A 229,046-nucleotide genomic window follows, 5' to 3' on the forward strand; every position below is an offset into this window, starting at 1 on the left:
ACACTGCGTCAGACGTTACAGCGGTTCCAGTTAAGACTAAATCGTTGGAGCCGCTGTAACTATTTGTTTTACGCATTATCCGACGCAAAACCGGTTCCCACTTTTGCTGGAAATGCTATAAATTCGAAACATCCATTAATCGTAGTGTTGAACTATGGAATTTTCAGCTCTTGCCGGCTGAGCTCGATTATTCTTTCGCTTTCATCTTCAATGCCGTGCTGTTCCCACTGGCATAGCCATCCGCCTTCCGGTTTCCGGTCGATGTTGAAGATGTTGTAGCGTGCAGGCGGCTTATGCCCGCCGAAATTCTGGCTGGCAGATGGCACGCAGATAACCGGAACTTTTCCGTTCAGCCCGTCAATATCATAGCGCGTTGCCAGATGCGTGTGGCCATGAATGACCAGCTCGGCACCATGCTTGCGAATAACTTTCTGAAATCTGCGAATACCGTACAGCCGCTTATGCGTGGGTGTAGCGCCATGTATTGGCGGATGATGGATCATCACAACGCGGAAAAGTCCGCGTGCGCCAGCTTCATCAAGCGCGTTGGCCAGGCGCTTGGCCTGTGCGGATTTAAAGTCACCACTGGCCATGAAGGGAGCCGTCGCGCGTGCAGACGAGACGCCGATTATCGCTACCGGCCCGCGTTCGCGCATATAAGGAAACTGAGGCCGCTTGCCTTCATTGTTGACGCCATCGCCACGCATCCATGGCTCCCATTTGCGGCAGGATTTATCCAGCGCACCGGGAACATAGGCATCGTGATTGCCGGGAACGACAGATACGTTATCTGGATTGCCAAGCTTCAACAGCCAGTCATGGGCGATGTCGATTTCCAGATTGAGGGCAAGGTTCACCAGATCGCCAGTCACTGAGATATGATCAGGCTTTTGTGCCAGCATGTCGGCAATCAGACTGTCAAGCACTGTGCCGTGCATGGCGTTTTTACGATTACGCAGCCAGTTGATGTAACCTGTGATACGTTTCGACGCCAATTCGCGATAGCGAATGCGGGGCAGAGGTGACAGGTGGATGTCGGAAATATGGGCGAGGCGAAACATATAGTCGGTGTACTGTATTATTTTTTAAATCGAAACCGTGTTTAGCGACTTTTTATTGATGTGCCTGTAGCAATGATGCTGCAAAGAAATTTGTTCAGGATCGACGGTATGCGCTTCCGCCATTTTTTATTTCATACCTATTTTCTATTACGCCGCCCGATGACCCTCGGGGTCAGGGCAATTGTACTTGATGAGCAGAAAAATTCAGTTTTTCTGGTGAAGCACACTTACGTACCCGGCTGGCAATTGCCGGGCGGTGGCGTGGATAGTGGCGAGACATTCGGACAGGCTCTTGAAAAGGAACTGCGTGAGGAAGGTAATATTTTCCTCACCGGACGGCCCGAGCTTTTCGCGCTTTACAAAAATGCTCACGCCTCGAAGCGGGATCATGTGGCACTTTATGTCTGTCGGGCGTTTGAGCAGACAGAGCCGAAACAGCGAGACAGGGAAATAGCGGAAGCCGGTTTCTTTCCGCTCGATAACCTGCCTGAAGGAACGACGCCTTCAACCAAGCGCCGCCTGCAGGAAGCGCTTCACGATCTTGATCCGCTACCAAACTGGTAAAAGGAAAGGGCGCTTTCGCGCCCTCATATTCAGATATTAGAAGCGGTAGATGATACCCGTACCGATCAGCCAAGGGTTAAGCTTGGCCTTACCGCTAACCTGTGTGCCTCCAGCCAGAGTCGCATCGAACTTGGGTTCGAGGAACAGCTTCTTCACATCGAAGTTGATACCCCAATGTTCATCGATCATGTAGTCGAAGCCGACCTGAAGCGCGCCGCCAAACGTGTTCTTGACCTTGAGATAGTCAACGCCGGCTGCATCCTGATTGTAGAAGATGGTATAGTTCACGCCCGCACCGACATAAGGCTTGAAAGCGCCGAAATTGGTGAAGTGGTACTGCATGGTGAGCGTTGGAGGCAGCATCCATACCTTGCCGACCTTGCCCAGACCTTCAATCGAACCAGTGCCATTGATATTGGCATAGGTGGTGCCGAGGATGAGTTCAGCGGCCAGATTGTCGGTGAAGTAGTAGGTGATGTCGAGTTCTGGCGTGATCGACTTCGAGTAATCAAGACCAGAACCATCGACGCCGTTCACATAGCCTTTATTCTCGGCAATAACGCCAAGCGCGCGCACGCGGATCTGCCATGGCGACAAAGCCTGTGGCACGGCAACGATCTCGGTCGCTGGCTGCGCAACAATCGCATCAGCAGCAAAAGCTGCAGGTGCTGCGAATGTCAGTGCTGTTGCTGCGAGAAGCCCTTTGGCAAAGCGGTTCATCAGTCTCTCCTAAAAGTCTTGGTCTAACAGTCCTGATCCCGGTAGTCTGGGGTAGTGATGCGCGCACTCTGGACCGCACAGCAAAGCGCCCCATTGATCAGGATCAAAGAGGCGCCCAAGATTTTAGAAAGTAAGGATGTTCTGATGGGACTGTTGCAGGAAAAGCTCAGTTGCTGAGACGGTCCCGGTCATGTGGTGCTGAGAAGTCGATTTCCGGTCCAAGCGGAACAATGCCTGTTGGGTTGATCGTCTTGTGGCTGCAATAATAATGGCCCTTGATGTGTTCCATATTGACGGTCGAAGCAACGCCCGGCACCTGATAAAGCTCTTTCGTGTAATTCCAAAGGTTCGGATAGTCGGCGATGCGCCGCAGGTTGCATTTAAAATGCCCGACATAGACCGGATCAAAGCGCAACAGCGTGGTGAACAGCCGCCAATCGGCTTCTGTCAGGCTGGAGCCTGCCAGATAGCGGCTCTTTGAAAGTTTTTCCTCCAGCGTATCGAGCGCTGCGAAGACCTGTCCGAAGGCTTCTTCATAGGCTTCCTGTGAGGTCGCAAAGCCAGCCCGGTAAACCCCATTATTGATGTTTGGATAGACAAACTCGTTGAGTGCGTCGATCTCGCCGCGCAGGGCCTCCGGATAAAGATCAAGCGACGCATCGCCGAACGCATCGAAAGCCGAATTGAGCATTCTGATAATCTCAGATGACTCATTTGAAACAATCGTCTCGCGCTGCTTGTCCCAGAGAACCGGTACGGTCACGCGACCGGAATAGGTTGGATCGGCGCGGGTATAAATCTCATGCAGGCGTTTAGAGCCGTAGAGAGCGTCACCCGAGCTGCCGGTTGTGCCGTAGAAGGTCCAGCCTTCTTCGACCATGAGATAATCGACAACCGAGACGGAAATTACATCTTCAAGCTTCTTCAATGCACGGAATATCAGCGTGCGGTGTGCCCATGGGCAGGCGTAGGAGACATAGAGGTGATAGCGGCCGTGCTCGGCCTTGAAGCCGCCTTCGCCAGTTGGGCCTGCGCTTCCATCTGCTGTAACCCAGTTTCTGAACTGCGATTTCGAGCGCTCGAAACGGCCTTTGGTGGCTTTCGTGTCATACCAGACATCCTGCCATTTGCCGTCAACCAGAAGTCCCATGTGATTTCTCCTTTTGATAAGGAAAATAGCCGCAAAACTGCCGTTTGACAGCCTATTAAGGCGTGAACAGTGCGTAACGGTGCCAAAAAGCTAAATTTGAACCGCCGTTTTGAAAGATTTTGTTTTACCTGTGATCATTTTGGTGATACGCAGCTTCCAAATTGCGGTTGGATAATTCCGACCAATCAGGAGAGCCGTGTAATGGAAATGCTTTTCATCCTCCGACGATGAAATCTGGACTGCGTAAAATGCGCGGTATGCATTCCATTGACCATCGAACGGTCACCGACATCTCCTATTGCGATCAAAGCCCCATGCAGCAGCTTGAACTGACATACGCGCAGGAAAACCCGGCGCACGACATCGAAATCGAAGCCATCAATGCCGAGGCTTTCGGTCCTGCCCGTTTTACCAAGGCAGCGCATTTCATTCGTGAAGGTGGCCCTCACGATCTGAACCTGTCCTTCGTCGCACTGATGGGGGGCATCGTTGTCGGATCAGTCCGGCAGACGCCTGTTATGGTTGGCAAGAAACCGGCTCTGCTGCTCGGACCGCTCGCTGTAAGGCCGGAATGGAAGAAGCGCGGCATCGGTGGCACCTTGATGCGGATGTCGATCGAGGCGGCTCAGAATGCCGGTCACAAGCTGATCGTTCTGGTAGGTGACGAGCCTTATTATGCGCCTTTTGGCTTCAAGATGGTGCAGCCGGGTTCGATGATTATGCCAGCGCCAGTTGATCCGCGCCGGATGCTCGCCTGTGAGCTTGCGCCAAATGCGCTGAACGGCGCAACCGGCATAGTGCGTCACGCAAGCAGAGTTTAAAAGTTAAAAAGAGGGGAAAGCGTGTTGCATTTATCTTATTGAAGCAACACGCTTTTATCTCATTTTTAACGCGCATCTTATTCCGAAAACCGGTTCCCACTTTTCGGGATGCGCTCTACCGCCCTTCGCGATACCACATGCCGCCGAAGACAAAGAGCAGGGCGGCGAGCGCAAACAATCCAGAGAACAACGGCAGACGGTTGACGCTTTTCAGTTGTGTATCCGTCGTTTCACGCAGGCCGATCCAGTCATTGCCTGCGGCTGTACGATTGGCTGCAACGGCGGTGATTGCTGGCACCTGAACTGAACTATTAGCACTTTCATGAACACGGTGAACTGAGCCACCCGTTGCATCGGCCAGTGGCTTCAGGCGATCAGCTGTCGAAATGCTGTCTGCAAATTCCGGCGCATCGACAGGGCCGACATGCGCAAGTGTTTCCAGATCGCCATTCTTCACACGGAAAATGCCGATTTCATCGGTTTGCAGCGAACCCTCGAACAGGCCAGGTTTTCCCTGTGCGAGATTAACCTGCAATTGCTTGCCGGATGGTGATGTGACGGTGGCAATGCCCGGATTGTCGCCCATCGACTGACGCCGAATTGAAAGGGTGCGGCCGTTGCCGCTTGCAGTCAGTGCTTCTTCTTCCAGTTCCGGTTCCTGCATCAGCCAGTGTGCGATGCGGCGATAAAGCGAGGCGTATGGGCCTCCACCTTCAAAGCCACGCGCCCAAAGCCAGCCCTGATCAGAAAGGAACATGCCAACGCGACCTTTGCCAACGCGATTGAGTACCAGCAGCGGCTTGTTGTCGGCACCGCTCATCACGGTTTCACCTTGCGGCTGACCGATATCGATGGTGCGGAACCAGCGGCTCCAATGCGGCGGCTCCTGTTCGGCTCCATCAAGCCCGCGCGTGACTGGGTGGCGTTTGCCAAGGTTGGTCAGTCGCGGATAGAAAGCCTTCTCGGTGATTGTGCCGGTCGGCATGGCTGGCAGCGCGCTATAAAGCGGCGTGCGGGCAATCGACATATCGCCTGCATACTCCGGACCAGCTGCAATCAACAGTGCGCCGCCATTCTCCACATATTGAGCGATATAATCGTAATAGAGGAGCGGCAGCACATCGCGGTGCTGATAGCGATCAAGAATGATAAGGTCGAACTCGTTGACCTTGTCGACAAAGAGTTCGCGCGTCGGAAAGGCAATCAGTGACAGCTCGTTGATCGGCGTTCCGTCCTGTTTTTCAGGCGGACGCAGAATAGTGAAATGGACGAGATCCACAGCGGCGTCGGATTTCAGAAGATTGCGCCATGTGCGCTCGCCGTTATGGGGCTCGCCGGAAACCAGAAGCACACGCAGGTTTTCGCGAATGCCGTCAATGGTTGCGACTGCGCGGTTATTGGCATCCGTTACTTCGCCCGGAAGTGTAGGCGTTGTTATCTCGACGATATTCACGCCAGCGCGAGGCAGGTTGATGCTGGTCGTTGTTTCCTGTCCAACCTGCGCTTCTTCTTCGCTGACGACTTCGCCATTAACACTGATCTGAACCTGTGCGGGATTTCCGAGGCTTTTGCCTTCGTCCATCACCGTAAAGGACATTTCCAGCGGCTTGCCGCTGATGCCATAGCGCGGCGCCTTGTTGAATTTGATCCGGCGGTCGAATTCGTCGGGCTTTCCGGTGATAAGACCATGCACCGGTGCATCGAAGCCAAGTGCATTCTCATTGGCCGGAATATCATGGACCTGACCATCGGTGATCATGATCGCGCCAGCTACACGCGATGGCGGTACGTCGAGAAGCGTGCGTGCAAGCGGACCAAACAGGCGCGTTGCATAGCCGTCTTCATTGTCATCAGGCTTGCCAGCTTCAACCACGCGCGTTTCAAACTGCGGCATTGCTGACAACTGATCCTGAACGGCTTTCAGTGCGGCATCCGTATCGCTGCTGCGTTCGCCCAGCTCCTGGCTCTGGCTGCGATCAACAACGACAGCTACGACACTCTTTAACGGTTCACGCTCTTCATTGATGATGACCGGATTGAACAGGGCCAGTGCGAGAGCGGCTGCGGCAGCCAGACGGATAAGACCGCCACGCATACGAAGCGCAGTAGTCGCCAAAACGAGAAGCGCCAATGGCACGAGAATACCAGTGAGCCACGGCAGAGAGAGGAACGGTTCGAATTCAACATTCATGCCGATCTCCTTTCCGCATATGTTTTACCGGAAAGCCGGTTTTCACTTTTCCGAAACATGCTTTAATTCCCCAGCCGTTCAAGCAGGGCCGGGACGTGGACCTGATCGGATTTGTAATTGCCGGTGAGCATATACATCACGATATTGACACCGCCACGGATGGCATAGATGCGCTGCATTGGATCGTTCGGAACGGTTGGCAACAGAGGATTGCCCTGTTCATCGACTGCCCATGCGCCCGCAAAATCATTTGCGGTGATCATGATTGGTGTCACACCATCGCCGGTGCGAACGGGGCGATCCTGTGTGGCATTGTTGGGTGTCGTTGCTTCGACCCACAGCGGGCTTCCCTCATATCGACCCGGAAAATCTGGCATGATGAAGAAGGACTTGGTCAGGACATGATCGTCCGGAACAGGTTCCAGAGGTGGCACGTTCATGTTGTCGAGGATCGCCCTTAGCCGCTGATTTGCAGGCGACGCGGATGCATCAAGGCTTGCGCCCGCCTGAAGCTGGTCACGGGTATCGAAAAGAACTGTTCCGCCCTGCTGCATATAGGCATCGACCTTGGCGATGGCCTCAGCGCTTGGCATGGCTGAATTTGGATCAATCGGCCAGTAAATCAACGGATAGAAAGCCAGTTCATCCTTGGCAGGGTCAACGCCAATCGGATCGCCCGGCTCAAGCGCGGTTTTGTCGTTGAGAGCGAAGGTAAGGCCACGCAGACCTGCCTTGCTGATATCGTCGGTCTCGGCATTGCCGGTGATGATATAGGCAAGGTGGGTTTGCGAAACCGAGTTGATGATCGCTTCATCGCCGGGTTTGCTGTCGTCGTGTGTTTGTTGTGGCTCTTGGGCTCGCGCATGATTGACGGTTGCAGGCGCAAAACTGAATGCCAGTCCACCTGCCAGTAGCAGGGCGATGCTTGCAGCCTTGGCCCGTGTCTTCATGCGACGACGGAAGGCACCGCGCAGCCAGAGCATCAACAATGTATCGAGTGCCAAAAGCATAGCTGCGAAGCCAAGAAATGGTCCTGCGAGCGAGATCGACTCATCCGACGTGTAGGATGCTTCGGTGACGCCCGTGGAAAATGCTGGTTGCTCGATTGGCTGCAATTTGATGTTGCTGCCATCAAAAATATTGAGTGCTTTCAAGCCATCCTCATTGCCGTAGAAACCGGGCGGCGTGTTGATGCTGACGCTGGCCTGCTTGTTTTTCTCAACGATCAAAGGCTTGGCCTCCGATGTCGGCGGCACAAGCGCTCCAGAAGCAGAAAGAAGCTGGAACGGCGGCAGCGAAACTGCGTCCTGATTGTCCTGTCCGCCTGCGCGGTTGGACAATGAGACGATGCGGCGAAGCATGTCGACAAATGAGCCGGAAATAGGCAGCGTCGACCATGTTGCGTCAGGCGAAATATGGAACAACACGATATTGCCGCGTCCGCGTTTTTCGCCGGTTACAAGCGGAGTGCCGTCTTGAAGCACGGCATAGGTCTTGTCATTCAGATCAAAAGACGGTTCAGCCAGCACCTGTCGCGAGACATTCACATCGTCGGGAATAGTCAGTCCAGCAAATGGACCTTGCTGCGGAAAGGTACGGAGTTTCTGCGGCTCAGACCATGACAGCGTACCACCCAAAGCGCGTTCGCCTTTGCGCAGTTTAACCGGAAGCAGCGGATCGTTGTCATTTGCACCGGCAAGGCGTGGACCCGCAAAACGCACAAGCGTGCCGCCATCTTCCACCCATTTTGAAAGCTGTTCGATGACTGGCTGGGGCATCGTGCCGATGTCGGCCATGATGAGCAGGGAAGGCTTGCCATCGAGCAATTCCGGTACGGATTGCAGGAGGTCGGCGGAGCGTGGCTCAACCAGATTTGCGTAAGGGGAAAGGGCGCGCGAAATATAATGCAGCGGTGACAGCAGTGGCTGGGCGAGATCGCCATCACCACTTGCAAGAAGCCCAATGGTACGGCGCTCTGATCCCGCATCGATCAGATGGGTTGCGCCTGCCTGTTCAACACCATCAACGCGGATCAGGCGGAAATCATTGCGTAATTCCACCGGCAGATTAAAACGCGCTGAACCCTCGACGCTGCCGAGCGCAAAGGTAAGTGGTGCTTCGGCAATGCGGCGTCCCTTGTCGTCATAAGCTGCGGCAGTCAACGAACGCGGCGCCTGTACCCCTTCCGGACGGACTGCAATCGCATCCAGACTGTCGGCTTTGTTGTCGATGCCGGTAAGGGCAAAGGTGCGACCGAGGCTCGCCCTATACCAGAGGACCGAACCCAGATGGCCGGTCTTGTCGAGCGCGCCGAAGCTTTCGGTGTCGTTCTCGCTGGCAAGGCCGTCATTCAGGAAAGCGAGGCGAATTTTTACGCCTTCAGGCAAGGCTGAAGAGAGGCGTTCAGTGGCGGCTTTGCGGTTCACAGGAAGTGGGCGTGCCTGCAACGCCTGCAAACGTTCGGTTGCTCCAGTACGATCATAAGGTCCGATTGCAGCATTGGCTGGTTCTGCGGTGCCGATAATATAAATCTGCGTGTTGGTTTCATCTGTATCGGAAATGAGTTTTTCCGCAGCAGCCACACGTTGCGACCAGTCTTCAGCCGAGGCCCAGCCGTTATCGATCATGATTGCAAGCGGCTCATCGCCTGCAATCGCGGTGGCACGCGGGTTCCAGACAGGGGATGCCAGAGCCAGAATAACCAGTGCTGCGATCAGCAGGCGTAGCAGCGTCATCCACCAGGGGCTTTTTGACGGCACTTCCTCGCGTTTGAAAACTTGCGCCAGAATACGCAAAGGCGGGAAGCTCTCTTCCTGCGGGCGCGGTGGCGTCATACGCAGCAGCCACCAGATAACCGGCAAAGCGAGAAGGCCTGCGAGGATCAGCGGTGATCCAAAGGCGAGTGGCAGAAAATTCATGCGCGTGCTCCACTAAGAGAGGACGCGCTTAAAGAACTATGCAATCGAGATAGCGCTTCTGTCGCTGGTCGATCTGTACGATGCACCGTATAGCTCCAGCCAAGTCGTTTGCAGAAATCAGACAATGTTTCCCGACGCGCGATGTATAAGCGCCGGTAGTCCTCGGCATAGGTTTCTGCGCGACCGGCAACAAGGGTGCTGCCTGTTTCAGGGTCGCGAAACTCTGTACGTCCCGCATAGGGGAATGTTTCTTCTGCAGGATCTGCCACTTCAACAAGATGCGCGCGGACGCCGCGACGTGCGAGCTGATCGAGTAAATCGGTCAGTTCATCGAACGGATGCAGAAAGTCTGAAACAAGCACCACTTCGGAAAAGCGGCGGATCTGGTTGATGTCCGGCAGAGCGCTTTCAGATGCTTCATTCATCATTGAACCCATCAGGGCTCCAGCAAGGCGTTCGGCACCATTGCGGGCGGAGAAAGGTGGCAGCAGGGCCGGAAAGGCAATGCGTTCGCCTGATCTTGAGAGAAGCTCGGCCATAGCCAGCGTCAGGACCAATGCGCGTGCTTCCTTGGAGATCGGCGTCAGATTGGAGCGATAGAGCATGGATGGCGAGAAATCGCACCACAGCCAGACCGTATGGGCTGATTCCCATTCCCGGTCGCGAACATAGGTATGGTCGTCGCGGGCCGAACGCCGCCAGTCGATGCGTGCAAGTGCATCGCCTTCAACATAAGGGCGGAACTGCCAGAAGTTTTCTCCGGGGCCGCGTTTGCGCCGTCCGTGCCAGCCATTCATGACGGTGTTGACGACGCGCCGGGCCTCTACCAGCAGATCGGGAATGCTTGCAGCTCGCGCCCGAGCACGAGCGAGCGTATCCTTGCGGTCTGTAGCTGAAACCTGTGCGCCAACCGCCATCAGGCTGCTGCCTTCACCAGATTAGCAATGACATCACGGACATGCATACCATCGGCGCGCGCTGCGAAATTGAGCGCCATGCGGTGTTGAAGAACAGGCTCGGCCAGCGCTTTGACATCGTCAACGGATGGAGCAAGGCGGCCTTCGTAAAGTGCGCGCGCACGTGCGCAGAGCATCAGCGCCTGACTGGCACGCGGGCCCGGACCCCATGCAATATGCTTTTTCGCATGTTCATTATCAGCGTCAGGTCGTGCCGAACGAACCAGCTTGAGAATTGCATCCACCACACTTTCAGAAACAGGCATACGGCGCACCAGCGCCTGCATCTGACGCAGACGCTCGGCATCGAGAATTTCATAGGCCTTTGCTTCCGCAACGCCGGTGGTTTCCAGAAGGATACGACGTTCGGCGTCGAGTTCCGGGTAGAGAATATCGATCTGCATGAGGAAGCGGTCGAGCTGGGCTTCCGGCAGCGGATAGGTGCCTTCCTGTTCCAGCGGGTTTTGTGTTGCAAGCACATGGAAGGGGGCAGGCAGATCATAACGCTGACCGGCGACCGTGACGTGGTATTCCTGCATGGCCTGCAAAAGGGCTGACTGCGTGCGCGGCGAAGCACGGTTGATTTCGTCGGCCATCAGAAGCTGTGCGAAGATTGGGCCTTTGAGGTAACGGAAAGAACGGCGACCATCGGCATCTTGCTCCATCACTTCCGAACCGATGATGTCGGATGGCATCAGGTCGGGCGTGAACTGGATGCGCTGGCCCGAAAGGCCAAGCACGGTTCCCAATGTTTCGACCAGCTTGGTTTTTGCAAGGCCGGGTACGCCGACAAGCAGAGCATGACCGCCAGCCAGAACCGCTACGAGCGTGCGCTCAATAACGCTTTCCTGTCCGAAGATAACGGTGCCGATGCTTTCCTTGATCCGCGCAATATCTGCAAGTGCACGTTCAGCTTCGGCGACGATCTGATCGGGGTTGACGGCTTCGGGCGTAACAACAACACTCATAAGAACCTCGCAAAAATATCCGCACCTGCATGTGATCGGTTAAATCACTATATATACTGACAAGCCGTGAAACGGTGACTATTTCATGGCTTTAGAGCATTTCCTGTTTTGATTGAGTCATTGGAAATGCTCTATCAATTTGTTTTTACGCGCATCTTGCTCCGAAAACCGCTTCGCACTTTTCGGGATGCGCTCTACGAGTTAAATTCACATTCAGACAGGGATAACCGAGTCGGATGACAAAAAGCACCCCTGAAGGCAATGAAACGCCGCAAAGCGCAAAGCCGGGCACTGAAGGAATGGGCGGACTGGAGGCCCTGATTGCACGCGCTCATGCGGACGCGCAAAGCGGACCGGCTACGAAAGAACGTGGAATTCCGCCGGTAGAGCGCTGGAATCCGGAGTTTTGTGGCGCGCTTGATATCGACATCAAGGCCGATGGAACATGGTTTTACATGGGCACGCCTATCGGGCGTAAACAGCTGGTGCGCTTGTTTTCAACCGTGTTGCGCAAGGATGAAGACGGTAAAACCTATCTCGTAACGCCGGTGGAGAAGATTGAAATCAGTGTCGAAGACGCGCATTTCATAGCCGTTGAAATGCAGGTTTCAGGTGAAGGTGACGATCGGAAATTGACCTTCCGCACCAATGTTGGCGATGTGGTTGACGCCGACGCCGAGCATCCATTGCGCTTTGTCGTTGAGGATGAAAGCGGTGGGTTGAAGCCCTATATCAACGTGCGTGGACGGCTTGAGGCGCTGGTTGGGCGTTCAGTTATGTATGATCTTGTGGCATTGGGCGAAGAAATCGAAGTGAATGGCGTTGTGATGTTTGCAATACGCTCTGGCGGCACAGTTTTCCCTATCATGCCAGCGGAAGCTCTTGAGGCTTCGCTGAAATGATGGACCGTGCATTGCATCTAAACACCCGATTTTCGGCCGGTGATTTTGCTGAGCGTGTTCGCCACTGGCAGCCTGATCAAGATGATCTGACCGGCGATCATTCGCTTAATCCGGATTTCACACAAGCCATGGTGACGGCGAAGATGCGCGATGCCGCCGTGCTCGTGCCGGTGGTTGATCGCGGTTCGGAAGCAACCCTTTTGCTGACGCGTCGCACGGACACTTTGCGTAAACATTCGGGTCAGATCGCTTTCCCGGGCGGTGCGATCGACCCGGAGGATGGGACGGCGGAAAATGCCGCTTTGCGCGAAGCCAATGAAGAGATTGGCCTTGTGTCGGAACGCGCCGAAATTCTCGGCAGTCTGCCGCGTTATCTCACCGGCAGCGGCTTTTCGATTACGCCGGTTCTGGCGGTCGTCAACACACCTTTCGATGTTCATCCGAACCCTGATGAGGTTGCGGATATTTTTGAAGTGCCGTTGTCCTTCCTAATGAACCCGGACAATCACCGGCGCGAAAGCAGGCTGTTCAATGGCACGGAACGCTTTTATTACGCGATGCCTTATCACGAGCGATTCATCTGGGGCGTGACCGCAGGCATTATTCGCGGACTTTATGAAAGGCTCTACCGTTGAGCGATACAGTGAATATTTCAGATCGGGCCAACTGGCTTCGCTCCAAGCCGTTGCAGGTGCTGTTTGCAGCGCTCAACCGCGATGGTGGCGAGGTGCGCGTGGTGGGCGGTGCAGTTCGCAATACCCTGCTTGGCACGAAAGTCAGCGATGTCGATCTGGCGACCACGCATTTGCCGGAAGAAACGGTTCGGCTTGCCAAGGAAGCTGGCTTCAAGCCGGTGCCGACCGGGATTGAGCATGGCACGATAACCGTTGTGGTGCAGGGGCAGCCTTTTGAAGTCACGACTTTGCGTAAGGATATTGAGACCAACGGTCGCCACGCCAAAGTTGCGTTTGGCACCGACTGGAAGACGGATGCTGAGCGGCGTGATTTCACAATCAATGCGCTTTATGCGACTTCTGACGGCCATGTGATCGATTATGTCGGCGGTCTCGCTGATATTGAAACTAAGACGCTGCGTTTTATTGGCGATGCTGAAGAACGTATCCGAGAGGATTATCTGCGCATTCTGCGCTTTTTCCGCTTTTTTGCCTGGTATGGCTCGGGTCGGCCCGAGACCGACGGATTGCGGGCGAGCGCTCGTTTGAAAGACGGGTTGAACCAGCTTTCAGCGGAGCGCGTCTGGTCGGAGCTCAAGAAGCTGCTATCCGCGCCTGACCCTTCTCGTGCGATGCTCTGGATGCGGCAATCGGGTGTGTTGAGCGCCATTCTGCCTGAAAGCGAGAAATGGGGCATTGATGCCATTCACGGCCTCGTTCGTGCAGAAGCTGATCTCGACTGGCAGGTAGATGCGCTTTTGCGTCTTGAAAGCATTGTGCCACCCGATGCTGCCCGTATGACAGAACTTGGCAAACGGCTGAAAATGTCGAACGCAGAGCGCGCTCGTCTTGAAGCATGGGCGCGGGCCGATGCCATCAAGTTGGAAACGTCTGAACAGGCATTGAAGAAGCTGATCTATCGCGGCAGTTCGCAGGCAGTCGCGGACCGTATCCGTCTTGCCTATGCGTCTGCGCGACAGGAAGCGGCTGCCAGTGATGAAGCGATGATCCGCGCTGGCGGATATTCACGTCTTCTGGATGCGGTTGAGAAATATGAACCGCTGGTCTTTCCAGTGACCGGCGGAGACCTGCTGTCGCTTGGTGTCGAGAAGGGGCCGGGGCTTGGTGAAGCATTGCGTGATCTCGAAACTCTATGGATTGACTCCGGATTTAGTCTTGACCGCGAAGCGCTTCTGGACAAACTTGATCGCAATAAAATGAACGGCTGATGGCTTGCAAAATTCAGCCATAGTTTCATTAACTTATGATCGAATGTTTTTAGTTTTGTTTTGAAAGCGTCTTGGCATGTCCAATCCTGATACATCAACTTCGCAGAATGCCAGCTCAGATCCCAAGCAGAATTTTGGCACCAGCGGTATCGCGCCGATGGAGCGTCCGGGTGCTGTAACGCGCTTCTTTATGGGGATTGTTGCCTGGGCAGAGAGCCTTAATCTGAAATATGCGAAGCTCGGCAATCCGCCTGTTTATGACAATGCCACGTTCCCATGGGCAGCAGAGGTTGAGAAGGCCTATCCGGCTATTCGCAAGGAACTTGAAAAGGTTCTGCTGCGTCAGAGTGAGCTTCCTTCGTTTCAGGATATTTCGTCCGACGTGAAGACGATCTCGACAGATAATCATTGGAAGACATTCTTCCTGCTGGGCTTTGGTGTGAAGTCGGAGCAGAACATTAAAGCCTGTCCCAACACATGGAATGCGGTGCAGCATATTCCGGGTCTGACGACTGCCATGTTCTCGATCTTCGAGCCGGGCAAGCATCTGCCACCGCATCGCGGTCCTTATAATGGCGTGCTGCGTCTGCATATGGGCATGATCGTGCCGGAACCGGCCGATAAGCTTGCGATCCGCGTGGATAAGCAGGTTTGCCATTGGCAGGAAGGCAAGGTTCTGATTTTCGACGATGCTTATGAGCATGAAGCATGGAACCACACCGAGCATACGCGCGTAGTGCTGTTCGTTGATTTTGTGAAGCCGCTGAGATTCCCTGCCCGTTTTGTGAACTGGGCACTGATGAATCTCGCGATCTTCACGCCCTTCATTAAGGAAGGGCTGGATAACCACAATGAGTGGGAAAAGAAGTTCTATGCGCAAGCTGAACAGCTTCGCAACCAGCCAAAAGCCTGAGGATTTGACTTCAAGCCTCGCCGCTTTTAAATAATCTTCTGGAGGGCTTTTCAGCCCTCCAGTTGTTTGTGCCCCAAATGAGTGGGCCGCATACTTTTCGAGTGTGCTCCAGAAGGAATTGTTGATGCCGGAGATTGTAGGAAGCCTCTGATCGTTCCGAACGATTGCTGCGCCTTGAGTAGAGCGCAGATGTTCAGGGACGGAAATGGCATTGGCCGTGGACAGGTATTGGCTGTCCGCGTGCGCTGATGCTTGTCATGGTTTCCATCCAGGCATAACAACAATGAATATCTCACGTATTGAACAGCGCGTGCTTCACGTGCTGGCGCAGGGCGGCTACATTCGCCATCTGCGCGAAGACGGACGCATCTGCGAAATCGAATGCTATACGCGTGAAGGCTATCTGCTTTCCGATTGCACGATGGTTGTTTTCCAGCAATTGCGACGAAAACGGCTGATCGAATCGCGTGCGGGAAGTGCGTATCGCATCTCGCTCAAAGGACGCACCAACGTCCGAGCACAAGCCAACAATCGATGAGGAGTGCATGATGCATATCCGCAAGGAACAACTGAAGGATATTTCCTCAATCCGGCATTTGACGAATGACGCCTTTCGTACGGTGCCCTATAGCAACCAGAAAGAGGCGGCAATTGTCGACGCTCTTCGTTCGGCATCGGCCCTGACCTTATCGCTGGTTGCCGAAGAGGGAGAGGCTCTTGTCGGGCATGTGGCATTCTCGCCGGTTCTCATCAATGGTGTTGATTGTGGCTGGTACGGGCTTGGCCCCGTCTCAGTGCGGCCGGACAGGCAGGGTGAGGGCATTGGCAGTGCGCTCATCCGGCAAGGTCTAACGTGCTTGCATGAAGTGGGCGCCAAAGGTTGCGTGCTGCTCGGTGACCCCGGCTATTATCAGCGGTTTGGTTTTAAAGCCGATGAAAGGCTAACACTTGACGGTGTTCCGGCTGAGTATTTCCAATGCCTTGTGATTGAGGGTGAAATGCCGAAAGGCAAAGTGACCTATCACTCAGCATTTGATGCATAAAGAAAGGGCGGGAAATTCCCGCCCTTTTGTTTGATTCATACTATCTGTTACGGCCACTTCACTACGGGTGGCATCGACGACAGAATGGAATTCACATTGCCGCCGGTCTTGAGACCAAAGATCGTACCGCGATCATAAAGCAGGTTGAATTCGACATAGCGTCCGCGACGGATCAGCTGTTCCTCGCGCTGTTCTGGTGTCCAGTCCTTGTTGAAATTCTGGCGTACAAGATGCGGATAGACCACCGAGAAACCACGACCGACATCGCGGGTAAAAGCGAAATCCTTATCCCAGCCGCCCTGTTCTTCGGTTGAATGCAGCCAGTCATAGAAGATGCCGCCGATGCCGCGGGCTTCATTGCGGTGTGGCAGGTAGAAATATTCGTCGCACCATTCTTTCAGACGCTGATAATCGACAATGTCCTTATGCTTTTCACAGATGAAGCGGAACGCCTTGTGAAAGGCGAGGGTGTCCGGATCTTCCTGTGTGCGGCGGTCATCGAGAACGGGCGTAAGGTCGGCACCACCACCGAACCATTGGCGTGTGGTCACGACCATGCGGGTGTTCATATGGACGGCTGGCACATTCGGGTTCTGCGGATGCGCGATCAGTGAAATGCCGCTTGCCCAATAGCGTGGATCTTCTTCGGCGCCCGGTATCTGCTTGCGGAACTCAGGAGAAAATTCACCATAGACGGTCGAGACATGCACGCCGACTTTTTCAAAGACACGGCCATGCATGATGGACATGACACCGCCACCACCGTTGCCTTCATCCTTCTGCCATGGGGTGCGAACAAAGCGTCCTGGCTCCTGATCGGAAAGCTGGCCCTGCAAATCGTCTTCGAGCTGTTCAAAGCTCGCGCAGATACGGTCGCGCAGTTCTTCAAACCAGTTCTGGGCGGCTTGCTTTTTCTCTTCGATATCTTGCGGGATGATTGCCGGAATTTCGTCGCGCTGCATTTTGGATATCCTCTCACGCAATGTACCGAGCGACCGAAAGGCCGCAAAAATTCAAACGTCTATCTTCTTGACTTAGCAAAGTCCTGCAGTCTGGCAAAGCGCGAAGAGTGCGCGGCTTGCGGGTGCGAATTCCTCTCCCCAAGAAAAGACTCGTCATGAAGTCGTTGCTTCCCTATCTTAAGCTTCCAAGGGATTGGAAGTTTCGAGTTTTCCCTTGTTTCGGGAGGCAATTGCATGACCGCATCTTCGCCCCGCCCACCACTTGAAGGCTTGCGCAAGCAGCTAGAAAAAGGTCGTGCCAAGAAGAGCCGTATGCCACGCGACGGGTTTGTCCGCGAGACATTCACCCTACCGCGACAGGCCGCACGCGATAAAGCGCGGGAATGGTTTGAGGCTTTCCCCAAAGCTGCCTATTGGACTGAAATCGAAAGCTGGTGTGAACGGCCTGATGATGTCATCGAATTTACGATGCGTCGCCTGCCGACATCGGATTAGAGATCTGAGTCAACGAGACGCTTTAAGCCATTGAAACCAGATTCAAATCAGGCATTTGCGAAAACGCCCTCCGGTTTTGCCGAAGGGCGTTTTCATTTCTGAGTCGTTATAGCATTACAGCTTTACTTCGCTTCCGTCTGAGGGGCCTGCTCCCACGACTTCCAATCCTTGATGATGCTGTCAGCATATGCCTTGCCAACGCGATAGGCATTGGTCGTTGCCAGCGGGAAACCGCCCGACTTCGCAGCAAGGGATTCTGCCGCCGTCTGGTCTTTGCCCTGACGGTCGAAGTTGGAAGACGTACGCAGCAGCGCAATACGGTCATAATCGAGCTTGCCTGCGTCGGCTGCGCGCTTGAGCGAGGTCAGCGTTGCATTGTCTTCCATCTGTGACGTGCAGTAGTTCGCTTTGCCATCGGTCAGGAGCTTTGCCCACTGTTCCATGGCTTCGCCGAGCTTGCTGCCGTGCCAGTATGTGTCGCCCGATGCGGTATCGCAGATTGTGACCTGAGGCGCGCTGGTTGCTGCTTCTTCCGTGTAATGCTTGCGATATTCCTTGGCATCGTCGCTGTCGAGAAGTTCAACGCCCTTGGTCGTTGCGAGTGCGTAATCGGCAAGCTTGCCATTGAGTTCGAAGACTTCCGTGCCTGCAGCCCATTTTGGCTTTTCACCCGGCTTTGCTGCGCCGAGACCGAAGAAATCAGTCGCCCAGCCTTCAGGTGCTTCGCGGATATCAATGCGATGGTTGAGGTTGGCATCGATTGCGTATTTTGCCCAATGCGCAGAACCGAGTGTGCCATGTTTAGGATCAACGCCTGCGATACCGGCGATGAGGAAATAGGTGTGGCTCAGATCAAGCTTGTCGCTCAGCGCCATTGCCGAGACCGCACTGGCTGCATTGGCAAAACCCATGGCCGTGGTCATGTGGCAGAGGCCTTCAGCCGTACAATCGATCTCAGGATATTCAGGGCTCAAGCCCGCAAGCTTCAGCTTCTGCGTGAACTTTTCACCTTCCAACCAAGGCTTTGCTTCCTCACCGAACATGGTGATGACCATGACCTTTGGCGAAATGGTTTCAGCAGTCTGTGCAAATGCAGGAGCGGCAACTGCGGTTGCCAGAAGAGAGGCCGTAAGAACAGAAGTGCGGAACGATGGCTTCATCGGAGAAGAACCTTTTCTGACTGAATATTAAATCTGCTTCGGGAACTGATTCCGTTTGTCCGTCTATGCGGTTGAAACGGAATCGCTTTTTAAATTTTGCTGGCGCAGAGCTTCGCCTGCCGTGATCGCAACAGAAACCGCAAGATTGAGGGATCTGGCACCCGGCACCATAGGGATAATCAGTCGCGCATCCGCGATGTCCTGAATGCTGTCAGGGACGCCTGCGGACTCCCGCCCGAACAACAGGATGTCATTTTCCTGAAACGCGTATTCCGTATAGGGGATCGCGGCCTTGGTCGACAGCAACACGAGGCGCTTGCCTGCCCGGTTGCGCCAATCGTTGAAATGCTGCCAGTCCGCATGGCGGGTGAGGGCGGCCTGTTCGAGATAATCCATGCCTGCGCGTTTCAATGATCTGTCGGAAACGTCGAAGCCTGCAGGCTCGATCAGGTCCACCGCGAAGCCGAGGCAGGCGGCCATGCGCAGAATGGTTCCCGTGTTGCCGGGAATGTCGGGCTGGTAAAGGGCGATACGCAGATCCATATAAGGCGGGTAGCTCACAAATCCGATGGCTGCAAGTGTTCAGATTGGTTGTGTCGCACACGTCAACACATCAATTCGCGGGATGGTGCCCGCAAGAATAAAATCATTCTAGCATCACGAAAATATTCCCTTTTTGTTCCTGTTCCGACTTGGAAATTTTGCAAGGTGCCCGTAAAAGGATCGCCATGTTCAAATGGTTTGAAAAACGACTCGAAGCTTATCCCGAAGAACCGCCGCGCGAGCCTCCGCGCGGGCTGGTAGCCTTTTGCCTTTATTACACCCGTGGCGCATGGCCATGGATTATCGGCATGGCAATTTTCACGACACTGATCGCTATTATCGAAGTGTCGCTTTTTGCCTTCATGGGCAATATCGTCGACTGGCTTTCGCACCAGTCGCGTGAGACATTCCTGAGCAATGAAGGCTGGCGGCTTGCGCTGATCGCGGGCGTCGTTCTGGTCGGTTTGCCGGGCGTGGTTCTCATCCACTCGCTGCTTATTCACCAGACGTTGCTCGGCAACTATCCGATGCGTGTGCGCTGGCTGATGCATCGCTATCTGATCCGTCAGTCCATGTCGTTCTTTCAGGACGAGTTTGCCGGACGTATCTCGACCAAGCTGATGCAGACTGCTCTCGCTGTGCGTGAAACGGTGATGAAGCTGCTCGACGTGCTGAACTACGTCATCGTCTATTTTGCCGGTACGCTGTTTATCGCGGCCTCGGCGGATATTGTTCTGATGATCCCGTTTGCGGTCTGGCTGATCGTCTACATCATCCTGCTGCGTTTCTTCATTCCGCGTCTCAGGGTGATTTCCGAACAGCAGGCTGATGCGCGTTCGTCCATGACCGGACGTATCGTCGATAGCTATACCAACATCGCGACAGTAAAGCTGTTCTCGCATTCAAGCCGTGAAGAGTCTTATGTGAAAGAAAGCCTCGATGGCTTCCTCGTCACGGTGCATCGACAGATGCGTCTGATAACGATGTTCCACTTCACGCTTTATATGGCGAACTGCATCCTGCTGTTTGCTGTGGGTGTGATCGGCATCAAGCTCTGGATGAATGAAGCCATTTCCGTGGGTGCTGTTGCTGTCGGTATCGGCCTTGTGCTGCGCCTTAACGGCATGTCGCAGTGGATCATGTGGGAAATGTCTGCACTGTTCGAAAATATCGGCACGGTGGAAGACGGCATCACGACGATTTCGCGCGCACATGAAGTGGTGGATACGCCAAATGCGCCTGTGCTGAAAGTGAGCAAGGGTGCGCTGGATTTCGACAAGATCGGTTTCCACTACGGCAAGGGCAAGGGTGTTATCGAAGGCCTGTCGCTCGATATTCAGGCCGGGCAGAAGATCGGTCTCGTCGGACGTTCCGGTGCGGGTAAATCCACGCTCGTCAATCTGCTGCTGCGTTTCTACGATCTTGAGAAAGGCCGCATCCTGATTGATGGGCAGGATATTTCCAAGATCACGCAGGATTCGCTTCGCGCAAGCATCGGCATGGTTACGCAGGACACGTCTTTGCTGCATCGCTCGGTGCGCGAGAACATCATGTATGGCCGTCCGGATGCGACAGAAGAAATGGTCGAACGGGCAATCCGTCTCGCTCAAGCTGACCAGTTCATTCCTCTATTGACTGATGCCAAGGGCCGACGCGGACTGGATGCTCATGTCGGTGAGCGTGGTGTGAAGCTTTCCGGTGGCCAGCGCCAGCGTATCGCGATTGCGCGCGTGATGCTGAAGGATGCGCCGATCCTAATTCTGGATGAGGCAACCTCTGCACTCGACTCGGAAGTGGAGGCAGCCATTCAGGACAGTCTCAACACACTGATGGAAGGCAAGACCGTTATTGCGATTGCCCATCGCCTTTCGACTATCGCCGCCCTTGATCGCCTCGTTGTGATGGACAAGGGACAGATTGTCGAAGATGGCACGCATGAGGAACTTGTTGCGCTCGGCGGCATTTATGCCGGACTATGGGCGCGTCAGTCGGGTGGGTTCCTTGGTTTTGACGAGCAGACCGAAGCGGAAATGGCAAAGTAAGGAATACGCAATTGATGAAAGCGGTTTATAGCCTGTTCGAGCGTTGGGTTAATCCCTTCCGCGAACCGGACAAGCTTAGACCGCCTTCAACAACATTGGCCTTCCTCTGGCATTATGCGCGACAGGCTAAATGGCCGCTTGCAGCATCATTGGCTGTTGGCGGTCTTCTGCCTCTTGTGGAGGCGGGGCTGTTTTATTTCACGGGCAGGCTTGTCGATATTCTCGATCAGGCAGGCAAAGGCGGTGTCGAGCGTAGCTGGTCGGCACTGTTTCAGGCTGCGGGTCCGGAACTTCTGTTCATGGGGATCACGGTTCTTGTGATCCGTTTTGTTGTCACCGCCATAAACACCCTTCTTGAGGGACAGACACTTTCGCCCGGTTTCTACAACATGATCCGCTGGCAGGCGAATTCATATGTCCAGCGGCAATCCTATGCATTTTTTCAGAATGATTTTGCCGGGCGCATTGCCACCAAGGTCTGGCAGGCGGGGCAGGCGGCAGGTGATCTGATTGAAAGTCTCATTCAGGTCGTCTGGTTCATGGCGATCTATAGCGTGACGACGCTGTTTCTGGTGGGTCGCCTCGACTGGCGGCTGGCTGCTGCGGTGATCGCATGGATCGTGGCTTTCGGCCTGATTGCCCGGCACTATTTGCCGCGCATTCGAAAGAATGCTGAAGCCTCCGCCGAAGCGGGCTCCCTGATCAACGGCCGTATCGTTGATAGCTATTCCAATATCCAGACTATCAAGCTCAACACCGTCGATGACGATGAGCGCTATATGCGCGACGGTTTTATGCGCTATCTCGGGGCAATCCTGCCGTTTATGCGCTCACTGACCGGCGTGCGTCTTGCCATGACCGCCTTGTCAGGTCTGATGATTGTGACTGTTGCAGCAATTACCATCGACCTGTGGACCAAAGATGCCATCACTGTTGGTCAGGTGTCGTTCACGCTCGGTCTGGTGTTGCGTCTTAATATGCTGCTTGGCCGTCTGATGATGCAGCTGAATGGTATGCTGCGTCAGCTTGGGCTGATAGAAAATTCGATGAAGCTTGTTTCCGAACCATTGGGTCTGGAAGACAAGCGCGGTGCAAAACCATTACAGATTACCGAAGCGCGCATCGATATTCAGAATGTCACGTTTCATTATGGTAAGGCGGCGGGTGTTCTCGACGGTATCAACTTTTCCATCAGGGGTGGCGAGCGGGTCGGGCTTGTTGGCCATTCAGGGGCGGGCAAGTCGACACTCATCAATCTGATCCTGCGTCTTTATGATGTTGAGAAAGGCGCGATCCTTGTCGATGGTCAGGATGTTCGCGATGTGACGCAATCCTCCCTGCGGCGCGCCTTTGCGGTCGTCAGTCAGGAAACAGCGCTGCTGCACCGTTCGCTGCGCGACAACATCATGCTGGCGCGTGACGATGCCACGGATGAAGAGCTTGCGCAGGCTGCACGACAGGCCGAAGCAGACGAGTTCATCGCGAAGCTGGAAGACTTCAATGGACGGAAATCCTTCGATGCTTTTGTCGGTGAGCGTGGCGTCAAGCTTTCGGGCGGTCAGCGTCAGCGTATTGCGATTGCGCGTGCTATCCTGAAAGACGCACCGATCCTCATTCTGGATGAAGCAACCTCGGCACTCGACTCAGAAGTTGAAGCCTCGATCCAGGAGAATCTTCGTCAGCTTATGGAAGGCAAGACCGTTATCGCAATTGCACACCGGCTTTCGACTATCGCAGCTCTTGATCGCCTCATCGTCATGGACAAGGGCCGGATTATCGAAGAAGGCACCCATGAGGAATTGATTGCGCAAGGCGGAATCTATGCGGGCCTCTGGGCCCGCCAGTCGGGCGGTTTTCTCGGTATAAACAGCTAATTTCAGGCATTTTCAGACGGCACTCACCAAGCCGCTCAAAGTTAGATTTGAGCGGCTTGTTTTGTTTTGTCGCTTTTAAAACATCCCAATAAATCAGCCTGCGACATGGTGCCGTCCTATGGGGTTGGCGTCTGGACAAGGCATTTCAACCTGCCTAAACCTGAATGTTGAGATGGAGGGAATTTCGTTCTGCAAGCAATTGTAGAACTGCTTTTTGCGTGAACGCGAAAGGCTGGACTGCTTTTGCCTAAGTGCAAGGGAACGAGGGGAGATTTCAATTGGATATCCAGGTTAAAAAGGAATTGGCACGTGAGCGCACACGACACGGCTGAGCCGACACGGCGTGATTTTTTGTATATTGCGACGGGAATGGCCGGTGTCGTCGGTGTCGGCGGACTGGCATGGCCGTTTATCGACCAGATGCGCCCCGACGCTTCGACGCTTGCTGCAGCGTCTATTGAGGTTGATGTTTCTTCTCTCGCAGAAGGCGCATCGCTCACCGTCAAATGGCGCGGTAAGCCAGTTTTCATCCGTAACCGTACGGCCAAGGAAATAGAGGACGCAAAGACAACAGCGCTTGGCGATCTTAAAGATCCGAATGCCCGTAACGCCAATCTTGCTTCGGACGCACAGGCGACCGACGTTGCGCGTTCTGCTGGTGAAGGTAAGGAAAACTGGATCATCATGATCGGTGTTTGTACCCACCTTGGTTGCGTGCCACTGGGTGAGTCTGGTTCGTTTGGCGGCTGGTTCTGCCCGTGCCATGGCTCGACCTATGACACTGCGGGTCGTATCCGCAGCGGTCCGGCGCCGGAAAACATGCACATTCCGGAATACGCATTTGCTTCCGATACGGTCATCAGGATCGGCTAAGACAGATCTTGGGGAGAGAAAACATGAGTGGTAATCACTCCACATATACGCCCTCGACCGGCATCGAAAAATGGGTCGACGAACGGCTTCCTTTGCCGCGCCTGGTCTATGATTCCTTTGTTGCCTATCCGACGCCGCGTAACCTGAACTATATGTACACCTTTGGTGGCATTCTAAGCTTTATGCTTATTGCGCAGCTCATCACCGGTATCGTGCTGGCCATGCATTATGCTGCGGATACGGGCATTGCATTCAACTCCGTTGAAAAGATTATGCGTGACGTCAACTCTGGTTGGCTGCTGCGTTACATGCACGCAAACGGTGCATCATTCTTCTTTATCGCCGTTTATCTTCATATTGCTCGCGGTCTTTATTACGGCTCCTACAAGGCACCGCGCGAGCTGCTTTGGATCCTCGGCGTGGTGATCTTCCTTCTCATGATGGCAACCGCCTTCATGGGTTATGTTCTGCCTTGGGGACAGATGTCCTTCTGGGGTGCGACGGTTATCACGGGCTTCTTTACGGCCTTTCCGATAATCGGCGAGCCGATCCAGCAATTGCTGCTCGGTGGCTTTGCCGTTGATAATCCAACGCTTAACCGCTTCTTCTCGCTGCATTATCTGCTGCCGTTCATGATTGTGGGCGTTGTTATCCTGCACGTATGGGCTTTGCACGTAACCGGGCAGACTAATCCGACAGGGATTGAAGTGAAGTCGAAGACAGACACGCTGCCGTTCACGCCTTATGCAACCATCAAGGATGCTTTCGGCGCGCTCGTGTTCTTCATTTTCTTCGCTTACTTCGTCTTCTACATGCCAAACTTCCTGGGCCATCCGGATAACTACATTCCGGCTGACTCACTGAAGACGCCAGCTCACATTGTTCCTGAATGGTACTTCCTGCCGTTCTACGCGATGCTGCGTGCGATCACCTTCAATATCGGCCCGATCGACTCAAAGCTTGGCGGCGTTCTGACCATGTTCGGTTCGATCGCGATCCTCTTTGTCGTGCCTTGGCTCGATACATCGAAGGTCCGTTCGGCAGTTTACCGCCCGTTGTTCAAGTTGTTCTTCTGGCTGTTTGTCATCAATGCCATCTTCCTTGGCTGGTTGGGTTCGCGTCCGGCTGAAGGCGTCTACACGCTGATGGCCCAGTTTGGCACGCTCTACTACTTCGCATTCTTCATCGTCATCATGCCCGTTCTTGGCTTGATCGAAACGCCGAAGCGTCTGCCGAACTCGATTACCGAGGCCGTGCTGGAAAAGAATGAAGGCAAGGCCGAGATCGCCCCAGTGGAAATCAAGGGCTGAAGCAGCGAGAGATGAAGGACGTATCAATGAAAAACATCCTCAAGAGTTTCGCTGCTTTCGGCATCGCTCCGCTGGTTGCGTTGGGTGTGACGATGGGTGGTGCTTTTGCCGTCGGTGGCGGTGAGGGGGAGCCGGAACACTTTCCGATCCACCATCCAAAGCAGGAAAAGTGGACCTTCTCTGGCCCATTCGGAACTTATGACAAGGGACAGCTTCAGCGCGGTCTCAAGGTCTATAAGGAAGTCTGCTCAGCTTGCCATTCGATGAACCTGGTGGCCTTCCGCACGCTGGAAGACCTTGGCTATTCGCCTGAGCAGGTAAAGGCTTTTGCTGCGGAATATGAAGTACAGGATGGCCCGAATGCAGACGGTGAAATGTTCACCCGCAAGGCAATCCCGACTGATCATTTTCCATCGCCATTTGCGAATGCGAATGCAGCGGCTGCAGCTAACAACGGTGCAGCTCCGCCTGACTTTTCGCTGATTGCGAAGGCGCGTGCAGTTGAGCGTGGTTTCCCGACCTTTATCTTCGACATATTCACGCAATATGCTGAAGCAGGTCCGGATTACATCCACTCTCTGCTGACCGGCTATGATGAACAGCCGCCTGCAGGTATGCATGTACCGGAAGGCACGCACTACAATCCGTATTTCATCGCGGGCAAGTCGCTGGCCATGGCTAAGCCACTCAGTGACGATCAGGTGACTTACGACGATGGTTCTCCACAGACGGTAGACCAGTATGCGCGTGACGTTTCTGCGTTTTTGATGTGGGCTGCAGAGCCGCATCTGGAAGATCGCAAGAAGACTGGCTTCCGCGTCATCATCTTCCTCATTCTGTTCGCCGGCCTTGTTTACATTGCCAAGCGTTCGGTCTGGTCTGATGTGAAGCACTGATCTTCTGATTAAAGTTGAATGTTAAGGGCGCTGCGAGGCGCCCTTTTTCTTTTGCGCGTATCACATCAGCGATCTCGCGGTTTTCATCAGTGAGCCACCATTCCCGGGATACACTGTCGAGAATGATCGGGAACGGCTTTGAATAAGCTTGGCGTAGCGGCCATATCGTGATTGAAGATAATCTGAAAAAAGAAGTGCTTTTGAAATGAGAAAAGCACCTTAGATTTATTCGCATCGAAAGGACTGAAAATGGAATCCGGGTTCAAAGCCACTTTGAAGGACGCGATCAGAACCATTCCCGATTATCCAAAACCCGGTGTTCAGTTCCGTGATGTCACCACGCTTATGGGCGATGCGCAGGCATTTCGCCGTGCGGTGGATGAGCTGGTTTATCCTTATGCCGGAAACAAGGTCGATAAGGTTGCCGGTATCGAAGCACGCGGCTTCATTCTTGGCGGCGCGATTGCACATCAGCTTTCGGCTGGCTTTGTGCCGATCCGCAAGAAGGGTAAGTTGCCGCGCGATACCGTTCGTATTGCCTACAGCCTTGAATACGGCATCGACGAAATGGAAATGCATCGCGACGCCATCGAAAAGGGCGAACGCATTATTCTCGTTGACGATCTGATTGCAACTGGTGGCACGGCAGAAGCTGCAGCCAAGCTACTTCTACAGATGGGTGCCAATATCGTCGCGGCCTGCTTTATCATCGATCTGCCAGACCTTGGCGGACGCAAGAAGCTCGAAGCTCTCGGCGTTCCGGTCCGCACGCTTGTCGAATTTGAAGGTGATTGATTCACCTCACCCTCAGAAGAAAAGGCCCGGAGTTTTCCGGGCCTTTTTCGTTAAGCGGGCAGCTTTACCATGGCGGCATTGTCAAAGGACAAAACCTTTTCGCCGTTTTGGTTATAAGCACTGGTGCTCATACTCAGCATCGACCAGCCGGGACGCGAGCTGAGAGGGCGGACCGCATGGACGGTGCGCTTATAGGTGATCGTGTCGCCTGCATAGACCGGGCGCATCCATTTGAGGTTTTCAAAGCCGGGTGAGGGGCCAAATGTCGGCGGAACTTCGCCGCGCTTCATTGCATCTTTTGTTGCCTCAACAATGGATGCCACGTTCAGCTTCATGAAGACTGCTGTGGTATGCCAGCCCGACGCACAGAGGCCGCCAAGCACGCTTTTCTTGGCTGCTTCCGCATCCAGATGAAACGGCTGCGGGTCGAATTTTGAAGCGAAGTGGATGATTTCTTCTGCGGTGAATGTATAGCTGCCGATGGTCAGCTCTTCACCAAGATGCTCTTCAATAAAGCTCATGCTTCGTCTCCTTCGCGCTCAGGATTGCGAAGGCCGACCATGGCGGTGTGCTGTAGTTCGCAAACAACCTCGCCACGCTGATTGACGATCTCATTATAGACCGTGAGGAATCCCACATGCGGCATGGATTTAGAGCGGCGGCGATCAAGGACGGTTGAGAAACCGCTCAATGTATCGCCTGCAAGAACAGGCCGTTTCCAGCGGTTGAATTCTATGCCGGGGCTGCCTTGCGAGGTCGAATCTTTAAGATAGGCATCCCAGACCATGCGCATGAAAAGCGACACGGTATGCCAGCCCGAAGCAGCCAGGCCTCCAAGGACGCTTGCCTTGCCGGCTTCTTCATCAAGGTGGAAGGGCTGTGGATCGAACTCACGGGCGAATTCGATAATCTCTTCTTTGCTAATGGTGCGCGGTCCGAATGGAAGCTTCAGTCCTTGCGTGAAATCTTCATAAGCATATTTGGGCGTCTTATCAGTCAATCCGGTCTCCTCCCGAATAAGCAAAAAGGCCGCTATTTTGTAGCGGCCTTCGTTTTATCAGGTATTGAAGCGGAACAGCATCACATCGCCGTCATGGACGATGTATTCCTTGCCTTCGTCCCGCGCCTTGCCTGCTTCCTTGGCGCCGACTTCACCATTGAACTTGATGTAGTCCTCATAGGCGATGGTCTGTGCACGAATGAAGCCGCGCTCAAAATCCGTGTGGATGACGCCAGCAGCACCCGGAGCTTTGGTTCCGCGACGGATAGTCCATGCGCGTGTTTCCTTGGGGCCAGCGGTGAAATAGGTGATGAGGTCGAGCAGCTTGTAGCCTGCACGAATAAGACGGTCGAGGCCCGGTTCCTCTAAGCCCATGGCGTCGAGATATTCCTTGGCTTCCTCGTCAGCGAGCTGTGCAACTTCAGCTTCAATCGCAGCTGAAATAATAACGCTTTCGGCGCCCTGTTCAGCAGCCATCTTTGCAACAGCAGCACTGTACTCATTGCCATTGGCAGCATCGCTTTCAGCGACGTTGCAGACATAAAGCACAGGCTTTGAGGTGAGCAGATTAAGACCCTTGAGGATCAGCAGATCATCTGGTGCAATGTCTTTCAGCATCAGGCGAACCGGCTTGCCGTTCTGCAGCAGCTCAAGTGCCTGTTCCATCACTGGCAGAACAGTCGTTGCTTCCTTGTCCTTGGACGAAGCACGCTTGCGGATCTGAACGATACGGCGCTCGATGCTTTCGAGATCCGACAGCATCAGCTCCGTTTCAACAGTTTCAGCGTCCGACACAGGATCGATACGGCCTTCAACATGGGTGATGTCGTCGTCTTCAAAGCAACGAAGAACATGCACGATCGCATCGACTTCACGGATGTTGGCGAGGAACTGGTTGCCCAGACCTTCACCCTTGGACGCGCCGCGCACCAGACCAGCAATGTCAACGAAGTTGATGCGGGTTGGGATGATTTCCTTGGAACCTGCGATTTTCGCAATGCCATTCTGGCGAGGATCGGGAACTGCCACTTCGCCGGTATTTGGCTCAATGGTGCAGAACGGATAGTTTGCAGCCTGTGCTGCCGCAGTCTTGGTCAGCGCGTTAAAAAGCGTGGACTTGCCAACATTAGGCAGACCGACGATGCCGCATTTGAAACCCATGATATTCGTCCTTTATCGCTTTACGCGGTAAATTGAGCGCACGGCGCCATTATGAAGCGCCTTGGCGGATTGCAGATCCAGCCAGTGGCGAGATGATTTTTTGAAAGCCGGCTTGCCGCTTCCCAGAATGACCGGAATAGTTCCTATATCGATGATGTCAAGCAGGCCAGCATCAAGAAATTGCCGCGCCAGATCGCCGCCGCCCATGAGCCATATGCGGCCATCCGCTCCCATGGCTTTCAACTTCGCGAGAAGTTCATCTGGCGTACCAGCCATAGTGGCGGTGCTTGCTGGCAGATTGTCGAATTTCTGATGCGTTGCAACAACGACTGGCAGTGAGCCATAAGGCCATTCCGGAATAGAACGAACCACATCAAAAGTGTCACGTCCCATGACGATGCCGGTGATGCCAGCCATGAACTCATCGAAGCCGAAGCCGTCATCCGGCGGAAACTGTTCCAGCCAGTCAAAGCTGCCATCATCATTGGCGATGAAGCCATCAAGGCTCATGGCAAACATATAAACGACATCGCTCATAGTTTAGTCCTTCTTGCCAAGCAGCTTTTTCAACATTTCAGCCATCGGGCCACTTGCCGGAATGTTCGGCTTGGCTGCGCTCTGGCGCGCCTGCCGAATGTGGCTCTGTGCTTTTGGTGGAGCTTTGGCTGCCTGTTCAGGGTCAGCTTTGAAGCCGTTGGGACGCTGATTGCCATCACCCATGACGACTGCCACGCGGTTCATGAAGCTGTTGTCTTCTTTTTTGGCCAGCAGGCCAATATTGTCCGAGATGGCGCCAAACAGCTTATCCAGCCATTCATTATCGACTTTGGCGAAGTCGCCCAGAACGTGGTTGTGAACCAGCTCTTTTGCGCCCGGATGGCCGATGCCAAGGCGCATACGACGATAGTCTTTGCCGCCGGGGAAAGCCTGCACATGGGCGTCTATTGATTTGATACCATTATGACCACCGGAACCGCCGCCCGTCTTGATGCGCAGCTTTGCAGGCGCAAGGTCAAGCTCGTCATAGATCACGACGAGATCGGCAGGGGTCAGCTTGTAGAAGCGCATGGCTTCGCCAATCGACTGGCCGGAAAGGTTCATGAAAGTCATTGGCTTGATGAGAAGCACTTTTTCCCCGTCGATCACGCCATCGGCGATTTCGGCCTTGAACTTCTTCTGCCAGTTAGAAAATCTATGGCGGCGGAATATTTCATCCACCGCCATGAAACCGATATTGTGTCGGTTATGCGCATATTGGGGGCCGGGATTGCCAAGTCCTGCGATGAGCAGCATGGTTCAGAGCCCCTATAATGCGTAAAGCGATTATTCGCTTTCGTTGGCTTCTGCTTCGCCTTCTGCATTTTCTTCCGACTTGAGGCCGGCAGGTGCAGCAATGGTGGCGATCGTGAAGTCACGGTCCTGAATAGCAGCAGTTGCACCCTTCGGCAGCTTGATAGCCGAAATGTGAACCGAATCGCCGATTTCGAGACCGGTGAGGTCGAATTCGAGAGCTTCTGGAATCGCGTTCGCTGGAACGATCAGTTCAACGTCGTGACGAACGATGTTGAGAACGCCGCCGCGCTTGATGCCCGGTGCTGCTTCTTCGTTCTTGAAGTGAACTGGAACGTTGACGTGAACAACCGACTTCGCGGAAACGCGGAGGAAGTCAACGTGCTGTGGGAAGTCGCGAACTGGATCCAGCTGGTAGTCCTTAGGGAGAACCTGGATCTTCTTGCCGTCTACTTCGATCGTAGCAACAGTGGTTTTGAAGCCGCCGCCGTGGATCTTGTAGAAGATTTCCTTATAGGAAACAGCAATCGAGATTGGCTCCTGCTTGTCGCCATAGATGACTGCAGGAATCAGGCCGTTGCGGCGAAGTTCGCGGGAGGACCCCTTACCAACCCGGCTGCGCAGATCGGCCTTGAGCACGTAAGTATCGCTCATGGCATTACCTTTCAAAGTTACTGGAGTGTCGATCGCAGTTTTAACTAAGCACTTTCATGCTCCAGCGAACGACATGAAACAGCCCGAAATGCCCTTCACAGAGTGAAAGACCGGACCGCTCCATTCCGCGTTGCCTCCAAGGGTGTCTACGCGGATGGCAGGCCTATAGACCATAGGCATTCCATGTGCAAGTTTTTTGCCTGTGAAACACAGCTTCTGTGGGCTTTTGTCTTAACGGGTGGCAATGGCCGCGTCAAAAATGTTAAGCGCATGGCTAATCGACCGCCTTTGTATTGCGAGTCGTTATATCATTTATGAAATAAAGGAAACGAGATGCAGGTCGGTATCGACATGGGTTCTGTTGCTGGAAGCGGCTCTGCCTCGGCAGCGGCGCTTGGTGGTGGCAAACAGGCCATGCTTGATCTTGAAGAGCTTCTCGCAACCCGCCTTCTGGTGCAGGGCAATTCGGGGTCCGGCAAGTCACATCTGTTGCGCCGCCTGCTAGAGCAGAGCGCGCAATGGGTGCAGCAGTGCATCATTGATCCCGAAGGTGATTTCGTAACGCTCGCGGACCTTCATGGCCATGTGGTGGTCGATGCAGCACGCTCGGAAGCTGAACTTACACGTATTGCAAGCCGCATTCGCCAGCATCGCGTGTCGGTCGTGCTCAATCTCGAAGGTCTGGATGTCGAGCAGCAGATGCGTGCGGCAGCAGCTTTCCTCGGCGGACTGTTTGATGCAGAACGTGATTACTGGTATCCGATGCTGGTGGTTGTTGACGAGGCTCAGCTCTTTGCGCCCGCTGCTGCAGGCGAAGTATCAGATGACGCGCGTAAGCTCTCGCTTGGTGCCATGACGAACCTGATGTGCCGTGGCCGCAAGCGTGGTCTGGCCGGAGTGATTGCCACGCAGCGCCTTGCAAAGCTTGCCAAGAATGTCGCCGCCGAAGCATCGAACTTCCTGATGGGTCGTACCTTCCTTGACATTGATATGGCGCGTGCCTCCGATCTTCTTGGGATGGAACGTAAGCAGGCAGAACAGTTTCGCGATCTGCAGCGCGGCCATTTCATTGCACTTGGACCTGCTTTGTCGCGCCGCCCGTTGCCGATCAAAATCGGAAAGGTCGAAACCTCTGCGCGATCGTCGTCGCCCAAGCTCATGCCTTTGCCCGATGCACCGGAAGACGCGCGCGATCTGATCTTCACACCAGCGCCTGAAGAAATCCGGACTGTTGTTCGCCGCACGCCACCACCGCCTCCGCCACCATCGACGGCAGAAATTCTGGCGCAGGTGGCAAAGCCAAAGCCGGAAGCAGAGCCGGTTGAAGCGCCATTGTTTCCAGGCATTGTGGAAGCCGAGCGCGACAGTCTGCTTGAGAAGGTGATGCGCGAGATCGTTGATGATCCCGAAGCGTCTTTCCGTTCGGTCGCGGTGCTTTATCAGGATTTTCTTGTGCGCTGCCGCATTCACCGCGTTCCGGGTGAGCCGCTGGCTTTGCCTGCTTTCCGTCGTCGTCTTGCGGTTGCGCAAGCAAGCATTGAGAGCGATGTAGCCACCGGTGAGACATGGCAGAAGGCATTGGCGCTGTCTGAAAGCCTCACAGATGACGTGCAGGGTGTGTTTCTGATTGTCGCACAGGCGGCGGTAACGGGCGCTATATGCCCTTCGGATGCGGCACTCGCGCGTGCTTACGGCACCCATTCGCTAAGTCGTGCCCGACGTTTGCTGACCTATTTCGAAGAGCGTGGATTGCTGGTCGTGCGCAATGATTTCAAAGGCTTGCGCATTGTGAACTTCCCGGATCTCGAATGTGAGACGGCACCGGGCGACCCAAATGCTCCCGATGATCAGGCGGAGGAAGCGACTGCCGCTGAATAAAGCGGCTCTGTGCAAACCGTCATGAACCTGTAATGATCCTCGGTAACTGCTGGGAGGATTTTACAGAGAGCAAGAATGACGACAGCGCCGCAGCCTGATTTCCGAGAATTGTTTGTTACTTTCGGCAAGGTCGGGCTTTTGTCGTTTGGCGGGCCAGCTGCGCAGATTGCCATGTTGCAGCGCATCCTTGTTGATGAAAAGCGCTGGATGGATCAGGAACGACTGATCCATGCCCTTAATTTCTGCATGTTACTACCGGGACCGGAAGCCATGCAGCTTGCGACCTATGCGGGTTGGGCTGTCAAAGGGTGGCGCGGCGGGTTGCTGGCAGGGCTTTTGTTTGTTTTGCCCGGTGCGAGCGTGATGCTGGCTTTGTCGGCGCTTTATGTTGCCTTTGGACATGTCGATGTTGTTGCTGGTCTGTTGTTTGGCCTCAAGGCGGCAGTGCTAGCCGTCGTTTTTGAAGCGCTTTACCGGATGGCCAAGCGCACATTGGCTTCCGGATTTTCTTATGTGATAGCGATTGCAGCCTTTGTTGCGATTGCGCTTCTGAAGTTGCCGTTTCCGATTGTCGTACTGCTTGCAGCTGCAGCTGGCGGTTTGCGTCATTTGCTGCAAGGCGGTGGTGTGGCAACTTCTGTTACACACGCAGCTCCCCATGCATTTCGAGAGTTTTCGCTGCAAACTCTCATCTGGGGTGGCTTGTGGCTGGCGCCATTGATTATGCTCTATTTGGCTTTTGGCAGCGCACATGTATTTACAGCTGAGGCCGCGTTTTTTTCCAAGCTTGCAGCTGTCACTTTTGGCGGTGCCTATGCCGCACTCTCCTATACAGCGCAGCAGGCTGTCGAACATTTCGGCTGGATGCAACCCGGTGAAATGCTGACCGGACTGGGACTGGCAGAAACCACACCGGGGCCATTGATCCTAGTGCTGGTCTTTGTAGGGTTTGTGGGTGCAGCCAATCTATCTGGTCTGCCGCCACTGGTCGGCGGGCTCGTGGGCGGGTTAATCGCCCTCTGGTTTACCTTCGTGCCGTGCTTTCTCTGGATATTGGCTGGTGCGCCTTTTGTGGAGCGCCTGCGTCAGCTGCGCTGGCTGTCCGCCATGCTTGGCGGGATCACGGCGGCGGTGGTCGGCGTGATTGCCAATCTGGCGCTCTGGTTCTCGCTGCACGTCTTGTTTGCACAGGTTCGGGACGTAACGATCGGCGTTTTCAGCCTGCCGCTTCCAGTCGTCAGCACAATAGACAATGCCGCCGTCCTGATCGCAGGCGCGGCGGCATTATTGCTTATCGTTCTGAGGCTCAACATGCCGCTCGTGCTATTGCTTGCGGCATGTCTGGGCATTGTAATTAAATTAATCGAACAGGCTTGAAACCGACTCTTCAGCGGCGGTGCGCGCAACAGCTTCACCGATGAGGCTGGAGATCGACAGAACGCGGATATTTGGAGCGTCGTTGATGGCGGTTGTTGGCTGGATCGAGTCGGTAATGACCAACTCTTTCAGCTTTGAAGAAGCGATGCGGGCAACAGCGCCACCCGACAGAACGCCGTGTGTGATGTAAGCGGTGACGCTTTTCGCGCCCTTGGCAAGCAGAGCTTCGGCCGCATTGCAGAGCGTGCCGCCGGAATCGACGATATCGTCGAACAGCAGGCAGTCTTTGCCGCTGACGTCACCAATGACGTTCATGACTTCCGATTCACCCGGACGTTCACGGCGCTTATCAACGATTGCGAGCTGAGCATCGATACGCTTTGCGAGCGAGCGAGCACGAACCACACCGCCAACGTCTGGCGAAACGACCATGCAATTGCCGGTCGGGTAGTTTGCCTTCACATCGCGCGCAATGACCGGAACAGCATAGAGGTTGTCGGTCGGAATATCGAAGAAGCCCTGAATCTGACCTGCATGAAGATCAAGCGTCAGAACGCGGTTTGCACCGGCTTCGGTGATGAGATTGGCAACCAGCTTTGCCGAGATCGGCGTGCGTGGGCCTGGCTTACGATCCTGACGAGCATAGCCGAAATAAGGGAGAACGGCAGTGATGCGGCGTGCTGACGAACGACGGAACGCGTCGATCATGATCAGCAGTTCCATCAGATTGTCGTTTGCCGGATAGGAGGTCGATTGCAGAACGAATACGTCTTCGCCGCGCACGTTTTCCTGAATCTCTACGAAGATTTCCTGATCGGCGAAACGGCGAACACTGGCCTTACCGAGCGGGATGTTGAGATATTGAGCAACGGATTCGGCAAGAACCCGGTTGGAGTTGCCTGCGAAAAGTTTCATTCTTTTTGCCTCTGAAGCCGGAGCAGTTTCGTTCTGTCGCAAAAAGTCCGTGAAACGGACGTAATCTCTTATGTGAACGTGAGCCGAAGCAAGTTCGGTTACGCTATACCACTCTTAAAAACTTTAAAGCCGCGTACTCTTTCACAAGGTGTCAAGTGCCGCAGCTTTCAAGGTTTTCTCGAATGAGCGGCCTATTGCAAAGAGTCACCGTCATTGCAAGTCCTGTCTGGCCACAATTACAGTAAAAAGCCTCCGCAAAGTGCTTTCCCACAGGGCTTCACCCATGATTCAGCAAAAGATTTCAGTCTTTTGCCGCATAAGTGCTTTCTCATGCGCGATTTGCCGCAAGCCAGGTCGAATATTCCTGCATGGTCTTGTCGGCGATTGATTGCATGGCAGAAGGCGGGACGATGCTCCATGAGTCTGCCGCAGCACCTGGTACTTTTTCCTGCCCTTGAATGCGATGCAGGCGGTTACCGGTGGCGTCCATAACGTCCCAGACATAGAGTACGGTCGTCTGATTATCTTCGGACAGGACCGAGAAATAGCCCTTCATGACGTAGGCTGCATCGGCGCCATTGTTACCTGAAAGCTCTACGCCCTTTGCACGCGCATCGTCATTGATGCGGTGGGTGAGGGGAGTGACCACATTAACCGGCGCACCGATGATGGGAGCAATATAAAGCTTGCCCGGCTTCAGCGATGCTGAACGCTGCGGTGCTGTCGGCGTTGTTGTCTGTGCGGGCGTTGTGGCAGCAGGCGTCGCCGCCGGGTCAGTCGTTTGGCCCGTAGGTGGCGTTGTGGTTTGTCCGGATTGCTGATTGGCGCCCTGCACATTCAATGCAGATTCAGTGCTATTGCAGGCGGCAAGCAGTCCAGCAAGCAACAGCATCACGGAAAGATGTGCCTTGTTCATGTTCAGCTTCATCTCCTGAAAGCGCAGACCACTCCCGCGCCAGTCGGATTTATCGCCGATTGTGCGCTACTTGGCAATGATATCAAGAGAATGGCGGGACAATGGCAGAGCTGCACCATTTGTGGTGAGATATGTTTGCCCCAGTGTCATCGCGGTTTCCGTGTCGGAATCCATGATGATCATGTGCGCAAAGAGCGTCATATCAGGCTGGATGCTTTCAGGGTTGCCCGAATAGAACATCTGCGGGTCCATCCATGATGGCGTAAAGCGTGCGCCCACAGAATAACCACAGGCATTGAGCCTATGCCGGGTAAGGCCATGCGCCTCCATCGTGCGCGAATGCGCGTCGAATACATCGCCGAATGTCGAAGCAGGTGTCATGGCTTCTTCAACGGCTTCCAACGCTTCGCGTGCGGCGTCATAAAGCTTTTGATGTTCAGGCCTTGGTTGACCAATGATGATCGTGCGCATCATCGGTGCATGGTAATGGCGATAAACGCCCGACCATTCGAGCGTAAGCTGGTCATTGGCGGAAAGTGTGCGTCGTCCCGCTTTGTAGCGGCAAAGCAGGGCATCGGCTCCAGAGCCGATAATATATTCATTGGCCGGATAGTCGCCATCGCCTGCAAAATTAGCTGCCATCATGGCAGCGAGAATATCGGCTTCACTCGCGCCAGCCTTGACCAGTTTCAGGGCAGCATCAAGCGCATCATCACTGAGTTCCGCTGCGCGCTTGGTGAAAGCAATTTCAGCAGGGCTTTTGAGAAGGCGCAAACTGTCGACCATGCCCGATGCATCATAGAGCTTGGCAAAGCTCTGCAACTGCTCATCAAGTTTGCGGGCATTGGCACCGGTGAGGCCGTGAGTTTGGTATTCGATGCCGATGCGCGTGCCGAGCAGATCAAGCTCAGTGAGAATGTTGCGCAGATCGATTGCCGGGTTCGCATTGTCGCGATCAGTCCAGACAACGATATTCTCGATGTTAGAGGTATGGCGCGCTTGCCTCAGATCGGCGGAGCGTGTCATCAACACGCTTGTACCGTCGGCTTTGACGACGAGACACTGGAAAAAGCAAAAGCCGAACGTGTCATAGCCGGTCAGCCAATACATGCTTTCCTGCGCGAAAAGCAGCAAAGCATCCAGTTTCTCTTCCTCCATCTTCAAGATCAGACGGTCGCGACGTGCGGTGAATTCTTCCGGCTCGAAGTGAAGGGCCATGCGGTTCTCCTTAATCTTCTACAATGGCGATGGCAGCAATCTGACGACCGTAATCCGGCTCACCGCGATGCGTCGTGCGCCGATAGGAATAAAACTGGTCTTCATCGGCATAGGTGCACTGACGCAGTGCTTCCGCTCTGACACCTGCGCTGGTCAGACGGTCGGTGATGAAGGCCCAGAGATCGAAAAGCTTGTGGCCTTCCTTGTCCGAAGGCTCAAAATATTTCGTGTAGGATGCGTCTTTGCCAGTGAACTCTGAGTAGAATTCCGGACCGACTTCATAATTTTCAGGGCCGATCGTTGGACCAAGAACGGCAATAATGTTCTCGCGTCTGGCACCAAGCTTGATCATCGCTTCAACGGTGTTTTCAAGTACACCTGTAAAGGCACCGCGCCAGCCTGCATGGGCCGAGCCGATGACACCTGCTTCATGATCGGCAAACAACACCGGGCCGCAATCAGCCGACAGCGCGCCAATGGCAATGCCCGGAACATTCGTCACCATTGCATCGGCCTTTGGACGTGGTGTGCTCAACGGTTCTGTGACGTAAACCACGTCGGGCGAATGAACCTGATGCACAGTCATCAGATGGTCGGACGCAATACCAAGTGTTTCGGCAACGCGGCGGCGATTCTCTGTCACGAGTTCCGGCACGTCATTTGAGCCGCTGCCAACGTTGAGGCCAGCGTAAATGCCATCTGAAACGCCACCTTTGCGGGTGAAAAAGCCATGCGCAATACGCTTGCCGTTTGATCCGGCAGGGCCGTCCAGTAAGGGGGAGCGAAGCGGTTGCGGCTTATCGATCATTAGCTTTCTCTTTTCAAACGGCTGGATGGTGGGGGAGCAAGATTGGCTTGTCAATTGAAGCTTTTTGACGATGCAATTTATTGGGATGTATCAAGGGGGAAGATTTTTGTTTGTTGGTCAGCGATTGCCAGCACTTTGAAAAGTGTTCCCATCTGGTCCGGTGCCGCCAATCGTTCGACGTCTTCGCGAATTTTATTCTGGAAAGTTTCGTCACGCCCGGCACCTAAGCGACCGGCACGGTCGATGAGGCCCATAGCGAGCAGAAAGTCACCTTGCGTCATGGTTGCGGTCAGGCAGCCGCAATTGCGCGCGGTTTTTTCCAGCATGTCGAAATCGACATGGCTGGTCAGATCTGCTTCTCCCGGGTGGGCGAAGACGTCATCATAGGCATGTTTCAGCATGGCTTGCAGCGTATCGCCAAAGCCTGATTGCAGATGGCCATAATCGATGGAGAGTGCTGCACCTCGCGTTGAGGCAATGCGCTGCGCAATTTCCTGCATCAAAGCGTTGCGAGCAGGGGCAGCTTCAAAGATCGTGCCGTCGGGCACTGTCTGATGGTTTGCTGGTAGAAGCGCTGCATCAATGCCTGCTGCGCCGCTGACGAACTGGAGCTCGTCTTGTTCATTGAGTGCTATCAGCCGTTCGACAAAGCGGCCATCGGCTTTCACGAACTGCCTGATAGGGATCGCGTCGAACAATTCGTTGGAAACGAGGATCAGCGGGCCATCAGGAATATCCGCGAAGCACTCAAACCAGTCGATTGAATATCCGGTGTTTGAAAGCTTCTCCTTCTGCTTTTCAATGAGGCGCGGACTGGTCTCGACCATGGCGACACGAATTGAAGCTGCCATTTGCGGTGCGAGCTTGGCGAGCGTACGCAGCATATCGCTCATCAACGTGCCGCGGCCGGGACCGATTTCACAGAGCGCAGCTTTATCAGGGCGTCCGAGAGCGTCCCACACGCCGACACACCAAATGCCGATGAGTTCGCCGAACATCTGGCTGACTTCAGGGGCGGTGATGAAATCGCCGTCGCGCCCGAAGGGTTCGCGTGTGGTGTAGTAACCCTGTTCCCGATCACCAAGGCAGGCGGCCATGTAGTCGGCGACGCTGATCGGCCCTGTGGTGCCGATCAATCGTTTCAGCCGGTCTTTCAGTGTTGCCTCAGGCATTCTTCGCTGCTGCCCGGTTGGCGCGCCACATCGCCCAAAGGCCGATGATCACCATTGGAAGGGAAAGGATCATTCCCATGGTCAGCCAGCCACCGATGAGATAGCCAAGCTGGGCATCCGGTTCGCGGAAGAACTCGACGATAATGCGGCTGAGACCATAACCAAGGACGAATGTTCCAGCGATAAAGCCTGGGGCTTTCAGCTTTTTTCCAACCCACACGAGCAGAAGAAGAACGAAGAACAGCACAAAGCCTTCGAGGAATGCTTCATAGAGTTGGCTTGGGTGACGTGGTTCTGGTCCGCCATTTGGGAAATAGAAAGCCCACGGCACATCGCTGACACGGCCCCAGAGCTCGGAATTGATGAAGTTTGCCACGCGCACGACGCCAAGTCCGACGGGGACGCCTGCCGCAATCACATCAAACATGCTCCAGACCTTGATGCCGCGCGAGCGCGCGAACCAGATCATCGCAATCGTCGTGCCTAAGATTCCGCCATGGAACGACATGCCGCCATCCCATACCGCAGGAATGGCCAGCGGATTGGAGAGATAATAGGAGAAGTTATAGAACAGCACATAGCCAATACGCCCGCCGAGCACGACGCCAAGCGCTGCCCAGATGACGAAATCATCAAGCGCTTCGGGCTGCATTGGTGGCTGATTATTGCCCCACAGACGATGATTGCGCAGCAGCTTCTTGCCGTACCACCATGCGAACATGATGCCGACGACATAGCCTAGTCCATACCAATGAACGGCAAGGGGGCCGACCGAGAAGATCACCGGATCGATGTTTGGAAAAGCCAGAGCCGAAACCGGCAGCAACGTCTCTATCATTCAATTACTCCATTTTCCGGCGGAAGATGCGCGACGATATCTGAGTGGTCAAGTCATCACGTTTATACAGCTTCACTTGCATCAGAACCGAGACGGCCCTATTTCAAAATCAGGTTTTCAACAAGACCGTATCGAAGATAGGAAAGAATGCCATGACCAGCGGATCAAACCGGGTTCTCGATGAACTCGCCAAGCTTGTGACTGATGCGGCAGGCGCTGCGCAAGGCGTACGCCGCGAAGTAGAGACAGCATTACGCTCGCAGAGCGAACGCGTGCTCAATACGCTCGATGTCGTGCAGCGCGAAGACTTCGAAGCGGTGCGTGAAATGGCAATCAAGGCGCGTGCTGAAAACGCTGCTCTGCTTGTTAAAATTGAAGCATTGGAAGCCCGTCTTGCCAAATTCGAAGTTGATTCGACTGCCAAAACGGCAAAAACCTCTGCTTCGGCTGCTAAATCCAAAGATAATTCATAATTTTTTATTAACAGGCTGTAAGTGCCAAAAACCCTTGTCTTAGAGTCGCTTAAGGCAGGGGTTGCGGTCCGCTCAAATCATATTTCCACATGCTTTAATGCCTCTTTTTATAAAAGGGGCTGGCGTTCAGATTCAGCATCAATAGACTGAAAACACTACATGATTCGTAATGTGGTCATGTAGGCAGCGGCGAGAGGCTGTAGTTTTAGTTTTCGCGTCTTCCAGGCTGCTTTCCAGTATCAGTTGCGTATGTGCGTGTGCCATTGAGGCGTTGCATGCTGTCTAAGCATGTCAGTTCCTCAACCGATCAATTCGTGCCTGTTTTTCTGCACTTATTCTTGTGCAGGGCCGGGTACGGGCGAGCAGTAACTTGCGCGCCGGGAATTTGGAGGTGTCTTTCGAGGCGCTTCCCAGAACAGGAAACGGACATGAGCCTTCTTGAGCTTGAATTTGCACGCGAAGCACATCCAGTGGATGTGATCGAGCATGTTGCGAATTCAAACGACTGGACGTTCGAGCGGACTGGCGACGACGAAATTGCAATTTCGGTAGCAGGTAACTGGACTGACTACCATATCTCGTTCTCCTGGATGGAGGACTTTGAAGCTCTGCATCTGGCCTGTGCCTTTGACATCAAGGTTGCTGAACCTCGGGTCAATGAAGTGATGCGGTTGCTGTCGCTCATCAACGAAAAGCTTTTGATGGGCCACTTCGATCTCTGGCAGCAGGAAGGCGCGATCATGTATCGTCAGTCGCTTCTGCTTGCTGGTGGTGCGGAGCCGACCAGCCGTCAGGTTGAAGTGTTGCTTTCGGCAGCGCTTGAAGCTTGCGAAAACTACTTCCAGGCGTTTCAGTTTGTCGTTTGGTCCGGTGTCAGTGCGCGTGAAGCGCTGGAAAGCGTGCTGTTCGAAACGGTCGGACGCGCATAATCAATTCAAATCCCGGCAGGGTTCGCCGGGATTTTACTTTCGGGGGGATAAAATGAGCGGAACTGAAACGATCAACTGGGCTGATTTCGAGAAGGTCGATATTCGCACAGGAACTATCGTTGAGGCCGTGCCATTCCCGGAAGCACGCAAGCCAGCTTTTAAGCTGAAGATCGATTTTGGCGACAAGATCGGTATTAAGAAGTCGTCTGCACAAATCACCAAGCATTATCAGCCGGAGGATCTGGTTGGTCGGCAGATCATGGCTGTGGTCAATTTTCCACCACGGCAGATCGGACCTTTCATGTCCGAAGTGCTGACACTTGGTTTTCCTGACGAAAATGGCGATGTTGTTCTCGCCGCAATCGATAAAAAAGTCCAAGACGGCGTTAAGCTGTTCTGATCTTCTATCTGTGATTTGTGCATATCGCATGTTCTGTGCGATTGATCGCGCAAGCAACGGATAGGAATGGAACAGATGCAGGGAACGATCGTCGTCGCCATCGGTGGAGCACTTGGCAGTGTTTTGCGCTACTGGTTTGCCATCTGGCTGGCACCGGTGAGCAAAGATTTGCCGTGGGGTACGATCGTCGTCAACATCATAGGTTCATTTGCTATCGCCTTTTTTGGCGCCATGACGATGGCATCAAGCCGTTTCGAAGTACCCGAAATATGGCGTATTGCCTTTATGGTCGGTATTTGTGGTGGCTTCACCACCTTTTCATCATTCAGTGTGCAGACGTTTGAGTTGCTGCGGCTTGGGATGCCGGGCCGCGCTCTTATGAATGTCGGCATTTCGCTCTTCGCCTGCCTGGCTGCAACGGCGCTTGGTTATGTTGTGGGACAGGCGATCAGCAAGGTTTAGAGTGCGTGGCACTGTTTAGTGCAATCACTTAGAGCATTTCCGGTTTTCATTGAATTATTGGAAATGCTCTACCTCTTTGTTTTTGAACGCACCTTGCTCCGAAAGCCGCTTCGCACTTTTCGGGCCGCAACATCTGTTTGTTTTTGCGCGCATCTTGTTCCGAAAACCGCTTCGCACTTTTCGGGATGCGCTCTAAGCCGGAATGCGGATAATCGCCCTCAACCCGCCGGTTGGTGCATCTTCCAGATCGATGTCGCCGCCGTGGCTTCGTGCGATATCACGCGCGATAGCGAGGCCAAGGCCACCCGTGCCGCCTGAATCCTGCGTACGTGCTTCATCAAGGCGCACAAAGGGTTTGAACACGTCTTCGCGGCGATCTTCCGGAATGCCTGGACCGTCGTCGTCCACGACGATCTTCAGCCAGCCTTCATCATGTGTGATTGCCAACTCGACATTTTGCGCATGGCGGAAGGCGTTGGAAACCAGATTGCTGACAAGGCGCGAGAAGGCGTTGGGGCGCACATTGACTTCGCTGTCCCCTTCAATCGAATATTGGAAGCCGCGCTCCCGCAACCGTGCTTCGTTGGCGAGCTTATCGCAGAGCAGGCGCACATCATAGGTCGCTGCTTCTTCCGATCCTTCACCGCGCGCAAAGGCCAGATAGCCTTCAAGCATGGTCTGCATATCAGCAATATCCTGATTAAGCGGCTCTGTGTCTATGGCATTGCCGGTGAGCGCCAGTTGCAGTTTGAAGCGGGTGAGGATCGTACGCAGATCGTGGCTGACGCCCGAGAGCATTGCCGTGCGCTGTTCAATCTGACGTTCGATACGCGAGCGCATCTGAATGAAGGCAATGCCTGCGCGGCGAACTTCTTCCGCGCCATGCGGACGGAAGCCTTCCGGCATTGGACGGCCCTTACCGAAGCTTTCAGCGGCCTGCGAAAGCTGCTGTATTGGCTTGATCTGGTTGCGCAGGAAGGCGATGGCGATGATCAGCAACACAAGCGCCGTGCCGATCATCCATGTCAGGAAGATGCCGGTATTAGACGCATAAGCCTGACTGCGGCGTGCAAAGACGCGTAGCACTTTATCATCGAGCTTGATGCGGATTTCAATGAGATCAGAATCGCCAACCGTATCGACCCAGAAGGGGCGGTTGATCTGGCGTGTGATTTCTTCACTCAGGAAGTAATCGAGAATAGCGAAGAACGGTTTTGGCCCCGGCGGTGGCAGCGGGTCAGGAGGCAGGATCGAAATGTTGAGCCCGAGGCGCTGCTGCGAAATGCGGATTAGATTGTCGTATCCGGGTTCCTGCGGATAGGTTTCCAGAATGTCGATAATCGCAGAAATGTCGCGGACAACGGCTGTTGAAAGCCGCTCAGTCACCATCTGCCAATGTCTTTCCATGAAGACATAAGCGATCACTGACTGAAGGAGAACCATCGGTGCAATGATGATGATGAGCGAGCGCGCATAAAGCCCTTTAGGCATTCTGCGCGCAAACCAGCGTGTTATCGATTTCCAGGGTGACTTCATCGTCTCAGATAACTCCAGACGGTTCTGCTAGTTGCATGGCTTTTGTCACGCTCTGAAATTTGCGAGGCTCCGCTCTCTCTCTTCGAATTACTATTCGATGCTCAGCTTGTAGCCGATGCCGCGAACTGTTTGCAGCCAGACCGGGTTGGCCGGGTCCTGTTCGATCTTACGGCGCAGACGGTTGATCTGCACATCAATCGTGCGCTCGCCGACATCGCCATCCTGACCAGTCAGTTCATGACGTGGAATGGTTTCGCCAGCACGCTCGGCGAAAATCGCCATTATGTCCTGCTCACGATCCGTAAGCTTGATCGTTTCCGTGCCTTTCTTCAGTTCGCGACGTGGAATGAAGAAAGTGTAAGGGCCGAAAACGATCTGCTCGATCTTCGGCTGGGTCGGTGTGGCGCCACGACGAAGAATATTGTTGATACGCAGGATCAGCTCACGCGGATCGAAAGGTTTTGGCAAATAGTCATCTGCACCGGCCGACAGGCCGTCAATGCGGCTGTCTGTTTCCGACAGAGCTGTCAGCATGAGGATCGGCACGCTCTTCTGCTCGCGCAGCGAGCGGGTCAGCGAAACGCCTGTTTCTCCTGGCATCATGACGTCGAGGATCAGAAGATCAAAGTCGATGCCTTCAAGCTTGCGGCGCGCTTCTGCAGCGCTGCCTGCCATGGTGACGCGGAAGCCGCTCGTCGTCAGATATTGTGAAAGAAGGCTACGGATTCGCGTGTCGTCATCGACAACAAGAAGATGTGGCGCGTCATCCGATAGGTTCGATTCTTCTACAGCCATGGCGTCGTTTGATCCCATCCTGTGCCAAATTACCGTGCAAAGGATGCCGCACGGCATTGGGCTTTTTACTTCACGTATATGGAGGAAAACCATTTCATGATCTTCCATAACATACCGCATCTTAGCCACTGCAAGACGGCGCGTCTATGCGGGGCTTATATTGTTGCGCGTTCTCCCCCAGCCTTCTCAGGTTGGGGTTACAGCGGTTTCAGTTAAGGCTGAATCGCTGTAACTATTTGTTTTTACGCATTATCTGACGCAAAATCGGTTCCCGCTTTTGCTGGAAATGCTTTAAGATGCTTCCACAGCCGTTTCGGTTGCTGCAAAATCATCGATCTGGGCGCGGCGCTCAGGATTGACCATATTATAAAGAAAACGTTCAATAACTTCGCGTTCTGCCGCTCCGGATTCTTCCAATGCCCGTGCGATGCGGCGCGACTGTGGCAGAGCAAGCGCGAGAGTGAGTTGTCGTCCGCTTTTCGTGGGATAAAGTTTGCGATGGCGGCGGTCGTGAAGTCCGGTAGCCTGAACAACGTGACCTGTGTCGATCAATTGTTTGAGAACACGCGACAGGCTTTGCTTGGTGATACGCAGAACATCAAGTAGCTCTGCTACAGTCATGCCGGGCTTACGGTTGATAAAATACAGCACACGGTGATGCGCGCGGCCAAACCCAATCTTTTCAAGGATTAGATCCGGGTCGGCGGTGAAATCGCGATAGGAAAAGAACAGCAACTCAATGACGTTGAGGTCATCTGCCTCCAGAGAGGTTAGAGGGTTGCTTATGTAGTTCATATCATTCGTCGAGTTCACATCGAAGCTCCATCCTGTTGCGATAAATATGTCAGCATTGTTGACATAACTCAATCGCCAAGATAATTTTTGGGAAGTGCAGACCGGTTTTTTTGGAATAAAGTTTGCGCTGCTGCATGTTGGAGGAGAGATAATTACGCGGTTAGCTGTGTCATACTGTCCCTTAAGGACGGTAATGACCAATAGCGAGCGTTATTTTCCGTAATTGCCGGAAATATCTTTGTTTTACATGCATTCTTTGTCTGATCTCAGCATAATTGTTTGAGCTGACCTCAGCGTGTTTGATTGTAAAATGCCAGTCTTGGCAAAGAAAAACGTCTCTATCTTACCAGTTATATCGATTTAAATGGTGAGAAAAGACTAGGGAAAGGCCCATCAGGGCAAAACGGGCGGGCGGAAAAACCGTAGCCCAACTTTGAGGAAGCTAAAATGGCTGCGATTCCATTCGATCAACGGGAAGGGTTTATCTGGCAGGACGGCGAGTTCGTCGCCTGGAAGGAAGCAAAGGTTCATGTGCTGACCCATGGTCTGCACTATGCGAGTGCAGTTTTTGAAGGTGAACGCGCTTATGGCGGCGAAATCTTCAAGCTGACGGAGCATACCGAGCGTCTGCATGAATCGGCGCGAATTCTTGGTTTCGAGATTCCCTACAGCGTGGATGAAATCAACGATGCCTGCCGCGAGCTGCTGAAAAAGCAGGGCTTTGAAGATGCCTATGTGCGTCCTATTGCATGGCGCGGCTCGGAGTCGCTCGGCGTTTCCGCACAGAACAATCGCATTCATCTGGCAATCGCGATCTGGCAGTGGCCAAGCTATTTCTCGCCAGAAGAGAAAATGAAGGGTATTCGCCTCGATATTGCTGAATATTGCCGCCCAGACCCGCGCACTGCACCTTCGCGCTCGAAGGCTGCCGGTCTTTATATGATCTGCACCATTTCCAAGCACGCGGCAGAAGCCAAGGGTTATGCCGACGCGTTGATGCTGGATTGGCGTGGTCAGGTTGCTGAAGCCACGGGTGCCAATGTCTTCTTCGTGAAGGATGGTGCTTTGCATACGCCAAAGCCTGATTGCTTCCTCGACGGTATTACGCGCCGCACGATCATTGATCTTGCCAAGCGCCGTGGTCTGGAAGTTATCGAGCGCGTTATCATGCCAGAAGAAATGGAAACATTCAGCGAATGCTTCCTGTGCGGCACGGCTGCCGAAGTGACGCCGGTTTCTGAAATCGGCAAGTACCATTTCAAGCCAGGCGAGATTACGAATTTGCTGATGAATGACTATACAGCCGAAGTTCAGCCCAAGCGAATAGCTGCTGAGTAATATGGTTTTAAACAGAAAAAAGCGGCTTTTAAGCCGCTTTTTTACTATGTGAATGCTTATTGTTTGACATTGGGAAGTTTCGGTTCAAGATTTTCCAAGTCGGATTCGCGTTATTCCGGCTTTTAACTCAGATGGGGTGACGATTATGGAATCTCTACTGCCTATCATTCTCCAGCTTGTTTCAGGTGCAGTCGGCGGCAACATTGCTGGTGCTGTCAAGAATCTGAGCCTCGGTACCGCAGGAAACACTGTTGCCGGTGGCATTGGTGGCGTTATTCTTGGTCAGCTTCTGCCTTTACTGTCCGGTGGCGGGTTGGACTCTGTTCTTAATGGTGTCGTTGGCCAGCTGGCCGGTGGTGGTGTGGGCGGTATCGTCCTCACGGCAATTATCGGGCTGATCAAGAACTCGCTGGCAAGCAAAGCCTGAGTGTAAGCAAATAGCGCGGTTGTGGGGACAACAACCGATTTTGAGTGCATCCTGCAGAATAACTGTTTTCCGACAAGATGTGCTTCGGACCTTCGTGAGAGAGGGGAAAACGGGCGGCTTAAGGCCGCCCGTTTTGTTTGAGGGGCTTTGCAAGCATGTCATGCCGCATTATGTGATGGGGGACGGCAATATATGCAGCCTTTTCAATCACGCTGACCAAATGGAGTATTTCATGGGGCAACTTCAGGCCATAATCGTTCCGGTGACGCCATTTCAGCAGAACTGCACAATCCTTTTTGATGCGGAAACGAAAAAGGGTGTGGTGATTGATCCGGGTGGCGATCTTGAGCGCATCAAGGAAGCAATCGCTTCTCAGAATATCGAAGTTGAAGCGATCTGGATCACGCATGGTCATATCGATCATGCTGGCGCGGCATCTGAACTTAGAGACGCTTTGGGCGTTGATGTTATCGGCCCGCACAAGGATGATGAGTTTCTGCTCAACAGTCTGGTTACGACTGGCTTGAAATACGGTTTGACCGAAGGTGTACGCAACATAACGCCGGATCGCTGGCTCGAAGAAGGTGACACAGTCACCGTTGCTGGCCATGCGTTTGACGTTTTCCATTGCCCGGGTCACGCGCCAGGTCATGTTGTTTTTTATAACCCGGAAGCGCGTTTTGCGATTGTTGGTGATGTTCTGTTTAACGGGTCTGTGGGTCGAACAGATCTGCCAGGCGGAGACCATGACGCGTTGATCCGTTCGATCAAAGAAAAGCTTTTACCGCTGGGCGACGATGTCGGCTTTCTCTGCGGACATGGTACGGGAAGTCGTTTCGGTGAAGAGCGCCGCAACAATCCGTTTCTGAACAATATCGGATATGCATGATATCCGGAGGAGAGCCTGAGAAAGGCGCCCTTCTATAACGAGGCGGCTCCAGATGCTGACGCATCAAGCTTTGAAAAAACAATCGCCACTCGGTCCTAAACAAAAACTCCATGAGTCATACTCATGGAGTTTTTGTATTATAGCATTTCCAGCAAAAGTGCGAAGCGGTTTTGCGTCGGATAATGCGTAAAAACAAACAGTTACAGCGGTTTCAACGATTCTTTCTTAACCGGAACCGCTGTAAGCGGCTATTCTAGTCTGGTACGGGATTAGTTTGCTGAGCAGAAATGATCCCGACCGTCGTAACCACGATAGGTTCCGGTATTTGCATTGAATGAACGATAGCGGTCCGAGCAATACTGATACCAGCCACGGCTCCATGGTTCATACCCAACGCGATACTGCACGCTGCGTGCTGGCGGCGCTGGATAATAGGCTGGAGGCGGTGGGGGCGGCGCATAAACCGGAGCTGGCTGCACATAGGTTGGCTGCGGCTGGCTCAGAGCGCTGCCGAGCAATGCGCCTGCTGCGAGGCCAATTACACCAGCTGCAACAGCATCACCTGTGCGGTCACGATGACGATGGTATGGGCGATCCCATCCACCACGGTTCCAGTCGCCGCGATCCCAGCCGCGACGGCCCCAGGAGTCTGCCGAAGCCGCTGCCAGCGGTGCTGAGACTGCTGCTATCGAGGCAACTGCCAGAATAGCTGTTTTAAGTAGTTTGTCCATTGTCCGCTCCTTCAGAAGCACAACTGCAATTTCGGAGATGCTGCGGGCCGGTCGGCACATCGCATCAATCATGAATATCAAGTTAATATTCTCGACATGAATGGAGGCTGAACAATGGTGAAGGCGCGGCGGAATCCGCTGATAAGCGGTAAATTAAATACCGTGCTGGTAATATTTCGCGCGTTTTAAGTGAGGTGTTTTTAGGCGCATATTGGGCCAATGATCGGCCAATAAAAAACCCCGGCGTTGGCCGGGGTATAGATCTTTTTGGGTAAACGATTACTCAGTAACGGTAATGTTTACAGCCTTAGGGCCTTTGCCACGACGATCCGGTTCCGTCTCGTAGGAAACCTTCTGATTGTCAGCAAGTCCGGCCAAACCCGACGCCTGAACAGCGGAGATGTGCACGAAAATGTCTGCGCCGCCATCATCTGGCTTGATGAATCCGAAACCTTTTTCGGAGTTGAAGAATTTGACCTGTCCGGTCTGTGCCATGGGATCCGTTCCTTTTCCTTGGCGCCACTGCTTTTTTAGAAAACAGTGGAATTACAACTTCTGCCGAACGCACCACACACCCGGCAGAGGGTCATGCAGGCAGTTTTCGACATTGGAAAGGAACCGATCATTGCCAGAGATTACTCCCCGACCCGGAACTTCTAGCGGTTCCGGCGCGCCGTTCTTCCAGTCTTCCGTTTGTACTCAAATTGCCCGGACGAACGAAGACTGATCTATGCCGCGTAGTTTGGCAAGCAAATTCTTCACAGAATATGTGATTGGTTATCTTTGAAACGGTATCGTCACGAATTTGTACAAAAATTACGAGAATAACGACGGTTTAATACCAAAATAGAACATTCTGGTCGCAATATATCGTATCATACTATGGTATAGCATTCGAATATGCTTAGCGATTACGCAAAACTATGCAGGCTCCACCAACTGCGCGAAGTTTACTGCAAATGTTATCAGCCTCGGAACGGCTATCTGCACCGATACGGACCGCATAGATTCCACGTCGCGCCATCGGTGTGCGAACGCGACTGATGACAGGGTTATGCCCGGCGAGTACTGACGAGAATTGTTTACGCAACCTGCTCCATTGATTAACGGCAACGCTGCGTCGGAAATTACCGGCAACTTGAATACCCCATGGCTTCGGCTTGATCTGCGACATGGGAATCGTTGCTGTTCTAACGATGGGCAGACGCTTGCAGGCTTCCGTAAAGGTGAGTTTTGCATCAAGCGGACGATTGGTAATTTCATTGCCCGACGCAAAGTTATCGGCAGGAGCGCCAGTCAGATCCAGCACGTAATCTTCGGTTTCCAATGGAAGAAAGCCGCCTGAGCGCATCCAGTTGGAGACGCGTGTCGGCCCGGCATTATAGGCTGCAGCTGCAAGCCCCCAATTGCCGAAGGCGCCTTTCAGTTCACTGAGAAAACTGGCTGAAGCCGGGATGGCCTGTTCGATATCGAATGGGTCTGCCAAACCGCGTTCTTTGGCCGTATAGGGCATGAATTGTGCAATGCCCTGTGCGCCCACAGGGCTGACAGCGCGATGATCAAAACGGCTTTCCTTCCAGATCAGCCGTGCAAAAAAGTCTTTTGGAATTCCGCGATGTTCGGCGCTCGCTTCAATCAACTCGCAGATTCGTGCGACCGTGGGCTCCGCTTTCTTGGGGGGCATCGGTGGACCATAGATTTCGGCTTCCGATCCATTTTCAGCAAAGGCGGAATTGATAGCTTCTGGCCAGCAAAGAAGCTGGAAAACTGCGACAGTTGCTATAGCCAGATGCGAACGCTTCATGCAGCCTTTCCGCCATTCATCCCCGAAAGCTACCGACAGAGTAAAGGAAGTTTCTGACTTGTCGATATGAGTTTCGCGGAGGGAACCGGAATATACGCGAATATATCCTTGTTCTTCCTCTTCGCTGTGCCATTTTAGCAGTTAACAGGAGAGGGAGAGAGCAATGCTTCTAAACAGAATCAGTCGTTTGAGCCTATTGGCAGGTGCCTTATTTCTTGCAGGCTGCGTCGCTGAAGGTGGCCCTGATTATCGCCCGCCGGTGCGGCCAGGCCCATCGCAGCCGCAAATGTGCCCGATGATTTACGCGCCGGTTTGCGGTGAGCGAGGGTCTTCGCGCAAGACGTTTGGTAACGCCTGCCAAGCGCGTGCCGATGGCTATCGGATCGTTGGCAACGGACAATGCACATCAAGGCCGGGGCCTGGTTCGGGCTGGGGAGGAGAGCGGCCAGGACGCCCGCCGCATCAAGGCAACAGACCGGGTCGTCCGGGGCTGGGTGCCGGTGCCTGCACACGGGAATATATGCCAGTTTGCGCCCGCAGGGGTAATGACAGGCAGACATTCCCTAACCGCTGTGAAGCAGAACGCGCAGGCTATCGCATTACTGGCGGTGGTCAGTGCCGGTAAGATAACTGAACTAAAAGAGCGGCCTTCATGGGCCGCTTTTTTCAAGCCGCAGTTTGTGTTGACTGTTGCTTGCTAAAACGCTCGATATTGGTGTCACCCCAGTCTTTGAGTGCAAGAAGAATGGGCTCAATGCTGCGGCCAAGTGGGGAGAGGCTATATTCCACTTTGGGCGGAACCTGCGCATAGACCTTGCGCTCAATCAGGCCATCTTCTTCCAGCTCACGTAGCTGATTGGTGAGCATACGCTGCGTAACGCCCGGTATCTGCCGTCTCAATTCATTGAACCTCAGCGTTCCATCCAGAAGATGATATAGCACCACACTCTTCCATTTGCCGTCGATGAGGCTGATGGCAGCCTCGACTGCGCAGCCGGGACTGCAATCGAAGCGTGAGTGCTTTGGCTTGGTCATTTCAGTAACCTTTATATACTAAGTACAGATATCGTCACTATGGGCGATTTTTGTGCGTATTTTCATTTTGAGATAGTAGTCTAATATTTGATCCATAGCAAATGGAGCAAAGACTATGAAAGCTGTTGCCTATCAAACTGCCGGAAAGCTGGATCGTGCAGATTCGCTGGTTGATGTCGAACTGGATAAGCCTGTTGCGAAAGGCCGTGATCTGCTGGTGCAGGTCGAGGCGATATCGGTCAATCCCGTCGATTACAAAATCCGGAACCGTGCGTCGGCAGACGAAGGCACATGGAAAGTGCTGGGTTGGGATGCGGTTGGAACGGTGGTTGAAACCGGTGAGGCGGTCCAGAACTTCAAGACTGGCGACAAGGTCTGGTATGCCGGGTCACTTATCCGTCAGGGTGCAAACAGTGAATATCACCTCGTGGACGAGCGTATTGTTGGACAGGCGCCGGTATCGCTTGCAAAGAGTGAGGCTGCAGCTTTGCCGCTTACGTCGATTACTGCCTGGGAAATGCTCTTTGACAGGCTTGATGTGCGCAAGCCTGTGCCCGGTGCCGCCAATGCGGTGCTTATTGTTGGTGGGGCAGGCGGTGTGGGTTCTATCGCGATCCAGCTCGTTCGTGCATTAACCGATCTGACTGTAATTGCGACAGCATCTCGTCCTGAAACCCAGGGATGGGTCAAGCAGCTCGGCGCGCACCATGTCATCAATCACAGTAAGCCTTTGGCAGAGCAGGTCGAGGCTTTGGGGATTGGTGCGCCTGCCTTTGTGTTCTCGACCACGCAAACGCTGGATCATCTTAGCGAAATCGTTGAACTGATCGCACCACAGGGACGGTTCGGTCTGATTGACGATCCGGACAAGCTTGACATCATGCCATTCAAGCGCAAGTCCGTGTCAGTGCACTGGGAACTGATGTTCACACGTCCAATTTTTGAAACTGCCGACATGGGTGAGCAGGGCAAACTTCTGAATGAAGTTGCACGCCTGATCGATGCAGGCAAAATCAAAACGACTGTGACGGACGTGCTGTCCCCGATCAACGCCACAAATCTCAAGGCAGCTCATGCTGTGCTTGAAAGCGGTAAGGCCAAGGGTAAGATCGTAATCGAAGGCTGGTAAGAAGCAGCCTCCGAGCTTTGCGATATTACCGCCCCGGTCGGCCAGTCTTGCCGGGGCGACGCTTCTTGCGGGCGGTTTCAGCCGGGTCTTCATAAGAGCCGATGCCTGAACGTTCGCGGCGAAGAAGAGCTTCATCCGCACCTGCCGGTTTTTCTGTCCGCTTGACAGTCATTTCATCCAGCGTGTTCTTGCGGAACAGCGGTTTGGCCATGTCCGTGCCCGGTCCCATGTTGTCGAGCGAAGGCTTGGCAAAAAGCGACTTCTTCGGCTCGTCATCGACCGTGCGGTGAACCTTACGGCCCGCATTGTGACGGCCCTTGGTACGGCCAGTTACAGGGCTTTCAAGTTCCACTTCCCGCGCCATTGGATCGTCGGCAATCGCCAGTTCCATTTCGCGCAGGCGCTTGACCTCATCACGCAGACGCGCTGCTTTTTCAAAGTCGAGATCGGCGGCGGCATCGCGCATCTGTTTTTCAAGATGTTCAAGATGAGCAGCAAGATTGTTGCCCATCATCGAGCCTTCTTCGGCAAAGCCCGAAATATCGGCGCGGACGTGATCCTGCTCGTAAACCGAGTTCAGAATGTCCGAGATATTCTTCTTCACCGAGGCAGGCGTGATGCCATGCTCAAGATTGTAGGCTTCCTGCTTTTCGCGGCGGCGGCTGGTTTCATCCATCGCGCGCTGCATCGAGCCGGTGATGTTGTCGGCGTAAAGAATAACCTTGCCGTCAACGTTACGAGCCGCACGACCGATCGTCTGAACGAGAGACGTTTCCGAACGCAGGAAACCTTCCTTGTCGGCATCAAGAATGGCGACGAACCCGCATTCCGGAATATCGAGACCTTCGCGCAGCAGGTTGATACCCACCAGCACGTCGAACGCGCCAAGGCGCAGATCGCGAATGATTTCGATGCGTTCCAGCGTGTCGATGTCCGAGTGCATATAACGCACGCGAACGCCCTGTTCGTGGAGATACTCGGTTAGATCTTCCGCCATGCGCTTGGTAAGAACCGTGCAGAGCGTACGATAGCCCTTGCGCGCAGTTTCGCGGATTTCGCCCAACACATCATCGACCTGACTTTTCGCAGGACGCACTTCTACTGGCGGATCGATCAGGCCGGTCGGGCGGATGACCTGTTCGGCAAATACGCCGCCAGCTTCTTCCATTTCCCATTTGCCGGGCGTTGCCGAAACCGCGATGGTCTGCGGACGCATGGCGTCCCATTCCTCGAAGCGCAACGGGCGGTTATCCATGCAGGATGGCAGGCGGAAGCCATATTCGGCCAATGTTGCTTTGCGCCTAAAGTCGCCGCGATACATGCCGCCAATCTGTGGAACAGTGACGTGGCTTTCATCGAGGAAGACCAGAGCATTGTCCGGGATGTACTCGAATAGGGTCGGAGGTGGTTCGCCCGGCTGGCGGCCTGTCAGATAGCGCGAATAGTTTTCGATGCCGTTGCAGACGCCGGTTGCCTCTAACATTTCAAGGTCGAAATTCGTGCGCTGTTCAAGGCGCTGCGCTTCGAGCAGACGACCTGCGCGGGTGAGTTCCGCAAGACGATGCTGCAGCTCTTCCTGAATGGACTTGATCGCCTGATTAAGCGTTGGGCGTGGTGTCACATAGTGCGAATTCGCATAGATCTTGACTGACTGAAGATCGCCGGTCTTCTGGGCAGTCAGCGGGTCAAACTCAGCGATGGTTTCAATCTCGTCGCCAAACAGCGAGATGCGCCATGCGCGGTCTTCCAAGTGGGCCGGGAAGATTTCAATCGTATCGCCACGCACACGGAATGAGCCGCGGACGAAGTTGATGTCCTGCCGCTTATATTGCTGTGCCACGAGATCGGCGAGAAGCTGGCGCTGGTCGAGCCGGTCGCCAATTTTCATCTCAAACGTCATGGCGGTATAAGTTTCGACCGAACCGATACCGTAAATGCACGAAACCGATGCCACGATGATAACGTCATCGCGCTCGATCAGCGCACGCGTTGCTGCGTGGCGCATCCGGTCGATCTGTTCGTTTACGGTCGATTCTTTTTCGATATAGGTGTCCGACCGCGCCACATAGGCTTCGGGCTGATAGTAATCGTAATAGGAAACGAAATATTCCACGGCATTGTTCGGGAAGAAGTTTTTGAACTCACCGTAAAGCTGCGCTGCAAGCGTCTTGTTCGGCGCAAGAATAAGCGCCGGACGCTGCGTTTCCTGAATGACTTTCGCCATGGTGAAGGTTTTACCGGAGCCGGTGACGCCGAGCAAAACCTGTGTCCGATCTTCGTCGTTCAAACCACTGATCAGGTCGCGGATCGCTGTCGGCTGGTCGCCAGATGGCTCGAAGCTCGATTCCATCTCAATCGCGATGCCGCCTTCGGATTTGGCCGGACGGGCAGGGCGGTGCGGTGTCCAAAGCTCGCCATTCTTGAACAGAGGATTGCCGGATTCAATCAGGTCAGACAGCGCTTTGACGGTAGCCGTGGCGCCTGAAGGATTAAGAGCCGTGGCGTCTTCGAGGCTTATATCAAGTCCCGCAACAGGATTAAGGCCAGCGGCTGCGCGTTCCTTAGCGGAGGCTGCGCCGCCCATGGACGTACCGCGCGCGCTGCGCGTCGCTTCTTTGCTGCGTTCAGGCACCTTTTTCGGTGTCTTCGCTGCTTTGGGTGATTTGGCTTTAGGTTGAGGTTTTTCAGCCTCATCCCCTATCTCTTTCGCCCAGTCGGAAATTGAGCCTGAAAGCGGCGCACCTGAGAAACCGGACTGAGGCGCTTCGCCAAAGCCGCGAGTTTCATCATGCGAATCCTGAGTGTATTTGTCTTTTGAGGAGGCCATGTTCCCAATATGGAATTTCACGGCACAAATGAAAAGGGCGCCCGGATCAAATATGGAACAAATCCGGTGCGCCGCGTCGCAATTCTATATGGCTCCTGACATCAGGCTGTCAGGAGGTGGCAATCACCGTGGCCCGCGTGGACGCCAGCGATCACCGGGGCCGTAGACATTTGGGTGAAAGCCGGGGTGGTCTCGCCAGCCGGGACGATCACCCCAATGTGGACGTGGTTCACCCCACTGGCCGGGTCCGCGCCAACCTGGGCCCGGACGATAAGGGCCGGGGCCCCAGCCGGAACGGTATGGGCGTGGTCCCCATCCTGGTCCCCAATTTGGACCATCGTCCCATCGATTGTTGTTTATTGCCGAGCCGATCACCAGCCCGGCAATCAGGGGAATGCCGACGGCTGCGGCAGTCGAGCCGAAATTGTCGTTGGTCGTGTAACCACCACCACCCGTTTGTACGGCGATGTAATTTGAAGAAGCCCAACCGTCGAGGCCGGCATAGTTGACGCGACACCAACCATATCCGCTGGTGCAGCCTGCAACGTTGAGAAGGACACCATTCGGAATTCTACCCATTGATGGGTATTGTGTGCCGGGGCCAGTGCGAAGGTTTATATTCGCGGTTGCAAGGCCACTATATGCTTCAGCATTCGTTGCAAATAAAACTGCTAATGTAGCAATAGATGATGTAATAATAATCTTCATTTTAGCCCTTGATATGTATTACATGAATTTATACATAGCAGGTAATTGTTATTATTACTTTAAAGCCAATATGAATATTTACGGTATGATTAATAATTAAGAGTTTAACTTTTGTAGGTGTTTCGTGCCTGATTTGCATGGCTGCGGTGCGCATGTCGCACTTTCCCTTCGGAGAGGCTTGCAGCATACTCAGCGATGACTCTAGTTTTCTGTTTTGACGTGCATCTTTTACGAAACCGCTTCATGCGGTTTGGGATGCGCCTCTGGTGATCGAAGGACCTACTGATGAATGATATTAATGCGCCAAAGGGCATGTTGACTGTACGCACGCAGGCCATGCCTAAAGATACCAATTCGGCTGGTGATATTTTCGGCGGCTGGGTTATGGCGCAGATGGATACGGCCAGCGGCATTCGTGCTGCAGAACGTGCCAAGGGCCGCGTTGTAACAGCTGCGGTGCGTGAAATGTCTTTCGCCAAGCCGGTCAAGATTGGCGACGTTCTGTGTGTTTATACCGAGATTACGCGCGTTGGTCGCACCTCGATTACGTTGCGCGTTGAAGCATGGGCTCAGCGCTATCTAGCTGACGAAATGGATCTGGTTACACATGGCGAATTCGTCATGGTGGCACTCGACAAGAGTGGCCAGCCGACACCAGTTCCGGCTGAGTAAGCAAGTTCGGGAACTGATTCAGCCTGTTTCGCTAAGCTGATGAAATAGAATCGAAAAAGCCCGGGTGATCCGGGCTTTTTTACTACTTGCAGGCACGGTGGCCGCTGCGTCGCTGCATCAGGTCGAAGTGAAAATGGTCGGCATGTTCGCGGTTATAGCCTGGCCCAAGAACGGTTGTGAAATAGGAGCAGGCGTCCGAGCGCACGCTGTTGAGCAAGCCTTTTTCGCGGAAAGCAAAGAAGCCGGGCTTGCGCACCGTGATGCTCTTGCCGTTATTCAGAACGATCTTGGTGACATCGATCGCATTGCCGCGAGAATGCTCCGACATTTTGGCGCCACGGCGATGGTTCATTGTGCGGCAGGAATAGCCACCGGCATTGTGAATGGTGTTGATGCCGGACAGATAACGAAGGCGCGCAGATGGCTGCAAGTCGCCCTTGATCCAGCGCGCAAAGGCTTCTGTCACCTGACAATTCAAAGTCGCGGCAGGTTTGAAAGCGATGGCACCGCTGTTAAAGCCGCTGACTTCAATAGGGTTGTCGATACGACAGCTGCCGCTTTGATTGATGGGTGATTTTTCAGTGAAGACAACACCGAGGCGCTTTAGCCGGGTTCGGCAAGCGGCTTCCGAATTGGACATCGTGTAGATGTTCTCCGCAGTGCTGACTGGGTTCTGTACAGGTGTCGCAAAACCGTAATCGCCAGTGTAATGCGGCTGGCTCTGTGTCGTCATTTCATTGGCGTTGTTTTCGATTTCCTCCGCCAACCCCACGACACGTTGTTCCTGCGGTGTGTTCACCGAAGCAACAGGGGCAGGCGGGACCATGACATCGGTGTTGCCAATATCTGCCTGCGGTCGCGGCGGCCGTTCTCCGGAACAGCCTGCAACAAGTGTGAACAGCGCAAGAGATGCCGGTAATACGTAATGGTGAAAGCGAGCGGACAACGCAAAACTCATGCCCCTGCCTTTCATTTTGGAACCGGGCTTCCGTTCATATTAGCCGATAAGCGTAAACGAACAGTCAGTGAGCCTGTTAAGAGCTGCGGCGCAAATAAGGTGATTTATCGCCCAATTGATGGTCATAAGTCCGACGAAATCTTCATGGCTTTGTGCTAACGCTTAAAAGCGGTTTCGGGCCAAGCCGCGACAGTGTCCTCCCGGTCCCCAAAGTTCTTTCCATGTCAGCACTGATGTCGCCAAGTGTTCTGCCGATCCTGCTTCTGATCGGCTCTAATGTTTTCATGACCTTTGCCTGGTACGGGCATCTCAAGTTCACCAGTACCCCTCTGGTCACTGTCATTTTCATCAGTTGGGGCATTGCTCTGATTGAATATTGTCTGGCTGTGCCGGCAAATCGTATCGGGCATGAAGTCTATTCAGCTGCCCAACTCAAGACGATGCAGGAAGTGATCACGCTGGTGATATTCAGCCTGTTCTCGATCTTCTATCTCAAAGAAGCCTTCACCTGGAATCATGTGCTTGGCTTTGCGCTGATCGCAGGCGGGGCGGCCCTTATTTTCCGAGGGTAATTATTCAGCAGCTGCCGGGATTGGTTCCGCTTTACGTTTCCAGAACATCGGAACCAGTTCGACAGCAAGCATCGCTGTAAACAGCAAACCACAGCCGATGAAGCCGATGAAAGTCAGCCGGTCGCCAAGGAAAATTGCGCCAAACATTGCTGCAAAGATCGCTTCGGACGACAGGAAAATCGCAGCCTGTGCCGAGGTGGTATAGCGTTGGCCGATGGCTTGCAGCGTGAATGCGATGCCGGATGAAAAGACGCCGGTGAACAGCAGTTCTTTCCAGGTGAGTGCGATGACGTTCCAGTTAATGTCTTCAATTGCTGCGGCGATCAGCAAGCCTGCGACTGCGGCGGTCGCAAACTGAACGCAGCTCAGCGTGATCGGGCGACCTGCGCGATTGGCACGGCTAATCAACAAAACCTGCATAGCCCAGAAAACAGCACCGGCAATGACAAGCCAGTCGCCTTGTTTGAGAGCGCTTAGTTCCCCGCCTGATAACAGGAATATGCCTGTGAGGCAGGCGATAGCGCTTGGCCAGACAACAGGATGTGGCCAGCTGCGGAAAATAATCACGCCGAGCACCGGCACCATCACGACATAAAGACCTGTCAGGAAACCGGCATTGGTGACGGAGGTGGTGATCAGTCCGATCTGCTGCAGCACAAGGCCGATAAAAAGCGTTGCTCCAACGACCATGAAGTAAAGATAGTTCGAGCCTTTAAGCTTATGCGGTGAGCGTCTGCTTTCGGCGATTGACCATGGTAGTACGGTCAGGGCGGCAATGGCTGAACGGACACCGATAAACAAAAAGGGGCCTATGCTTGCCATTGCGGTAGACTGCGCGACGAAGCCCATACCCCAAATGACGCCCGCCAAAAGGAGAAGTAAATTTGCCTGAACGCGCGTCATTGCTGCCTCATCCCACCAAATAATTCTTTAAGCGGCTCTTGGCTTCTTGAAGCGCAGAGGGTGCTCTAAAGAGAACTGCCCTCTTTCATTTGGTTCATCTTCCCGGGGCAGGATATGCTATAGAGAATATTCGGGATAATCGGCAAGGTAGTAGTTTCACTGCGACACTGCTGCACATAAGAAAGCAAATATTTACACGCGGGGAGTTGTTTATGCTTTCATTGAAAAAGAGCAGTAAAGCTATCTTGTTGGCCGGGACGGTTTTTACGTCGATATTGAGCAGTCTTGGCGTCTCTTACGCCGCCTACAAGTTGATCCGCGATACATCCGTCCTGTGTGATTTCGCGCAGAATTGCACATTATCCCTGACACCAGTTGCCAGTGACGGTGCGCCGGGATTGGGCATTTATCGCGGTCGTGCTGTGGGCGCAAAGCCTGAACTTCAACTCTCTTATATCGACCCATCGAAAGTGTCGGGTAAGCTGGAGCTATCGATTGATGGCAAGCCCGCGTTGAGTGTCGATGCGTCAGTCATGAAGTTGCAGGATGAACAACTCAGCTATGGAGATGCGGACGCGGTCGCCAAATTGATTGAAGCGATGAGGAATGGTCAGAAGCTGCAGCTTAAATTCGCAGGCAAGGTTTCGAACTATTCGCTTTCCGGTTTTGTGGGAGGCTTGATCTATATTGACGAACAGCAATCGCGTGCAGGAACGGTTGATGCACTTCAAGCCAAAGGCGCCAAGTCAGCCCCGCCTGCGCCTGATGTGACATTGATCAAGGATGTTCAGCAGATTCCCGAACAAGTCCGCAAAGACTTCACTGACGAGGATGGCGTTTGCGGAACATCAAACGGGGATTCGTTCAGCTCCGGTGGCGGTTTTAATGCAAAGATTGCGGATGGGCTTAATCTGATCGGAATGCCGTGTGGTTCTCCTGGGGCATATAATCAGTCTTACGTGTTCTATAGCCAGAGCGAGAATCAGGTCGTCCCAATTTCGCTGCCGACCATTTCAGATGCTGGACCAAGCACAACGGATCAGGCCTGGAATATTGATTGGTCGCAGTCGAATAAAACGATCACAGCGTTCTTCAAGGGCAGGGGATTGGGTGATTGCGGCATCTATGACGTCTGGAAAGCGACTGACGACGGGGAGGGCAAGGTTCGCTTTGTGCTCGTTGAAGAACGCTCGAAAGGTGATTGCGACGGCAATTATGCGGGCGGCCCCGAAAAGTGGCCAGCGAGCTGGCCTGTATCTGCAAAATAGCTGCGGTTTTGGATACAATTAACAGGCTTAAATTTTTCTTCGTGAAATGATCGACGAAAATGCTATAGTTTAAGCAACATCACTTTGAACGGTTCCGAAGCGTGTGCTTCGGTGACCGTTTTCTTTTTGTGTACCGGCGGGTGAATTCACCTCCCGGGCGGGTGTCTTGTGCCAAACACGGCTCAAGATCAGGCGGGCAACCAAACTACCGTCGCGCTCATCCTGGAGGGACGTGCGGCGGGCGATGGAAAGGACTGGACTGGGTATGGAAAAGTTCCCAATGACCCCTCGCGGTTTCGAAAACCTCAAGGAAGAACTCCGCACGCGTCAGCAAAATGAACGCCCGCGGATCATTGAGGCAATTGCTGAAGCGCGTGCACATGGCGATCTGTCTGAAAATGCCGAATATCATGCAGCAAAAGAAGCGCAGAGCCTCAATGAAGGTCGAATCAACGAATTGGAAGACCTCGTTGGCCGCGCAGAAGTTATCGACGTTACGAAGCTGACCGGCGACAAGATCAAGTTTGGCGCCACTGTCACGCTTATTGATGAAGATACCGAAGAAGAAAAAATCTATCAGATCGTTGGCGATCAGGAAGCCAATGTGAAGGAAGGTCGTATTTCGATTTCTTCCCCGATCGCGCGTGCGCTGATCGGCAAGGGTGAAGGCGATACCATCGAGGTCAATGCACCGGGCGGTTCGCGTTCTTACGAAATTGTCGGCTTCAAGTTCGCTTGAGTCGAAACGTGTCCGTTCCCGTTGAACAGGTTGAAGTCGTAGCGCCGAACTTCAAGCGCCGCCTTTCGGGTGTGACTTCGACCATCGTACAGCTCATCCCTTTGCAACGCGCAAAGGGATTGGGCATTGCAACAATGGGGCCTGGGCTTCCTGACAGCCTGCCGCATCTGGGCTGGTCAGCACTTTTCTCGTTCTGGAAAAAGCCCGCCAAACGCCGTTTTCGTATCTGGCATGCACGCCGCAATGTCGAAATGCTGGCGGGTATTTTCATGCGCGATATTCTGCGTATGAAGCTTCGACTGGTATTCACCTCAGCTGCGCAGCGTGACCACAAGCCTTTCACCAAATGGCTGATCCGTCGCATGAATGCGGTGATTGCGACCAGTGGCCGGTCGGGCAGTTTTCTTCAAGTGCCGCATGACGTGATTATGCATGGTGTCGATCTTGAGCGTTTTCATCCGCCCGTTGATTTGGCTGATGCATTCAGCGCGTCAGGGTTGCCGGGCAAATATGCCGTTGGCTGTTTTGGGCGTGTGCGTCATTCCAAAGGCACCGACCTTTTTGTCGATGCGATGATTGCGCTTTTGCCGAAATATCCGGAATGGACGGCAGTTATTACTGGTCGCACAACGTCCGAACATCAGTCGTTCGAGGATGATCTGAAAGCGCGTATTGCTGCTGCAGGTCTTCAGGATCGTATTCTTATCTTAGGTGAAGTGCCGGATATCCGTGTCTGGTACCGCCGGTTGACGCTTTATGTTGCGCCATCGCGTAACGAAGGTTTTGGCCTGACCCCGCTGGAAGCAATGGCTTCAAAAACTGCTGTCGTTGCAAGTGATGCCGGCGCTTATGCCGAAATGATCGTGGACGGCACGGGCAGCTTTGTTGCAGCGGGTGATGGCGACGCGCTTCGCGATGCGATTGAGCCATATCTTGCCGATCCGGCTATGGCGCAGCGCCATGGTGAAAATGCGCTTGCCCATGTGCATGAAGCATTTCCGCTCGAAAAAGAAGCGGACGCTATCAGCGCCGTTTATGAGCGTGTCTTTAACAGCTGAACTTAATTCCAAATAAAAAGAGCGACTGCGCCGGAACGCAGTCGCTCTTTTATGGAATATTTATCTTATCAGAGAATCATCAGAGGCTCGTCCTTGACCGGACGAATTGTCAGCGCTGTGCGTACCGAATCCACATTTGGGGCCGCGGTCAGCTCTTCAATGACGAAAGTCTGGAAGGTGTTGAGGTCGCGTGCAACGCAATGAAGCAGGAAGTCGGATTCGCCAGAAACCATCCATGCGCGGCGTACCAGAGGCCACTGCTTCGTTTTCTCCGCAAATGCCTTGAGATCGGCATCAGCCTGACGGTGCAAGCCAACCGAGCAGAAAGCCACCAGATCCTGGCCGAGCGCATTACCATTCAGGATTGCGCGGTAGCCACGAATAACGCCGCTTTCCTCGAGTTTGCGTACACGACGCAAGCAAGGAGGGGCCGAGATTCCGACCCGTTCAGCGAGTTCGACATTGGTGATGCGCCCGTCATTCTGGAGCTCCCGAAGGATTTTCCAATCGATATCGTCCAGATCAGCCTTGATAGGCATGCAAAACTCCGCGCGCAAGGATATTTCAGTCGGTTGTAATTATAAAACACTCAGCGCTGGTATAGCGCAATCTAATCCTGCTCATACCAAAAGAAACGACCGGATGTAAACCGCCTAAAGCGTTGTTAGCGCATCCAGAAAGTACGTGTGAACAGGATAAATATGGTTATGAGCTCGAGGCGGCCGACCAACATGAGGAACGAGAGCACCCAAAGTGCGGGGTCATGGATCGTCGAAAAATTGCCCACAGGACCAATTGTATCGCCGAATCCGGGGCCAACATTGGATAATGCGGTCAGTGCGCCAGTGAAGGCGGACACGAAGTCGAGGCCAAGTGAGGCGAGCAAGACCGCGCCGATAATGAGCGATGCGATATAGAGAAACAGATAGAGCAATACGTTCTGGGCGATCTCGCCAGACACTTCCGATGAACCGTACCGGATTTTAATAACAGCGTGGGGCATGACGAGGCGTGCCAGATTGGCTTGTGTCAAGCTCCACAGGATGATGAGACGGTTCATCTTGATGCCGCCGGACGTCGAGCCTGCGCAGCCGCCCAGAAAGGACGCGAGGAAAAAGATGCCTATCGCGGGTGGTCCCCACAGTGAGTAATCTTCGGTTGTAAAGCCGGTGGTTGTGATGACCGAGACAAAGTGGAACGAAGCTGAAATCAGAGCATCGCCAAATGGAACGTTAGAACCAAGGCGCAGTACGACAGCGAGGACGAAGCTGAAACCGATTACGATGGTGAAGAAGAGTTTCACCTGGGGATCTTTCAGCAGTTCTGTACGGCGTGGCATAAATGCCTTGATGTATAAAACGAAGGGCAGGGCCGACAGCACCATGAAAACTGTCGAAACAACCAGCAACATTCGGTTGCCTTCATAAAAGCCGAACGAATTATCATGGGTCGAAAAACCGGCCGTCGCGACCGTCGCTAAACCGTGATTGATTGCATCGAAGATGCTCATGCCAACCGCGAAATAAGCGATCATGCAGGCGGCTGTCAGGGTGAGATAAGCCAAAATAATGCCGAGCGCGATCTGGTTCATGCGCGGCAGAATTTTTTCCGACTTGTCCGAGTTTTCCATATGGAACAGCGCCAGACCACCAGCTCGCAACGACGGCAGCATCAAGAGGGCCAAGCCGATGAAGCCAACGCCCCCGATCCAGCAAAGCAGAGAGCGCCACAGCAGAATACCGCGCTGCATGTCATCAAGGCCTGTGAGTGCTGTAGCTCCTGTAGACGTCACACCTGACATGGCCTCAAAGAATGCCGTCGCGTAGCTGATCGGCAGATGTGAAAAATAAAGCGGGATAGAGCCAAGAAAACTTGCGGTGAGCCAAAGGCAGGCAGTCAACAGAAAACCAAGACGTGGTGTGAAGCGTGTGTTTTGGTTTTGTGTGGCAAACAGGATCAGCGCGGATAGCGCCCCGGTTGCTGCCGCAGAGCGCACGAAAATCAGCCAGTCATCGCTGCCGTCGCGCAGATCGATGGCTGCAGGCAGCAGCATTGCAACAGCCATAACAAGGCCGAAACGCGCACAGATATTGGCGACTGTCTTATAGATGGCGGTCGGCTCCAGCGTTTTTTAGAAGCTGCTTCATATCCTGTGTGTTTAACGCGGGAAATTGCCAGCTGCAATGTGGTGTGACGTATAGCCATGCCGAAAGGTCACAAGCTGTGGCTAACGGGCTTCAAATGCTGGTCGAACCTTGCAATGGCCAGTTTGCAGACCTACCTTGGCCATAATATCAGGGCATTGGCAGAGCTGAGCGCGAAGGCGATTCTAGTAAGCTTGAAGTCCGCGATTTAAATCGATTTTTGGGACCGGAGAACTACCCATGTCACAGCGTCACGCGCCCGTCATTGTCATCGGCTCAGGTCCGGCAGGATATACAGCAGCCATTTATGCAGCGCGCGCCATGCTCAAGCCGATCATCATTACCGGTTTGCAGCAGGGTGGTCAGCTGATGATCACCACCGATGTGGAAAACTATCCGGGCTATGCCGAACCTGTTCAGGGTCCATGGATGATGGATCAGATGGCGACGCAGGCTCAGAATGTCGGCGCTGAAATTCTTTATGACATCATCACAGAGGTCGATACGAAATCGCGTCCATTCCGCCTGATTGGCGATTCTGGCACGGTTTATACCTGTGATGCGCTGATCATTGCGACCGGTGCGCAGGCTAAGTGGCTGGGGCTCGAGAGCGAACAGACTTTCATGGGTGGCGGCGTTTCAGCTTGTGCGACCTGTGACGGTTTCTTCTATCGCGGCAAAGATGTCGTGGTTGTCGGCGGCGGCAATACCGCTGTCGAGGAAGCGCTTTACCTTTCGCATATTGCGAAGAGTGTGACCGTTGTTCATCGCCGCGAAGGCTTCCGCGCAGAAAAGATCATGCAGGATCGCCTGCTGAACCGCGACAATGTTAAAGTCGTCTGGAACAGCGTCATCGACGAAATCGTCGGCACCGAGGCCAAGCCACCAATGGGCGCGACAGTGACCGGCGTGCGCCTCAAGAATGTTGTCACGGGCGAAACGGCTGTTCACGACGTACATGGCGTTTTCATCGCCATTGGCCACGCACCTGCCGTTTCTTTGTTCGAGGGCAAACTCAAGCAGAAGCCAAACGGCTATCTTTGGACTGCACCTGATTCAACGGCCACAGACGTTCCAGGCATTTTTGCCGCCGGTGACGTTACGGACGATATTTACCGGCAGGCTGTAACGGCAGCAGGTATGGGTTGCATGGCTGCTCTGGAAGCAGAGCGCTGGTTGGCTGCACAGGAACCGCTGCACGAAGCTGCGGAGTAACGAGAGGGGGAGAAGGTGGTCGCACCGCTCGACTGGGATAAACTGCGCATATTCCATGCTGCCGCGGAAGCGGGGTCCTTTACCCATGCCGCGCAGACATTGCATCTGTCGCAGTCGGCTATTTCGCGTCAGGTCAGCGCGCTTGAGCAGGATGTCGGCGTTCCGCTGTTTCATCGTCATGCGCGTGGACTTATTCTGACGGAACAAGGCGAAACGCTCTATCGCACGGCGCATGACGTGCTGATGAAGCTCGAAAATGTCCGCTCCAAGCTTGCCGAAAGCAAGGAAAAGCCGACGGGTCGCCTGCGTGTGACCACGACGGTTGGTCTTGGCTCGGGCTGGCTGATCGAGCGCATTCAGGAGTTTGTCGAGCTTTACCCGGATATTCAGCTGCAGCTGATCCTCGATAATGAGGAACTGGATCTGACCATGCGTCATGCGGATTGCGCAATCCGCTTGCGCCAGCCCCAGCAGCCTGACCTCATCCAGCGCCGCCTGTTCACCGTGCATATGCATGTTTATGCCTCTGCGGGTTATGTCTCGAAATATGGGAAGCTGAATTCCATAGACGAGATCGACCAGCATCGGGTTGTAACATTCGGTGAGCCTGCTCCAAGCTATCTGACAGGATTGAACTGGCTCGAGATCGCTGGTCGGTCCGATGGCAGCTCCCGCATTCCGGTTTTGCAGGTGAATAATCTGCTTTCCATTCGTCGTGCGGTCCAGCGTGGTGTCGGAATTGCGGTGTTGCCTGACTATATGGCGGACAAGGAATCCGGGCTTGTTCAGCTTCTGCCAGAGCTTGAGGAAATCCCATCCTTCGACACGTTCTTCTGTTATCCGGAAGCGCTGAAGAATTCTGCCAAGCTTCATGCTTTCCGTGATTTCCTGTTCTCGAAGGCAAGAAACTGGACCTTCTGATCTTCGTTTTTGACAAGAAAAGGCCGCGCTGGACAATCCAGCGCGGCCTTTTTGTTTTGTGAAGCTATTTGCGTGGCAGCAGGCGCTGAACTTCTTTCGATGCATCGGCAAGAGCATCTTCAGGCGTAGCCGACTGCTCAACAACGCGCGAGAGGTTGTCGACAATGGTCTGTGTTACCTTGACGCCGTTCGAGCCCGGGAATGCATACCAAGGGATCATGATCGACATCTGGCTCAGACCAGCTTTGAAGAGCGGATTTTCTTCATAGAATTTGCCGAGATATTCATCCGACTTCGCAGCCAATTCATTGTTCGGCACATAGCCGGTACCTGGTACAACGACCGATGCGCCGTATGGGCCTGCAGCAAACTTGGCAAATTTCCAGGCTGCATCAAGCTTTGCCTGGTCTTCGGTCAGGATGACAACTGCATTACCACCCGTCGGCAAGCGACCCTTTTCAGCGTTAAGCAGTGGAATCTTGGCGGTGCGCATATCGAACTTATCGCCAACATTCTTGATTGTGTTGCGCAGCGCACCAGTGGTCTGGAATGCGAAGCCTACCTTACCAGCAGCAAAAGCCTGTTCACCCGCAGCCTTGGTCAGAACTGGCATGCCGCCTTCTTTCACCAAGCGATCAACGAGTTTGAAGGCTTCAAGGCCTTCCGGTCCATTAAAGGCAACCTTCTTTTCGTCTTCTGTGAGCATGGTGCCGCCCGCGCCGAAAAGCAGCGCTGAGAACATCCAGTCGTCACCCTGCCAGCGGAAGTCGATGCCTTCATTGCCGTTCCCGAGTGCCTTGATTTTGCCGCCGAGCTCGATCACCTCGTCCCAGGTGGTTGGCGGTGTATCTGGGTTGCCGCCCGCAGCCTTAACCAGATCGGCATTGTAATACATGATCGGGTTTGACGTTGCGAAAGCAAGGCCGACCTGACGATCACCAACGCGAGCAAGGCTTAGCAGGTGATCGGTAAAGCCCTGAGCTTCAAGGTCTGCTTCCTTATCAACGAGCGGCTTCATGTCGACGCCGATATTGCGTTCAGCCAATACGCGCAGGCGGTTCAAGCCAGTGAAGGTGATGTCTGGCAGTTCCGACGTGCCAGCCTGACGCATGATTGTCTGGATGCCTTCTTCATAAGTCGCTGAGGGGCTTACGAAGTTGATCTTGATATCTGGATTTTCTTCCATGAACTTTTTCGAGATGTCGGCCATGACATCTTTGAAGAAGCCGGGCATCGGATAATGCACGTTAAGCGTGGTTTCTGCGAAAGCCGGAGAGACGAGGCCGGTCGCAACAGCCAGAGCGGCAAGAGCGCTGGAAAGGCGTTTCATGGTTTAACTCCTTGGGAGGATAAGGGAGGGCGGGGAGGATTTCAGCCTTTGAGGCCGGTTAAAGTAATGCCTTCGATGAAGCGGCGCTGGGCTGCGAGAAATGCGAGGAGAAGCGGCAGGGTGATGATGAGCGTTGCCGCCATCAGTGCGCCGTAGTCGTCGCCAGCTTCTGCTGCGCGGAAATAGAGGAGGCCGAGCGGTGGTGTAGCCCGTTCCATGCCATTGACGACGATGAGCGGCCAAAACAGATCGTTCCAGTGTGCGACCACCGAAAAGATCGAGAAAGCGGTGATGGCAGGCCACGCATTTGGAACAATGACGCGCATGACGATGCCTGCTTCCGACATTCCATCAAGGCGAGCAGCGCTGATGAGGTCATCCGGAAGAGCACGGAAAAACTGTAGAAACAGGAAAATGCCGAAGACCGAAATGAAGAACGGCGCGCTCAGTGCGAAGTAGCTATTGAGAACGCCAAGCTGATTGAAGCCGACATAGAACGGGAGGGCCGTTGCATGGATCGGAACAAGAAGGCCAAGCATGACCAGCATCATCATCGTGCGCTGACCGCGAAACTGCAGCTTTGCCATTGCATAAGCACACGGTATGGCAATCACCACCTGTACGACGAGAACCAGCCCACAGACGATGACACCGTTAAACAGCAGAAGTCCCATCGGAACGCGCGTCAAAGCTTTGGTGAGGTTATCCCAAAGAGCCCAGTTCTGCGGAATGAGCGAAAGTGAAGAGGAAAAGATATCCTGCTGCGATTTGGCGGCCGTCGATAGCATGAAGATATAGGGTGCCAGAAAAATAAGCGCACCCAATGAAAGCAAGCCGAGACGGAAGGAACGGGCAAAAGTCATTTCTGGTTCCTCAATAATGGGTACGACGGTCCAGCACGCGGAACTGCAGCATCATCAGAACGATCAGCACAGCGAGGAAAATCACGGTCATCGCAGAGGCATAGCCCACGCGCAGATAGACAAAGCCTTCCTGATAAATGGTCCAGAGCAGCACTTCGGATGCTTTATTTGGACCGCCTTCGGTCAGTGTTTTGACTGTCTCAAAGACTTTGACTGCGTTGATAATGCTGATTGTCGTTACAAACAGAGTGGTGGGGCCGAGCAGAGGCCAAGTGACCAGACGAAACCGTTCCCAGCTGCTTTTCACACCATCAACTTCCGCAGCCGAATAAAGTTCGCGTGGTATCGCGGTCAGGCCAGCAAGAAACAGAACCATGTTGAAACCGACGCTCTGCCAGACGCCAATGAGTGCAAGGCTAAAGAGCACGGTATCGCTGGAGCCTAGCCAGTTGGGGCCGGTAATACCGATCATCCCAAGCATTGCGTTTACCGGACCAAGCGTTGGATGCAGCAGATATTGCCAGACGGTTGCCATGGCGACGAGAAGCGAAGCGACAGGAAGGAAGTAAACCGTGCGGAAAAATGATTTGCCGCGAACTTCGCTTTCAATAAGAAGCGCCACGCCAAGGCCCAGAAAAACGGAAGCCGGAGCTACGATGGCTGTGTAAACTGCCGTGTTTTTGAGTGAGATCAAAAACGTGCGGTCGGTGAATAACTCGCGGTAGTTATCAAGGCCGATAAATTCAAAGCCGTCATAGCCCAACTCGAAATTGGTGAGGCTCCAGAAGATCACAGCTGCTGTCGGTAACAGGATCAAAAGTGCTGTGAGGAGAATGGCCGGTGCTGCAAGCTTCCAGGCGAGGCGTTCTTCACGTCGGCGTGCCTTTTCTGCAGCCGTGCGAGCGTTGGTTAAACCCGTGTGAGGAAGAGCGGCGTCAGACATGAGCTGGCGCCTTTTCCCGCGGGGCAAGTTGTATTGCATTTCCGGCGGGTTGACGCAGACGCAGACCGTCGTCACCAAAAAGATAGGCGTTGTCTGCATCAAAATGCAGGCCAACGGCTAAACCCGCTGCAATATTTTTTGCTTTCGCGGGATCAAGCTTGACCGTCAGATCCTGTGACGCGCCGGGAGCTTTTACATAGATCAACACTTCCGAGCCCAGGAACTCAATCCGCGAAACCGTGGCAGTGATACCGGTCCTGTCGTGTGGAACGATGCGGAAATGTTCCGGCCTGATGCCGACGCGGATTTGCGTGCCAGAATGTGCCGCGATGCCTTGCAGTATCGCGCGGCCAGCAAAATGGACGATGCCATTGTCGCTCACCAGAGCGTCAAGGATATTGATGCGCGGTGTGCCGATAAACTGAGCGACTTCAATATGTTTTGGATCATTATAGATCGCAGTTGGCGTATCAATCTGCAGTAACTTACCGCCCATCATGACGGCTACACGGTCGGCCATGCTCAGCGCTTCAGCCTGATCGTGCGTTACATAGATCGTCGGCACACCGGCGCGGCGATGTAGCTCCACGATTTCCGCCCGGGTGTGAACACGCAGATTGGCGTCGAGGTTGGACAGCGGCTCATCCATTAGAAACGCGCCGGGCTGACGGACAAGAGCACGGGCAAGCGCAACACGCTGGCGCTGGCCACCCGACATTTGGCCCGGCTTGCGATCAAGCAGATGATCGATTTTAAGGCTGGCCGCTGTCGCTTTGACCTGCTTTTGGATGGCTGCTCGCTTCTTGCGTTGCCCCGGAACGAGTACGCCGACCAGTGGAAAGCGTTCCAGAGTGGTCATATCGCGCATGGCAAGAGGAACCGCGATGTTCTGCGCGGCCGTTAAATGCGGATAAAGTGCATAGGATTGAAAGACCATCGCCATGTTGCGGTCAGCAGGATGGGCGCCTGTGATATCGCGTCCGGCAATGGCAATGCTGCCTTCATCGGCGTGATCAAGGCCTGCAAGAATGCGCAGCAACGTGCTCTTGCCACAACCTGACGGACCCACGAGTGCAATAAACTCGCCTTCTGCGGCCTCAATGGAAATACCGTCAAGGATCTGATTGTTGCCGTAAGACTTGCTGATATCGCGAAGGACAAGCGTGCTCACTGAGTAGCCTCCTCAGCAAGCTTTTCCGCCTCACCATCGCCGGTGTGATGCGGATAGACTTCATGCACCACATCATCAATGACGTAAGGTGTAAGCTCTTCAATACGGACGATTTCACTTTTTACTGTTTCGCCGAGGTCGTGGATAGCTGCTCCCAGAATACGCTCACCGGGCAGGTCACGTTCCATGGCGCCCACTATGAATGCTGCTGCCGGTGCCCAGATATAGCTTGTACCATAAGCTTCCCCAGCCCATGCGCGGTGAAGATGGCCGCTTGCATGAAGCTTCACATTATTGGCGGCAAACAGATCGTAGAGGCGCTGACGTGGAGCGGGTCGAATACCCCAGTAGCCCGTGTCACCTTCATCTGGCTGATCGACGAAAACCGGCTTATGCGCAAAAATAGCAACAGGCTTGCCATCGCTGTTATTCAGCTCTGCCTCAAGCCATTGGAACTGTTCTTCTTCCTCAGCGGAGTCAGCACCGATAATCAGGCTGTTAAGCCCAATGATGCGCCAGTCGCCGAGATCTTTAGCCCAGTAGTCTGGACCGAAATGATCACGCCAACGCTTCAGGCGCTGCATGTTGACAGGTTGATGGCTGCCGGGCAGGTGGCCGATGTCGTGATTGCCGGGAAGGCTCAGCACAGGGGCGGAAAGTTCGGCGATACGTTCGCGGCAGAAAGCGAGATCCGCTTCCATATCTGCACCGTCAACCGTCAGGTCGCCGGTGTGAATGATGAGATCCGGCTTTTGTTCTTCAATCCACGCAACAAGGGGTGCCCAATTGCTGTTGAAGTGCGACTTGGTTGGGCTGAGGTGGGTGTCGGTAATCTGGACGATACGCAAGATGGCGCTCCTTGTTTGATAAGGGGTGCGCTGCAGCATGTGCCGGTTCGGCATTCAAAAAGGATGGCTGCGGCCTTGCGAGGGCTTCTATGCCTCTTCTGTGACAAGTCAGATTCAGTGCCATGATAGTTTCATGACAGCGGCGGATGCTTTCGATCTACGGAAGTGATTTGCTATTTTTAGAGGCAGTGATTGTTCGGCTATGCCTTCTGTTTGGGCGGCTCTATGATAGCCAGTTAAGAAAGTCGGATAAGTGGTTAATCTCTAACTCTATGAATATATTGACTTTTTATTGATTTTCTAGCCATGCAAAAAACGCATAGCTGTATTGCGCTAAAGTTGCATTGCAAAAACAATGAGCACAAGGCATATATAAGTCATCTCAGCGCTGCGTTTCCTCCTCCCATTTGCGCGCGCTGAGTGTTCCCCTCTGGAGGTTTGCCTTGAAGGCACCTTCAAAACTCAAAGCCAGACATTTGTCTGGCTTTTTTTTTGGCTTTTCGCCTGATCTTGGTTTTTCTCTTGAGGTGAAGATACGAAAAAGGGGCCTTTCGGCCCCTTCGTCATTTGTATTTTTAGCTTTTAACGCAGGCTTGCGCAGAAGCGCTGAATGCGTGAGCAGGCTTCCTCAAGCAGTTCGTCGGATGTCGCATAAGAAATGCGGAAGTTTGGTCCAAGGCCGAAAGCCGAACCATGAACGACTGCAACGCCTTCTGCTTCGAGCAGCTCAGTTACGAAGTCTTCGTCAGTTTCGATGACTTTGCCAGCTTCAGTTTTCTTGCCGATCAGGCCTGCACAGGATGGGTAAACGTAGAATGCACCTTCTGGCGTTGGGCAATGAATGCCGGTTGCCTGATTGAGCATCGATACGACCAGATCGCGGCGAGCCTGGAAGATCTTCTTGTTTTCCGGAATGAAGTCCTGTGTGCCGTTGAGCGCTTCAACAGCTGCCCACTGAGCGATGGAGCAAGCGCCGGAGGTCTGCTGACCCTGCACCATATCCATAGCCTTGATGAGCTGCAGCGGGCCTGCGGCATAACCAATACGCCAGCCGGTCATTGCATAGGCCTTCGATACGCCGTTCATGGTGAGCGTACGATCATAGAGCGAAGGTTCAACCTGAGCAGGCGTCGTGAAGACGAAATCGCCATAGACGAGATGTTCATACATGTCGTCGGTGAGGATCCAGACCTGCGGATGACGGACGAGAACGTCGGTCAGCGCCTTCAGTTCTGCTTCAGTGTATGCCGAGCCGGTTGGGTTCGATGGCGAGTTGAAGATCAGCCACTTGGTCTTTGGCGTGATCGCCTTTTCAAGATCGCTTGCAGTCAGCTTGAAGTTGTCTTCGATCTTCGTGTTGACGAAAACTGGCGTGCCGCCGTTGATTGCAACCATTTCCGGGTAGCTTACCCAGTATGGGGCAGGCACGATCACTTCATCACCTGGGTTCAGGGTCGCCATGAAAGCGTTGAACAGGATCTGCTTGCCGCCGGTGCCGACGATAACCTGTTCCGGCTTATAGTCGAGGCCGTTTTCGCGCTTGAACTTAGCAACGATGGCCTGACGCAGCTCAGGAATACCAGCAACTGGCGTGTACTTGGTTTCGCCGCGATTAATCGCGTCGATGGCAGCCTTCTTGATATTGTCTGGTGTGTCGAAATCGGGTTCGCCCGCTCCGAGACCAATCACGTCCTTGCCCTTGGCTTTCAGTTCACGTGCTTTCTGGCTGACCGCGATGGTTGCAGATGGCTTTACACGAGAAAGGGCGTCGGCGAGAAATGCCATGATAGATCTCCATAGATGGCAGGATCAGATAACCGGCACCGGGAACGGTCCGGTTTTGCGGACTTTCTATGTCGCATCGGCGCACGAATCGCAACAAAAGCTTTGCATTTTCGCAAGAAATTCCGGTTTCTCGCGCGATTGTGTTGCTGAAAAGTTCTGATCCATCAGATATCCGCACATATTCGTTCAATGAAACTGATTGGACAGCTTTCAGTCTGACGGACATGTTATGCCGGTACAGGAGAAGCAAATGCTCACGATCTATTCACAGCCAGATTCCGGAAATTGCTATAAGCCTCGGCTTTTGCTTGCAAAACTCGGTAAGCCTTTCAAGCACGTCACCGTTTCATCTCTCGACGGTTCGACGCGAACACCTGAATATCTGGCGAAAAACCCGAATGGTAAGGTTCCGCTGCTTGAACTGGAAGATGGTCGCTTCCTTGCCGAATCGAATGCCATGCTTCTTCATCTGGCTGAAGGGACGCCCTATCTGCCGAAAGACGCTTATGAACGGGCGTTGGTGTATCAGTGGCTATTCTTCGAGCAATATAGCCATGAGCCCTATGTCGCTGTGCGCCGTGCCTTGATGGTCTATCCGGAGCGCGCCCGTGACGCGACGCCTGAACGTCTGGCATCGACGCTTGCCGGTGGCGACAAGGCGCTCGGCGTTATGGAAGAGCAATTGAAGAAGACACCTTTCCTGGCAGGTGACAGCCTGACGGTGGCTGATATCGCTCTTTATGCTTATACGCATGAGGCGCATCGGGGCGGCTTCAACATGGATCGCTATCCGGCAGTGAATGCGTGGCTTAAGCGCGTAGCAGCCGATGAAGGGCATGTTTCGATGGACTGGCTGCCTTAAGGTTCAGAGCGGTTCCAGTTAATATTAAATCGTTGGAACCGCTCCATCTTTTGTTTTACGCATTATCCCTACGCAACACCGCTTCGCAGTTTTGCTGGAAATGCTCTAATGGCCCATGAGGTCGCGCAAGCTACGCGTGGCCATGATTTTGTAAGCCTTAATCAGCGCATCGCATTCATCCTCCGCAACCTCGCCGGCGATGCGCATGGTGGATTCGCCAAAATGCATCAGCAGAAAAGCGGTTTCGTCCAACTGGGCGGTGTCTTTATCGGGTGCGATCCGGCGGATTGTATCCGCTAGCAGTTTGCCATTCTGGCGGCTTTCGGCAATCTCCAGCTTAGATAGGGATTTATCGGTCTGCGTGGCCGACCATATATCGCGCATTGCTGGTTCCAGCCGCATCAAAGCCAGATATTCGTCAATCAAGGCATTAAATGCAGCAATCAATTCGTCGCTTGAATTTGCTGAGGCAAGTCCATCTTCGATGCACTGACGCGATTGCGCGTTACAGCTTTGAAACAGATATCGGATCAAGGCGCTTTTATCAGGAAAATACTGATAGAGCGCACCGATCGAAATGCCGGCCTGCTGGGCAATTTCGCTCATCTTCAGGCTGTCGCTGCCCTTTGTGGCGATCAGCGCGGTCGCGCATTCCGCTATGCGGCGGATTTTTTCCTGTGCCCGGCTCTGACTGGGTGTGCGCCGCAGGATTGCCGCACCGATTACTTCTGTTTCCGTACCCGAATTCTGCTTCATGACCGACTCACATTATCCGCTCTTGACAGAATATGAGGATTGCTCACATATTGCAAATATGAGGGATGCTCATATTTTGGGAGATGGAAAATGAATACGGGCTCGAATGATCTTTATCTGGTGATCGGTGCGACCGGCAAAACCGGCAGGCGCGTTGCGGAGAAATTGCGGGAGAAGGGCCTGTCTGTTCGTGCCGTATCGCGAAGCACGGAAATTGCCTTTGACTGGAATAGTCAATCCGGTTGGGCTGCGGCGCTTGAAGGTGTCACACAGGCCTATGTCACATATCAGCCGGATCTGGCTTTGCCGGGTGCGGTAGATGCAATCCGCGCATTTCTGATGGTCGCGAAGACGGCGGGTGTGAAACATGTCGTTCTTCTTTCCGGACGAGGTGAGGAGGAGGCCGAAGCTGCCGAGCAGGTGCTTCAAACCTCCGGCCTTGACTGGACCGTGCTGCGCGCAAGCTGGTTCATGCAGAACTTCAGTGAAAACTACATGCGGGATGAGCTTTTATCGGGTTCGCTGACGTTGCCGGTCGGACAGACAAAAGAGCCGTTCATCGATGCCGACGATATTGCTGATGTGGCGGTTGCAGCCCTGACGCAATCGAGCCACCGCAATCGCCTCTATGAGCTAACAGGCCCGGAACTGCTGAGTTTTAATGATGCAGTGAGCGAGCTCGCAAGAGCTACGGGGAGGGAACTGTCGTTCTATTCTGTTTCGTTCGCTGATTATGAAGTGGCGTTGCGCGAGCAGGCGCTGCCTGAAGATGTGATTGCACTTTTGCGCTATCTTTTCACTGAGCTTTTTGATGGTCGTAACGCCAAAGTGGCTCATGGCGTTGAGGAAGCTCTGGGTCGAAAGCCGCGCCGCTTTGCAGATTTTGCCCGCAAGGCCGCTGAAGAAGGCGCTTGGGAGGAAGGATCATGACGATGAGTTTTCAACTGCTTGTGCTGCTGACGGCATGGGGTAGTGCGATTACAGGCGGTATTTTCTATGCGTTCTCAAGTTTTGTGATGGCTGCTCTCGCACGCATTCCGGCAAATGCAGGCATATCGGCAATGCAGTCGATCAACATAACAGTGATTAATGGTACATTCTTTGCGGTCTTTTTTGGAACGGCATTGCTCTGTCTGGCGATAATTGCGCTCGGGCTGATGGGTTTTGGCAGCCTGTCGAAGTGGACGATGATCGGTGCTGGCATCTATCTGATCGGCACCATTGGCGTAACCATGATTCTGAATGTGCCGCTCAATGATCAGCTTGCCGTCATGGATGCAAATGCTGCTGCATCAGCGGATGTCTGGATCGCTTATGTGCGCGACTGGACTCTTTGGAACCATGTTCGCACCGTAGCAGCGTTGGTCGCAGCTCTTATGCTGGGAGCGAGTGCGCTGATAAAAGTCTGAATATTATCGAATAAGAAATCGGACAAATAAAAAAGGCGGGACAAGTCCCGCCTTTCCTCTGCCTTGCGGCAAAAATTATGCTGCGACGAGGTTGTCGGCAGACGAACGGCCCGAACGGCGGTCCTGTACGATTTCGTACGTAACCTTCTGGCCTTCATCGAGCGTGGCCAGACCAGCGCGCTGAACAGCGGAAATGTGAACGAATACGTCCGTGCCGCCCTGATCAGGCTGAATGAAGCCGAAGCCCTTGGTCGTGTTGAACCACTTAACAGTTCCCGTAGCCATGGGAAATTCCTTTGTAACATTAGTAGTCGTGTAGTCCGTATGCTTCGCACACGTCCCTGTGGATCGAATTTATGGACAGGAGATCGTCAGGAAGCACGGCAGGCCGGGCGGGTCGCAAAGTCACTTGACCGAAAAATCGATTGCCCGACTATATGCGACAAATTTGACCAATACAAGACAGGCTTTGATATCTCTAAAGGCCTATTTTTGAAATGCTTTTTCATATTCCGATCCAGATGTGATCGCTAACGTCTGCCAAATGCACCTGGAAGAGATGAAAAGAGATGGTTTTATTCCTCAAACGGGGATGCATTTTATAATGCTGCCAGCTGGATAAGCAGGTGCAAGCATCCGATAAAGTGAGCGGCCTGGTTCTCACACAAAAGTTCCAAAATGTTGCTACAGAGTGAGGCCGGAATTGTTTAAGAACAATCCCATGACCTTTGGTATTTACGCCTATATTTACTAGTGGTCTGATTCCAACATTTGCTTCCCTCGTTTCATGTGCTGAGCAAATGTTGGAATTTAAAAGGACCACTAGTAAGTATTTCTATCTAGTGGATTTTTCGAATTTGACGTTTGAAACAACATAAGTGTCAGCCGAAATTCAAACGTCAAATTCAAGCCACTAGCAAAGTTTTGCATCTGCCAAACACAAGCCCGATGAGGAAAGACGTGGTGTCCAAATCAAAGCAGGATAAGCCGCATAGGGCTACTCGCCCGCCTCGTCGTCATCCGGATAAGAGCAAGCAGGACGGTAGCGATCTTCTCTCGCAAGTTCGCATGATGATGAGCGCGTTCTGGGTGTCTCCCGTTCGCAATCAGCTGATCGCCTTGGGAACAGGTATCTTCGTGCTGATCGTTCTGATCGCTATCGGGCAGGTGGCAATTAACCGCTGGAACGTGCCATTTTACAATGCGTTATCGGACCGCAATTTGAGTGCGTTCTTCCATCAGCTATTAATTTTCTTTGCCATTGCCGGCTCAGTTCTCATCCTTAACGTCTCACAGACCTGGCTGAACCAGATGTTCAAGCTGAAGCTGCGCGATGGGTTGGCGCGTGATCTGGTTGGTCAGTGGTTGCAGCCGGGGAGGGCGTTTCGACTGGCAAAGGCTGGCGAAATTGGCATCAATCCCGATCAACGCTTGCAGGAAGATGCGCGCCATCTGGCCGAAACGACGAGCGATCTCGGCATCAATCTGCTGCAGTCGACAGTCATTCTGGTGAGTTTCGTCGGCGTCTTATGGTCGCTTTCAAGCGGCTTTGTCTTCCATGTCTGGGGTTATAGTTTTTCTATTCCCGGTTACATGGTCTGGGCGGCTGTTTTTTATGCGGGTTCTGCGTCGCTGCTTTCGTGGTTTGTCGGTCGCAGCCTCGTCAATCACAATGCCAACCGCTATGCGCGCGAGGCTGATTTCCGCTTCTCGCTGATGCGGGTTAACGAGCATATCGATGCCGTAACACTCGCACGCGGTGAAGCTGATGAACGCCGCAGGCTGGATCGCGATCTCGATGCCGTTTTGAGCGCGATCAAGAGGATCGTCATTGCGACAACGAACCTCACATGGGTAACTGCTGGCTATGGCTGGTTCACGATTATTGCGCCGATTCTTGTCGCTGCACCGGTCTATTTTTCCGGTGGGCTGACCTTCGGTGGCCTTATGATGGCCGTTGGTGCCTTCACGCAGGTACATAATTCTCTGCGCTGGTTCGTTGATAATTTCGGCGCGATTGCCGACTGGCGTGCAACGCTTTTGCGCGTTGCAAGCTTCCGTCAGGCTATCTTGCGAATGGATGATATCGGCCATATTGATCGCCAGATCACGCTTGAAACGAACGAAGACGAGCGTTTGACCATCGACGGTTTGTCGATTGCGGTGCCCGATGGCTGTCTCAATCTTGTTGAGAAGCAAGTAGCGATCAACCCCGGCGAACGTCTGTTTGTTACAGGGGCAACTGAAACCGAGCGCAGCCGGTTTTTCCGTGCTCTCGGTGGTTTGTGGCCTTGGGGAAGCGGACGCATCGGTCTGCCTGCTGGTGATCGCGTGGTGTTTATCCCTCATGCTCCCTATATCCCACCCGGCAACCTGCATGACGCCGTTGTATATCCACTGAATGCTGCCGATTTCTCAAAAAATCAGGTCGCGGAAGTACTGAAATTCGCGGGGCTGGAGCGTCTGGAACCACAGATTGATCGTACGTTGCGCTGGGATAGGACGCTCACTGATGACGAGCAGCAAAGCCTGGCACTCGCGCGGCTTGTTCTGCAAAATCCAAGCTGGATCGTGATTGATGGCACATTGGACGGTATGGATGAAGAAGCGCGCAAACGCGCTTATGCAATTTTGACCGGCCCATTAAAAGATGCAGCCGTCATTCATATCGGCAAAGGTCTTGGGCATAATGGCTTGTTCACACGCCAACTCCATCTTGAGATGGACTTGCAGGCTGATCCACTTCGCCTGCCGCATCAAACAGAAGCAACGGTCTAGGGTCTGTGGGGAATTAGCTACGGCGGTCTTTTCTCCTGTTCAGGACCAAAATCCGTCGCACGCCACGCCCGAAACCTAATTCCCCTCAGACTCTAGAGCTTATCTCGAAAAGTGCGAAGCGGTTTCCGGAGCAAGATGCGCGCCAAAACAAATAGATAAAGTATTGCCGAGTTCGTCATATTGGTGGTTGCTACCAAAGAAAAAGGCCGCAGATTTTCATCTGCGGCCTTTTTCGTGTCTCTCAGTTTGATTAATCGCGGAAGTAATCCTGCAGCGGACGGACTTCCATCGAACCGGCCTTAAGTGCAGCTATAGCTTCTGCCGCTGCTTCAGCACCAGCCATGGTGGTGTAGTAAGGCAGCTTCTGCATCAGTGTTGCACGGCGGATCGACTTGCTGTCCGAAACAGCGCTTGCGCTGTCGGTCGTGTTGAAGACCAGATGGATCTGACGATTGCGGATCGCGTCTTCAACGTGCGGACGGCCTTCGATGACCTTGTTGATCTTGGTCGCTTCCACGCCATTTGCGACGAGGAACTGCTGTGTTCCGCCGGTTGCCATTACCTTGAAGCCGATGCTTGCAAGCTTGCGGACTGCACCCAGTATGCGTTCCTTGTCTTCATCGCGAACTGAGACGAAGACCGTTCCTTCGCGCGGCAGCTCAACGCCTGCACCGAGCTGCGCCTTGGCGAAAGCCAGTGCGTAGTCGTAGTCGAGGCCCATTACTTCACCGGTCGAACGCATTTCAGGTCCGAGCAGCGTATCGACGCCCGGGAAGCGTGCAAATGGGAACACGGCTTCCTTGACCGCGATGTGCGGGCGTGAAGGAGCCTGTGGCTTGCCGCCATACGCGCCGAGCGCTTCTTCAAGGCTTTCGCCAGCCATGATGCGGGCCGCAACCTTGGCAATCGGCGTGCCGATGGTCTTGGCAACGAACGGAACCGTACGCGAAGCGCGCGGGTTCACTTCAAGAATGAAGATTTCGCCGTCCTTGATCGCGAACTGGACGTTCATCAGGCCGCCAACATTAAGTGCCTTGGCAAGAGCTTCGGTCTGACGTTCCAGCTCAGCAACGGTTTCAGCGGAGAGCGAATGAACTGGCAGCGAGCAGGCGCTGTCGCCCGAGTGAATACCAGCTTCTTCGATATGTTCCATGATGCCGGAAACGAAGCTGGTCTTGCCGTCGCAAAGGCAGTCGACGTCCACTTCGATGGCCTGTGTAAGATAGGTATCAAACAGGAGCGGGTTCTTGCCGAGCAGCGTGTTGATCTGACCAGTCTTGTCGTTTGGATACTTGGCTTTGATGTCTTCAGGGACCAGTTCCGGAACGGTATCGAGCAGATAGGCCTGCAGGCTGCGTTCATCATGGATGATCTGCATGGCGCGACCACCCAGAACATAGGACGGACGAACAACCAGCGGGAAACCAAGGTCTGCTGCGATCAGGCGTGCCTGTTCAACCGAATAGGCGATGCCGTTCTTTGGCTGGTTGAGACCGAGCTTGATGAGCAGCTTCTGGAAGCGGTCGCGGTCTTCTGCAAGATCAATCGCGTCAGGCGAAGTGCCGAGGATCGGAATGCCTGCCTTTTCCAGTGCATTTGCAAGCTTGAGCGGGGTCTGGCCACCAAACTGTACGATCACGCCATGCAATGTGCCCTTTTCCTGCTCTACGCGCAGGATTTCCAACACATCTTCAGCTGTAAGCGGTTCAAAGTAGAGGCGGTCGGACGTGTCGTAATCGGTCGAAACTGTTTCCGGGTTACAGTTGATCATGATGGCTTCGTAATCGGCATCGCCGAGTGCGAAAGCGGCATGACAGCAGCAATAATCGAATTCGATGCCCTGACCGATGCGGTTTGGACCACCGCCGAGAATGACGACCTTCTTGCGATCCGAAACCTGTGCCTCGGAGCGAGGCTGACCGACGAATGGCGTTTCATAGGTCGAGTACATGTAGGCGGTTGGCGAAGCGAATTCTGCAGCGCAGGTATCGATGCGCTTGTAAACCGGATGCACATCAAGTTCACCGCGCAGTTTTGCGATATCCTCTGCGTCCTCTCCCGTCAGGCTGGCGAGGCGCGCATCGGAGAAGCCCATGGCTTTCAGCATACGCAGGTTTTCTGCATCCTGTGGCAGACCGTGTTCGCGAACACGCTCTTCGGTCTTCACAATGGCTTCGATTTGTTCGAGGAACCAAGGATCGATCTTGGACGCATCGTGAACCTGCTCGGTCGTCAAACCAAGGCGCATTGCCTGAGCGACCATGCGCAGACGGTCTGGCGTAGGCGTGCCGATGGCGGCGCGGATCGCGTTCTTTTCATCGCCTTCTTCAATATTTGGAATGGCGATTTCATCAAGGCCCGTCAGGCCGGTTTCGAGGCCGCGAAGCGCCTTCTGCAAGCTTTCCTGGAAAGTACGGCCAATGGCCATAACTTCGCCGACCGACTTCATTGCGGTGGTCAGGATTGGCGAAGAGCCCGGGAATTTTTCGAATGCAAAGCGCGGGATCTTGGTGACGACATAGTCGATCGATGGTTCGAACGACGCTGGCGTTGCACCGCCGGTGATGTCGTTGTCGAGTTCATCCAGTGTGTAGCCGACAGCAAGCTTTGCCGCGACTTTGGCAATCGGGAAGCCGGTTGCCTTGGAAGCGAGAGCCGAAGAACGCGACACGCGTGGGTTCATTTCAATCACGATCATGCGGCCATTGGCCGGGTTGATCGCGAACTGCACGTTGGAGCCACCGGTTTCAACGCCGATCTCGCGCAGCACCGCAATCGAGGCGTTACGCATGATCTGGTATTCTTTGTCGGTCAGCGTCAGGGCTGGCGCAACGGTGATCGAGTCGCCGGTATGGACGCCCATAGGATCGAGATTTTCGATCGAGCAGATGATGATGCAGTTATCCGCCTTGTCGCGGACGACTTCCATTTCATATTCTTTCCAGCCCAGAACCGACTCTTCGATCAGAACTTCAGTCGTTGGCGATGCATCCAGACCACGTTCGATGATCTCAAAAAATTCCTGACGGTTGTAAGCGATGCCGCCGCCGGTGCCGCCGAGCGTGAAGCTTGGGCGGATAATGGCAGGCAGGCCGACCACGTCGAGTGCCTGCGCAGCCTTTGCAAGCGCGTGGCTCATGTAGCGCTGCTTGCGCTCAACTTCGCCCAGCTGCCATTCGGTTTCAAGCTTGTCGAGCGCCTTGTCGAGATCATCGCCAGAATACTGCGATTTCACTTCAGCGCGCTTGGCTTCGTGACGCTTGCGGTCTTCGTCCTTGATTTCGGTCGCATTGGCCAGTCGCGATTCTGGCGTGTCGAGACCGATCTTTTCCATTGCTTCGCGGAAAAGAGCGCGGTCTTCTGCCTTGTCGATGGCTTCTGCATGTGCGCCGATCATCTCAACATTGTAGCGCTCAAGAACGCCCATGCGGCGGAGCGACAAAGCAGTGTTCAGCGCGGTCTGGCCGCCCATGGTTGGCAGCAGTGCGTCAGGACGTTCCTTGGCAATGATCTTGGCGACGACTTCAGGCGTAATTGGTTCGATATAGGTCGCGTCCGCCAGGTCAGGATCGGTCATGATCGTGGCTGGATTGGAGTTGACGAGGATGATGCGGTAGCCTTCCTCTTTCAACGCTTTACAGGCCTGCGTGCCGGAATAATCGAACTCGCAAGCCTGGCCGATAACAATGGGGCCCGCGCCGATAATCAGGATCGATTTGATATCTGTACGTTTCGGCATGGGGGCGTTTTCCTTGTTCTTAGCCTGCCAGAAAAGCCCGCACGGTTTACCGGCGGGTTGGCAGAGAGAAATTCTGTGGGCTAAGCTGGCCTTATAGGCAATGATGACCCAAAGCGGAACCCCACAAATGCCCTTATTTAAAAGAAAATGCGGGCATTTACGGAAAATCACAAACAAGCGTCGAGATTGCAACCATTCATTGGTGCGTTTGTTGCAGATACGTGTTTGTTTGTGATCCTCGCTCATTTACTTTTTCTGTTGCCGCGCCAACTGTTTGTGCGACAATTGCTTGCAACAGATTGGTGCTGCCTTCTTAACGGCTGGCACGGTGAAGGGGAGTTGGTCCATGCGTTGGCAAGGCCGTAGACAAAGCGATAATGTTGAGGATGTGCGTGGACAACAAAGTGGCGGCCTCGGCGGCGGCTTTGGTCGTGGTGGCGGCATGGGCGGCGGACCGGGCTTTCGCATTGTTCGCGGCGGCGGCATTTCCGGTATTCTCATTCTCGTTGTGATGTTCTTCGTGTTGCGTGCAATTGGCATTGATCCACTGCCATTCCTGTTTGGTGATGGCAGTATCCAGTCCACGCAGACGCAGCAGAGCAGTGGTCGCACGCCCGCTGAGGGCGGCAAGGTCGCCAATGACGAGGCGACACAATTTGCACGCACCATTCTCGCTGAAACTGAAGATACATGGAGCGGAATTTTCCAGTCGCGCGGGCAGACATACACACCGCCGACGATGGTTCTGTTTTCGGATGGTGTTCGTTCAGCCTGCGGCATGGCTTCGGCGGCTTCGGGGCCATTCTACTGCCCCGGTGATCGTAAGCTTTATATCGATCTGACGTTCTTCAATGAACTGGCCACTAAGTTCGGTGCATCGGGTGATTTCGCCAATGCCTATGTTATTGCGCATGAGGTCGGCCACCATGTTCAGAATCTGCTCGGCATCCTGCCGCGCTTCAACCAGATGCGTCAGCAGATGAGTCAGGCTCAGGCCAACCAGATGTCAGTTCGCGTCGAATTGCAGGCCGATTGTTTTGCTGGCGTCTGGGGATATTACACAAACCAGAAGGGCATTCTGGAAGCTGGCGATCTTGAAGAAGCGATCAATGCTGCGCACCAGATTGGTGACGATACGCTGCAAAAGCGCAGCCAGGGCTACGTCGTTCCTGAAAGCTTCAATCACGGTACGTCTGCACAGCGCGCCAAGTGGTTCCAGCGCGGTTTCCAGAGCGGCAAGATCGAATCCTGCGATACTTTCAGCGGCGATGTTTGAACGCTTAAGCCGATATAAACAACGAAAAAAGCCGGGATCAAATCCCGGCTTTTTCTTTTCTTAACAGAGTCTTAAATAGTAAATCTAGAGCGTTGATTCACGCAGCCTCTTCGCGTTCTGGCAGAAGAGCTTCGCCCTTCTTTTCGCGGATCAGATTGATGAAGCGACGGAAGAGATAGTGGCTATCCTGCGGGCCGGGAGAAGCTTCCGGATGGTGCTGTACGGAGAACACCGGCTTGCCGATGACGCGCAGGCCGCAATTGGTGCCGTCGAACAGCGATACATGCGTTTCTTCTACATGGTCTGGCAGGCTGTCGGAATCGACCGCGAAGCCGTGGTTCATCGAAACAATCTCAACCTTACCGGTGGTGTAATCCTTGACCGGATGGTTTGCGCCATGATGGCCCTGATGCATCTTCTCGGTTTTCGCACCAAGTGCCAGCGCCAGCATCTGGTGTCCAAGGCAGATGCCGAAAACAGGCAGTTCGCTATCAACCAGCTTCTGGATCGTTGGCACAGCATATTCACCGGTGGCAGCCGGATCGCCAGGGCCGTTCGAAAGGAAGATGCCGTCTGGATTATAGGCCAGTACATCTTCTGCAGTAGCGGTTGCAGGCAGAACCGTGACCTTCGCGCCGAGGCCGGAAAGCAGACGCAGAATGTTACGCTTCACGCCGAAGTCGAGTGCTACGACATGATACTGGTTGTCGGCCTGTTCGCTATAGCCTTCGCCCAGCGTCCAGGGGGTCTGGTCCCAGGTCAGGCTCTGGCCGATGGTGACATCCTTTGCCAGATCGAGATTTTCCAGACCGCTCCAGTTTGCAGCGCGGGCCTTGAGAGCGTCGATGTCGAACTTACCTTCAGGATCATGTGCGATGACGGCATTCTGCGCGCCGCGCTCACGGATCAGCGATGTTAGGGCGCGGGTATCGATGCCGGCGAGCGCGATGACGCCGCGGTTTTTGAGCCAGGTGTTGAGGTCTTCCGATGAACGGAAGTTCGAAGGCGTTGTGATGTCTGCCTTGAAGATCGCGCCGACTGCGCCGTGGCGGTTGGCTGGCGTCAGGTCTTCGATGTCTTCAGCATTCGCACCGACATTGCCGATATGCGGGAAGGTGAAGGTCACGATCTGTCCGGCATAGGATGGATCGGTCAGGATTTCTTCATAACCGGTGAGGGCGGTGTTGAAGACCACTTCGGCTTCAATCGCGCCAGTTGCGCCAAGGCCCTGACCTTCGATAACGGTTCCGTCTGCCAGAACCAGAATGGCGGTTCGCTTGGTCGTCGTCCAGGGTGCGGTTTTCGATGTGGTTTCGGTCATAGGTGCACTCCTGTGTGGTTTCGCGGCTGCCGTCTGGCGCACGTTTCGAGTTTATCAGTATGCGACATGCGCCTGTTTTCAGCCAGCCAGTTGAGGGGCTGCTTGAAAACTGGAACTTTTAGAGCCATATACGCGCCAAAAAGCAGCGGGGTTAAAAACCTTCCGCCGTGAGCACATGCCGATGTCCTGCTAAGCCTCGAGCAATAGAGAAAGTTGGGCGCGGGGTCAATCGTCTTGATCCATTGTTTCCGGTAATATCGGCGATAATTGCCGAGTTTTTTACTTGTGGGATGATGGTTTCGACAGCTCGGCGGATATGCAGCATTGCTGTATAGCTATATTTATTACCTAACCGTCAGGAGAGACGTTATGCTTCGCCAGGAGATTTCTCAGGCACTTACCAATGCAATGAAGGCACAGGATAAGCTGCGCTTATCGACACTGCGTCTGATTATGGCTGCGGTTAAGGACCGTGACATTGCTAATCGCGGCGCTGGCAAAGATCCGGTTGGCGACGAGGAACTGCTTGGCATTCTCGGAAAGATGGTCAAGCAGCGTGAAGAATCCGCGCGCATCTATGAAGAAGGCAATCGTATTGAGCTCGCTGAAGGCGAACGTCAGGAAATAGCGATCCTCAATGATTTCCTGCCAACGCAGATGAGCGATGATGAGATCAAAACGGCTTGTGAAACGGTGATTGCAGATATCGGTGCGCAGGGCCTTCGCGATATGGGCAAGGTCATGGCCGCATTGAAAGAACGCTATGCAGGCCAGATGGATTTCACCAAAGCCAGCGCTCTGGTGAAGACACTGCTTCAATAGAAGCGCCTTTGTTGTGAATAAAAAAGCCCCGCTTCTGCGGGGCTTTTTGTTAGCTTTGTTTCGCTGTCTTCAAGCGGGTTGCACTGAGCAGTCCTTGTTCTTCGAGAACCGGATATGCCATCGATGCCAGCAATGAATTGATCTGCTTGAGATCGCGAATGGTGTCGAGATGGATGGTGCTTGTTTCGATACTGCGCGTTGAGCCTTCGCGAAGGCGCGAGAAGTGACGCATACTCGTCTGCTTTTCGAGATCGCGCAGATTGTCCTTCTCCTGCACCAGCAGGCGCGCCGTGCGACCATCACGCGAAACAATCACGTTGAAAGCCATATGCGCGTTGGCCAGCACCATGGCATGGAAATGGCTCAGCTCCTTCCAGCCTTCTTCGGTGAATTCGAGATTGTGGTCCATCTTCTTTTGCACATGCGCAAGCATGTTGCGGACGATGATGTCGCCGACCTGTTCGAGCTTGACGCAGGCACCCATCAGCTCCTGCATACGGAGCGCTTCAAACTCATCAAGATCCTTGCTTGCAAGCCTGGTGAGATAAAGCTTGATCGCCGCATGTTTCTTGTCGACCCGGTCATCGAGTGCTGCAAGTTCATTAATACGTGCCTGATCCGGCTTCTCGTAAAGGTCGATAATGCGGCGCAGCATTACTTCAATCGTGTCGCAGACGCCCACAACTTCGCGCGTTGCATTGGCAAGCGCCTGCGAAGGACGGTCGAGCACGGCATTGTCGAGCGCGCTGTATTCTTCGACCTCGATTGGCTGAACGGGGGCATTCTTGTCCGAGTTGAGATGCACCAATGCTTCTGTCGCTCGCAGAACCAGGCCGGACAATGGAATGCCCGCAAGCATGATGATGACATTGAACAGGATATGCGCGTTGACCACCTGCGAGACAGGGTCGCCGCCGAGGAAGCCGAGCGAAGGCTTGAAGCTTTCAAACAGCACCAGCATGATCATCGAACCTGCACCGCGCATCAGCAAATTGCCGAGCGGGACGACGCGAGTTTCGGGTGGCGCGTTGCGGGTCAGAATTGGGGCAATAATGGACGAGCCGAGATTGACACCCAGCACCATGATAACTGCAAGCTCGGGCGTGATTAGTCCACGGGACGCGAATGTGGTCAGCAGGATGACGCCTGCAATGCTCGAATGGAACAACCAGGTCATCAGTGCGGCCAGAAGATAGGTCGTCACCGGATCGCTGGACAGATAATCTACGATAATTGGCAGCAGCTCGCTCTGACGCAGCGGCTCGGTGGCCTGTCCTGTCATTTCCAGAGACATGATGAGCAGGCCGATGCCGACGAGGATGCGGCCAATCTGGCGCCAGTCCCGTCGCTCGGTGGTCATGAAAATGGCGGTGCCCGAAACAAGGCAGAGCGGCACAAGCAAAGTCAGATCATAGCTCAGGATCTTGACGACAAGCGCCGATCCAAGTTCGCCGCCGCGCACGGCCATCAAGCCCGCAACGCCGCTCACAATGCCTGATCCGACAAAAGAGCCGACCAAAAGTGTGACTGCGGTGGAACTTTGCAGGGCAATTGCCATGACGAGGCCGAAGGCTATCGCCAGCAGCGGGTTCTGCATCTGATTGCGCAGACGACGGCGTAGCCGATCACCATAGGCGCGCTCCACACCCGTTCGCACCATGCGGGTCGCCCAAAGAAGGAGAGCAACAGCACCAGCAAGATGCAAAAGGACAAGAGAACCGTTCATTGGAACTCCTTTCGGGTTGGAGATTGGGGGATCAAATTTTTCAATTAAGTCTAAACAACAAAAAGAGAAAAAATATGTTCCGGCTAATTATATTAATGAGGGAATATGAGCCTGAAATCCCTCTAAATCAAGCGGCGTCGCTTCAATGTGAAAGATATGTGACAGTTTTATGACATATCGGGCGACGCAGTCCCTATGTACTGCGGACTGTGATTAGCGGGGAGGGCCGCTTCTGTGTCATGGACTGCGTGTTCGCGCGCGCCTATATATGTTGAAGAACAAATTGCCTGCTGAGCTGAAAGAGACAATCGTAATGCGTTTTCCGCCTTCCTTTCTCGATGAGATCCGAGATCGCGTGCCGATCTCGACGCTGATCGGAACGCGCGTTTCGTTTGATCGGAAAAAGAGCAATCCGCCGAAGGGTGATTTCTGGGGCTGTTGCCCGTTCCATGGCGAAAAAACGCCAAGCTTCCACTGCGAAGACCGTAAGGGACGTTACCACTGTTTCGGTTGCGGAGTAACCGGCGATCACTTCAAATTTCTGACCGAGCTGGAAGGCGCAAGCTTTCCTGAAGCAGTGGAGCGCGTCGCTGACATGGCTGGCGTGCCGATGCCCGCACGCGATCCGGAAATGGAAAAGCGCGAAGCGCAGCGCGCATCGCTTTATGATGTGATGGAGCTTGCAGCGCAGTTTTTTGAAAGCCAGCTGCAGGTTGCTGCAGGCGCAAAGGCGCGTGCTTATCTGCGCGATCGCGGACTTTCCAGTGCAACACAGCAGACTTTTCGCATTGGCTATGCGCCGGAATCGCGCAATGCGCTGAAAGAGTTCCTGGCGGGCAAGGGTATTGCGAAAGACCAGATCGAAGCCTGCGGCCTCGTTGTCCATGGTGAAGGCATTGCGGTTTCCTATGATCGTTTCCGTGATCGTATCATGTTTCCGATTGAGGATTTGCGCGGACGCATTGTCGCTTTTGGTGGTCGTGCGCTTTCGGCTGATGCCCCTGCAAAATACCTCAATTCACCGGAAACCGAGCTGTTTCATAAGGGCCGCATTCTTTATAATGGCCTCCGTGCACGCAAGGCGTGTCAGCCACAGGGCGGCGAACCGGCAAAGCCGATCATCGCTGTTGAAGGCTATATGGATGTGATTGCGCTGGCACAGGCGGGCATTGAGCAGGCCGTGGCGCCGCTCGGGACGGCACTGACAGAAGATCAGCTTGAATTGCTTTGGCGCATCAGTCCTGAACCTATCCTCTGCTTTGACGGCGATGGCGCAGGTGTTCGCGCAGCCTACCGTGCTGCTGATCTGGCATTGCCTACGTTGCAGCCGGGTAAATCGTTGCGTTTCGCCATGCTTCCCGAAGGGCAGGACCCGGACGATCTGGTGAAGGCAGAAGGCCCGTCGGCGTTTTATTCCGTTTTGCGTGATGCCAAACCGCTGGTCGATATGGTCTGGACGCGTGAGACTGCCAGCGGCGTTTACGACACCCCGGAGCGGCGTGCGGAACTTGAAGCGCGTTTGCGCGAAATCACCAGCCGCATCGCAAATGAGGACATTCGGCGCCATTATAGTCAGGAAATGCGTGACAGAGCTCAGGCATTTTTTGGGCAGCGACGGCAAAATAATGGCGGAAATACGTTTAATCGTGGCAAAGATAAGGCGCGAGGCCCTCAGCAGGGTCGCGGCGGTGCTGCCTTTGGCGGTCGTCTGTCGTTTTCTGACAGTCTGACGCGCTCCAACATGGTCAAAGGCCGCAACGCGCCGCTACGCGAAACGGCAATCGTTTTGATGCTGCTTAACCATCCGCGTCTGATCGAAGAAGATTTTGAGACGATGGCCGCACTTGATCTTGAGCACGAGGCCTTGAAGGTATTGCATCTGGCAATGCTGGATGTGCTGGCCTCCAATCATGTCGAAGATGGATACGCGATGCGCAAGGCGCTGGTTGCGGCCGGGCATGTCGAATTGATCGAGACGCTTGAAGCTGTGGTCAGGCGCACGCGCGAGTGGACTGCCACGGCGCAGGCGGCCGAGGATGATGTTCGCGAAGCCTTAAAACAAGCGCTTCACTTGCATCAGCGGGCGCGCACCCTACATAGGGAGTTGCGCGCTGTCGAAGCATCGCTTGATAGTGATGAAACGGGTGAAATTTTCGCCCGACTTATTGATATTCAGAAACAGATTGCTCAGGCAGAAGCAACCGAAGCCCTCATTGACGGGTTTGGACTTTCATCGGGACGCGCACCGGGAAGTTCGTGATTTCAGTCATGCTGCCTGCAATCAGGTAAACGCGTAACAGTTTAATGTCACAGGCCCCGAATCACCTGGAAACGGCGAAAGACTTCAAACTGCCGGAAATGGCGGGTTTGCGGGAATTTGCGGCGTTGAAAAGGGCCGAGAACGCGCCGCGACAATAAATGATTCGCTTTTTGGACCCGAATCAGGTGAGTCGCTCTTGACGTGCGGCACAAATGACGGAATCACGACAGTTCGAGCAAGGATTAAAGAACTGATATTGATAAACGTTCCCTAAGTGGACTCCTGAAATCAGCCTTGATGGGCGATAGTAACAGACCGGGCAGGGCCTTGAAGGCGACCATTGATCCCGGATCTACCCACAAGAATTTGGAGACGACAGGGTCCGTTAATACCGGCAGGGTTAATCCGGCATTAACGTGAAATCAGCTATTCGCAGAATCAACAGTTAAACGGCGCTCTCGCAAAACCGTTTGACCACTCTATATATCTTAGAAGCGACCGGTGTCGCCTGGAGACGAGCAATATGGCAACGAAGGTTAAGGAAAACGAAGAAGCCGAAGTCGAGCGCGAAGGTGCGACCGACGGGCCGCTTCTCGACCTTTCTGACGATGCTGTCAAGAAGATGATCAAGCTCGCGAAGAAGCGCGGCTACGTCACTATGGACGAGCTGAATGCCGTGCTGCCTTCCGAGGAAGTGACATCCGAGCAGATCGAAGACACGATGGCCATGCTTTCGGACATGGGCATCAACGTCGTTGAAGACGACGAACAGGAAAACGATCGCGACGACAACAGCGACGACGACAATGAAGAAGGTGGCGATCTGGTCGAATCGACCGGAACGGCTGTTGCTGCCACCACTACCAAGAAAGAGCCGACCGATCGTACGGACGATCCGGTGCGCATGTATCTGCGCGAAATGGGTTCCGTCGAGCTTCTGTCACGCGAAGGCGAAATCGCCATCGCAAAGCGCATTGAAGCCGGTCGTGAAACGATGATTGCAGGGCTTTGCGAAAGCCCGCTGACATTCCAGGCGATCATCATCTGGCGTGAACAGCTGAATGAATCCAACATTCTGCTTCGTGAAATCATCGACCTTGAAACCACTTATGCCGGACCGGAAGCCAAGCAGGCTCCGATTGTCGAGCGCGTGGAAGAAGAAAAGCCGCGTGATGACAAGGGTCCGCGCCGTTCGCGTGATGACGACGACATTACAAATGTCGGCGGCGACATGCCTGCGGAAGAGGAAGAAGAAGACGAGGATGAAGCCAACCTGTCGCTGGCGGCTATGGAAGCCGAACTGCGCCCACAGGTCATGGAAACACTCGATCTGATCGCAGATACCTATCGCAAGCTGCGTAAGCTGCAGGACCAGCAGGTTGAAAGCCGTCTGGCTGCTGCCGCTGATCTGTCTTCCAGCCAGGAACGTCGTTACAAGGAACTGAAGGATCAGCTGATCAAGGCGGTTAAGTCGCTTTCGCTGAACCAGAACCGTATCGAGCAGCTGGTTGAACAGCTTTACGACATCAACAAGCGTCTCGTTCAGAACGAAGGCAAGCTGCTGCGTCTGGCTGAATCGTTTGGCGTGCGTCGTGAAGAGTTCCTAAAGGAATATCAGGGTCACGAACTTGATCCAAAGTGGGTTGAGCGCGTCGGCACCCTGGCTGCTCGCGGCTGGAAAGACTTCGCCACGAAGGAAGAGCGCACGATTGATCGTCTGCGTTCGGAAATTCAGATGTTGGCTACTGAAACCGCGATTTCGATCGGCGAATTCCGCCGCATCGTCAATCAGGTTCAGAAGGGCGAACGCGAAGCAACCATCGCCAAGAAGGAAATGGTGGAAGCCAACCTTCGTCTCGTTATCTCTATTGCCAAGAAGTACACCAATCGTGGCCTTCAGTTCCTTGATCTTATTCAGGAAGGCAATATCGGTCTGATGAAGGCGGTCGATAAGTTCGAATATCGCCGTGGTTACAAGTTCTCGACCTATGCGACCTGGTGGATCCGTCAGGCAATCACCCGCTCGATTGCCGATCAGGCGCGTACTATTCGTATTCCGGTGCATATGATCGAAACGATCAACAAGATCGTTCGTACCTCGCGCCAGATGCTGCATGAAATCGGTCGTGAACCAACGCCGGAAGAATTGGCTGAAAAGCTGGCCATGCCGCTTGAAAAGGTGCGCAAGGTTCTGAAAATCGCCAAGGAACCAATTTCGCTTGAAACGCCAGTTGGTGATGAAGAAGATTCACACCTGGGTGATTTCATCGAAGACAAGAATGCGCTGCTGCCAATTGATGCGGCCATTCAGGCAAACCTTCGTGATACGACGACCCGCGTTCTCGCATCGCTTACACCGCGTGAAGAACGCGTGCTGCGTATGCGTTTCGGTATCGGCATGAACACTGACCATACGCTTGAAGAAGTCGGTCAGCAGTTCTCGGTAACGCGCGAACGTATCCGTCAGATTGAAGCGAAGGCACTGCGCAAGCTCAAGCATCCGAGCCGCTCGCGCAAGCTGCGTTCGTTCCTCGACAGCTGATAACTCCTCGCCCGATGCCGGATACGGTTTCGGGCGATTTTTATAAAGAGGGAGCGTTATGTCTTTTCTGAAGCGTCTTTTTGGCGGTGGCTCAGTTGAAGAAACCCCAGCAGCACCAAAAGAAGCCGGGCGTCTTGAACACAAAGACTTTCTGATCATCGCGACGCCTTACAGCGAAGGCGGCCAGTATCAGGTTTGCGGTGTTATCTCGAAGACGATCAATGGTGAGCTGAAAGAACATCGCTTTGTGCGCGCTGATCGCTGCCCTGGCATTGAAGATGCCGCGAGCATTTCGCTTAATAAGGGTCGTCAGATCGTGGATGAGCAGGGCGAAGCTATCTTCCGCTAAGCGAACTACAATAAATTGAAAAAGCCGCGCATGAACACTGCGCGGCTTTTTTGTGTGCTCTAGTTATTTATTATCTCATTATCCTACGCAAAAGGGCGCAGGGCGCTCCACAGCATCGGCCCGAAGATCGGAATCGATTTTCGGAAAGCACGATGCGTAGATTCGATAGTTTAGAGCGTCCTTTGTGCGTCCGAATGGACGCACGGCGCTCTAATGCGGATGGCAGACGAAGCCGACCATCTTTCGAACTACTGGCAGGATGGCAAGCAGGACCGGGAAGGCGATTGCCCAGGACAGAGCCCACGAAGTCATCCAGCTATAGGCCAGATCGGGGTGGGCAAAGCCAAGGCTTTTCGCCGTTGCGATCAGCGAGACGACGAAGGTCATCATGACCGAAAGAATAAATGGCATCACAATAGATGCATAACGCGCTGGCAGTTTTCTGCGGCGTGACCCGTTAAACTGAGACATATGTATTCCTGAATATTATGCGGGGAACGCGCAACGAAACATCAAAGCGGATAGCCGTTCCCAGCTAAATTGATGCGTTGCCTAACGTAAGACGCTTACGGTCATAAGGATGACGAAGGTTGTCTAACGCAAGAATGCTCAGCATTCAATAGGGAAGGGCGGCGATTTGCCCATGCCCAAAAGTATCTAATTGCACTATATGCAGCGTCATGGATAAGAAACCCTTCTGGCAAACCAAATCTCTAGAGCAGCTCAACCGACGGGAATGGGAAAGCCTGTGCGATGGATGCGGTCAGTGCTGCCTGCATAAATTGCTGGATGACGACACTGAGGAAGTCTACTGGACGACTGTTGCCTGTACACTTCTGGACGCAGAGAGCTGCAAGTGCAGCGACTATCCGAACCGTCGCAAAACGGTGCCGGATTGTGTGTTCCTGACGCCTGAGATCGTTCATGAAGTCAATTGGCTTCCGGCTACCTGTGCTTATCGCTTGGTTGCAGAAGGTGCTGATCTCTATTGGTGGCACCCGCTGGTATCAGGTTCGCCAGATACGATCTACGAAGCCGGCGTCTCCGTTCGCGGCAAGGTGACGGCTTTTGACCATGAACTCAAGGATGAAGAAGAATACATCCAGCACATGGTGCCATTGGATTAATCGTTTTATCAGGGTGCATTAATTAAGTTTAATGTTCGGTCTTTGGCGATTTTGGTTTGGCGCTGCTTTCAATTTAAGTGATTGTTTTATATTATTTTTATGAGGATACGTTGTGTCGGTCCTTGGCGGTGTTTACCAAACTGAACGCTATATGAACGTGAACTTGGCTTTCCGTTCATGTTCGATGGACTACTTATCGGATGTCTCGGGTGAAGATCACCTGATAAAAGTTCGAAAGGGTTTTAAGATGTCCGCAATGTCGCTCAAGTCATTCGTTGTCACTGCTGCAATCGGTTTCGCCGCCGTCTTCACCGCTGGTGCTTCGGCAAATGCTGCATCGCCTGCATCCGTGCCTGCGGTCAGCACCGCAGCGCATTCGCCTGTGATCAACATCGATTATCGTGGTAATCGTCATCATGGACGTCCTGCCTATCGCGGTCCGGCCTGCTCGGTTGAAGGCGCCAAGATGAAGGCACACCGCATGGGTATTCGTAACGCACGCGTTGCTTATCGCGGAAAATCGGTTCAGGTGCGCGGCTTCCGCCATGGTCGCCCGACCGGCGTTGTATTCGCCAATGTACGCGGTTGCCCAATCATCCGTTAATCGGACCTAGTGACTAAACAAAAAGCCAGCCTGAAACTCAGGCTGGCTTTTTCTGTTGTCTTAGACTGTTAGAGTAAAAGGGGCGCGTGAACGCCCCTTCTTTGTCGTTATTCCTTGATCTCGAAAACGACGTTGACCGAAACATTATAGCTGTTTTCACCGGCTGCGACTGGAACTGAATCCTCAGGGGCAGCGGCTGCCATCATCTTGGCCTGACGCGCGATTGGCATCGGCATAGGCGGACGGCTCTGTTCGTTGATTTCAACGACCCGACCAAGGCCAACGCCTGCTGCATCGGCAAGGGTCTTTGCCTTGGCAATCGCATCAGCAACGGCACGCTTGCGGGCTTCGTTGATCGTGGAAGCTGGATTATCGTTCACGAAGGTAAGATCGCCGCCCTGATTGACGCCAAGCGTTACTGATTCATCGAGAACATTGCCAACCTTGGCGAGATCACGCACACGCACGCTCAGGCTGTTGGATACGCTATAACCGCTGATTTTTGGTTCTTTCAGGCCGTTCTTGTCGTCCGGATAGACATAACGCGGCTGAATATTGATGCCACTGGTCTGGAGATCACGCTCCTCGACGCCGGCCTTTTTCATTGCTTCCAGCACCTTGGCCATTGCTTCATTATTGGCCGTCATTGCTTCGCGCGCCGTTTCAGCATCGCGCAATACAGTGAGGTTCAGAATTGCCATGTCCGGGGCAGAGTTCATCTTGCCTTCGCCGGTCACTGCAATGCGTGCTGGCTGCTTCGTCATGTGATTCTCCTGCGCTGCAGCTGGCAGTGAAAATGCACCTGCAAGCATGATTGCCGAAAATGAAGTGGCAAGAAGGGTAGTAGCGCGGTTGTTCATAAAATCTCCTGTAGAGAAAGTTGAGGCAGCTTGTGCAAAGCAGACTCCTTGAGAAGCCATTTCTGCTTTGTCATTGAGTGTATTTAAGTTCCCTCTAAAGCAAAACGCCACAATATCTGGCCTGAAACGCAGTTGATTTGCAACCTGGCGGTTCAATTCAGATGAATCGTGTCTTGAGTTGCATGAATGACAATCGAATATGTGCGCATTAGGGCAACTCGTGTAATTGACAGCTTGTGTCGTATCTTTCTTTAGGGTAGGTGCAGTGTTGCGTGGGCCTGTAGCTCAATTGGTCAGAGCCGGCGGCTCATAACCGCTTGGTTGGGGGTTCGAGTCCCTCCGGGCCCACCATTTTCTCCACAAAACTTATTCTCGATTTTCAATGGGTTTCGCTTACTCAAGCGAAGGAACCTTGTGAGCTGTTTTGAAATAGTTTTCTACCACGGTAGTCATAATCAACAACGTCGCAGTTTAAGTGTTGATTAGATGCAATAACGGCGTGACGCATTGTATTTCATTAATTAGAAATTCCTGTGTGAACTATAAAAACAGGTGGGAATCACAGTGGGTTATAAAATGGGACGGTGGTCTGGCGAGGGTCAGGCCACGGGAATTATTGCGTCTGATTGTAAGAAACTGAAGCGTGCTTCGGCATTTACCAGCGCTGCTGGTGCTCTTGCTGTAGCCGTTGGGATCGCTGGCGTATCAATGAGCAGCGATGCTGCTGCGTATGATTACGGTCAGTATGCCAATCAAACAGTCGATAAACTGATAAATGATTATCCGGGCCGATATCGCGGAACTGCTAATTTTGAAGCTGCAACCAGCTGGATGCAGTCGCGGCTTGGCGTGGGATATGAAACATCAATCCAGAACTTTAATTGGACAGCTAGCGGCACCAGCCGTGCGTCTAAGAACGTAATCGCTTCGGCAGCTGGTACGACCGGAAAATATCTCGTGGTGGGCGCGCATTACGACACGTTCTTCGGTCGGCCTACCTTGCAGGGTCTGGATGACAATGCGTCGGGCGCTGGCGTTCTTACCGAAATCGCGCGCAATATGGCCGGTATCCAGCTCGAAAACGGGTTGGAAGTGGTTGGCTTTGGTGCGGAAGAAGAAGGTTTGCGCGGATCGCGTGCCTACGTCGCTTCGTTAAGCGCTGAAGAACGCGCCAACATGCTCGGCATGATCAATATCGACAGTCTGATCACCGGCGATAAAATGTATGCGCATGCTGGCCGCAACAGCGTCGCTAATCCGGCTCTGGCGTCTTATCGTGAGCAGATTTTCAGAATTGCGGATGAGCTGAATATCTCGCTCTTCACCAATCCTGGATTGGACCCGGCATATCCGGCCGGTACAGGCTGCTGTAGTGACGGTGATAGTTTTCTTGGTCTTGGCATTCCGGTTCTCTACATGGAATCAACCAATTGGGAACTTGGCGATCTTGATGGCTATACACAGACCGATAATCCAGCGATCCCGGGAGGCAGCACCTGGCATAATCCGGCGCGCGACAATGAACAGGTCTTAACGAACGCCTTTGGCGAAGAACGTGTCGAACAGCGCCTACGCGATTATTCACGACTGTTGACCCGCCTTGTGCTGGAGCTGACCAATGCCGACCTTCTTGCTTCGACAGCTTCCGGCGGCGCGATGATCAGGCAGATGTCGGATCAGCTTGGCCGTCAGCATGATGCTCTGGTCAACCTTCATAACCGCCGCTGGCTTAGTTTGCTTGAAAGCGATCGTGCTGTCGGGACGTTTAAGGGCGAAGCGAGTATTGAAGGCGATATCTATCCCGGTAGCGGCTTCGATCTACCTGGCGTATCCGATGCAACGCGTTTGGGCATCAATCTTCTCGGTGATTATCGTTACAACGATTCCTGGACCTTCGGCGGCAGTATCGGATTTCAACGCAGTCGCGATAAGCTCAACCACGAGGGTTCTATCGAGAGCGACAACTGGCAGGCTGGCCTTTATGCGTTGTTTCAGGACAGCGCTTCAAATTGGCTTGCGGGTGATTTGAATATCGGGCGTAGCAGCTTCGATAATAAACGCTCGATATTCCTACAGGCGATTGACGGCCCAGTGCTACTCGATCAGCGACTTTCGTCAGATACGTCAGCCTTGTCTTGGGGCGCTCGGGTTGAGGGCGGTCATGACTTTACATTGGGCGGTGTAAAAAGCGGCCCGGTCGCAGGTCTTGATTATATGCGGTATCGCATCAACGGCTTTGACGAAGACAGCGATTTCCGCACCGGCATGAGCTATGACAAACAAACGTTTGATTCATTCGAGGCCAGTATCGGCTGGCGTTTGCATGGCACAATTGCGCTCGGCAACGGCATGGTTCTCCGTCCATATTCCAGCTTGAAGTGGGTGCATGAGTTTGCAGATGGTCGTCCTGACAGCATCCAGCTCACAAGCCTTTCGGATGGCGGTGTGCGTATCGCCGATTTGGGCAATGTTGATAAAGACTTTGGACGTGCGCAGCTTGGTGCTCAGCTCGCTGTAACTGAACAGGTCGGCGTCTTCAGTGAAATCAATGCGCGCTTTGGTCATGACGACGGAAATCAGGTTGGCTACTCTCTCGGTCTTCAGTTCCGCTTTTAGTGCGCCGGCTCGCTTTAGTCAGAGCGAAACGTGCTCTAAGCGTGAATTGAATTTCAATCCGAATTTAATCTGGTTGATTTCATAAGCCCATACGGTTGTAGCCCGCCCGGTTTAATCGCCAGGCGGGCTTTCTCATGCGCGAATTACGCATGGCCGCGACGATTTTACCTGTTCAACAATTTTTTAGGGGTCTGTTAAGGAAATAGTAACGCAATGAAACAATTTTTTATGCTGCGTGATTGGCGATATTATGGAGGTTTCAGGCAATGACTAAAAAAACAACCACTGTTGCGTTGGCGCTTGCAGGGTTGGTGGCGAGTTCTTTCGCGGCTTCGGCTAAAACAAGTCATGTTGGTGAGTTTCGGGATTGGGGCGTTTATCAGAACACGCAATTGCCCGGAAACAAATGCTATGCTTTGACTGTGCCGTCGAGTTTCCTTCCGGCAGGCGTCAGGCATGGCGATAACTTTATCATTATTTCCAAGTCTGGAGGCGGTTACAGCCCCCAGCTCGTTATGGGTTATCAGCTTAAAGCCGATAGCACGGTGAGGGTGATGGTGGATGGTGCGCAGTTCCCATTTTTCACTGAAGGGAATCGGGCTTGGGCACAGAACGAAGGCGATGAGGCGCGCATTATTAGCGCAATGCGGTCTGGACGCTCAGTTAACGTGCAGGCCACTTCGGTTCGTGGCACGCAGACACGCTACACATTCTCGCTTATGGGACTGTCGGCATCGCTTCAGCGCGTTGATCGCTGCTAAGCAAGCAAAAATGAAGCCCCGCCAAAGGGCAGGGCTTCATTTCGTTAGAGCTTGGGCGGGCTATGACAGCCACTGCTGGTGCTTGTACCAGTCATCAATGTCGGACTTCACACGGTCCTTAGCGATACCGTAGCGCTCCTGAATCTTGCCTTCCAACTGTTCGCGGCGACCATTGATCTGGTCAAGATCATCGTCAGTAAGCTTACCCCACTGTTCCTTGACCTTACCCTTAGCCTGTTTCCAATTACCTTCTACGCGATTCCAGTCCATTGGATTTCCTCCGTTCTGGTTAGTTGTGATTAAACAACGCGTCAAAGGCTGTTTGGTTCAGATTATTGGGCCTTTTTCAAACTCTCTTGGCCGGATTGCAGTTTCGTTGAACTCAAAGACCGAGGAACTTGAACGGTTCGGAATCCTTGAAATCTTTGTTTACGACGCCGGAAAAGATGTTGCGCTGATCTGGTCCCAGATCGAGTTTCTGAACCTTCCCTTTATCTGCTGAAAAATCGATTGTGTTCAGATCGACCCAGAAGATGTTGGGCGTAAGTGCAGATTCAAAGAAGTAGAGCTTACGTTTGTGATCAGCGACCGTGCGCCAGCGTGTCGATGAGATGTTCGGCTGATCAGGTGTGGTGATGCCGAAAGGTACTGATGTGTTGCGAATGACGCTGAAAACGCTCGCCAGTGCTTCGACCGGTTCTTCTGACTTCGGAATAGCATTGATGTAGAAGGCCGCGCGTGTGAAGCGATCCGAAGCCCGATTGGTGCCCGGCAGCATCACCGTTCCGCCGATCTGTGTCCAATAGGAATGAAGTGCCAGCTGTTCATCAAAGGTCGGCGAATTGGTCATTACCTGATATTCACGGCTGTGATGAATGACCTGTTTGCCGTCGATATATTCGATGATGGCGCTGTCGCCTGATGCGTCTGACATGGAGAGATGCAGCGTTGCTAGCCTGCTTTCACCGGGAACCTTGTCAGTGACGATTGTGAATGGGTTGGCGCTAAGCGCTTTAACGGCTTCATCGACGGTCGCAAAATTGTCGAGCACATATTGCGCCCAGGCCGCGATGGACAGGCCAGGACCCGTTCCGTCATATTTAGGATATTCAGATTCAACCAGCCATAACACATTGGCCACAAGACCGGCTTCGTTCATGCCGTCGGTTGTGGAAATGTCGTAGCCGGAGGAAATGACGCTTCCATATTTGGACTTCCACTTGACGGAGTTTGGTCCGGCTTCACCTGAACGATCCATTCCGCGCGGGAAAATCCAGAGATTGGTGCCGACATCAACTTTCCAGTCCATGGAGCGGGCAGTGATTACCTGATCGTTCGCTCCGAGATAGACTACGCGTGTGCAGGCTTCGACGACAGGTGCGACAAACATACTGACGGCGACGAGAGCGCTGGTGCATGCAGCGGCAAAGGACTTTCTCAGAATAGCCATTGGTAACCCCCTTGTTGAAACGGTCGACGCATTTCTCAACTTTATGCGCTGCATTCGTGACGCCTATCACGGCAATCCAGTGCAACACCTGATCGATATTTATCTCTCACCGCCATAACCACGGCGTTTCCATTCGGCAAGCAGCATAATGTCGGGCGGACCGCCGCCTGCTTCATACCAGGAATCAACGGCCCAGCGCTCGCCATCCTTCGCTTGGATTACGGCGGTCCAGTGTGGATAGCGGCCGTCAATAAAGCTGCCGCGTGTTGTTTTGCGTGCTGGCGAATGATGTTTTAGCCACCCTCGCGCATCCAGATATCGGATAAAATTATCAGTGTTGGTCGATTCATCGATACAATCCATCTGGCCTTTGATGCGCGCTTTGCCAAATTGCATTCGTGGTTTGTCGCGCACGCCGATGAAAGCCGTGCTGCGTTGCTCAAACAAGGCAATTGCTGACCGCAACGCTTTACGTTCGGCGGCGGGCGATTGCGCTCCCTGGCGCATGAGGCTTTGAACTCGGCGCAGATCCTGGGCAGATAAAGTCACCTTGGTTCGATAATAGCATTCATAGCCATGACAAACACTGAAAGTCTGAGCCTCGGCCTTTGGCGCAGCTACAAAGAGCGTCAGTGCAGTGATTGCTACGGCAAGCGGTTTCATAACGAGTTCCTATTTCGCTTTCAAAGCTGCGGATCAGGTTTGCTTCTGGTTTGTAAACAAGAGCGATGGTTCAAGACGCTCTATCCCCTGATAAGGATTGGCATGAATGGCGAGAATCCATAGACAAAATGCAGCCGTGATCGAATAAATTACCATAGCTTTGATCCCGGCCGTTACTCTGTCCGCATGTGTTGCGGCAATTGTAATTATCGTCAGGACCGTTAGTGAGAACAGTAGATACCACTTATACATGTCAACCGAAGTTGAGCCGACAGAAAGTCGTGCATTGCGCGCATCCTGCAATTCATCAAAATCGCGGACGAGCTGCGATATGATCGGTGCAGGAATGTCAGTTTTGGCGAGGTGTACGATCTCACGCCGAATATTTTGCAGTGCAACCTCAACGGAATGAACGGGATAAATGTTACTGTTCCCCTGCCATTCGTCCTTAATGACTGCAGAGCGATATTCGGACAACGAATTCACGAGCACAGGTGCGTTGAGAATGTCGGGGCTTGCAGCTCCGATCAGTCGCGAGATTGATGACCGCTCTTCGCTTGTAGCCTGATCAGCCTTCGAGTTCGCTGTCCAGATATCCGCGGCCACAAACCCAAGCGAGAGCGCCCAAGCCGTGGCAATAGTGCTGATGAAAGCACCGATCGGGATTGATAAAATATCGTGATTGGCATGGCGAGACAGAATGTGGAGTGCCAAGCGGCCTACAAAATAGACGGCAACACCGAGTATCGCGAACGTTACGAACGAAAGATACACGGATAGTTCGAATATTGATGTCATCCCGCGCCCTGTTCCCCAAAATCTATAACCTGCTCAGGTAGTTGAGGCCATATTAGAAAATCTTGCAAGTATGAAATGGCTTTCCATTATTTCTTGCTAAACAAAGGCTTGCGCTCGATCCTGGTTATTTGGCTGACCAATTCCATGGACAAGCAAAAGCCGCCGGGAAACCCCAGCGGCTTTGAGTTACGGCTCCACCAAACGCAGAACTGCTGAATGGGTATCAGAACTGGACTGAGAGGCCGATGACTGGACCGTGCTGAGTTACGTCATATTTGAACTTCTCGACGCCATCATTGTCGCGATAATCCTGATAGAGCGCACGGTAGCCGACGCGCCAGGTGGTGGGAACATCAAATACCAGCGTGCGATAGCCGAGATAGATCTGACCATTCGCACTCAGCTTGGTTCCTGCTCCAAAGCCACCAATGTCCGCTTCTGCGAAGATGTTCCAGCGATCATTGATATCGTAGAAGACACGCGTCCCGATGAATGGATCAGTCCAATCTGCTTTACGAGATGCGCTGAATGGTCCGATATTGACCTTGGCTTTCAGTTCGGTCCAGCGAACGCCCACAGTCGGCTCAATAGCGAAGACGCGCTGTCTGCCGAAAAGTGTAGTGCCCTCGAGCTGCTGTTCATAGAGGCGATAGTAGACGCCACCTGAGAGGGTCGTCGATGTGATGTCCATGTCGAGCTGTTCATTGAGAACATCCGCGCCCTGACTGGTCTTGGTATATTGGCCATCAAAATAGGCGCCGAATGTACCATTCGTCACTTCGACATTGCCCATGAAGCTCATATCGAGATTATCGAGAATGTCTTTGAACGGCACGTCAACATTCGTGTTCAGCCCAAGTAGGCCCGCTTTACCGTTCAACGATGCACCCCAGACATAGGGGCTGAAAATCACACGCCAGCGCTGCTGATCCTGAATATCGGTCTGAACAGGAGGAGCAGCGACGATATCGGCAGCATGGGTGACCCCAGCAGCCGTTAATATAAAAGAGCTAGCTAATATAATATTTCTAAAAGTAGTATTCAGTAAATTATTACTATCGGTGCGCGAATTGTTTCTGTTCACGGCATTATCCTCTCGGAACCTAATTTAGAAACATATAAAAGACAGGGCCATTAAAGGCGTAATCCATAATTATGTTAATCATGACAAGAAATAAACCAGAAAATGAATGTAATACAGAGGTTTTGTCTGTTGACTTTGCTCTGAGGCAACCGTTCTATTCCGATGCAATTTGATTAATGAATGTTTCTGGCTTCCGAATGTGGCCGAGCTCCCAAGTGGCTGCATTTTATCAATCCAGGCATCTAATTTTGTGATGAGGTTTATCATGCAAAAGAATTGGTCTATCTGGAAGTCCTCTTACCGAATGTTGGCTCGTGGTGCAGCGGTTGCAACACTTGCTTCGGCACTCATCGTCCCGCAGGTGGCACAAGCCTGCACGAGCTTTGTATTGCCGACTACAGACGGTAGCGTCGTTTACGGACGCACAATGGAATTCGCTTTCCCAATCGATTCCGATTTGATCGTACTGCCGCGCAACTTTGAAATTTCAGCCACACCGGCAGATGGCAAGGAAGCGAAGTCGTGGAAAGCCAAATATGCGGCGGTGGGCATGAACGCTTTCGGCGTCACTGCACTCGCGGATGGTATGAACGAAAAAGGCCTGACCGGCGGCGTTCTTTATTTCCCTGATTTTGCAAAATACACCGATCCTGCAGATGCCAAAGCTGAAGACAGCCTTGCACCTTGGGATGTTCTGACCTGGGCTTTGACAAATTTTGCAACTGTTGCAGAAGTGAAAGAAGCGCTGAGCAATATTTCAGTCGTTACAGTTATCCAGAAGAATATGGGCATCGCTCCGCCGCTGCACTACACCCTTCACGATGCCACCGGCGCATCCATTGTCATCGAGCCAGTTGATGGCAAGCTGAAGGTTTATGACAATCCACTTGGCGTGATGACGAATTCACCTTCGTTCGATTGGCACATGACCAATCTCCAGAATTACGTCAAATTGTCGCCGAATAATGCGAAGCCAGTGAAAATCCTCGGGGCTGAAATCACTCCGCTTGGCGAGGGCTCAGGCATGTTGGGCATTCCGGGCGACACGACACCACCATCGCGTTTCGTTCGTGCTAGCGCTTATGTCCTGTCAGCCAAACCGGTTGCCAGTGGCGTCGAAAGCGTGCGACTTGCTGAGCATATCGTTAATAACTTCGACATTCCAAAAGGCTGGATCGAAGAGCCGAATACGCCTGCTGAATATACACAGTGGAGCACAATCGGCGATTTGAAGAACCAGGTCTATTACATCAAGACTTACGATGATCCGGTTCTTCGCGGTGTTTCGTTCAAAGATCTGGACCTCGATGCCAAGGATATGCAGACGATCAAGATGCATCCTAAGCTTGAGCCAGCTTCACTCATTGAGAAAAAGTAATCTGGTAAGAACTCCGAAAATGAGGGCGGCCGATCAGGTCGCCCTTTTACAGCGGTTCCAGTTAGGAAAGAATCGTTGGAACTGCTGTAACTATTTGTTTTTACGCATTATCCGACGCAAAACCGCTTCGCACTTTTGCTGGAAATGCTATAATTATGGTACGTCGTCGTAACCGACCACTCCGCCCTCGTTTTCGAGATTGGCAATTCGTTTTGCTTCGGAGCGGTTAAATTTTAGACGCACGCCAAGTCCACCACCGTTCTCCCAGATAAACTGAGCGCCCACCTTCTCCAGCGTATCTTGCAGCGCCTGTATTTGTTTATCGGAAGGCGTTCCGAGCTTCCGTTCGAACTGTTCAATGGTTCCGGTGTCGATACCCGATAGTTGTGCCAGTCGCTCGCGAGAGAATTCTACGAGTGCGCGTGCTGCACGGCATTGCGGCCCTGTTATCATAGTAAACTTCCTATCCGGATGACATGGTTTCTGCCTCTGATGTCGATAAGTCTATGACAAATAACCACGAAAGCCATGCGGCTTTTTGCTAGCAATGAAGTGCTACCGTTAACGATCACGCAATCTTGAAGCTTGCGTTTTTTCGTGAACACAATTTCGCCATTGTTTTTCTTGTCCGCCGCGGTGTCGCTTCTTACATAAAGAAGAACTCCCGCAGGAGGATGCCGTTTGTCTGGCTCCTTGCCAGATCGATAGTTCGGCCTGCCTCATAAACATAAAAATCAGATGGTTTCCGATGACCACTTATAAATATTTCATTTGGCCTGCGATTTTCACGGTCATTGGACTTCTCTGCGCTCTCTGGCTTGGCTATTCGACAACCGGCACCGTCGGGGGCATGGTCTCCGTCTTCATCATCTGTGCGGTGCTGAGTGTTCTCGAAATTTCCCTTTCATTCGACAATGCCATTGTGAATGCACGCATTCTGCGTGACATGACACCCAAGTGGCAGCATCGGTTCCTGACCTGGGGCATTATCATCGCCGTTTTCGGTATGCGGATCATCTTCCCGCTGGCAATCGTTGCGGTTGCCATGTGGACAGACCCGATTTCCGCACTGAAACTCGCCATTTGGCAGCCTAATGAATATGCGCGGGTCATTGCCGAGTCTCACACGGGTATCGCAGCCTTTGGCGGCACATTCCTGCTGATGGTTGGCATGAAATACTTCTTTGACGTCGAGAAAGATGTGCATTGGGTCAAGATCATCGAGAGCCGCATGTCGAAGTTCGCGTCGGTTCAGGGTGTTGAAATCGGCGTTGCCGTCGCACTCATTCTCTTCTTCTCCTATCAGCTTGATGCCGAGCATTCGCACACATTTCTAGTCGCAGCGTTGTTCGGCCTGCTGACCTTCCTTGCAGTTGAGGGCTTGGGCGAAGTGCTCGACGCTTCGCAGGAACAGGTGGACATGGTCCATCGCGGCGGTCTTGGCGCTTTCATCTATCTTGAAGTGCTGGATGCCAGCTTCTCTTTCGATGGTGTGATCGGTGCCTTTGCGCTCACCACCAATCTGTTCGTGATTGCAATCGGTCTTGGCATCGGTGCGTTCTATGTGCGTTCGCTCACCATCATGCTGGTGGAGCGTAAGACGCTCGGCCAGTATCGCTATCTTGAGCACGGCGCTTTTTACGCGATTATGGTGCTGGCCGTGATCATGTATGTGCAGACGCTGGTCCACATTCCGGAAGTCATCACTGGTCTGATCGGCGCAGTGCTGATCGGTCTCTCGCTTCTGTCGTCCATTCGCTACAACAAGAAAAACCCCGAGTGGCAGAATGAGGCCGATGAAGCGGCGCTGCATTGATAAACGGCTTACAAGCGAAACGAGAAAGGGAGGCGAAAGCCTCCTTTTTTCTTGAGGCTTGACGGAATCAGCAGAGTTAGCGAGCTTTGGTGAGCTCCCGGCGCTGATAGGCCGGAGCATATCAGCATATGCCGCAAGCCTATAAGCCAGCGGCTACGACTTTTTTGGAGAGGGGTCTTCCATGGTCGTTACTCGTTTGAGCAAAACCGCCTTTGTCGCGGCAATCGCTTTCTTCGCAACACTCGTTTCGTTCGGCAATATCACAGACTACGGAAGCAATTTTGCTTTCGTCCAGCATGTGCTTCTGATGGATACGATCTTTCCGGATGCAACCATCAAATATCGCGCGATCGACAGCAATTTCCTACATAATGCCGGATACATTCTGATTATCGCGGCAGAGACATTGACGGCAATTCTTTGCTGGATTGGCGCGTTTGCCATGTTCGGTCGCCTGAGTGGTGATGCAAAGAGCTTCAATCACTCAAAGAAATGGGCAATTGCTGGCCTGTCTGTTGGCTTCCTCGTCTGGCAGGTAGGCTTCATGTCGATTGGCGGCGAATGGTTCGGTATGTGGATGTCTTCAACCTGGAACGGTATCGAATCCGCCTTCCGCTTCTTCATCACCATCATTGCCGTGCTGATTTATGTCGTCCTGCCAGATGGCGAGATCGAAAAATAATCAGATGAAATGAGATGCAAGGGCGGGTTCGTTGATGAGTTCAACGCCCGCCTTTTGCATTTGATCGAGCATGGTGTCCATTGATCCGCCTATGTCGATGCCGCGACATGCGTCGAGCCGAACGCGCACACGAAAGCCATGTGACACGGCGTCGAGCGCGGAATAGGCAACGCAGAAATCGGTTGCCAGTCCGGCGATTGTCAGAGAGCCAATGTTGCGATCACGCAAGTAGCCCGACAGGCCGGTCGGCGTCTGCCGGTCGTTTTCATAAAAAGAGGAATAGCTGTCTACGCCAATGCGGAAGCCTTTGCGAATAACGAGCTGCGCGCGCGTCCAATGCAAGTCCGGATGAAAATCGGCTCCATGTGTGCCTTGCACACAGTGATCGGGCCATAATGTTTGTGGGCCATAAGGCATATCGATGGTGTCGAATGGCTTCTTACCAGAATGGCTTGTGGCAAAGCTTGAGTGACCCGCAGGGTGCCAGTCCTGTGTCAGAATGACATGTTCGCTCTCATCGATCAGCCGGTTGATAGCGGGCAGAATTTCATCGCCCTTATCGACAGCCAGTGCACCACCAGGGCAGAAATCATTTTGCACATCAACGACGAGAAGGGCATGACCGATCATAAAATGCTCCTGACTGCTTTGATGCGATTATAATCAGCGGCAAGGGTGCTTGCCAGCAAATATCCGCGTTCTGGTATTACATTGTCTTTGGTGCTACCGACCTACTTTCTTTACGTGAACAGGGGGTAGTTATGACCGATGAAATCACGCGCGACAGCAACGGAACGCAGCTGAACGACGGCGATTCCGTTACGCTCATCAAGGATTTGAAGGTCAAAGGAACATCAACCACGCTCAAGCGTGGTACGCTGGTCAAGGGCATTCGCCTGACCGGAAATCCAGACGAAGTTGATTGCAGCACAAAGCAGGTCAAAGGCCTCGTGCTGCGTACTGAGTTTTTGAAAAAAGCCTAATCAGGCATCAATTTCGACACGACCACGCGGACGGCTGCAACAGGCAAGAATGTAGCCTTCCGCGATCTCGTCGTCACGAATGCCGCCATTGTGGTTCATTTCGGTTTCACCGCCGACGCATTTGACCTTGCAGGTGCCACAGATGCCGAACTCGCAGGCGCTCGGGATTTTGAGCCCGCCATTGCGCGCTGCCAGCAGGATTGTGTCATTCTCGGTGCATTCGACTTCAACGCCGGACAGGCTGAAGACGACGCTGGCTGGTGCGACAGCGGGCTTTACCGGAGCCGCCGGTGCATCCACCGCCAGAGCAGAAGGCACTGGAACGGCAGAGATTTCGGTCGCAGGCTGGAAGCTTTCCTGATGATAATTGGCCATGTTGAAGCCGGATTGCTCCAAAAGGCCACGCACGCCATTCATGAATGGCTCAGGACCGCAGCAGAATACTTTGCGATGCAGAAAATCCGGCGCCAGCAGTTCGAGCCGGGCACGGTCGATACGCCCATGCAGGCCGGGCCAGACATGGCGGGCGGATGATTGCTCGACGATGAATGCAAGGCGCATGGCTTCCATACGGCCAGAGAGCAATTCAAGCTCCTTGCGGAAGATGATGTCGTCAGGGGAGCGCGCGCAATTGATGAAGGCGACATCGGTCGCCGGTGCGCAATCAAACAGCCAGCGCGTCATCGAAACCATTGGTGTGATGCCGGAGCCAGCCGAAATAAAGAGATATTTTTCACTCGGATGATTGGCGAGCGAAAAGTCGCCATTTGGGCCATAGGCCTTGATGGTCATCGGCGGGCGCAGGTGGTCGAGCATCCAGCGCGTGCCGATGCTATCTTTCTGCGCTTTGACGGTGACTGAGATATGATAGGGCCGGGAAGGGGTCGATGACAGCGTGTAGGTCCGCAATACCGGCCCCAATCCATCGGCCCGTTCAATCGGCAGTTCAAGAGTGACGAACTGGCCCGGCGTATAGCGGAACCAGTTGTCCTCCAGCGTTTTGAAGGAGAAGGTCATAACGTCTGGCGCTTCTTCGATGGCCGAGATGCATTGCAGCATCTGCAACCTGTCGTTCCACGGCAGCATCTCGTCCAGATATTTCAGAGGCTGCATGGCCTTCTCACTTCTTCAATACGTATTACAGTTTATGCGACGCGGCTAAGCTTTGCCGTTTCACCCTTCAGGCGAGGTGTGATAGTGTTGGTGTACCATTCGAGGAACTGCATCACGCCACCTTCATGCTCGACCGAATAAGGGCCGGGCTGGTAAGCGGGTGAGCGAATGCCGACCGCATTTTCTTCCACGATCTGGCGATCCTGGTCATTGGTCTGAATCCATACATGGGTCAGCTCATCAAGGTCGTAATCAACGCCTTCAACCGCATCCTTGTGAACCAGCCACTTTGTCGTCACCATGGTTTCCTCGGCGCTGATTGGCAGCACGCGGAACGAGATGGCGTGATCGACCATCAGGTGGTTCCAGGTTGATGGGTAGTTGAAGAGCAGCATAGCGCCGATATTGGTGTTACCCGCTACCTGATCGCTCAAAGGCTTCTTGACGGCTGGTTTGCCCGACATGGTGTAGCTCACGGCATCGCGCAGAAGCGGGATTCGGGTGATGCGGTAGCGGCCGTCTTCCGACATGTTAAACTCAGCAGGAAGGCCGATGGAGGCGCAGTTTTTCCAGAGCTGGTTGATTTCCGGGTCTTCCATCACCCCCTGAACGCCAGTAGCGCTCGGTGCTTCAGGATAGGTGCGGCAAAGCTCAGGATGGTTGGCTGCGCAGTGATAGCACTCGCGGTTGTTTTCCCATACGAGCTTCCAGTTGCCTTTCTCGATGATCGAGCTTTCAAAGGCGACCTTTGCATCCTTGATATTGTGCGGTGCGAGATAAGGCTCAACGAGATTGCGGAAGCCATTGAAGTCCGGCGCTTCGTCTGCAAGGCAGACATAGATATAGCCCGCGACGTTTTCGCAGTGAACCTGCTTCAAACCATATTCGGCAGGCTTGAAATCCGGGCCAACCTGACGTGCAAACAGCAGGCGGCCATCGAGTTCGTAGGTCCACTGGTGGTAAGGGCAGACGAGCTTCGCTGCAGTGCCTTTTTCGGCGGAGCATATGCGTGAGCCGCGATGGCGACAGGAATTGTGGAACGCGCGGATGCCGCCCTGAGCATCGCGCACGATGACGACAGGGTATGCGCCGACCTGAACGGTCATGTAGGAGCCGGTTTTTGGCAGCTCGCAATCGTGGCCGACAAACAGCCAATCGCGATAGAAGATGTTTTCCAGATCAAGCTTGTAGAAATCCGGATCAGTATAAAATTTCTGCTCCAGGCTGAAATTTGGGTCGCGCCCGGTCAAAAGCCCCAGCATTTCGTTGCGAACGTCCATAGCCTCGAACCCTCTGTGTTCTGTCGTTGGATTGGCCTTTTGCTGTTCTCTCAGCGACCTTGGCCCGATCCGGTGTTCCCTTAATCCTCCGGAAGCACGGCTTTTCCCGTTATCTCAATGGCTTGTCTGCTCATCTGCCGATGTTCAGACTGGCTCCCGTTGTCATGATTCAATCATCGAAATGTTCTAAACGCGCATTGGGATGCGACATGATTTTCGCGTAAAGACGACACGCCAGAGCGTGCTTCGATCCGCGTCCAGCTGATCGGTGCTCTAACTCGTTGTTTAGACGCGTATCTTGTCCGAAAACCGCTCCATACTTTTCGGGATATGCTCCAAAATGACGCGCTGAGAATGATGCCGGACTTCGCAATTGTGTGAGACTCTCTCTTGTGGGATTGCCAAGAGGCTAAAAAGGCAGTTACCAAACTGCGAAATATATTCAGTTTCATTCTATGGGAGGTTCAGAGGCCATGAAACGTTCAGAAATCAATGAGATTATCCGCGAGAGCGACGCCTTCATTCGTTCCTTTGGCTACGTCATGCCTCCTTTTGCTTATTGGTCGCCAGAAGAGCTGAAAACGCGCACTTCGAGCGATGCAAAGGCCATTCTCGATGGTCGTCTTGGCTGGGATATTACGGATTACGGTCAGGGCAAGTTTGCGGATCTTGGCCTGTTTCTCTTCACCACGCGCAACGGCAATGCCGAGGACCTCAAGCGCGGTGGCGGTATGCTTTATGCCGAAAAGATCATGATCTCGCGCAAGAATCAGCTTTCGCCGATGCATCGTCATGTGGTGAAGGCAGAAGACATCATTAATCGCGGTGGTGGCACGTTGGTACTGGAACTCTTCAATTCGCGCGCCGATGGCAGCGTCGATGAAGAAACCGATGTAACGGTTGCAACCGATGGCCGTCTCGTGACGCAAAAGGCCGGTGCTCATCTGAAGCTGAGTCCGGGTGAAAGCGTCACGCTTCTGCCGGGCAACTGGCACGCTTTTTGGGGTGAGGGTGCCGATGTGCTGATCGGTGAAGTATCGACAGTGAACGACGATCTGACGGATAATATTTTCCGTGAGCCGATCGGACGTTTTTCCAATATTGAAGAAAACGAACAGCCAGTACATCTGCTGGTATCAGATTATGATAAGTGGCTCTGAACCTAGCGATATTCCGGCTCTGGCCGTCTGCAAATGTCGGTTTTTGAGCTTCCGGTGCTCACGTACCCCAAAGTACGCTGCGCTCCGGGTCTCGAAAACCAACATTTTCGACAGGCCATAACCGAAATCTCAACTGGTTCAGCAGGCTTGCGATGAACAAAAAGGTCTAAACTTATGAAGCTGGCGATGATCGGGACGGGCTATGTGGGTCTGGTTTCGGGCGTGTGTTTTGCCGAATTTGGCTTTCACGTCACCTGTGTCGACAAGAATCCGTCGATCATCGAACGGCTTGAAGCGGGTAAGGTTACGATATTCGAGCCGGGACTTGATGAGCTTATGGGCCGGAATATTCGTGACGGGCGGCTCGAGTTCAGCACTGATCTGGCGAGCAGCGTTGCCGATGCCGATGTCATCCTGATCGCCGTTGGCACGCCGTCGCGGCGTGGCGATGGCGAGGCCGATCTGCAATATATTGAGGCAGCAGCCGATGAAATTGCTGCTGCCATGAAGCCGGGGGCGGTGGTCGTCATCAAATCGACCGTTGTTGTTGGCACCAATGCGCGCATTCGTGATCGTATCGCGCAAGCGCGTCCGGGCGTTGCCTTTTCGATGGTTTCAAATCCAGAATTCCTGCGTGAAGGCTCTGCGATTGAAGATTTCATGCGCCCTGATCGCGTTGTCGTTGGTGTTGATGATGAGCGTGGTAAGGCTGCGATGCAGCGGCTTTATCGTCCGCTTTATCTGCGTGAAACGCCGATGGTGGTCACGTCGCTGGAGAACGCGGAAATCATCAAATATGCGGCCAACGCTTTTCTTGCGATGAAGGTAACTTTCATCAATCAGGTAGCCGATCTTTGCGAAAAGACCGGCGGTAATGTGCAGGAAGTCGCGCGCGCCATCGGCATGGATAACCGCATCGGTTCGAAATTCCTCCATGCTGGCCCGGGCTTTGGCGGTTCCTGCTTCCCGAAGGACACACGCGCCTTTGCTGCAACCGGCAAGAAATACGATGCGCCGCAGTCGCTGATCGAGGAAGTGATTTCGGTCAACGAGGCGCGCAAGCAAGCAATGGCAGAGCGCATCGTTACAGCGGCTCGCGAAAGCGGCGCGAATACGGTTGCCGTGCTTGGTGTCGCCTTCAAACCGAACACGGACGATATTCGTGAATCGCCGTCGCTCGATATCATTGCGGCTATCCAGAAGGCTGGCCTCTCTGTTCGTGCGCATGATCCCGAAGCGATGGATGCTGCAAAGGCAGTATTGCCGGATGTGATCTGGTGCAGCTCCGCCTATGAGGCCGCAAAAGGCGCAGGTGTTGTGGCGCTGCTCACCGAATGGAATGCCTATCGCGCATTGGATCTGAAGCGTGTCGCCAATGCGATGGAAGGCAATGTGCTGATTGATCTTCGCAATGTCTATAAAGCCGATGATGTGGCCGGAACCGGACTTGATTATCGCTCAGTGGGGCGGACTCTAAAAATCCAGTAGCTAAAACAAAAACGCCGATCTGAACTCATCAGATCGGCGTTTTGATTTTGAGCTGTGAACAGCAAACTAGTCAGCCGCTGCCACGCGCTTCTTCTCGTTGGCAATCAGCCAGAGATTGCGGACATAAACGATAAGGCCCAGAGCCTGGCCCGCGATGAAGACCGGATCCTTGCGCTGTATCGCATAAATCAGCAGCAACGCGCCGCCAAACAGCGAAAAGAACCAGAATGCTACCGGCATAACACTTTTCTTGGCCTTCTCAGATGCCAGCCACTGCACGACGAAGCGCATGGTGAAACAGGCCTGTGCAATAAAGCCAAGAATGATCCAGCCATCCCATTGTGCGACGAACACATCGTGCAGCCATTGAGCGAGGCTGTTGAAAATATCAGTCATGGGTAATCTCCGTCACGCGCGGCACAACCTTGCGACGCTTGCGCAGCCACCATACGCCATAAAGGTCGAGAATGCCGCGCAGGCCACGGTCGAGAATGCCGTAGTTGGATTTGCCATGGCGGCGTTCGCGGTCGGTGACATCGATGTGGACGACATCAAAGCCTTCACGCAGGGCCAGCGCTGGCAGATAACGATGCCAGCCGTCAAAAAATGGCAACTGGCGGAAAAGTTCAGTGTGCAGTGCTTTGAGGCCGCAACCGGAATCGCGCGTTTTGTCCTTCAGGATCGCGCCGCGCAGATTGTTGGCAAAGCGTGAGGAAAGCTGCTTGAGTTTGGTGTCGGTGCGCTTGAGACGCTGACCGGCGGCGATACCAAAAGCCGGGCCTGCATTGATCAAAGCGTCTGCAAGTGCTGGCAGATAGGCTGGATTATTCTGTCCGTCGCCGTCCATCGTCACAACAATCTGACCACGAGCTGCGAAAACACCGGAGCGCAATGCAGCGCTCTGTCCGGATGAACGGTCGTGGCGGATATGGCGCAGCGGCTTGCCTGCATGGATGCGACCAGCCAGCACATCACTGGTGGAATCTGTCGAGCCATCGTCAACGACGATCACTTCATAGTCGCGACCCAGCATGGCGCTATCGACTTCGTCGAGCAGAAAAGCGAGATTGTCGGCCTCATTGCGGCAGGGGATGACCACAGAAATCGTTGGTGTTGCCAAGCGGAGCTTCCTTCATTCCTTGCGCATTTGCCGTAAAATCGTGTGCTTAATATCTCAGTACAGGTGCCCTGTAGCGCGCAAGGCGGGCTCCATAACATTGATTGCCGGGCAAACCAAGTGTTTCAAGAAATCGTGAGTTGGACCGGATAGTTGTTTATCAGCCGCTTTTACTCCGACATATGTCCAGACGGAAGTACCTCTGCAAGCCAATCCAGAAAATTCTGCGTCACTTCATCCCGGTTGATGTCATTGAGGCTTTCGTGGCGCGTGCCGGGGTAAATCGTGCAAGTGACCTTGCTGAAGCCCATGGCCTGCATTCTGTCCGCAAGTTTACGCGTCGCTTTGGCCTTGTCTGTTGCAGGATCCTCAGTGCCTCCAACCAGATTGAAAGGCAAATCTTTGCGGATACCCGCAAAGTTGCTGTCGGTTGCACCAGCTTTCATCATACGAAAGACGTCGATCCAGAGTGCAACACTCGCGTCGAAGCCGCAGAGCGGATCATTCACATAGGCTTCAACCTCTGCCGGATCGCGCGAGAGCCAGTCGAAAGGCGTTTTATGGCCGGGAATGGATGCTCCCCATGCGCGGAAGGTGAGCTTCGGCAGAATAGAGCTTGGAACGTCGGAGCCCTTGAACATCCGCTCCGCCTTCAGCAGCGCCATGGCAGCACTGTTTTCGATGCCGCCATTGAAATTGGCATTCCAGACTGCAGCTGCATCGATGGTATCTGAATGTGCAAGCGCATAGTTCAGTGCGATAAGTCCACCCATCGAGTGCCCGAACAAAACCACAGGTACGCCGGGATGGGCCGCATGAATATGGCGGTTTAGTGCGAGAATATCGTCGATGGCCACTCTATGGCCGTCTTTTTGTGCAAACATTCCTCTTGGTGCATGAGGACTTATGTTTGCACCATGACCACGGTGATCATGTGCATAGACGTGGTAGCCCGCTTGATTAAGCGCCTTTGCGAAGCGCGCATAACGAGCCGAATGTTCGGCAAGCCCATGGCAGATGTGCACGATAGCCTTTGGGGCGTCTTGCGCAGCTGACAACGACTGACGGTATGGCAGTTCGGTTCCGTCTGAGAGGGGCAAGCGATTGATGGTTTCAAATGACATGGGATCATCTGAATTTATGCTGCGCAAATAGTCAAATTGTCTTTTGGTAGCGTCTTTAAAAAAGGCATCCAAAGGTTGAATGAACTAATTTTAGGCATTTGCAATTTTTGAGCAAATTCCGCTTGAAAACCGCGAAATCCTAGGCAAATCTATCTTTATCAGGGGATATGGACGGAGTTTTGAAGAGAATTCAGGGGCGTCGAATTCCAGTCGTTAAGGCATAACTAGCAGGCTATTCGGTGAAAGGGAGGATACTTTCTCGAATAGTGGCCAGAGGGGAAACCGGGTGACGGAAATATCCGCGCCCGGTTTCATTTTATCAAGGCATATTTCCATTTGGACTTTGCGCGATGATATTTGCTTCCGCGCTCTATTTCGCCTACATAGCCTTCAGAATTTTATCTGCGGTTCGACCGAATAGTCGTACACGCTCTCTAACTCGTGGAGACGACGCGCTTTATGGCACGCCAATTCATCTATCATATGTCCGGGCTGAATAAGGCCTACGGCGCTAAGAAGGTTATCGAAAACCTTCACCTGTCATTCTATCCAGATGCGAAGATCGGTATTCTTGGTCCAAACGGCGCCGGTAAGTCGACGATCCTCAAGATCATGGCCGGTATGGACAAGGATTATACCGGCGAGGCCTGGCTCGCTGAAGGTGCGACTTGTGGCTATCTTGCTCAGGAACCGCATCTTGATCCTGAAAAGACTGTACTCGGCAATGTGATGGAAGGCGTGGCTGACAAAACGGCCATTCTCGACCGTTATAATGAGCTGATGATGAATTATTCTGATGAAACCGCAGACGAAGGTGCGGCTCTTCAGGACGTTATCGACAGCCAGAACCTCTGGGATCTGGACAGTCAGGTTGAAATGGCGATGGAAGCTCTGCGCTGCCCGCCAGCTGATGCTGATGTCACCAAGCTTTCGGGTGGTGAACGTCGTCGTGTGGCACTTTGCAAGCTGCTTCTTTCGAAGCCTGATCTGCTGCTGCTCGACGAACCGACCAACCACCTTGACGCTGAAACCACCGCTTGGCTGGAAAAGCATCTGCGTGAATATGAAGGCGCTGTCCTGCTCATCACGCACGATCGCTACTTCCTCGACAATGTAACGGGCTGGATTCTCGAACTCGATCGCGGTCGCGGCATTCCTTATGAAGGCAACTACTCTGCCTATCTGGAAGCCAAGTCCAAGCGCATGATTCAGGAAGGCCGTGAAGACGATTCCCGTCAGAAGGCGCTTGAGCGTGAACGCCAGTGGATTGCTGCGAGCCCGAAAGCGCGTCAGTCCAAGTCTAAGGCCCGTATCAAGGCCTATGACCAGCTGGTCGAAGCCGCCAACAATCAGCGTCCGGGCGATGCCCAGATTCTGATCCCGGCTGGTGAGCGTCTTGGTCAGGTGGTTATTGAAGCAGAAGGTCTGACCAAATCGTTTGGCGACCGTATGCTGATTGAAAACCTTACCTTCAAGCTGCCTCCGGGTGGTATCGTTGGTGTTATCGGTCCAAACGGTGCCGGTAAGTCGACGCTCTTCAAGATGATTACCGGTCAGGAAAAACCGGATTCCGGTTCGATCCGCATCGGTGACACCGTTCATCTTGGTTATGTCGATCAGAGCCGCGATCACCTCGACCCAAACAAGAATGTCTGGGAAGAAATTTCTGGCGGCAACGACATTATCAAGCTTGGCAAGTTTGAAATGAACTCCCGCGCTTATTGCGGTGCGTTCAATTTCAAGGGCGGCGATCAGCAGGCCAAGGTCGGCAATCTCTCCGGTGGTCAGCGTAACCGCGTGCACCTTGCCAAGATGCTTCAGGCAGGCGGCAACGTTCTGCTCCTCGACGAACCGACCAACGATCTTGATACGGAAACGCTGGCAGCGCTCGAAGATGCGCTTGAAAAATATGCTGGCTGCGCTGTTATCATCTCCCACGATCGTATGTTCCTCGATCGTCTGGCAACGCACATCCTCGCTTTTGAAGGCGATAGCCATGTTGAGTGGTTCGAAGGCAACTTCGAGGATTACGAAGCTGACAAGGTCCGCCGTCTTGGACCTGAAAGCGTCAATCCGAAGCGGGTAACCTACAAGCCGCTGACGCGCTAAGAAATCAAAGGCCGGTGCATCGCACCGGCCTTTTTGTTTGACCGCATGTGCTTAACTCTCACGAATTGTGAGGGTGTAATGAGGAGTGGAAAATGAAAGACTGGTCCGCAAAGCAATATCTGAAGTTTGAAGATGAACGTAGCCGCCCGGCAGCTGATCTTCTAGCGCAGATTATGATCGATAGTCCGCGCAAGGTGGTCGATATCGGTTGCGGTCCCGGAAACTCCACCGAGCTTCTCGCCAATCGTTGGCCGAATGCAAAAGTCTCGGGTTTCGACACGTCGCCGGATATGATCGAGAAAGCCAAACAGCGCTTGCCACAGGTTGATTTTTCTCTGGGTGATCTGACGAAGTTTGAGCCTGACGTTGAGACGGATGTGCTGTTTTCCAATGCGGTTTTTCAGTGGATTCCTGATCATAAAGAGCAGATGCAAAGGCTTTTGTCGCAGCTCCGGACTGGCGCTTATCTCGCGGTGCAAATGCCGGATAATATGGCAGAGCCAACCCACGTATTGATGCGTGAAGTTGCCAGGTCCGAACCCTTCGCCGCGAAGATTGGCAATAAGGGAAGGGGGCCTCTGCCGCCTGTCGCCGATTATTACAATGCGCTGATTGATCATGCTTCCCGTGTTGATATCTGGCATGTGGTTTACAATCATCAGCTGGCTGATGTGGACGCTATCATTGAGTGGGTGAAATCCACCGGTCTGCGTCCCTTCCTTGATCCATTGGATGATGATGAGCAGCGCGAATTTTTGAAAGCATACAAATCGCGTCTTCTGGAATTCTATCCAACGCTGAATGATGGTCGTGTGCTGCTGCGCTTCCCACGAATTTTCATCGTTGCCAGAAAATAACAAAACGCTTTAGCGAGTCTTCTCTCGTCTGTTGCGGAGACCGTCTTTCACAAAGATTTTACCGGGTCTGCAAATCGCTTATCCGGTAAAATATCTAAAGTTCAAATGCTTATGCTCCTGCTGAAGAGTTTCTAATCCAATAGTAGTGCATGATAATAGATTGCATACAAACGATATTGCTCCTATGATTTTGCGATATCGGAGGTAATTCCAAACAATTTTTGATGCCCGCTGGGATCGCTTGATTGGGAGTGGTGACATCTGTTTTTCAAAGATGTTGCGTCAAGGTTAGCTTCAGAGACTGTGCGGCTTTTGGTCGAACCATGCAGACTTGCAGACTGAAATCTGAGGCCCGACCGACCTGCCGAATATATTGATTTAGAGATCAACGATTACTGGTTTTGCTCTCTCCCAAGCAAGGCAAGTGATCATGCAGTCGTTTCCCCGTTTTCGGCTGCTATCGGGAGTTTCAGAATGAGCAATGCAGAAATGCACAGCGATGCCAATGGTGAGATCGAAGAGAAACACGACGCTCACGATACGCGCCGCCGGATTTATGCGATCGTTGCGAGCGCCTCCGGCAATCTGGTCGAATGGTACGACTTCTATGTCTATTCTTTCGGCGCACTTTACTTTGCATCACAGTTTTTCCCGGCTGAAGATCAGACCAGTCAGCTGCTGAACGCGGCGGCGATTTTCGCAGCCGGTTTTCTTATGCGCCCGATTGGCGGTTGGCTGTTTGGTCGGCTCGCGGACAAGCTCGGTCGCCGTACTTCTATGCTGATTTCGGTCAGCATGATGTGTCTTGGTTCTTTTGCTATTGCTATCCTTCCGACTTATGAGTCCATCGGCCTTTGGGCACCGCTTCTTCTCTTGCTGGTGCGACTGTTGCAGGGCCTGTCGGTTGGTGGAGAATATGGCACCACTGCCACTTACATGAGTGAAGTGGCTCTTGCCGGGCGTCGCGGTTTCTTCTCGTCGTTCCAGTATGTGACGCTCATTGGCGGTCAGCTTCTTGCTGTTCTGGTGCTGGTCATTCTGCAGTTCTTCCTGACTCCAGAACAGCTGCATGAATGGGGCTGGCGTATCCCGTTTGCTATTGGCGGTCTGGCTGCAATCGTCGCGCTTTATCTGCGCCGTACACTGCACGAGACTTCAACCGAAGAGTCACGTAACAGCAAGGCTGCGGGTAGTTTTGCGACGATCTGGAAGCATCACCGCAAGGCATTTCTGGTCGTTGTGGGCTTCACGGCTGGCGGTTCGCTGACCTTCTATACGTTCACGACCTATATGCAGAAATATCTGGTCAATACCGCCGGTATGAACAAGGAAACGGCCAGCGAGGTTATGACGGTCGCGCTGTTTGCATTCATGCTCATGCAGCCGCTGTTTGGCTATATCTCCGACAAGGTTGGTCGCAAACCGATGATGATCGCCTTTGGCGGCGTATCGGTGTTGACGACTATTCCTTTGCTCACAGTGCTTGGCTCTGTGCAAAGCCCGACAATGGCATTTGTCTATATCGCCATCGCTTCGGCAATTGTGAGCATGTACACGTCGATTGGCGGCATCGTGAAATCGGAACTGTTTCCGGCTGAAGTGCGTGCTTTGGGTGTAGGTTTTTCCTACGCCATTGCCAATGCAATCTTCGGCGGTACTGCCGAATATGTGGCGCTATGGTTCAAGAAGGCCGGCTTTGAAAGCGGGTTCTTCTGGTATGTAACCATCATGATGGTGATCGTGTTCATCGTCGGTCTGGTCATGCCTGATCCGCGCAAACATGGTTATTTGCAGGGTCACGGAACCCACTGATACCTGAACGTGTTAGACGCCGCCTTTGGGCGGCGTTTACATTTCTACCTTTTCATCATCATCAGCGGTGACGAGACGTGTGGCACGCCATTCGGTTAGCTTTTTGTTGATGTCATCTAGTACAAAGAAACGCGCTGAATCCTTATCATATCCGTCATCGCGCAGAGTGTCATAGTCAGTATGCGCGTGGCGAACATGCGCGACTGTTGCAAGCCAGACGGCCACCGAGGGTGGGAGCGTCTTCATATGAGGCGCAAGTGCCGCAGCTCGGATTGGCTCTGAATCTGAATAAGGGACCGCAGGAAGCAAAAGCGTGAGCGATTTTGCGATTGCCTTCTGTCGTACAGTGCTTGCACCCATGGCGGTCTTCCTTTCCTGCCTGCAGCAAGATTCGATATAATCATAACCCAGCTACCATTCTGCTCAAACGGCTACCCGAACCGGGTGACAGTTTTGCTGTGTATGGGTTTGCGAAAACTGCTTGCGTCATTATCGCAATTCACATAAACATATCTTTATATGTTTTAGAGCGTGGAGGTTGCGGATTGCGTTTGCAGCTCGATCAGATGGTGGATGTTTTAAAAGCGGTGGCCGAGCCAAGCCGCTTACGCATCCTTGCGCTTCTTTCCAAGGGCGATTTGACGGTATCTGACCTGACCACAATTCTTGGTCAGTCGCAGCCGCGCGTGTCGCGCCATCTCAAGCTGCTCGGTGAAGCTGATCTGATCGACCGTTATCAGGAAGGCGCCTGGGCCTATTTCCGGCTTTCCGATAATGCGCTCTGCGGTGAGGTTGCGCGCAATCTTCTCATCCGGCTCGATGCGACGGATGCGCTGATTGAGCGCGATCTGGAGCGGCTCTCACAGGTCAAATCCAATCGTCAGGAAAAGGCTGCGGCCTATTTCAGTGCGAATGCGGGAAGCTGGGATGAAATTCGCAAGCTTCATGTGTCTGAGAATGCCGTGGAAGCAGCGCTCAAGACCATTGTGGGTGATAAGCCATTTCAGGCGATGCTTGATGTTGGCACGGGCACCGGTCGGTTGCTGGAACTGTTTTCACCGCTTTATTCTCGCGGGCTTGGCATTGATATCAATCGCGACATGCTTGCCGTGGCGCGTGCCAATCTTGACCTTGCAACGGTGAGCAACGCGCAAGTGCGGCAGGGCGATGTTTATGCGCTGCCCGTCGAACGTGAGAATTTCGATCTCGTAACCATCCATCAGGTTCTGCATTTTCTTGATGATCCGCAGGCTGCTATTCGCGAGGCAACGCGTGCGCTGCGCCCCGGCGGCAGACTGCTGATTGTCGATTTTGCACCGCATAAGCTTGAGTTTCTGCGCGAAGAACACGCGCATTTGAGGCTTGGCTTCAGCGATGAGCAGATGCTTGGCTGGTTGAAGGAAACAGGGCTTGAGCCCGCCACAACGACTGAATTGGGGCCGAAGGTTGCCAATGGCGATGACGGATTGACGGTAAAGCTCTGGCTTGCCCGTGATCCGCGTGTGCTGATTGCTGATCCGGCTTCGCGCAATGAAAGCATGACGGAGACAGTTTGATGGGTTTCTATGGTCTTTCCCGCCGACCAGATATCGGCCAGACCACCCGGGTTTCGTTCGAATTCTTCCCGCCCAAGTCGGAAGAAATGGAACAGCGCCTGTGGGAGACGGTAACGCGGCTTGCGCCGCTAAAGCCGGAATTTGTCTCCGTGACCTATGGTGCGGGTGGTTCTACGCGTGAGCGCACGATTCGCACGGTTGCACGTATTCTGAAAGAAACAGATGTCCAGCCTGCTGCGCATCTCACCTGTGTTGATGCGACCAGTGAGGAAGTTGATCGCGTGGCGCAGGAGTTCGCAGCGCTTGGCGTCAATCGCTTCGTAGCGCTGCGTGGTGATCCGGCTGCCGGTATCGGCCAGAAATATGTTCCGACGCCGGGCGGCTATCAGAATGGCGCTGAGCTCGTCGGTGGTCTGCGCAAGCTTGCTGACTTCGACATTTCTGTTTCGGCGTATCCTGAAAAGCATCCGGAAAGCCCGGATTTTGCGACCGATATCGATATGCTCAAGCGCAAGGTCGATAATGGTGCAACGCGCGCCATCACGCAGTTCTTCTTCGATAACAACCTTTATGAGCGTTATGTCGAGCGTGTGCGCCGTGCGGGTATCTATATCCCGATCGTTCCAGGTGTTCTGCCGGTCCATAATTTCAAGCAGGTTCGCAATTTCTGCGCACGGTCAGCAACGCATATCCCGGCATGGCTGGCAGAGCGCTTTGACGGGCTGGATAATGACCCGCAGACGCATCAGCTTGTTGCAGCAGCCATTGCTGCCGAACAGGTCATGGATCTGATTGAACGCGGCGTGCAGGACTTCCATTTCTACACGATGAACCGAGCTGACCTTCCATACGCAATCTGCCACATGATCGGTATTCGGCCTAAAACTGAACCCCAGTTAGAAGTCGCCTGAAATGAAAAAAGCCCGGTCTGAAACCGGGCTTTTCTTTTAAGTGAAACGGATCGGTTCATCCTCAAAAACCGATGCCGTCTAATGGCTTAGGCTGTTCCCAATCAGGGAATAACGCCTGCTATCAACGCGGCAACAAATGCAAATGCTGCACAGATCATGAGGACATTCAAAGATCGCGTAAGTCCCATTGGTCTGTCTCCTTCTAAGCATCCGACGAAGTCGAATGCGCGCTGGTAGAGAACCTGAATCTAAGCGCAAAAGGCCTCAAACAAAAGAAGATTTCTTGCTGCAATATGCGGTGATCGTGGAAAAAACCTTCTGTTTACCACCTAAGTCATTGAAATTTTTAACTGTAAAATTTTGTTCACATTTCATGAAAATGCCACGAAACCGCCAATTTTGAAGGTGGTTGGACACAATATTTGGGGTGTTTTAGCTGATAAAAGCCAGAAACACGGACAGAGTCACGACTGAAATCGTTGTCGAATAGAGGATTACATTCGACGTAATTGCCGCCTCACGACGGTAATGTTCGGCCAGCATGAAGGGGCCGGTGCCCGCGGGCAGTGCTGCGAGCAAGGTCGCGCTTTGTGCCAGATGCGGCGGCAGTTTAAACACATAGACTGCAAGCAGCCATGTGGCGAGCGGCATGATAATGAGCTTGACCGAGACAAGAAAAGCGATGGCATTGATGCTTTCCCGCTCGATCTTTCGGGGCTGGGCAAGGAAAAGCCCAAGCGCAACCAGCGCGCAAGGAGAGGCAGCGCCGCCCAACATCTTCAGGAAGGTTTCGGCAGGTGCAGGAATGGTAAAGCCGGTTACAGGCACCAGCATTCCGAGGAATGGTGCAACGAGCAGCGGATTGCGGATCAGCGAACGCGTTACCTTCCAGGCAAGATGCAGCGGCTTCTTCTCGGTCTGCAGGCCGATCTCGATCAGAACAATCGCAAAAGCGAAGGTCACACAAACGGTGATGATGATGGTGATCGTGGTTGCAGCGAGAACGCCTGAACCAAATGCAATCATAGAAAGCGGAATGCCCATATAGCCCGTATTGGGATAGGCTGCATTAAGGCCATCGATGGCGCTGTCTGCGAGCGGCTGCTTGCCGCGCAGGCGGATAATGAAGGGCAGGGCAAAGGCGATGGCGCTGCTGAGCAGAAACACGGCGATAAAGCCCGGTTGCCAAAGTTCGCTGCCATGGGTGTTGGCCATGATGTCGAACAGCAGGGCCGGCAGTGCTAGATAGACGACAAAGCGATTGAGTTCCGCAATTGCATGTGGGCCCAATATTTTCAGCTTGAACGCAAGCCAGCCTGAGAAAATCAGGGCGAATACGGGCAGGACGACGATCAGAGTCGAGAGCATGGCGGGATCACTTGCAACGATAGAGCGGTTCCCGCTTTTGCTGGAAATACTCTAGAACTAAAAAGGCGCGGGGTTATCCGCGCCTTGGATTTATTCAGAGTCAGAGTTTTTCAAGCAGCTCTGGAGTTGGCCAGGAATCAGCAGGCATTCCAAGACGCAGCTGTTCGGTGCGGACTGCATCGCGGGTCAATACGCCGAAGACACCATCAATCTTGCCCATATCATAGCCACGAGCCTGAAGCTTGTTCTGCAGTTCCTTCATCTGTTCCTGCGTCAAGCCCTGATCAGGGTTGCCGGGATTGAAGGCTGGAGCACCTGCAAGGCGGGTGGCAAAATAAGCAGCCGTGGTCGCGTAAACAATCGACTTGTTCCACTCCACGAAAACATCGAAGTTTGCATAAGACAGGAACGCTGGTCCCTTGCGGCCCAGTGGCAGTAACAGCGATGCATCGCCATCATCAGGGCCAAGCGGTCCCTTGAGGCCGACAACGCCCTGTTCAGCCCACCATGAATGCGGCTTGCGATTGGTGCGGATGGATTCTTCCCACGGCAGGTCTTTGGTGATGCGTACTTCTTCGAGCCAAGGCTCGCCGCGTTTCCAGCCGAGTTCGGAAATCATGCGGCCTGCGGTCATCATCGCATCAGGCACACTGTTCTTGAGGTCAACCTTGCCGTCGCCGTCGCCGTCAACGCCGCGCTCAAGATAATCCTTCGGCAGAAGCTGCATCATGCCGATTTCGCCAGCCCATGCACCTGTTGTTGCCGCATCGACAACACCGGTATCAAAAAGCTTGAGAAGGGCGATCAACTGAGGACGGAAGAGCTCTGGGCGGCGGCAGTCGTAGGAAAGCGTCACAAGCGCGTTCAGCGTGTCGAAATCACCCTGAATGGCGCCGTAATCGGTTTCAAGCCCCCAGAAGGCTGCAAGAACAGGACCCGGCACGCCGTAAGTGTCTTCGACCTTCTTGAACACATCGGCATATTTGACGAGGTTGCTCTGGCCGTTCTTCAGGCGCGCTTCAGAAATCAAGCGCTTGGAGAATTCGGTGAATGTCAGGTTGAAGACCGTCTGTTTGCGGTCGCGGTCGAGAACTTTTTGCTCAAGCATAGCCTTGTGTAGTTCGGCAATGCCCTTTTCACCCACGCCTGCTTCGCGTGCTTCCTTGGTCAGATTATCCATCCACTGACCGTAATCGATCTCGCATTCCGGCTTAGGCAGATTGGCCGCATTGGTTGCGGCATCCGGGCCCGGAGAGGCGAGCGCGGGAGAAATTGCAGTTGATGCCAGTAAAGCGGCAGCCATCACTGAAGCGATAAGTTTCATCGAGAGAACTCACAATTAAAAGAGAAAGAACTTCCCCATTTATTTCCAAAAGCTATTGCCTCATCACGTCATGGAAATGAAGCGAAACTTAGCGTGAGTTCTCATTTGATGCCGAGTTAACGGACCTTGTTGCTTTCCAGCCACTTTTTCCATGCACTGGCACTGCCGGCAAACACATTGATATCTGCGTCACCCTTGATGCCCGGAATGGTTCCCGTACCCGTATATTGCCAGAAGGTCCAAGGATGCGGCCCGTATTTTTCTGTAGGATGCCCAGCCGTGGATCGCAGCCAGAACGGATATTCACGCATCTGGTTGAGGTCGTTTTCATCAAAGAAGTCGACCGTTGTGTAGATGATCGGTCGTTTGCCATAGTGCTTTTCGACGGCATCAAGGAAAATCTTCATTTCCTTGCGCACCACGACCGCATTTGGCCTTAGCTTGCAGCTCGGCGAACTTGCGTTCCATTCCATATCGAGAACAGGTGGCAGTGCGTTCGGATCGCGCGGAACATTCTGAATGTACCAGCGTGCCTGCTCGATGGCTGGGCGGCAGAAGTAATAGAAATGATAAGCGCTGCGCGGAATGCCAGCCTGCTTCGCGCCGTTCCAATGCTCGGTGAAACGGTCATCAAACCGGTCGCCGCCTTCTGTTGCCTTGATGAAGGCAAACGAAATGCCGCTGCGGCGTACGGCACTCCAATCAACATCGACCTGATATTTTGAAACATCCGTACCATGGATTGGATAATGCCATGGTGTGCGGCCCGTCCATTCAAACGGTTTTCGATCACCGAACCGCGGTGCATTGACGGCTCCTGTCGGGCGCGCCATCTGCTGCATCGAATTGCCTGACTTTTTAACGTCGGCGAAGTCGTAGTCGACTGTGGTGCAGCCGGCTAGAAGTAACATGCCAAGGGCTAGAATGCTGCGGTTGGCCATACGGTTCATACAGTGGTCCCGGTGTCGCGAATCAATCTTAACAAGGGTTACGCGATCCCGATGCTGACGTCATCAGTCAGCGGGCAAAACTTTGCTGGAAATAGATTGTGTCGCACCAGTTGCGGCTTATTCGGCGCGGATGGTCGCGATCCATGCAAAGCCGCGATAGAGCACTTTGTGTCTTGATATGGCGCCTTGTTCTGCGGCCATGTGATCTGCGACAGTGAAGAGATCACTACGAGGCGTCACATGGAACCAGCGAAGCCAGGTGAAAAGTGCTTTCTTAAACCAGTTTGGCAGACCTTGCTGATCTCCAAAATCGACTATGTGCAGTTCGCCGCCCGGTTTGAGGTGGCGAATGCTTTCCCGGATGACAGGTTGCCATTGCCGGATCATCGAAACAGCATAGGAAATGAAGATACGGTCGAAATTGCTTTGACCAAAAAGCGCTTCGGGGTCGAAATGCGTGGCGTCGGCGCGTTCGAGGCTGGTGCGCTCGGCAATCCCGGCCCGCTCAGCCGCGCTGTGGGCCGTTTCCAGCATCTCCGCTGAAATGTCGATGCCAAACAGTTTTGCGTCCGGGTAGGCTTGGGCGGTTTTGACGAGATTGCGGCCTGTGCCGCAACCGATTTCGAGTACATTGCCATTGGACGGAACATTGAGGCCAGTGATCATTGTATCGCGGCCAAGGAGATAATATTTGCGCGTTGCATCGTAAAAATGCCGTTGCCGCTTATAAACCCGGTCCATCAGGCTGGCATGATCGATGCCCTGAGCCCGTCCGCGACTGCCCAATGGATTAGCGCCCATATCAAGCGTCCTTTAATGTGTAGAGGTGAAACCCGCCATATATAGAAGAGCGGTCGCGATCATGTAGCGCGCGCGATTCATCTTCGCGGTAATCCCAATGGGCCAGGATTGACGGATCAACACGGCCCGGAAGCAGGCTTGGTTCTGCTGCCGTGCGGAAAATGACGCGGGCACCGGGCGCTGCTGTGCGTGTGATTTCGCTCCAGAGCGCGTTGAGCTGGCCGTCGTTCATCCAGTCCTGTGCGTCGAGCAGAATATAGCGATCCACGGATGAGGCTGGCTTCTGGGCAAGGAACTCGGTGTAGTTGGCGTTCTGAACCGTCATGCGGTCCACACGGGCGCGCACGGTTTCAAAATTGGCGCGAGAGAGGTAGGGGGGAAGGGGGCCGGTTTCCTCATTGCCGCTATAGCCACGCCCGAAGGCCTGCCAGGCGAAATAATTTTCAGTCAGCGGAAAGGCGCAGGCGAGTTTTTCAAGGCGCGCACGGAGGACGAAAGCCATGTCGCCATTACCGGCGGTTGCCAGTGCATCATATTGCTGCGGTGGAATGCCAAGGCCAAACAACGATGATTTACGAGCGGTGGCCCAGCGTACCATGCGTTTTTCAAACAAGGGTGCGAGTGCTGTATCGAAGAATGTCCGCTGCTCTTCCATAGTGCGTGCCTTGAGAATGTCACGCGGGTCAATGCCATAAAGGCGGGCAACGCGGTGTCCCATGCCGATGAAGACACCCAGAAGACCGTGACGATACAGGTCACGCGAGAAGATTGAGATGCGCTGGCGGCCACTCAGTTTGCGTTTTTCCCAGTAGGCGCGGCTTTCTTGATCAAGATGCGGCCGGATAAAGCGCTGGTAGGCGGCGAGATTGGCCTTGTCATCAGCCTTGCCATAGAAGCGATAAAAGGTGGCATAATCGGGCAGGTGCTTGAGTGCTGCAAGCTTCAGGCGATTGAACGCCACATGCGCACGGTTAAGATCGACGGCCTCGACGCGAGCCGGATCGGCGGTCAGGTAGGAAAGCGCGTTGCAGCCGCCTGACGCGATGGTCACGATACGATGGCCGGGCTGAATGGCGAGCGCCACCATGTCGACTTCCGGGTCTTCCCAGATTTGCGGATACACCAGCCCCTTAAACAACCAGGCAAAAAGACGCTCTGAAAAGCCCTGTCGTGAGAGCGCATGATTTTGTGTGACGGCGCGTTGAAGGATCGTTCCGTTGGCGTCTTGTCCTGTCATGCCATGCTCCCCGTTTATTGAGCGCATCCCGAATTCTGAATTGGTTCGGGCAAGATGCGCGAAGTTTTAAAGGCGAATCCGACCTTGTTTGCGCAAGTTAAACATCTGCCAGTGACAGGGGCGTGACGGCAGTTTTACGGGAAAATCATGGTTAAAACTTTGTTATTATGGCGTTTTGTTACGAGCAGTAAGACTATTTGAGAGAACCTTTCCGCATGCTCGCCGTTTTTTGTTGTGACGTTGGCATCGTCGTAAAGCATCGCCGGGGACTAAAGAGCGATGTGGCGACTGTCTTCGTAGGTGATTGATCGGATGAACCGATCAGACACGGAAAACCAAAGCAGCGTTGGCTAAATCCCCGCAGCGCTGATTTTTAGGGAAGGAGAGCCATTATGAAAAAGTTTCTGGTAAGTGCGGTAGCTGCCGTATCGTTCCTCGGACTTGCTGCCTGCAGCGACAATTCGAAAGATACGAATAGTGCGCCGTCCACCCCTGCGCCATCAGCGCCGGCAAATAACGATACGACAACGACTCCGTCGACCCCAGCACCGGCACCATCGACACCGGGCACGGGTACACCTCCTGCAAACTAAATTGCAGTTGGTTTTTGTGAACCGCGATCAGTTCGCGGCTGAATGGCGGTCTGTTTTGCAGGCCGCCATTTTCCCCGAAAGGAGCAAAGTTGATGGATAACTCTGCAGTAGTCGTCAATAAAGACAGTATGACTGCGTTTTCCATGTTCAAACGCAGGCTTTCTTCGGTTATGGCTTTTGTTATGAGCCGTCATTTTTTGTTTTTGATTTCCGCTGTTGTTCTGGTTGCCCTTGCTGCTTGCGGCAAAGGAGAGGACGAGCAGGCTGCTGCTCCAGCTCAGCCAGAGCAAAACACATCTGCTCCAGCCCCATCCAGTGATACACAGGCTGGACCAGATTTAATGAAGGCTTTGCAGGATAATGCTGGCGTTATAACTCCCGAACAAAAGGCTGCAGCGATTGAGCGTGCGCGCACCAATGCCGAAGCTGCAGCCAAGGCTGTGGGTCAGAGCGTTGAGCAGGCACAGGCCGCAGGCGAAGCGGCGGCGAGTGCTGCACAGCAGTCGTTTGAGGCTCGTCAGGCCGCGCAATAATCGTCTTCAAAGACAGCGATATTTTTCTAAATTATTGTTTTTTCGTCGATTGCAACGGGTTGTTGTTTCCAGCCTTTACGGAATTATATAGAAACGATTCATGTCGATCTGGGTCCGCATCGGTGAGTTCGTCACCTCTGTAACGCTGAACGCTATTTCCAGCGTTATCGAAGCCGTGCGCACGGTTTTTGAGGGCGATGCAGATACGCGCCGTCGCGTTGCATTTTCCATTGCCATGATCGCGCTGTCTGCAAAAATGGCAAAAGCGGATGGTGTGGTGACGCAGGATGAGTTTCGGGCGTTTCAGAGCATTTTTTCAGTGCCGCCAGAAGAGCACGCCCATGTGGTTCGTCTCTATAATCTCGCTCAGCAGGATGTGGCGGGCTATGAAAGCTACGCGCGTCAGCTGGCAGGTCTTTGCCGCGAAGGCGACGATAATTGTCATCTGCTTGAAGATATTCTCGACGGTCTTTTTCATATCGCGACCGCTGACGGCTATGTGCATGACAAGGAAATGGCGTTCCTTGCGAGCGTTGCTGAGATTTTCGGTTATGACGAGGAAGGCTTCGAGCGCATCGCGCTCCGCCATGTCAATCGCGGAGAGGGCGATCCTTATGCCATCCTCGGGCTTGTTCGCGGTGTGTCGTTTGAGGATGCGCGCAAGCGCTATCGCTCTTTGGTGAAAGAGCACCATCCTGACCGCCTTGTTGCGGAAGGTCTTCCGCTGGAATTTATAAAGATCGCAAATACACGCCTTGCTGCCATCAATGCAGCCTGGGCAAGCGTAGAAAAACAATTGGAAGCCGCATGAGCAGCGCAGACGTATCAGAAGCAGAACTTTTGGCGGCACTTGTTTTGGATAAGCCCGATTATCCAGCGGCCTCGATTGATGCGTCGCCGAATTTCGGCATTCGCAAGGACGGCAAGACACCGACCTATTTGATCCTGCATTACACGGGCCTCGCGACAGCTCAGGAGGCGGTTAATATTCTCAAGTCGCCTGAGATGGAAGTGTCGGCACATTATCTGGTTCATGAAGATGGCCGCGTAGTGCAGATGGTGTCGGAAAAGGCGCGCGCATGGCACGCAGGAAAGAGCTTCTGGAAGGGCGAGACCGATATCAATTCGGCATCAATCGGGATCGAAATCGTCAATCCGGGCAATCTTGAAAATTATCCGCCCTTTGCGGACCGTCAGATTGAAGCAGTTATCGAGCTTTGCCGCAGCATATGTAGCCGATATGAAATCCGTCCTGAAAACGTACTCGCGCATTCGGACATCGCACCAGAGCGTAAAACAGATCCGGGGCACAACTTCCCGTGGAAAAAGCTTCATGCCGCAGGGATTGGTCATCTGATCGAACCAACTGCTGTCCGGGGCGGACGCTTTCTCGCGCGTGGCGAGCAAGGGCAACCGGTCGAAGCTTTGCAGTCCATGCTGGCACTTTACGGATATAAAATCGAGATCAATGGTGTGTTCGATGAGGCCACCGAGACCGTAATTAAGGCGTTTCAGCGGCATTTTCGGACACAAAATGTGGACGGTGTAGCGGACGTATCTACTATAGATACCCTCTACAGGCTTATTTTTTCCCTACAAAATGTTACCGCATGAGCATGAGATTTCATGCTTATGCGTGATAGCTTGAGGTTTCATATTTCTGTAGTAATTTCATTAAATTAGAACGATTACACCTTTTGGCGATGGTATTTTTCCACCATGGCGCGTATCACGAAATGTGACAGTCTTTATTACAACCTGTAAGACTAATTTACTTCCCCAACCAATCTTCGGCTGCATTTCCCCAGCAAATGATCTGGCATTCCCAGCGGCGACGGGCGGGTTTTGGCCAGTCATGCGGGATCATAATTCAAACGGCTCTGCTGCCCCCAAGACCAGCGAAGCCCCATAAAAAACGATCCAAGACGGTAGGTTATGAAAGTAAAATTTGTTGTTGTATGCGCCCTGATTGGCGCCATGAGTTCTTTTGGCCTTAATTCTGCAATGAGTGCGCCAGTCAATGAACCAACCAATCTGGCAGATCTTCTGAAGGCTCGCGCCCAGAACAAGGCTGCTGAAACCAACAAGTCTGAACAGTCATCACGCTCAGCCCAGACAGAACGCAAGCAAACCGCAAAGAAGGCTTCGGTCATCACAAAGCGTGCCGCACCAACGGCAAAGAGCGCGAAGCGGTCCAAATCTCGCGGTGAGACTTCAAAGTCCGTGAAGAGCGGTACCGGCTACTCCCAGATTATCAATCGTTATGCAGCGACCTACGGCGTGCCTTCGTCGCTCGCCCATGCGGTTGTTCGTCACGAAAGCAATTTCCAGCCAAATGTTCGCGGCAAGGCTGGTGAAATCGGTCTGATGCAGATCAAGCTCTCGACGGCTCGTGGCCTTGGTTATACCGGTTCTGCAAAGGGCCTCTATGAGCCTTCGACCAACATCCAGTTTGGCATGAAGTATCTTGCAATGGCACAGAAGCTCGGCGGCGGCAGCACCTGCGGCACGATCCTCAAGTACAATGCCGGTCATGGTGCAAAGCGCATGAACCCAACCTCTGCAAAATATTGCAGCTCGGTTAAGGCCTACATGGCTGGCCTTTAATATTTGTTCTGACGCCTATCCTGAAAGTCGTTTAGCCCTTTTCGGGATAGGCTCTGAATTTATGTTGTCGGTTGCGTAGAGTTCCAAACCGATGATGTAAACGAAAAGCCGGTAGCGGTTTCGCTGCCGGCTTTTCTGTTTTGCATAGATTTTTTCGAAACCCGGTTCCCACTTGGCATGATCGTGCTATATACGCGCCCGTCAGTCGGTCGGGCAGCCGCGCTTGTCATATGCCGAAAGGCGGCAGGTGAGGAAAGTCCGGGCTCCATGGAAACACGATGCCGGGTAACGCCCGGCGGGGGCGACCCCAGGGACAGTGCCACAGAGAGTAGACCGCCCCGTCTTCCGTACCGCTTGGTCAAGCGGCAGGGATGACGGGGTAAGGGTGAAAGGGTGGGGTAAGAGCCCACCGCGCCGGTGGCAACACAGGCGGCACGGTAAACCCCATTGGGAGCAAAACCGAATAGGGACGGCGCGCCGGTTCGCAAGAACCGGCAATCAGTTTCCGGATCAGCCGTCCGGGTGGGTTGCAAGAGGCGGGTGGCGACATCCGTCCCAGATGAATGGCTGCCACGTTGGACGCAAGTCCGGCCATACAGAACCCGGCTTACAGACCGACTGACACTTTATCCTTCCCCATTTCTGTTTGATCGCAGGAAACGGATAGTTGTGTTTTTGTTGCACATCTATTGCGGAACTTCCCAATCAAGGAGGTTTCCATGTCGATTTTACAAGATAAGGTCGCAATCATTATCGGTGCGTCGTCGGGAATAGGGCGCGCTACGGCAATACTGTTTGCTGCGCAAGGTGCAGCTATCGTTCTAAATGCCCGCAATGAGGCAGGGTTGGTGCCAGTAGCGCAAGCTATCAAAGAGCTTGGCCGCGAAGCACATTATGTGGCTGGTGATGCTTCACGAGCTGAAACACATGAGAAACTCATAGCCGTTGCGCAAAATGAGTTCGGTCGTCTTGATATTGCTTTTAACAATGCTGGCACGGTCGGCCCCATCGGACCGATGACAGAAGCAAGCCTTGATGATTGGAACAAGGTGATTGCCGGAAATCTGACATCGGCATTTCTCGGCGCGAAATCGCAGATACCATTCATGCTCAAGTCCGGCGGCGGTTCGATCATTTTTACATCGACCTTTGTTGGCACCAGTGTCGGCATTCCTGGAATGTCGCTCTATGGTGCCGCAAAGGCTGGGTTAATGGGATTGGTGAAGGGCATCACTGCAGATTATGGCGCGCAAGGCATCAGAGCCAATGCGCTTTTGCCGGGCGGTGTCGATACGCCGATGGCAGGCAGTGACGCGCAGAAAGAGTGGGCGGCGGGCCTCCATGCAATGAAACGGATTGCGCAGCCGGAAGAAATTGCACAGGCGGCACTCTTTCTTGCAGGGCCAATGGCAAGCTTTGTTTCCGGTTCAGCGCTTTATGCTGATGGTGGCAATTCAGCGGTTAAGTAAAAAACAGCGGCTTTCCGGATTGGAAAGCCGCTGTCCCGTCTCAAATCGGTACGCCTGTGAAGAAGTCGTAGATGAGTTTCATGTTCAACACGACAATGATGGCAGCGGTAACTGCTGCAAGGATTGTTACCCAGCGCGGCGCCACCAGCGCGCCCATCTTTTTCTTTTCTGCTGTGAACATCACGAGCGGGATGATGGCAAAGGGCAGCTGAAGACTGAGCACCACCTGCGACAGGATCAGAAGTTCCGTCGTTCCCTGCGAGCCATACATGATCGTAACTATGGCCGCTGGCACGATAGCGACGAAGCGGGTGATTGCGCGACGCAACCAGGGCTTCAGTTTGATATCGATAAAGCCTTCCATCACGATCTGACCAGCCATGGTCGCCGTGATGGTCGAGTTAAGCCCGCAGCATAGCAGCGCAATTGCAAACAGTGTTGGCGCCAGAGCGGAACCAAGCAACGGGTTGAGCAAGGCATGGGCTTTGTCGAGATCTTCGACGGTGGTATTGCCTGTCGCATTGAAGCTTGCTGCGGCCAAAATCAGGATCGATGCATTGACCAGCAGTGCGAAGGTAAGGGCAATCGTCGAGTCGAGTGTTGCAAAGCGTATTGCTTCACGCTTTTCCGGCAAAGTATGCCCGTAATCGCGTGTCTGAATGATGCCGGAATGGAGATAGAGGTTATGCGGCATCACGGTCGCACCAATAATGCCCAATGCTATATAGAGCATATCCGGATTGCGGATGATTTCTGTGGTTGGCGCAAAGCCGCGGATCACTTCGCCCCATTTGGGTTCAGCCATCAAAATCTGGATCAGGAAGCAGAGCGCAATGACGCCGAGCAGCGTGATGATGAGTGCTTCGACCCGACGAAAGCCTTTGTTCTGGAGATAGAGAACAAGAAGCACGTCTGCGGCGGTAATGATGACGCCGATTTCCAGCGGAATGCCGAAAAGCAGATTGAGACCGATTGCCGTGCCGATAACCTCGGCAAGATCGGTGGCGCAGATGGCAAGTTCTGCCAAAAACCACAGAGGCCAGGCGAGAAAGCGTGGATAGGCATCGCGGCAGGCTTGAGCGAGATCGCGACCGGTCGCAACCGCAAGCCGGGTGCATAGTGCTTGCAGAAGTACTGCCATGAGATTTGAAATCAACACGACCGACAGCAGCATATAGCCGAAGCGGGAGCCACCTGCGAGCGAGGTGGCCCAGTTGCCGGGGTCCATATAGCCTACGGCGACAAGATAACCGGGGCCAAAGAAAGCCATTGCGCGGCGAAGTTTTGAGCCGGATCGGTTTACCCGTATAGACCGGTGTACATCGGACATCGAGGCTTCGCCCCGATCACGACGCCAACCTTCAAATGTAACGTCTTGCGGAGCGGGGGGCGTGCTTCCCCGAGGGGCCATCTTAAATGCCATGCGTTAAGCTTTCAAAATGCAATTGCGAATTATTTGCAATTAATAACGCCGGCATGGCTTGCCGTCAACGGCAGCAAATGGGGGCTTTTTTCATATCTATGTGATCGTTGGATCTGGTTATTGGACGAACTGACTGCCGGTTGGGCGCGCAGTTTTCGGTCTTTCGGCAAGCTGAAATGATGCCAGAAAAACTTTTGTATAAGCCTTGGTTTTCTGTATGGGCGTTACAAAGGATAACGGTTCATTAAGCTTAATATCCGATAACTGTTTGAACGAATCCGCCAAATCGAAGCTCGTCTACAATTGGCCGGAATCCATACAGAAAACACAGGATAGCGGGACTTGATCCCGGGAAAGGATCGGGATGATGGCTAGCCTCGGCGGAGACCAATCTCAAGCCGAAGGGGCTCAGGTCCGTCACGTTCCGGTGCTTATTTCCGAAGTGATCGATGCCCTGAAACCCGAAACCGGCAAAGTAATCGTCGATGGCACATTCGGTGCGGGCGGTTATACCCGACGTATTCTGGAGCAGGGCGCAAGCGTAATCGCGATTGACCGCGACCCGACTGCCATTGCAGCCGGTCGTGTCATGGAAAAGCAGTTCGAAGGCAGGCTCAATCTGGTTGAAAGCCGGTTTTCGGCACTGGATGAAGCTGTTGAAACAGTCGAGGGAGAAGGCGCGAAGGTGGATGGCGTTGTGCTCGATATCGGTGTCTCGTCGATGCAGATCGATGAAGCCGAGCGTGGCTTTTCCTTCCAGAAGGATGGGCCGCTCGACATGCGCATGTCGCGCAACGGTCCAAGCGCTGCCGATGTGGTGAACCGCCTGAAGATGGGCGATCTCGCACGCATCTTTAATTTTCTCGGCGAAGAGCGTCATGCAGGTCGCATCGCGCGCATGATTGAAAAGCGTCGCGAAACACAGCCTTTCACACGCACACTTGATCTAGCCAATGCGATTGAATCGCTGGTCGGCCGTAACCCCAAAGTACCTATTCATCCTGCAACGCGCGTGTTTCAGGCTTTGCGCATCTATGTGAATGATGAGCTTGGTGAACTGGCGCGAGCATTGCTTGCAGCCGAACGTATTCTGAAGCCCGGTGGTCGCCTTGTTGTCGTGACCTTCCATTCGCTCGAAGATCGTATGGTCAAGCGCTACTTTGCTGATCGTGCCGGTGGTAGCGCTGGATCGCGGCATTTGCCGGAAACGCATGTGCGCCTTCCAAGCTTTACCGCTGCGGTAAAAGGGGCTGTTGGACCGAGCGCCGAAGAAGAAGAGCGTAATCCTCGTGCTCGCTCTGCAAAACTGCGTGCGGGACTGAGGACTGAAAATCCGCCTCTAGAAGATGATCTTTCACTTTTCGGGCTGCCAAAGCTGCCTGAAACGTATGAACTGGCCCGGAGTTGAACGAGTGCTGCGTACTTTTGAACTCATCATGATAGCGGCGATGCTGGTGGCAGCAACGATCACCTATACCATCAAATATGATGCGGAAAGGCAGATCGCTGTTATTGCCAAGCTCAAGCGTCAGATCGATTCCGAGAAGGATACGATTACGCTATTGCGCGCGGATTGGGCATTGATGACACAGCCAGGTCGTCTGCAGAGCCTCGTTGGCGTTTACGCGGAAGAGTTGAAGCTCCAGCCAATTGAAGCAGAGCAGCTTGCTATGGGCGTGGAAGACATCCCAGAGCGTCAGCTGGATGATATTCAGAAACTTATTTCAGGTAGCGATGAACTGGTGGCAAGTGGCGTTCTGGAGCCAGACGCGACAACCACTGGCAGCATCAAGAAGAATGGAGCGAGGCACTAATCATGCGGCTGAAGCTCGGATTTTCCAAGAAGAACAAACAGAACACCAATGACGGCTTTGAGCCGGCTGGCAATGAAAAGCTGGCCGGCAATATGGCTTTTGTCGGCTCGCGTAAAAAGCACGGCAATCGCGCACGTAATCGTCTTTGGATGGCCATTGCCTGCTTCGTCGGCATTTATGGCGTGATCGGCGGTAAGCTGGTTTATTTCGGTGTGATTGGCGGCGAGGGTGATGACTCTGGCGGCCCTGCCGTGCACCAGCTCGCATCGCGCCCGGACATTCTGGATCGCAATGGTGAAATCCTTGCGACTGATATCAAGACCGCTTCGCTGTTTGCCGAGCCACGCAAGATCGTCGATCCGGATGAAACAATCGAACTTCTCTCAACCGTTATTCCCGATCTCGACTGGGAAGCGACCTATCGCCGTCTGAAAAGTGGAGCAGGCTTCGTCTGGGTGAAGCGTGGTCTGACGCCACGCCAGCAGAGCCAGATTATGGCTCTGGGTGTGCCCGGTATCGGCTTCCGTACGGAAAAGCGCCGCTTTTATCCGGGTGGTCCAACCGCTTCGCATATTCTTGGTCTCGTTAATGTCGACAATCAGGGCATTGCGGGTATGGAAAAATATATCGACAGTCAGGGACTGAGCGATCTTCGCGCCGTCGGTATGGCAACCGGGCAATCGCTTGAGCCGATCAAGCTCTCGATCGATATCCGCGTGCAGCACATCATGCGCGACGTTCTCGTCAAGGCGATGGAACGTTATCGCGCGATTGCTGCGGGTGCCGTGGTTCTCAACGTGAAGACCGGCGAAGTCATTGCTATGGCTTCGGTGCCGGATTTTGATCCGAACAATCCGGTTAACGCGCTCGATAAGGATCGCTTGAACCGCATGTCGGCGGGTACCTACGAAATGGGCTCGACGATCAAGAGCTTCACCACAGCAATGGCGCTAGATTCGGGCAAGTTTAATCTCAATTCGAGGATCGATGCGTCGCGTCCGCTGGTTATTGGTCGTCAGACAATCCGCGACTTCCACGGCAAAGGCCGCGTTTTGACGCTGCCTGAAGTCTTTATCTTCTCATCCAACATTGGTTCAGGTCATGAAGCCAACGTTGTCGGCATTGAAGGTCATCGTGCGTTCCTGAAGAAAATGGGTCTTCTTGACCGTATGCAGACTGAGCTGCCTGAAGTGGCGCGCCCGGTCGAGCCGCGCGTCTGGAAGAAGGTTCACTCGATGACCATTTCGTTCGGACACGGCATGATGACCACGCCGCTGCAGACCGCTGTTGGTGCAGCAGCTTTGATGAATGGCGGCAAGCTGATTGAGCCGACATTCCTTACACGCACGCAGGCTCAGGCCGATCAGGTGGCGCAGCAGGTTATTCATCCGCAGGTGTCAGCGGACATGCGTTATCTTTATCGCCTGAACTCAACCGCGCCAGGCGGTTCGGGTAAACGTGCAACGGTTCAGGGCTATCGTGTCGGCGGCAAGACGGGTACGGCTGAAAAGGTCGTGCATGGCCGCTATTCGAAGGATGTGCGCTTCAATGCATTCCTCGCATCCTTCCCGATGGACGATCCTACCTACGTCGTTCTGACTATTATTGACGAGCCTAAGCCGGAAGAAGGCAAGTACAGCGCGACCGCTGGTCTTAATGCTGCGCCAATGGTCGCCGATATTATTAGGCGCTCAGCCTCATTTTTGGGGGTTAAGCCCGATTTTAAACAGGAATTTGCGCCAGCAGCATCAGAGATCGCTTCTGCTGATTCGATAAACGACTGATTTGTGTAGTTGTAGCGGGAAGCGGAAACTGCACCACTGAACCTGGATTTGGTATGACCATGAAGCTGAAGGAAATTACACTCTTTAAGGAACTGGCCTCCGGCGCTGCGGGCGAAGTGGACATTGTTGGCGTCACCTCAGATTCTCGTAAAGTCGAGCGCGGCTTCCTTTTTGCGGCTCTCAAAGGTGTAAAAGCGGATGGCTCCGCCTATGCAGTCGATGCCGTCAAGCGTGGTGCTTTTGCCGTTATCGCTGGCAAGAATGCAGCCATTGAAAACCTCGGTGTGCCTGTTCTGCATGTTGAAGATCCGCGTCATGCACTGGCCGTTGCGAGCGCTCAATTTTATGGCAAGCAGCCTGAAGTCATGGTTGCCGTGACGGGTACCAGCGGCAAGACTTCTGTTGCTTCGTTTACCCGACAGATATGGGCTTATGCGGGTTTTCCTGCGGCCAATATCGGAACGACAGGCGTTTTCTCGCCAACCCGCAGTGATTATAATTCGCTGACGACACCTGATCCGGTTGAACTGCATCGCGTGCTCGCAGAGCTTGCCGATGAAGGTGTGACCCATGCCGCGATGGAAGCCTCGTCCCATGGTCTTGATCAGCGTCGCCTTGACGGCGTGAAGCTTGCTGCTGGCGCGTTCACCAATCTCGGTCGCGATCACATGGATTATCATGCGACGATCGAAGAATATCTGCACGCCAAGATGCGCCTGTTCGATACGCTGCTTCCAAAAGGTGCGCCTGCAATCATTTTTGCGGATGACCAGTTCTCGCCACAGGCGATTGAAGCTGCAAAAGCCGCTGGTTGCGATGTGAAGACTGTTGGTCGCAAAGGTGATTTCATCACCATCAAACGCGTTGAGCATGAACGTTTCCGCCAGCACATTGAAGTGCGCATTGCTGACGAAATTTTTGAAATCGAACTGCCGCTGGCTGGTGATTTTCAGGTTGCGAATGCGCTTGTGTCGGCAGGTCTCGCGATGGTTACGGGTGTTCCGGCTGCGGCTGCCATGCGTGCACTTGAGCGCCTCAAGGGTGCGCCGGGACGTCTTGATCTTGTTGGAGCCACGGAAGAGGGCGCTCCTGCCTATGTGGACTACGCACATAAGCCGGAAGCACTTGAAAACGTTCTTACTTCCGTGCGTCCATTTACAACTGGACGCGTGATCGTGGTGTTTGGCTGTGGCGGTGACCGTGACAAGGGCAAGCGCCCGATCATGGGTGAAATCGCTGCGCGTCTGGCTGATGTTGCCATTGTAACTGACGACAATCCACGGTCGGAAGTGCCCGCACAAATCCGTTCGGAAATCATGGCTGCAGCCCCCGGTGCCACCGAAATAGGCGACCGTCGCGAGGCAATTTTCACTGCAGTTTCCATGATGATGCCCGGTGACACACTGGTGGTTGCGGGTAAGGGACACGAAGAAGGCCAGATCGTCGGCGACATCACGCTGCCGTTCTCGGATCATACGGAAGTGGCGGCTGCACTAGCAGCACGCCTTGAGGAGCATAAGGGATGAGTGACTGGCTTTGGACATCTGCCGATATGGTGGAGGCCATGGAAGGCCGGCCTTTCGGTACGTTGCCTGCGGGTATCACCGGGATTTCTATCGATAGCCGTACGCTGAAAGAGGGCGAAGCTTTCTTTGCAATCAAAGGCGAATTGTTTGATGGACATGATTTTGCAACGGCTGCTATGGCAGCTGGTGCTGGTCTTCTGGTCGTCAACGAATCCCGTCTTCCGGCTCTCGGTAATCTCAAGGTTCCGATGATCGTGGTTGAAGACGTGCTTGAAGCCTTGATCAAGCTCGGTATTGCCTCGCGTGATCGTTCCAAAGCCCAGATCATTGCTGTTACCGGTTCTGTCGGTAAAACGACGACCAAGGAAGCGCTGCGTCATGTGCTGGCCGATTCAGGCAAGGTCCATGCGTCGGTTGCGTCGTTTAACAATCATTGGGGCGTGCCGCTGACGCTCGCCCGTATGCCAGCTGATACCGATTATGGTGTGTTTGAAATCGGCATGAACCACCACGACGAAATCCGACCACTGGTTAAGATGGTTCGCCCGCATGTGGCGCTGATTACGTTGATCGCACCGGCACATCTTGGTCACTTTGCAAATCTCGAAGAAATCGCAGTTGCAAAAGCCGAGATTTTTGAAGGCGTTGTGCCGGGTGGTTATGCGCTTCTCAATCGCGACGACAAGCGCTTCAAGCAGCTTGAAGAACTCGCCGAAAAGGCAGGCGTCGAGCATATTATCACCTTTGGCGAAAATGCGCGTTCCGAATATCGCCTGCGCGAAGTGAAGATGCATCCGACCTGCTCATGCATGACAGTGAAGATCGGTAACGAAGAAGCGGTTGTAAAAGTCGGCATGCCGGGACGCCATATCGTGCAGAATATGCTTGCTGTACTTGGCGCGGCCCATCTCGTTGGTGCAGATATGGCAAAGGTTGCCATTGCCATGGCAACTTTGACTGCTGAAGGCGGACGCGGCGCGCGTCATGTTCTGGAGCATCCGGATGGCGGTTCCTTCACGCTGATTGATGAAAGCTACAATGCAAACCCGACCTCGATGCGTGCATCGCTGTCGCTGCTTCATGCAACACCGCCTGAAGGCCCGCGTGGTCGTCGCATCGCAATTCTGGGCGATATGCTGGAGCTTGGCCGTCAGTCTGGAAAGCTTCATGCCGATCTTGCACGCCCCATCGTCGATGCGGAAGTGAACGTGCTTTATATCGGCGGACGCGAAATGTCGGTGCTCAAAAATGCCTTGCCGGTTGAAATTAGCGTCGAATACAGGCAGAGCACCGATGAATTGTTGCCGCTGGTGACGAAGGCTGTGCGTCCCGGCGATGTTGTCATGGTGAAGTCATCCAAGGGGATTGGCTTTTCCAAGATCGTCAAGGCGCTTACCAATCAGTTTCCGCCAGTGGTGCCTGCCGAGTAGCAGTTTTTGAGGGATTTTTCTCAGCATGTTGATGCTTCTTTCAATCTTCGCCGAGCATGTGACACCGTTTAACGTGTTCCGCTACATCACGTTCCGCACTGGCGGGGCGATGATTACCTCGGCGTTGATCGTGTTCTTGTTCGGCCCTGCGATCATCAATTCGCTGCGCGCGCGACAGGGAAAAGGTCAGCCGATCCGTGCTGATGGCCCTCAGACCCACTTCAAGAAAGCTGGTACGCCCACCATGGGCGGCCTGATGATTATGACCGGTATTCTGGTCTCCTGCTTCTTCTGGGCCAATCTCGCCAGCGTCTATGTCTGGGTCGTGCTGATGGTCACAGTTGGATTTGGTGCAATCGGCTTTTACGACGACTATCTCAAGGTCACGAAACAGTCGGATAAAGGCTTTTCCGGTAAATCGCGTCTGGGCATCGAGTTTCTGATTGCGGCGATTGCAGCCTTCATCATCATGCGGGCAGGACAGGAGCCGTTCTCCTCATCGCTGACGTTCCCGTTTGTAAAGCAGTTTGTTCTGAACCTCGGCTGGTTCTTCATTCCATTGGCAGCCTTCGTCATGGTTGGCGCCGGCAATGCGGTGAACCTGACTGACGGTCTTGACGGTCTTGCGATTGTGCCTGTGATGGTTGCTGCGGCCTCGTTCGGCTTCATCGCCTACCTTTCGGGTAATGCGATCTTTGCCGATTACCTGCAAATCCATTTTGTTCCAGGCACGGGTGAACTGGCCGTTGTACTGGGCGCTGTTATCGGCGCAGGTCTTGGTTTCCTCTGGTTCAATGCTCCCCCCGCAGCAATCTTCATGGGTGACACTGGCTCGCTGGCGCTCGGCGGGATGCTCGGCACGGTTGCTGTTGCAACCAAGCACGAAATCGTTCTTGCCATCATCGGTGGTTTGTTTGTGGTTGAAGCACTCTCGGTCATCATTCAGGTTGGTTCGTTCAAACTCACCGGCAAGCGCGTCTTCCTGATGGCACCAATTCATCATCATTTTGAAAAGAAGGGCTGGACGGAGAGCCAGGTCGTGATCCGTTTCTGGATCGTGGCAATTATCCTCGCCATGATCGGCCTTTCCACATTGAAGCTCAGATAACAGGCAAGCAGAATGATCCCGATCACCGCCCTTAAAGATAAGACTGTAGCCCTCTTCGGACTGGGTGGGTCGGGCATCGCTACCGCCAAGGCCATTGTGGCGGGTGGAGCGAAGATCATTGCCTGGGATGATAATCCCGACAGTGTTGCCCGCGCACAGAGCGCGGGTATAGCGACTGGTGATTTGAGGCAAGCGGACTGGTCGCAGTTCGCTGCCTTTGTGCTTTCGCCCGGTGTGCCGTTGACGCATCCAAAGCCACACTGGACAGTTGATCTCGCTCATGCTGCCGGTGTCGAGATTATCGGCGATGTTGAACTTTTCGTGCGTGAACGCAATCATATTGCGCCGGATTGTCCGTTTATCGCCATCACCGGAACGAACGGCAAATCCACCACGACCGCGCTGATTGCGCATATCATTAAGGCTTCGGGCCGCGACATGCAGCTCGGCGGCAATATCGGCACGGCGATCCTCACATTGGAAGCGCCCGCACCGGATCGTTTCTATGTGGTCGAGTGCTCGTCCTACCAGATTGATCTGGCACCGTCGCTCAATCCCACTGCTGGTATTCTTCTCAATCTTACGCCTGATCATCTCGACCGCCATGGCTCCATGGAAAACTATGCTGCCATTAAGCAGCGGCTTGTTGAGAAAAGCGGTGTGGCAATCGTTGGTGTGGACGATGAATATTGCGGGAGCATTGCGGATCGTCTTGAAAGCAAGGGCGTAAAAGTCGCACGTATTTCCAAGGATAAGCGCCTTGAGAACGGTGCATTCGCTGAAGGTGCAAAGCTCTATTCGACATTGAGCGGCAAGGTTGAAGAACTCGCTTCACTGGAAGGAATTGGTTCGCTGCGCGGCGCACATAATGCGCAGAACGCGTTGGCTGCAATCGTGGCCTGTTTGTCGGTCGGCCTTTCGATTGAAGAAATTCGTGCAGGTCTGAAAAGCTTCCCCGGTCTTGCGCATCGCATGGAACAGGTTGGTCATCGCGGCAAGGTTCTGTTCGTCAATGATTCCAAGGCAACCAATGCCGAAGCAACCGCGCCTGCGCTGTCGTCTTTTGCGAACCACATTTACTGGATCGCTGGCGGCGTGCCCAAGGCTGGTGGTATCAGCGCTTTATCGGAGTTTTTCCCGCGCATTACCAAAGCCTATCTGATTGGTGAAGCTGCGGCGCAGTTTGCTGCGACGCTGGGAGATGCGGTGACATTTGAGATTTCCGACACGCTGGCTGTTGCAGTTGAACATGCTGCACGCGATGCAGGCAATGATGCAGCAGCAGAACCAGTGGTTCTGCTTTCGCCAGCCTGTGCGAGCTTCGACCAGTTCCAGAATTTTGAAAAACGCGGCGATGCATTCCGCAACGCCGTGCTTGCGCTCCCGGGTATTGAGCCAATGAGAGGGGAAAGCTGATGGTAAGTCGTGTTGACCGTGGTGCTGTCGCCAATTGGTGGTGGACAATCGACCGTTACTTTCTGGCTGCATGTCTGGCCCTGATGGGGCTTGGTGTGCTGTTGTCCTTTGCTGCAAGCCCTGCCGTTGCGCAGCGCATTGGCCTTGATAGCTTCCATTTCGTGGAACGACAGACCTTCTTCATGATTCCGGCTGTTGCAGTGATGATCGGTGTCTCGTTCCTGTCGCCACGCCAGATCAGGCGTTTTGCGCTGATCCTGCTCTGCGCCTCGCTGTTTCTGATGGCAGCAGCACTTTTCGTCGGTATCGAGATCAAGGGTGCGCGCCGCTGGGTCAGTCTTGCAGGCATTTCCATTCAGCCCTCCGAGTTCATGAAACCCGCTTTTGTGGTCATCTGTGCATGGCTTTTCTCCGAGCGCGAACGCGGCGGCGAGATGCCGGGCTATTTTCTGGCGATGATGCTGTTCTGTGTGACTGCTGGTCTGTTGATGCTGCAGCCTGACTTTGGTCAGACAATGCTCACCACCGGCACATGGGGCGCGATGTTCTTCCTCGCCGGTTTGCCGATGTTCTGGATTCTGGTTCTTGGCGGCATCGCCGTTGTCGGTGCGTTTGGTGCATACATGACGCTCGATCACGTTGCGGGCCGTGTTAACCGCTTCATGACCGGTGAAGGTGATACATTCCAGGTGGATGCAGGGCGCGAAGCCATTCTGCGTGGCGGCTGGTTCGGGCAGGGACCGGGTGAAGGCACCGTTAAGCGTATCATCCCGGATAGCCACACCGACTTTATCTTCTCGGTTGCCGCAGAAGAATACGGCATCATTCTGTGCATGATAATCATGGCGCTGTTCGCGTTTATCGTGATCCGCGGACTTTCGATTGCGCTGCGTGAGCGCGATGCTTTCACACGTCTCGCTGTGTCCGGCATCGTGATTCTGTTCGGCTTCCAGTCGATCATCAACATGGCGGTTAATCTGCATCTGATGCCTGCCAAGGGCATGACTCTGCCGTTTATCTCCTATGGCGGCTCTTCGCTTGTTGCTATTGCGATCACCATGGGCATCCTGCTGGCTTTAACACGCCGTCGTCCGGAAGCGCGCATGACGCATACGGTCAGCATGGGCGAGCGCATTCCGGCTTTGTGAGGGGACTATGGGAAAAGGCGTAATTGTATTGGCCGCCGGGGGAACAGGCGGCCATCTGTTTCCAGCTGAAGCACTGGCGCACGAACTGAAGTCTCGCGGCTGGGATGTGCATCTGGCAACGGACGCACGCGCGCAGCGTTTTGCCGGTGCCTTTGCAGAAGACCATGTGCATGTGATCCGTTCAGCCACTATTGCAGGGCGCAATCCGATTGCGCTGGCACGCACATTGTGGTCACTCTGGCAGGGTAATCTCGATAGCCGCAAACTATTTCGTCGCTTGAAGCCCAAGCTCGTCGCTGGTTTTGGTGGCTACCCAACATTGCCGCCGCTTTATGCCGCGAGCAATATGGGTATCCCGACCATGGTGCATGAGCAGAACGCTGTCATGGGGCGCGCCAATAAGGGCTTGGCTTCGCGCGTGAAAGCGATTGCTGGCGGGTTTCTGCCAGAAACAAGCGGTGCGTTCGCTGACAAGATTGTTGCGACCGGCAATCCGGTTCGCCCGCCAGTGCTTGCTGCTGCCAACACGCCTTATAAGCCAGCCAAAGAGGGTCAGCGTTTTCGCCTTCTGGTGTTTGGTGGCAGTCAGGGCGCGCAGTTTTTCTCAAATGCGATCCCAGAAGCAATCGCGCTTTTGCCCGAGAGCGAACGCGCAAGGCTGCTGATTACACAGCAGGCGCGTAAAGAGGATGAAGCGGCTGTCCGTGCCGCATATCAGAAGCTCAAGATTCCGGCTGATGTAGCTCCGTTCTTTAACGATATGCCAGCCCGTATTGCAGATGCGCATTTCGTTATCTCGCGTTCGGGCGCTTCTACCGTTTCAGAAATTGCGGCGATTGGCCGTCCGGCCATGCTGGTGCCGTTTCCACATGCGCTTGATCATGATCAGGCGGCGAATGCGGCGGCTCTTGCTGCGGCAGGCGGTTGCGATGTGGTTCGGCAGGCTGAACTTACGCCAGAACGGCTGGCCAGCATCATTAGCGCAGCGATTAACGAGCCAGAAAGGCTTGAGCAACAGGCAAAAGCTGCGAAAAGCGTTGGGAAGCCTGATGCCGCGCAGTTGCTTGCCGATCTTGCAGAGGCTATTGCAGCAGGAAAATCAGTTCAGGAATTGAAAGAAGGAACTCGGCCATGAAAATGCCGCTCAACATCGGGCTTGTCCATTTTATCGGGATCGGCGGCATTGGCATGAGCGGTATCGCGGAAGTGCTGCACAATCTGGGCTATAAGGTTCAGGGTTCTGATCAGTCGGACAGCGCCAATGTGCAGCGTCTACGCGAGAAGGGCATTGAGGTCTTTGTCGGTCATAAGGCCGAGAACCTTGGCGACGCGGAAGTCATCGTCGTTTCGACTGCCATCAAGAAAACCAATCCGGAATTAGCTGCCGCCCGCGAAAAGCTTCTGCCGATTGTTCGCCGCGCTGAAATGCTGGCCGAGCTGATGCGCTTCCGTCGTGCGGTTGCCATCGGCGGCACACATGGCAAAACCACGACCACATCGATGGTTGCAGCTTTGCTCGATGCAGGTCATCTCGATCCCACAGTCATCAACGGCGGCATTATCAATGCCTATGGCACCAATGCTCGTATGGGCGATGGTGACTGGATGGTTGTTGAAGCCGATGAAAGCGATGGCACCTTCCTGAAACTGCCAGCCGATATTGCGGTTGTTACCAACATCGATCCTGAACATCTGGATCACTACGGCAATTTCGACAATGTACGTGCAGCTTTTGCGCAGTTCGTCGAAAACGTACCATTCTATGGCTTTGGCGTGATGTGTCTTGACCACCCTGAAGTGCAGGCTCTGGTAAGCCGCATCGAAGATCGTCGCATCATCACCTATGGTCAGAACCCGCAGGCGGATGTCCGCTTTGTTAATCATCGCATGGATGGCGCAACGAGCCTGTTTGATGTGCTGATCCGCTCACGCAAGGGCGACACGGTTGAGATCAAGGATCTCCGCTTGCCGATGCCGGGTATGCACAATGTTTCAAACGCAACGGCAGCGATTGCAGTCGCAAATGAACTTGGCATAACAGCCGACGATATCCGTCGTGGTTTGGGTGCGTTCGGTGGGGTCAAGCGTCGCTTCACTCATACCGGCTCCTGGAATGGTGTCGAAATTTTCGATGACTACGGCCACCATCCGGTTGAAATTCGAGCTGTTCTGAAAGCAGCACGCGAAGCAACCAAAGGTCGAGTAATCGGCATTGTTCAGCCGCACCGCTATACACGCCTTCACAGCCTGTTTGATGAGTTTGCAGCGTGCTTCAATGATGCCGACACGGTTATCGTAACACCGGTTTACACAGCTGGCGAAGACCCGATTGAAGGTGTGAACTCGGAAACGCTCGTGTCGCGCATCAAGACTGCTGGTCATCGCGATGCACGTTATGCAAGCGGCCCTGAAGCATTGGCGCCGTTGGTGGCTTCTATCGCAGAGCCTGGTGATTTCGTGGTTTGCCTCGGTGCAGGCAACATTACACAGTGGGCTTATGCATTGCCGAAAGAATTGGCTGAACAGGGTGCAAAGTAATGGAAAGCGGCGAAACGCTTCTCAAGAAGCTTGATGGCAGGCTTTCCGGTCTTCGCGGCCGGATGATGCCGGATACCGGCATGGACAAGATTACGTGGTTCCGTGCCGGTGGTCCTGCGCAGGTTCTGTTTCAGCCTGCTGACGAAGAAGATTTGTCGGAATTTCTGAAAGCTGTGCCGGAAGAGATTCCGCTTCTGGTTGTAGGTATCGGCTCCAATCTTCTGGTGCGTGACGGTGGCATTCCAGGTTTTGTTGTCAGGCTATCGGCCAAGGGTTTTGGCGAAGTCGAACGTGTTTCCGAAACCCAGCTCAGGGCAGGGACTGCGACGCCGGATAAGCGCGTGGCAGCGGCAGCACTTGAAGCGGGTCTGAGTAGCTTTCATTTCTACCACGGCATTCCCGGGGGCATTGGCGGCGCTCTGCGCATGAATGCCGGTGCCAATGGCGTTGAGACGCGTGAGCGTGTTGTGGAAGTGCGTGCGCTTGATCGCAAGGGTGAACTGCATGTCCTGTCCAATGCGGATATGGGTTATGCATATAGGCATTCCTCAGCGTCGCCTGATCTGATTTTCACCTCGGCTCTGTTTGAAGGTAGTCCGGGCGACCGTGAAGAAATTCAGAAAGCCATGGACGAGGTGCAGAATCACCGTGAAACTGTTCAGCCTGTGCGCGAAAAAACCGGCGGCTCAACCTTCAAGAATCCTGAAGGCACATCTGCGTGGAAAGAAATCGACAAGGCGGGCTGTCGCGGCCTGCGTGTTGGTGGCGCGCAGATGTCTGAGATGCACTGCAATTTCATGATCAATACCGGAAATGCGACCGGCCATGACCTTGAAACGCTCGGCGAAACTGTTCGCGCTAAAGTTTATGAGAATTCAGGTATTCGCCTTCATTGGGAGATCAAGCGGCTTGGCTTGTTCCGCGAAGGGGAAGAAGTGAAAGAATTCTTGCAAAAAGTCTAATTTTAAGAAGCCCGGATTTCCTACTGAAATTCCGTGCTTTTTTGCGCTTGTTGAGCGCTCCGTAAGTTGCTCCCCTTTTGATAGGGGCTTGCCACGGAATCAACTCTCTGATTCTTTATGGTTAACCGTACAGTGATTTGATTCGTCAGGGTTTTCCTGACTTGGGTGTCTGCGGCTTGTGTCGCCGGACTATCCAGATTCTATTTTTGATTCGAGCGCAGGGGATGTGCAGAGGGGATGACTGACATGGCTGGACAGAAGGCTGGAAAGCATGTTGCCGTTTTGATGGGTGGCTTCTCATCGGAGCGTCCAGTTAGTCTCTCGTCCGGAACTGCCTGTGCGCAAACCCTTGAAGAGTGCGGCTATCGCGTGACGCGCATTGATGTTGATCGCAATGTCGCGAGCGTTCTAGCTGAGCTGAAGCCTGATGTGGCGTTCAATGCGCTGCACGGCCCGTTCGGCGAAGATGGCGCCATTCAAGGTGTGCTCGAATATCTCCAGATCCCATACACACATTCCGGCGTGCTGGCTTCAGCGCTTGCCATGGACAAGGATCGCGCCAAGAAGGTCGCGGCTGCGGCTGGTGTAGCTGTTGCGCCGTCGCTTCTGCTCAACCGTTTCGAAATCGGTTCTGAGCATCCGATGAAGCCGCCTTACGTCGTCAAGCCGGTCCGTGAAGGTTCGAGCTTCGGTGTTGTAATCGTCAAAGAAGATCAGACTCACCCGCCACAAATCATCAGCTCTGCTGAATGGAATTATGGTGCCGAGGTTCTGGTTGAAAAATACATCGCTGGTCGCGAATTGACCTGCGCCGTAATGGGTGATCGCGCGATGGACGTCTGCGAGATCATTCCAGTGGGGCATCAGTTCTACGATTATGATTCAAAATATGTTGCAGGTGCATCAACTCACGTGTGTCCGGCAAAAATTTTACCAAATATTTACCAAAAAATACAAACAATGGCCCTTACGGCGCATCGGGCAATCGGGTGTCGGGGCGTAAGCAGATCAGACTTCCGTTTCGACGATCGTTTTTCCGAAGAAGGCGAAGTTATTTGGCTGGAAGTTAACACCCAGCCGGGAATGACTCCTACCTCGCTCGTACCTGATATCGCGAAGGCGGCAGGTATCTCTTTTGGTGAATTGTTGAGTTGGATGGTGGAGGACGCGTCTTGTTTGCGTTGAACGGCAGATCTCAGGAATATAGGCGTTCGGGCACGATGCGGGATGCATCGGGTGCAGCCTTTGTTCTGCCGCGCCTTCTGCGGAAGCCTTTCCGCTTTGCTGTCCGTATGTTTCAGGGCAATATCAATGTTCCGCGCTATGCTGGCACGATTGGTATGCTCGGATTTCTCGGTGCAACCGGCATCTACGGCATGGTGCTCGGTGGTCATTCCGAAAATATGATCAAGGCAACCGCTTCCACTTTTGGTTTTGCGATTGAAGACGTGAAGGTCGTTGGCAACAACGAAACGTCGGATATCGATATTCTCGGTCAGCTTGAGCTGGATGGCGAGACGTCACTGGTCGGCATGAGTGCTGAAGGTGCGCGTCAGGCTATCGCCAAGCTGCCTTGGGTTGAAAGTGCTGAAGTGCGTAAGGTTTATCCTGGTACGCTGCTGGTTTCTCTGGAAGAGCGTAAGGCATTTGCCGTCTGGCAGAATGGCCAGGAGCTCTCTTTGATTGATTCTGCAGGCGATACCATCGTCCCATTCCGTCCGGGCCGTTACAATGCTCTCCCGCTTGTTGTGGGTGAGGGTGCTGAAAAGCGCGTTAAGGGCTTCGTGGACGAGGTTGCGGCCTATCCGGCGCTTGCTGGCAAGGTTCGTGCCTATATCCGCGTTGCTGACCGCCGCTGGGATATTCTGCTGGAGAATGGCGTTCGTATCATGCTGCCGGAAGATGAGCCTATGAAGGCTCTCGCCGAAGTCGAGCGCCTGGATAGCGAAAAGCATCTTCTGTCCCGCGATATTGCTGCGGTCGATATGCGTCTTGATGATCGCGTCACGGTTCAGCTGACGGCAAGCGGTATGGAGCAGCGCCAGAAGTTCTTGGCTGATCGTAAAAAAGAATTAGCCCGCACGGGGAAGCGCGTATGAGTATTCTGGGCGGAAAAGGTTCATCACAGGTTGGAACTGCAGGGCGCAAGGTGCGCCTGCTCACAGTTCTGGACGTCGGTTCAAGCAAGGTCTCCTGCGTGATCGCACGTCTGCGTCCACATGAAAGCGGCGTCTTGCTGCCAGGTCGCACGCACCGCATGGAAGTGCTGGGTATCGGCCATCAGCGTTCTCGTGGTGTGAAGTCTGGCGTCATCATCGATCTCGATGCGGCTGAACAGTCGATCCGTCTTGCGGTTGATGCTGCAGAGCGCATGGCTGGCCTGACTGTCGACAGCCTGATTGTTAATATTTCTGCTGGTCGCCTCAAGAGCGAAACCTTTACCGCGAGCGTCAACCTCGGCGGTCATGAAGTTGAGCAGACAGATATTCGCCGCGTACTGGCTGCAGGCGCCAAGCAGGCGCTTGCTGCCGAACGTCACCTCGTTCACTCGCTGCCGGTTGGCTACACGCTTGACGGTGAGCGCGGTATCCGCGATCCGCTTGGTATGCTGGGTGACAGTCTCGGCGTTGATATGCATGTGCTGACGGCTGATGCCGCTCCACTGCGCAATCTCGAGCTTTGCATCAATCGTTGTCATCTGTCGGTCGAAGCAATCGTCGCGACCCCTTATGCGAGCGGCCTCGCAGCTCTCGTTGGTGATGAAGCCGAAATGGGTGCGGCCTGCATCGATATGGGCGGCGGCACGACAACGATTTCCGTCTTCTCCGAAGGCAAGTTCATTCACGCTGATGCTGTAGCTATCGGTGGAACACATGTCACGATGGATGTGGCGCGCGGCTTCTCCACCCGTATGGAAGATGCTGAGCGTCTGAAGGTCATGTACGGTTCGGCGCTGCCTAGCGCAGCCGACGATCGCGATCTCATCTCGGTTCCGCCAATTGGCGATGACGAGCGTGATGTACCCAATCAATATCCGCGCTCAGTATTGACGCGGATCATCCGTGCACGCGTGGAAGAGACATTGGAACTGGTTCGCGACAGGCTGAACCAGTCGGGCCTCGGACATATCGTTGGCAAGCGCGTTGTTCTGACGGGTGGCGCAAGCCAGCTGCCGGGAATGCCAGAAGCTGCCAGACGGATTCTTGCAAGAAATGTGCGAATCGGGCGTCCTCTAGGAATAGCAGGACTGCCTGAGGCGGCTAAGGGTGCGGCTTTCTCCGCGACCGTTGGTCTTCTGATCTACCCTCAGGTGGCAGGTATTGAAGAACGGTCCGTGAAGGCAGCCTCCTCCGGTCTTATGACTGGTACGGGCGGGCGAATTCAACGTGTCAGCCAGTGGCTGAGAGAGAGTTTTTGAGTACACATTGAGTGATTTGATTGCGTGATGTGGGCGTAACCATCAGCGTAATAACCAATTAGCACCGCGGCGGCGAAGCGGTGAGAGGCTTAAGAGGAACGAGAACCATGACCATTAATCTGCAAAAGCCGGACATCACCGAGCTGAAGCCTCGCATCACCGTATTCGGTGTCGGCGGCGGCGGCGGCAATGCGGTAAACAATATGATCAATGCCGGTCTGCGCGGCGTGGATTTTGTCGTTGCAAACACTGACGCTCAGGCTCTGACCATGTCGAAGTCTGAACGCATGATCCAGCTTGGTGCTGCTGTCACCGAAGGTCTCGGCGCTGGCTCGCAGCCAGAAGTTGGCCGCGCAGCAGCTGAAGAATGCATCGACGAAATCGTCGATCACCTCAATGGCACGCATATGTGCTTCGTCACTGCCGGCATGGGCGGTGGTACCGGTACTGGTGCTGCTCCTGTTGTGGCACGCGCTGCACGCGAACGCGGTATCCTCACCGTTGGCGTCGTAACCAAGCCTTTCCACTTCGAAGGTGCTCGCCGCATGAAGACGGCTGAGCTTGGCATAGAAGAACTGCAGAAGAACGTCGATACGCTTATCGTCATTCCAAACCAGAACCTCTTCCGCATTGCCAACGACAAGACCACCTTCGCCGATGCCTTCGCAATGGCTGACCAGGTGCTTTATTCGGGTGTTGCCTGCATCACCGATCTGATGGTCAAGGAAGGCCTCATCAACCTCGATTTTGCTGACGTTCGCTCGGTTATGCGCGAAATGGGCAAGGCCATGATGGGCACTGGCGAAGCTTCGGGCGAAGGCCGTGCAATGGCTGCTGCAGAAGCTGCGATTGCTAATCCGCTCCTCGACGAAACCTCGATGCGCGGTGCCAAGGGTCTCCTGATTTCGATCACCGGTGGTCGCGATATGACCCTGTTCGAAGTCGATGAAGCTGCAACTCGTATCCGTGAAGAAGTTGATCCGGAAGCCAACATCATCCTCGGTGCTACCTTCGACGAAGGCCTCGAAGGCGTCATCCGTGTATCCGTTGTTGCGACCGGCATCGACAAGCAGATCGGAGACGCGGCGCCTGCGCCGCTGGAATTTCGCCAGCCGGTAAAGCCTGCTGCACAGACCAAGCCGATGGCTCCGCATGGCGCTCTGCGTCCTCCGGTTGTTGAACAGCCACGTCAGGTCGAACAGCCTGCTCCAGTTGCCCAGTCGATCGAAAACGAAATTGCAGCAGCAACCGCTGCTCCAGCAGCTTCGGCTGCTCCCGAATTTCGTCCACAGAGCCGCATTTTCCAGGCTCCTGCCGCTGATAGCTTTGAACGCGCACCAGTTGCACGTCCAGCCGCTCCACAGCCGCAGATGATCAACAATCAGGCAACAGCTCAGGCCATGCAGCCACAGGCTTACCAGCAGCCACAACAGATGCATGCAGAACCAGCTCCTCAGCCACGTCCTGCTCCGCGTATGCCAGCTGTTTCGGATTTCCCACCTGTTGCACAGGCTGAAATCAATGCACGTCGTGCAGCGCCTCAGCAGCCTGCTCAGGAAGAACGTGGTCCAATGGGTCTGCTTTCTCGCCTGACCCGTGGTCTGACGCGCCGTGAAGAAGAGCAGCCAGCTGCTCGTCTGGAACCAGCGCATCGTGAACCTGCCATGCGTCAGCCAGAACAGCGTCGCCCAATGCAGCAGGACAGCTCGATCTATGCTCCACGTCGTGGCCAGCTTGATGATCAGGGCCGTCCGCAGCCGCGCGCTGCTTCGGAAGAAGATCAGCTCGAAATTCCGGCATTCCTGCGCCGTCAGTCGAACTAATCATCTGATACGACATTGAAAATACAGATGCCGTGGAGTTTACGCTCCACGGCATTTTGCTTTGATAATTATCGTTATGGTTTGTAAGAAAGCGTGATTTTGAACAGCTGCCGCTCATCACTATTTTCGACATAACTGTCTTATTATAGAAGAATACGATGGAAACTGGCGATTGTCAGTTGCGGGCATTATATGCTTGGCAAATCTCTTGCGGGATGCAGCTGCATCTTGCCCCATACGATAGATTGGACTGATTTTGAGCGCTTACCAAAAAACAATCGGGCGTGCGGTTACTCTTTCCGGCGTCGGCGTCCACGGTGGCGCTGCTGCCTCGGTGACGTTTCTGCCAGCCGATGCGGATACCGGAATTGTATTCAAGCGCTCAGACCTCAGTGCCAACGCTGATATTCGTGCCCATGTTTCGCAGATTGGTGCAACAGACCTTTGTACCGCGCTCGGTCCGCAGGATTCGCGTATCAACACGGTCGAGCATTTGATGGCGGCGATTTCTGCATTGGCTATAGACAACTTGGTTGTCGAAGTGGAAGGACCGGAAGTTCCTATTCTCGACGGGACATCTGCGCGCTTTATTGATGTATTTGATGATGCTGGAATCGTTGTTCAGGAGTCGAAGCGCCGTTTCATCCGTATTTTGAAGACAGTGCGTGTAGAAGCGGGTGGTTCCTGGGGCGAGTTTCAGCCTTATTCGGGTACGCGCTTTGAAGTGGAAATCGACTTCGAGTGCCCGCTCATCGGTCGGCAGAAGTTTGGCTCCGATATGTCCGAGGATACTTTCCGCAAAGAACTATCAACTGCGCGAACTTTCGGCTTCATGAAAGACGTTGAACGCCTGTGGGCCGCGGGTTTGGCGCTCGGTTCATCACTCGACAATTCGCTTGTCATCGGTGACGATAATTCGGTGATCAATCCCGGCGGTCTGCGCTTCAAGGATGAATTCGTGCGTCACAAGACGCTTGACGCTGTTGGCGATATAGCTCTGGCCGGGCTGCCTTTCATCGGTTGTTTCCGTTCCTATCGCGGTGGCCACCGGCTGAATGCTGAAACGGTGAAGGCGCTTTTGGCTGATAAGTCGAATTACGACATCGTCGAAGCAAGTGGCGTGCGCCGGAATGCAGACAATTTGGACTTTGTTACAGTCCGTCCAAATATCTCGGCGCCCTGGGCGCTTTGAACTTTCTATTGGAAGTCCGGTGTTTATGGCCATAATTGGGCCGTGATCGCCGGGTCTTCTTCGCATGAGTCGGCGTATTCATTGTGGACTGAGAGCCAAGCCTCCGCATTTGGTGAGGAAAAAGCCATTGGTTTGCATAGATATAGCTTCAGGCCGAGCCATTGATGCCTTATGCGTGCCAAATTCGGACGATTGATCAGCTAGACGATTGCCGATTTCGCCAGCATGTGGTTTATGGACGGCCAAAACAGCCTCGGCTATGTTTACCTAAGTGCTGATGCTGATGTATTGGGAAGAATGGGGAAAGAGTGAACTACAGGGTTCATTTTACTCCAGACAGAAAAGACGTTGCCAAATGGCCGGAGACCGCATGACGAGTTCGAAATTCCCGGTGAAGACGAAAACCGCGTTGATTGCCAGCGCTCTTGCCGTTTTTGTTCCGCTTGCGGGATGTGCCAGCAAAAACGACGATATCGATCTGACCAAATATGTTGAGACGATCGATCCGGCGGACAAGCTTTACAACGAAGGCCTCGCGAATCTTGATGCGGGCCGCCTCGGTGAAGCTGCCAAGAAGTTTGCAGCGGTTGACCGTCAGCACCCTTACACCGAATGGGCACGCAAGTCGCTCGTCATGGCTGCTTTCACGAATTACCGTCAAGGCAATTACGAAGAAGCGGTCAGCATGGCAAAGCGTTATAACACGCTTTATCCGACATCGCCTGAATCGGCTTATGCCTATTACATCATCGGTCTGAGCTACTTCCGCCAGATTCCTGACGTGACCCGCGATCAGGCGGCCAGCCGCCGTGCAATCGCTGCGATGCAGGAAGTGGTCGATCGCTTCCCGGATTCAGAATATACCGACGACGCCAAGACCAAGATCCGCGTCGCCCGCGATCAGCTCGCTGGCAAGGAAATGCAGGTCGGTCGTTATTATCTTGAGCGCAAGGAATATCTGGCTGCGATCAAGCGCTTCCGTGGTGTGGTTGAAGAATATTCAAACACCCGCCAGGTTGAAGAAGCACTTGCCCGTCTGGTCGAAGCCTATTATGCGCTTGGTCTGACTTCCGAAGCTCAGATGGCAGCTTCGGTGCTCGGTAAGAACTTCCCGGACAGCCGCTGGTACAAGGATAGCTACAAGCTCTTGCAGAGCGGTGGTCTTGAGCCGCGTGAAAACGGCGGTTCGTGGCTGGCCAAGGCTTCGGCAATGATCACGGGTGGCGGCGCTTAAGCCGATACCCGCATGCTGTCGCACCTGTCGATCCGCGATATTGTCCTGATTGAACGGCTCGACATCGAGTTCAAGACCGGCTTGTCCGTGCTTACGGGCGAGACGGGTGCCGGTAAATCCATCCTGCTTGATTCGTTGTCGCTGGCGCTTGGTGCGCGCGGCGACGCTTCTCTGGTTCGCCATGGGGCGGATCAGGGGCAGGTGACGGCAGTCTTTGATGTGCCGGGTGGACACCCCGCCCGTAAATTTCTGAGCGAAAATGGTTTTGACGATGACGGTGACGTCATCCTGCGCCGTCTCCAGATGGGTGACGGACGCACGCGCGTTTTCATCAATGACCAAGCGGCAAGTGTTGCGCTGCTGCGCGAACTGGGCAAACGGCTGGTCGAAATCCATGGTCAACATGACGACCGCGCGCTGATCGATACCGACCTTCATCGTACATTGCTGGATGCGTTTGGCGGTCTCGATGCTGAGGCCACGACTGTTCGCGAGCGCTATAAAGCGTGGCGTGATGCTGAAAGTGCATTGTCGAAGCATCGGGCACGGGTTGAACAGGCCGAGCGTGAAGGCGATTATCTGCGCTCTTCGGTGGAAGAACTAACCAAGCTTGATCCGCAGTCGGGCGAGGAAGACGAACTCGCTGAACGCCGCGCTGTCATGATGAAGTCGGAGAAGATTGCGGGTGACGTGAACGAAGCAGGTGAGCTTCTGTCGGGCAATGGTTCACCAGTGCCGACACTTGCAAGCCTCGTGCGTCGTCTGGAGCGTAAAATTCCGGAAGCGCCGCATCTGCTCGAGCCTGTCTGCAAGGCGATTGACGAAGCACTCAATAGTTTGGCACTGGCGCAGGATGGCATCGACCACGCCATGCGAGAGATCGATTTTGATCCGCGTGTGCTGGAACAGGTTGAAGAGCGGCTGTTCGCGCTTAGAGCTGCTGCCCGCAAATATTCTGTTGCAGTTGAAGGCTTGCCTGCACTGCGTGACAAAATGGACGCCGATCTTGCCGATCTGGATGCCGGTGCAGAAAAGCTGATCCAGCTTGAAGCGCAGGCAACCGAAACGCGTGCAGCTTACGATGCTGCTGCGAAGGTCTTGTCAGAGCGCCGAAAGGACACTGCCGAGCATCTGAAGGCTGCGGTTATGGCGGAGCTGCCAGCACTGAAGCTGGAGCGCGCCGAGTTTATCGTTGAAATGACGACGGATACCAACGCGCGCGCTGCTGAAGGCATTGATACGGTCGAATATTGGGTTCGCACCAATCCGGGCACGCGTGCTGGCCCGATGATGAAGGTTGCCTCTGGTGGCGAGCTTTCTCGTTTCCTGCTGGCACTCAAAGTGGCGCTCGCTGATCGCGGTTCGGCCCCGACGCTGGTTTTCGACGAGATCGATACGGGTGTGGGCGGTGCGGTTGCTGATGCCATTGGTCAGCGTCTGGCACGTCTGTCATCTCGCGTACAGGTACTTTCTGTGACCCATGCGCCGCAGGTTGCAGCACGCGCGTCGACCCATTTTCTGATTGCGAAATCTGCAACCAATGAAGACCGCATGTCTACGTCGATCCGTTCGATTGGTGTCGATGAGCGGCAGGAAGAAATTGCGCGTATGTTGGCCGGTGCCAGCATCACCGATGAAGCGCGTGCAGCAGCTGAGCGTTTGCTGGCTGAGAACAGTGCGCTTGTCTCCTGACAGTACGTTGTCAGTGTGACCACATGTTCGTAACTGCGCGTGGCTGTAGGCGCGGCCTCATTTCTTGGTTATGTTGAGCAAAATTGAATCAGCAGGTTTTGCCACGCATATGTCCGATATTTCCGTTGAAAAACTGACCGACCTTGAAGCCGCTGCAGAACTGGAGCGGCTAGCGCGTGAAATTGCTCATCATGATGAGTTGTATCATGCCAATGACCGGCCGGAGATTTCGGACGCGGACTATGATGCGCTGAAGCGGCGAAATGATGCCATTGAAGAGCGCTTTCCGAATCTGGTGCGGGCCGACAGTCCTTCGGTGCGCGTGGGTACGGCACCGGTTTCCAAATTCGCGCAGGTTGTCCATGCGCGTCCGATGCTTTCGCTCGGCAACGCGTTTTCGGATGAAGACGTGCAGGATTTCGTCGGCAGCGTATATCGCTTTCTCGGGCAACTGCCGGATAATTCCATTGCTTTCACAGCTGAACCGAAGATCGACGGGCTATCCATGTCGATCCGTTATGAAAACGGGGTTCTCGTTAGTGCCGCTACGCGGGGTGATGGCACGACCGGCGAAAATGTAACCGCCAATATCCGAACCATCAGTGAGATTCCAAATAAGCTTCCAGCAGGTGTTCCAGCGGTCGTCGAAGTGCGCGGCGAGGTCTATATGGCCAAGAGCGACTTCCTCGCGCTCAACGAGCAGATGGTGGCAGAAGGCAAGCAAACATATGTCAACCCGCGCAACACCGCAGCAGGCTCGCTGAGACAGCTTGATGCGAAAGTGACGGCCAGCCGCAAGCTCAGGTTCTTTGCCTATGCCTGGGGTGAGATGTCTGAAATGCCGTCTGATACACAGCATGGCATGGTCGAGGTATTCCGCGGATGGGGCTTCCCGGTTAATCCGCTGACAAAGCGGTTGCAGAGCGCCGATGAGCTTATTGCGCATTATCGGGCGATTGGGCTTGAGCGTGCCAAGCTCGATTACGATATCGACGGCGTTGTCTACAAAGTGGACCGACTGGACCTGCAAACACGGCTTGGATTCCGCTCGCGTAGCCCGCGCTGGGCTATCGCACACAAGTTCCCGGCAGAGCAGGCAACGACTATCCTGCGCGGCATAGACATTCAGGTTGGACGCACGGGCGCGCTAACACCGGTTGCACGCCTTGAGCCGATTACTGTTGGCGGCGTGGTTGTCACCAATGCCACGCTGCACAATGAAGATTACATCAAGGGCATAGGCCTCAAGGGCGAACGTATCCGTGAGGATGATCACGACATTCGCATCGGCGATACGGTGATCGTGCAGCGTGCCGGCGATGTCATTCCGCAGATTGTAGATGTGGTGTTGGAAAAGCGTCCTGCTGATGCTGTGCCGTTCCATTTCCCGCATGAATGCCCGGTTTGTGGCAGTCATGCCGTGCGCGAAGAAGGCGAGGCGGTCTATCGTTGCACAGGTGGTTTGACCTGTGCCGCACAGGCTGTAGAGCGCATCCGTCATTTCGTATCGCGCAACGCGTTCGACATTGAAGGTCTCGGCGAAAAGCAGGTCGAGTTTTTCTTCCATGCGGAAGATGACAACCTGAAAATCAAATCACCTGCGGATATTTTCACGTTGCAGAAGAGACAGGCGAATTCGCCGCTCAAGAAGCTCGAGAATATCGAGGGCTTCGGCGCGACTTCCGTTAAAAAGCTCTATGACGCAATCAATGACCGGCGCGAGATTGCTTTGCATCGCTTCCTGTTCGGTCTTGGTATCCGCCATGTTGGTGAAGTGAACGCCAAGCGATTTGCCAAGGCGTATCTCACCTACGACAAGTTTGCCGAAGCAGCAACAACGGCTATCCCACCAAAAGAGGGCGACCGTAGCGACAAGGGCAACGAAGCCTGGCAGGATCTGATTGCGGTTGAAGGCATTGGCGGGATTGTTGCCGAAGCCGTGGTCGATTTTTATGCCGAACCGCATAATCGGGAAGTTCTGAAAGAACTGCTTGATGAGGTTACACCGCTTGATGAAGTTGCACGCGTGGCAACTGGGTCGCCAGTTGAAGGCAAGACAGTTGTGTTCACGGGAAGTCTTGAACGCATGTCGCGTGATGAAGCCAAGGCTATGGCCGAGCGTCATGGTGCCAAGACTGCGGGTTCTGTTTCCAAGAAAACTGATCTTGTGGTGGCTGGTCCGGGTGCAGGGTCGAAGCTTGCGAAAGCATCGGAACTCGGCATCGAAGTGATCGATGAAGATGCTTGGCTGACCTTGGTTGGAGAAGGCTGATGGCTCCGTTCACAGGTTTTGGCGACAAGGCTATTCCGTTCCTGAAGGCACTTGATTTTCATCAAAACCGCGAGTGGTTTGTTGAAAACAAGGACTTGTTTGAGGAGCACCTGAAAGAACCGCTTGGTGATCTGGTTGAAGAACTGACTGCGCGCTTTGAGAAAGCTGGATTGCCTTTCAAGGGTGATCGGGCGAAGTCTCAGTTTCGCATCAAGCGAGACACGCGGTTTTCGCACGACAAAGCGCCTTATAACCGGCATCTGTCCGCGCTTTTGTCCAACTCCGGCACCAAATGGGACGAAAGCGGTTGCTTTTATGTCTGTATTGGTTTGCCGGGCGTGCGTGATTGCTATGCAGGTGTGGCTTGGTGGGGACCAAGGAAAGAGCTTCTGCAGGCCATACGCGAATCGATTGTTGAAAAGCCGGATGAGTATCGTGCCGTTGTGGCAAAGCTCAAGAAAAGTGGTTTGAAGATCAGCGATAATGATCGGCTGAAGCGTACGCCGCGTGGTTTTGAAGCCGTAACCGATTCAGACCTTCTGGAAGCCATTCGCAATCGACATTTTGCTGTTCGTCTGGAAATCGATCCAGAGACCATAACCCGCGCCGACCTCGCAGATCTGCTGGTGAAATTTACTGAACAGACGCGCCCGCTGATCGATTGGATCAAGAAGATCGAAGGTACTGTTCCCCAAACATCAGAATAATGCATTGATGCATCACACATTATGATAGGTGATGCTGAAATGCTGCGAGTGCTTTCTAATAGTATGATTTATATCGAAAACTGATTTCAACTTGGCCCAAAATTTCTTAAGCACTCCCTGACTGAGGAGTGATTTTCGTGGATCAGGGTTTTCGACTAGCACCGGTTTCAGCGCGGAACGATTTCTGGGCGGGCGTCAAACGCGGCGTTCCCATTGTTGCGGCTGGCGCGCCGTTCGGGCTGCTATTTGGTGCTGTGGCACTCGATAACGGTCTGTCGATCAGTGAAGCCGTCTTTATGAGTGCAATGCTCTATGCAGGAGCGAGCCAGATGGTCGGGCTTGATCTTTTTGGCCAGAACATCGCGCCATGGATGATTGTTCTGTCGATTTTCGCAGTCAATTTCCGCCATGTGCTTTATTCGGCGACAGTTGGCCGACGCATCCGCCATTTCACCTTCATGCAGAAGGTTGCCTCCTTTTTTCTGCTGGTTGATCCACAATATGCGGAAGTTGAAATTCGTGCTGAGGCCGGCCGGAAAATCAGCTTTGCCTGGTATATGGGTGTGGGTCTCACAATCTATATCTGCTGGCTTCTCGAGACACTTATCGGAGCGCTGTTCGGCAATCTGATTTCCGATCCCTATGCGCTTGGTATCGACTTCCTGCTGCCGATCTATTTTCTTGGCATGGTGATGAGTTTTCGCCATCGCGAGCATTGGTGGCCGGTGGTGATCGTTAGCGCGATCTGCGCGGTCGTTGCGTATAAGCTGGTCGGCTCGCCGTGGCATGTGACGCTGGGTGCTATAGGTGGCGTTGTGCTTGCAGCCATTCTCGCAAAGCCGCAAACAGGGAAGGCATAGGGCCATGTCCACAACGATCTGGATCATTATAGCGGGCGCTGTTTGCACTTATCTCACCCGTATCGGCGGGCATCTTATTTTGTCGCGATTTGAGCGTGTGCATTATCGTGTTGAAGCAGCGCTCAACGCTGTGCCTGCGGCAGTTCTTACCGCAATTGTTGCTGCACCTGCTTCGGATCACGGCTGGCGCGAACTGCTCGTGCTCGTCTTCTGCGTGCTGCTCTCGCTGCGCGTGGGCATGATGACGATGTTTTTTGCGGGCGCAGCACTGTTAACCGCGCTGCGCCATTTCTTTCCGGCCTGATTTCAGAGTGGCGCAGTGGCTGTTGTGAGCCATTCAGCCTGTGCGCCATCAAGGTGGCCGATAAGCTTATCACGCACTCGGTCATGATAGGCATTGAGCCAATCAAGCTCTTCCTGCGTGAGAAGTGATTTATCGATCAGGCGCCGGTCAATCGGGCAGAAGGTAAGCGTTTCAAAGCTCATCATCGGTAACTCGCCGCCTGCTGGCACTTCCGCTTCCTTGACGATGATCAGGTTTTCAATGCGGATACCGTAAGCGCCCGGCTTGTAATAGCCCGGTTCGTTGGAAAGAATCATGCCGGGCAAAAGCTCCTGCACGCCTTTCTTGGAAATGCTCTGCGGGCCTTCATGGACAGAAAGATAGCTGCCGACGCCATGGCCGGTGCCATGCGCATAGTCGAAACCTTGTTTCCACAACGCGATGCGTGCCAGCACATCGATGTCCTGTCCGCGTGTGCCTTTTGGGAAGCGGGCAGTGGTGATGGCAATCATGCCCTTCAGCACGAGCGTGAAAGAGCGAATCGTTTCTGGCGTAATTGTACCGACAGCAACCGTACGCGTGATATCCGTCGTGCCATCGCGATACTGAGCACCGGAATCGATCAGGTAAAGCTCCCCGTCGTTGAGCTTACGATTGGTATCGGTGTTCACGCGGTAGTGGATGATCGCACCATCCGGACCTGCGCCGGAAATTGAATCAAACGAGATGTCTTCGAGCGGCATCTGGAAATCGCGACCAGCCTTGTCACGGCTCTCCTCCAGCTTTTGCGCAGCTGAGATTTCATCAACCGTTCCGGGCTTTTGAGCATCGAGCCAGGACAGGAAGTTGACCATAGCCACGCCGTCACGTTGATGTGCTGCGCGTGAGCCGTCAAGCTCGGCCTTGTTTTTGATGGCGCGGGGCAGGCGGGCAGGATCTTTGCCATGAATGACGTGACCACCAGCAGCTTCCACCGCAAGACGAAGCTTTTCGGCAGCGAGTGCCGGATCGAGCAGAATGGTTTCACCTCTTGCCGCACGCGCGCTCAAATGGCCTTCAAGTTTGATTGGCTCACACAGTTTGGAAAGCTGTGTGAGATAGGCGTGTGGTTCAATGGCAAGCTTACGCTCGTCAATGAAGAGTTCCGGTTCACCCTCTGCGGGAATGATTGCAAAGCTCAATGGCAGCGGCGTATTTGAGACGTCTTTGCCGCGAATGTTAAACACCCAGGCAACCGATGAAGGGTCGGTCAGAACGGTTGCGCTTGCGCCCGCTACTGCCACTGCCTTTTGCATTTCCTTGATCTTGTCTTCAGCCTCGTGGCCCGAGAAACGGGCAGGCTGAATAGTGACCGGCGCAAGAGGTGCTTCTGGCTGATCGTCCCATACGAGATCAACAAGATTATGTGCAACCGGCACCAGCTTGCCGCCCTGATTTTCAAGAGCCTCTCGCAATGCGTTGGCTTCGGAAATCGTGTGCAGCCATGGATCGAAGCCAATCGTCAGGCCCTTGCCGTTCTCTGCAAGCCAGCGCGCAGGCGGATTGGTGACAAGGCTTTCATAAGAAAACACGTTGCCATCGGTTTGATTGCGGACCTGCAGTTCATAGCGACCGTCAATGAAAATATAGGCCTGTTTCTTTAGGATAAGGGCTGCACCAGCCGATCCCGTAAAGCCTGTGACCCAGCCGAGGCGCTGGGCACGGGGCGGCACGTATTCACCCTGATGCTCATCGGCACGCGGAACGAGAAAGCCGTCCAGCCCCTGTTCGGCAAGCTTCTCGCGCAGCAAGGCGACCCGAGGTGCGCCATTGGCCGGATCGGTGGTTACATCAAAATTCTGAAAAGCCATGAGCGTAACTCGCAATAAATAAGGAAAACCGCGTTATTTCAGATGAATTGTGACCCAGCCTTCGCGGTGCAGCGTTTTGATATGCGTCAAACCCTGCGCCTGATAGGCAGCAAGTACCATATCATGCTGGCTGTCGAGAATACCGGACAGGATGATTGAGCCGCTTGGAGCCAGATGCGATTTGAGCGCAGGTGCGAGCTCCATCAGCGGATTGGCGAGAATATTGGCGACGATCAGATCAAACGGCGTATAAGAACGGAAGATAGGATGGTCAAAGCCTTCGGCAGTCGCTGTGATGACATGCTCACTCACGCCGTTGAGAACGGTATTTTCAGTGGCAACAGTGACAGCAATCGGGTCGATATCGGTGGCTAGGACTGGAATCGGTGCAAGCTTGGCAATGGCGATTGCCAGAACTGCGGAGCCGGTGCCGAGATCGAGCGCGTTGGTTGGATGTTCGCGCTCAACCACTTCTTCGATCATTTCAAGGCAACCTGATGTGGTGCCATGATGACCGGTGCCGAAAGCAAGGCCCGCATCGATCAAAATCGGAATGTCGTCAGCTTGTAGTTTGTCGCTATCATGCGAGCCATGCACGAAGAAACGTCCGGCTCGAACTGGCTTCAGGACTGAAAGCGAGTGCGTGACCCAGTCAATATCTGGCAGTTCCTCTGTTTCAAACTTGCCTGCACCCACCAGCGCGTCTATGCGCGCTGCAAGTTCCTCGGCTCCATCTTCGGTATAGACGGAAACTTCGAAAATCTGACGGTCTTCATCGATTTCGGTAATCGCAATCGGGAAGGCTTCATCCTCGAATGCTTGTTCGATGATGTCATAGATTCGTTCGGCTTCCGTCTTGTCAGCCGAAAAGAAGAGTCGTGATTGGGGCATGGATAAAAAGCTCTCAAATCGAATTGGAAGCTTTGTTTACCCGTTTGCGCGACCTTTGGCCAGATTCTTCAACTTTTCCAGAGCAGTATCTGGGTTCTCCTGGTAGGCGATTGTTCCGCGGAAGCGACCGCCCTTATCGAGAAGGAAAACAGAAGCCGTGTGGTCGACTGTGTACTCGCCGTCTTCAGTTGGAACTTTCTTGGCATAAATGTGATAGGACTTTACCACGTCAGCTACACTTTCAGGTGTGCCGGTGACACCAATGATGCGGTCGGATACGTTGCTGACATAGGTTTTCATGATGTCCTGCGTATCGCGCTCAGGATCAACTGAAATGAAATAAGCTTTAATATCAGCAGCTTCCGGGCCGAGCTGTTTCAGATAACCGTCCAGTTCATAAAGCGTGGTCGGGCACACATCAGGACAATGGGTGAAGCCGAAGAACACAAGAGAAGGGGTTTCGCGGAGGTCTTTTTCGGTAAATGGTTTCCCATCCATCGACACCAGATTGAACGAACCGCCGAATGGCTGGTCAGCTGAATTGCGGTCACGGATCAGATTAAAGGCAGCAGCACCGACAATCACGATGATGAAAGCGAAGATGAAGATGGGCAGGAATTTTTTCATGTCCAGTCAGCCTTGAATTTTGTTTTGTATTTATCGCACATAAGCACGCTATTCTGAATTTACATCGATCTGCGACAGGAAAGCGCTTATATGCAAGCGCTGACGAACTGCCGCAGGCGATGTTGGAACTGCAATGTCAGTCTAGCAGAGTGCAAAGATTTCAGAAAGTTTTGAAATGACGCAGGGTGAAGACCTTCGTTTCCAGAATAGCGAACCGCGCATTCATTCGACCGCGCAGCTTAAATCCAGCAAGTTGGGCCGGTATGTCGACATTGGTGAGCGCGTAATCCTGCGTGAAGTCACGCTGGGCGACTTCACCTATTTTGAGCGTAATGGCGAAGGCATTTATGCTGAGATCGGAAAATTCTGCTCTATTGCTGCTAATGTGCGCATAAACGCGCTCGAGCATCCGATGGAACGGTTGACGACTCATAAGATGAGCTACCGGCCCAATGAATATTTCCGCTATTTAGGCGTGGATGGCGAATTCCGCGCACGACGTCAGGCAAAGCGTGTCACCATTGGCAATGATGTATGGATCGGCCATGGTGCGGTGATTACACCCGGCGTGACCATCGGCCATGGCGCGGTGATCGGCGCCAATGCGGTGGTGACGAAAGACGTAGCGCCATATCATGTCGTGGGCGGCGTTCCGGCACGGATCATTCGCGAGCGCTTTGACGACAAAATCATTGAAAAACTGCTCGCGCTCAACTGGTGGGACTGGCCAGTGGAAAAGCTTTATGAAGCTGTTCCCGACATTCAGGTGCTTGAAATCGAAGCCTTTCTGGAAAAATGGGGTGTTTAGGCGCCCCAATCTTGCAAAGCCCGATTTACTTCTCCATTTTTCCATCACAGTTACTGGAGATTTCCAATGTCCAAATTGAATAAGCTCGCCGGATTGCTTGTTGCCCCATTGTTGCTGATCGGCGCATCGGCTGCCGTATCGGCTGAGGAAGTCGGTCAGGTCGGTGTGGACTGGCTGGGCAATGATATTGTGATTGATGCAGTGCAGGACCCGAAGGTGCAGGGCGTTACCTGTTATCTGGCGTCGTTTTCTCGCGGCATGATTGACCGGTTGCAAAAAGGCAACTGGTTCGAAAACCCGTCCAACGCTTCGATTTCCTGTGAGCAGTCTGGTCCGATTACCATTGGCGACATCAAGCTTGGCAAAGGCGGAGAGCGGGTCTTTTCAGAACGTACAAGCCTGATCTGGAAGAAGCTGGTCATCACGCGCATCTATGACCAGAAGAACAATACGCTGCTCTATCTCGCTCATGCGACACAGGTTCAGGATGGTTCAGCCAAGACATCGCTGTCGACCGTTCCACTCTTTAAAGGCGATGTGACCTGGGAAAAAGGAAAGCCGGAGTAATTTCCGGCTTATTTAGTTTTCATAATCTATGCGCGCTGGACGAAGCTGTCGAGAACGCGCTTTTGTCCGGCCTTATCGAAGTCGATGGTCAGCTTGTTTCCATCGATCGTCGCGATTGTTCCATTGCCAAACTTGATATGGAACACGCGGTCGCCGACGAAGAAGTCTGATGGTTTGTCAGCAACCGATTTTGCAACCAGTTCACCGTCAATCGTGCGCCCCTTGATGGAACCACGACCAGCACCAAAGCCTGAATCCGTTTCGCCATAGCCAATACGTTCAACATTGGCACCGGAGCGTGAGCCCCAATTGTTGCGAGTAGCATCCGAGCGGTTCTGCTGCGCGCGCTGCCAGCCGGGCGTTGAATAGGAGTTCTGGAAAGGATCAGCCTTGTCGAAGCGCGATTGTCCATAGCCACTATTACCGTACCCGCCGTAATTGCCTTCCATCTCCGCTACTTCGACATGAGTTTCAGGAAGTTCTTCCAGAAAGCGAGACGGAATGGTCGATTGCCACATGCCATGAATGCGGCGATTGGAAACGAACCAGATATGCAGGTTCTTTTTGGCGCGCGTCACGCCGACATAGGCGAGGCGGCGTTCTTCTTCCAGACCAGAGCGTCCGCCTTCATCGAGCGCACGCTGATGTGGAAACAGGCCTTCTTCCCAGCCAGGCAGGAAGACGGTTTCAAATTCCAGGCCCTTTGCGGAATGGAGCGTCATGATGTTGACCGCATCCATATCCTCATTCTTCTCGGCATCCATGACGAGCGCAACATGCTCAAGGAAGCCGCGCAGGCTCTCATACTCCTCCATGGAACGGATAAGTTCCTTGAGGTTTTCTAGACGGCCCGGCGCTTCTGCCGATTTGTCATTCTGCCACATGGCTGTGTAGCCAGACTCGTCGAGAATGGTTTCGGCGAGTTCTGTGTGTGGGGTATTGTCGAGAAGTGACTGCCAGCGGCGGAAATTATCGACCACTTCACGCAGTGCCGAACGCGGCTTTGGCTTCAGCTCTTCGGTTTCAACGAGATCGCAGGCCGCAGCAAACATCGAAATATCGCGTGCGCGGGCATAATCATGAACCTGACGGATTGCCGCCTCACCAAGCCCACGCTTCGGCGTGTTGATGATACGCTCAAGTGCCAGATCGTCGGCCGGTTGCGCAACAACGCGCATATAGGCCATGGCATCCCGAATTTCGAGGCGTTCATAGAAGCGCGGACCACCGATGACCCGGTAATTGAGGCCGAGCGTCACGAAGCGATCTTCGAACTCACGCATCTGGAAGGATGCACGCACGAGGATCGCCATATTGTTGAGCAGATGGCCCTGACGCTGCGCCTGTTCAATCGCTTCCCCAACTGCACGGGCTTCTTCTTCTGAATCCCATGCGGCGTGGATTTTGACTTTTGGATCATCAGGGTTTGGCGCTTCGGTGAAAAGCGTTTTGCCGAGACGACCTTCATTGTGTGCAATCAGATGCGCTGCAGTACCGAGAATATGCGCCGTCGAGCGATAATTGCGCTCAAGCTTGATGACGACTGCGCCCGGAAAATCCTTCTCAAAGCGGAGGATGTTATCCACTTCTGCGCCGCGCCAGCCATAAATCGACTGATCGTCATCGCCTACACAACAGAGATTGACTTTGTTTTCGCTCACGCCGAGTTCGCTATGCTCACCGGCTCCGCGGGGGCCTCGCATTGGCTCGGACGCCCTAGCGGGCTGTATCGGCGTGTTTTCTGTGGCGACGGGCGCTGTTGATTTTGATTTAGGCCTCTGAGCCAGAAGACGTAGCCACATATATTGCGCGGTGTTGGTGTCCTGATACTCGTCCACCAGAATGTATCGGAACTTGGCGTGATACTCGCGCAGGATATCCGGATGATTGCGGAAAATGCGGATCGGATGCAGCAGCAGATCGCCAAAGTCACAAGCGTTCAGCGCGCGTAAGCGTTCCTGATAGGCGTGATAAAGTTCACGGCCTTTGCCGTTGCCGAACGAACGTGCATCGCCTTCCGGGATATCGGCAGGACCAAAGGCTTTGTTCTTCCAGCCATCAATCATGTTGGCGAATGTACGGGCAGGCCAGCGCTTGTCATCCAGACCTTCGGCCTGAATAAGCTGCTTGATCAGCCGGATCACATCATCCGTATCCAGAATGGTGAAGTCAGAAGTGAGGTTTACCAGCTCAGCGTGTTTACGCAGCAATTTCACCCCGATGGAGTGGAACGTGCCAAGCCAGGGCATACCTTCAACCGCACCGCCAACCAAGTGGCCGATACGTTCCTTCATTTCGCGCGCGGCCTTGTTGGTAAAGGTCACGGCGAGAATCTGGCTTGGATAGGCACGGCCGGTTGTTAGAATATGCGCAATACGCGTGGTGAGAACGCGAGTCTTACCCGTGCCTGCACCCGCGAGAACCAGAACCGGACCTTCTGTGGTCAAAACGGCTTGACGCTGTTCAGGGTTCAGCCCTTGTAGATAATCGGGTTCGCCACGTTGTTGGTTGCGCGCTGCCATGGCGCGTGCGGCAATTGAGCCTGCCGCAGGCGCGCGGTCAGCCGGTACGTCATCGCCGAAAAACGGCATATCGTCGGGGAAATCGGACATTTGCACCGAATGTAGTGATTCTTGGAAGAAAGACCAGTAAATTACTCAAGCTGAGTGACGCGCCGGTCCGTGAAATTGAGGCGGTGCGAAGCAAGGGCTTCCACCAATCCGCGCATTTCCGGCTCGCGGCTCAGCAAATCATCGAGCTCTGTCATCTGGTTCATGGCGATCAGGCGCAGGATGTCGTCACGGATTGTGCCGTCATCACGTCGAGGCAGATGTGCAACCGGTTGGATGAGTTCAAGCTTCGTTCCCTTGAGCCGCGCACGCAGACTTTTTTCGTCTGCATCAAACGTTTCAACGAAGGCATAAAGACCAACGCCCTTGGCGGGCAGCGAATATAGCGCAAGCGCCACGTCTTTCACACGCGGATCAGACTTGAGGGCCGCCATGATGGCTGGACCTTCATTGTCGATACGGTCGCCCGTGCCTTCACCATCCGACCAGTTGAAAATGCCGCGGGTGATGAAGTTGTAGACTTTTTTGCCGGTCGCGAGCCAGATGCGCGATGGCAGCGAGCGCCGCGCGAGAATACGCTTTTCGGTCGGTGTCATCAGATCGGCAGCAAAGGCGCGTTTCTGCTTGATAAGGTGACGGAAGTCTTCATAGGCCAGCAGGCGATAGAAAGCACCACGACGACGATGTACGCTTGCCAATTGGAAATCGATGACGGCTGCTTCGCCTTCCGGCGTCATCAGCCAGTTTTGTGGCTTGGCAAGATCGTTATGCGTAACGCCCATGCGGCGCATGTCGCGCAGAATGCGATGCGCTGTGCGATACCATTTGGGATCGGAAGGCCGCGCAAGATGCAGCGGTGTGCCATCCGTCCATGAACGATAGAGGCCGTCGCGATCAGTATAAAGAAGCTGTGGAACACCTTCGATGCCGCGGACTGTTTTCAGGCCGCGGATTTCACGCCGCGCCAAAATCCATGCCAGCGGCTTCGACCACCATGGAGCGGCGCTGACCACGCGGCGAATGATGCGGGTTTCCGGATCGCCCGCAAAATAGCCTGCGCGGGTTTCGGAAAAAACATCGCGCTTGAATACGGCGGTTTCCACAAACTCCGGTATGCGGTCGCCTTTTGCGGGTACATCAATATTCGGTTTCTGAGCCATAAGGCTCCACTAGCGGTTCACGCGCGATCAATCAAGTTTGATGGTGCGGGTAAGCGGTTGCATTCATGTGATTGAGGGCGCAAAAGAACTCACGCTAAATTTTGGGGAGATAATGCAACATGGCTCAGAGCGACGATATCAAGCAGATTATCCGACAGGAACAGGCGTTGATTTTCACGTCTTTCAACGAAAATGATGCGTTTTCTCTTGGCCATCGCATCCGTGATCTGGCCGTGAAGCAAAAGCTTTCAGTTGCTATCGATATTTCGCTTTGGGATCGCTGTCTGTTCTTTGCATCTACTGCCGGAACCACTGTGGACAACAGCGAATGGCTGCGCCGCAAATTCAATGTCGTGCGCAGGTTTCATGCTTCGAGCTATCGCCTTGTTCTTGAACAGAACCGCGACGACAAGATGTTTGCGGCCCACAAGGCGCTTGATGTTGCCGATTATGCTCTCGCGGGTGGCGGTTTCCCGATCAATGTGGCGGGTGCAGGGGTGATTGGAACAGCAATTGTTTCAGGTCTGCCGCAGCGTGAGGATCACAACCTGGTTGTGCGAGCCATTGCGGAGCATCTCGGCCAAGACCCCGTCGCTCTGGCTTTGCCTGCAGCATAGAGCAAAATTCCTTAAACTTGAATCAGTTTAGCGTAAAATTATGCTCTGATTTTAGAGTGTTAGGGCGCCTGGCGCTCTAATTTGAAATACGGAGAATGAACAATGTCGCTTCAGAATGTGGTTGCCCTTCAGCGTAATGAGGAGGGTATTGCTGCCGCAGTTGAAATCCTGAAACAGCGTTTTGGCGAACGCGCCCAGACCGGGCAGGCAATCCGCGAGCAGCATGGCCACACGACGACTTATGTGCCGACACAGGCACCTGACATTGTCATTTTTGCGCATGATACGCAGGACGTGCAGGAAGTCGTCCGCATCTGTGCTGAGCATAAGGTTCCGGTGATTGCCTTTGGTGCCGGTTCCTCGCTTGAAGGTCAGGTGAATGCGCCTGCGGGTGGTGTTTCGATTGATCTCACACAGATGAACCGCGTTCTGGCTGTTCATGCAGAAGACCTGGATTGCGTTATTGAACCGGGGATCACACGTCGCGAACTCAACGAGTATCTGCGCGATACCGGGCTTTTCTTCCCGATTGATCCGGGTGCGAACGCAACACTCGGCGGTATGGCCTCGACGCGTGCTTCCGGCACCAATGCGGTACGCTATGGCACCATGCGCGAAAACGTGCTGGCGCTCAAAGCCGTTATGCCGGATGGCCGTCTTATCGAAACGTCCAAGCGCGTGAAAAAGACAGCCGCTGGCTATGATCTGACACGCCTTCTGATCGGTTCGGAAGGGACGCTTGGTATCATCACTGAACTTACCTTGAAGCTCCAAGGTATTCCGCAAGCTGTTTCAGGCGGTATCTGCCCGTTTCCTGATGTTGAATCAGCTTGCCGCGCGGTGATTGAAACCATCCAGATGGGTATTCCGGTTGCGCGCATTGAGCTGGTCAACAAGCTTCAGATGGAAGCTCTGATCCTGCATTCCAAACTGCCCTATGAGGCCCAGCCATATCTGTTTGTCGAGTTCCACGGCACGGAAACCGGCGTCGCCGAACAGGCCGAAATCTTTGGCGAGATTGCCGCTGAAAATGGTGGCGGAGAATTCCGCTGGACCAATGATCCAGAAGAACGCGACCGGCTCTGGCGTGCGCGGCATGATGCCTATCTTGCGTCCTTCCTTCTGCGCACGGGCGCAAAGGGCGTCTCAACTGACGTCTGCGTGCCGATTTCGCGGCTTGCCGACTGCATTGCCGAGACAGAAAAAGATTTGGCTGAAAGCGCTCTGATTGCTCCAATCGTTGGCCATGTTGGTGATGGTAATTTCCATCTTCTGCTTCTGCTCGATACCGATGATGCATCGGAGATGGAGCGCGCCGAAGATTTCATGGATCGTCTGGTCCGGCGTGCAATTGCTATGGAAGGTACCTGCACGGGCGAGCACGGCATCGGGCAGGGCAAGATGAAATACCTTCCCATGGAGCTTGGTGAGGCGACTGATTATATGCGGATGATCAAGAAAGCGATCGACCCGTATAACATTATGAACCCCGGGAAAATCCTGATTTCCTGATTCAAATCAGCGTTTTGAATCGTCTTTTTGATAAGGCGATTCAATATCACCCATGAAACAGCCATGAATCGTTTCGGTGAAAGGCAATTTGCCTTGTTATCGCCGGAACGATGCCGTTATGTTGCACCGATAAAGACCGCGTGATTCACCCTTTGTTTCATTCGGCGAGCATTAAGCATTTTATCGGAGCTTCGTTTGGGCCGCATATTCGTCATCGTGGGTGGATTGCTGGTGCTGCTTTTGACTGCAGCGCTCGTCGTGCCGCCATTTGTCGACTGGAGCGGCTATCGGGCCGAGTTCGAACGTGAGGCAAGCCAGATCCTTGGCCGGCCGGTTCATGTGACAGGTGATGTCAGTGCTCGATTGCTGCCGTTTCCTTCGGTGGCTTTCTCCGATGTGCGGGTGGGGGCAGATGCCGAACATCCGGTAATGACTGTCGATACCTTCTCGATGGATGCCGAACTGATGCCGTTTCTGCGCGGCCAGTTACTGATTTTCGATATGCGCGTGGAGCGTCCGCAGGCAACAATTTCGCTTGATAAGGATGGCAAGGTTGATTGGGCAATTCGCCCGTCAACGCCGCTCGATCCGGCGAAGATCAAGGTTGAACGTCTTTCGATCACAGATGGCAAGGCGACACTGGTCGACAGAGCCAGTGGCCGTTCGCATGAAGCGACAGCGATTAATGCTGTTATGTCGGCCAATAGTCTTGCAGGTCCGTGGAACGCCAACGGTACCCTCAACATCGAAGGGCAAAAGCTCGCGCTCGATCTTAACAGCGGCGAAGCAAAGCCAGATGGTTCATTGCGTCTGCGCGCGCGTATTTCGCCCGAAGCTGTACCTGCATCGTTTGAAACCGACGGTGACATCACGCTCGATGATGGCAGATTGAATTATGCCGGTAATTTCTCACTGCGCTCTGCTGATGCGATGGCACCTGCTGCCAAAAACCAGAAGGCTCCAATCGAGAAGCCATTCTTCAGCGATCTTCGCGTTAGTGGAAAATTCGATGCAAACAAGAGCCGTTTCGATGCGAGCGAGTTTCGCATGGAGCAGGGACCTGCCGACAACCCCTATGTTGTGAACGGCAAGGCGCTGATTGATTACGGTGATACGCCGCGCTTTGAGATCAGCGCTGATGGCCAGCAGATTTTCTGGGGTCCGGTCGATACGCAAGAGAGCCAAGCGGAAGTGCAGACCATTCCGATTGTCGATCGAGTCGCGATTGCCCGGCGAATACTGGAGCAATTGCCGATACCTGGTATGCCTGGCAATGTAGATTTGCGTCTGCCTGCGGTAATTGCAGGTGGTACCACAATCCGTTCCGTGACCGTCAGCGCCGAGCCTGATGGCAATGGCTGGAATATCCGCCAGTTCGCAGCCGACCTTCCAGGTCGCACCAAGGTTGAAGCCAAGGGCAGGCTTTCAGTGGGGCGCGATTTCGGGTTCGCGGGTGATATGCTTGTGGCCTCACGTCAACCATCCGGTCTTGCTTCGTGGCTCAATGAAACAGTCGATGAATCGATCCGCAAACTCGATGGCGTCGGTTTTTCAGGCAAAGTCGATCTGCGCGACGGAATGCAAAGCATCGATAATCTCGAAATCGGACTTGGCAAAACGACACTCAAGGGCAGTTTCTTGCGTCAGATAGCAGGTTCAGCTGAACCTGCTATCAGTTTGCGCCTACAGGGTGGTTCTGTCGATAGCAATGCTTTACGGGCGTTTACTGGTTTTTTCTCAGACGGCCACGGCATGGCCTCGCTTGATGGACAGGCGCTTGATATCGGCTTTAAAGCAGGCCCAGTCCAATATGAGGATATGGAAGCAGGCAGCGTCGATCTCGCTGTACGCGTGCATGGTGGCCGTTTTGATTTTGATCGCTTGATGATCAATGACGTCGCGGGCACAACCCTTACTGCAACCGGAACTTATGAGCCTTTTGCGACTGCGCCATCTGGCTCGCTGGATGCGACCTTGTTGTCTTCCGATCTTTCGCAATTCCTGACTTTGGCTGCGCATCGCCATCCGCAGGTTCCGTTCTTCCGCTCGCTTTCAGCGCGCGCGGATAACTATCCGGGCCTGTTCGAAGACACTGAAATCAACATCATCGCAAATGCGGTTGCACCGCCCAGCAACGTTGCCGCATCGGCAACCGCCGCGAGCAAAAATGCGGGCAAGGATAAAAGCGCGCGCACCAAAGAAGCGAACACAAAGACACCAGCCAAAGGTGGAGAAGCCTCGTTCAGTGTGACTGGCAAAGCGGGCGGGATGAAGCTTGATTTATCCGGAACAACGAGTGGTGGCAGCTCCGACAGTGATCCGATGCAAATGCAGCTTAATGGCACAGCATCGTCGCCGAATGGCGAGACAGTGCTTGCATTGCTGGGAGTTCCATCTTTGCCACTTGGCCTTGCTGGTGAATTGACCGCTGATCTGACGATGCAGGGTGCACCAAGCGCTGGTATGCGTACTCAACTCAAGCTTACCGCGCCTGACGGTAACGCGGTCGCCGATGGTATTCTTTCATTGGTTGGCGGCGATATTGCTGCGAGCGGCAAGGCTCAGTTGAAATCGGCCGATTTGCAGCCCTTCATTGCGACGGCCGGTTACACGCTTCCTGGTTTTGGGGAAGGGCTTTCTGCCGATCTCTCCAGTGATTTTCAATTCGCAAAAGGTTTGCTGCGCTTCCCAAATTTCGCAGGAAAACTTGGCGGCGATGACATCTCTGCGCGCATAGAGGCAAATTTTTCTGACAGTGGTCTGCCGCAGATCAAGGGTGAAGCAAAGCTTGCGTCAATTGAGTTGGCGAGCCTTGCTGGGATCATGCTTGGGCAGGATGCGATAGAATCGACAAAGGCGGGTAAAGGGTCCGTTTGGCCGAAAAATACTTTTGCTGTTCGACCGTCATTGCCGTTGCTCATGGACATGAAACTGACCGCAGCCCAGGCGCATATGGGTGGATTCGGAACAGTCAGTGATTTTTCCACGCGGCTGCAAAAAAGCATTGATGGGCTCACGCTTGGTGAACTGACTGGAAATTGGGCTGGTGGCTATCTGGTTGGTAACGTTTCGCTGCGCAATAACGACAAGACTGCGCTGTTGACCTCTGACCTCAAATGGAGTGGCGCAGCACTTCAGGACTTCTACCATCTGCCAGATGGTGGCATCCCGCTTGCCGGGACAGTGAAGGCCGCATTGTCGCTGAACGGTAGCGGCACAAGTGTCGCGGAGCTCGTGTCATCACTTGCGGGTACGGGAAGTGCAGATGTTGAAAACTTCGCCATCAACGGGCTTGATGCTGCTAGTTTCCCTGCGATGTTGACAGCAGCTGATACACTGGCAGATCAGCCTACAGGTGCCACGCAGATTGATGCGAAGCAGTTTGTGGCAATTGCCGATAAAGCAGTTGGCCAAGGGCAGTTTATTGCAGGCATGACCAGATTTGATTTCACCGTCGCCGGTGGCATCGCGCGACTTTCGCCATTTAGTTTGAACGCTGGCGATACGGTGCTTTCTGGTGACTTGCAGTTTGATCTTTCCACGCTTGCTTTGGGTGGTACTGGCAGCTTGTCTTTCAAAAACGCAGATAATGCGGAAGTTGATGGCGCTGCCAATTTGCGTTATTCAATCGGCGGCACTTATGACGCGCCTTCGGCTCAGTTTGACCGTCAGCCGCTGGTGCAATTCCTCACACAGCGTGCGCTTGAGCGTGAGCAGGAGCGCGTTGAAGCGATGCAGGCAAGCATCGTTGAAAAACAGCAGCTGCGTCGCCAACTTGATTTGCTTACTTCCGATGAACAGGAACGCGAGCGTGTGAAGCAGGAAGAGGAAGCGCGCAAAAAAGCTGAAGCCGATGCACGGGCGGAGGCCCAACGCAGGGCTGAGCAAATGCAAAATGATGGCGCTACCATACCTGTGCCAAGTGGCGGCGGAGCACCTCTCAATGGCCAGAATGGTCAGTCGCTTAATGATTTCCTGAAGAGTCTAGAGCCTTCGCCAGATACGCAGCCCAGCCCACAAACTCAGCCTTAAATTAGGTTAATTTATTACTGGCAGTTTGGCTTTAAGCCATTCAAGCGCATGAAGACGCAAAGCTGATGAAAGATTTATCATTCGGTCGCGTTGACTGTCGATTTCCGCGATGAGAGCGGCAACGGCCATCTCACGTTCTTGAGCTATCTCTTCTATGATTTCATAGAAAGGGTCCTCCAGCGTGTAGCTGGTGGCATGTCCACGAATGCTGACGGAATGCTTGCGAAGCCGGGCAGAGACACTCACGCTCCGTCATCCGGTTTCTTGCTCGGCTCCAGCCGATTGAGGGTGAGGAATTTTTCAGATTTTCGCGTTTCTTCTCGCGCGAATTCTTTCTCGGCTTTCGTGCGTCCATGAAGAATACGGTTCTGCTCGGCCTGCTGTTCTTTCGACTGGCGAGCCTTCTGTTTCTTGAACTGGCGCAGATTGACGATATCGCTCATGAAAGCCTGTTATTCGATTAGTGGGTTAGGCTTGTAACCGCCCCTGTTATTTTCTTGGCGTTCTGGGGTTTGTAAACCACCAGATGGCCAATGACAGCACAACAAGCATAAGCAAGCCGAACGTCATTTGCCAGAGCGGAAAATTCGGCTCATCCTTTGCAACGAATACCGCAGCAATAAGCCCGCTGAGCCATAAGACTGCCTGTGCAATTAAACGCAGCATAAAACCACCATCCAAATCGTTGCCAATATTTGTATAATTATCGCCTAATTGTCCGTATGCCTTGATTAAAGTCAATTGGGCAAAAAATCTGGCTTATGGGAAGGTCGCTTTTGAGCGCGCAAATGAAAACGCCAGAGAGGAAAACCTGCTCTGGCGCTGATCTCATAAGGAAGGTTTAAGCTTACTTCTTGCGGAAAGAATCAAGCGAAACGACATCCGCAGATGGCTTGGATTCTGCATCATCGCCTTCTGACGCTTCGTTTTCCTTGGCGGCTGCATCTTCCTTTTCCGCAGCAGTTTTGCGCGGTTTTGACTTCGGCTTTTTGGCCGGGGCTTCTTCAGAAGAAATCAGCTCAATCGAAGAAATATTACTGCCTTCGTCATTGTCACTGGTCGGCTGGACGACGGACACGTCGAATTCCAGCTCGAAGTTCACGGAAGGATCGTAAAAACCGCGGATAGCCGAGAACGGAACGGTCAGCTTTTCAGGGACATCACCGAAGGACAGACCAATCTCAAAAAGCTGGTCTGTCACTACCATATCCCAGAACTGGTGCTGTAAAACGATCGTCATCTGCTCAGGGTATTTTTCCTTGAGGCGCGATGAAATGCGCACACCAGGCGCTCCCGTCAGGAACGTGATGAAGAAGTGGTGGTTTCCAGGCAAGCCAGTTGACGCGACCTCCGCAAGAACCTTGCGAATGACGCCGCGGAGGGCTTCCTGAGCCAAAATATCGTAACGGATCAAATCCTGTACCATGATTTGCTTATCCCACGGATTCGCGGGTTGATGTCAAGTTTGTTCTCAATTGAATTGAAAATTATATCGTGAAAAAGCTCAACTCCCACGAGGGTGGGACTGTAAAAGCAATCAGGCCGCGAATGTGAGGGGGAAGGAAGACCTAAGCGCGTTTGCCAAATGCCATCAGAAACGTCCGGACACCATTGATCGAGCTTTTCTCGATAATGCTATCATCCACACTTTGCCCTGTCAGGAGGTGGTAGTGAATGTCAGCATTGATAAGTGCCAGATAATGGCGAGCGGCGAGGTCCGGATCCTCAATCTGCAAATCGCCTGCAAGCGCAAGGCGAGCCAGATGAGCGGCAATTGCTGGCACGGCTTGTGCGGGGCCGCGATTACTGCAAATATCGCTTTTCAACGGCAGAGCATCTTCGTCGGATTGAAAAAGTTTGCGAAGAAAAACAGTAGAAGAGTCATAAACGCAGCTACGACTCATCCTAATGGAAAATGAGATCAGAGCCTTTTCCAGATTTTCGCACGACTGCGGAAAAGTGGCTAAAACAGCAAAAAGGCTAGCAGTCATCCGGTCAAAGGCATCATCAACGACAGCAGCCAGTAGTGCTTCCTTGTCGCGATAATGATTATAGATCGTCTGACGGGATACTCCGGCTTCGCTGGCAATCAGATCTATGCTCGCACCTTGAAACCCATCGCGGTAAAAGACGCGGGCTGCAGCGCAAAGAATGAAGTCGCGCTTCATGCATTGCCCCGGTTTCACTGCCGCAGAATTCATCCCTTTTGAAAGGGTGGCACGTCTGTCCGGCAGAACGGCTATATCGAGCATGTCAGTAGGTTTCATATTCATAACATAAGACGACTTGACGGTTTGGACAATAGTGTCTAATTTTACACTCGTGTCAAAACGGTTTTGACATCTCGTCCATTATGCGGATTGCTACACTGTTTTTAAAGGCTGCGATATCCGGTTGGGGGCCGGTTTGTCACAGATATAATTGAAAATATTCAGCAATAACATGTGGATAGACATCCGGTTGCGATATTTCGACCCTGACCTGCCATCCTCCCAAGCGATGACCCGGGGCCGAAATCGTAACAGGCGACTCACGAAACATTGATGAAAGTGCTCCCCCCATGAGTTCAGGCACCCGTTTAGGATCCTCATCTGGCTCTGCTACTTCCGGTCTCGTGCGCAACGCAATTATTCTGGGTCTTTTGTCAGCAATAGGTCCGTTTGCGATTGATATGTATCTGCCAGCATTGCCGACGATTGCGACTGATCTGCGCGCTGAAACCGGTGCAGTTCAGATGAGCCTTCTGGCGTTTTTTATCGCTTTGGCGATTGCACAGCTATTTTGTGGCCCGTTATCTGACATGGTGGGGCGCAAGGTGCCTCTTTATGGCGGACTTATTTTGTTTGCGATCGGCAGCGTCGGGTCAGCTTTGGCGACCAATATTGATGTCCTTGTGATGTTCCGCTTCCTTCAGGGTCTTGGAGCTGCTGCCGGTACGGTGATCCCGCGTGCTGTGGTGCGTGATCTCCATACAGGCGTGGATGCTGCACGATTAATGTCGCTGCTCATGCTTGTGTTCTCGATTTCACCGATCCTCGCGCCTTTGAGCGGCTCGGTGCTTATCGATTTCTTTGGTTGGCGCGGCGTGTTCTGGGCGGTGCTTGTCGCGGCTCTTGTCGGCATCGTGCTGGTTGCAACAGCTCTGAAAGAAACGAGAGGGGCCGAAGCTCGTCTAGAAAGTAATCTCAGCAGCGCATTGCGCGGCTATGGACGCTTGCTCAAAGATCGTTACTTCATGGGACTGGCTGCCATTGGTGGGTTCGGTATCGCTTCTTTCTTTGTCTATCTGGCTAACTCGTCGTTCATTTTGATCGACCATTATGGCCTGACCAGAAGCCAATATGCTGTTGCATTCTCAGTGAACGCGGTCTCGTTCTTTAGTGTGTCGCAGCTCAATGGTGTTTTGGGTGCCCGTTTTGGGCTGCGCCGCGTGATGCGCGTGGCGGTATCGGGATTTGCAGCTGTTATGCTTGCGATGTTCGCTGCCGTGCTAATGGGTCATCATTCGCTTTGGCTAATTGCCAGCTTCCTGTTTGTCGGTTACGGTTTCCTTGGTCTGGTTATCCCTACAACTGCAGTGCTTGCACTGGAAGACCATGGTGAAATTGCGGGAACTGCCTCAGCACTTTTGGGAACACTGCACTTTGTGATTGGCGGTATCGCAATTGGTATCACAGGTGCTTTCTTCGATGGTTCGGCACTGCCGATGATAGGCGGAATCGCCGCCTGTGCCGTGACGGCTTTCCTGCTTGCGCTGATTGTTTTCTCGCGCAAGGCAGAGCCGGATACAGAAGCAGCAATAGTCTAAAACAGAACGGCTTCAGATTTTCTGGAGCCGTTTTCATTTAAGCCGCTGTAATTTTGTAGAGAAGTGGAGGCTTCTGTTGCCAGGTGCCTCCGAACCCCGCCTTAAGGTGCTAACCCTAAGGGCTTTAGAGTGGGTTTCCCGCACCGCCATTAGGCAGCGAGAGCGTAACCCTGAGCTTTGTTGTCATTTGCAACTACTCAATTGACCCGATAACGGTGGTATCATGCCGAGCAAAAGAGCGATCTTTACACCCTTGTCGATCCTATTTCGCCCCCGCCGCAGCGCAACTCGCTATTAATGCTTCTTGCGTTGTGGTGGAGGCGCCGGGTACCGCCCCCGGGTCCAATAGGTTTATTACATCGTCCATTTATCACCATAGTCAGCTTGCGCTGACACGCCGTATATAGGCGTCCTTCCCTTCGATTGGAAGGGGGTAGTTATGATTTAACAGGTTGTTCGCCGATCTTGCTCTTCGCTTTTAGCGTTCATTTTTATTGACAGTCAGCGCAGGCTGGTCAATCCTCACTCCACTACCGGTGCATGCTGGATAGAAACAGAAATATCCAGCTGTGGCGGAGGTTTAATCGGGGCAGATACCCAATCTAAGGAGAGTGGATATATGAGTGACTATCTCGCGGATGTCCGTCGTTATGATGCTGGCGCTGATGAAGCCGCTGTCGAGAAGATCGTAAAGCATCTCGGCATTGCGCTGCGCAATCGCGATTCCTCTCTAGTTTCAGCAACCGATCCGGAAGAACTCAAGCGCGTGCGCGATAGCTGGGTAGCGAAGAAGCTCGGTGTTGCCGACGCTGCCAAGGCTGAAGAAGTGGTCAACCATGTAGCTGAAGTGATGAAGGGCGACCGCAACAAGCACCGCGTCACCTTCTATTATCTCGTCGCAAAGCAGCTTGGTAAGCTCGGTGACCTCTGATCCATTCACTCCCTTGTGGAGTTTGAAACCTCGGTGCCTCGTCGCGCCGAGGTTTTTCTTTATAGTGGTCCTAAAGCGAATCGGACTCGGAAAGTTTCCCTATGCGTACCTATCTCGACCTTCTCCAGCATGTGCTCGACAATGGCGTTGACCGTGGCGACCGTACCGGAACGGGCACGCGTTCGGTTTTCGGTTATCAGATGCGATTCAATCTGGCCGAAGGGTTTCCGGTTCTGACGACCAAAAAGCTGCATCTGCGCTCAATCATTCATGAGCTGCTGTGGTTTCTCAAAGGCGATACAAATATCGCCTATCTTAAGGAAAACGGCGTTTCGATCTGGGATGAATGGGCCGATGAGAATGGCGATCTCGGCCCTGTCTATGGCTATCAGTGGCGCTCATGGCCAGCACCGGATGGTCGCCACATTGATCAGATTGCGAATCTTCTCAAGATGTTGCGTGAAAATCCTAATTCACGGCGTCTGATCGTATCTGCGTGGAATCCGGCGCTGGTTGATGAAATGGCGCTGCCGCCATGCCATTGCCTGTTCCAGTTCTACGTGTCTGATGGCAAGCTTTCCTGCCAGCTTTATCAGCGTTCGGCAGATATTTTCCTGGGCGTTCCTTTCAACATCGCATCCTATGCGTTGCTGACGATGATGATTGCGCAAGTTGCGGGCCTTGAGCCGGGAGACTTTGTGCATACCCTTGGTGATGCGCATATCTATTCCAATCATTTCGAGCAGGCGCGTTTACAGCTGACCCGCACGCCAAAAGCATTGCCGACCATCCGGATCAATCCGGATGTCAAAGATCTGTTTGCCTTCCAATTCGAAGATTTCGAACTGGTCGGTTATGAAGCTGATCCGACGATTAAAGCTCCGATTGCGGTGTAAGATATGACTGCTCAAAATCCGATTGTATCGATCATTGTGGCTGCTGCGGAAAATGGTGTCATTGGCCGTGACAATGACATGCCTTGGAAACTGTCTACCGATCTTAAGCGCTTTAAGGCTCTCACACTTGGTAAGCCGGTGATTATGGGGCGGAAGACATGGGAATCTATTGGCCGGCCTTTGCCGGGGCGTCCTAATATCGTGATAACGAGAGATGCGAATTTTGCAGCCGATGGCGCTCAGATTACAGCTTCACTCGAAGATGCAATCAATCTCGGTCGCAAACTTGCAATAGAGCTGGGTGTCGATGAAGTCTGCATTATTGGTGGTGGCAAGATCTATGCGCAGGCGCTACCATTGGTCGACAAGGTGCATCTGACGCGGGTTCTGGCCACGATTGATGGTGACACGTATTTCCCAGAAATCGATTCGGATATCTGGCAGGCAATTTCGAGTGAAGACGTGCCTGCAGGCGAAAAAGACAGTCATCCAACACGCTATATTCAGTACGAACGGCGTGTTGCGTAAATTATAACGCAGGAAATTTGCCGCCTCACGTTGAAAGCGGCCCTCGCGATGCCTATAAAACGGTAACATTAGTTGATGACGGGAGGTGGCGCTTGCTTTCCCGTCTCCCGGACGAGAGGTGAGGATGCCCTGGAGTAATCAGAATGGCGGCGGCGGCCCATGGGGTGGCGGCGGCGATAATAATAACGGCAATAACAATAATAATGGCGGCAACGGTGGCCCATGGGGGCAGGGACCGAAGGGACCGCGCGGTGGCGGACCAAACACACCGCCGGATCTTGAAGACATTCTCCGTAAGGGTCAGGACCGTCTGAAAAAAGTTTTTCCAAGTGGCAGTGGCGGCAAGGGCGGCAGCAATCGCGGCGTGTTTTTCCTCATCGGCGCAGCGGTGTTGGGTTTCTGGCTTTTTCAGTCGGTCTATACCGTTCAGCCTGATGAACTCGCCGTGGAACTTCGCTTTGGTAAACCAAAGGCTGAAGTTTCCGAGCCGGGCCTGCATTTCCATTTCTGGCCGATCGAGACCTATGAAAAGGCTCAGATCGTCGAAAAGCAGATCAATATCGGTGGGCAGGGCTCGCGTAACGCCACGCAGGGCCTGATGCTGACGGGCGATCAGAACATCGTCAATGTTCAGTTCTCGGTGCTTTACCGCGTATCAGATCCGCGTGCATACTTGTTCAATGTCGATAATCCGGACTCGATGGTCCAGCAGGTTTCGGAAAGTGCGATCCGCGAGATCGTCGGCCGCCGACCAGCTCAGGACGTGTTCCGTGATAACCGTGCTGCCATTGCGCAGAGCGTTCGCGACATCGTTCAGGCAACGCTTGATCGCTACAATGCCGGTATTCAGGTCAACGCCGTTTCCATCGAAGATGCAGCGCCGCCGCGTGAAGTGGCCGATGCGTTCGATGAAGTACAGCGTGCTGAACAGGATGAAGACCGCTTCGTAGAAGAATCCAACCAGTACTCCAACCAGCGTCTCGGTCAGGCGCGCGGTGAAGCAGCCCAGCTTCGTGAAGAAGCAGCTGCTTATAAGAACCGTGTTGTCCAGGAAGCTGAAGGTGAAGCGCAGCGTTTCAGCTCGGTGCTTGGCGAATATCAGAAGTCGCCGGAAGTTACCCGTAATCGTCTTTTCCTAGAAACGATGGAACAGGTACTCAAGAGCACGAAAAAAGTCATCGTGGAGCCCGGAAAAGAAGTCGTGCCTTATCTGCCTCTGAATGAACTTATGCGTCAGCAGCCGCGTCCCGGTGCAAACGCAACCACGACCGGCGGAGGTGCACAGTAATGTCTCAGAACAGGCTTCCGATTATTGGCGGTATCATCGCCGTCATCCTTTTCCTGGCATACTCGGCCACGTTCATTGTTAACGAACGCCAGCAGGCAATCGTTCTGCGCTTTGGTCAGATTGTTGCTGTGAAGACTGAACCAGGCATCTATTTCAAAATGCCTTTCGGCTTTCTTGATGCAGATACCGTGCAGTTGATCGATGATCGTCTCCTGCGCTTCGATCTTGATGATATCCGTGTTCAGGTTTCGGGCGGTAAGTTCTACGACGTGGACGCGTTCCTCGTTTATCGTATTACTGATGCCCGCAAATTCCGCGAGACAGTTTCGGGTAGCACTTTGCTCGCCGAACAGCGCCTGCGTACGCGTCTTGATGCTGCATTGCGTGGCGTTTACGGTCAGCGTGGCTTTGAAGCTGCACTCTCCGAAGAACGCGGCGACATGATGCGTGAAGTGGCAAACCAGATGCGCGCTGACGCGACTTCGCTTGGTCTCACGATTGAAGATGTTCGTATTCGTCGTACCGATCTGACAGCTGAAGTTTCGCAGCAGACCTACGACCGCATGAAGGCAGAACGTCTTGCAGAAGCAGAACGTCTGCGTGCGCGTGGTCGTGAAGCAGCGCAGCGTATCCGCGCTATTGCTGATCGTCAGGTTGTGGAAACGCTTGCTGAAGCACGTAAGGAATCTGAAATCCTTCGCGGTGAAGGCGAAGCACAGCGCAGTGATATCTTCGCTCAGTCTGCGTCTAAGGACCCTGGCTTCTTTGCCTTCTATCGTTCGATGGCAGCGTATCGCGAAGCTCTCCAGACACCAGACACAACGCTTGTTCTCTCGCCGGATTCGGAGTTCTTCAAGTTCTTCCGTGATGCTGGTGGGAAACTGGCAACGCCGTCTCAGTAAGAGAAATTATCGCAAATGAGCGATTTTCTAGCCGCCGTAGGTCTTCTCTTCGTCTTCGAAGGGCTGCTCTACGGCGGCTTTCCTTTTTTTGCCAAAAAGCTTGCGCGCGATGCATCAGAAGCGCCCGAAAGCATGTTGCGGATTGCAGGGCTTTCGGCATTGGCAATTGGCGTCTTCATTGTCTGGCTTGTCAGGGGATAAGCCGGTTCATTCATTATATTTCTGCTCGTCGCTCTATGCGGGGCCGTAAACAGGCCGTATTTTGCAGCGATCTAAACTTCTGGATTTCTTATCGCAGACAGAAACGGAGCAGAGCTTCATGGCAATTGCACCCAAGGCGAGATTTGCTCGCACCCTTCTAGCAACCGTAGCTCTTGGAGCGATGAGTTTTACAGGGACAGTTGCAATTGGCACCGCACCTTCGTTCGCCCAGCAAACAGCACCAATCAGGCAGGGGCCGGGTTCTGTAGCTGATCTGGCTGAAGGGCTTCTGGACGCTGTCGTGAATATTTCGACATCGCAGACCGTCAAGGAAGATGGTGAAGAAGACGGCGGTGTGCCTATGCCACAGGTGCCGGAAGGTTCTCCGTTTCAGGAGTATTTCAACGACTTCTTCAACGATAAAGACGGCGCAAAGAAAAACGATTCGCGCAAAGTGCAATCGCTGGGTTCGGGCTTTGTGATTGATGCTGAAAAAGGCTTTATCGTCACAAACAACCACGTCATTGCCGATGCAGATGAGATCGAAGTGAATTTCGTTGACGGTTCCAAGCTGAAAGCGGAGCTGGTGGGGAAGGACACAAAGACCGATCTTGCCGTGCTGAAAGTTGATCCAACGAAGCATAAGCTTAAATCCGTGCAGTTTGGTAATTCGGACAAGGCGCGTATTGGCGATTGGGTGCTGGCAATCGGTAATCCGTTTGGCCTTGGCGGCACAGTGACTGCCGGTATTATTTCCGCACGCAAGCGCGATATCCAGTCTGGCCCTTATGATGATTTCATCCAGACGGATGCCGCAATCAATCGCGGTAATTCCGGTGGTCCGCTGTTTGATATGGACGGCAAGGTGATTGGTATCAATACGGCGATCTATTCACCATCGGGTGGTTCTATCGGTATTGGTTTTGCTATTCCGGCTGAAATGGCTGTTGGCGTTATCGATCAGCTTAAAGAGTTTGGTGAAGTGCGCCGAGGCTGGCTCGGTGTTCGTATCCAGCCGGTCACTGATGATATTGCCCAAAGTCTTGGCCTGAAGGAATCTAAAGGCGCATTGATCGCCGGTCTTATCGAAAATTCAGGTGTCGACAATAAAGAGATCAAAGCGGGTGACGTTGTGATCCGTTATGACGGTAAGCCGGTAGAGCGCGCGCGTGACCTGCCGCGTCTTGTTGCCGAAAGCGCTGTCGGGGATGAAGTCGAAGTTGTTGTTGTCCGCGATGGCGAAGAGAAAACCGTAAAGGTCAAGCTTGGCCGTTTGGTCGAAGACGATAAGAGCAGCGAGGAAGCGACCGAAGATCAGGCACCTCCGCCAGATATGGAAGAAGGCGAAGAGGGTGAAGAAGTTCCAAACGCTCCTAAGAAGGAGCAAAAGGAACAGGCTGGCACGTCGGTGCTCGGTATGAAGCTTTCGGAAATCAACGACGATGTGCGTGGCGAATTTGGCATTGCCGAAGATGTGGAAGGGGTGGCTGTACTTTATGTTGCTCCCGGTTCTGCTGCTGGTGAAAAGCGTATCGAAACCGGCGACGTGATTGTCGATATCGGACAGGTTACTGTGAAGTCACCGGCTGATGTGAAGAAGCGAATTGATGCTCTGCGTCGTGAAGGCCGTAAGAATGCGTTGCTGATGCTTGCGTCGCGTTCCGGCGAACTGCGTTTTGTGACAATCCGCATCGACTAAATATTCTTTTCTTAAACAAAAAAGGCGTCGCAACAATTTGCGACGCCTTTTTTCATTGTAGTTTGAATCATTTAGGCGGGGTAGCTCTGAATGTGATTCTGTTCTTCGTGTAGTTTGCTAAGCGGTAGACGACGTGATGTTTGAGGTGAGGCGTTTCGTCAGGCACATTGGGATGATCGAAGTCGCCAGTCTCATCACGAGCCATACCTATACGCTGCATAACAGATGTTGAACGGTCATTGTTAAACACTGCAAAGGATACGACCTCGGGAAGGTTCAGTGTTTCGAAGGCATAAGCCAGAAGCGCGTTGCCAGCTTCCGTTACATAGCCTTTGCCCCAGAAACGATGAGCTAGTCGCCAGCCGATTTCGACAGTACCTTTTGGAAAATGCGGTTCAAGGTCAGTGCAGGCAAGGCCTGCAAATCCGATGCATTGCCCGCTCAGTTTTTCTTCGAGTGCGTAGAAGCCAAATCCAGTTTCAGTAATCATTTTCTGCAGACGCTCAAACAGATCATCCGATTCTGCACGATTGCGCCGAAATGGAAAGAAACGCATCACCTCATCATCGGAGTTGATCTCGTGCATCAATTCACGATCTCGATCTTCCCAGTTACGAATAATGAGGCGAGGCGTTTCCAGAATAATCATTCAACGAAATCCGATTTGCGATAGCCCTGAATATAGAGAAGGGCGGTCAGATCACCATGATCGATACGCACTTTTGCCTGCGCTGCGACAGCTGGTTTTGCGTGAAGCGCGACTCCTGTGCCTGCGAGCTGGATCATGCCAAGATCGTTGGCCCCGTCACCCACAGCAATTGCATCCTGCGGGGTGAGGCCAAGACGGTCAGCGATTTCGACCAGCTTTTCCACTTTTGCTTCGCGGCCGAGGATCGGATCGGAAACGGCGCCGCTTAGATGCGCGCCATCATGAAGAAGTGTGTTGGCGCGATCTTCGTTAAAGCCAATCATTTCTGCAACACGGCGTGTGAAGGATGTGAAGCCACCAGACACAAGTGCCGTATAGGCGCCGTGCTTGCGCATGGTGCGCACCAATTCGACACCACCCGGCATAAGCGAAATGCGGGTCGAGATAACCTTGTCGATCACCGACAGTGGCAGACCTTTGAGAAGTGCTACGCGTTCACGAAGTGCCGGTTCGAACTCAATTTCGCCATTCATGGCACGGGCAGTGATCGCTGCAACATGTTCACGAAGACCGGCTTCTTCCGCCAGTTCATCAATGCATTCCTGCTGGATCATGGTGGAATCCATGTCTGCAATCAGAATTTTCTTGCGCCGGCTTTCCTGTTCCTGCACCACGACATCAACTGGAGCGCCATCAAGGGAAGAGCGCAACGCCTGATCTGCTTCTTCATGGCTTAAACCGGAAGCAAGCGGTATATCGCAGGCGATGCCATCGGCGAGCCAGTAAAGCCCGCTTGCATTCACTGCTGCCGAGGCTTTAATCCCCAAGGAAGGAATAAGCGACGCTTTGGCCGGATTGGCAATCAGTGTAGCAACGAGGGAAGCGGATCGGGACATGAGGAATATTTCCTGCGATGAGTGAAGCGGCAAAGGGTGCAATCCTGATAGCTGGCCCAACGGCCAGCGGCAAGTCGGCTCTTGCTCTTCATATGGCAAAGAAGACCGGCGGCTTCATCGTGAATACCGATTCCATGCAGGTTTATGATGTGCTCGACCTTTTGAGCGCTCGCCCGCAATCTGACGAGCTTCGTGAAGCCGAGCATTTTCTTTACGGCCATGTCGCGCCATCAGTATCCTATTCGACGGGAAAATGGTTTGCAGATGTCGAAGCCCTTTTATCGCGTGCGGATCTCAGAACCCGCACACCGATCTTTGTCGGGGGCACCGGACTTTATTTCCGTGCGCTTTTAGGCGGTCTTTCACAGATGCCGGAAGTGCCTGCAGATGTGCGCGAGCACTGGCGCAATAGAATGAGTGAAGAAGGGGCAGAAGCGCTCCACAGTGCTCTTACAGAACTTGATCCGGAGATTGCCGCCACACTGCGCCCGACTGACAGTCAGCGTATTGTGCGTGCGCTGGAGGTGTTTGAAGGAACGGGCAAGTCGCTGCTGCACTGGCAGAAGAATACCGGAACGGCTCTCGTTGATGATGCAAGCGCAACAAAGATCGTGTTGCTGCCCGACCGCAAATGGTTGGGCGAGCGGATTGCTCAACGTTTCAATCTCATGTGGGACCATGGGGCGCTTGACGAAGTGCGGGTGTTGAACGCTCTTCATCTTGATCCGGCATTGCCAGCGATGAAGGCGATCGGGGTGCGCGAGATTTCGGCATTTTTTGCGGGTGAGATGACGCGTGAACACGCTATCGAGCGATCGATTATCGCCACCCGCCAATATGCCAAGCGGCAATCAACATGGTTTCGCAACCAGCTTGACGAGAGCTGGAAGGTGTTCTCCTCAGGTGAAAATGCCCTGTCAGGGCAATAATCTTATCGAGAGGCGCAGTTTGACAGAAGAAAATATCGCGCTTCATACATTTATGCGTTGACGACACGATTTTCGCTGATTACTCTCGCCGCCATGAACAGAACAGCTCTTATTCTTGTGGTACGTACGCGCATGGGCAGGATGGTGTAACCATCCGGCGAAAGCTCCCATGCGCGAAAGACAGGCTCCCTCGGGGGCCTTTTTTGTTATCTAAACATCAACGAAATTGAATATGTAAAGCAGACGGGAAGTGACGACGATGACGGCAGCAACAAGCGAGGCGGCGACGATCTCCGCGGGGCAACGCGAAATGACCGGCGCGGAAATGGTGGTTCAAGCTATGATCGATCATGGCGTGGAGCATCTTTTTGGTTATCCGGGTGGTGCAGTGCTGCCGATCTATGACGAACTTTTCCAGCAGGACAAAGTTCAGCATATTCTGGTTCGTCACGAGCAGGGCGCTGGCCATGCGGCTGAAGGCTATGCACGTTCGACCGGCAAGGTTGGGGTTATGCTGGTGACATCCGGCCCAGGTGCGACCAATGCGGTTACGCCTTTGCAGGACGCGCTGATGGATTCGATCCCGCTGGTCTGCATTTCCGGTCAGGTTCCAACATCACTCATCGGTTCCGATGGTTTTCAGGAAGCTGATACCGTTGGCATCACCCGTCCATGCACCAAGCATAACTGGTTGGTTCGTGACGTAAATGATCTGTCTCGCGTTCTGCACGAAGCGTTTCACATTGCTTCGACTGGTCGTCCGGGTCCGGTTCTGGTTGATATTCCAAAGGATATTCAGTTTGCGACCGGCATCTACACGCCACCGCAGACATCGCCGCGCACAAGCTATCGTCCAACCATTGAAGGCGACAAGTCGGCTATCGCGCAGGCTGTTGAAATGCTGTTGACTGCAAAGAAGCCGGTCATCTATTCGGGTGGCGGTGTTATCAACTCTGGTCCTGCTGCAACGAAGCTGCTGCGCGAACTGGTTGAGATCAGCAATTTCCCGATCACCTCGACTTTGATGGGGTTGGGTGCTTATCCTGCATCGGGCAAGAACTGGCTCGGTATGCTCGGTATGCATGGCACATACGAAGCCAACATGACCATGCATGATTGCGATGTCATGCTGTGCGTTGGAGCGCGTTTTGACGACCGTATCACGGGCCGTCTGAATGCATTCGCTCCGCATTCGCGCAAGATTCACATCGATATTGATCCATCGTCGATCAACAAAAACGTTCGCGTTGATGTACCGATCATCGGTGATGTTGCGCATGTTCTGGAAGATATTGTTCGCCAGTTCCGTGCTTCAGCAAAGAAGCCTGAGAAGAACGCGATTGCTGCCTGGTGGGAGCAGATCGACCGCTGGCGTTCTCGCAATTCGCTGGCTTATGCGCCAAACAAAGACGTGATCATGCCGCAATATGCGTTGCAACGTCTGAACGAGCTGACCAAAGACCGTGATACATACATCACCACTGAAGTCGGCCAGCATCAGATGTGGGCTGCACAGTTCATGGATTTCGAAGCGCCAAATCGCTGGATGACATCGGGCGGTTTGGGAACGATGGGCTACGGCTTGCCAGCAGCTTTGGGCGTGCAGATTGCACATCCTGACGCACTGGTCATTGATATCGCCGGTGATGCCTCTATCCAGATGTGTATTCAGGAAATGTCGGCGGCCATTCAGTACAATGCGCCAATCAAGATTTTCATTCTGAACAATCAGTATATGGGCATGGTTCGTCAGTGGCAGCAGTTGCTGCATGGCAATCGCCTGTCGCATTCTTATACCGAAGCAATGCCTGATTTCGTGAAGCTCGCAGAAGCTTACGGTGCCCATGGCATTCGTTGCGACAAGCCAGCTTTGCTTGATGATGCAATCATGGAAATGATTGATATCAAAAAGCCGGTCATCTTCGATTGCCGTGTCGCCAATCTCGCCAACTGCTTCCCAATGATCCCATCTGGCAAAGCGCATAATGAAATGCTGTTGCCAGATGAAGCGACTGACGAAGCTGTTGCCAATGCCATTGACGCCAAGGGCCGTTCCCTAGTCTGATCCGGAGTGAAGAATATGAACGCACAAAATCTAGCATCCGGCTCGGCATATTTCATTGCAGCCGATACCCAGACACCGGAAACACACACGCTATCGGTTCTCGTTGATAATGAACCGGGTGTTCTAGCCCGCGTAATCGGCCTGTTTTCGGGGCGTGGCTATAATATTGAAAGCCTGACTGTTTCTGAAACCGAGCATGAACATCATCTGTCGCGCATTACGATTGTTACGCGCGGCACGCCGAATGTGCTTGATCAAATCCGTCATCAGCTGGAGCGTATTGTTCCTGTTCATCGCGTGGTTGACATGACGCATCGCGCTGTCGAGCTTGGCCACGAGCGCCCAATTGAGCGTGAACTTGCGTTGATTAAAGTGGCAGGAAAGGGCGAGGCACGCGCTGAAACTCTGCGCCTGACTGATGCTTTCAATGCGAAGATCGTTGATGCAACGACCGAGCATTTCATCGTCGAGATTACCGGTAAGACGGCCAAGATCGACCAGTTCATTTCGCTGATGAAGCCACTTGGTCTCGTGGAGATTTGCCGGACCGGTGTGGCTGCAATGAACCGCGGTCCTCAGGGACTCTAAGTTACGTAAATCGAGACAATATCGGTTGAAACCGGCACAATGTTTCGATTGTGCCGGTTTTTTATTGGGCTAATTTGTCCTTGTTAGCTGGATCAATCCAATGTCTTTTGAAATTTTCTTAGCGCTTCTCGTATTCGCCTTTGTTTCTTCCGTTACCCCTGGCCCCAATAATCTGATGTTGCTTGCATCGGGGGTGAACTTCGGTTTTCGGCGCACAGTCCCGCATATGTTGGGCATTGGCGTGGGCTTTTTCGTGCTGCTGCTAGCGGTTGGCTTTGGCCTTGGCGCGCTGATCGAAACGGTGCCGTCATTCTATACATCGCTCAAATTCGCGGGCGGGGCCTATATGCTTTATCTAGCATGGAAAATTGCTACCTCGCGCTCCATCGGGGAATCCAAGGCCAGTGATAGCGGCGTGCCGATGACATTTTTTCAGGCTGCTGCCTTTCAATGGGTTAATCCCAAAGCCTGGGTGATGGCGATCACCGGCATTGCGACCTATGCCAACCACGACAACTACTACGTGGCAGTGCTGTTGGTGAGTGCCGCCTTTGCGATTGTGAACCTGCCGAGCGTGTCGGTCTGGGCGGGGTTTGGCACATTGTTGCGCAACTGGCTTGCCGATCCCACCCGGTTGAAGTGGTTCAATCTGACCATGGCCTTGCTGCTCGTTCTGAGCTTGTGGCCGATGTTAAAATAACGAGTTGAAGAGGTGAATGATGTCTGCGCTTCCTACCTATGACGATGTGGTATCTGCAGCTGAACTGATTGAAGGGCAGGCGCATCGCACGCCCGTCTTCACCTCATCGACCATTGATCGCGAAACAGGCGCGCAATTCTTTTTCAAATGCGAGAACTTTCAGCGTATCGGAGCGTTCAAGTTTCGTGGGGCATACAATGCTCTGTCGCGCTTTAGCGATGAGCAGAAGAAGCGCGGTGTCCTTGCCTTTTCGTCTGGAAACCATGCGCAAGCGATAGCTCTTTCGGCGAAATTGCTCGGCATAGCTGCCACGATTATTATGCCTGAAGACGCGCCCGCTGCAAAACTGGACGCAACGCGTGGCTATGGTGCAAAGGTTGTGACCTATAACCGTTATACTGAAGACCGAGATGCGCTTTCAAAGCAGCTTGCGGAGGAGGGCGGTTTAACACTTATTCCGCCGTTTAATCATCCGCATATCATTGCGGGGCAGGGCACGGCAACCAAAGAGCTGATTGAAGAGGTTGGCCAGCTTGACGCGCTGTTTGTATGCCTTGGTGGAGGCGGTTTGCTGGCGGGTTGTGCTCTTGCGGCCAAAGCGCTTTCACCTTCATGCGATGTCTATGGGGTTGAGCCGGAAGCAGGCAATGACGGCCAACAATCATTCCGTTCTGGCAAGATCGTTCATATTGACGTTCCAAAAACCTTAGCCGATGGCGCGCAGACACAGGCACTTGGCGATATGACATTTGCGGTCATTCAGAACAGCGTTCACGATATTTTGGCAGTCAGTGACAATGATCTGGTGCAAGGCATGAAGTTTTTTGCCAGCCGAATGAAGATGGTGGTCGAACCGACCGGCTGCCTGGCGTTCGCTGGCGCTTTGCAGATGGTGCCAGGACTCAAAGGCAAGCGTATTGGCGTGATCGTCAGTGGTGGCAATGTCGATCTGGAAAGATTTGCAGCGCTGGTTGGCAGCTAAGTTGGGAAAGCGGCCGGAGAGTTACTCCAGCCGCTATTTTTCATTTGAGAAGGGCGTAGCCAAAGGTGTGGCACTCATCGATGCCGCATTGAACGCCCACCGAGGCGAAATTAATCACACCAATCGCAATCACATACAGACTGAGAGCTTTTGCCAACACGCGAAGTAGCGACTGATGCGTCAGAGATTTGTGTTGCATTTGCGAGTTCCCGCCCCAAACAATGAGTTGAAAAGCGAAGGCAATCAACAGCGCGACAGCAATGAGAATCGACCAGACGGGCATATGAAGGCCAAAGATTGAGGTGCCGATATATTCATGCCCAGGGCGAGGGTAGATATCCAACAATGTCTGCCGCACGGATACGATCAGCAGAAAAAGTGAGAAAATCATACTCATGCCAGTGTTACGGTATGAGAAACCATGTCGAAACTGCAAAATGATTCCGAAGCAAACACCAAACATCGCAACGCGTTGTAAAAGACAAAGCGGGCAAGGTATTTCGCCATTGGCATATTGCAGCACCATTGCTGCGGTCAAAATTGCTGCGATGACGGCCATCATTCCCAGAAGATAAATCGAGAGAAGAGTGGCGAATGTCTGCTGCTTTTTGGTGTCATGATCTGAGGCTAAATCAATCATGCTGCTGTTCCATCAGATTTTAAGCTCGGCGTGAAAGCAGAAGCGAACTGTTTCTGCATAGGCCGATCGATGACTTCTGTTTGAATCCAAGGCATTCGATAGCCGTATTCAGAACTATATATTTCCCAAAGAAACTGTTTTACGCCCAATACAAGGCAGAGAACGGCAAGAAATATTGCAACGGACTGACGTCCGAACCATGCGAAAATTAATGAAAGTGCCAAAACTGCAAAAACAAGAAGCATCATGATTGCACTCCTTCTATAAGTTTATACTGAACATGATTTATTAAGTTATGATGAAAGCGATTATAGGTACTTATAATTATTTGAATTACTAATTTATTCGTCAATATAATTTGCTTGTTTATTAGCTAACATTGGTGGTTTGTTGTGTGCGGCCTCATAGCTTTGATGCTGTTTTGTTCTCCTATTCACTTGTCTTTAAGTGCCGAATCCTGTCTGAACAGGGTATGCAGTTTTCACCGGAACAGGATCAGGCTTTAAAAGCCGTTGGCAAGTGGCTGAAGGAAGGGCGTTCCCCTATCTTCAGGCTGTTTGGTTATGCTGGCACAGGCAAAACCACGCTTGCGCGTTATTTTGCCGAGCATGTGGATGGTGATGTGCAATTTGCAGCCTTCACCGGCAAGGCCGCGCAGGTGCTACGCTCCAAGGGCGCAAACAATGCGCGCACGCTGCATTCACTGATCTATCGGCCGCGCGGTGAAGAAGCGATTGAAGATGAAACAACCGGTAAGACGTCTATCGCGCCGACATTTTCGCTTAACCGTCAAAGCCCAGTGGCCAAGGCCGCTCTGATCGTTGTGGACGAATGTTCCATGGTTGATGAGCAGCTTGGCCGCGACCTGATGACATTTGGCACACCTATTCTGGTGCTGGGTGATCCGGGACAGTTGCCGCCGATTTCGGGCGGCGGTTTTTTTACTGAGCACGAACCGGATTATCTGCTGACGGAAATTCATCGTCAGGCACGCGATAACCCGATCATCCGCATGGCGCTTGATGTGCGTGAGGGTCGTGAGCTTGCTTATGGCGATGAGGGAAGAGCGAAAGTCATTTCCAAATCCGAGGTTAATCAGGATCTGGTTCTTTCTGCCGATCAGGTTCTCGTCGGCACCAACCGTACACGCAAGCGCTATAATCAACGGCTGCGCGAGTTGAAGGGTTTTACTGCCGAATACCCGCAGGCCGGCGATAAGCTGGTTTGCCTGCGCAACGATCCGGCCAAGGGGCTTCTGAACGGCTCTCTCTGGAAGGTGATGACCTCGTCCAAGGAAACAGTGAAACCGGGAATTAATCTGCTTGTTTCGCCCGAAGACGAAGACCGAGGCGTCGCCAAGATCAAACTGCTCAAAGCGCAGTTTGAGGACCCGGATGCTGAAATTCCTTGGCAGACCAAGAAGCGTTTCGATGATTTTGATTACGGCTATGCACTGACGGTTCACAAAGCGCAGGGTTCGCAGTGGGATAATGTCGTGCTGTTCGATGAAAGCTATGCTTTCCGCGACACGCGCGAGCGCTGGCTTTACACCGCAATCACGCGTGCAGCCGAACAGCTGACAATCGTAAAATAATCATTGTTCCGCTGGTTCGGCGCTTAGCCACTCCCAAGCTTTGGGCTCATCTTCGGATTCGAATGTTTTCATTTCGATGGACAGAAACGGCTGCATGAGCGCGACGCTTGCCTGTATCCATAGCGGGCCGCCAACAATCGCATAACGTCGAAGGTGACGCAGAGATTTTGCACGCATCGACAGCATGCTCTCCGAAAATGCTGAACCCCAATCCACGCCGTCATAGCCGGTCAGGCGGATGAGCAGGTCGATTTCATCATGGCCTTCATAGGCTGCATCGAGCAGTCCATAAAGATTTTCGAGAGAAGCATCATCGAGATGGCCCTCGATAGCAAAAGCAAAGACATCTTCACGATTGGTTGGAATGCGACGGATGACAGGGATGTCCTCGTTGCGCATCGTTGACCTCCGGTTCTTAGAACGTCGTGTTATTTCACTAAAACGCCTCTCAGGGGATAAAGGTTGCGGCAGGTCTTCGAAATTAGCAATCCCTATATTGGTTCGAGGTGTGACAGGAAAACACTCACACTTTTCAATGGCTGACGATATAAAGCCTCATATCGAATTGAAGGAGCGAAGCTCTATGCCTGCAAAATTGTCCGTCAATCTCAACGCCGTAGCCATGTTGCGTAATCGGCGAGATCTTCCTTGGCCGAGTGTGACCGGTCTAGGGCGAGCGGCGCTTGCAGCAGGGGCCGCTGGCTTGACGGTGCACCCGCGCCCTGATCAGCGTCATATTCGTTTTACCGATCTTGGCGATATCCGCGCATTGATCGATGATGAATACCCGCAGGCTGAATTCAACATTGAAGGCTTTCCAACAGAAGCCTTTCTGGAACTGGTTGAAAAACATCAACCTGAGCAGGTGACATTGGTTCCTGATGATCCGATGCAGGCAACTTCCGATCACGGTTGGGACTTTGAAACCAAGTCCGATTTCCTGGAGCCGATCGTTCAACGCCTGAAATCACAGGGAATGCGTGTATCGTTATTCGCTGACCCTGATCCGCTGGGTTATGAAAAGGCCAAGGCAATCGGCGCAGACCGCATTGAGCTCTATACGGGCCCATATGGAGCGACTTACGATGATCCGGCTGCCGCTACACAGGAACTGAGCCGTCTCGGCAAAGCTGCAGATGCAGCAACGGCGCTCGGGCTCGCAATCAATGCAGGGCACGATCTGACAGTTGAAAATCTCCCAGCTTTGGTGAAACGTGTACCGCAGTTAAGCGAAGTGTCGATTGGGCACGGTCTGACCGCAGATGCTTTAATGTATGGTATGCCGGTGACCATTAGCCGATACATTGCAGCCTTGGCTGGATAGGCTTTGCGAAAATGCATGGCTGACAATGGAGCTTTGCGAAATCTGCATTTGTGCGCGGGCGCGACAAGATATAGACCGCCCGCCACAGAATAACCACGCTCGGGGGCGCGCTGGGTCATTTGAGGGAAGCATACATGAAGTTTTCCGCAGTCCGAGCTTCGCGCTTCAGCGGCGAGTTAGCCTACTTTTCTTTAAAGAGTTTAACTTTGACACTTCAGGCATTTGACTGATACCGAACTTGCATGGGAACCTTTGCAGCGATCATGTATTCCCTAGCTGTTGACGGTTTGTTTAACTCCCAGGCGCTCTGATATCCAATCCCGATACTTACGACCTCACGAGGTGTCTGCATATGAGCAGCGAGCAACCAGATAAGAACACGCCAGTCGCAGGAGATGCGCAGGCGGGTTCTCAAAATACGCTGCCTGCTGGCGTTTCTCCAGAGAACTCGATTGCTTCGGAAGAAAACGACCATTCCCATGACAGTATGAAGATGCTGGTGCTTGGTGCTCTCGGCGTCGTTTATGGTGATATTGGTACGAGCCCGATCTACGCCTTCCGTGAAGCATTGCACGCGGCAACTTCGGATGGGTTTCTTTCCAGAAGTGATATTCTGGGTGTCGTTTCTCTGATCTTCTGGGCGCTTCTGCTCGTTGTGACGGTGAAATATGTGATCTTCGTGCTGCGTGCCGACAATAATGGCGAAGGCGGCATTCTCTCTCTGATGGCTTTGGTAAGGGCTGCCCTTAAAGGGCGGCCCGATATCGTTCTGGCCGCTGGTATTTGCGGAGCGGCGCTGTTCTTTGGCGATGCGGTCATTACGCCTGCGATTTCGGTGTTGTCTGCGGTGGAAGGGGTGCAGATTGTTGCGCCCCATATGACGCCCTTTGTGGTGCCCATTACAGTGGTCATTCTCGTCGTTCTTTTCTCAATCCAGAAGTACGGGACGGGCAAGGTTGCGATTGTTTTCGGGCCGATCATGGCGGTGTGGTTTCTGGCACTCGGTGCGTCGGGTCTTTGGCATATTTTTGACGATCCGACCGTAATGGCAGCGCTCAATCCTTATTATGCCCTGCGGTTTCTTGTCGTCAGCCCCGGTGTCGCCTTCATTACTGTAGGCGCAGTCTTTCTTGCCATGACAGGCGCCGAAGCGCTTTACGCTGATCTCGGTCATTTTGGCCGTAAGCCAATCGTTCGAGCTTGGCTTTGGATTGTGTTTCCGTGCCTTCTGCTTAACTATTTCGGACAGGCGGCATTCGTGTTGTCCCATGGTGAAGCGGCGGCGTTGCCTTTCTTCCAGATGATGCCGGATTTTGCACTCTGGCCGATGGTGCTTCTGGCGACAGCTGCCACTGTGATCGCCAGTCAAGCCGTCATCAGCGGCGCGTTTTCTGTGGCGCGTCAGGCGGTTCAGCTTAACATTCTGCCGCGTCTTGAAATCCAGCACACGTCGGAAAAACTGCACGGACAAATCTACATTCCGCGCGTCAATCTGCTGCTTGGTCTTACGGTCATCATTCTCGTTCTCGGCTTTGAGAAGTCGAACAATCTGGCATCTGCTTACGGTATCGCCGTGACGGGCAATATGCTGGTCACGACCGGCCTTCTTTATTTCGTCATGACTCGCATCTGGAACTGGCGTGTCAGCCGCGCTGCTCCCTTGATCGCAGGCTTTCTGGTCATTGATGTGATGTTCTTCAGCGCCAACATCATCAAGGTGCATGATGGCGGCTGGGCGTCGATTACCTTTGCGCTTATTCTTGTGGTCATCATGTGGACATGGGTGCGCGGTACGCGCCACCTGTTCCAAAAGACACGCAAGGCGGAGGTGCCGCTCGATCTCATCGTCGAGCAGATGAACAAGCGTCCGCCGACAATTGTTCCGGGAACGGCTGTGTTTCTGACAGGTGATCCCAAGAGCGCGCCGACGGCACTCATGCATAGTCTCAAGCACTATAAGGTTCTGCACCAGAACAATGTTATTCTGACTGTTGTAACGGCTTCCAAGCCTTGGGTGTCGAGTGCTGACCGTGCGCGTGTTTCGCAGTTCAATGAACGCTTCATGCAGGTCACGCTGACATTTGGCTATATGCAGCAACCGAATATTCCGCGCGCGCTGGGACTTTGCCGAAAACTCGGCTGGAAGTTCGACATCATGACGACGTCTTTCTTCCTGTCACGTCGCTGGCTCAAGGCTTCCGCACATTCCGGTTTGCCGCTCTGGCAGGATAAGCTTTTCATCCTGCTTGCTCGTACGGCCTCTGATGCGACGGAATATTTCCAGATCCCAACAGGTCGTGTTGTGGAAATAGGCACGCAAGTTAATCTCTAAGGCATTAAGCCAGATATCCATGTTTTTAAAGGGCGCCTTCTGAGAAGTTGATTCCGGAAGGCGCCCCTTCTTTTTGAATTTGTTTGCTTCTTTCCAGTTGTCGAAACGAAGCTCCAAGCGGTGCTCGGATCGCAATTCTAAAATCTTCCATCTTGTTGAAAAATCCTGCTTGACGGTCTGTCAAGCAAGGATTAGTAAACGGAACCGTACCGTACGGTACAAGGTGGAGGGATTGATCCGTGACTGATAAAAGCGACGAATTGCAGGCTCAGAAGCAGCCGTCTTTTTCGCCGCGTCAGAACGATGTTCTGGAGCAGGCGTTGCGCCTTCTTGTCGAAGGCGGGGACCGCGCTTTGACGACGGCGAGCATTGCGCGTGCTGCCAATTGCTCCAAGGAAAGCCTTTATAAATGGTTTGGTGATCGCGATGGTCTGCTAACCGCAATGGTTCGCTGGCAAGCATCGAAGGTTCGTGTCGTGCCGGTAGCTCGCGAGAAGCTTGACGCGGAATCGCTTTTCTCAAGCCTAGAACATTTTGCGCGTGACTGGCTGCTGGTGCTGTCTGGTCCAACATCGATTGCATTGAACCGTCTGGCTGTCAGCCACACGGCATCGGGCAAATCGGCACTTGGCGACATCGTTCTCGCCAATGGTCCGGTGGCGATGGCAAAGCGTCTCAAGCCGATCCTCGAAATGGGTCAGGAAGCAAAGCTTCTGGCTTTTGACGACATCGACGAAGCTTTTCGTGCATTTTTCGGACTTGTCGTTCGGGACATGCAGATCCGGTTGCTGCTTGGCGACCGGCTGGAACTGACTGACGAAGTGGTCATCCGGGACGCCCGGCGTGCTACAAAGCAGTTTTTCGCTCTTTACGGGGCATAACCAACGGCCAACGCGAGGAAGCCGCAGAGCAATCTGAAAAATAATCTGAATGAAGGGAATACGAAAATGCGCGTTTATTACGATCGTGATGCAGACGTTAATCTGATCAAGTCGAAGAAGGTTGTTATCGTCGGTTACGGTAGCCAGGGCCGTGCCCATGCACTGAACCTCAAGGACTCCGGCGCTGCCAACGTGCGCATCGCTCTTCGTGAAGGTTCGGCAACGGTCAAGAAGGCCGAAGCTGATGGCTTCGAAGTGATGAACGTTGCTGATGCTGCCAAGTGGGGCGATCTCCTCATGATGGCAACCCCTGATGAACTTCAGGCTGACATCTACAAAGACCACATTCAGGATAACATCCGTGACGGCGCAGCGATTGCTTTCGCTCATGGCCTTAATGTTCACTTCGGCCTGATTGAGCCAAAGAAGTCGGTTGACGTTGTCATGATCGCACCAAAGGGCCCAGGCCACACGGTTCGCGGCGAATACCAGAAGGGCGGCGGCGTTCCTTGCCTCATCGCTATCCATCAGGATGCTTCGGGCAACGCACATGATCTCGCTCTGTCTTACGCTTCGGGCGTTGGCGGCGGCCGTTCGGGCGTTATCGAAACCACCTTCAAGGAAGAGTGCGAAACCGATCTGTTCGGTGAGCAGGCTGTTCTTTGCGGCGGTGTTGTTGAACTCATCCGCACCGGCTTTGAAGTTCTCGTAGAAGCTGGCTATGCACCAGAAATGGCTTACTTCGAGTGCCTGCACGAAATGAAGCTCATCGTAGACCTGATCTACGAAGGCGGCATTGCGAACATGAACTACTCGATCTCCAACACTGCTGAGTGGGGCGAATACGTCACTGGTCCACGCATCATCACTGCAGAAACCAAGGAAGAAATGAAGCGCGTTCTGAAGGACATTCAGACCGGCAAGTTCACTTCCGATTGGATGCAGGAATACCGTGCAGGTGCAGCTCGCTTCAAGGGTATCCGTCGTAACAACGACAGCCACCAGATCGAAGAAGTCGGCGAAAAGCTCCGCGGCATGATGCCATGGATCGCAGCGAACAAGCTCGTCGACAAGGCACGCAACTAAAAATCTGCAATATTCAAGCTCTGGCCGTCTGCAAATGGCATTTTGTTTCACTTCCGGTGCTCACGTACTTTATGTACGCTCCGCTCCGGTTCTCACAAAACACCATTTTCGCCAAGCCAGAGCCAGAATCTTGCTAGATTTTGGGTGCTCGATGATCAGACAAAAAGGGGGCGTTTCTTACGCCCCTTTCATGCATAGGGATTTGGTCGTGTGAAATGTAGCGCACGAAAAGATCGTCGGATGCTTTTGGAATTTGTGTTTTGTGCGTCATTTGGCCAAAACAATTCAGAATATCTTTATTCCGTCTCAGCATGGAAGAAAGTGTTCTCGTTAGCAAAAAATTGCGCTATCGCTGGAACTTTATCTGGCAAGGTTTGAGGAGGCTTTGCCTCCACCGTATTGAGGAGATTTCCCGTGTTGGACTGGGAAACTGTATTTGCAACGCGCTCGAAACGTATGCGCGCTTCGGAAATCCGTGAACTTCTAAAACTGCTGGAACGTCCGGATATTATTTCCTTTGCTGGCGGTATTCCCGATCCGGCGCTGTTTCCACATACTGAATTCCAGAGCGCTTATCAGGACATCTTTGGTGGCCCTGAAGCCAATGCAGCTCTGCAATATTCGGTATCCGAAGGTTACAAGCCGCTCCGTACCTGGTTGGTGAGTGAACTTGCCAAGATCGGTATTCCGTGTACCGAAGACAACGTCTTTATCACGTCCGGTTCGCAGCAAGCACTTGACTATCTAGGCAAGCTTTTCATCTCGCCAAATGACACGGCGCTGGTGACTGCCCCGACCTATCTTGGTGCGTTACAGGCGTTTAACGCCTATGAACCGACCTATGACATTCTCTCGCTGAATGGCAATCGCACACCGGATTCCTATAAGCAGGCAGCGGAAAATGCTGGCGGTCAGGTTAAGTTTGCCTATCTTTCGGCAGATTTCAGCAATCCGACCGGCGAAACGGTCGATCGTGCGGGCCGTGAAAAGCTGCTGGCCGATGCTGATGAGTTGAATGTGCCGATTATCGAAGATGCCGCTTATCAGTATCTGCGTTACAACGGGGAAGCGATTGCGCCGATCCTGTCGATGGATATTGCGCGTCACGGCGGTGATATCGAAAAGACCCGCACGATCTATTGCGGCTCATTCTCGAAGACTCTCGCTCCTGGCCTGCGCGTCGGTTACGTGGTTGCTTCGCAATCGGTTATCCGCAAGCTGGTTCTGATGAAGCAGGCGGCTGATCTTCATTCTTCGACGATCAACCAGATTGCCATCCATCGTGTTGCTTCGACTGGTTTTGACAGTCAAGTCGCTAAGCTGCATAGCGTTTACAAGCACCGCCGCGATAAGATGCTGGAAGCACTTGCTAAATACATGCCGGAAGGTACTGACTGGACCAAGCCGGAAGGCGGCATGTTCATCTGGGTCACGCTTCCAAAGGGCATGGACGGTGCTGCATTGCTTGCCGCATCGATTGAAAGCGAGAAGGTAGCTTTCGTTCCGGGCAAGGCCTTCTTTGCGGATGGCACGGGTGCCAATACGCTGCGTCTGAGCTATTCATGCGCTAATGATGAAATGATTGATGAAGGTATCATGCGTCTGGGTCGTTTGATCCGCACGCATTCCAAATCGAAAGCTGCATAAGAAATAAATGAGCCGGGCACTGCCCGGCTTTTTTATTGAAAAGGCGAATTACAGCCAGTGCGTGGCCCCGCCAAGGGCTGGTATGTGTTATCCGAAGTGCGATAACTGCGGTAACGATTTGAGCACCATGAAATATGGTTGCTGCTTGGACCGAAGGTGGTGACAGGCTTGCGATTGGATGGGCGAACTTGAAGCGGGTCGCCATTCTTGTAGATCGGGATGCCTTCGCGCGAGATGTAATTGCCACTGTCGCGGCACCCCACGCCGTAACACTTACTTGATCCTGCTTGTGGCTGATAAGTCCGCGGCAGCCCGCCAGCGATAGGGGGCGTGCTTGGACGCAAAGACGGCACATAAGGCGTATTCAGGTCAACCGCTGCAGCGCTGCTAACAAGGCTTGCTGCAAAGAGGCCTGAGCAAAGTGCGATGTACCGAATCTTATCAAGCATTTTTGGTGTCCTGATTTCCAGACTTTATATGGTGGCTTTTCTGATCAAAACCAGCGTGGCTGTGCAATTTTGAAAAGAACCACTTGCCAATCATAGCGCAAGTGGTGAGATTGCGCGGGCATGTTTACGATAGCAACCTTCAATGTCGAAAATCTGATGCGCCGGTTTGATTTTTCCGGCTTTCGAAATGAATTGCATCAGGATCGCTCGCTCAAGCTCTTCGAGATCGGCGATGAAACGCAATACCGTCTGCTGGAGCAGGCGCGGGCGATTGCCCATACCGACGACACACGGCAGATGACGGCTCTGGCAATAGCCGAAACACGGGCCGATGTGCTTTGCCTGCAAGAAGTCGATAATCTCGCTGCCCTCAATGCGTTTGAATATGGCTATCTTTTCAAGATGGTCGGCCAGGGTTATCGCAATAAGTATCTGATTGACGGCAATGATAGCCGAGGCATCGACGTTGCCGTGATGGCACGCGATACGACGCGTGATGGCCAGCGGATTGAAGTGCTGGAAGTCACCAGCCACGCGCATCTGACCTATAAGGATCTTGATCTTTATCAGCCGGTGCTTGCTGAGCTCGGACTTGAACCGAATGATCGCATTTTTAAGCGCGATTGTCTTTGTCTCGATATGCGTATCGACGGCAAGCAACTGACGCTTTTTGTTGTCCATCTGAAATCAATGGGCGGTGCACGTAACGGGCTTGATGGTCGCACTGCATCCTTGCCGGTCAGACAGGCAGAAACGCGTGCGATCCGTCACATTATCGAAGAGAAGTTTGGCGCAGGGCACACTTCGGGTAAGCGCTGGCTCATTTGCGGTGATTTCAACGATTACCGTGAACGCGTCATCATCGAAGGCGATGAGTGGAACGGTTATCAATTCTCGCCTGTGAAGGAAGCTGCCAGTGCGCTGGATACGCTGCTGAGCGATGGCTTCGCCATCAATCTTGTGGAGCGCCGCCCTGAAATGGACCGCTGGACGCTCTATCACACCCGCGGACCGCAGGAACGCCATCTTTGCGAGCTTGATTACATTCTTGCGTCGCCAGCTCTGGCTGACAAAAACGGTGGTGCGATTCCGCAGATTATCCGCCGTGGCCAACCCTGGCGCACGGTTTTCCCGCCGGGACAAGAAGTTGATCGTTATCCACGGACTGGATGGGATCGTCCTAAGGCCAGTGACCATTGCCCTGTGGCTGTGACGCTGAACATTGTTTGAGAATGAGACGGCTAATGCAGCATGTGAAAGAAAACACGGTTTATGAAATTGATCGTGTCGATGTCCGGATTTTGCCGGGACCGCTCGATTATGCGCAAGCCAATAAAACCGCAATCGCTGAAAACTGGCAGCGCGAGTGTCAGGCTAATCCGACTTTATTTGATGGTGAAATTTATCTTGCACCACAAGCGAAACTGGAAGGCCAGTCTTTTTCCGCCGGTTTCCATCGCACGAGCTTTGCAACTCTTATGTATTGGCGCAAAGATGCACAGCCTTTACGTCCCTGGCATATTTTTGGCGTCGGTATCATGGTGTCCGCTGAAGGGCATTTGATAGCAGCCCGTATGAGCGCGCATAATGCGGTCGCAGGACGGGTCTACTTTCCGGCAGGTTCCATTGATGACAATGATGTCGTTGATGGTCGCGCCGATTATGAAACCAATATGGCTCGAGAAGTCTTCGAAGAAACTGGAATCAATCTTGGTGATGCCAAGGCGGAAGCAAAGACCCATCTGGTAACTGCCGATGGAAGCATTGCGCTTTTCCGCCGACATTACTTTGATCTTTCGACGACGGAATTGTTGAAACGAATAGAGGCAAATCTCGCTGCTCAAGCAGAGCCGGAATTGTCGGAAATCATTCCGGTTAAGCAGGCAGGAGCCATGGGGCAGGCGACGCCATCCTATGTGCGCGCATTTGCCGATTGGCATTTTGAAAATCAACAGTAACGATCAGTTCTTGCAGATGACAGCGCCACGAAATTGACTATGCTCGCAAAGCAAGGCTTATGGCCTTACTGAAGTGAGGGAGAGGTGAACGATGACCGAAGCTGCCAGTGCTGGCCGGTATTATGAGATTTTCGACGTTTTCGCCGATAAGGCTCTGGCTGGGAATCCGCTGGCTGTTGTGCACGAGAGTGAAGGGCTGACTGACGCGCGTATGCAGGCCATCGCGCGCGAATTCAATCTGTCCGAAACGGTCTTTATCTTTCCGCCTGAAAATCCGATGCATGAGGCAGCCGTCCGCATTTTTACCCCGGACTACGAGTTGCCATTTGCGGGTCATCCGACGGTTGGTGCTGCGGTATCGCTGGCACGTCATCGCAGAACAGGCGACGAGTCGGATCGGCTGGTGACGCTTGAAGAGAAGGTAGGTATCGTTCGCTGTGGTGTCATATTAGGTGAAAACAGCGCCTTTGCCGAATTTGATCTGCCGCGTTTGCCGGAAAAGCTCGATATCAAGATCGAGAAGGAAGAGGCAGCCGCCGCAATCGGGCTAGGAACGCATGAGATCGGCTTTGAAAACCATATTCCTGCTGTCTGGAGCGCAGGCACACCCTATCTTCTTGTGCCGGTTCATAACCTGATCGCTGCAGCCAAAGTCTCCATCGATCCTGTCTATGTGAGCGAAAGTCTGCCGCATGTGGGCGATCGACCATTGCCGATTTATGTCTATTGCCGCGAAACAATTCTGTTCGACAGTAATTATCACGCACGCATGTTTGTGACAGGCTCGAATGTTTATGAAGATCCCGCGACGGGGTCTGCAGCGGCGGCTTTTGCGGGCATGATCCTGGCCAAAGACCAGCCGGTGGATGGAAGTTCGCAATGGTGGATCGAGCAGGGCATGGAGATGGGGCGCCCCTCGCGTATTCGCCTTGAACTTGATGTATCAAATCAGACACTCACCGGTGCTCGTATTGGCGGTACGGCAGTCAAGATTGCTGAAGGACGCCTGTTCGTCTGATTTTCATGTTTTGATTGCGGTCAAAGCGCAATCGCCGCCCTATAGTAATCTAACAACAGATTAGCTGAACGAGGGACGCTTGCCATGATAATCAAGGAAATGTCTGAAATTGATGTCCGTGATATGATCCAGCACACCCAGATCGGGCGGTTGGGTTATGTTCTTGGTGATCGACCATTTGTGGTGCCGCTCGGTTTTCGATTCAGCGGTGGGGCGCTTTATTCCTTCACTACCGATGGTCAGAAGACTGAGGCTATGCGGAAAAATGATGCGGTCTGCATTTTGTTCGATCACATCATTTCAAAAACGGAATGGCGTAGCGTTGTGGTGAACGGTCATTATCGCGAGATCACGCGCGAGGAAGAAAAGGCTGCGATCGTCAATATGCTCTCAAACGAGCCGACATGGTGGGAGCCTGCTTATACCAAGACCATCACCAGTGGCGGCGAGCAACGCAAACTGGAACCTGTTTTCTTTCGCGTTGATATTGAAAGCGCCACTGGTCATCAGGCCGGTTGAATCTAGCGAACCACCAGCACCGGAACAGTGCTTCGCGTAACGACTTCATAGGTCTGACTACCGAGCAACATGCCTTTCAGCCCACGACGACCATGTGACGCCATCACAATCAGGTCGTTGCGCAATTCTTTTGCGGTTTCAATGATTGAGGTGGCGGGATGCTGTGCCACGACATGCAATGTATGGATTTCAACGCCAGCCTGACTTGCCAGTTCACGGGCGCGGGAAAGTGCAGCATCGGCGTAATCGTTCCATTCTTCTTCATAACGCTCGATAAAGGCTGGACTGTCAGTAAAGCCGCCAGGCAGTCCGGAAAGCGAATAGGGGGCGGTCACGGTGAGGACAGTCACCTTGCTATCCATGGCTTTCGCGGTATCAAATCCATGAGTGAGACCGCGCTCTGCAAACTCTGAACCATCTGTGGTGACTAGGATATTCTTATACATCGTGCCCTCGCTTTGACTTTATGCATCTTTAAAGTAGTTACCCAGTTGATCATATCAAACCAGATATGGCGTTAATATTAGAATAGAACGGGACTGCGATAATCCATGCCTCTTGATTGCGATACTTTTCATGCGAGCTGGGTTGCGACTGTTCTTAATCTGGATTGGCCATCCAGAGCTTCCACACAGATTGAGGATGATTCCGAACGCGTGAAGCGCCAGAAGCAGGAACTGGTGCGAATGTTTGAAGAAGCATCCGAACATGGCATTAACGCCGTGATCTTTCAGGTTTCACCTGCTGCGGATGCTTTCTACAAATCCGACTATCTGCCGTGGTCATCTTATCTGACAGGTACGCTCGGAAAAGATCCAGGCTTCGATCCACTGCGCTTTGCGATCGCGCAAGCGCATAAGCGTGGGATCGAGCTACATGCATGGCTCAATCCTTACCGTGTTTCTATGGATGTGCGACCGGCAACGCGAAAAGAACTGAATAATTCTTCCAGCGATTCTCCGCCTAGTGTTTATAAAACCAATCCGGGTTGGGTAGGCATATCTGCGGATCGCTATGTGCTTGATCCCGGTATTCCGGCAGTGCGCCAGTGGGTAACTAACATCACGGCTGAAGTTGTCCAGAAATATGATGTCGATGGAATCCAGTTCGATGACTATTTCTATTACGAAACGCAGGGCTCGCCACTCAAGGACGACAAGACATTCAAACGTTTCGGGACAAGTTTCTCAAGCAAGCATGACTGGCGGCGTCACAATACCTATACGCTGGTGCAGGAAATCTCGCACAAGATCAGAGCCATCAAGCCGCATGTTCGCTTTGGTATCAGCCCTGGCGGCGTCTGGCGCAATCAGATTGACGATCCGCTTGGTTCGCCAACGCGGGCGGGTAAGACCAATTATGATGGAGACTTTGCTGATACGCGTGCCTGGGTGAAAGATGGGCTGATCGATTATATCGCGCCGCAGGTCTATTGGTCGTCAGGCCGCAAGGATGTGCCTTATGGCCCTATCGTCAAATGGTGGGCGGATACAGTTAAAGGCACAAATACTGATCTTTATATAGGTATGGCACTTTATCGCGCTGGCACCTCGAGTAAGGCTGAGCCTGAATGGGTTGCGGGAAATGGCGTAGATGAAATCAAGCGCCAGCTTGACCTTAACAACGCTATACCGGAGGTCAAAGGCAGTATTCTTTTTCGACAAGGTTTCTTGTCTGATCCGACGCTCAAGAGCGTATCGGCATACTTGAAAAAGACCTGGGGCAAGTGTCGACCTAAAAAATAGCGGCACATTCAGGTTATTTATTATCTGGTTGATTTAAATCAAAGAAAGCCTCCGCCAGCGGATGCTAATGATCGCTTGTTGCCGAGTTCCACCAGAGTCGGCAATCTCCGGGGCGTCGAGGCCCAACCAAAGCGACGCCCCGGCTAATTTTAAACAATTCAAGGATCTGTCGAGCGCACCAGCGCGATCTTTTTGCAATGTTGTACTGTCGACAGCCAGCGGGTGCTGTCAGCATTGCCCTCCATCTCACTAAATCGGCACCCGCGAATTTTCTTATATTTATTATTTAACGCATGAAATTACGGTGCATTTGAGTATAGTTGATTTTAATCAAGGCACGCACTCCCAAGTGAAAATACAGAATTCAATCTGACTGAGTAGTATCGTTTGCCGCATAGCTTTGCTTTGCGGGCCCGCAAGATGATGACGCAGAGGATGTTTCGGCATGGGGTTTAATCGCAAGCAGTGGATCGCAACTGGTGTAGTCGTGGCTTTGGTAGCTGGAGGCTACTATGCCTGGAAAGCACTGAGCGACCCCGGACTGCCGGAAGGCATTGCTGGCGGAAATGGGCGAATCGAAGCCGTAGAGATCGATGTATCCACCAAAAGCCCCGGACGTATCCGCGAAATTCTTGCCGACGAAGGACAGTTTGTTGAGGCAAACGCGGTTCTGGCGCGCATGGATACTGCCCAACTTGAGAGCCAGCGCAAACAGGCTGAAGCGCAGCTTCGTCGCGCTGAAATAAGCATTGAGACAGCGAAAAGTTTGGTTGTCCAGCGTGAAGCCGAGCAAACCGCCGCTCAGGCCACGGTCGCACAGCGCGAAGCGCAACTGGACGCTGCAAATCGCCGTCTGGCCCGTTCGCAACAGCTTTCAGAATCGCGCACAGTCTCTCAGCAGGTGCTGGATGATGATCGCGCAACCGCGCAGGGAGCTGAGGCAGCCGTGGGTGCTGCAAAGGCGCAGCTCGCCGCGACAGCGGCCGCGATCAGTGCTGCAAAGGCACAAGTTGTTGATGCAGAAGCTGCGGTTGAAGCTGCAAAGGCTGCGATTGCCACCATCGATACAGATATCAATGATGCCACATTGCGTTCGCCAAAGCCTGGCCGCGTGCAATATCGTGTTGCGCAACCGGGTGAAGTATTGTCGGCTGGCGGTCGCGTGCTGAATCTGGTGGATGTCAGCGATGTCTATATGACTTTCTTCCTGCCGACTTCGCAGGCTGGACGCGTGGCCATTGGTGCGGATGCGCGCATCGTGCTTGATGCAGCTCCTCAGTGATCCCTGCCACGATTAGTTTCGTAGCCGATGTTGCGCAGTTCACGCCAAAGTCGGTTGAGACGGAGGAAGAGCGTCAAAAGCTCATGTTCCGCGTTAAGGCAAAAATCCCGCAGGAATTGCTTCAGAAATATATTCAGCAGGTCAAAACCGGGCTTCCGGGTATGGCTTACGTGAAACTTGATCAAAATGCTGAATGGCCGAAGAATCTCGCGGAAACAGTAAAATGAGTGCGGCTTCGATAAAGGCTGGCGTGGACGGCGACAGCTTTGTCGTTCGGGCCGACGGCGTGAAGCTGTCCTATGGATCGACTGAAGCGTTGCGTGATGTTTCGCTCGAGGTGCCTGCCGGCTGCATGGTCGGGCTGATTGGGCCTGACGGCGTTGGAAAGTCGAGCCTTCTGTCGCTGATTGCTGGCGCTCGCGTTATGCAGAAGGGCAGGATTGAAGTGCTCGGCGGCGATATTGCCGACAAGCGTCATCGCCAGTCGGCATTTCCACGCATTGCCTATATGCCGCAAGGATTGGGGAAAAACCTGTATCCGACGCTCTCCGTGTTCGAGAATATCGAATTTTTCGGGCGGCTATTTGGCCATGACAAGCATGAGCGCGAACGCCGCATTGCAGACCTTCTGGCGCGAACAGGCATGTCGCCTTTTGCTGATCGCCCGGCTGGTAAGCTTTCGGGTGGTATGAAGCAGAAGACAAGTCTTTGCTGCTCACTGATCCATGATCCTGATTTGCTGATCCTTGATGAGCCGACAACGGGCGTTGATCCTTTATCGCGGCGTCAGTTTTGGGAGCTGATCGACGATATCCGCAAAGATCGTCCGGGGATGAGCGTTATTGTTGCCACGGCCTATATGGAGGAAGCCGAACGCTTCGACTGGCTGGTTGCGATGAATGACGGCCAGATTCTTGCAACCGGCACGCCTCAGGAACTGCTTGAGAAAACCCAGACGCCTAATCTCGATGCGGCCTTTATCGCGCTTTTGCCGGAGGAGCTTCGGCAAGGGCACAGCGAAGTAGTAATGCCACCGCGCAATATACAGGTAGACAGCGGCATCGCTATCGAAGCCGAGCATGTAACGGTGCGATTTGGCAATTTCACTGCCGTTGACAATGTAAGCTTCCGTATTCCGCGCGGCGAGATTTTCGGCTTCCTCGGCTCTAACGGTTGCGGCAAATCCACGACGATGAAGGTTTTAATCGGCTTGTTGCCTGCGAGCGAAGGCACGGCAAGGCTGTTTGGACGCGAAGTTGACCCAAAGGATATCGATATACGCCGTCATGTTGGTTACATGTCGCAGGCGTTTTCGCTCTATTCCGAACTGACAGTTCATCAAAATCTGGAGCTTCATGCCAAGCTGTTTGGCATGGCGGAAGAAGATACCAAGCGCAGAATCAAGGAACTGGCCCAAAGGTTTGATTTGGCGGGCGTTATGGATGATCTTCCCGACTCGATGCCGCTCGGCATCCGCCAGCGCCTGTCGCTGGCTGTCGCGCTGATCCATTCGCCGGATATTCTTATTCTCGATGAGCCAACTTCAGGCGTTGATCCGGTTGCGCGCGATGCGTTCTGGCAAATCCTTGCCGATCTTTCGCGCAACGACAATGTCACGATTTTCGTCTCGACCCATTTCATGAATGAAGCGGAACTGTGTGATCGCATTTCCTTGATGCATGCTGGTAAGGTGTTGATCAGCGACACGCCAAAAGCCAACACGGCAAGCCGCAATGCAGCAACACTTGAAGACGCTTTCATCGCATATCTCGAAGAAGCAATTGGCGAAACAGCGCCTGAGAAAGGAGTTCAAGAGTCGGTGAAGGTTCAGCCTGAAAAGGTTGAGAAAAGCACGACGGCCCGCGCGGGCTGGTTGCCAAATCCTCGGCGAATGCTAGCTTTCTCGCGACGCGAGGCGCTGGAGTTGAAACGCGATCCGATCCGGGCGACATTGGCCATTCTGGGCACTGTGATCCTGATGTTCGTGATCGGATACGGTATCAATCTCGATGTCGAGGACTTGACGTTTGCGGTTTTGGATCGCGACGATACGACGATCAGCCGTGATTACACGCAGCAACTTGCTGGTTCCCGGTATTTCACTGAAAAAGCACCCATAATCGATTATGACGACCTTGATCGGCGTATGCGCGAAGGTGAAATCAGCCTGGCAATTGAAATCCCGCCGAATTTCGGAAGCAATGTTGCGCGTGGTCGTCCCGTCGAAATTGGTGCCTGGATCGACGGCGCCATGCCGACGCGAGCGGAAACCGTGCGTGGTTACGTTCAGGGAATGCATGCCAATTGGCTGACACAAAAAGCGCGCGAGCTTTATGGAAGCAACGCCACTGTCGGCAACTTCAATCTGGAAATTCGTTATCGCTATAATCCGGACGTCCAGAGCCTTGTGGCCATGGTGCCAGCGGTTATCCCGCTGCTTCTGCTGATGATCCCTGCAATGTTGGCGGTTCTGAGCGTTGTACGTGAAAAAGAACTTGGCTCCATCATAAATTTCTATGTGACGCCGGTGACTAAGTTCGAGTTTTTGCTAGGCAAACAGCTGCCCTATATCGCGCTTGCTTTTCTCAACTTCCTGATGCTGACGGCCTTTGCTGTTTTCATATTCCGTGTGCCATTCACAGGCAGTTTCCTGACCTATGCCACGGCGGCGCTTCTCTATGTCATCATTACGACCGGCATGGGCTTGGTGATCTCAACCTTTATCAATAGCCAGATTGCGGCGATCTTCGGTACTGCATTGCTGACACTCATTCCCGCAGTGCAATATTCTGGCATTATCGATCCAGTCTCGTCTTTGCAGGGGGCAGGTGCGTTTATCGGCAAGATTTATCCGACGACCTATTTTGTGACAATTTCGCGCGGGACTTTCTCAAAGGCGCTCGATTTCTCCGATCTCGCCGGATCATTCCTGCCGCTGCTGATTGCCATACCGGTTCTTACCGTTCTCGGCATTGTACTTCTCAAGAAGCAGGCGGGCTGAGATGCGGATTTCCAATATATTCCAGCTTGGCGTCAAGGAACTGCGCGGACTGGCGCGTGATCCGATGCTTCTGCTGCTTATCGTCTATGCCTTCACACTTGCGATCTATACCGCTGCAAAGGCTATGCCGGAAAATCTCAACAATGCGGCAATCGCAATCGTTGATGAGGATCAGTCACCGGTTTCGGGTCGCATCACGACTGCGTTTTATCCGCCGTATTTTGTGCCGCCAAAGCTCATCTCATCTCATGAGATGGATAAACGGATGGATTCTGGCCTCGATACCTTTGCGCTCAATATCCCGCCGAATTTTCAGCGCGATCTGCTTGCCGGGCGTTCGCCAACGATTCAGCTGAATGTCGATGCAACGCGCATGAGTCAGGCCTTTACCGGCGGCGGTTATGTTCAGTCGATAGTTTCCAGCGAAGTGAACGAGTTTCTCAATCGCTATCGCGGGGATACGCAAACACCGGTTGGACTTAACCTACGTGCGCGCTTCAATCAGGATCTGAACAAAGGCTGGTTCGGTGCGATCACCAATGTCATTTCATCGGTAACTATGCTTTCGATCATTCTGACGGGCGCAGCTCTCATCCGCGAGCGCGAACATGGCACAATCGAACATCTGCTGGTCATGCCGGTGACGCCACTTGAGATCATGGTCTCTAAGGTCTGGTCAATGGGGATGGTGGTGCTGGTGGCGACTGCCTTTTCACTGGTTGTTGTTGTGCAGGGCATTCTCGCGGTGCCGATCAATGGTTCGCTGACGCTGTTTTTGGCGGGTGCTGCATTACAGCTTTTCGCGACAACGAGCCTTGGCATCTTCCTAGCAACGATTGCTGGTTCTATGCCTCAGTTCGGACTTCTCCTGATGCTGGTTCTGCTTCCGTTACAGGTTCTCTCGGGCGGTACAACGCCGCGCGAAAGTATGCCGGAAATTATTCAGAATATCATGCTGGCGGCACCCAACACGCATTTCGTGATGCTCGCGCAATCGGTGCTGTTCCGCGGTGCGGGATTGAGTGTCGTGTGGCCACAATTGCTGGCCATGATTGTAATCGGAAGTGTTCTTTTCTTCTTTGCACTGCGTCGTTTCCGCGACTTCCTGAGATGAAAAATCCATACAATTCAACCATCTGAATCACTTGGCTCTGAATGTGATTCAGATGGGGCACATTGTTGCAGTTGATAATCTGCCATCCCCTTGCTATCGCTCGCCACAGGAAACGGTTCTGTCCGCAAGGATGGATGAAAAGGGAACACGGTGAGGCTCATTTGAAGAGCTGAGACCGAGACTGCCCCCGCAACTGTGACCGGCGAGTCATCCTCCCATGATCGTAAGTTGCGATCATAGCCACTGAATATTCACGTTCGGGAAGGCGGAGGACCGATGAAGACCCGGAAGTCAGGAGACCTGCCGTATCCAGTCACCCATGGCTGACACGAGGGGTGTCCAGTCGCGGCCGTCCGTAGCGGTGACATTGTGAAATGTTGCCGTGGGACAAAGACAAGGCGCTTCCGCCCTGATTTCTGACACCTGCGGTGAAGCAAGGCTTGCACGCAGGAAGTAGAAATAATGCATATTCTCAAACTATCGGCATATCTCACATCCACCGTTCTGGTGGTTACGCCGCTCGACGTATTCGCTCAGACGAAGGCAAGCGTGCAGGATGGAGTTGTGCTTGATACGATTGTCGTCACACCGTTGAGGCGTGCAACATCGTTGCAACGTTCCACATCGTCCGTCACGGTCATTGATCGGGAGGAAATCGACCGATCAGCAGCGCCTGATTTGCAATCGCTTCTTCAGTACTATCCGGGAATTTCGATTACCACCAATGGCGGGCAGGGATCGTCTTCCAATCTCTACATTCGCGGTATGTCGTCAAAACAGACGGTTGTTCTCGTCAATGGTGTGCGAACCGCATCAGCAACGACCGGAGCAACAGCGCTTTCCAATATTCCACTGAGTTCAATTGATCGTATTGAAATCGCGAAAGGCGCGCATTCCTCGCAATATGGTGCGGATGCGATGGGTGGTGTGATTAATATCATCACAAAGCAGGGTGGAGCCTGCGGGGAGCGCTCCTACTGCGGAAGTCTGACAACGGGGGTTACGCATCCATGGGGCGGTTATGCGTCCGGTTCGCTTCAGGGACGCAGCAAGGACGGCATTGATTACGCCTTTGGTGCCGCTGTCACAGGCACACAGGGATATAATTTTACGACACCAGATTCTTTTGGCTATGAGCCTGATCGTGATGGTTTTCTACAGGGTTCGTTTAACTTCTCGCTGTCGAAGGATTTTGATTGGGGGAAGATTTATACTGATGGCCTCCTGAGCCGCGGCCGCAATCAATATGATGCCAAAGCACCGTCTGCTAATGAAGCGTACACAACAGCATTTAGTGGCAAGCTGGGTGCGCGTATCGATCACACCGCTGACTGGTCTTCGACGATCGAGTTCAGCTCTGGTCTCGATCGCAGTCGAAATTTCCGTAAGGGTGTTAGCGGGTCTGATCTGTTTGAAACCAAGCGTTACGGCATCTTTGCTTCGACGGAAAAGCAGTTTGAAACGGGCAATGTTTCGCATGTGTTGACCGGTGGCGTTGAAGCTTACCGCGAGGAAGTCAGCGCTACGACCGAATATGCCAAAACCAGTCGTGATCTGGCTGCGGTATTCGGGCAATACTCGCTCGAATATGATGCGCTGCGCTTTGATGGCGGTGTGCGCTACGATTATAATGAGCAGTTTGGTGACGTGGTCACGTATAATCTCGGCGCGAGCTACGAAATTCTGCCGGATCTCGTGCTGCGTTCTTCGTTTGGCACGGGCTTCCGTGCGCCGACCTTTAATGAGCTTTACTATCCCGGCTTTGCGAATGCCGATCTGCAGCCGGAAAAATCCCGCTCGTATGAGATTGGTCTGAACTGGCAAGCAACAGCCGATACAAGTCTCGATTTGGCTTTCTATAAGACATGGCTACGTGATGCGATCATGAGCACGGCACCTTCCTATCTGCCTTACAATATTGCGCGTGCAGAAGTGACGGGTTTCGAAGCGGCGCTGTCTCATCGCTTCAACGAAACTTGGGCGGTGAAAGGATCGCTAGACCTCAAGAAGCCGATTGATGAGGATACCGATAACGATCTGCCATATCGCGAGCGGGTGAAGGCGACAGCTGAAGTGAATTTCAAGCCTATCGACAAGCTCGATCTAACGGCTCGGTTGCTTTACGGCGGTTCGCGCTACACAACTGCCGCGAATACCAAGAAGCTTGATCCTTATGTGACGGCTGATTTCATCGCACTGTATGACATCGACACACAATCGCAGTTGAAGCTTTCGGTAGAGAATATTTTCGACAAGGATTACCAGACAACGTCCGGCTATAATGCGCCGGGGCGCAGCTTTAATATCGGGCTGACGCGGAATTTCTGACGAGATGCGCAACATGAAAACGCAGTCCGGGTTATGGAAAATCAGGTTTGGCCTTTTGGCCGGCCTGTTTCTGACTGCGTTTCATCCCGCGCATGCGAATGGATTGCCCAAGCGTGTGGTGTCGATCAATGTCTGCACAGATCAGCTGGCGATGTTGCTGGCAGATGCCACGCAGCTTCGGTCGGTGTCGTATCTTTCGCGTGACCCGCTTCTGTCTGTGTTGACCGAGAGAGCAAAACAGCTGCCGGTCAACCATGGGCAGGCTGAGGAAGTGTTCCTCATGAAGCCTGATCTGGTGCTGGCGGGCACGTTTTCTTCGCGTGCCACGGTTGGATTGTTGCGGGATTTGGGTGTGCGGGTAGAGGAATTTGCGCCTGCACGCTCTTTTGACGATATCAAGGCGCATATGAAGCGCATGGGCGAATTGCTCGGCCGTGAAAGCGAAGCAACCCGGCAGATTGCAGACATGGATATGGCTCTTTCAGCAATCCAAAAGCCTGACCATAAACAGACCGTCGCGCTCTATTATGCGAATAGTTATACGTCGGGACGCGGCACGCTGATTGATGAAGCAATCCGTCTGGCCGGGCTTGATAATATCGCCGATAAGGCGGGTGTTCGTGGTTCAGCTATGCTGCCGCTGGAAATGCTGGTTATGGAAAAGCCTGATACTTTGGTGCGCGGATCGCGGGGACGACCGCCCGCACTGGCCTTTGAGAATTTCGAGCATCCGGCATTGCGCGCGCTCGAAGGGCACACGCGAAGCGTGGCGCTCAACGACAATCTGACAGTATGTGGCGGGCCGTTCAGCGTTGAAGCTGTTGCGAAGCTCGCGGAGGCTGCGCGTGACTGAAACTGGTCGTTTTTATCTCCTGCTTGTTGTTCTTGGCTTGATGGTTCTGGTGCTATTTGCGCTTTCGCTGTTGGTTGGTCCGGCATCCATCAGTGTGGGTGAGAGCATTCGGGCGCTATTTGCCGGGCAGGGGGATGTGATCGTGTTGGTTATGCGCGAAATCCGGCTGCCGCGCGCTTTGCTTGCCTTGCTGATTGGTGCTTCGCTAGGCCTTTCAGGTGCTGCTCTTCAGGGCTATCTGCGCAATCCGCTGGCCGAGTCAGGGCTGCTTGGCGTGAGCTCGTCGGCCTCACTTGGTGCGGTGATTGCGATTTATACGGGGCTGTCGCAGGTTTTCCCGTTGGCTTTGCCATTACTGGCGCTGGTCGGGGCATTTCTGTCAGTCTTTTTGGTCAAGGCTCTCGCGGGGCGTCACGCCGGAACACTGACTGTCATTTTGGCAGGTGTTGCCGTCACCAGTCTCGCCGGAGCGATGACAGCACTGGCGCTTAATCTGTCGCCTAATCCATTCGCTGCCATGGAAATCGTGTTCTGGATGCTGGGTTCTCTTGCCGATCGGTCGATGACGCATGTATGGCTTGCCGCACCCTTCATTCTGATCGGTTGGGCGATGTTGTTTTCACTGGGGCGTGCGCTTGATAGCCTAACGTTAGGATCGGATGCCGCAGCCAGCATGGGCGTCAATCTCTCGCGCGTTCAGATTCTCGCTGTTCTTGGCACTGCAGCTTCCGTTGGCGCATCGACTGCGGTTGCGGGAGCAATCGGTTTTGTAGGGCTTGTAGTGCCACATCTGTTGCGCCCGCTGGTCGGTTCGCGACCGTCACGTCTGCTTGTTGCCAGTACGTTTGGCGGTGCCGCCCTTCTGTTGGCTGCCGACGTGCTGGTGAGATTGATTATGCCGGGGCGCGAATTAAAGCTGGGAGTGTTAACGGCAATCATTGGCGCCCCGTTTTTCCTGTGGCTTGTCTTTAAATATCGGAGACGGCTGGTATGAGCACTCTTTCAGTCCACAATCTTGATGTCTCGCTGGGGCGCAAAGCGGTGCTTGAAGCTGTCGGTTTCGAGGCCGGTGAAGGTGAGTTTATCGGCTTGATCGGTCCAAATGGTGCAGGCAAGACCACGCTGCTGCGTGCGCTTTTGGGCCTTACGTCTTCGACGGGTGAAATTCTGCTGGATGGCTCGGACCTCCGAAGAATGCATGTTGCTGATCGCGCCAAGATCATCGCTTATCTGCCGCAGGAACGCGATGTTGCATGGCCGGTAACAGTTAGGATGCTGGTATCGCTTGGGCGGTCAGCACTGAAGCCTGTGTTTGCAGGACTGGACCGTGACGATGAAACTGTGATCGAGACTGCCATGCAGCGCATGGGTGTGGCTGAACTTGCGTCACGTCCTGCTAACGAGCTATCGGGCGGTGAAAGAGCGCGCGCCCTGATCGCACGGGTATTGGCACAGAACACGCCGATCATCATGGCTGACGAGCCTGTAGCTGGGCTTGATCCGGCCCATCAGTTGGAATTGATGGAGCTTTTTGCTGGTTTGGCAACCGAAAAGAAGACGGTGATCGCCTCGCTGCACGATCTTGGTCTGGCCGCGAAATATTGCACCCGGCTGATTGTGCTTAATCGTGGTCGGCTCGTCGCCGATGGTGCGCCGGAAGAGGTGCTCAATCCAGCGCTCCTGAAAGAGGTCTATGGCATCGACGCGCAGCTGATGAAGATCGAAGACGAATTCATCCTGCATACGCGTAAGCGCTTTCGGTAGATTATATTGGTTTCCACTGCCGCTCGCGGCTGGATGCGTAGATGGCTTCGATAGTTTTTTGCACCTCATAGCCTTCGCGGAAATCGGCGTGACCAGTATTCTGTCCGGCAATACTTAACAGGAAGTCGCGCACCTCAATCGTTTTCAGATCATTGAAGCCAATCTGATGCCCGCCCGCCACGCAAAACGCGCCATAAGGCTCGTGGTCTGGGCCTGCAAAAATCTTGCGGAAACCCTGTTGCCCTTTCTTGTCAGAGAAAAGGAATAGGTCGAGTTCGTTGAAGCGCTCTTGCGAGAAAAAGATCGAGCCCTTTGAGCCCGATATCTCAAAATCATGTTGCATTTTGCGGCCACTGGCGAGCCAGTTCGCTTCGATAGTGCCGGTTGCGCCATTCTCGAACGATAGAAAAGCATGGCAGATATCATCCACTTCGACTGCTTTCATCTGCGATGGGTTGTTGTGGTCGGGACGCTCTGCAATTGCTGTCACGCTTTTGCCCATCACCTCGGCAACCGGACCAACCAGATAGCGTGCCGCGGCAATAATATGGCTGCCTATATCGGCAAGGGCGCCGCCACCACCTGCCGGATCAAGTCGCCATGACCAAGGAATTCGATGATCGGCCATGAAGTCTTCGGCATGGATGCCGCGAAAATTTCTGACATTGCCAATTTCGCCGCTCTCGATGATGTCTCTAGCGAGCTTAATCATCGGGTTCTTGAGGTAATTGAATCCGACTGCGGTTTGAATGCCCTTCCGTTCGGCAGCGAGTGTCATTTCAAGGCATTCGGCGGCAGTTGGAGCTAATGGCTTCTCACAGTAGACGTGCTTGCCTGCATCAATGGCAGCAAGCGCCATTTCTTTATGAAAGCGATTTGGGGTTGTGATATCGATCAGATTGATGGCTGGATGGGCGATCAGGTCACGCCAACTGCCTGTGGAATGAGCAAAGCCAAGCTGACACGCTGCGCGTGAGGCGGTTTTCTCGTCCACATCGGCCAATGTGTGAAGCTCGACCGTCATCGGCAGGTCGAAAATCCGGTTTACATTCGCAAGGGCGAGAGCATGAGTTTTGCCCATGAAACCCGAGCCGATCAGGCCTGCTACAACTGCCATTCTCTCCTCCCAGAGCTAAATTGCATGTGCATTTTGACTGCTGCTTATGTGATTGACATGAGCTAACAGAAATGGAATTATAATTCCACGAGAATTTTCTAATGAATGTTTCATTCTATTAAATGACAAAGATTGCAGCGAAATTGCCGGGATCAAATGCGTGGAGGCAGCCCCGGAATTAGCTCTGAACGAAGTGCAGACAAATTAACAAACCGGCGGGGAGTGCCGGGCAGGGAGGAGTGAACATGAAATCTCTATTGAAATCGGCAGTTGCTGGCGTTGCGCTGATGGCTGCGTCATTTGCGGCGCAGGCACAGGATGTCAGCATTGTTGTTGTCAGCCACGGCCAGGCATCCGATCCTTTCTGGTCGGTTGTGAAGAATGGTGTTGCGGAAGCAGCCAAGGATACAGGTGCAAAGGTTGATTATCGCGCACCTGAAACATTCGACATGGTGCAGATGGCGCAACTCATTGATGCTGCAATCAACCAGAACCCGCAGGGCATCGTTGTTTCGATTCCAGATGCCGACGCGCTCGGGCCGTCGATTGAACGTGCTGTTGCAGCCGGTATTCCGGTTATTTCGATGAACGCAGGTTCGGATGCTTCCAAAAAGCTTGGTGCGTTGCTGCATGTCGGTCAGGATGAGTTCGATGCTGGCAAGGTTGCCGGTGAAGCACTTAAAAAGGCTGGTGGCAAGAAAGGCATCTGCGTCAATCAGGAAGTCGGTAACGTCTCGCTTGATCAGCGTTGTGCGGGCTTCAAGGAAGGTTTTGGCGATGTGACGGTTTTGCCCACCTCGGCTGATCCGACTGAAAATGAATCCAAGGTGCGTGCAGCACTCGCATCTGACACGGCGGTCGATACAATTCTGACGCTGAACGCAACGCTGGCCGGTGAGCCAGCAGTTAAGGCAGCTTCAGAAAGTGGTCGCGAAGGCATTCATATTGCCACTTTCGATATGTCGGCTGGCTTCCTTGAGGCGGTTGAAAACGGAAAAGCGGATTTCGCGATTGATCAGCAACAGTTTCTGCAGGGTTATCTGCCAGTTGCGTTTCTGGCGCTCAATGCGAAATACGGCCTGATGCCGGGCGGCAATGTGCCGTCGGGCCCGAACCTGATTACCAAGGACAAAGCCAAGCAGGTGGTTGAACTGTCTGCCAAGGGCATCCGCTAAGCAGCAACGCATAACTTTTGAATATCTCACCCCGCCCATGAAAATGGGCGGGATCGAGTATCCATACCCATAAGTTCGCGACCTTCATGTCGCGTTGTCTAGAGCGCGTTTCTCTCAAATTGAATCAAAATGGTGCTCTAGAGAATTGTTTTAATGCGTATTTTCGCGGATACGCTTGAAGGAGGAAAGCATGAGTGAGCCAACTTCATCAGAGCAGCCCGCTCAGACTGCAGCAAATGATCCGGCGATCGCAGCTGCGCAACGGGATGAGCGGCTGAAGAACGCCAGTGCACTCCAGCGGATGCTTAGTCGTCCTGAACTGGGTGCGGTTTCAGGTCTCGTGCTCATCACGATCTTCTTCCTGTCGACAGCCAATCCGGCAATGTTCACCGCCGCCGGTATTATGAATTTCATGGCGCCTGCATCGCAGCTTGGCATTCTTGCTGTGGCTGCCGCGCTACTCATGATCGGTGGCGAATTTGATCTTTCTATCGGCTCAATGATAGCCTTCGCCGGCCTAATATTCGCTGCTGCCCTCGTCGTTTGGCAGGTACCGCTCATCGTTGCCATCATTCTGACACTGGTTTTCGCGGCGCTTGTGGGGGCTGTGAACGCGCAGATTGTGCTTAAAACCGGCTTGCCCTCCTTCATCGTTACGCTGGCGTTTCTGTTCATCCTGCGTGGGCTTTCGCTGGTCGGCCTCAAATGGGCGACGGGTGGTGCAACGCAATTGCGTGGTGTGAAGGAAGCTGTCGGCACGAGCTATCTTGCGGGATTGTTTTCTGGTGATGCTTTTCAAGGATTGTTTGAATGGCTTGCGGAAAAAGACCTCATCGCGAAGTTCCCAAATGGCCAGCCGACGGTGAAGGGTGTACCCGTCGAAGTTCTCTGGTTCATCGGCATCGCTCTCGTGGCGACCTACGTTCTGGTGCGAACCCGCTTCGGTAACTGGATTTTCGCCTCTGGTGGTGATGCGCTGGCTGCGCGCAATTCGGGTGTGCCTGTGCGTCGTGTTAAGACAATTCTTTTCATGTGTACGGCAATGGCAGCAGCACTTGTTGCCATTCTTACTGTTCTTGATGCGGGGTCGACGGATGCGCGGCGCGGCTTCCAGAAGGAATTCGAAGCGATCATTGCAGCTGTTATCGGGGGCTGTCTGCTTACTGGCGGCTATGGTTCGGCCATTGGGGCATTCTTCGGCTCCATCATCTTCGGTATGGTGCTGATTGGCCTGACTTACACGACGATTGATCAGGACTGGTACTTGGTATTCCTTGGCGGAATGCTGCTGATCGCCGTTCTCTTCAACAACTTTATCCGTAAGCGCGCCACCGGCGAGCGATAGGTTTCAGCATTCACGCAGTTCCAGGGAAACCGCTTCCAAACTTTCCTGAAACTGCGTTGATAGGGAGTATGCACTATGACAACCCCGATCATTGAGGTTCGCAATCTTGTCAAACACTTCGGCCCGGTTATTGCGCTGAACGGCGTTTCACTCAGTGTGGAACCGGGGCAGGTACACTGTCTGCTTGGTGACAACGGTGCCGGTAAGTCGACGCTGATTAAAACACTGTCCGGCGTGCACAAACCAACAAGCGGAGAGTTTTTTGTAGAAGGCAAACAGGTTGTCTTCAACAGTCCGCGCGATGCGCTCGATCACGGCATTGCGACGGTCTATCAGGATCTTGCGATGATCCCTCTTATGTCGGTCATGCGAAATTTCTTTCTCGGTCGGGAACCGACCAAGGGGATTGGGCCAGTTCGCTGGTTCGATACGCAGTTTGCGGAAGATGTGACCCGTGAAGAGATGAAGAAGATCGGTATTGATGTCCGTGATCCGCAGCAGGCCGTTGGCACGTTGTCGGGCGGCGAACGACAATGTGTAGCGATTGCACGGGCAGTCTATTTTGGGGCGAAAGTGTTGATCCTCGATGAGCCAACCTCGGCACTTGGTGTGCGTCAGACAGCTATGGTGCTGAAGTATATCAACCTTGTGCGTGAGCGAGGGCTTGGTGTGATCTTCATCACGCATAATGTGCGCCACGCTCATGCCGTAGGCGACAAGTTTACCGTGCTTAATCGCGGTGCCACGTTTGGAACCCGCACCAGAAGCGATGTGGACATGGATGAGCTGCAGAGCCTTATGGCAGGCGGCCAGGAACTGGCTGATCTCTCATCTGCGTTGGGTGGACGGGTTTAACTTATATTTGGAGCCAGAAATGAGCGGACAATTGAATGGCAAGGTTGCGGTCATCACTGGCGGCACCCAAGGTCTTGGTGCGGCTACAGCACAGCTTTTTGCCGAACGTGGCGCGGAGGGCATAGTGATCTGCGGTCGCTCAGCCGAAAAAGGCAGGGCGCAGGCCGACACGCTGGAGCAGCTCGGTGTGAAGGCCGTGTTTGTTCAAGCCGATCTGGAAAAGGTCGAAGATTGCCGTCAGGTGATTTCGGAAGCGGATCGGGCTTTTGGACGGCTTGATATTCTCGTCAATGCAGCCGGATTGACGGACCGTGGCGATATACTTGATACGTCGCCTGAACTGTTTGATCGGCTTTTTGCGGTCAATACGCGTGCACCTTTCTTTCTTATTCAGGAAGCGATCAAGCTTTTCCGGCGTGAAAAGGTTGAAGGAGCGATTGTCAATATTTCGTCCATGTCCTCCATGGGCGGCCAACCATTCATCGCTGCTTATTGTGCGTCCAAGGGTGCGCTTGATACGCTCACGCGCAATATTGCCTATTCGGTGCTGCGTAATCGCATCCGCGTCAACAGCCTCAATATCGGCTGGATGGCATCGGATGGCGAAGATCGTATCCAGCGCGAATTCCACGGCGCACCCGCCAATTGGTTGGATGAAGCGGTCAAGGCCCAGCCATTTGGACGTCTGATTGATCCCAGGGAAGTTGCGCGCGCGATTGCGTTTTTGGCGTCGGAAGAATCCGGAATGATGACTGGTGCAATCGTGAATTTTGACCAGTCGATTTGGGGTGCATACGATTCGTCTCCGCATCCAGCAAACCCGCTCTGAGGCTCTTCTGCACCAATTTCTGCAAAATCCTTCCAGAATGTGCAGGATTTTTCACATCTGGTGGCCGAAAAAATCTTAATCTTTACCGATCCTGCTTGCTCTTACAATTTCTTGTGATTAACCAATCATCTATCAGATCCCGTTGAAATTGCGCTGAAAGGATGAGAAATCGTGGAGCAGGCAACGAGCGGAAAACGCAAGGGCGGACGCAAAGCGCTTTGGGCAGCTGTCGCAGTCATAGCCATCGCGGCTGCAGGTGCAGTCGGATACAAGATCACACTCGAAAAGACGATTAACGCCCAGCTTGAGCGGCGTGGCGGCAAGGCTGCCTCTGTTTCGGCAGATTTTCTCGGCCACATAAAGCTGACCGATGTGGTCCTGCCTTTGAAAAACGGCACGAACGTCACCATCGCTTCGATCGAAGGTCGTCCAAAAGTACTGTTTCTGAATGGCATGCTTGATGCCAAAGGTATCAAGACGGAAATCGCTCAGTTTAAGATTGAGATGCCGAGTGTTCTTATCGACGATGCGAATTTCGATATCCAGATGCTGCGCGATACGTTCGGCAATGGCGAGTTGAGCCTTGCTGAACGCGTTGGGCGTGTTTCTGCCAAGCGCATGTTGGTGCCTGAAATCAACATCGTTCAGATGTTGAACGATAAGGAACAGAAGACATCTTATAAAGATGTCGCGCTGGAAGACATCGTTCATGGCCATGTCGCACGCTACACTTCAAGTGGCGCGACATTCGATCTTGATCTTTCGTTGCCCGATGAGAACGGCACGATTAATGAAGAACGTATGGCTGGTACGATCGGCGCATCAGAAGGCAAGGATATTGACGGCGTTTTTATAGCGCGTCTTTATACTGAGAAGGCTGGCCCGAGCGATACCGAAGCGAAGCCAGTTTATGGACCGTTTTCTGCGAAGAATATCGCCGTAAAGGGCACAAAGTCGAGCTTCAGCTATGATGAAGTTCGCAGCAACGGCTTTACCATGCGCCTGCCTGCAGAGCCGTTTACCGAAACACTACAGAAACTGGAAGCAGCCAAGGACATCGAATCTCTTTCGCAGGAAGAACGTAAAGAGTTCTTCATGCGCCTGATCGGTCTCTTCGACACGATTGGTAAGGGCGACGTCGAGTTACTCGGGATGAAAATCCAACCGGGTGATCCAGAAAAGGGCGAAGGCAAAATCGACAAGATGGCGATGTCCTTCGACAATAAGAAGCTCGACATGTCGCTTAATGGCTTCTCGGCTGGTAACGGCACCGACTTCGTGAAGCTGGACGAATTCTCGCTTAAAGGCTTCAACTGGGCGCCGTCGGCAGAGGCCGTGACAAAGTTTGCAGGTCTGAGCGACCAGGAAATGGAGAATTTCCCGTTCACGACCATGCTGCCTGAATTCGGCACGATGGTCGTCAAAGGTGTTGATGCTGACCTGCCGGGCGACAGTAACGCCAATGACGATGTTGATGTTGAGGAAGATCAGGACACCACTGCAACGCCGCCAGCAACCGGTTTGCCTGAGCGCATCAAGTTCAGCATGAAGAGCTACGAGCTGGCATTGAACAAGCCGTTCAACGGTATTCCGACTGATATTCGTGTTGCCTATGAGGATATGTCTTTGCCTGTTCCTGCGAACAGCCGTGAAGAAATGTATCAGCAGCTGCGCAAGCTCGGTTATGACCGTGTAAACGTTTCATCCAATCTGGAAGCAAATTGGGATGAAGCCAGCCAGAGCCTCGTCATCAAGGATCTGTCGGTCAGCGGTCAGGACATGGGAAAAATTTCCATGTCTGGTCTATTGGGCGGCTTCACCAAAGAGTTCTTCTCCGGTGATAAAGTTTTGGCACAGGTTGCACTTCTCGGCCTCAAGGCTCGTGAGGTAAAGCTCAAGATTGAAGAACAGGGTCTGATTGAAAAGGGTCTCAAGTTCTACGCAGACGAAAACAACATGACTGTCGAAGATGCCCGCAGCGCTTTGACCATGATTGCTAATGCAGTTCTGCAGGAACTTGCTGCCGACCAACCGCAGCTTCAAGATGCGATCACTGCTTTTTCGACATTCCTTGCTAAGCCAAATATCTTTGAGGTGACGGTCAAGTCCAAGTCAGACAAGGGTATTGGTGCGCTGGAAATGGTTGCGGCATCGCAGAACCCGCTAGCGCTGCTTGATAAGGTCAATATTGAAGCGAAAGCTGAATAACGGTACGTTTCTTTTTAAGTGATCAACTGGAAACGCCGGCTTTAATCAGCCGGCGTTTTTTGTCGCTTGTGATCACCATAATGAGTGTGGACACGACACTTTCGCTTCTTTTATCTTTGCCCCGTGTCTCCAGAAACCGATATCGGTTATTACGGTGATGCTATAGGGTGCGCGCATTCAAACTCCACCATTCGGATTTACCCAATGCTTAAAAATCTAAACCCACTGCTGACCGGTTCGCTTCTTGAAGTGCTTGCGGATATGGGCCATGGCGACGATCTTGTTATCGTTGATGCCAATTATCCAGCACAGGCTTCCGGTGTGCAGGTTCTGGACTTTCCGGGGATCAGCGCGACAGATATTGCAGACGCTGTGCTTTCACTGCTGCCGCTCGACGACTTTGTTGATAAGCCAGCGGCTGTGATGGAGTGCCCTAGCGAGACGCCTGCGATTTTTGGTGAATTTGAAGCCATCATTGAGAAGGCAGAAGGCCGCAAAATTGCTGTTGATCCGATTGATCGCTTTGCGTTCTACGATCGGGCGAGTGCTGCCTATGCAGTCATCCGCTCTGGCGAAAAGCGTCTCTATGGCAATATCATTTTCAAGAAGGGCGTTATTCGCTCATAATGGAAACAAAAAAAGCCCCGCATTGCGGGGCTTTTTCGTAATGTCCATTTTACTGCTGTGGCTTTGGCTGGTGGTGTTCCATTTTGCCTTTGCCACCGTGATGCGGACCCTTTGGGCCATGGTGGTGGAACTTCTTGCCCGCACGTAGTTCGTGGCGGTCTAGCTTACCATCTTCGTTGCGATCAAGCGCTGCAAATTCCTTCTGTCGTTGCTTTTCAATCGCTTCCAGAGTGATTTTGCCATCGCCCTTTACATCAAGGCGACGTTCCATGCGGTCTGCTGCGCGGCTGACCATGCGCTTGAGCGCGAGTGCTTCAATTTCATTGCGAGAGAGGACGCCGTCGCCATTTGTGTCGGCGGCTTTCAATTCGTCCATGCGGGAGAATTTCTCGAGATCGATTGGTCCGCGCTTGCCTTTAGATCCATCATTCTGTGTAATGGAAGTATCCGTCGCTGACTTGTCTGTATTTTCGCTGGCCTTTTCCTGTGCGAATGCGGCGGTGGAAAGCAATGCAGAAGCGATAACTGCAATATACAAGGTCTTCGATTTCATGGTTATTTGACTCCATTACTCTATACACGGCGCCATTTATTGGCGTGTGAGCAATGTCAGCCATTTTAGGTGAACCTGATATGAACAGGCCAATTAATAATTCGTAATGTTACGATGCCTTGCTTGCGAGCTTTCTCTCTCGAAACATCGAGAAGAGGCCAGCCGCGACGACAATGCTTGCACCGGTCACTACATTCCAGGTCAGATGTTCGTTGAAAACAAGAACTGCAATGAACGCTCCAATCACGAGCTGGAGATAGGATAGTGGTTGCACCTCACCGGCTTCAAGAATGTCGTAGGCGCGGATGAGGCAATAATGGCTTGCAATGCCACAGGCGCAAAGCGCCGCCATCCAGGGCCAGTCATTCTGCGCAATTGGTTCCATATGAAAAAGACCGACTGCGGTTAGTACAACAGCGCCGCCAATGCCCGTATAGAAGAAGCTGGTCA

At 53.4% G+C, this 229,046-nt stretch carries 212 protein-coding genes, 1 tRNA gene, 2 other RNA genes, 3 pseudogenes and 1 riboswitch (1 of these 219 cut by a window edge); of the genes and pseudogenes, 129 read left to right on the top strand and 89 right to left on the bottom strand.

The genetic code is table 11. From position 1 onward, the window contains the following. Positions 1-152 precede the first annotated feature (152 nt). Entirely contained in the window at positions 153-1,061 is a 909-nt protein-coding gene (locus QSJ70_RS00525) for a metallophosphoesterase family protein (protein WP_215775581.1), read from the bottom strand. 108 nt (positions 1,062-1,169) lie between these two features. On the opposite strand from QSJ70_RS00525, the gene QSJ70_RS00530 reads away from it, so the two are divergent. Beyond that, positions 1,170-1,625, top strand: a complete 456-nt coding sequence (locus tag QSJ70_RS00530) for an NUDIX domain-containing protein (protein ID WP_007876061.1) — start codon at positions 1,170-1,172, stop codon at positions 1,623-1,625. 36 nt (positions 1,626-1,661) lie between these two features. On the opposite strand, the gene QSJ70_RS00535 is transcribed toward QSJ70_RS00530, so the two are convergent. After that, positions 1,662-2,345: an OmpW/AlkL family protein gene (locus QSJ70_RS00535; RefSeq protein WP_215775580.1), complete on the bottom strand. Its 684-nt coding sequence runs from the start codon at positions 2,343-2,345 to the stop codon at positions 1,662-1,664. A gap of 166 nt (positions 2,346-2,511) precedes the next feature. Beyond that, entirely contained in the window at positions 2,512-3,495 is a 984-nt protein-coding gene (locus QSJ70_RS00540) for a glutathione S-transferase family protein (protein WP_285534451.1), read from the bottom strand. Positions 3,496-3,809: 314 nt separating this feature from the next. Here QSJ70_RS00540 and QSJ70_RS00545 point away from each other — a divergent pair, with 314 nt between their 5' ends. Next, a complete protein-coding gene (locus QSJ70_RS00545) occupies positions 3,810-4,316 on the top strand; it encodes a GNAT family N-acetyltransferase (protein ID WP_285534717.1) in 507 nt (168 codons plus the stop codon). Positions 4,317-4,431: 115 nt separating this feature from the next. On the opposite strand, the gene QSJ70_RS00550 is transcribed toward QSJ70_RS00545, so the two are convergent. From QSJ70_RS00550 to QSJ70_RS00565, 4 genes are all read right to left on the bottom strand, one after another. After that, on the bottom strand, positions 4,432-6,507 hold the full coding sequence (locus QSJ70_RS00550) for a hypothetical protein (protein WP_285534452.1): 2,076 nt from the start codon (positions 6,505-6,507) through the stop codon (positions 4,432-4,434). Between the two features lie 62 nt (positions 6,508-6,569). Continuing rightward, the gene (locus QSJ70_RS00555; RefSeq protein WP_215775577.1) at positions 6,570-9,425 is read right to left on the bottom strand and encodes a DUF4159 domain-containing protein; all 2,856 of its coding nucleotides are present in this window, start codon (positions 9,423-9,425) and stop codon (positions 6,570-6,572) included. Continuing rightward, positions 9,422-10,342, bottom strand: a complete 921-nt coding sequence (locus QSJ70_RS00560; RefSeq protein ID WP_007876049.1) for a DUF58 domain-containing protein — start codon at positions 10,340-10,342, stop codon at positions 9,422-9,424. Before QSJ70_RS00560 ends, QSJ70_RS00555 begins: the two co-directional genes overlap by 4 nt. Beyond that, positions 10,342-11,349: an AAA family ATPase gene (locus QSJ70_RS00565; protein WP_007876047.1), complete on the bottom strand. Its 1,008-nt coding sequence runs from the start codon at positions 11,347-11,349 to the stop codon at positions 10,342-10,344. Before QSJ70_RS00565 ends, QSJ70_RS00560 begins: the two co-directional genes overlap by 1 nt. Positions 11,350-11,585: 236 nt before the next feature. On the opposite strand from QSJ70_RS00565, the gene QSJ70_RS00570 reads away from it, so the two are divergent. From QSJ70_RS00570 to QSJ70_RS00595, 6 genes are all read left to right on the top strand, one after another. Beyond that, positions 11,586-12,251, top strand: a complete 666-nt coding sequence (locus QSJ70_RS00570) for a DUF1285 domain-containing protein (protein WP_215775576.1) — start codon at positions 11,586-11,588, stop codon at positions 12,249-12,251. Next, entirely contained in the window at positions 12,251-12,886 is a 636-nt protein-coding gene (locus QSJ70_RS00575; protein ID WP_039860001.1) for a CoA pyrophosphatase, read from the top strand. Before QSJ70_RS00570 ends, QSJ70_RS00575 begins: the two co-directional genes overlap by 1 nt. Then, positions 12,883-14,154, top strand: coding sequence for a CCA tRNA nucleotidyltransferase (locus tag QSJ70_RS00580; protein ID WP_215775575.1), 1,272 nt, complete (start codon positions 12,883-12,885; stop codon positions 14,152-14,154). Before QSJ70_RS00575 ends, QSJ70_RS00580 begins: the two co-directional genes overlap by 4 nt. 76 nt (positions 14,155-14,230) lie before the next feature. Then, positions 14,231-15,067 (top strand): ornithine lipid ester-linked acyl 2-hydroxylase OlsC, encoded by an 837-nt coding sequence (olsC, locus tag QSJ70_RS00585; RefSeq protein ID WP_215775574.1) that lies wholly within the window; start codon positions 14,231-14,233, stop codon positions 15,065-15,067. Between the two features lie 283 nt (positions 15,068-15,350). Beyond that, positions 15,351-15,605 (top strand): YjhX family toxin, encoded by a 255-nt coding sequence (locus QSJ70_RS00590; RefSeq protein ID WP_007876042.1) that lies wholly within the window; start codon positions 15,351-15,353, stop codon positions 15,603-15,605. Positions 15,606-15,615: 10 nt separating this feature from the next. Beyond that, positions 15,616-16,110 carry a GNAT family N-acetyltransferase gene (locus QSJ70_RS00595; RefSeq protein ID WP_079212594.1) on the top strand — a complete coding sequence of 165 codons (495 nt, stop codon included), beginning with the start codon at positions 15,616-15,618 and terminating at the stop codon, positions 16,108-16,110. 47 nt (positions 16,111-16,157) lie between these two features. On the opposite strand, the gene hemF is transcribed toward QSJ70_RS00595, so the two are convergent. Further along, the gene (hemF, locus tag QSJ70_RS00600) at positions 16,158-17,072 is read right to left on the bottom strand and encodes an oxygen-dependent coproporphyrinogen oxidase (RefSeq protein ID WP_112805601.1); all 915 of its coding nucleotides are present in this window, start codon (positions 17,070-17,072) and stop codon (positions 16,158-16,160) included. 234 nt (positions 17,073-17,306) lie between these two features. Here hemF and QSJ70_RS00605 point away from each other — a divergent pair, with 234 nt between their 5' ends. Continuing rightward, positions 17,307-17,567 (top strand): hypothetical protein, encoded by a 261-nt coding sequence (locus tag QSJ70_RS00605; protein ID WP_007876038.1) that lies wholly within the window; start codon positions 17,307-17,309, stop codon positions 17,565-17,567. 122 nt (positions 17,568-17,689) lie between these two features. On the opposite strand, the gene QSJ70_RS00610 is transcribed toward QSJ70_RS00605, so the two are convergent. Then, a complete protein-coding gene (locus QSJ70_RS00610) occupies positions 17,690-18,727 on the bottom strand; it encodes a purine-nucleoside phosphorylase (RefSeq protein WP_285534456.1) in 1,038 nt (345 codons plus the stop codon). A 63-nt stretch (positions 18,728-18,790) separates the two neighbouring features. Next, entirely contained in the window at positions 18,791-19,270 is a 480-nt protein-coding gene (locus QSJ70_RS00615) for a tRNA (cytidine(34)-2'-O)-methyltransferase (RefSeq protein WP_112805603.1), read from the bottom strand. 185 nt (positions 19,271-19,455) lie between these two features. Here QSJ70_RS00615 and QSJ70_RS00620 point away from each other — a divergent pair, with 185 nt between their 5' ends. From QSJ70_RS00620 to QSJ70_RS00645, 6 genes are all read left to right on the top strand, one after another. After that, on the top strand, positions 19,456-21,312 hold the full coding sequence (locus QSJ70_RS00620) for an ABC transporter ATP-binding protein (RefSeq protein WP_285534457.1): 1,857 nt from the start codon (positions 19,456-19,458) through the stop codon (positions 21,310-21,312). A 14-nt stretch (positions 21,313-21,326) separates the two neighbouring features. Next, the gene (locus QSJ70_RS00625) at positions 21,327-23,186 is read left to right on the top strand and encodes an ABC transporter ATP-binding protein (protein ID WP_285534459.1); all 1,860 of its coding nucleotides are present in this window, start codon (positions 21,327-21,329) and stop codon (positions 23,184-23,186) included. 309 nt (positions 23,187-23,495) lie between these two features. Beyond that, positions 23,496-24,059, top strand: coding sequence for a ubiquinol-cytochrome c reductase iron-sulfur subunit (gene petA, locus QSJ70_RS00630; protein WP_007876027.1), 564 nt, complete (start codon positions 23,496-23,498; stop codon positions 24,057-24,059). A gap of 23 nt (positions 24,060-24,082) precedes the next feature. Continuing rightward, positions 24,083-25,369 (top strand): cytochrome b, encoded by a 1,287-nt coding sequence (locus QSJ70_RS00635; RefSeq protein WP_007876025.1) that lies wholly within the window; start codon positions 24,083-24,085, stop codon positions 25,367-25,369. A gap of 26 nt (positions 25,370-25,395) precedes the next feature. Then, positions 25,396-26,265, top strand: a complete 870-nt coding sequence (locus QSJ70_RS00640; RefSeq protein WP_285534460.1) for a cytochrome c1 — start codon at positions 25,396-25,398, stop codon at positions 26,263-26,265. 249 nt (positions 26,266-26,514) lie between these two features. After that, on the top strand, positions 26,515-27,060 hold the full coding sequence (locus QSJ70_RS00645) for an adenine phosphoribosyltransferase (RefSeq protein ID WP_064320877.1): 546 nt from the start codon (positions 26,515-26,517) through the stop codon (positions 27,058-27,060). 50 nt (positions 27,061-27,110) lie between these two features. On the opposite strand, the gene QSJ70_RS00650 is transcribed toward QSJ70_RS00645, so the two are convergent. The 6 genes from QSJ70_RS00650 to QSJ70_RS00675 are packed head-to-tail and all read right to left on the bottom strand — an operon-like array spanning position 27,111 to position 31,165. Beyond that, positions 27,111-27,581: a MaoC family dehydratase gene (locus QSJ70_RS00650; RefSeq protein ID WP_007876010.1), complete on the bottom strand. Its 471-nt coding sequence runs from the start codon at positions 27,579-27,581 to the stop codon at positions 27,111-27,113. Further along, complete coding sequence (locus QSJ70_RS00655; protein ID WP_200635028.1) at positions 27,578-28,060, bottom strand: MaoC family dehydratase; 483 nt, start codon at positions 28,058-28,060, stop codon at positions 27,578-27,580. Before QSJ70_RS00655 ends, QSJ70_RS00650 begins: the two co-directional genes overlap by 4 nt. A gap of 57 nt (positions 28,061-28,117) precedes the next feature. Further along, the gene (gene ychF, locus QSJ70_RS00660) at positions 28,118-29,221 is read right to left on the bottom strand and encodes a redox-regulated ATPase YchF (RefSeq protein ID WP_007876005.1); all 1,104 of its coding nucleotides are present in this window, start codon (positions 29,219-29,221) and stop codon (positions 28,118-28,120) included. Between the two features lie 12 nt (positions 29,222-29,233). Further along, a complete protein-coding gene (locus QSJ70_RS00665) occupies positions 29,234-29,758 on the bottom strand; it encodes a dihydrofolate reductase family protein (protein ID WP_007876003.1) in 525 nt (174 codons plus the stop codon). A 3-nt stretch (positions 29,759-29,761) separates the two neighbouring features. Next, a complete protein-coding gene (gene pth / locus QSJ70_RS00670) occupies positions 29,762-30,514 on the bottom strand; it encodes an aminoacyl-tRNA hydrolase (protein ID WP_007876001.1) in 753 nt (250 codons plus the stop codon). A gap of 30 nt (positions 30,515-30,544) precedes the next feature. After that, positions 30,545-31,165: a 50S ribosomal protein L25/general stress protein Ctc gene (locus QSJ70_RS00675; protein ID WP_007876000.1), complete on the bottom strand. Its 621-nt coding sequence runs from the start codon at positions 31,163-31,165 to the stop codon at positions 30,545-30,547. A gap of 333 nt (positions 31,166-31,498) precedes the next feature. Here QSJ70_RS00675 and QSJ70_RS00680 point away from each other — a divergent pair, with 333 nt between their 5' ends. Continuing rightward, complete coding sequence (locus tag QSJ70_RS00680; RefSeq protein WP_285534466.1) at positions 31,499-33,043, top strand: helicase HerA domain-containing protein; 1,545 nt, start codon at positions 31,499-31,501, stop codon at positions 33,041-33,043. A gap of 75 nt (positions 33,044-33,118) precedes the next feature. Further along, positions 33,119-34,420, top strand: coding sequence for a chromate efflux transporter (gene chrA / locus QSJ70_RS00685; RefSeq protein ID WP_285534468.1), 1,302 nt, complete (start codon positions 33,119-33,121; stop codon positions 34,418-34,420). Here the strand turns inward: chrA and QSJ70_RS00690 are convergent. From QSJ70_RS00690 to lgt, 6 genes are all read right to left on the bottom strand, one after another. Continuing rightward, positions 34,403-35,335 (bottom strand): ribose-phosphate pyrophosphokinase, encoded by a 933-nt coding sequence (locus tag QSJ70_RS00690; RefSeq protein WP_007875994.1) that lies wholly within the window; start codon positions 35,333-35,335, stop codon positions 34,403-34,405. The genes chrA and QSJ70_RS00690 overlap by 18 nt on opposite strands. Positions 35,336-35,663: 328 nt before the next feature. Beyond that, on the bottom strand, positions 35,664-36,263 hold the full coding sequence (locus QSJ70_RS00695) for a hypothetical protein (protein WP_007875992.1): 600 nt from the start codon (positions 36,261-36,263) through the stop codon (positions 35,664-35,666). A 54-nt stretch (positions 36,264-36,317) separates the two neighbouring features. Beyond that, positions 36,318-37,469 (bottom strand): M24 family metallopeptidase, encoded by a 1,152-nt coding sequence (locus tag QSJ70_RS00700; protein WP_285534470.1) that lies wholly within the window; start codon positions 37,467-37,469, stop codon positions 36,318-36,320. Between the two features lie 10 nt (positions 37,470-37,479). Further along, positions 37,480-38,277, bottom strand: coding sequence for a peptidoglycan editing factor PgeF (gene pgeF, locus QSJ70_RS00705; protein ID WP_105518775.1), 798 nt, complete (start codon positions 38,275-38,277; stop codon positions 37,480-37,482). A 77-nt stretch (positions 38,278-38,354) separates the two neighbouring features. Next, entirely contained in the window at positions 38,355-39,449 is a 1,095-nt protein-coding gene (locus tag QSJ70_RS00710) for a class I SAM-dependent methyltransferase (RefSeq protein ID WP_285534471.1), read from the bottom strand. Beyond that, positions 39,442-40,287: a prolipoprotein diacylglyceryl transferase gene (gene lgt, locus QSJ70_RS00715; RefSeq protein WP_285534472.1), complete on the bottom strand. Its 846-nt coding sequence runs from the start codon at positions 40,285-40,287 to the stop codon at positions 39,442-39,444. Before lgt ends, QSJ70_RS00710 begins: the two co-directional genes overlap by 8 nt. A gap of 152 nt (positions 40,288-40,439) precedes the next feature. Here lgt and QSJ70_RS00720 point away from each other — a divergent pair, with 152 nt between their 5' ends. From QSJ70_RS00720 to crcB, 4 genes are all read left to right on the top strand, one after another. Next, positions 40,440-40,760 carry an accessory factor UbiK family protein gene (locus QSJ70_RS00720; protein ID WP_007875982.1) on the top strand — a complete coding sequence of 107 codons (321 nt, stop codon included), beginning with the start codon at positions 40,440-40,442 and terminating at the stop codon, positions 40,758-40,760. Positions 40,761-41,188: 428 nt separating this feature from the next. Then, on the top strand, positions 41,189-41,689 hold the full coding sequence (locus tag QSJ70_RS00725) for a type III secretion system chaperone family protein (RefSeq protein ID WP_007875981.1): 501 nt from the start codon (positions 41,189-41,191) through the stop codon (positions 41,687-41,689). 52 nt (positions 41,690-41,741) lie between these two features. Then, entirely contained in the window at positions 41,742-42,089 is a 348-nt protein-coding gene (locus QSJ70_RS00730) for a tRNA-binding protein (protein ID WP_007875980.1), read from the top strand. Positions 42,090-42,164: 75 nt separating this feature from the next. Next, a complete protein-coding gene (gene crcB, locus QSJ70_RS00735) occupies positions 42,165-42,551 on the top strand; it encodes a fluoride efflux transporter CrcB (RefSeq protein WP_231195780.1) in 387 nt (128 codons plus the stop codon). Between the two features lie 192 nt (positions 42,552-42,743). Here the strand turns inward: crcB and QSJ70_RS00740 are convergent, their stop codons facing one another. The 3 genes from QSJ70_RS00740 to QSJ70_RS00750 all read right to left on the bottom strand — a co-directional run bounded on the left by QSJ70_RS00740 (position 42,744) and on the right by QSJ70_RS00750 (position 45,695). Beyond that, entirely contained in the window at positions 42,744-44,087 is a 1,344-nt protein-coding gene (locus QSJ70_RS00740) for an ATP-binding protein (RefSeq protein WP_285534473.1), read from the bottom strand. A gap of 90 nt (positions 44,088-44,177) precedes the next feature. Further along, positions 44,178-44,900: a response regulator gene (locus QSJ70_RS00745; protein ID WP_079212124.1), complete on the bottom strand. Its 723-nt coding sequence runs from the start codon at positions 44,898-44,900 to the stop codon at positions 44,178-44,180. A 273-nt stretch (positions 44,901-45,173) separates the two neighbouring features. Continuing rightward, positions 45,174-45,695, bottom strand: a complete 522-nt coding sequence (locus QSJ70_RS00750; protein ID WP_039859981.1) for a MarR family winged helix-turn-helix transcriptional regulator — start codon at positions 45,693-45,695, stop codon at positions 45,174-45,176. A 429-nt stretch (positions 45,696-46,124) separates the two neighbouring features. Between QSJ70_RS00750 and QSJ70_RS00755 the strand changes: the two genes are divergently transcribed. From QSJ70_RS00755 to QSJ70_RS00765, 3 genes are all read left to right on the top strand, one after another. Beyond that, entirely contained in the window at positions 46,125-47,015 is an 891-nt protein-coding gene (locus QSJ70_RS00755) for a branched-chain amino acid aminotransferase (protein WP_079212123.1), read from the top strand. A 145-nt stretch (positions 47,016-47,160) separates the two neighbouring features. Then, positions 47,161-47,442, top strand: coding sequence for a hypothetical protein (locus tag QSJ70_RS00760; protein WP_007875973.1), 282 nt, complete (start codon positions 47,161-47,163; stop codon positions 47,440-47,442). Between the two features lie 232 nt (positions 47,443-47,674). Beyond that, positions 47,675-48,331, top strand: coding sequence for an MBL fold metallo-hydrolase (locus QSJ70_RS00765; protein WP_113496218.1), 657 nt, complete (start codon positions 47,675-47,677; stop codon positions 48,329-48,331). Positions 48,332-48,600: 269 nt separating this feature from the next. Here QSJ70_RS00765 and QSJ70_RS00770 read toward each other — a convergent pair whose 3' ends face one another. From QSJ70_RS00770 to QSJ70_RS00780, 3 genes are all read right to left on the bottom strand, one after another. After that, complete coding sequence (locus QSJ70_RS00770) at positions 48,601-49,062, bottom strand: BA14K family protein (RefSeq protein WP_285534474.1); 462 nt, start codon at positions 49,060-49,062, stop codon at positions 48,601-48,603. A gap of 279 nt (positions 49,063-49,341) precedes the next feature. Further along, positions 49,342-49,557, bottom strand: a complete 216-nt coding sequence (locus QSJ70_RS00775; RefSeq protein ID WP_007875966.1) for a cold-shock protein — start codon at positions 49,555-49,557, stop codon at positions 49,342-49,344. A 409-nt stretch (positions 49,558-49,966) separates the two neighbouring features. After that, positions 49,967-50,866 (bottom strand): lytic transglycosylase domain-containing protein, encoded by a 900-nt coding sequence (locus tag QSJ70_RS00780; protein ID WP_007875964.1) that lies wholly within the window; start codon positions 50,864-50,866, stop codon positions 49,967-49,969. A 163-nt stretch (positions 50,867-51,029) separates the two neighbouring features. Here QSJ70_RS00780 and QSJ70_RS00785 point away from each other — a divergent pair, with 163 nt between their 5' ends. Next, complete coding sequence (locus QSJ70_RS00785) at positions 51,030-51,491, top strand: Kazal-type serine protease inhibitor family protein (RefSeq protein WP_285534476.1); 462 nt, start codon at positions 51,030-51,032, stop codon at positions 51,489-51,491. Between the two features lie 41 nt (positions 51,492-51,532). Here QSJ70_RS00785 and QSJ70_RS00790 read toward each other — a convergent pair whose 3' ends face one another. Further along, positions 51,533-51,901, bottom strand: a complete 369-nt coding sequence (locus QSJ70_RS00790; RefSeq protein WP_064320864.1) for a winged helix-turn-helix transcriptional regulator — start codon at positions 51,899-51,901, stop codon at positions 51,533-51,535. Positions 51,902-52,016: 115 nt separating this feature from the next. Between QSJ70_RS00790 and QSJ70_RS00795 the strand changes: the two genes are divergently transcribed. Continuing rightward, positions 52,017-53,030, top strand: coding sequence for a zinc-binding alcohol dehydrogenase family protein (locus QSJ70_RS00795; protein ID WP_285534478.1), 1,014 nt, complete (start codon positions 52,017-52,019; stop codon positions 53,028-53,030). A gap of 25 nt (positions 53,031-53,055) precedes the next feature. On the opposite strand, the gene uvrB is transcribed toward QSJ70_RS00795, so the two are convergent. Together uvrB and QSJ70_RS00805 are read right to left on the bottom strand one after the other, a co-directional pair. After that, positions 53,056-55,857, bottom strand: coding sequence for an excinuclease ABC subunit UvrB (gene uvrB, locus QSJ70_RS00800; protein ID WP_064320862.1), 2,802 nt, complete (start codon positions 55,855-55,857; stop codon positions 53,056-53,058). A 123-nt stretch (positions 55,858-55,980) separates the two neighbouring features. Next, positions 55,981-56,565: an SH3 domain-containing protein gene (locus QSJ70_RS00805; RefSeq protein WP_007875959.1), complete on the bottom strand. Its 585-nt coding sequence runs from the start codon at positions 56,563-56,565 to the stop codon at positions 55,981-55,983. 285 nt (positions 56,566-56,850) lie between these two features. Between QSJ70_RS00805 and QSJ70_RS00810 the strand changes: the two genes are divergently transcribed. After that, positions 56,851-57,237 carry an acyl-CoA thioesterase gene (locus QSJ70_RS00810; RefSeq protein WP_007875958.1) on the top strand — a complete coding sequence of 129 codons (387 nt, stop codon included), beginning with the start codon at positions 56,851-56,853 and terminating at the stop codon, positions 57,235-57,237. 82 nt (positions 57,238-57,319) lie between these two features. On the opposite strand, the gene QSJ70_RS00815 is transcribed toward QSJ70_RS00810, so the two are convergent. After that, positions 57,320-58,195 (bottom strand): extensin-like domain-containing protein, encoded by an 876-nt coding sequence (locus QSJ70_RS00815; protein ID WP_194779899.1) that lies wholly within the window; start codon positions 58,193-58,195, stop codon positions 57,320-57,322. Positions 58,196-58,416: 221 nt separating this feature from the next. Between QSJ70_RS00815 and QSJ70_RS00820 the strand changes: the two genes are divergently transcribed. Then, on the top strand, positions 58,417-58,767 hold the full coding sequence (locus tag QSJ70_RS00820; protein WP_007875953.1) for a DMT family protein: 351 nt from the start codon (positions 58,417-58,419) through the stop codon (positions 58,765-58,767). Here the strand turns inward: QSJ70_RS00820 and QSJ70_RS00825 are convergent, their stop codons facing one another. After that, on the bottom strand, positions 58,768-59,670 hold the full coding sequence (locus QSJ70_RS00825; RefSeq protein ID WP_064320858.1) for a DMT family transporter: 903 nt from the start codon (positions 59,668-59,670) through the stop codon (positions 58,768-58,770). A 212-nt stretch (positions 59,671-59,882) separates the two neighbouring features. Here QSJ70_RS00825 and QSJ70_RS00830 point away from each other — a divergent pair, with 212 nt between their 5' ends. The 3 genes from QSJ70_RS00830 to QSJ70_RS00840 all read left to right on the top strand — a co-directional run bounded on the left by QSJ70_RS00830 (position 59,883) and on the right by QSJ70_RS00840 (position 62,735). Next, positions 59,883-60,938 carry a DUF1176 domain-containing protein gene (locus tag QSJ70_RS00830; protein ID WP_285534480.1) on the top strand — a complete coding sequence of 352 codons (1,056 nt, stop codon included), beginning with the start codon at positions 59,883-59,885 and terminating at the stop codon, positions 60,936-60,938. Between the two features lie 265 nt (positions 60,939-61,203). Beyond that, positions 61,204-61,677, top strand: a complete 474-nt coding sequence (gene greA / locus QSJ70_RS00835) for a transcription elongation factor GreA (protein WP_285534481.1) — start codon at positions 61,204-61,206, stop codon at positions 61,675-61,677. An 8-nt stretch (positions 61,678-61,685) separates the two neighbouring features. Then, positions 61,686-62,735: a glycosyltransferase family 4 protein gene (locus tag QSJ70_RS00840; protein WP_502871657.1), complete on the top strand. Its 1,050-nt coding sequence runs from the start codon at positions 61,686-61,688 to the stop codon at positions 62,733-62,735. Positions 62,736-62,803: 68 nt separating this feature from the next. Here QSJ70_RS00840 and QSJ70_RS00845 read toward each other — a convergent pair whose 3' ends face one another. Next, positions 62,804-63,274, bottom strand: a complete 471-nt coding sequence (locus QSJ70_RS00845; protein WP_007875947.1) for an Lrp/AsnC family transcriptional regulator — start codon at positions 63,272-63,274, stop codon at positions 62,804-62,806. A gap of 125 nt (positions 63,275-63,399) precedes the next feature. Then, complete coding sequence (locus tag QSJ70_RS00850; RefSeq protein ID WP_007875946.1) at positions 63,400-64,800, bottom strand: TrkH family potassium uptake protein; 1,401 nt, start codon at positions 64,798-64,800, stop codon at positions 63,400-63,402. A 319-nt stretch (positions 64,801-65,119) separates the two neighbouring features. Here QSJ70_RS00850 and trxB point away from each other — a divergent pair, with 319 nt between their 5' ends. Then, on the top strand, positions 65,120-66,094 hold the full coding sequence (gene trxB / locus QSJ70_RS00855) for a thioredoxin-disulfide reductase (RefSeq protein WP_007875945.1): 975 nt from the start codon (positions 65,120-65,122) through the stop codon (positions 66,092-66,094). A 15-nt stretch (positions 66,095-66,109) separates the two neighbouring features. Next, positions 66,110-67,015, top strand: a complete 906-nt coding sequence (locus tag QSJ70_RS00860; protein ID WP_007875944.1) for a LysR family transcriptional regulator — start codon at positions 66,110-66,112, stop codon at positions 67,013-67,015. 64 nt (positions 67,016-67,079) lie between these two features. Here QSJ70_RS00860 and QSJ70_RS00865 read toward each other — a convergent pair whose 3' ends face one another. The 7 genes and pseudogenes from QSJ70_RS00865 to QSJ70_RS00890 form a co-directional block, all read right to left on the bottom strand. Then, the gene (locus QSJ70_RS00865) at positions 67,080-68,345 is read right to left on the bottom strand and encodes an ABC transporter substrate-binding protein (protein ID WP_113160049.1); all 1,266 of its coding nucleotides are present in this window, start codon (positions 68,343-68,345) and stop codon (positions 67,080-67,082) included. A gap of 41 nt (positions 68,346-68,386) precedes the next feature. After that, entirely contained in the window at positions 68,387-69,208 is an 822-nt protein-coding gene (locus QSJ70_RS00870) for a carbohydrate ABC transporter permease (protein ID WP_285534487.1), read from the bottom strand. Positions 69,209-69,218: 10 nt separating this feature from the next. Beyond that, complete coding sequence (locus tag QSJ70_RS00875; RefSeq protein WP_064320852.1) at positions 69,219-70,151, bottom strand: carbohydrate ABC transporter permease; 933 nt, start codon at positions 70,149-70,151, stop codon at positions 69,219-69,221. After that, on the bottom strand, positions 70,144-71,322 hold the full coding sequence (locus QSJ70_RS00880; RefSeq protein ID WP_285534488.1) for an ABC transporter ATP-binding protein: 1,179 nt from the start codon (positions 71,320-71,322) through the stop codon (positions 70,144-70,146). The genes QSJ70_RS00875 and QSJ70_RS00880 overlap by 8 nt, the downstream gene beginning before the upstream one ends. Then, positions 71,319-72,170: a metallophosphoesterase family protein gene (locus QSJ70_RS00885; protein ID WP_112812581.1), complete on the bottom strand. Its 852-nt coding sequence runs from the start codon at positions 72,168-72,170 to the stop codon at positions 71,319-71,321. Before QSJ70_RS00885 ends, QSJ70_RS00880 begins: the two co-directional genes overlap by 4 nt. 377 nt (positions 72,171-72,547) lie before the next feature. Beyond that, a pseudogene (locus QSJ70_RS27640) lies at positions 72,548-72,737 on the bottom strand (hypothetical protein). A gap of 15 nt (positions 72,738-72,752) precedes the next feature. Next, complete coding sequence (locus QSJ70_RS00890) at positions 72,753-73,955, bottom strand: pyridoxal phosphate-dependent aminotransferase (RefSeq protein ID WP_007875930.1); 1,203 nt, start codon at positions 73,953-73,955, stop codon at positions 72,753-72,755. Positions 73,956-74,205: 250 nt separating this feature from the next. Between QSJ70_RS00890 and QSJ70_RS00895 the strand changes: the two genes are divergently transcribed. After that, on the top strand, positions 74,206-74,817 hold the full coding sequence (locus QSJ70_RS00895) for a glutathione S-transferase family protein (protein ID WP_105518759.1): 612 nt from the start codon (positions 74,206-74,208) through the stop codon (positions 74,815-74,817). Positions 74,818-74,922: 105 nt separating this feature from the next. Here the strand turns inward: QSJ70_RS00895 and QSJ70_RS00900 are convergent, their stop codons facing one another. Further along, positions 74,923-75,573, bottom strand: coding sequence for a TetR/AcrR family transcriptional regulator (locus QSJ70_RS00900; protein WP_285534491.1), 651 nt, complete (start codon positions 75,571-75,573; stop codon positions 74,923-74,925). Positions 75,574-75,663: 90 nt separating this feature from the next. Here QSJ70_RS00900 and QSJ70_RS00905 point away from each other — a divergent pair, with 90 nt between their 5' ends. Together QSJ70_RS00905 and QSJ70_RS00910 are read left to right on the top strand one after the other, a co-directional pair. Next, the gene (locus QSJ70_RS00905; RefSeq protein WP_285534493.1) at positions 75,664-76,503 is read left to right on the top strand and encodes an NAD(P)H-binding protein; all 840 of its coding nucleotides are present in this window, start codon (positions 75,664-75,666) and stop codon (positions 76,501-76,503) included. Continuing rightward, positions 76,500-76,982 (top strand): anthrone oxygenase family protein, encoded by a 483-nt coding sequence (locus tag QSJ70_RS00910; protein WP_007875925.1) that lies wholly within the window; start codon positions 76,500-76,502, stop codon positions 76,980-76,982. Before QSJ70_RS00905 ends, QSJ70_RS00910 begins: the two co-directional genes overlap by 4 nt. A 75-nt stretch (positions 76,983-77,057) precedes the next feature. Here QSJ70_RS00910 and QSJ70_RS00915 read toward each other — a convergent pair whose 3' ends face one another. Next, positions 77,058-77,267 carry a cold-shock protein gene (locus QSJ70_RS00915; RefSeq protein WP_007875924.1) on the bottom strand — a complete coding sequence of 70 codons (210 nt, stop codon included), beginning with the start codon at positions 77,265-77,267 and terminating at the stop codon, positions 77,058-77,060. A gap of 675 nt (positions 77,268-77,942) precedes the next feature. Between QSJ70_RS00915 and QSJ70_RS00920 the strand changes: the two genes are divergently transcribed. Then, on the top strand, positions 77,943-79,760 hold the full coding sequence (locus tag QSJ70_RS00920; protein ID WP_285534496.1) for an ABC transporter ATP-binding protein/permease: 1,818 nt from the start codon (positions 77,943-77,945) through the stop codon (positions 79,758-79,760). A gap of 250 nt (positions 79,761-80,010) precedes the next feature. On the opposite strand, the gene carB is transcribed toward QSJ70_RS00920, so the two are convergent. Beyond that, on the bottom strand, positions 80,011-83,499 hold the full coding sequence (carB, locus tag QSJ70_RS00925; protein WP_285534498.1) for a carbamoyl-phosphate synthase large subunit: 3,489 nt from the start codon (positions 83,497-83,499) through the stop codon (positions 80,011-80,013). 346 nt (positions 83,500-83,845) lie between these two features. Between carB and ypfJ the strand changes: the two genes are divergently transcribed. Next, positions 83,846-84,775: a KPN_02809 family neutral zinc metallopeptidase gene (ypfJ, locus tag QSJ70_RS00930; RefSeq protein ID WP_113160044.1), complete on the top strand. Its 930-nt coding sequence runs from the start codon at positions 83,846-83,848 to the stop codon at positions 84,773-84,775. 97 nt (positions 84,776-84,872) lie between these two features. Here the strand turns inward: ypfJ and carA are convergent, their stop codons facing one another. Next, positions 84,873-86,096, bottom strand: coding sequence for a glutamine-hydrolyzing carbamoyl-phosphate synthase small subunit (gene carA / locus QSJ70_RS00935; RefSeq protein ID WP_079212106.1), 1,224 nt, complete (start codon positions 86,094-86,096; stop codon positions 84,873-84,875). Positions 86,097-86,465: 369 nt separating this feature from the next. On the opposite strand from carA, the gene QSJ70_RS00940 reads away from it, so the two are divergent. Then, positions 86,466-86,918, top strand: a complete 453-nt coding sequence (locus tag QSJ70_RS00940; protein WP_007875918.1) for a GatB/YqeY domain-containing protein — start codon at positions 86,466-86,468, stop codon at positions 86,916-86,918. Positions 86,919-86,967: 49 nt separating this feature from the next. Here QSJ70_RS00940 and QSJ70_RS00945 read toward each other — a convergent pair whose 3' ends face one another. Beyond that, on the bottom strand, positions 86,968-88,644 hold the full coding sequence (locus tag QSJ70_RS00945) for a Na/Pi cotransporter family protein (RefSeq protein WP_007875915.1): 1,677 nt from the start codon (positions 88,642-88,644) through the stop codon (positions 86,968-86,970). A gap of 313 nt (positions 88,645-88,957) precedes the next feature. Between QSJ70_RS00945 and dnaG the strand changes: the two genes are divergently transcribed. From dnaG to QSJ70_RS00960, 3 genes are all read left to right on the top strand, one after another. Then, positions 88,958-90,904 carry a DNA primase gene (gene dnaG / locus QSJ70_RS00950; protein WP_285534501.1) on the top strand — a complete coding sequence of 649 codons (1,947 nt, stop codon included), beginning with the start codon at positions 88,958-88,960 and terminating at the stop codon, positions 90,902-90,904. A 523-nt stretch (positions 90,905-91,427) separates the two neighbouring features. After that, positions 91,428-93,446 carry an RNA polymerase sigma factor RpoD gene (rpoD, locus tag QSJ70_RS00955; RefSeq protein WP_007875911.1) on the top strand — a complete coding sequence of 673 codons (2,019 nt, stop codon included), beginning with the start codon at positions 91,428-91,430 and terminating at the stop codon, positions 93,444-93,446. Positions 93,447-93,504: 58 nt separating this feature from the next. Further along, the gene (locus QSJ70_RS00960; RefSeq protein WP_007875910.1) at positions 93,505-93,795 is read left to right on the top strand and encodes an HlyU family transcriptional regulator; all 291 of its coding nucleotides are present in this window, start codon (positions 93,505-93,507) and stop codon (positions 93,793-93,795) included. 210 nt (positions 93,796-94,005) lie between these two features. Here the strand turns inward: QSJ70_RS00960 and QSJ70_RS00965 are convergent, their stop codons facing one another. Then, on the bottom strand, positions 94,006-94,266 hold the full coding sequence (locus tag QSJ70_RS00965) for a DUF2798 domain-containing protein (protein WP_064320845.1): 261 nt from the start codon (positions 94,264-94,266) through the stop codon (positions 94,006-94,008). A 209-nt stretch (positions 94,267-94,475) separates the two neighbouring features. On the opposite strand from QSJ70_RS00965, the gene QSJ70_RS00970 reads away from it, so the two are divergent. Both QSJ70_RS00970 and QSJ70_RS00975 read left to right on the top strand, forming a co-directional pair. Continuing rightward, positions 94,476-94,922 carry a YcgN family cysteine cluster protein gene (locus QSJ70_RS00970; protein ID WP_285534502.1) on the top strand — a complete coding sequence of 149 codons (447 nt, stop codon included), beginning with the start codon at positions 94,476-94,478 and terminating at the stop codon, positions 94,920-94,922. A 247-nt stretch (positions 94,923-95,169) separates the two neighbouring features. Then, complete coding sequence (locus QSJ70_RS00975) at positions 95,170-95,526, top strand: hypothetical protein (RefSeq protein ID WP_007875905.1); 357 nt, start codon at positions 95,170-95,172, stop codon at positions 95,524-95,526. Between the two features lie 107 nt (positions 95,527-95,633). On the opposite strand, the gene QSJ70_RS00980 is transcribed toward QSJ70_RS00975, so the two are convergent. Continuing rightward, positions 95,634-96,386 (bottom strand): SIMPL domain-containing protein, encoded by a 753-nt coding sequence (locus QSJ70_RS00980; RefSeq protein ID WP_007875904.1) that lies wholly within the window; start codon positions 96,384-96,386, stop codon positions 95,634-95,636. 274 nt (positions 96,387-96,660) lie between these two features. On the opposite strand from QSJ70_RS00980, the gene QSJ70_RS00985 reads away from it, so the two are divergent. The 3 genes from QSJ70_RS00985 to QSJ70_RS00995 all read left to right on the top strand — a co-directional run bounded on the left by QSJ70_RS00985 (position 96,661) and on the right by QSJ70_RS00995 (position 99,763). Continuing rightward, positions 96,661-96,737, top strand: a tRNA-Ile gene (locus QSJ70_RS00985). 213 nt (positions 96,738-96,950) lie between these two features. Further along, the gene (locus tag QSJ70_RS00990; RefSeq protein WP_285534503.1) at positions 96,951-99,002 is read left to right on the top strand and encodes an autotransporter domain-containing protein; all 2,052 of its coding nucleotides are present in this window, start codon (positions 96,951-96,953) and stop codon (positions 99,000-99,002) included. A 266-nt stretch (positions 99,003-99,268) separates the two neighbouring features. After that, positions 99,269-99,763, top strand: a complete 495-nt coding sequence (locus tag QSJ70_RS00995; protein WP_039859959.1) for an invasion associated locus B family protein — start codon at positions 99,269-99,271, stop codon at positions 99,761-99,763. Between the two features lie 60 nt (positions 99,764-99,823). On the opposite strand, the gene QSJ70_RS01000 is transcribed toward QSJ70_RS00995, so the two are convergent. The 5 genes from QSJ70_RS01000 to QSJ70_RS01020 form a co-directional block, all read right to left on the bottom strand. Next, positions 99,824-100,033 carry a CsbD family protein gene (locus tag QSJ70_RS01000; RefSeq protein WP_007875896.1) on the bottom strand — a complete coding sequence of 70 codons (210 nt, stop codon included), beginning with the start codon at positions 100,031-100,033 and terminating at the stop codon, positions 99,824-99,826. A gap of 112 nt (positions 100,034-100,145) precedes the next feature. Continuing rightward, positions 100,146-101,213 carry a linear amide C-N hydrolase gene (locus QSJ70_RS01005; RefSeq protein WP_007875894.1) on the bottom strand — a complete coding sequence of 356 codons (1,068 nt, stop codon included), beginning with the start codon at positions 101,211-101,213 and terminating at the stop codon, positions 100,146-100,148. A 99-nt stretch (positions 101,214-101,312) separates the two neighbouring features. Beyond that, a complete protein-coding gene (locus QSJ70_RS01010) occupies positions 101,313-101,876 on the bottom strand; it encodes a hypothetical protein (RefSeq protein ID WP_007875893.1) in 564 nt (187 codons plus the stop codon). A 33-nt stretch (positions 101,877-101,909) separates the two neighbouring features. Then, positions 101,910-102,674, bottom strand: coding sequence for a bestrophin-like domain (locus QSJ70_RS01015; RefSeq protein ID WP_007875892.1), 765 nt, complete (start codon positions 102,672-102,674; stop codon positions 101,910-101,912). Between the two features lie 223 nt (positions 102,675-102,897). After that, positions 102,898-103,698 (bottom strand): hypothetical protein, encoded by an 801-nt coding sequence (locus tag QSJ70_RS01020; protein WP_112812580.1) that lies wholly within the window; start codon positions 103,696-103,698, stop codon positions 102,898-102,900. 325 nt (positions 103,699-104,023) lie between these two features. On the opposite strand from QSJ70_RS01020, the gene QSJ70_RS01025 reads away from it, so the two are divergent. Further along, positions 104,024-105,136: a linear amide C-N hydrolase gene (locus QSJ70_RS01025; RefSeq protein WP_285534506.1), complete on the top strand. Its 1,113-nt coding sequence runs from the start codon at positions 104,024-104,026 to the stop codon at positions 105,134-105,136. Positions 105,137-105,289: 153 nt separating this feature from the next. Here the strand turns inward: QSJ70_RS01025 and QSJ70_RS01030 are convergent, their stop codons facing one another. Continuing rightward, complete coding sequence (locus QSJ70_RS01030) at positions 105,290-105,589, bottom strand: helix-turn-helix domain-containing protein (RefSeq protein ID WP_105518745.1); 300 nt, start codon at positions 105,587-105,589, stop codon at positions 105,290-105,292. 295 nt (positions 105,590-105,884) lie between these two features. Here QSJ70_RS01030 and QSJ70_RS01035 point away from each other — a divergent pair, with 295 nt between their 5' ends. After that, entirely contained in the window at positions 105,885-106,952 is a 1,068-nt protein-coding gene (locus tag QSJ70_RS01035) for a DUF475 domain-containing protein (protein ID WP_007875881.1), read from the top strand. Between the two features lie 181 nt (positions 106,953-107,133). Beyond that, positions 107,134-107,634, top strand: coding sequence for a DUF2165 family protein (locus QSJ70_RS01040; RefSeq protein WP_007875879.1), 501 nt, complete (start codon positions 107,134-107,136; stop codon positions 107,632-107,634). Here the strand turns inward: QSJ70_RS01040 and pncA are convergent, their stop codons facing one another. Beyond that, on the bottom strand, positions 107,635-108,264 hold the full coding sequence (pncA, locus tag QSJ70_RS01045; protein ID WP_285534508.1) for a bifunctional nicotinamidase/pyrazinamidase: 630 nt from the start codon (positions 108,262-108,264) through the stop codon (positions 107,635-107,637). Positions 108,265-108,395: 131 nt separating this feature from the next. On the opposite strand from pncA, the gene QSJ70_RS01050 reads away from it, so the two are divergent. Next, entirely contained in the window at positions 108,396-108,617 is a 222-nt protein-coding gene (locus QSJ70_RS01050; protein ID WP_007875876.1) for an alkylphosphonate utilization protein, read from the top strand. Here QSJ70_RS01050 and QSJ70_RS01055 read toward each other — a convergent pair whose 3' ends face one another. Together QSJ70_RS01055 and QSJ70_RS01060 are read right to left on the bottom strand one after the other, a co-directional pair. After that, positions 108,618-109,730 (bottom strand): FAD-binding oxidoreductase, encoded by a 1,113-nt coding sequence (locus QSJ70_RS01055; protein WP_112812522.1) that lies wholly within the window; start codon positions 109,728-109,730, stop codon positions 108,618-108,620. A 32-nt stretch (positions 109,731-109,762) separates the two neighbouring features. Then, positions 109,763-111,010, bottom strand: coding sequence for an aromatic ring-hydroxylating oxygenase subunit alpha (locus QSJ70_RS01060; protein WP_194779852.1), 1,248 nt, complete (start codon positions 111,008-111,010; stop codon positions 109,763-109,765). A gap of 473 nt (positions 111,011-111,483) precedes the next feature. Here QSJ70_RS01060 and QSJ70_RS01065 point away from each other — a divergent pair, with 473 nt between their 5' ends. Both QSJ70_RS01065 and QSJ70_RS01070 read left to right on the top strand, forming a co-directional pair. After that, on the top strand, positions 111,484-112,170 hold the full coding sequence (locus QSJ70_RS01065; RefSeq protein ID WP_079212097.1) for a D-lyxose/D-mannose family sugar isomerase: 687 nt from the start codon (positions 111,484-111,486) through the stop codon (positions 112,168-112,170). 174 nt (positions 112,171-112,344) lie between these two features. Beyond that, positions 112,345-113,658: a UDP-glucose dehydrogenase family protein gene (locus QSJ70_RS01070; protein WP_007875868.1), complete on the top strand. Its 1,314-nt coding sequence runs from the start codon at positions 112,345-112,347 to the stop codon at positions 113,656-113,658. A 66-nt stretch (positions 113,659-113,724) separates the two neighbouring features. Here QSJ70_RS01070 and QSJ70_RS01075 read toward each other — a convergent pair whose 3' ends face one another. The 3 genes from QSJ70_RS01075 to QSJ70_RS01085 form a co-directional block, all read right to left on the bottom strand. Next, entirely contained in the window at positions 113,725-114,054 is a 330-nt protein-coding gene (locus tag QSJ70_RS01075; protein ID WP_007875866.1) for a lipid-A-disaccharide synthase N-terminal domain-containing protein, read from the bottom strand. After that, positions 114,047-114,778, bottom strand: a complete 732-nt coding sequence (locus tag QSJ70_RS01080) for a glycosyltransferase family 2 protein (RefSeq protein ID WP_113160037.1) — start codon at positions 114,776-114,778, stop codon at positions 114,047-114,049. The genes QSJ70_RS01075 and QSJ70_RS01080 overlap by 8 nt, the downstream gene beginning before the upstream one ends. Positions 114,779-114,945: 167 nt before the next feature. Continuing rightward, positions 114,946-115,899 carry an alpha/beta hydrolase gene (locus QSJ70_RS01085; RefSeq protein ID WP_194779854.1) on the bottom strand — a complete coding sequence of 318 codons (954 nt, stop codon included), beginning with the start codon at positions 115,897-115,899 and terminating at the stop codon, positions 114,946-114,948. Between the two features lie 459 nt (positions 115,900-116,358). On the opposite strand from QSJ70_RS01085, the gene ettA reads away from it, so the two are divergent. The 3 genes from ettA to QSJ70_RS01100 all read left to right on the top strand — a co-directional run bounded on the left by ettA (position 116,359) and on the right by QSJ70_RS01100 (position 120,677). Next, on the top strand, positions 116,359-118,008 hold the full coding sequence (gene ettA, locus QSJ70_RS01090; RefSeq protein WP_007875859.1) for an energy-dependent translational throttle protein EttA: 1,650 nt from the start codon (positions 116,359-116,361) through the stop codon (positions 118,006-118,008). Between the two features lie 92 nt (positions 118,009-118,100). Further along, complete coding sequence (gene tam, locus QSJ70_RS01095) at positions 118,101-118,865, top strand: trans-aconitate 2-methyltransferase (RefSeq protein WP_112805657.1); 765 nt, start codon at positions 118,101-118,103, stop codon at positions 118,863-118,865. 474 nt (positions 118,866-119,339) lie between these two features. Next, positions 119,340-120,677 carry an MFS family transporter gene (locus QSJ70_RS01100; protein WP_112805659.1) on the top strand — a complete coding sequence of 446 codons (1,338 nt, stop codon included), beginning with the start codon at positions 119,340-119,342 and terminating at the stop codon, positions 120,675-120,677. Between the two features lie 36 nt (positions 120,678-120,713). On the opposite strand, the gene QSJ70_RS01105 is transcribed toward QSJ70_RS01100, so the two are convergent. Beyond that, complete coding sequence (locus QSJ70_RS01105) at positions 120,714-121,037, bottom strand: DUF2293 domain-containing protein (protein ID WP_064320838.1); 324 nt, start codon at positions 121,035-121,037, stop codon at positions 120,714-120,716. 206 nt (positions 121,038-121,243) lie between these two features. Between QSJ70_RS01105 and QSJ70_RS01110 the strand changes: the two genes are divergently transcribed. After that, the gene (locus QSJ70_RS01110; RefSeq protein WP_112812579.1) at positions 121,244-122,233 is read left to right on the top strand and encodes an ArsR/SmtB family transcription factor; all 990 of its coding nucleotides are present in this window, start codon (positions 121,244-121,246) and stop codon (positions 122,231-122,233) included. After that, on the top strand, positions 122,233-123,144 hold the full coding sequence (gene metF / locus QSJ70_RS01115) for a methylenetetrahydrofolate reductase [NAD(P)H] (protein WP_285534511.1): 912 nt from the start codon (positions 122,233-122,235) through the stop codon (positions 123,142-123,144). The genes QSJ70_RS01110 and metF overlap by 1 nt, the downstream gene beginning before the upstream one ends. 432 nt (positions 123,145-123,576) lie before the next feature. On the opposite strand, the gene QSJ70_RS01120 is transcribed toward metF, so the two are convergent. From QSJ70_RS01120 to QSJ70_RS01140, 5 genes are all read right to left on the bottom strand, one after another. Beyond that, entirely contained in the window at positions 123,577-124,512 is a 936-nt protein-coding gene (locus tag QSJ70_RS01120) for an AEC family transporter (RefSeq protein WP_285534512.1), read from the bottom strand. A 100-nt stretch (positions 124,513-124,612) separates the two neighbouring features. Then, positions 124,613-125,836, bottom strand: coding sequence for a lytic murein transglycosylase (locus tag QSJ70_RS01125; protein ID WP_113497976.1), 1,224 nt, complete (start codon positions 125,834-125,836; stop codon positions 124,613-124,615). A 116-nt stretch (positions 125,837-125,952) separates the two neighbouring features. Next, positions 125,953-126,786, bottom strand: a complete 834-nt coding sequence (locus tag QSJ70_RS01130; protein ID WP_079212090.1) for a glycoside hydrolase family 25 protein — start codon at positions 126,784-126,786, stop codon at positions 125,953-125,955. A gap of 117 nt (positions 126,787-126,903) precedes the next feature. Continuing rightward, positions 126,904-127,587, bottom strand: a complete 684-nt coding sequence (locus tag QSJ70_RS01135) for a class I SAM-dependent methyltransferase (RefSeq protein ID WP_285534513.1) — start codon at positions 127,585-127,587, stop codon at positions 126,904-126,906. Between the two features lies 1 nt (position 127,588). Then, on the bottom strand, positions 127,589-128,824 hold the full coding sequence (locus QSJ70_RS01140; RefSeq protein WP_064320833.1) for a BtaA family protein: 1,236 nt from the start codon (positions 128,822-128,824) through the stop codon (positions 127,589-127,591). Positions 128,825-129,216: 392 nt separating this feature from the next. Between QSJ70_RS01140 and QSJ70_RS01145 the strand changes: the two genes are divergently transcribed. From QSJ70_RS01145 to QSJ70_RS01175, 7 genes and pseudogenes are all read left to right on the top strand, one after another. Then, on the top strand, positions 129,217-129,417 hold the full coding sequence (locus QSJ70_RS01145) for a hypothetical protein (protein ID WP_079212087.1): 201 nt from the start codon (positions 129,217-129,219) through the stop codon (positions 129,415-129,417). Between the two features lie 132 nt (positions 129,418-129,549). Next, positions 129,550-129,950: pseudogene (locus QSJ70_RS01150) on the top strand (hypothetical protein). A 100-nt stretch (positions 129,951-130,050) separates the two neighbouring features. Next, entirely contained in the window at positions 130,051-130,761 is a 711-nt protein-coding gene (locus QSJ70_RS01155) for a J domain-containing protein (protein WP_007875826.1), read from the top strand. Beyond that, positions 130,758-131,564 carry an N-acetylmuramoyl-L-alanine amidase gene (locus tag QSJ70_RS01160; RefSeq protein ID WP_285534514.1) on the top strand — a complete coding sequence of 269 codons (807 nt, stop codon included), beginning with the start codon at positions 130,758-130,760 and terminating at the stop codon, positions 131,562-131,564. The genes QSJ70_RS01155 and QSJ70_RS01160 overlap by 4 nt, the downstream gene beginning before the upstream one ends. 321 nt (positions 131,565-131,885) lie before the next feature. Then, entirely contained in the window at positions 131,886-132,557 is a 672-nt protein-coding gene (locus QSJ70_RS01165; protein WP_007875824.1) for a lytic transglycosylase domain-containing protein, read from the top strand. A gap of 201 nt (positions 132,558-132,758) precedes the next feature. Next, positions 132,759-133,183: RNase P RNA component class A (rnpB, locus tag QSJ70_RS01170), an RNA gene on the top strand. A 93-nt stretch (positions 133,184-133,276) separates the two neighbouring features. Beyond that, on the top strand, positions 133,277-134,026 hold the full coding sequence (locus QSJ70_RS01175) for an SDR family oxidoreductase (RefSeq protein ID WP_285534515.1): 750 nt from the start codon (positions 133,277-133,279) through the stop codon (positions 134,024-134,026). Positions 134,027-134,066: 40 nt separating this feature from the next. On the opposite strand, the gene QSJ70_RS01180 is transcribed toward QSJ70_RS01175, so the two are convergent. Beyond that, a complete protein-coding gene (locus QSJ70_RS01180; RefSeq protein WP_231195821.1) occupies positions 134,067-135,356 on the bottom strand; it encodes an Nramp family divalent metal transporter in 1,290 nt (429 codons plus the stop codon). 457 nt (positions 135,357-135,813) lie between these two features. Here QSJ70_RS01180 and rsmH point away from each other — a divergent pair, with 457 nt between their 5' ends. The 22 genes from rsmH to QSJ70_RS01290 all read left to right on the top strand — a co-directional run bounded on the left by rsmH (position 135,814) and on the right by QSJ70_RS01290 (position 162,677). Then, positions 135,814-136,857 (top strand): 16S rRNA (cytosine(1402)-N(4))-methyltransferase RsmH, encoded by a 1,044-nt coding sequence (rsmH, locus tag QSJ70_RS01185; protein WP_192797986.1) that lies wholly within the window; start codon positions 135,814-135,816, stop codon positions 136,855-136,857. Positions 136,858-136,861: 4 nt separating this feature from the next. Further along, positions 136,862-137,263, top strand: a complete 402-nt coding sequence (ftsL, locus tag QSJ70_RS01190) for a cell division protein FtsL (RefSeq protein WP_007875804.1) — start codon at positions 136,862-136,864, stop codon at positions 137,261-137,263. 2 nt (positions 137,264-137,265) lie between these two features. Next, on the top strand, positions 137,266-139,047 hold the full coding sequence (locus tag QSJ70_RS01195) for a peptidoglycan D,D-transpeptidase FtsI family protein (protein ID WP_064320830.1): 1,782 nt from the start codon (positions 137,266-137,268) through the stop codon (positions 139,045-139,047). Between the two features lie 53 nt (positions 139,048-139,100). Next, positions 139,101-140,573 carry a UDP-N-acetylmuramoyl-L-alanyl-D-glutamate--2,6-diaminopimelate ligase gene (locus QSJ70_RS01200; RefSeq protein ID WP_285534517.1) on the top strand — a complete coding sequence of 491 codons (1,473 nt, stop codon included), beginning with the start codon at positions 139,101-139,103 and terminating at the stop codon, positions 140,571-140,573. Further along, positions 140,570-142,003, top strand: a complete 1,434-nt coding sequence (locus QSJ70_RS01205; protein WP_079212080.1) for a UDP-N-acetylmuramoylalanyl-D-glutamyl-2,6-diaminopimelate--D-alanyl-D-alanine ligase — start codon at positions 140,570-140,572, stop codon at positions 142,001-142,003. Before QSJ70_RS01200 ends, QSJ70_RS01205 begins: the two co-directional genes overlap by 4 nt. A gap of 25 nt (positions 142,004-142,028) precedes the next feature. Continuing rightward, a complete protein-coding gene (gene mraY, locus QSJ70_RS01210; protein ID WP_007875799.1) occupies positions 142,029-143,111 on the top strand; it encodes a phospho-N-acetylmuramoyl-pentapeptide-transferase in 1,083 nt (360 codons plus the stop codon). 12 nt (positions 143,112-143,123) lie between these two features. Continuing rightward, positions 143,124-144,527, top strand: coding sequence for a UDP-N-acetylmuramoyl-L-alanine--D-glutamate ligase (gene murD, locus QSJ70_RS01215; RefSeq protein ID WP_285534518.1), 1,404 nt, complete (start codon positions 143,124-143,126; stop codon positions 144,525-144,527). After that, a complete protein-coding gene (ftsW, locus tag QSJ70_RS01220) occupies positions 144,527-145,675 on the top strand; it encodes a putative lipid II flippase FtsW (RefSeq protein ID WP_007875797.1) in 1,149 nt (382 codons plus the stop codon). The genes murD and ftsW overlap by 1 nt, the downstream gene beginning before the upstream one ends. Before the next feature lie 7 nt (positions 145,676-145,682). Then, positions 145,683-146,810 carry an undecaprenyldiphospho-muramoylpentapeptide beta-N-acetylglucosaminyltransferase gene (gene murG / locus QSJ70_RS01225; protein ID WP_007875795.1) on the top strand — a complete coding sequence of 376 codons (1,128 nt, stop codon included), beginning with the start codon at positions 145,683-145,685 and terminating at the stop codon, positions 146,808-146,810. After that, positions 146,807-148,213: a UDP-N-acetylmuramate--L-alanine ligase gene (gene murC, locus QSJ70_RS01230; protein WP_064320826.1), complete on the top strand. Its 1,407-nt coding sequence runs from the start codon at positions 146,807-146,809 to the stop codon at positions 148,211-148,213. Before murG ends, murC begins: the two co-directional genes overlap by 4 nt. Further along, complete coding sequence (gene murB, locus QSJ70_RS01235; protein WP_285534520.1) at positions 148,213-149,175, top strand: UDP-N-acetylmuramate dehydrogenase; 963 nt, start codon at positions 148,213-148,215, stop codon at positions 149,173-149,175. Before murC ends, murB begins: the two co-directional genes overlap by 1 nt. A 246-nt stretch (positions 149,176-149,421) precedes the next feature. Beyond that, positions 149,422-150,360 (top strand): D-alanine--D-alanine ligase, encoded by a 939-nt coding sequence (locus tag QSJ70_RS01240; protein WP_094543195.1) that lies wholly within the window; start codon positions 149,422-149,424, stop codon positions 150,358-150,360. After that, positions 150,348-151,274, top strand: a complete 927-nt coding sequence (locus QSJ70_RS01245; protein WP_039859930.1) for a cell division protein FtsQ/DivIB — start codon at positions 150,348-150,350, stop codon at positions 151,272-151,274. The genes QSJ70_RS01240 and QSJ70_RS01245 overlap by 13 nt, the downstream gene beginning before the upstream one ends. Next, entirely contained in the window at positions 151,271-152,593 is a 1,323-nt protein-coding gene (gene ftsA, locus QSJ70_RS01250) for a cell division protein FtsA (protein WP_007875786.1), read from the top strand. Before QSJ70_RS01245 ends, ftsA begins: the two co-directional genes overlap by 4 nt. Positions 152,594-152,700: 107 nt before the next feature. Beyond that, positions 152,701-154,416 carry a cell division protein FtsZ gene (gene ftsZ / locus QSJ70_RS01255; protein ID WP_007875784.1) on the top strand — a complete coding sequence of 572 codons (1,716 nt, stop codon included), beginning with the start codon at positions 152,701-152,703 and terminating at the stop codon, positions 154,414-154,416. Between the two features lie 256 nt (positions 154,417-154,672). Next, on the top strand, positions 154,673-155,608 hold the full coding sequence (gene lpxC / locus QSJ70_RS01260) for a UDP-3-O-acyl-N-acetylglucosamine deacetylase (protein WP_113485373.1): 936 nt from the start codon (positions 154,673-154,675) through the stop codon (positions 155,606-155,608). Positions 155,609-155,978: 370 nt separating this feature from the next. Further along, positions 155,979-156,842: an outer membrane protein assembly factor BamD gene (locus QSJ70_RS01265; RefSeq protein WP_007875771.1), complete on the top strand. Its 864-nt coding sequence runs from the start codon at positions 155,979-155,981 to the stop codon at positions 156,840-156,842. A 12-nt stretch (positions 156,843-156,854) separates the two neighbouring features. Beyond that, positions 156,855-158,534 (top strand): DNA repair protein RecN, encoded by a 1,680-nt coding sequence (gene recN / locus QSJ70_RS01270; protein ID WP_007875769.1) that lies wholly within the window; start codon positions 156,855-156,857, stop codon positions 158,532-158,534. Between the two features lie 109 nt (positions 158,535-158,643). Then, positions 158,644-160,806 (top strand): NAD-dependent DNA ligase LigA, encoded by a 2,163-nt coding sequence (ligA, locus tag QSJ70_RS01275; protein WP_200635068.1) that lies wholly within the window; start codon positions 158,644-158,646, stop codon positions 160,804-160,806. After that, positions 160,806-161,513 carry a DUF2461 domain-containing protein gene (locus QSJ70_RS01280; RefSeq protein ID WP_285534522.1) on the top strand — a complete coding sequence of 236 codons (708 nt, stop codon included), beginning with the start codon at positions 160,806-160,808 and terminating at the stop codon, positions 161,511-161,513. The genes ligA and QSJ70_RS01280 overlap by 1 nt, the downstream gene beginning before the upstream one ends. A gap of 137 nt (positions 161,514-161,650) precedes the next feature. Continuing rightward, a complete protein-coding gene (locus QSJ70_RS01285) occupies positions 161,651-162,373 on the top strand; it encodes an AzlC family ABC transporter permease (RefSeq protein ID WP_285534523.1) in 723 nt (240 codons plus the stop codon). A gap of 4 nt (positions 162,374-162,377) precedes the next feature. Beyond that, complete coding sequence (locus QSJ70_RS01290) at positions 162,378-162,677, top strand: AzlD family protein (protein WP_285534524.1); 300 nt, start codon at positions 162,378-162,380, stop codon at positions 162,675-162,677. Positions 162,678-162,679: 2 nt separating this feature from the next. Here the strand turns inward: QSJ70_RS01290 and QSJ70_RS01295 are convergent, their stop codons facing one another. From QSJ70_RS01295 to QSJ70_RS01305, 3 genes are read right to left on the bottom strand one after another with little or no spacing between them, the layout of a single operon-like run. Beyond that, positions 162,680-164,506, bottom strand: a complete 1,827-nt coding sequence (locus QSJ70_RS01295) for an aminopeptidase P family protein (protein WP_285534525.1) — start codon at positions 164,504-164,506, stop codon at positions 162,680-162,682. A 33-nt stretch (positions 164,507-164,539) separates the two neighbouring features. After that, positions 164,540-165,397, bottom strand: coding sequence for a 50S ribosomal protein L11 methyltransferase (locus QSJ70_RS01300; protein WP_285534526.1), 858 nt, complete (start codon positions 165,395-165,397; stop codon positions 164,540-164,542). Positions 165,398-165,433: 36 nt separating this feature from the next. Further along, positions 165,434-166,024, bottom strand: a complete 591-nt coding sequence (locus tag QSJ70_RS01305) for an SCO family protein (RefSeq protein ID WP_285534528.1) — start codon at positions 166,022-166,024, stop codon at positions 165,434-165,436. Positions 166,025-166,199: 175 nt separating this feature from the next. Between QSJ70_RS01305 and QSJ70_RS01310 the strand changes: the two genes are divergently transcribed. Both QSJ70_RS01310 and QSJ70_RS01315 read left to right on the top strand, forming a co-directional pair. Continuing rightward, positions 166,200-166,832, top strand: coding sequence for a DapH/DapD/GlmU-related protein (locus tag QSJ70_RS01310; protein WP_285534529.1), 633 nt, complete (start codon positions 166,200-166,202; stop codon positions 166,830-166,832). Between the two features lie 66 nt (positions 166,833-166,898). Further along, positions 166,899-167,399, top strand: coding sequence for a CreA family protein (locus QSJ70_RS01315; RefSeq protein ID WP_285534530.1), 501 nt, complete (start codon positions 166,899-166,901; stop codon positions 167,397-167,399). Positions 167,400-167,425: 26 nt separating this feature from the next. Here the strand turns inward: QSJ70_RS01315 and QSJ70_RS01320 are convergent, their stop codons facing one another. Together QSJ70_RS01320 and QSJ70_RS01325 are read right to left on the bottom strand one after the other, a co-directional pair. Then, complete coding sequence (locus QSJ70_RS01320; protein WP_285534531.1) at positions 167,426-170,011, bottom strand: ATP-dependent helicase; 2,586 nt, start codon at positions 170,009-170,011, stop codon at positions 167,426-167,428. Positions 170,012-170,052: 41 nt separating this feature from the next. After that, positions 170,053-171,129 (bottom strand): serine/threonine protein kinase, encoded by a 1,077-nt coding sequence (locus QSJ70_RS01325; protein WP_285534533.1) that lies wholly within the window; start codon positions 171,127-171,129, stop codon positions 170,053-170,055. Positions 171,130-171,248: 119 nt separating this feature from the next. On the opposite strand from QSJ70_RS01325, the gene QSJ70_RS01330 reads away from it, so the two are divergent. From QSJ70_RS01330 to QSJ70_RS01340, 3 genes are all read left to right on the top strand, one after another. Continuing rightward, positions 171,249-171,746 carry a heme-degrading domain-containing protein gene (locus tag QSJ70_RS01330; protein WP_285534535.1) on the top strand — a complete coding sequence of 166 codons (498 nt, stop codon included), beginning with the start codon at positions 171,249-171,251 and terminating at the stop codon, positions 171,744-171,746. Between the two features lie 102 nt (positions 171,747-171,848). Then, a complete protein-coding gene (locus tag QSJ70_RS01335) occupies positions 171,849-173,258 on the top strand; it encodes an FAD-binding oxidoreductase (protein WP_285534536.1) in 1,410 nt (469 codons plus the stop codon). A 195-nt stretch (positions 173,259-173,453) separates the two neighbouring features. Next, complete coding sequence (locus tag QSJ70_RS01340; RefSeq protein ID WP_285534537.1) at positions 173,454-177,290, top strand: AsmA family protein; 3,837 nt, start codon at positions 173,454-173,456, stop codon at positions 177,288-177,290. Between the two features lie 6 nt (positions 177,291-177,296). Here QSJ70_RS01340 and QSJ70_RS01345 read toward each other — a convergent pair whose 3' ends face one another. The 5 genes from QSJ70_RS01345 to QSJ70_RS01365 form a co-directional block, all read right to left on the bottom strand. Beyond that, positions 177,297-177,536, bottom strand: a complete 240-nt coding sequence (locus tag QSJ70_RS01345; protein ID WP_285534539.1) for a ribbon-helix-helix domain-containing protein — start codon at positions 177,534-177,536, stop codon at positions 177,297-177,299. Further along, on the bottom strand, positions 177,533-177,733 hold the full coding sequence (locus QSJ70_RS01350) for a DUF4169 family protein (protein ID WP_064320812.1): 201 nt from the start codon (positions 177,731-177,733) through the stop codon (positions 177,533-177,535). Before QSJ70_RS01350 ends, QSJ70_RS01345 begins: the two co-directional genes overlap by 4 nt. Before the next feature lie 46 nt (positions 177,734-177,779). Further along, positions 177,780-178,031 (bottom strand): hypothetical protein, encoded by a 252-nt coding sequence (locus QSJ70_RS01355; RefSeq protein WP_064320811.1) that lies wholly within the window; start codon positions 178,029-178,031, stop codon positions 177,780-177,782. A 106-nt stretch (positions 178,032-178,137) separates the two neighbouring features. After that, positions 178,138-178,716: an SspB family protein gene (locus QSJ70_RS01360; protein ID WP_007875719.1), complete on the bottom strand. Its 579-nt coding sequence runs from the start codon at positions 178,714-178,716 to the stop codon at positions 178,138-178,140. Between the two features lie 142 nt (positions 178,717-178,858). Further along, positions 178,859-179,563, bottom strand: coding sequence for a TetR/AcrR family transcriptional regulator (locus tag QSJ70_RS01365; protein ID WP_285534540.1), 705 nt, complete (start codon positions 179,561-179,563; stop codon positions 178,859-178,861). Between the two features lie 287 nt (positions 179,564-179,850). On the opposite strand from QSJ70_RS01365, the gene QSJ70_RS01370 reads away from it, so the two are divergent. Continuing rightward, the gene (locus QSJ70_RS01370) at positions 179,851-181,098 is read left to right on the top strand and encodes a multidrug effflux MFS transporter (protein WP_285534542.1); all 1,248 of its coding nucleotides are present in this window, start codon (positions 179,851-179,853) and stop codon (positions 181,096-181,098) included. 62 nt (positions 181,099-181,160) lie between these two features. Here QSJ70_RS01370 and ssrA read toward each other — a convergent pair. Continuing rightward, positions 181,161-181,531, bottom strand: a transfer-messenger RNA (tmRNA) gene (gene ssrA / locus QSJ70_RS01375). Between the two features lie 186 nt (positions 181,532-181,717). Here ssrA and QSJ70_RS01380 point away from each other — a divergent pair. From QSJ70_RS01380 to QSJ70_RS01410, 7 genes are all read left to right on the top strand, one after another. Continuing rightward, positions 181,718-182,029 (top strand): DUF2853 family protein, encoded by a 312-nt coding sequence (locus tag QSJ70_RS01380; RefSeq protein ID WP_007875715.1) that lies wholly within the window; start codon positions 181,718-181,720, stop codon positions 182,027-182,029. 101 nt (positions 182,030-182,130) lie between these two features. Then, the gene (locus QSJ70_RS01385; RefSeq protein ID WP_285534543.1) at positions 182,131-182,925 is read left to right on the top strand and encodes a thymidylate synthase; all 795 of its coding nucleotides are present in this window, start codon (positions 182,131-182,133) and stop codon (positions 182,923-182,925) included. Between the two features lie 3 nt (positions 182,926-182,928). Further along, positions 182,929-183,453, top strand: coding sequence for a dihydrofolate reductase (locus tag QSJ70_RS01390; RefSeq protein WP_285534544.1), 525 nt, complete (start codon positions 182,929-182,931; stop codon positions 183,451-183,453). Positions 183,454-183,577: 124 nt separating this feature from the next. Further along, the gene (gene hflK, locus QSJ70_RS01395) at positions 183,578-184,741 is read left to right on the top strand and encodes an FtsH protease activity modulator HflK (protein WP_285534546.1); all 1,164 of its coding nucleotides are present in this window, start codon (positions 183,578-183,580) and stop codon (positions 184,739-184,741) included. Beyond that, positions 184,741-185,643, top strand: coding sequence for a protease modulator HflC (hflC, locus tag QSJ70_RS01400; protein ID WP_007875707.1), 903 nt, complete (start codon positions 184,741-184,743; stop codon positions 185,641-185,643). The genes hflK and hflC overlap by 1 nt, the downstream gene beginning before the upstream one ends. Before the next feature lie 15 nt (positions 185,644-185,658). Then, positions 185,659-185,844 carry a DUF2065 domain-containing protein gene (locus QSJ70_RS01405; RefSeq protein WP_007875705.1) on the top strand — a complete coding sequence of 62 codons (186 nt, stop codon included), beginning with the start codon at positions 185,659-185,661 and terminating at the stop codon, positions 185,842-185,844. Between the two features lie 118 nt (positions 185,845-185,962). After that, positions 185,963-187,543 carry a Do family serine endopeptidase gene (locus tag QSJ70_RS01410; RefSeq protein WP_112805716.1) on the top strand — a complete coding sequence of 527 codons (1,581 nt, stop codon included), beginning with the start codon at positions 185,963-185,965 and terminating at the stop codon, positions 187,541-187,543. A gap of 67 nt (positions 187,544-187,610) precedes the next feature. Here QSJ70_RS01410 and QSJ70_RS01415 read toward each other — a convergent pair whose 3' ends face one another. Together QSJ70_RS01415 and serB are read right to left on the bottom strand one after the other, a co-directional pair. Beyond that, positions 187,611-188,192, bottom strand: a complete 582-nt coding sequence (locus QSJ70_RS01415; RefSeq protein ID WP_285534549.1) for a GNAT family N-acetyltransferase — start codon at positions 188,190-188,192, stop codon at positions 187,611-187,613. Continuing rightward, positions 188,189-189,088 carry a phosphoserine phosphatase SerB gene (gene serB, locus QSJ70_RS01420; RefSeq protein ID WP_007875700.1) on the bottom strand — a complete coding sequence of 300 codons (900 nt, stop codon included), beginning with the start codon at positions 189,086-189,088 and terminating at the stop codon, positions 188,189-188,191. Before serB ends, QSJ70_RS01415 begins: the two co-directional genes overlap by 4 nt. Positions 189,089-189,105: 17 nt before the next feature. Between serB and miaA the strand changes: the two genes are divergently transcribed. The 5 genes from miaA (at position 189,106) to QSJ70_RS01445 (ending at position 194,352) form a co-directional block, all read left to right on the top strand. Beyond that, entirely contained in the window at positions 189,106-190,017 is a 912-nt protein-coding gene (miaA, locus tag QSJ70_RS01425; protein ID WP_285534551.1) for a tRNA (adenosine(37)-N6)-dimethylallyltransferase MiaA, read from the top strand. 259 nt (positions 190,018-190,276) lie between these two features. Further along, positions 190,277-192,082: an acetolactate synthase 3 large subunit gene (locus QSJ70_RS01430; RefSeq protein ID WP_285534552.1), complete on the top strand. Its 1,806-nt coding sequence runs from the start codon at positions 190,277-190,279 to the stop codon at positions 192,080-192,082. 15 nt (positions 192,083-192,097) lie between these two features. After that, positions 192,098-192,670, top strand: a complete 573-nt coding sequence (gene ilvN / locus QSJ70_RS01435; RefSeq protein ID WP_285534554.1) for an acetolactate synthase small subunit — start codon at positions 192,098-192,100, stop codon at positions 192,668-192,670. Positions 192,671-192,770: 100 nt separating this feature from the next. Continuing rightward, positions 192,771-193,370 (top strand): LysE family translocator, encoded by a 600-nt coding sequence (locus QSJ70_RS01440; protein ID WP_105518712.1) that lies wholly within the window; start codon positions 192,771-192,773, stop codon positions 193,368-193,370. A gap of 19 nt (positions 193,371-193,389) precedes the next feature. After that, positions 193,390-194,352 (top strand): threo-3-hydroxy-L-aspartate ammonia-lyase, encoded by a 963-nt coding sequence (locus QSJ70_RS01445; RefSeq protein WP_285534555.1) that lies wholly within the window; start codon positions 193,390-193,392, stop codon positions 194,350-194,352. 40 nt (positions 194,353-194,392) lie between these two features. Here the strand turns inward: QSJ70_RS01445 and QSJ70_RS01450 are convergent, their stop codons facing one another. Continuing rightward, positions 194,393-194,992, bottom strand: a complete 600-nt coding sequence (locus QSJ70_RS01450; protein ID WP_285534556.1) for a disulfide bond formation protein B — start codon at positions 194,990-194,992, stop codon at positions 194,393-194,395. Then, on the bottom strand, positions 194,989-195,240 hold the full coding sequence (locus QSJ70_RS01455; RefSeq protein WP_285534557.1) for a hypothetical protein: 252 nt from the start codon (positions 195,238-195,240) through the stop codon (positions 194,989-194,991). The genes QSJ70_RS01450 and QSJ70_RS01455 overlap by 4 nt, the downstream gene beginning before the upstream one ends. A gap of 224 nt (positions 195,241-195,464) precedes the next feature. Between QSJ70_RS01455 and QSJ70_RS01460 the strand changes: the two genes are divergently transcribed. After that, positions 195,465-196,586: an ATP-dependent DNA helicase gene (locus QSJ70_RS01460; RefSeq protein ID WP_064320802.1), complete on the top strand. Its 1,122-nt coding sequence runs from the start codon at positions 195,465-195,467 to the stop codon at positions 196,584-196,586. Here QSJ70_RS01460 and QSJ70_RS01465 read toward each other — a convergent pair whose 3' ends face one another. Further along, positions 196,587-196,985, bottom strand: a complete 399-nt coding sequence (locus tag QSJ70_RS01465) for a SpoIIAA family protein (protein WP_285534558.1) — start codon at positions 196,983-196,985, stop codon at positions 196,587-196,589. A gap of 184 nt (positions 196,986-197,169) precedes the next feature. On the opposite strand from QSJ70_RS01465, the gene QSJ70_RS01470 reads away from it, so the two are divergent. From QSJ70_RS01470 to QSJ70_RS01490, 5 genes are all read left to right on the top strand, one after another. After that, positions 197,170-197,910, top strand: coding sequence for a pyridoxine 5'-phosphate synthase (locus tag QSJ70_RS01470; RefSeq protein WP_285534559.1), 741 nt, complete (start codon positions 197,170-197,172; stop codon positions 197,908-197,910). A gap of 487 nt (positions 197,911-198,397) precedes the next feature. Next, the gene (locus QSJ70_RS01475) at positions 198,398-200,242 is read left to right on the top strand and encodes a potassium transporter Kup (RefSeq protein WP_235819004.1); all 1,845 of its coding nucleotides are present in this window, start codon (positions 198,398-198,400) and stop codon (positions 200,240-200,242) included. Positions 200,243-200,481: 239 nt separating this feature from the next. After that, a complete protein-coding gene (locus QSJ70_RS01480) occupies positions 200,482-201,123 on the top strand; it encodes a TetR/AcrR family transcriptional regulator (RefSeq protein ID WP_007875688.1) in 642 nt (213 codons plus the stop codon). 66 nt (positions 201,124-201,189) lie between these two features. Further along, positions 201,190-202,209: a ketol-acid reductoisomerase gene (gene ilvC, locus QSJ70_RS01485; protein WP_007875687.1), complete on the top strand. Its 1,020-nt coding sequence runs from the start codon at positions 201,190-201,192 to the stop codon at positions 202,207-202,209. A 414-nt stretch (positions 202,210-202,623) separates the two neighbouring features. Further along, positions 202,624-203,856 (top strand): aminotransferase-like domain-containing protein, encoded by a 1,233-nt coding sequence (locus QSJ70_RS01490; RefSeq protein ID WP_285534560.1) that lies wholly within the window; start codon positions 202,624-202,626, stop codon positions 203,854-203,856. Positions 203,857-203,888: 32 nt separating this feature from the next. Here the strand turns inward: QSJ70_RS01490 and QSJ70_RS01495 are convergent, their stop codons facing one another. Continuing rightward, positions 203,889-204,305: a BA14K family protein gene (locus tag QSJ70_RS01495; RefSeq protein ID WP_285534562.1), complete on the bottom strand. Its 417-nt coding sequence runs from the start codon at positions 204,303-204,305 to the stop codon at positions 203,889-203,891. Between the two features lie 120 nt (positions 204,306-204,425). Between QSJ70_RS01495 and QSJ70_RS01500 the strand changes: the two genes are divergently transcribed. The 4 genes from QSJ70_RS01500 to QSJ70_RS01515 all read left to right on the top strand — a co-directional run bounded on the left by QSJ70_RS01500 (position 204,426) and on the right by QSJ70_RS01515 (position 207,800). Continuing rightward, positions 204,426-205,535 carry an endonuclease/exonuclease/phosphatase family protein gene (locus QSJ70_RS01500; RefSeq protein WP_285534563.1) on the top strand — a complete coding sequence of 370 codons (1,110 nt, stop codon included), beginning with the start codon at positions 204,426-204,428 and terminating at the stop codon, positions 205,533-205,535. A 14-nt stretch (positions 205,536-205,549) separates the two neighbouring features. After that, positions 205,550-206,263, top strand: a complete 714-nt coding sequence (locus tag QSJ70_RS01505; RefSeq protein WP_285534565.1) for an NUDIX domain-containing protein — start codon at positions 205,550-205,552, stop codon at positions 206,261-206,263. 91 nt (positions 206,264-206,354) lie between these two features. Beyond that, positions 206,355-207,281, top strand: coding sequence for a PhzF family phenazine biosynthesis protein (locus QSJ70_RS01510; RefSeq protein WP_064320798.1), 927 nt, complete (start codon positions 206,355-206,357; stop codon positions 207,279-207,281). Positions 207,282-207,365: 84 nt separating this feature from the next. Further along, the gene (locus QSJ70_RS01515) at positions 207,366-207,800 is read left to right on the top strand and encodes a pyridoxamine 5'-phosphate oxidase family protein (RefSeq protein ID WP_064320797.1); all 435 of its coding nucleotides are present in this window, start codon (positions 207,366-207,368) and stop codon (positions 207,798-207,800) included. A 2-nt stretch (positions 207,801-207,802) separates the two neighbouring features. Here the strand turns inward: QSJ70_RS01515 and QSJ70_RS01520 are convergent, their stop codons facing one another. Then, on the bottom strand, positions 207,803-208,246 hold the full coding sequence (locus QSJ70_RS01520) for a universal stress protein (RefSeq protein ID WP_285534567.1): 444 nt from the start codon (positions 208,244-208,246) through the stop codon (positions 207,803-207,805). Positions 208,247-208,351: 105 nt separating this feature from the next. Between QSJ70_RS01520 and QSJ70_RS01525 the strand changes: the two genes are divergently transcribed. From QSJ70_RS01525 to QSJ70_RS01560, 8 genes and pseudogenes are all read left to right on the top strand, one after another. Then, positions 208,352-209,545 (top strand): glycoside hydrolase family 10-like protein, encoded by a 1,194-nt coding sequence (locus QSJ70_RS01525; protein WP_285534568.1) that lies wholly within the window; start codon positions 208,352-208,354, stop codon positions 209,543-209,545. Positions 209,546-209,990: 445 nt separating this feature from the next. After that, a pseudogene (locus QSJ70_RS01530) lies at positions 209,991-211,054 on the top strand (HlyD family secretion protein). Then, entirely contained in the window at positions 211,051-213,828 is a 2,778-nt protein-coding gene (gene rbbA / locus QSJ70_RS01535; RefSeq protein WP_285534569.1) for a ribosome-associated ATPase/putative transporter RbbA, read from the top strand. The pseudogene QSJ70_RS01530 and the gene rbbA overlap by 4 nt, the downstream one beginning before the upstream one ends. A gap of 1 nt (position 213,829) precedes the next feature. Continuing rightward, on the top strand, positions 213,830-214,942 hold the full coding sequence (locus QSJ70_RS01540) for an ABC transporter permease (protein WP_064320792.1): 1,113 nt from the start codon (positions 213,830-213,832) through the stop codon (positions 214,940-214,942). A gap of 96 nt (positions 214,943-215,038) precedes the next feature. After that, positions 215,039-215,264, top strand: a riboswitch (cobalamin riboswitch). A 140-nt stretch (positions 215,265-215,404) separates the two neighbouring features. Then, a complete protein-coding gene (locus QSJ70_RS01545) occupies positions 215,405-217,270 on the top strand; it encodes a TonB-dependent receptor domain-containing protein (RefSeq protein ID WP_285534570.1) in 1,866 nt (621 codons plus the stop codon). A 13-nt stretch (positions 217,271-217,283) separates the two neighbouring features. Further along, positions 217,284-218,123 carry an ABC transporter substrate-binding protein gene (locus QSJ70_RS01550; protein ID WP_285534571.1) on the top strand — a complete coding sequence of 280 codons (840 nt, stop codon included), beginning with the start codon at positions 217,284-217,286 and terminating at the stop codon, positions 218,121-218,123. Continuing rightward, positions 218,116-219,117 (top strand): FecCD family ABC transporter permease, encoded by a 1,002-nt coding sequence (locus tag QSJ70_RS01555; RefSeq protein ID WP_285534572.1) that lies wholly within the window; start codon positions 218,116-218,118, stop codon positions 219,115-219,117. The genes QSJ70_RS01550 and QSJ70_RS01555 overlap by 8 nt, the downstream gene beginning before the upstream one ends. After that, entirely contained in the window at positions 219,114-219,887 is a 774-nt protein-coding gene (locus QSJ70_RS01560; RefSeq protein WP_285534573.1) for an ABC transporter ATP-binding protein, read from the top strand. Before QSJ70_RS01555 ends, QSJ70_RS01560 begins: the two co-directional genes overlap by 4 nt. Before the next feature lies 1 nt (position 219,888). Here QSJ70_RS01560 and QSJ70_RS01565 read toward each other — a convergent pair whose 3' ends face one another. Next, a complete protein-coding gene (locus QSJ70_RS01565) occupies positions 219,889-221,004 on the bottom strand; it encodes a Gfo/Idh/MocA family protein (RefSeq protein ID WP_285534574.1) in 1,116 nt (371 codons plus the stop codon). Positions 221,005-221,249: 245 nt separating this feature from the next. On the opposite strand from QSJ70_RS01565, the gene QSJ70_RS01570 reads away from it, so the two are divergent. The 6 genes from QSJ70_RS01570 to QSJ70_RS01595 all read left to right on the top strand — a co-directional run bounded on the left by QSJ70_RS01570 (position 221,250) and on the right by QSJ70_RS01595 (position 228,043). Beyond that, positions 221,250-222,179: a sugar ABC transporter substrate-binding protein gene (locus tag QSJ70_RS01570; protein WP_007875639.1), complete on the top strand. Its 930-nt coding sequence runs from the start codon at positions 221,250-221,252 to the stop codon at positions 222,177-222,179. A 190-nt stretch (positions 222,180-222,369) separates the two neighbouring features. Beyond that, entirely contained in the window at positions 222,370-223,524 is a 1,155-nt protein-coding gene (locus tag QSJ70_RS01575; protein WP_007875638.1) for an ABC transporter permease, read from the top strand. A gap of 75 nt (positions 223,525-223,599) precedes the next feature. After that, positions 223,600-224,379: an ATP-binding cassette domain-containing protein gene (locus QSJ70_RS01580; RefSeq protein ID WP_112812487.1), complete on the top strand. Its 780-nt coding sequence runs from the start codon at positions 223,600-223,602 to the stop codon at positions 224,377-224,379. A 19-nt stretch (positions 224,380-224,398) separates the two neighbouring features. Then, positions 224,399-225,208, top strand: coding sequence for an SDR family oxidoreductase (locus QSJ70_RS01585; RefSeq protein WP_113159995.1), 810 nt, complete (start codon positions 224,399-224,401; stop codon positions 225,206-225,208). 171 nt (positions 225,209-225,379) lie between these two features. Beyond that, positions 225,380-227,416 carry an aq_1923 C-terminal domain gene (locus tag QSJ70_RS01590; RefSeq protein WP_113159994.1) on the top strand — a complete coding sequence of 679 codons (2,037 nt, stop codon included), beginning with the start codon at positions 225,380-225,382 and terminating at the stop codon, positions 227,414-227,416. A gap of 204 nt (positions 227,417-227,620) precedes the next feature. Next, a complete protein-coding gene (locus QSJ70_RS01595; protein WP_105518695.1) occupies positions 227,621-228,043 on the top strand; it encodes an RbsD/FucU family protein in 423 nt (140 codons plus the stop codon). Between the two features lie 49 nt (positions 228,044-228,092). Here the strand turns inward: QSJ70_RS01595 and QSJ70_RS01600 are convergent, their stop codons facing one another. Next, complete coding sequence (locus QSJ70_RS01600) at positions 228,093-228,596, bottom strand: EF-hand domain-containing protein (RefSeq protein ID WP_113159993.1); 504 nt, start codon at positions 228,594-228,596, stop codon at positions 228,093-228,095. Positions 228,597-228,705: 109 nt separating this feature from the next. Then, on the bottom strand, positions 228,706-229,046 hold the 3' portion of the coding sequence (locus QSJ70_RS01605) for a DMT family transporter (RefSeq protein ID WP_105518693.1). It continues 529 nt past the right edge of the window; only the last 341 of its 870 coding nucleotides appear in the window; the start codon falls outside the window, past its right edge — the gene reads right to left on this strand; the stop codon is at positions 228,706-228,708.

The sequence above is a fragment of the Brucella sp. NBRC 12950 genome, from assembly GCF_030268145.1.
GTDB lineage: Bacteria > Pseudomonadota > Alphaproteobacteria > Rhizobiales > Rhizobiaceae > Brucella.

Excerpts from the sequence above, each read along its gene's own strand:
- QSJ70_RS00525 (WP_215775581.1), bottom strand. The coding sequence starts at position 1,061 with ATGTTTCGCCTCGCCCATATTTCCGACATCCACCTGTCACCTCTGCCC.
- QSJ70_RS00530 (WP_007876061.1), top strand. The coding sequence starts at position 1,170 with ATGCGCTTCCGCCATTTTTTATTTCATACCTATTTTCTATTACGCCGC.
- QSJ70_RS00535 (WP_215775580.1), bottom strand. The coding sequence starts at position 2,345 with ATGAACCGCTTTGCCAAAGGGCTTCTCGCAGCAACAGCACTGACATTC.
- QSJ70_RS00540 (WP_285534451.1), bottom strand. The coding sequence starts at position 3,495 with ATGGGACTTCTGGTTGACGGCAAATGGCAGGATGTCTGGTATGACACG.
- QSJ70_RS00545 (WP_285534717.1), top strand. The coding sequence starts at position 3,810 with ATGCAGCAGCTTGAACTGACATACGCGCAGGAAAACCCGGCGCACGAC.
- QSJ70_RS00550 (WP_285534452.1), bottom strand. The coding sequence starts at position 6,507 with ATGAATGTTGAATTCGAACCGTTCCTCTCTCTGCCGTGGCTCACTGGT.
- QSJ70_RS00555 (WP_215775577.1), bottom strand. The coding sequence starts at position 9,425 with ATGAATTTTCTGCCACTCGCCTTTGGATCACCGCTGATCCTCGCAGGC.
- QSJ70_RS00560 (WP_007876049.1), bottom strand. The coding sequence starts at position 10,342 with ATGGCGGTTGGCGCACAGGTTTCAGCTACAGACCGCAAGGATACGCTC.
- QSJ70_RS00565 (WP_007876047.1), bottom strand. The coding sequence starts at position 11,349 with ATGAGTGTTGTTGTTACGCCCGAAGCCGTCAACCCCGATCAGATCGTC.
- QSJ70_RS00570 (WP_215775576.1), top strand. The coding sequence starts at position 11,586 with ATGACAAAAAGCACCCCTGAAGGCAATGAAACGCCGCAAAGCGCAAAG.
- QSJ70_RS00575 (WP_039860001.1), top strand. The coding sequence starts at position 12,251 with ATGGACCGTGCATTGCATCTAAACACCCGATTTTCGGCCGGTGATTTT.
- olsC (WP_215775574.1), top strand. The coding sequence starts at position 14,231 with ATGTCCAATCCTGATACATCAACTTCGCAGAATGCCAGCTCAGATCCC.
- QSJ70_RS00590 (WP_007876042.1), top strand. The coding sequence starts at position 15,351 with ATGAATATCTCACGTATTGAACAGCGCGTGCTTCACGTGCTGGCGCAG.
- QSJ70_RS00595 (WP_079212594.1), top strand. The coding sequence starts at position 15,616 with ATGCATATCCGCAAGGAACAACTGAAGGATATTTCCTCAATCCGGCAT.
- hemF (WP_112805601.1), bottom strand. The coding sequence starts at position 17,072 with ATGCAGCGCGACGAAATTCCGGCAATCATCCCGCAAGATATCGAAGAG.
- QSJ70_RS00605 (WP_007876038.1), top strand. The coding sequence starts at position 17,307 with ATGACCGCATCTTCGCCCCGCCCACCACTTGAAGGCTTGCGCAAGCAG.
- QSJ70_RS00610 (WP_285534456.1), bottom strand. The coding sequence starts at position 18,727 with ATGAAGCCATCGTTCCGCACTTCTGTTCTTACGGCCTCTCTTCTGGCA.
- QSJ70_RS00615 (WP_112805603.1), bottom strand. The coding sequence starts at position 19,270 with ATGGATCTGCGTATCGCCCTTTACCAGCCCGACATTCCCGGCAACACG.
- QSJ70_RS00620 (WP_285534457.1), top strand. The coding sequence starts at position 19,456 with ATGTTCAAATGGTTTGAAAAACGACTCGAAGCTTATCCCGAAGAACCG.
- QSJ70_RS00625 (WP_285534459.1), top strand. The coding sequence starts at position 21,327 with ATGAAAGCGGTTTATAGCCTGTTCGAGCGTTGGGTTAATCCCTTCCGC.
- QSJ70_RS00635 (WP_007876025.1), top strand. The coding sequence starts at position 24,083 with ATGAGTGGTAATCACTCCACATATACGCCCTCGACCGGCATCGAAAAA.
- QSJ70_RS00640 (WP_285534460.1), top strand. The coding sequence starts at position 25,396 with ATGAAAAACATCCTCAAGAGTTTCGCTGCTTTCGGCATCGCTCCGCTG.
- QSJ70_RS00645 (WP_064320877.1), top strand. The coding sequence starts at position 26,515 with ATGGAATCCGGGTTCAAAGCCACTTTGAAGGACGCGATCAGAACCATT.
- QSJ70_RS00650 (WP_007876010.1), bottom strand. The coding sequence starts at position 27,581 with ATGAGCTTTATTGAAGAGCATCTTGGTGAAGAGCTGACCATCGGCAGC.
- ychF (WP_007876005.1), bottom strand. The coding sequence starts at position 29,221 with ATGGGTTTCAAATGCGGCATCGTCGGTCTGCCTAATGTTGGCAAGTCC.
- QSJ70_RS00665 (WP_007876003.1), bottom strand. The coding sequence starts at position 29,758 with ATGAGCGATGTCGTTTATATGTTTGCCATGAGCCTTGATGGCTTCATC.
- pth (WP_007876001.1), bottom strand. The coding sequence starts at position 30,514 with ATGCTGCTCATCGCAGGACTTGGCAATCCCGGCCCCCAATATGCGCAT.
- QSJ70_RS00675 (WP_007876000.1), bottom strand. The coding sequence starts at position 31,165 with ATGAGCGATACTTACGTGCTCAAGGCCGATCTGCGCAGCCGGGTTGGT.
- QSJ70_RS00680 (WP_285534466.1), top strand. The coding sequence starts at position 31,499 with ATGCAGGTCGGTATCGACATGGGTTCTGTTGCTGGAAGCGGCTCTGCC.
- chrA (WP_285534468.1), top strand. The coding sequence starts at position 33,119 with ATGACGACAGCGCCGCAGCCTGATTTCCGAGAATTGTTTGTTACTTTC.
- QSJ70_RS00690 (WP_007875994.1), bottom strand. The coding sequence starts at position 35,335 with ATGAAACTTTTCGCAGGCAACTCCAACCGGGTTCTTGCCGAATCCGTT.
- QSJ70_RS00695 (WP_007875992.1), bottom strand. The coding sequence starts at position 36,263 with ATGAAGCTGAACATGAACAAGGCACATCTTTCCGTGATGCTGTTGCTT.
- QSJ70_RS00700 (WP_285534470.1), bottom strand. The coding sequence starts at position 37,469 with ATGGCCCTTCACTTCGAGCCGGAAGAATTCACCGCACGTCGCGACCGT.
- pgeF (WP_105518775.1), bottom strand. The coding sequence starts at position 38,277 with ATGATCGATAAGCCGCAACCGCTTCGCTCCCCCTTACTGGACGGCCCT.
- QSJ70_RS00710 (WP_285534471.1), bottom strand. The coding sequence starts at position 39,449 with ATGCCTGAGGCAACACTGAAAGACCGGCTGAAACGATTGATCGGCACC.
- lgt (WP_285534472.1), bottom strand. The coding sequence starts at position 40,287 with ATGATAGAGACGTTGCTGCCGGTTTCGGCTCTGGCTTTTCCAAACATC.
- QSJ70_RS00720 (WP_007875982.1), top strand. The coding sequence starts at position 40,440 with ATGACCAGCGGATCAAACCGGGTTCTCGATGAACTCGCCAAGCTTGTG.
- QSJ70_RS00725 (WP_007875981.1), top strand. The coding sequence starts at position 41,189 with ATGAGCCTTCTTGAGCTTGAATTTGCACGCGAAGCACATCCAGTGGAT.
- QSJ70_RS00730 (WP_007875980.1), top strand. The coding sequence starts at position 41,742 with ATGAGCGGAACTGAAACGATCAACTGGGCTGATTTCGAGAAGGTCGAT.
- crcB (WP_231195780.1), top strand. The coding sequence starts at position 42,165 with ATGCAGGGAACGATCGTCGTCGCCATCGGTGGAGCACTTGGCAGTGTT.
- QSJ70_RS00740 (WP_285534473.1), bottom strand. The coding sequence starts at position 44,087 with ATGAAGTCACCCTGGAAATCGATAACACGCTGGTTTGCGCGCAGAATG.
- QSJ70_RS00745 (WP_079212124.1), bottom strand. The coding sequence starts at position 44,900 with ATGGGATCAAACGACGCCATGGCTGTAGAAGAATCGAACCTATCGGAT.
- QSJ70_RS00755 (WP_079212123.1), top strand. The coding sequence starts at position 46,125 with ATGGCTGCGATTCCATTCGATCAACGGGAAGGGTTTATCTGGCAGGAC.
- QSJ70_RS00760 (WP_007875973.1), top strand. The coding sequence starts at position 47,161 with ATGGAATCTCTACTGCCTATCATTCTCCAGCTTGTTTCAGGTGCAGTC.
- QSJ70_RS00765 (WP_113496218.1), top strand. The coding sequence starts at position 47,675 with ATGGGGCAACTTCAGGCCATAATCGTTCCGGTGACGCCATTTCAGCAG.
- QSJ70_RS00770 (WP_285534474.1), bottom strand. The coding sequence starts at position 49,062 with ATGGACAAACTACTTAAAACAGCTATTCTGGCAGTTGCCTCGATAGCA.
- QSJ70_RS00775 (WP_007875966.1), bottom strand. The coding sequence starts at position 49,557 with ATGGCACAGACCGGACAGGTCAAATTCTTCAACTCCGAAAAAGGTTTC.
- QSJ70_RS00780 (WP_007875964.1), bottom strand. The coding sequence starts at position 50,866 with ATGAAGCGTTCGCATCTGGCTATAGCAACTGTCGCAGTTTTCCAGCTT.
- QSJ70_RS00785 (WP_285534476.1), top strand. The coding sequence starts at position 51,030 with ATGCTTCTAAACAGAATCAGTCGTTTGAGCCTATTGGCAGGTGCCTTA.
- QSJ70_RS00790 (WP_064320864.1), bottom strand. The coding sequence starts at position 51,901 with ATGACCAAGCCAAAGCACTCACGCTTCGATTGCAGTCCCGGCTGCGCA.
- QSJ70_RS00795 (WP_285534478.1), top strand. The coding sequence starts at position 52,017 with ATGAAAGCTGTTGCCTATCAAACTGCCGGAAAGCTGGATCGTGCAGAT.
- uvrB (WP_064320862.1), bottom strand. The coding sequence starts at position 55,857 with ATGGCCTCCTCAAAAGACAAATACACTCAGGATTCGCATGATGAAACT.
- QSJ70_RS00805 (WP_007875959.1), bottom strand. The coding sequence starts at position 56,565 with ATGAAGATTATTATTACATCATCTATTGCTACATTAGCAGTTTTATTT.
- QSJ70_RS00810 (WP_007875958.1), top strand. The coding sequence starts at position 56,851 with ATGAATGATATTAATGCGCCAAAGGGCATGTTGACTGTACGCACGCAG.
- QSJ70_RS00815 (WP_194779899.1), bottom strand. The coding sequence starts at position 58,195 with ATGAGTTTTGCGTTGTCCGCTCGCTTTCACCATTACGTATTACCGGCA.
- QSJ70_RS00820 (WP_007875953.1), top strand. The coding sequence starts at position 58,417 with ATGTCAGCACTGATGTCGCCAAGTGTTCTGCCGATCCTGCTTCTGATC.
- QSJ70_RS00825 (WP_064320858.1), bottom strand. The coding sequence starts at position 59,670 with ATGACGCGCGTTCAGGCAAATTTACTTCTCCTTTTGGCGGGCGTCATT.
- QSJ70_RS00830 (WP_285534480.1), top strand. The coding sequence starts at position 59,883 with ATGCTTTCATTGAAAAAGAGCAGTAAAGCTATCTTGTTGGCCGGGACG.
- greA (WP_285534481.1), top strand. The coding sequence starts at position 61,204 with ATGGAAAAGTTCCCAATGACCCCTCGCGGTTTCGAAAACCTCAAGGAA.
- QSJ70_RS00845 (WP_007875947.1), bottom strand. The coding sequence starts at position 63,274 with ATGCCTATCAAGGCTGATCTGGACGATATCGATTGGAAAATCCTTCGG.
- QSJ70_RS00850 (WP_007875946.1), bottom strand. The coding sequence starts at position 64,800 with ATGGCTGTTGCAATGCTGCTGCCTGCAGCCATCGATCTGCGCGACGGC.
- trxB (WP_007875945.1), top strand. The coding sequence starts at position 65,120 with ATGTCACAGCGTCACGCGCCCGTCATTGTCATCGGCTCAGGTCCGGCA.
- QSJ70_RS00865 (WP_113160049.1), bottom strand. The coding sequence starts at position 68,345 with ATGAAACGCCTTTCCAGCGCTCTTGCCGCTCTGGCTGTTGCGACCGGC.
- QSJ70_RS00870 (WP_285534487.1), bottom strand. The coding sequence starts at position 69,208 with ATGACTTTTGCCCGTTCCTTCCGTCTCGGCTTGCTTTCATTGGGTGCG.
- QSJ70_RS00875 (WP_064320852.1), bottom strand. The coding sequence starts at position 70,151 with ATGTCTGACGCCGCTCTTCCTCACACGGGTTTAACCAACGCTCGCACG.
- QSJ70_RS00890 (WP_007875930.1), bottom strand. The coding sequence starts at position 73,955 with ATGGCATTTCTCGCCGACGCCCTTTCTCGTGTAAAGCCATCTGCAACC.
- QSJ70_RS00895 (WP_105518759.1), top strand. The coding sequence starts at position 74,206 with ATGCTCACGATCTATTCACAGCCAGATTCCGGAAATTGCTATAAGCCT.
- QSJ70_RS00900 (WP_285534491.1), bottom strand. The coding sequence starts at position 75,573 with ATGAAGCAGAATTCGGGTACGGAAACAGAAGTAATCGGTGCGGCAATC.
- QSJ70_RS00905 (WP_285534493.1), top strand. The coding sequence starts at position 75,664 with ATGAATACGGGCTCGAATGATCTTTATCTGGTGATCGGTGCGACCGGC.
- QSJ70_RS00910 (WP_007875925.1), top strand. The coding sequence starts at position 76,500 with ATGACGATGAGTTTTCAACTGCTTGTGCTGCTGACGGCATGGGGTAGT.
- QSJ70_RS00915 (WP_007875924.1), bottom strand. The coding sequence starts at position 77,267 with ATGGCTACGGGAACTGTTAAGTGGTTCAACACGACCAAGGGCTTCGGC.
- carB (WP_285534498.1), bottom strand. The coding sequence starts at position 83,499 with ATGCCGAAACGTACAGATATCAAATCGATCCTGATTATCGGCGCGGGC.
- ypfJ (WP_113160044.1), top strand. The coding sequence starts at position 83,846 with ATGCGTTGGCAAGGCCGTAGACAAAGCGATAATGTTGAGGATGTGCGT.
- carA (WP_079212106.1), bottom strand. The coding sequence starts at position 86,096 with ATGACCGAAACCACATCGAAAACCGCACCCTGGACGACGACCAAGCGA.
- QSJ70_RS00940 (WP_007875918.1), top strand. The coding sequence starts at position 86,466 with ATGCTTCGCCAGGAGATTTCTCAGGCACTTACCAATGCAATGAAGGCA.
- QSJ70_RS00945 (WP_007875915.1), bottom strand. The coding sequence starts at position 88,644 with ATGAACGGTTCTCTTGTCCTTTTGCATCTTGCTGGTGCTGTTGCTCTC.
- dnaG (WP_285534501.1), top strand. The coding sequence starts at position 88,958 with ATGCGTTTTCCGCCTTCCTTTCTCGATGAGATCCGAGATCGCGTGCCG.
- rpoD (WP_007875911.1), top strand. The coding sequence starts at position 91,428 with ATGGCAACGAAGGTTAAGGAAAACGAAGAAGCCGAAGTCGAGCGCGAA.
- QSJ70_RS00960 (WP_007875910.1), top strand. The coding sequence starts at position 93,505 with ATGTCTTTTCTGAAGCGTCTTTTTGGCGGTGGCTCAGTTGAAGAAACC.
- QSJ70_RS00965 (WP_064320845.1), bottom strand. The coding sequence starts at position 94,266 with ATGTCTCAGTTTAACGGGTCACGCCGCAGAAAACTGCCAGCGCGTTAT.
- QSJ70_RS00970 (WP_285534502.1), top strand. The coding sequence starts at position 94,476 with ATGGATAAGAAACCCTTCTGGCAAACCAAATCTCTAGAGCAGCTCAAC.
- QSJ70_RS00975 (WP_007875905.1), top strand. The coding sequence starts at position 95,170 with ATGTCCGCAATGTCGCTCAAGTCATTCGTTGTCACTGCTGCAATCGGT.
- QSJ70_RS00980 (WP_007875904.1), bottom strand. The coding sequence starts at position 96,386 with ATGAACAACCGCGCTACTACCCTTCTTGCCACTTCATTTTCGGCAATC.
- QSJ70_RS00995 (WP_039859959.1), top strand. The coding sequence starts at position 99,269 with ATGACTAAAAAAACAACCACTGTTGCGTTGGCGCTTGCAGGGTTGGTG.
- QSJ70_RS01000 (WP_007875896.1), bottom strand. The coding sequence starts at position 100,033 with ATGGACTGGAATCGCGTAGAAGGTAATTGGAAACAGGCTAAGGGTAAG.
- QSJ70_RS01005 (WP_007875894.1), bottom strand. The coding sequence starts at position 101,213 with ATGGCTATTCTGAGAAAGTCCTTTGCCGCTGCATGCACCAGCGCTCTC.
- QSJ70_RS01010 (WP_007875893.1), bottom strand. The coding sequence starts at position 101,876 with ATGAAACCGCTTGCCGTAGCAATCACTGCACTGACGCTCTTTGTAGCT.
- QSJ70_RS01015 (WP_007875892.1), bottom strand. The coding sequence starts at position 102,674 with ATGACATCAATATTCGAACTATCCGTGTATCTTTCGTTCGTAACGTTC.
- QSJ70_RS01025 (WP_285534506.1), top strand. The coding sequence starts at position 104,024 with ATGCAAAAGAATTGGTCTATCTGGAAGTCCTCTTACCGAATGTTGGCT.
- QSJ70_RS01030 (WP_105518745.1), bottom strand. The coding sequence starts at position 105,589 with ATGATAACAGGGCCGCAATGCCGTGCAGCACGCGCACTCGTAGAATTC.
- QSJ70_RS01035 (WP_007875881.1), top strand. The coding sequence starts at position 105,885 with ATGACCACTTATAAATATTTCATTTGGCCTGCGATTTTCACGGTCATT.
- QSJ70_RS01040 (WP_007875879.1), top strand. The coding sequence starts at position 107,134 with ATGGTCGTTACTCGTTTGAGCAAAACCGCCTTTGTCGCGGCAATCGCT.
- pncA (WP_285534508.1), bottom strand. The coding sequence starts at position 108,264 with ATGATCGGTCATGCCCTTCTCGTCGTTGATGTGCAAAATGATTTCTGC.
- QSJ70_RS01050 (WP_007875876.1), top strand. The coding sequence starts at position 108,396 with ATGACCGATGAAATCACGCGCGACAGCAACGGAACGCAGCTGAACGAC.
- QSJ70_RS01055 (WP_112812522.1), bottom strand. The coding sequence starts at position 109,730 with ATGCAGCCTCTGAAATATCTGGACGAGATGCTGCCGTGGAACGACAGG.
- QSJ70_RS01060 (WP_194779852.1), bottom strand. The coding sequence starts at position 111,010 with ATGGACGTTCGCAACGAAATGCTGGGGCTTTTGACCGGGCGCGACCCA.
- QSJ70_RS01065 (WP_079212097.1), top strand. The coding sequence starts at position 111,484 with ATGAAACGTTCAGAAATCAATGAGATTATCCGCGAGAGCGACGCCTTC.
- QSJ70_RS01070 (WP_007875868.1), top strand. The coding sequence starts at position 112,345 with ATGAAGCTGGCGATGATCGGGACGGGCTATGTGGGTCTGGTTTCGGGC.
- QSJ70_RS01075 (WP_007875866.1), bottom strand. The coding sequence starts at position 114,054 with ATGACTGATATTTTCAACAGCCTCGCTCAATGGCTGCACGATGTGTTC.
- QSJ70_RS01085 (WP_194779854.1), bottom strand. The coding sequence starts at position 115,899 with ATGTCATTTGAAACCATCAATCGCTTGCCCCTCTCAGACGGAACCGAA.
- ettA (WP_007875859.1), top strand. The coding sequence starts at position 116,359 with ATGGCACGCCAATTCATCTATCATATGTCCGGGCTGAATAAGGCCTAC.
- tam (WP_112805657.1), top strand. The coding sequence starts at position 118,101 with ATGAAAGACTGGTCCGCAAAGCAATATCTGAAGTTTGAAGATGAACGT.
- QSJ70_RS01100 (WP_112805659.1), top strand. The coding sequence starts at position 119,340 with ATGAGCAATGCAGAAATGCACAGCGATGCCAATGGTGAGATCGAAGAG.
- QSJ70_RS01105 (WP_064320838.1), bottom strand. The coding sequence starts at position 121,037 with ATGGGTGCAAGCACTGTACGACAGAAGGCAATCGCAAAATCGCTCACG.
- QSJ70_RS01110 (WP_112812579.1), top strand. The coding sequence starts at position 121,244 with ATGGTGGATGTTTTAAAAGCGGTGGCCGAGCCAAGCCGCTTACGCATC.
- metF (WP_285534511.1), top strand. The coding sequence starts at position 122,233 with ATGGGTTTCTATGGTCTTTCCCGCCGACCAGATATCGGCCAGACCACC.
- QSJ70_RS01120 (WP_285534512.1), bottom strand. The coding sequence starts at position 124,512 with ATGCTCTCGACTCTGATCGTCGTCCTGCCCGTATTCGCCCTGATTTTC.
- QSJ70_RS01125 (WP_113497976.1), bottom strand. The coding sequence starts at position 125,836 with ATGAAACTTATCGCTTCAGTGATGGCTGCCGCTTTACTGGCATCAACT.
- QSJ70_RS01130 (WP_079212090.1), bottom strand. The coding sequence starts at position 126,786 with ATGAACCGTATGGCCAACCGCAGCATTCTAGCCCTTGGCATGTTACTT.
- QSJ70_RS01135 (WP_285534513.1), bottom strand. The coding sequence starts at position 127,587 with ATGGGCGCTAATCCATTGGGCAGTCGCGGACGGGCTCAGGGCATCGAT.
- QSJ70_RS01140 (WP_064320833.1), bottom strand. The coding sequence starts at position 128,824 with ATGACAGGACAAGACGCCAACGGAACGATCCTTCAACGCGCCGTCACA.
- QSJ70_RS01145 (WP_079212087.1), top strand. The coding sequence starts at position 129,217 with ATGAAAAAGTTTCTGGTAAGTGCGGTAGCTGCCGTATCGTTCCTCGGA.
- QSJ70_RS01155 (WP_007875826.1), top strand. The coding sequence starts at position 130,051 with ATGTCGATCTGGGTCCGCATCGGTGAGTTCGTCACCTCTGTAACGCTG.
- QSJ70_RS01160 (WP_285534514.1), top strand. The coding sequence starts at position 130,758 with ATGAGCAGCGCAGACGTATCAGAAGCAGAACTTTTGGCGGCACTTGTT.
- QSJ70_RS01165 (WP_007875824.1), top strand. The coding sequence starts at position 131,886 with ATGAAAGTAAAATTTGTTGTTGTATGCGCCCTGATTGGCGCCATGAGT.
- QSJ70_RS01175 (WP_285534515.1), top strand. The coding sequence starts at position 133,277 with ATGTCGATTTTACAAGATAAGGTCGCAATCATTATCGGTGCGTCGTCG.
- QSJ70_RS01180 (WP_231195821.1), bottom strand. The coding sequence starts at position 135,356 with ATGTCCGATGTACACCGGTCTATACGGGTAAACCGATCCGGCTCAAAA.
- rsmH (WP_192797986.1), top strand. The coding sequence starts at position 135,814 with ATGATGGCTAGCCTCGGCGGAGACCAATCTCAAGCCGAAGGGGCTCAG.
- QSJ70_RS01195 (WP_064320830.1), top strand. The coding sequence starts at position 137,266 with ATGCGGCTGAAGCTCGGATTTTCCAAGAAGAACAAACAGAACACCAAT.
- QSJ70_RS01200 (WP_285534517.1), top strand. The coding sequence starts at position 139,101 with ATGACCATGAAGCTGAAGGAAATTACACTCTTTAAGGAACTGGCCTCC.
- QSJ70_RS01205 (WP_079212080.1), top strand. The coding sequence starts at position 140,570 with ATGAGTGACTGGCTTTGGACATCTGCCGATATGGTGGAGGCCATGGAA.
- mraY (WP_007875799.1), top strand. The coding sequence starts at position 142,029 with ATGTTGATGCTTCTTTCAATCTTCGCCGAGCATGTGACACCGTTTAAC.
- murD (WP_285534518.1), top strand. The coding sequence starts at position 143,124 with ATGATCCCGATCACCGCCCTTAAAGATAAGACTGTAGCCCTCTTCGGA.
- ftsW (WP_007875797.1), top strand. The coding sequence starts at position 144,527 with ATGGTAAGTCGTGTTGACCGTGGTGCTGTCGCCAATTGGTGGTGGACA.
- murG (WP_007875795.1), top strand. The coding sequence starts at position 145,683 with ATGGGAAAAGGCGTAATTGTATTGGCCGCCGGGGGAACAGGCGGCCAT.
- murC (WP_064320826.1), top strand. The coding sequence starts at position 146,807 with ATGAAAATGCCGCTCAACATCGGGCTTGTCCATTTTATCGGGATCGGC.
- murB (WP_285534520.1), top strand. The coding sequence starts at position 148,213 with ATGGAAAGCGGCGAAACGCTTCTCAAGAAGCTTGATGGCAGGCTTTCC.
- QSJ70_RS01240 (WP_094543195.1), top strand. The coding sequence starts at position 149,422 with ATGGCTGGACAGAAGGCTGGAAAGCATGTTGCCGTTTTGATGGGTGGC.
- ftsA (WP_007875786.1), top strand. The coding sequence starts at position 151,271 with ATGAGTATTCTGGGCGGAAAAGGTTCATCACAGGTTGGAACTGCAGGG.
- ftsZ (WP_007875784.1), top strand. The coding sequence starts at position 152,701 with ATGACCATTAATCTGCAAAAGCCGGACATCACCGAGCTGAAGCCTCGC.
- QSJ70_RS01265 (WP_007875771.1), top strand. The coding sequence starts at position 155,979 with ATGACGAGTTCGAAATTCCCGGTGAAGACGAAAACCGCGTTGATTGCC.
- recN (WP_007875769.1), top strand. The coding sequence starts at position 156,855 with ATGCTGTCGCACCTGTCGATCCGCGATATTGTCCTGATTGAACGGCTC.
- ligA (WP_200635068.1), top strand. The coding sequence starts at position 158,644 with ATGTCCGATATTTCCGTTGAAAAACTGACCGACCTTGAAGCCGCTGCA.
- QSJ70_RS01280 (WP_285534522.1), top strand. The coding sequence starts at position 160,806 with ATGGCTCCGTTCACAGGTTTTGGCGACAAGGCTATTCCGTTCCTGAAG.
- QSJ70_RS01290 (WP_285534524.1), top strand. The coding sequence starts at position 162,378 with ATGTCCACAACGATCTGGATCATTATAGCGGGCGCTGTTTGCACTTAT.
- QSJ70_RS01295 (WP_285534525.1), bottom strand. The coding sequence starts at position 164,506 with ATGGCTTTTCAGAATTTTGATGTAACCACCGATCCGGCCAATGGCGCA.
- QSJ70_RS01300 (WP_285534526.1), bottom strand. The coding sequence starts at position 165,397 with ATGCCCCAATCACGACTCTTCTTTTCGGCTGACAAGACGGAAGCCGAA.
- QSJ70_RS01305 (WP_285534528.1), bottom strand. The coding sequence starts at position 166,024 with ATGAAAAAATTCCTGCCCATCTTCATCTTCGCTTTCATCATCGTGATT.
- QSJ70_RS01310 (WP_285534529.1), top strand. The coding sequence starts at position 166,200 with ATGACGCAGGGTGAAGACCTTCGTTTCCAGAATAGCGAACCGCGCATT.
- QSJ70_RS01315 (WP_285534530.1), top strand. The coding sequence starts at position 166,899 with ATGTCCAAATTGAATAAGCTCGCCGGATTGCTTGTTGCCCCATTGTTG.
- QSJ70_RS01320 (WP_285534531.1), bottom strand. The coding sequence starts at position 170,011 with ATGTCCGATTTCCCCGACGATATGCCGTTTTTCGGCGATGACGTACCG.
- QSJ70_RS01325 (WP_285534533.1), bottom strand. The coding sequence starts at position 171,129 with ATGGCTCAGAAACCGAATATTGATGTACCCGCAAAAGGCGACCGCATA.
- QSJ70_RS01330 (WP_285534535.1), top strand. The coding sequence starts at position 171,249 with ATGGCTCAGAGCGACGATATCAAGCAGATTATCCGACAGGAACAGGCG.
- QSJ70_RS01335 (WP_285534536.1), top strand. The coding sequence starts at position 171,849 with ATGTCGCTTCAGAATGTGGTTGCCCTTCAGCGTAATGAGGAGGGTATT.
- QSJ70_RS01350 (WP_064320812.1), bottom strand. The coding sequence starts at position 177,733 with ATGAGCGATATCGTCAATCTGCGCCAGTTCAAGAAACAGAAGGCTCGC.
- QSJ70_RS01360 (WP_007875719.1), bottom strand. The coding sequence starts at position 178,716 with ATGGTACAGGATTTGATCCGTTACGATATTTTGGCTCAGGAAGCCCTC.
- QSJ70_RS01365 (WP_285534540.1), bottom strand. The coding sequence starts at position 179,563 with ATGAATATGAAACCTACTGACATGCTCGATATAGCCGTTCTGCCGGAC.
- QSJ70_RS01370 (WP_285534542.1), top strand. The coding sequence starts at position 179,851 with ATGAGTTCAGGCACCCGTTTAGGATCCTCATCTGGCTCTGCTACTTCC.
- QSJ70_RS01380 (WP_007875715.1), top strand. The coding sequence starts at position 181,718 with ATGAGTGACTATCTCGCGGATGTCCGTCGTTATGATGCTGGCGCTGAT.
- QSJ70_RS01385 (WP_285534543.1), top strand. The coding sequence starts at position 182,131 with ATGCGTACCTATCTCGACCTTCTCCAGCATGTGCTCGACAATGGCGTT.
- QSJ70_RS01390 (WP_285534544.1), top strand. The coding sequence starts at position 182,929 with ATGACTGCTCAAAATCCGATTGTATCGATCATTGTGGCTGCTGCGGAA.
- hflK (WP_285534546.1), top strand. The coding sequence starts at position 183,578 with ATGCCCTGGAGTAATCAGAATGGCGGCGGCGGCCCATGGGGTGGCGGC.
- hflC (WP_007875707.1), top strand. The coding sequence starts at position 184,741 with ATGTCTCAGAACAGGCTTCCGATTATTGGCGGTATCATCGCCGTCATC.
- QSJ70_RS01405 (WP_007875705.1), top strand. The coding sequence starts at position 185,659 with ATGAGCGATTTTCTAGCCGCCGTAGGTCTTCTCTTCGTCTTCGAAGGG.
- QSJ70_RS01410 (WP_112805716.1), top strand. The coding sequence starts at position 185,963 with ATGGCAATTGCACCCAAGGCGAGATTTGCTCGCACCCTTCTAGCAACC.
- QSJ70_RS01415 (WP_285534549.1), bottom strand. The coding sequence starts at position 188,192 with ATGATTATTCTGGAAACGCCTCGCCTCATTATTCGTAACTGGGAAGAT.
- serB (WP_007875700.1), bottom strand. The coding sequence starts at position 189,088 with ATGTCCCGATCCGCTTCCCTCGTTGCTACACTGATTGCCAATCCGGCC.
- miaA (WP_285534551.1), top strand. The coding sequence starts at position 189,106 with ATGAGTGAAGCGGCAAAGGGTGCAATCCTGATAGCTGGCCCAACGGCC.
- QSJ70_RS01430 (WP_285534552.1), top strand. The coding sequence starts at position 190,277 with ATGACGGCAGCAACAAGCGAGGCGGCGACGATCTCCGCGGGGCAACGC.
- ilvN (WP_285534554.1), top strand. The coding sequence starts at position 192,098 with ATGAACGCACAAAATCTAGCATCCGGCTCGGCATATTTCATTGCAGCC.
- QSJ70_RS01440 (WP_105518712.1), top strand. The coding sequence starts at position 192,771 with ATGTCTTTTGAAATTTTCTTAGCGCTTCTCGTATTCGCCTTTGTTTCT.
- QSJ70_RS01445 (WP_285534555.1), top strand. The coding sequence starts at position 193,390 with ATGTCTGCGCTTCCTACCTATGACGATGTGGTATCTGCAGCTGAACTG.
- QSJ70_RS01450 (WP_285534556.1), bottom strand. The coding sequence starts at position 194,992 with ATGATTGATTTAGCCTCAGATCATGACACCAAAAAGCAGCAGACATTC.
- QSJ70_RS01455 (WP_285534557.1), bottom strand. The coding sequence starts at position 195,240 with ATGATGCTTCTTGTTTTTGCAGTTTTGGCACTTTCATTAATTTTCGCA.
- QSJ70_RS01460 (WP_064320802.1), top strand. The coding sequence starts at position 195,465 with ATGCAGTTTTCACCGGAACAGGATCAGGCTTTAAAAGCCGTTGGCAAG.
- QSJ70_RS01465 (WP_285534558.1), bottom strand. The coding sequence starts at position 196,985 with ATGCGCAACGAGGACATCCCTGTCATCCGTCGCATTCCAACCAATCGT.
- QSJ70_RS01470 (WP_285534559.1), top strand. The coding sequence starts at position 197,170 with ATGCCTGCAAAATTGTCCGTCAATCTCAACGCCGTAGCCATGTTGCGT.
- QSJ70_RS01475 (WP_235819004.1), top strand. The coding sequence starts at position 198,398 with ATGAAGATGCTGGTGCTTGGTGCTCTCGGCGTCGTTTATGGTGATATT.
- ilvC (WP_007875687.1), top strand. The coding sequence starts at position 201,190 with ATGCGCGTTTATTACGATCGTGATGCAGACGTTAATCTGATCAAGTCG.
- QSJ70_RS01495 (WP_285534562.1), bottom strand. The coding sequence starts at position 204,305 with ATGCTTGATAAGATTCGGTACATCGCACTTTGCTCAGGCCTCTTTGCA.
- QSJ70_RS01500 (WP_285534563.1), top strand. The coding sequence starts at position 204,426 with ATGTTTACGATAGCAACCTTCAATGTCGAAAATCTGATGCGCCGGTTT.
- QSJ70_RS01505 (WP_285534565.1), top strand. The coding sequence starts at position 205,550 with ATGCAGCATGTGAAAGAAAACACGGTTTATGAAATTGATCGTGTCGAT.
- QSJ70_RS01510 (WP_064320798.1), top strand. The coding sequence starts at position 206,355 with ATGACCGAAGCTGCCAGTGCTGGCCGGTATTATGAGATTTTCGACGTT.
- QSJ70_RS01515 (WP_064320797.1), top strand. The coding sequence starts at position 207,366 with ATGATAATCAAGGAAATGTCTGAAATTGATGTCCGTGATATGATCCAG.
- QSJ70_RS01520 (WP_285534567.1), bottom strand. The coding sequence starts at position 208,246 with ATGTATAAGAATATCCTAGTCACCACAGATGGTTCAGAGTTTGCAGAG.
- QSJ70_RS01525 (WP_285534568.1), top strand. The coding sequence starts at position 208,352 with ATGCCTCTTGATTGCGATACTTTTCATGCGAGCTGGGTTGCGACTGTT.
- rbbA (WP_285534569.1), top strand. The coding sequence starts at position 211,051 with ATGAGTGCGGCTTCGATAAAGGCTGGCGTGGACGGCGACAGCTTTGTC.
- QSJ70_RS01540 (WP_064320792.1), top strand. The coding sequence starts at position 213,830 with ATGCGGATTTCCAATATATTCCAGCTTGGCGTCAAGGAACTGCGCGGA.
- QSJ70_RS01545 (WP_285534570.1), top strand. The coding sequence starts at position 215,405 with ATGCATATTCTCAAACTATCGGCATATCTCACATCCACCGTTCTGGTG.
- QSJ70_RS01550 (WP_285534571.1), top strand. The coding sequence starts at position 217,284 with ATGAAAACGCAGTCCGGGTTATGGAAAATCAGGTTTGGCCTTTTGGCC.
- QSJ70_RS01560 (WP_285534573.1), top strand. The coding sequence starts at position 219,114 with ATGAGCACTCTTTCAGTCCACAATCTTGATGTCTCGCTGGGGCGCAAA.
- QSJ70_RS01565 (WP_285534574.1), bottom strand. The coding sequence starts at position 221,004 with ATGGCAGTTGTAGCAGGCCTGATCGGCTCGGGTTTCATGGGCAAAACT.
- QSJ70_RS01570 (WP_007875639.1), top strand. The coding sequence starts at position 221,250 with ATGAAATCTCTATTGAAATCGGCAGTTGCTGGCGTTGCGCTGATGGCT.
- QSJ70_RS01575 (WP_007875638.1), top strand. The coding sequence starts at position 222,370 with ATGAGTGAGCCAACTTCATCAGAGCAGCCCGCTCAGACTGCAGCAAAT.
- QSJ70_RS01580 (WP_112812487.1), top strand. The coding sequence starts at position 223,600 with ATGACAACCCCGATCATTGAGGTTCGCAATCTTGTCAAACACTTCGGC.
- QSJ70_RS01585 (WP_113159995.1), top strand. The coding sequence starts at position 224,399 with ATGAGCGGACAATTGAATGGCAAGGTTGCGGTCATCACTGGCGGCACC.
- QSJ70_RS01595 (WP_105518695.1), top strand. The coding sequence starts at position 227,621 with ATGCTTAAAAATCTAAACCCACTGCTGACCGGTTCGCTTCTTGAAGTG.
- QSJ70_RS01600 (WP_113159993.1), bottom strand. The coding sequence starts at position 228,596 with ATGAAATCGAAGACCTTGTATATTGCAGTTATCGCTTCTGCATTGCTT.